The organism is Rhizobium sp. M10, from assembly GCF_002531955.1.
GTDB lineage: Bacteria > Pseudomonadota > Alphaproteobacteria > Rhizobiales > Rhizobiaceae > Rhizobium > Rhizobium etli_C.
The window spans coordinates 1-173,191 of record NZ_NWTA01000019.1 but is presented as its reverse complement, the minus strand read 5'-3'; the positions used below and the strand labels follow the sequence as shown (position 1 = coordinate 173,191).

General features: G+C 62.3%; 161 protein-coding genes, 2 tRNA genes, 1 other RNA gene and 1 pseudogene. 88 read left to right on the top strand and 77 right to left on the bottom strand.

Going from position 1 to position 173,191, the window contains the following annotated elements:
• The 8 genes and pseudogenes from purU to CO671_RS25060 form a co-directional block, all read left to right on the top strand.
• Positions 1-97, top strand: a pseudogene (purU, locus tag CO671_RS25095) (formyltetrahydrofolate deformylase); the annotation flags it as partial.
• Between the two features lie 120 nt (positions 98-217).
• Entirely contained in the window at positions 218-3,157 is a 2,940-nt protein-coding gene (locus CO671_RS25090) for an aminotransferase (protein WP_097608151.1), read from the top strand.
• 522 nt (positions 3,158-3,679) lie between these two features.
• Positions 3,680-3,874, top strand: a complete 195-nt coding sequence (locus CO671_RS25085; protein WP_010033580.1) for a hypothetical protein — start codon at positions 3,680-3,682, stop codon at positions 3,872-3,874.
• A 122-nt stretch (positions 3,875-3,996) separates the two neighbouring features.
• Positions 3,997-4,992 carry a P1 family peptidase gene (locus CO671_RS25080; protein ID WP_097608160.1) on the top strand — a complete coding sequence of 332 codons (996 nt, stop codon included), beginning with the start codon at positions 3,997-3,999 and terminating at the stop codon, positions 4,990-4,992.
• 132 nt (positions 4,993-5,124) lie between these two features.
• The gene (locus tag CO671_RS25075) at positions 5,125-6,654 is read left to right on the top strand and encodes an ABC transporter substrate-binding protein (RefSeq protein ID WP_170965048.1); all 1,530 of its coding nucleotides are present in this window, start codon (positions 5,125-5,127) and stop codon (positions 6,652-6,654) included.
• A gap of 332 nt (positions 6,655-6,986) precedes the next feature.
• On the top strand, positions 6,987-7,934 hold the full coding sequence (locus CO671_RS25070) for an ABC transporter permease (RefSeq protein ID WP_097608150.1): 948 nt from the start codon (positions 6,987-6,989) through the stop codon (positions 7,932-7,934).
• A gap of 3 nt (positions 7,935-7,937) precedes the next feature.
• Positions 7,938-8,801 (top strand): ABC transporter permease, encoded by an 864-nt coding sequence (locus CO671_RS25065; RefSeq protein WP_097608149.1) that lies wholly within the window; start codon positions 7,938-7,940, stop codon positions 8,799-8,801.
• 35 nt (positions 8,802-8,836) lie between these two features.
• A complete protein-coding gene (locus tag CO671_RS25060) occupies positions 8,837-10,228 on the top strand; it encodes an amidase (protein ID WP_097608158.1) in 1,392 nt (463 codons plus the stop codon).
• Here the strand turns inward: CO671_RS25060 and CO671_RS25055 are convergent.
• From CO671_RS25055 to CO671_RS25045, 3 genes are all read right to left on the bottom strand, one after another.
• The gene (locus CO671_RS25055) at positions 10,221-11,078 is read right to left on the bottom strand and encodes an NlpC/P60 family protein (RefSeq protein ID WP_097608148.1); all 858 of its coding nucleotides are present in this window, start codon (positions 11,076-11,078) and stop codon (positions 10,221-10,223) included. The two genes, CO671_RS25060 and CO671_RS25055, sit on opposite strands and share 8 nt — an antisense overlap.
• Positions 11,079-11,102: 24 nt before the next feature.
• Entirely contained in the window at positions 11,103-11,453 is a 351-nt protein-coding gene (locus tag CO671_RS25050; RefSeq protein ID WP_010032039.1) for a MarR family winged helix-turn-helix transcriptional regulator, read from the bottom strand.
• A 263-nt stretch (positions 11,454-11,716) separates the two neighbouring features.
• Positions 11,717-13,108 (bottom strand): M17 family metallopeptidase, encoded by a 1,392-nt coding sequence (locus CO671_RS25045; protein WP_097608147.1) that lies wholly within the window; start codon positions 13,106-13,108, stop codon positions 11,717-11,719.
• A 142-nt stretch (positions 13,109-13,250) separates the two neighbouring features.
• Here CO671_RS25045 and CO671_RS25040 point away from each other — a divergent pair, with 142 nt between their 5' ends.
• A complete protein-coding gene (locus tag CO671_RS25040) occupies positions 13,251-14,090 on the top strand; it encodes a tetratricopeptide repeat protein (RefSeq protein ID WP_097608146.1) in 840 nt (279 codons plus the stop codon).
• Positions 14,091-14,097: 7 nt separating this feature from the next.
• Here CO671_RS25040 and CO671_RS25035 read toward each other — a convergent pair whose 3' ends face one another.
• From CO671_RS25035 to CO671_RS24990, 10 genes are all read right to left on the bottom strand, one after another.
• Positions 14,098-14,730, bottom strand: a complete 633-nt coding sequence (locus tag CO671_RS25035) for a LysE family translocator (RefSeq protein WP_097608145.1) — start codon at positions 14,728-14,730, stop codon at positions 14,098-14,100.
• A gap of 130 nt (positions 14,731-14,860) precedes the next feature.
• Positions 14,861-15,844 (bottom strand): type II secretion system F family protein, encoded by a 984-nt coding sequence (locus tag CO671_RS25030; RefSeq protein ID WP_097608144.1) that lies wholly within the window; start codon positions 15,842-15,844, stop codon positions 14,861-14,863.
• A gap of 14 nt (positions 15,845-15,858) precedes the next feature.
• Positions 15,859-16,866 carry a type II secretion system F family protein gene (locus CO671_RS25025; protein ID WP_097608143.1) on the bottom strand — a complete coding sequence of 336 codons (1,008 nt, stop codon included), beginning with the start codon at positions 16,864-16,866 and terminating at the stop codon, positions 15,859-15,861.
• A 4-nt stretch (positions 16,867-16,870) separates the two neighbouring features.
• Positions 16,871-18,355: a CpaF family protein gene (locus tag CO671_RS25020; RefSeq protein WP_097608142.1), complete on the bottom strand. Its 1,485-nt coding sequence runs from the start codon at positions 18,353-18,355 to the stop codon at positions 16,871-16,873.
• 30 nt (positions 18,356-18,385) lie between these two features.
• On the bottom strand, positions 18,386-19,663 hold the full coding sequence (locus tag CO671_RS25015) for a CpaE family protein (RefSeq protein ID WP_097608141.1): 1,278 nt from the start codon (positions 19,661-19,663) through the stop codon (positions 18,386-18,388).
• 14 nt (positions 19,664-19,677) lie between these two features.
• Entirely contained in the window at positions 19,678-20,436 is a 759-nt protein-coding gene (locus tag CO671_RS25010) for a CpaD family pilus assembly protein (RefSeq protein WP_097608140.1), read from the bottom strand.
• Positions 20,433-21,932, bottom strand: coding sequence for a type II and III secretion system protein family protein (locus tag CO671_RS25005; protein ID WP_097608139.1), 1,500 nt, complete (start codon positions 21,930-21,932; stop codon positions 20,433-20,435). Before CO671_RS25005 ends, CO671_RS25010 begins: the two co-directional genes overlap by 4 nt.
• A gap of 12 nt (positions 21,933-21,944) precedes the next feature.
• Positions 21,945-22,760 carry a Flp pilus assembly protein CpaB gene (cpaB, locus tag CO671_RS25000; protein WP_097608138.1) on the bottom strand — a complete coding sequence of 272 codons (816 nt, stop codon included), beginning with the start codon at positions 22,758-22,760 and terminating at the stop codon, positions 21,945-21,947.
• Positions 22,761-22,870: 110 nt separating this feature from the next.
• The gene (locus tag CO671_RS24995; RefSeq protein ID WP_097608137.1) at positions 22,871-23,383 is read right to left on the bottom strand and encodes a prepilin peptidase; all 513 of its coding nucleotides are present in this window, start codon (positions 23,381-23,383) and stop codon (positions 22,871-22,873) included.
• Positions 23,384-23,505: 122 nt separating this feature from the next.
• Positions 23,506-23,691 carry a Flp family type IVb pilin gene (locus tag CO671_RS24990; RefSeq protein WP_064681527.1) on the bottom strand — a complete coding sequence of 62 codons (186 nt, stop codon included), beginning with the start codon at positions 23,689-23,691 and terminating at the stop codon, positions 23,506-23,508.
• Positions 23,692-24,069: 378 nt separating this feature from the next.
• On the opposite strand from CO671_RS24990, the gene CO671_RS24985 reads away from it, so the two are divergent.
• The 7 genes from CO671_RS24985 (at position 24,070) to CO671_RS24955 (ending at position 29,552) form a co-directional block, all read left to right on the top strand.
• Positions 24,070-24,477: a pilus assembly protein N-terminal domain-containing protein gene (locus CO671_RS24985; RefSeq protein ID WP_010028435.1), complete on the top strand. Its 408-nt coding sequence runs from the start codon at positions 24,070-24,072 to the stop codon at positions 24,475-24,477.
• A 110-nt stretch (positions 24,478-24,587) separates the two neighbouring features.
• Positions 24,588-25,223: a TadE/TadG family type IV pilus assembly protein gene (locus CO671_RS24980; RefSeq protein ID WP_097608157.1), complete on the top strand. Its 636-nt coding sequence runs from the start codon at positions 24,588-24,590 to the stop codon at positions 25,221-25,223.
• Complete coding sequence (locus CO671_RS24975; protein WP_097608136.1) at positions 25,223-25,804, top strand: TadE/TadG family type IV pilus assembly protein; 582 nt, start codon at positions 25,223-25,225, stop codon at positions 25,802-25,804. The genes CO671_RS24980 and CO671_RS24975 overlap by 1 nt, the downstream gene beginning before the upstream one ends.
• Before the next feature lie 104 nt (positions 25,805-25,908).
• On the top strand, positions 25,909-27,129 hold the full coding sequence (locus CO671_RS24970) for a phosphopentomutase (protein WP_097608135.1): 1,221 nt from the start codon (positions 25,909-25,911) through the stop codon (positions 27,127-27,129).
• Positions 27,126-28,094: an adenosine deaminase gene (locus CO671_RS24965; RefSeq protein WP_097608134.1), complete on the top strand. Its 969-nt coding sequence runs from the start codon at positions 27,126-27,128 to the stop codon at positions 28,092-28,094. Before CO671_RS24970 ends, CO671_RS24965 begins: the two co-directional genes overlap by 4 nt.
• Positions 28,095-28,225: 131 nt before the next feature.
• On the top strand, positions 28,226-28,855 hold the full coding sequence (gene upp / locus CO671_RS24960) for a uracil phosphoribosyltransferase (protein WP_097608133.1): 630 nt from the start codon (positions 28,226-28,228) through the stop codon (positions 28,853-28,855).
• A gap of 127 nt (positions 28,856-28,982) precedes the next feature.
• Positions 28,983-29,552, top strand: coding sequence for a TIGR02281 family clan AA aspartic protease (locus CO671_RS24955; RefSeq protein ID WP_097608132.1), 570 nt, complete (start codon positions 28,983-28,985; stop codon positions 29,550-29,552).
• A 6-nt stretch (positions 29,553-29,558) separates the two neighbouring features.
• Here CO671_RS24955 and deoA read toward each other — a convergent pair whose 3' ends face one another.
• The 8 genes from deoA to CO671_RS24915 form a co-directional block, all read right to left on the bottom strand.
• Positions 29,559-30,866 (bottom strand): thymidine phosphorylase, encoded by a 1,308-nt coding sequence (gene deoA / locus CO671_RS24950; protein ID WP_097608131.1) that lies wholly within the window; start codon positions 30,864-30,866, stop codon positions 29,559-29,561.
• A gap of 1 nt (position 30,867) precedes the next feature.
• Positions 30,868-31,644 carry a deoxyribose-phosphate aldolase gene (gene deoC / locus CO671_RS24945; RefSeq protein WP_097581330.1) on the bottom strand — a complete coding sequence of 259 codons (777 nt, stop codon included), beginning with the start codon at positions 31,642-31,644 and terminating at the stop codon, positions 30,868-30,870.
• A gap of 113 nt (positions 31,645-31,757) precedes the next feature.
• Positions 31,758-32,558 carry a purine-nucleoside phosphorylase gene (locus CO671_RS24940; protein WP_097608130.1) on the bottom strand — a complete coding sequence of 267 codons (801 nt, stop codon included), beginning with the start codon at positions 32,556-32,558 and terminating at the stop codon, positions 31,758-31,760.
• Positions 32,555-32,944, bottom strand: a complete 390-nt coding sequence (locus tag CO671_RS24935) for a cytidine deaminase (RefSeq protein WP_004673557.1) — start codon at positions 32,942-32,944, stop codon at positions 32,555-32,557. The genes CO671_RS24940 and CO671_RS24935 overlap by 4 nt, the downstream gene beginning before the upstream one ends.
• A 2-nt stretch (positions 32,945-32,946) precedes the next feature.
• Entirely contained in the window at positions 32,947-33,918 is a 972-nt protein-coding gene (locus CO671_RS24930; RefSeq protein WP_097608129.1) for an ABC transporter permease, read from the bottom strand.
• A gap of 10 nt (positions 33,919-33,928) precedes the next feature.
• A complete protein-coding gene (locus CO671_RS24925) occupies positions 33,929-35,032 on the bottom strand; it encodes an ABC transporter permease (protein ID WP_097608128.1) in 1,104 nt (367 codons plus the stop codon).
• Positions 35,033-35,039: 7 nt separating this feature from the next.
• A complete protein-coding gene (locus tag CO671_RS24920) occupies positions 35,040-36,551 on the bottom strand; it encodes an ABC transporter ATP-binding protein (RefSeq protein WP_097608127.1) in 1,512 nt (503 codons plus the stop codon).
• Positions 36,552-36,639: 88 nt separating this feature from the next.
• Complete coding sequence (locus CO671_RS24915) at positions 36,640-37,632, bottom strand: BMP family ABC transporter substrate-binding protein (protein WP_064693372.1); 993 nt, start codon at positions 37,630-37,632, stop codon at positions 36,640-36,642.
• A gap of 158 nt (positions 37,633-37,790) precedes the next feature.
• On the opposite strand from CO671_RS24915, the gene CO671_RS33850 reads away from it, so the two are divergent.
• Complete coding sequence (locus CO671_RS33850) at positions 37,791-37,955, top strand: hypothetical protein (RefSeq protein WP_170965047.1); 165 nt, start codon at positions 37,791-37,793, stop codon at positions 37,953-37,955.
• Here CO671_RS33850 and CO671_RS24910 read toward each other — a convergent pair.
• A complete protein-coding gene (locus CO671_RS24910) occupies positions 37,945-38,262 on the bottom strand; it encodes a hypothetical protein (RefSeq protein ID WP_038686170.1) in 318 nt (105 codons plus the stop codon). The two genes, CO671_RS33850 and CO671_RS24910, sit on opposite strands and share 11 nt — an antisense overlap.
• 226 nt (positions 38,263-38,488) lie before the next feature.
• On the opposite strand from CO671_RS24910, the gene CO671_RS24905 reads away from it, so the two are divergent.
• Positions 38,489-38,578: transfer RNA gene (locus CO671_RS24905), tRNA-Ser, on the top strand.
• 31 nt (positions 38,579-38,609) lie between these two features.
• On the opposite strand, the gene CO671_RS24900 is transcribed toward CO671_RS24905, so the two are convergent.
• Positions 38,610-38,900 (bottom strand): type II toxin-antitoxin system RelE/ParE family toxin, encoded by a 291-nt coding sequence (locus CO671_RS24900; protein ID WP_097608126.1) that lies wholly within the window; start codon positions 38,898-38,900, stop codon positions 38,610-38,612.
• A 2-nt stretch (positions 38,901-38,902) separates the two neighbouring features.
• Positions 38,903-39,154, bottom strand: a complete 252-nt coding sequence (locus CO671_RS24895; RefSeq protein WP_010026828.1) for a type II toxin-antitoxin system ParD family antitoxin — start codon at positions 39,152-39,154, stop codon at positions 38,903-38,905.
• A gap of 212 nt (positions 39,155-39,366) precedes the next feature.
• On the opposite strand from CO671_RS24895, the gene CO671_RS24890 reads away from it, so the two are divergent.
• On the top strand, positions 39,367-39,576 hold the full coding sequence (locus CO671_RS24890; RefSeq protein ID WP_009994618.1) for a KTSC domain-containing protein: 210 nt from the start codon (positions 39,367-39,369) through the stop codon (positions 39,574-39,576).
• A gap of 325 nt (positions 39,577-39,901) precedes the next feature.
• Positions 39,902-40,168 (top strand): CrpP-related protein, encoded by a 267-nt coding sequence (locus tag CO671_RS24885; RefSeq protein ID WP_097608125.1) that lies wholly within the window; start codon positions 39,902-39,904, stop codon positions 40,166-40,168.
• On the opposite strand, the gene pncB is transcribed toward CO671_RS24885, so the two are convergent.
• The 8 genes from pncB to CO671_RS33440 form a co-directional block, all read right to left on the bottom strand.
• Positions 40,165-41,469: a nicotinate phosphoribosyltransferase gene (gene pncB, locus CO671_RS24880; protein WP_004673542.1), complete on the bottom strand. Its 1,305-nt coding sequence runs from the start codon at positions 41,467-41,469 to the stop codon at positions 40,165-40,167. The two genes, CO671_RS24885 and pncB, sit on opposite strands and share 4 nt — an antisense overlap.
• 168 nt (positions 41,470-41,637) lie before the next feature.
• The gene (locus CO671_RS24875) at positions 41,638-42,000 is read right to left on the bottom strand and encodes a hypothetical protein (RefSeq protein WP_097608124.1); all 363 of its coding nucleotides are present in this window, start codon (positions 41,998-42,000) and stop codon (positions 41,638-41,640) included.
• A gap of 87 nt (positions 42,001-42,087) precedes the next feature.
• Complete coding sequence (locus tag CO671_RS24870) at positions 42,088-43,047, bottom strand: glyoxylate/hydroxypyruvate reductase A (protein ID WP_097608123.1); 960 nt, start codon at positions 43,045-43,047, stop codon at positions 42,088-42,090.
• Between the two features lie 8 nt (positions 43,048-43,055).
• On the bottom strand, positions 43,056-44,693 hold the full coding sequence (locus CO671_RS24865; protein ID WP_097608122.1) for an ABC transporter ATP-binding protein: 1,638 nt from the start codon (positions 44,691-44,693) through the stop codon (positions 43,056-43,058).
• A complete protein-coding gene (locus CO671_RS24860) occupies positions 44,690-45,838 on the bottom strand; it encodes an ABC transporter permease (protein ID WP_097608121.1) in 1,149 nt (382 codons plus the stop codon). Before CO671_RS24860 ends, CO671_RS24865 begins: the two co-directional genes overlap by 4 nt.
• Positions 45,838-46,926: a microcin C ABC transporter permease YejB gene (locus CO671_RS24855; RefSeq protein ID WP_097608120.1), complete on the bottom strand. Its 1,089-nt coding sequence runs from the start codon at positions 46,924-46,926 to the stop codon at positions 45,838-45,840. The genes CO671_RS24860 and CO671_RS24855 overlap by 1 nt, the downstream gene beginning before the upstream one ends.
• Before the next feature lie 150 nt (positions 46,927-47,076).
• Complete coding sequence (locus tag CO671_RS24850; RefSeq protein WP_097608119.1) at positions 47,077-48,906, bottom strand: extracellular solute-binding protein; 1,830 nt, start codon at positions 48,904-48,906, stop codon at positions 47,077-47,079.
• Entirely contained in the window at positions 48,907-49,113 is a 207-nt protein-coding gene (locus CO671_RS33440) for a hypothetical protein (protein WP_141514488.1), read from the bottom strand.
• A gap of 47 nt (positions 49,114-49,160) precedes the next feature.
• On the opposite strand from CO671_RS33440, the gene mepA reads away from it, so the two are divergent.
• The 6 genes from mepA to CO671_RS24820 all read left to right on the top strand — a co-directional run bounded on the left by mepA (position 49,161) and on the right by CO671_RS24820 (position 55,173).
• On the top strand, positions 49,161-50,258 hold the full coding sequence (mepA, locus tag CO671_RS24845) for a penicillin-insensitive murein endopeptidase (protein ID WP_097608118.1): 1,098 nt from the start codon (positions 49,161-49,163) through the stop codon (positions 50,256-50,258).
• A gap of 84 nt (positions 50,259-50,342) precedes the next feature.
• Complete coding sequence (locus tag CO671_RS24840; protein ID WP_097581316.1) at positions 50,343-50,723, top strand: methylglyoxal synthase; 381 nt, start codon at positions 50,343-50,345, stop codon at positions 50,721-50,723.
• 17 nt (positions 50,724-50,740) lie between these two features.
• Positions 50,741-51,766 carry a glucokinase gene (locus CO671_RS24835; protein WP_097608117.1) on the top strand — a complete coding sequence of 342 codons (1,026 nt, stop codon included), beginning with the start codon at positions 50,741-50,743 and terminating at the stop codon, positions 51,764-51,766.
• A gap of 122 nt (positions 51,767-51,888) precedes the next feature.
• Positions 51,889-53,676, top strand: a complete 1,788-nt coding sequence (locus CO671_RS24830; protein ID WP_097608116.1) for an ABC transporter ATP-binding protein — start codon at positions 51,889-51,891, stop codon at positions 53,674-53,676.
• 15 nt (positions 53,677-53,691) lie between these two features.
• Entirely contained in the window at positions 53,692-54,516 is an 825-nt protein-coding gene (gene dapB / locus CO671_RS24825; protein ID WP_097608115.1) for a 4-hydroxy-tetrahydrodipicolinate reductase, read from the top strand.
• 21 nt (positions 54,517-54,537) lie between these two features.
• A complete protein-coding gene (locus tag CO671_RS24820) occupies positions 54,538-55,173 on the top strand; it encodes a 2,3-bisphosphoglycerate-dependent phosphoglycerate mutase (RefSeq protein ID WP_097608114.1) in 636 nt (211 codons plus the stop codon).
• Between the two features lie 39 nt (positions 55,174-55,212).
• Here the strand turns inward: CO671_RS24820 and phnF are convergent, their stop codons facing one another.
• Complete coding sequence (phnF, locus tag CO671_RS24815; protein WP_097608113.1) at positions 55,213-55,950, bottom strand: phosphonate metabolism transcriptional regulator PhnF; 738 nt, start codon at positions 55,948-55,950, stop codon at positions 55,213-55,215.
• Between the two features lie 163 nt (positions 55,951-56,113).
• Between phnF and phnG the strand changes: the two genes are divergently transcribed.
• From phnG to CO671_RS24740, 15 genes are all read left to right on the top strand, one after another.
• On the top strand, positions 56,114-56,590 hold the full coding sequence (phnG, locus tag CO671_RS24810) for a phosphonate C-P lyase system protein PhnG (RefSeq protein WP_097608112.1): 477 nt from the start codon (positions 56,114-56,116) through the stop codon (positions 56,588-56,590).
• Positions 56,590-57,198 (top strand): phosphonate C-P lyase system protein PhnH, encoded by a 609-nt coding sequence (gene phnH / locus CO671_RS24805; protein WP_097608111.1) that lies wholly within the window; start codon positions 56,590-56,592, stop codon positions 57,196-57,198. The genes phnG and phnH overlap by 1 nt, the downstream gene beginning before the upstream one ends.
• 4 nt (positions 57,199-57,202) lie before the next feature.
• Positions 57,203-58,309: a carbon-phosphorus lyase complex subunit PhnI gene (locus CO671_RS24800; RefSeq protein WP_097608110.1), complete on the top strand. Its 1,107-nt coding sequence runs from the start codon at positions 57,203-57,205 to the stop codon at positions 58,307-58,309.
• Entirely contained in the window at positions 58,306-59,181 is an 876-nt protein-coding gene (locus CO671_RS24795) for an alpha-D-ribose 1-methylphosphonate 5-phosphate C-P-lyase PhnJ (protein ID WP_097608109.1), read from the top strand. Before CO671_RS24800 ends, CO671_RS24795 begins: the two co-directional genes overlap by 4 nt.
• Complete coding sequence (gene phnK / locus CO671_RS24790) at positions 59,178-59,954, top strand: phosphonate C-P lyase system protein PhnK (RefSeq protein WP_097608108.1); 777 nt, start codon at positions 59,178-59,180, stop codon at positions 59,952-59,954. The genes CO671_RS24795 and phnK overlap by 4 nt, the downstream gene beginning before the upstream one ends.
• Positions 59,955-59,991: 37 nt before the next feature.
• A complete protein-coding gene (gene phnL / locus CO671_RS24785) occupies positions 59,992-60,699 on the top strand; it encodes a phosphonate C-P lyase system protein PhnL (RefSeq protein ID WP_097608107.1) in 708 nt (235 codons plus the stop codon).
• Positions 60,696-61,313: a DapH/DapD/GlmU-related protein gene (locus CO671_RS24780; RefSeq protein ID WP_097608106.1), complete on the top strand. Its 618-nt coding sequence runs from the start codon at positions 60,696-60,698 to the stop codon at positions 61,311-61,313. The genes phnL and CO671_RS24780 overlap by 4 nt, the downstream gene beginning before the upstream one ends.
• 119 nt (positions 61,314-61,432) lie before the next feature.
• The gene (phnC, locus tag CO671_RS24775; RefSeq protein WP_097608156.1) at positions 61,433-62,275 is read left to right on the top strand and encodes a phosphonate ABC transporter ATP-binding protein; all 843 of its coding nucleotides are present in this window, start codon (positions 61,433-61,435) and stop codon (positions 62,273-62,275) included.
• 69 nt (positions 62,276-62,344) lie between these two features.
• The gene (gene phnD / locus CO671_RS24770) at positions 62,345-63,256 is read left to right on the top strand and encodes a phosphonate ABC transporter substrate-binding protein (RefSeq protein WP_097581302.1); all 912 of its coding nucleotides are present in this window, start codon (positions 62,345-62,347) and stop codon (positions 63,254-63,256) included.
• 69 nt (positions 63,257-63,325) lie between these two features.
• The gene (phnE, locus tag CO671_RS24765; RefSeq protein ID WP_097608105.1) at positions 63,326-64,306 is read left to right on the top strand and encodes a phosphonate ABC transporter, permease protein PhnE; all 981 of its coding nucleotides are present in this window, start codon (positions 63,326-63,328) and stop codon (positions 64,304-64,306) included.
• Positions 64,306-65,658, top strand: coding sequence for a phosphonate ABC transporter, permease protein PhnE (phnE, locus tag CO671_RS24760; RefSeq protein WP_097608104.1), 1,353 nt, complete (start codon positions 64,306-64,308; stop codon positions 65,656-65,658). Before phnE (CO671_RS24765) ends, phnE (CO671_RS24760) begins: the two co-directional genes overlap by 1 nt.
• Before the next feature lie 120 nt (positions 65,659-65,778).
• Positions 65,779-66,474 (top strand): DUF1045 domain-containing protein, encoded by a 696-nt coding sequence (locus CO671_RS24755; RefSeq protein WP_097608103.1) that lies wholly within the window; start codon positions 65,779-65,781, stop codon positions 66,472-66,474.
• Positions 66,475-66,488: 14 nt separating this feature from the next.
• Complete coding sequence (locus CO671_RS24750; protein ID WP_097608102.1) at positions 66,489-67,628, top strand: alpha-D-ribose 1-methylphosphonate 5-triphosphate diphosphatase; 1,140 nt, start codon at positions 66,489-66,491, stop codon at positions 67,626-67,628.
• Positions 67,625-68,221 carry a phosphonate metabolism protein/1,5-bisphosphokinase (PRPP-forming) PhnN gene (gene phnN, locus CO671_RS24745; RefSeq protein ID WP_097608101.1) on the top strand — a complete coding sequence of 199 codons (597 nt, stop codon included), beginning with the start codon at positions 67,625-67,627 and terminating at the stop codon, positions 68,219-68,221. Before CO671_RS24750 ends, phnN begins: the two co-directional genes overlap by 4 nt.
• An 18-nt stretch (positions 68,222-68,239) precedes the next feature.
• Entirely contained in the window at positions 68,240-68,743 is a 504-nt protein-coding gene (locus CO671_RS24740; protein WP_097608100.1) for a GrpB family protein, read from the top strand.
• A 35-nt stretch (positions 68,744-68,778) separates the two neighbouring features.
• On the opposite strand, the gene CO671_RS24735 is transcribed toward CO671_RS24740, so the two are convergent.
• Together CO671_RS24735 and polA are read right to left on the bottom strand one after the other, a co-directional pair.
• On the bottom strand, positions 68,779-71,121 hold the full coding sequence (locus tag CO671_RS24735; protein WP_097608099.1) for a DNA translocase FtsK: 2,343 nt from the start codon (positions 71,119-71,121) through the stop codon (positions 68,779-68,781).
• Between the two features lie 170 nt (positions 71,122-71,291).
• Positions 71,292-74,285 (bottom strand): DNA polymerase I, encoded by a 2,994-nt coding sequence (gene polA / locus CO671_RS24730; RefSeq protein ID WP_097608098.1) that lies wholly within the window; start codon positions 74,283-74,285, stop codon positions 71,292-71,294.
• A gap of 438 nt (positions 74,286-74,723) precedes the next feature.
• Here polA and CO671_RS24725 point away from each other — a divergent pair, with 438 nt between their 5' ends.
• Positions 74,724-75,140: a MarR family transcriptional regulator gene (locus CO671_RS24725; protein ID WP_010029071.1), complete on the top strand. Its 417-nt coding sequence runs from the start codon at positions 74,724-74,726 to the stop codon at positions 75,138-75,140.
• 6 nt (positions 75,141-75,146) lie between these two features.
• Here the strand turns inward: CO671_RS24725 and CO671_RS24720 are convergent, their stop codons facing one another.
• Complete coding sequence (locus CO671_RS24720; protein ID WP_097608097.1) at positions 75,147-77,528, bottom strand: EAL domain-containing protein; 2,382 nt, start codon at positions 77,526-77,528, stop codon at positions 75,147-75,149.
• 213 nt (positions 77,529-77,741) lie between these two features.
• Between CO671_RS24720 and CO671_RS24715 the strand changes: the two genes are divergently transcribed.
• From CO671_RS24715 to CO671_RS24685, 7 genes are all read left to right on the top strand, one after another.
• Positions 77,742-79,130, top strand: a complete 1,389-nt coding sequence (locus CO671_RS24715; protein ID WP_097608096.1) for a dipeptidase — start codon at positions 77,742-77,744, stop codon at positions 79,128-79,130.
• A 389-nt stretch (positions 79,131-79,519) separates the two neighbouring features.
• Positions 79,520-80,209, top strand: a complete 690-nt coding sequence (locus tag CO671_RS24710; protein ID WP_097608095.1) for an SH3 domain-containing protein — start codon at positions 79,520-79,522, stop codon at positions 80,207-80,209.
• Positions 80,210-80,684: 475 nt separating this feature from the next.
• Positions 80,685-80,906: a hypothetical protein gene (locus CO671_RS24705; RefSeq protein ID WP_097608155.1), complete on the top strand. Its 222-nt coding sequence runs from the start codon at positions 80,685-80,687 to the stop codon at positions 80,904-80,906.
• Between the two features lie 263 nt (positions 80,907-81,169).
• Entirely contained in the window at positions 81,170-83,494 is a 2,325-nt protein-coding gene (locus CO671_RS24700) for a transglycosylase domain-containing protein (protein WP_097608094.1), read from the top strand.
• A 382-nt stretch (positions 83,495-83,876) separates the two neighbouring features.
• Positions 83,877-85,793, top strand: a complete 1,917-nt coding sequence (gene dnaK, locus CO671_RS24695; protein ID WP_097581291.1) for a molecular chaperone DnaK — start codon at positions 83,877-83,879, stop codon at positions 85,791-85,793.
• Positions 85,794-85,878: 85 nt separating this feature from the next.
• The gene (gene dnaJ / locus CO671_RS24690; protein WP_097608093.1) at positions 85,879-87,006 is read left to right on the top strand and encodes a molecular chaperone DnaJ; all 1,128 of its coding nucleotides are present in this window, start codon (positions 85,879-85,881) and stop codon (positions 87,004-87,006) included.
• A 335-nt stretch (positions 87,007-87,341) separates the two neighbouring features.
• Entirely contained in the window at positions 87,342-87,542 is a 201-nt protein-coding gene (locus tag CO671_RS24685; protein WP_004672628.1) for a hypothetical protein, read from the top strand.
• Positions 87,543-87,659: 117 nt separating this feature from the next.
• On the opposite strand, the gene CO671_RS24680 is transcribed toward CO671_RS24685, so the two are convergent.
• Entirely contained in the window at positions 87,660-88,028 is a 369-nt protein-coding gene (locus tag CO671_RS24680; protein ID WP_097608092.1) for a helix-turn-helix transcriptional regulator, read from the bottom strand.
• Between the two features lie 401 nt (positions 88,029-88,429).
• On the opposite strand from CO671_RS24680, the gene recF reads away from it, so the two are divergent.
• From recF to CO671_RS24665, 3 genes are read left to right on the top strand one after another with little or no spacing between them, the layout of a single operon-like run.
• Positions 88,430-89,554 (top strand): DNA replication/repair protein RecF, encoded by a 1,125-nt coding sequence (gene recF, locus CO671_RS24675; protein WP_097608091.1) that lies wholly within the window; start codon positions 88,430-88,432, stop codon positions 89,552-89,554.
• Positions 89,551-90,375 (top strand): molybdopterin-synthase adenylyltransferase MoeB, encoded by an 825-nt coding sequence (locus CO671_RS24670; protein ID WP_097608090.1) that lies wholly within the window; start codon positions 89,551-89,553, stop codon positions 90,373-90,375. Before recF ends, CO671_RS24670 begins: the two co-directional genes overlap by 4 nt.
• A complete protein-coding gene (locus CO671_RS24665; RefSeq protein ID WP_097608089.1) occupies positions 90,372-90,860 on the top strand; it encodes a GNAT family N-acetyltransferase in 489 nt (162 codons plus the stop codon). The genes CO671_RS24670 and CO671_RS24665 overlap by 4 nt, the downstream gene beginning before the upstream one ends.
• Positions 90,861-90,866: 6 nt before the next feature.
• On the opposite strand, the gene CO671_RS24660 is transcribed toward CO671_RS24665, so the two are convergent.
• Entirely contained in the window at positions 90,867-91,868 is a 1,002-nt protein-coding gene (locus CO671_RS24660; RefSeq protein WP_010033669.1) for a D-glycerate dehydrogenase, read from the bottom strand.
• A gap of 184 nt (positions 91,869-92,052) precedes the next feature.
• Between CO671_RS24660 and CO671_RS24655 the strand changes: the two genes are divergently transcribed.
• Positions 92,053-92,592, top strand: a complete 540-nt coding sequence (locus tag CO671_RS24655) for an SH3 domain-containing protein (protein ID WP_097608154.1) — start codon at positions 92,053-92,055, stop codon at positions 92,590-92,592.
• Here CO671_RS24655 and CO671_RS24650 read toward each other — a convergent pair.
• Entirely contained in the window at positions 92,585-93,577 is a 993-nt protein-coding gene (locus CO671_RS24650) for an adenosine kinase (RefSeq protein WP_064681582.1), read from the bottom strand. The genes CO671_RS24655 and CO671_RS24650 overlap by 8 nt on opposite strands.
• Before the next feature lie 419 nt (positions 93,578-93,996).
• On the opposite strand from CO671_RS24650, the gene CO671_RS24645 reads away from it, so the two are divergent.
• Entirely contained in the window at positions 93,997-94,944 is a 948-nt protein-coding gene (locus tag CO671_RS24645; protein ID WP_010034523.1) for an AEC family transporter, read from the top strand.
• Between the two features lie 69 nt (positions 94,945-95,013).
• Here CO671_RS24645 and CO671_RS24640 read toward each other — a convergent pair whose 3' ends face one another.
• Entirely contained in the window at positions 95,014-95,577 is a 564-nt protein-coding gene (locus tag CO671_RS24640) for a cytochrome c family protein (protein ID WP_010034507.1), read from the bottom strand.
• Between the two features lie 153 nt (positions 95,578-95,730).
• Here CO671_RS24640 and CO671_RS24635 point away from each other — a divergent pair, with 153 nt between their 5' ends.
• A complete protein-coding gene (locus CO671_RS24635; protein WP_010034506.1) occupies positions 95,731-96,486 on the top strand; it encodes a 3-deoxy-manno-octulosonate cytidylyltransferase in 756 nt (251 codons plus the stop codon).
• A gap of 123 nt (positions 96,487-96,609) precedes the next feature.
• A complete protein-coding gene (locus CO671_RS24630) occupies positions 96,610-97,464 on the top strand; it encodes a prephenate dehydratase (RefSeq protein WP_004672645.1) in 855 nt (284 codons plus the stop codon).
• 23 nt (positions 97,465-97,487) lie between these two features.
• Here the strand turns inward: CO671_RS24630 and CO671_RS24625 are convergent, their stop codons facing one another.
• From CO671_RS24625 to CO671_RS24605, 5 genes are all read right to left on the bottom strand, one after another.
• Positions 97,488-97,856 carry a VOC family protein gene (locus tag CO671_RS24625; protein WP_039617221.1) on the bottom strand — a complete coding sequence of 123 codons (369 nt, stop codon included), beginning with the start codon at positions 97,854-97,856 and terminating at the stop codon, positions 97,488-97,490.
• A gap of 125 nt (positions 97,857-97,981) precedes the next feature.
• Entirely contained in the window at positions 97,982-98,242 is a 261-nt protein-coding gene (locus CO671_RS24620) for a hypothetical protein (RefSeq protein WP_010034501.1), read from the bottom strand.
• A gap of 72 nt (positions 98,243-98,314) precedes the next feature.
• On the bottom strand, positions 98,315-99,010 hold the full coding sequence (locus CO671_RS24615) for a YafY family protein (protein ID WP_097608088.1): 696 nt from the start codon (positions 99,008-99,010) through the stop codon (positions 98,315-98,317).
• A 4-nt stretch (positions 99,011-99,014) separates the two neighbouring features.
• Positions 99,015-99,974 (bottom strand): NAD(+) diphosphatase, encoded by a 960-nt coding sequence (gene nudC / locus CO671_RS24610; RefSeq protein WP_097608087.1) that lies wholly within the window; start codon positions 99,972-99,974, stop codon positions 99,015-99,017.
• Entirely contained in the window at positions 99,971-100,381 is a 411-nt protein-coding gene (locus CO671_RS24605) for an HIT family protein (RefSeq protein ID WP_097608153.1), read from the bottom strand. Before CO671_RS24605 ends, nudC begins: the two co-directional genes overlap by 4 nt.
• An 88-nt stretch (positions 100,382-100,469) precedes the next feature.
• Here CO671_RS24605 and ffs point away from each other — a divergent pair.
• The 3 genes from ffs (at position 100,470) to CO671_RS24590 (ending at position 102,828) form a co-directional block, all read left to right on the top strand.
• An RNA gene (gene ffs / locus CO671_RS24600) (signal recognition particle sRNA small type) lies at positions 100,470-100,566 on the top strand.
• A gap of 44 nt (positions 100,567-100,610) precedes the next feature.
• Complete coding sequence (locus CO671_RS24595) at positions 100,611-102,482, top strand: DNA polymerase III subunit gamma/tau (RefSeq protein WP_097608086.1); 1,872 nt, start codon at positions 100,611-100,613, stop codon at positions 102,480-102,482.
• A 22-nt stretch (positions 102,483-102,504) separates the two neighbouring features.
• Positions 102,505-102,828: a YbaB/EbfC family nucleoid-associated protein gene (locus tag CO671_RS24590; RefSeq protein ID WP_064681590.1), complete on the top strand. Its 324-nt coding sequence runs from the start codon at positions 102,505-102,507 to the stop codon at positions 102,826-102,828.
• Positions 102,829-102,913: 85 nt separating this feature from the next.
• On the opposite strand, the gene CO671_RS24585 is transcribed toward CO671_RS24590, so the two are convergent.
• The gene (locus CO671_RS24585) at positions 102,914-103,531 is read right to left on the bottom strand and encodes an MOSC domain-containing protein (RefSeq protein WP_170965046.1); all 618 of its coding nucleotides are present in this window, start codon (positions 103,529-103,531) and stop codon (positions 102,914-102,916) included.
• 57 nt (positions 103,532-103,588) lie between these two features.
• On the opposite strand from CO671_RS24585, the gene recR reads away from it, so the two are divergent.
• Both recR and CO671_RS24575 read left to right on the top strand, forming a co-directional pair.
• On the top strand, positions 103,589-104,194 hold the full coding sequence (gene recR / locus CO671_RS24580; protein ID WP_004676724.1) for a recombination mediator RecR: 606 nt from the start codon (positions 103,589-103,591) through the stop codon (positions 104,192-104,194).
• On the top strand, positions 104,191-105,456 hold the full coding sequence (locus CO671_RS24575; protein WP_097608084.1) for a lytic murein transglycosylase: 1,266 nt from the start codon (positions 104,191-104,193) through the stop codon (positions 105,454-105,456). The genes recR and CO671_RS24575 overlap by 4 nt, the downstream gene beginning before the upstream one ends.
• 5 nt (positions 105,457-105,461) lie before the next feature.
• Here the strand turns inward: CO671_RS24575 and CO671_RS24570 are convergent, their stop codons facing one another.
• The gene (locus CO671_RS24570) at positions 105,462-105,917 is read right to left on the bottom strand and encodes a GNAT family N-acetyltransferase (protein ID WP_097608083.1); all 456 of its coding nucleotides are present in this window, start codon (positions 105,915-105,917) and stop codon (positions 105,462-105,464) included.
• Positions 105,918-105,925: 8 nt separating this feature from the next.
• Positions 105,926-107,557 carry an MFS transporter gene (locus CO671_RS24565; protein ID WP_097608152.1) on the bottom strand — a complete coding sequence of 544 codons (1,632 nt, stop codon included), beginning with the start codon at positions 107,555-107,557 and terminating at the stop codon, positions 105,926-105,928.
• A gap of 244 nt (positions 107,558-107,801) precedes the next feature.
• Here CO671_RS24565 and rimP point away from each other — a divergent pair, with 244 nt between their 5' ends.
• From rimP to CO671_RS24515, 10 genes are all read left to right on the top strand, one after another.
• Positions 107,802-108,407, top strand: coding sequence for a ribosome maturation factor RimP (rimP, locus tag CO671_RS24560; RefSeq protein WP_097608082.1), 606 nt, complete (start codon positions 107,802-107,804; stop codon positions 108,405-108,407).
• A gap of 60 nt (positions 108,408-108,467) precedes the next feature.
• Entirely contained in the window at positions 108,468-110,069 is a 1,602-nt protein-coding gene (nusA, locus tag CO671_RS24555) for a transcription termination factor NusA (protein WP_097608081.1), read from the top strand.
• Complete coding sequence (locus tag CO671_RS24550) at positions 110,066-110,758, top strand: RNA-binding protein (RefSeq protein ID WP_010027166.1); 693 nt, start codon at positions 110,066-110,068, stop codon at positions 110,756-110,758. Before nusA ends, CO671_RS24550 begins: the two co-directional genes overlap by 4 nt.
• A 102-nt stretch (positions 110,759-110,860) precedes the next feature.
• Positions 110,861-113,602: a translation initiation factor IF-2 gene (infB, locus tag CO671_RS24545; protein WP_097608080.1), complete on the top strand. Its 2,742-nt coding sequence runs from the start codon at positions 110,861-110,863 to the stop codon at positions 113,600-113,602.
• A gap of 160 nt (positions 113,603-113,762) precedes the next feature.
• Positions 113,763-114,167 carry a 30S ribosome-binding factor RbfA gene (rbfA, locus tag CO671_RS24540; RefSeq protein ID WP_010030783.1) on the top strand — a complete coding sequence of 135 codons (405 nt, stop codon included), beginning with the start codon at positions 113,763-113,765 and terminating at the stop codon, positions 114,165-114,167.
• A 12-nt stretch (positions 114,168-114,179) separates the two neighbouring features.
• Positions 114,180-115,112 (top strand): tRNA pseudouridine(55) synthase TruB, encoded by a 933-nt coding sequence (gene truB, locus CO671_RS24535; protein ID WP_010030782.1) that lies wholly within the window; start codon positions 114,180-114,182, stop codon positions 115,110-115,112.
• Positions 115,113-115,244: 132 nt separating this feature from the next.
• A complete protein-coding gene (locus CO671_RS24530) occupies positions 115,245-116,096 on the top strand; it encodes an alpha/beta hydrolase (protein WP_097608079.1) in 852 nt (283 codons plus the stop codon).
• Positions 116,097-116,246: 150 nt separating this feature from the next.
• Positions 116,247-116,516: a 30S ribosomal protein S15 gene (gene rpsO, locus CO671_RS24525; RefSeq protein ID WP_064693303.1), complete on the top strand. Its 270-nt coding sequence runs from the start codon at positions 116,247-116,249 to the stop codon at positions 116,514-116,516.
• 348 nt (positions 116,517-116,864) lie between these two features.
• Positions 116,865-119,003, top strand: a complete 2,139-nt coding sequence (pnp, locus tag CO671_RS24520) for a polyribonucleotide nucleotidyltransferase (RefSeq protein ID WP_097608078.1) — start codon at positions 116,865-116,867, stop codon at positions 119,001-119,003.
• A 130-nt stretch (positions 119,004-119,133) separates the two neighbouring features.
• Positions 119,134-120,150: a class I SAM-dependent methyltransferase gene (locus CO671_RS24515; RefSeq protein ID WP_097608077.1), complete on the top strand. Its 1,017-nt coding sequence runs from the start codon at positions 119,134-119,136 to the stop codon at positions 120,148-120,150.
• A 94-nt stretch (positions 120,151-120,244) separates the two neighbouring features.
• Here CO671_RS24515 and fabI read toward each other — a convergent pair whose 3' ends face one another.
• The 3 genes from fabI to fabA are packed head-to-tail and all read right to left on the bottom strand — an operon-like array spanning position 120,245 to position 122,849.
• Positions 120,245-121,051, bottom strand: coding sequence for an enoyl-ACP reductase FabI (gene fabI, locus CO671_RS24510; RefSeq protein WP_064821104.1), 807 nt, complete (start codon positions 121,049-121,051; stop codon positions 120,245-120,247).
• Positions 121,052-121,055: 4 nt separating this feature from the next.
• Positions 121,056-122,288, bottom strand: coding sequence for a beta-ketoacyl-ACP synthase I (fabB, locus tag CO671_RS24505; protein WP_097608076.1), 1,233 nt, complete (start codon positions 122,286-122,288; stop codon positions 121,056-121,058).
• 45 nt (positions 122,289-122,333) lie between these two features.
• On the bottom strand, positions 122,334-122,849 hold the full coding sequence (fabA, locus tag CO671_RS24500) for a 3-hydroxyacyl-[acyl-carrier-protein] dehydratase FabA (RefSeq protein WP_097608075.1): 516 nt from the start codon (positions 122,847-122,849) through the stop codon (positions 122,334-122,336).
• Positions 122,850-123,150: 301 nt separating this feature from the next.
• Between fabA and irrA the strand changes: the two genes are divergently transcribed.
• Entirely contained in the window at positions 123,151-123,570 is a 420-nt protein-coding gene (gene irrA, locus CO671_RS24495) for an iron response transcriptional regulator IrrA (protein WP_038692124.1), read from the top strand.
• Between the two features lie 81 nt (positions 123,571-123,651).
• Here irrA and CO671_RS24490 read toward each other — a convergent pair whose 3' ends face one another.
• Complete coding sequence (locus tag CO671_RS24490; protein WP_064681607.1) at positions 123,652-124,287, bottom strand: trimeric intracellular cation channel family protein; 636 nt, start codon at positions 124,285-124,287, stop codon at positions 123,652-123,654.
• Between the two features lie 113 nt (positions 124,288-124,400).
• On the opposite strand from CO671_RS24490, the gene CO671_RS24485 reads away from it, so the two are divergent.
• Positions 124,401-124,874 carry a hypothetical protein gene (locus CO671_RS24485; RefSeq protein WP_097608074.1) on the top strand — a complete coding sequence of 158 codons (474 nt, stop codon included), beginning with the start codon at positions 124,401-124,403 and terminating at the stop codon, positions 124,872-124,874.
• A gap of 1 nt (position 124,875) precedes the next feature.
• Here CO671_RS24485 and CO671_RS24480 read toward each other — a convergent pair whose 3' ends face one another.
• The 5 genes from CO671_RS24480 to CO671_RS24460 form a co-directional block, all read right to left on the bottom strand.
• A complete protein-coding gene (locus CO671_RS24480) occupies positions 124,876-125,664 on the bottom strand; it encodes a YdcF family protein (RefSeq protein ID WP_097608073.1) in 789 nt (262 codons plus the stop codon).
• Positions 125,665-125,730: 66 nt separating this feature from the next.
• Complete coding sequence (locus CO671_RS24475) at positions 125,731-126,453, bottom strand: YoaK family protein (RefSeq protein WP_097608072.1); 723 nt, start codon at positions 126,451-126,453, stop codon at positions 125,731-125,733.
• 195 nt (positions 126,454-126,648) lie between these two features.
• On the bottom strand, positions 126,649-126,942 hold the full coding sequence (locus tag CO671_RS24470) for a GIY-YIG nuclease family protein (protein WP_097608071.1): 294 nt from the start codon (positions 126,940-126,942) through the stop codon (positions 126,649-126,651).
• Between the two features lie 101 nt (positions 126,943-127,043).
• Positions 127,044-127,119 (bottom strand) — tRNA-Ala (locus CO671_RS24465).
• Positions 127,120-127,267: 148 nt separating this feature from the next.
• Positions 127,268-127,651 (bottom strand): TIGR02300 family protein, encoded by a 384-nt coding sequence (locus tag CO671_RS24460; protein WP_038686030.1) that lies wholly within the window; start codon positions 127,649-127,651, stop codon positions 127,268-127,270.
• Between the two features lie 329 nt (positions 127,652-127,980).
• On the opposite strand from CO671_RS24460, the gene cmk reads away from it, so the two are divergent.
• Both cmk and rpsA read left to right on the top strand, forming a co-directional pair.
• Complete coding sequence (gene cmk / locus CO671_RS24455; RefSeq protein WP_097608070.1) at positions 127,981-128,628, top strand: (d)CMP kinase; 648 nt, start codon at positions 127,981-127,983, stop codon at positions 128,626-128,628.
• A gap of 173 nt (positions 128,629-128,801) precedes the next feature.
• Positions 128,802-130,505, top strand: a complete 1,704-nt coding sequence (gene rpsA / locus CO671_RS24450; protein WP_097608069.1) for a 30S ribosomal protein S1 — start codon at positions 128,802-128,804, stop codon at positions 130,503-130,505.
• Between the two features lie 79 nt (positions 130,506-130,584).
• On the opposite strand, the gene CO671_RS24445 is transcribed toward rpsA, so the two are convergent.
• The 3 genes from CO671_RS24445 to CO671_RS24435 all read right to left on the bottom strand — a co-directional run bounded on the left by CO671_RS24445 (position 130,585) and on the right by CO671_RS24435 (position 134,075).
• Complete coding sequence (locus CO671_RS24445; protein ID WP_097608068.1) at positions 130,585-132,132, bottom strand: hypothetical protein; 1,548 nt, start codon at positions 132,130-132,132, stop codon at positions 130,585-130,587.
• Positions 132,133-132,473: 341 nt separating this feature from the next.
• Complete coding sequence (locus CO671_RS24440; protein ID WP_010027227.1) at positions 132,474-133,100, bottom strand: ribonuclease D; 627 nt, start codon at positions 133,098-133,100, stop codon at positions 132,474-132,476.
• Between the two features lie 168 nt (positions 133,101-133,268).
• Complete coding sequence (locus CO671_RS24435) at positions 133,269-134,075, bottom strand: MerR family transcriptional regulator (RefSeq protein ID WP_097608067.1); 807 nt, start codon at positions 134,073-134,075, stop codon at positions 133,269-133,271.
• Positions 134,076-134,241: 166 nt separating this feature from the next.
• On the opposite strand from CO671_RS24435, the gene CO671_RS24430 reads away from it, so the two are divergent.
• The 3 genes from CO671_RS24430 to CO671_RS24415 all read left to right on the top strand — a co-directional run bounded on the left by CO671_RS24430 (position 134,242) and on the right by CO671_RS24415 (position 138,197).
• A complete protein-coding gene (locus CO671_RS24430; RefSeq protein WP_097608066.1) occupies positions 134,242-135,522 on the top strand; it encodes a 4-aminobutyrate--2-oxoglutarate transaminase in 1,281 nt (426 codons plus the stop codon).
• A 58-nt stretch (positions 135,523-135,580) separates the two neighbouring features.
• Positions 135,581-137,062, top strand: coding sequence for an NAD-dependent succinate-semialdehyde dehydrogenase (locus tag CO671_RS24425; protein WP_097608065.1), 1,482 nt, complete (start codon positions 135,581-135,583; stop codon positions 137,060-137,062).
• A gap of 373 nt (positions 137,063-137,435) precedes the next feature.
• On the top strand, positions 137,436-138,197 hold the full coding sequence (locus CO671_RS24415) for a hypothetical protein (protein WP_097608063.1): 762 nt from the start codon (positions 137,436-137,438) through the stop codon (positions 138,195-138,197).
• Positions 138,198-138,369: 172 nt separating this feature from the next.
• On the opposite strand, the gene CO671_RS24410 is transcribed toward CO671_RS24415, so the two are convergent.
• Complete coding sequence (locus tag CO671_RS24410) at positions 138,370-138,579, bottom strand: SlyX family protein (protein WP_039617164.1); 210 nt, start codon at positions 138,577-138,579, stop codon at positions 138,370-138,372.
• 451 nt (positions 138,580-139,030) lie between these two features.
• Here CO671_RS24410 and uxaC point away from each other — a divergent pair, with 451 nt between their 5' ends.
• Together uxaC and CO671_RS24390 are read left to right on the top strand one after the other, a co-directional pair.
• A complete protein-coding gene (gene uxaC / locus CO671_RS24395) occupies positions 139,031-140,446 on the top strand; it encodes a glucuronate isomerase (protein ID WP_097608062.1) in 1,416 nt (471 codons plus the stop codon).
• Positions 140,443-141,900 (top strand): mannitol dehydrogenase family protein, encoded by a 1,458-nt coding sequence (locus CO671_RS24390; protein ID WP_097608061.1) that lies wholly within the window; start codon positions 140,443-140,445, stop codon positions 141,898-141,900. The genes uxaC and CO671_RS24390 overlap by 4 nt, the downstream gene beginning before the upstream one ends.
• A gap of 321 nt (positions 141,901-142,221) precedes the next feature.
• Here the strand turns inward: CO671_RS24390 and CO671_RS24385 are convergent, their stop codons facing one another.
• The 7 genes from CO671_RS24385 to CO671_RS24355 all read right to left on the bottom strand — a co-directional run bounded on the left by CO671_RS24385 (position 142,222) and on the right by CO671_RS24355 (position 150,985).
• Positions 142,222-144,672 carry an FAD-dependent oxidoreductase gene (locus tag CO671_RS24385; RefSeq protein ID WP_097608060.1) on the bottom strand — a complete coding sequence of 817 codons (2,451 nt, stop codon included), beginning with the start codon at positions 144,670-144,672 and terminating at the stop codon, positions 142,222-142,224.
• The gene (locus CO671_RS24380; protein ID WP_097608059.1) at positions 144,673-145,548 is read right to left on the bottom strand and encodes a choline/ethanolamine kinase family protein; all 876 of its coding nucleotides are present in this window, start codon (positions 145,546-145,548) and stop codon (positions 144,673-144,675) included.
• A 100-nt stretch (positions 145,549-145,648) separates the two neighbouring features.
• The gene (gene ugpC / locus CO671_RS24375) at positions 145,649-146,725 is read right to left on the bottom strand and encodes a sn-glycerol-3-phosphate ABC transporter ATP-binding protein UgpC (RefSeq protein ID WP_097608058.1); all 1,077 of its coding nucleotides are present in this window, start codon (positions 146,723-146,725) and stop codon (positions 145,649-145,651) included.
• Between the two features lie 30 nt (positions 146,726-146,755).
• Positions 146,756-147,853 (bottom strand): Gfo/Idh/MocA family oxidoreductase, encoded by a 1,098-nt coding sequence (locus tag CO671_RS24370; RefSeq protein ID WP_170965045.1) that lies wholly within the window; start codon positions 147,851-147,853, stop codon positions 146,756-146,758.
• Positions 147,853-148,731 carry a carbohydrate ABC transporter permease gene (locus CO671_RS24365; RefSeq protein WP_009989873.1) on the bottom strand — a complete coding sequence of 293 codons (879 nt, stop codon included), beginning with the start codon at positions 148,729-148,731 and terminating at the stop codon, positions 147,853-147,855. Before CO671_RS24365 ends, CO671_RS24370 begins: the two co-directional genes overlap by 1 nt.
• Before the next feature lies 1 nt (position 148,732).
• The gene (locus CO671_RS24360) at positions 148,733-149,692 is read right to left on the bottom strand and encodes a sugar ABC transporter permease (RefSeq protein ID WP_038685985.1); all 960 of its coding nucleotides are present in this window, start codon (positions 149,690-149,692) and stop codon (positions 148,733-148,735) included.
• Between the two features lie 6 nt (positions 149,693-149,698).
• A complete protein-coding gene (locus CO671_RS24355) occupies positions 149,699-150,985 on the bottom strand; it encodes an ABC transporter substrate-binding protein (RefSeq protein ID WP_097608056.1) in 1,287 nt (428 codons plus the stop codon).
• Between the two features lie 264 nt (positions 150,986-151,249).
• Here CO671_RS24355 and CO671_RS24350 point away from each other — a divergent pair, with 264 nt between their 5' ends.
• The 5 genes from CO671_RS24350 (at position 151,250) to CO671_RS24330 (ending at position 156,553) form a co-directional block, all read left to right on the top strand.
• Positions 151,250-151,927, top strand: coding sequence for a TetR/AcrR family transcriptional regulator (locus CO671_RS24350; protein WP_097608055.1), 678 nt, complete (start codon positions 151,250-151,252; stop codon positions 151,925-151,927).
• A gap of 132 nt (positions 151,928-152,059) precedes the next feature.
• Positions 152,060-153,208, top strand: coding sequence for a Gfo/Idh/MocA family oxidoreductase (locus CO671_RS24345; RefSeq protein ID WP_097608054.1), 1,149 nt, complete (start codon positions 152,060-152,062; stop codon positions 153,206-153,208).
• Positions 153,209-153,211: 3 nt separating this feature from the next.
• Entirely contained in the window at positions 153,212-154,375 is a 1,164-nt protein-coding gene (locus CO671_RS24340) for a dihydrodipicolinate synthase family protein (RefSeq protein ID WP_097608053.1), read from the top strand.
• Between the two features lie 27 nt (positions 154,376-154,402).
• The gene (locus CO671_RS24335) at positions 154,403-155,233 is read left to right on the top strand and encodes a sugar phosphate isomerase/epimerase family protein (protein ID WP_097608052.1); all 831 of its coding nucleotides are present in this window, start codon (positions 154,403-154,405) and stop codon (positions 155,231-155,233) included.
• A gap of 42 nt (positions 155,234-155,275) precedes the next feature.
• A complete protein-coding gene (locus tag CO671_RS24330) occupies positions 155,276-156,553 on the top strand; it encodes a Gfo/Idh/MocA family oxidoreductase (protein WP_097608051.1) in 1,278 nt (425 codons plus the stop codon).
• Between the two features lie 18 nt (positions 156,554-156,571).
• Here CO671_RS24330 and CO671_RS24325 read toward each other — a convergent pair whose 3' ends face one another.
• The 3 genes from CO671_RS24325 to CO671_RS24315 are packed head-to-tail and all read right to left on the bottom strand — an operon-like array spanning position 156,572 to position 160,471.
• Entirely contained in the window at positions 156,572-157,582 is a 1,011-nt protein-coding gene (locus CO671_RS24325) for a hydroxyacid dehydrogenase (RefSeq protein WP_097608050.1), read from the bottom strand.
• Positions 157,579-159,435 (bottom strand): DUF2264 domain-containing protein, encoded by a 1,857-nt coding sequence (locus CO671_RS24320; RefSeq protein ID WP_097608049.1) that lies wholly within the window; start codon positions 159,433-159,435, stop codon positions 157,579-157,581. The genes CO671_RS24325 and CO671_RS24320 overlap by 4 nt, the downstream gene beginning before the upstream one ends.
• Positions 159,436-159,439: 4 nt before the next feature.
• Positions 159,440-160,471: a LacI family DNA-binding transcriptional regulator gene (locus CO671_RS24315; protein ID WP_097608048.1), complete on the bottom strand. Its 1,032-nt coding sequence runs from the start codon at positions 160,469-160,471 to the stop codon at positions 159,440-159,442.
• A 144-nt stretch (positions 160,472-160,615) separates the two neighbouring features.
• Between CO671_RS24315 and CO671_RS24310 the strand changes: the two genes are divergently transcribed.
• Entirely contained in the window at positions 160,616-161,899 is a 1,284-nt protein-coding gene (locus tag CO671_RS24310; RefSeq protein WP_097608047.1) for an ABC transporter substrate-binding protein, read from the top strand.
• A 103-nt stretch (positions 161,900-162,002) separates the two neighbouring features.
• On the opposite strand, the gene CO671_RS24305 is transcribed toward CO671_RS24310, so the two are convergent.
• The 5 genes from CO671_RS24305 to CO671_RS24285 are packed head-to-tail and all read right to left on the bottom strand — an operon-like array spanning position 162,003 to position 167,409.
• Positions 162,003-162,974 carry a glycosyl hydrolase gene (locus CO671_RS24305; RefSeq protein WP_097608046.1) on the bottom strand — a complete coding sequence of 324 codons (972 nt, stop codon included), beginning with the start codon at positions 162,972-162,974 and terminating at the stop codon, positions 162,003-162,005.
• Positions 162,975-162,977: 3 nt separating this feature from the next.
• A complete protein-coding gene (locus CO671_RS24300) occupies positions 162,978-163,499 on the bottom strand; it encodes a DUF995 domain-containing protein (protein WP_097581236.1) in 522 nt (173 codons plus the stop codon).
• A gap of 37 nt (positions 163,500-163,536) precedes the next feature.
• On the bottom strand, positions 163,537-165,405 hold the full coding sequence (locus tag CO671_RS24295) for a glycosyltransferase family 2 protein (RefSeq protein ID WP_097608045.1): 1,869 nt from the start codon (positions 165,403-165,405) through the stop codon (positions 163,537-163,539).
• Positions 165,402-166,385, bottom strand: coding sequence for a UDP-glucose 4-epimerase GalE (galE, locus tag CO671_RS24290; protein WP_097608044.1), 984 nt, complete (start codon positions 166,383-166,385; stop codon positions 165,402-165,404). The genes CO671_RS24295 and galE overlap by 4 nt, the downstream gene beginning before the upstream one ends.
• A gap of 1 nt (position 166,386) precedes the next feature.
• Positions 166,387-167,409: a UDP-glucuronic acid decarboxylase family protein gene (locus tag CO671_RS24285; RefSeq protein WP_097608043.1), complete on the bottom strand. Its 1,023-nt coding sequence runs from the start codon at positions 167,407-167,409 to the stop codon at positions 166,387-166,389.
• A 387-nt stretch (positions 167,410-167,796) separates the two neighbouring features.
• Here CO671_RS24285 and CO671_RS24280 point away from each other — a divergent pair, with 387 nt between their 5' ends.
• A complete protein-coding gene (locus CO671_RS24280) occupies positions 167,797-168,120 on the top strand; it encodes a hypothetical protein (RefSeq protein WP_097608042.1) in 324 nt (107 codons plus the stop codon).
• Positions 168,121-168,222: 102 nt separating this feature from the next.
• On the opposite strand, the gene CO671_RS24275 is transcribed toward CO671_RS24280, so the two are convergent.
• Positions 168,223-169,005 carry a response regulator transcription factor gene (locus CO671_RS24275; protein WP_097608041.1) on the bottom strand — a complete coding sequence of 261 codons (783 nt, stop codon included), beginning with the start codon at positions 169,003-169,005 and terminating at the stop codon, positions 168,223-168,225.
• A gap of 521 nt (positions 169,006-169,526) precedes the next feature.
• Here CO671_RS24275 and CO671_RS24270 point away from each other — a divergent pair.
• On the top strand, positions 169,527-172,937 hold the full coding sequence (locus CO671_RS24270) for a DEAD/DEAH box helicase (protein ID WP_097608040.1): 3,411 nt from the start codon (positions 169,527-169,529) through the stop codon (positions 172,935-172,937).
• Positions 172,938-173,191: the final 254 nt, after the last annotated feature.

Genomic DNA, 173,191 nt, shown 5'->3' with positions numbered 1-173,191 from the left:
CCACGCCCATATCCACCACCGCACCTTCATCAACGGCAACCGCACCGTCGTCTTCCCGGCAAGCCCCGGGAGCTACGCCTCCGAACGCATGGGCTGAGGCTGGTCAAGACCCGCATCTCTTTTGCTGGCAAACGACAATCAGCCGTTGCCTGCCGGCAGCAAGTATTTGATTATCTCGTTCAACGGGTAATCGAATCATGCTGCGGGAGGGGGTGTCATGACCGACGAGGCGCTTGTTGATCGCATGGCGCTGCCGCGTCCCGACGTCACCGTCGCGGACGCGGAAGAGATCCTGCTTGATCATTACGGCCTGTCCGGCACGCTTGCCGAACTCGGCAGCCAGCAGGATCGAAACTACCGCGTCGACAGCGATCGCGGCCGTTATGTGCTGAAGATTTGCCATGCCGCCTACGAGACCCGCGAACTCGAAGCGCAGAACGCGGCGATCCATCACCTGAAAGGCAAGGCAGACGCGCCGCGTGTTCCGAACGTCGTCGCCACGAATGACGGGCGAGAAATCCTTGTCCTCACCGTGCGTGGGCAGGGCTACCAGGTCCGGCTGCTGGAATATCTCGAAGGCCAGGGACTGACGGAGATCAGGTATCTGGCGCCCGCTTCCGTTGCGGCGCTTGGCGCTCTCTGCGCGAGGCTGGCGCAGGCGCTTGCCGATTTCGACCATCCGGGCCTCGACCGCAGCCTGCAATGGGATCTGCGGCGCGCCGGGCCGGTCGCCGTGCAGCTGCTTTCCGCCATCACCGACAGCGCTGCCCGCGACCGGATCGCCAAGACCATGGTGCTGGCCGTTCGCCGCATCCAGCCCCTGGCGCCGTCGCTCCGGCTGCAGGCTGTCCATCACGATGTCACCGGCGACAATGTCGTCGGCCACCGCGACGCACGCGGCCATACGATCCCCGACGGGGTGATCGATTTCGGCGACATCATCCGCGGCTGGCTGGTCGGCGATCTCGCCGTCACCTGCGCCTCGTTGCTGCATCAGGCAAATGGCGATCCCTTTCATATCCTGCCTGCCGTCACCGCCTATCAGGCGATCTACCCGCTGAGCGACGACGAACTGAAGGCGCTGTGGCCACTGATCGTCGCCCGCGCGGTCATCCTCGTCGCCAGCAGCGAGCAGCAGATTTCAATCGATCCCGACAATGATTACGTCCGCGGCAATCTCGAGCGCGAGCGGGCGATCTTCGATACGGCAATGTCGGTTCCGTTCGAGCTCATGGAAGCCGCCATCCTCAAGGCAGCAGGCGCGGACGTCGCCGCTGCGCAAACATCGGAATGGCTGCCGCTGCTGCCTGACATCGATCCCGCCGCGATCGCCTATATCGACCTTGGCGTGCGAAGCCCGCATTTTTCCGCCGGCAACTGGCTGAATGCCGATATGGATTGGCGGCTGCTGGCCCGGGCTGCAGCCGAAAACGGTACGGCGGCAACGCGCTACGGCGAATATCGGCTCTCCCGCGCCGCCCTCGGAAACACCAAGGGACAGGCGACCTATGCCCTGCATGTCGACATATGCCTTGCTGCGGGAAGCACGATCACAGCACCCTTTGCCGGCCGCATCGGCTGGAAGGACCAGCATCTGACCCTGACCTCCGAGACGATGACCCTGCACCTCGACGGGCTTACCCCTTCAATCGAGGGTGGGGTCGAGGATGGCGCCGTGCTTGCCGCCGGCGATCCGCTGGGTTCGGTTTCCGGAGAGGCGTCATCGCTCGGCGGGCTGCGCCTCCAGCTCTGCACCGTCGCCGGCCTCGAACCGCCGCTCTTTGCCACACCGCGGGAGGCGGCCGCCTGGTCGGTGCTCTGCCCTTCGCCATCGCCCCTTCTCGACCGGCAAGCGGATGCGCCGCAACCAAAAACCGCCGGCCTGCTCGTCAGGCGGCAGGCGCATCTCGCAGACCCGCAGAAGCACTATTATGCCGCGCCGCCGCAGATCGAGCGCGGCTGGAGAGAGCATCTGTTCGATGTCGAGGGCCGCGCCTATCTCGACATGGTCAACAATGTCACGATTCTTGGCCACGGCCATCCCAAGCTGGCGGCGGCGATCAGCGCCCAATGGCTGCTGCTCAATACAAATTCGCGCTTCCATTATGCCGCGATCGCGGAATTTTCCGAACGGCTCGCCGCCCTTTCGCCGGAGGGGCTCGATACGGTCTTTCTGGTCAACAGCGGCTCGGAGGCGAACGATCTGGCGATCCGGCTGGCGCAAGCCCATAGCGGCGCGCGCAATATGCTTTGCCTGCTCGAAGCCTATCACGGCTGGTCGGCGGCGAGTGACGCCGTCTCCACCTCGATCGCCGACAATCCGCAGGCGCTGACCACCCGGCCGGACTGGGTGCATGCGGTCGTTTCGCCGAATACCTATCGCGGCGCGTTTCGCGGGCCCGACACGGCAGCGAGCTATCTCAGCGCCGTCATGCCGATGCTGGAGACGATCGACGCCGGCGGCCAAGGCCTGGCCGGCTTCATCTGCGAATCAGTCTACGGCAATGCCGGCGGCATTCCGTTGCCGGATGGTTATCTCCGGGAGATCTACGGGCAGGTGCGGGCCCGCGGCGGCCTCTGCATCGCCGACGAGGTGCAGGTCGGTTACTCCAGACTCGGTCATTATTTCTGGGGTTTCGAACAACAAGGGGTCGTGCCCGATATCATCACCACCGCCAAGGGCATGGGCAACGGCCATCCGCTCGGCGCCGTCATCACCACACGCGAGATCGCGCAGTCACTGGAGACGGAAGGGCCCTTCTTTTCCTCCACCGGCGGCAGCCCGGTCAGCTGCGTCGCCGGCCTGGCGGTGCTCGACATCATGGCCGAGGAAAAGCTGCAGGAAAATGCCCGCACGGTCGGCGAACACCTGAAGGGGCGGCTTGCGGCGCTGATCGACCGCCACCCGATCGCCGGCGCCGTGCATGGCATGGGCCTCTATCTCGGCCTGGAATTCGTCCGCGACAGAACGACGCTGGAGCCGGCAAAAGAAGAGACGGCGGCGATCTGCGACCGGCTTCTCGATCTCGGCGTCATCATGCAGCCGACCGGCGATCACCAAAATGTGCTGAAGATCAAACCGCCGCTCTGCCTCAGCATCGAAAGCGCCGATTTCTTCGCCGACATGCTGGAAAAGGTGCTCGACGAAGGCTGGTGAACGTAGCTCTTGCCGCCTTAACCAAAGCGGTCATTTCGAGGCATTTCGATTTTTGCCGACGTGGCCCATTGCCGGAATCAGCAAGGCTTCCTATCTCTGCTGCGGCGGTCGAAAGAGTTTCGATTCTGTCATCCGAATTTTACGAAAAGCTGATATGTTTCTTTCCGTAAGTTTGGGCAAGGCGGAATGATTTTTTTCGGATCGTCGATTTTTTGACACGTTTCGGAATATGTTTCTGACAGGCTCTCGGGTAATCTCTACCAAGTTAGTAGATTATAGCAGATAGCCATCACCGGCCCCGGGCTCTTCCGGGACCACTCAAGCGCAACGCCAACGCAAGGAACGAGACATGACAGATATCGATATTCTCGCCGATCTCCTTGGGCGATCTGTGCTTGGCAATGACCGTCCGGGCGCCCTCTCCCGCCCGAACTGTCGAATGTGACGTTCGTCCTCCTTTCAACGGTACCAGACAAGTCAATTCGCCATGGCTGCGCATGTCGCGCGGCAGGAGTTCTATCCATGAAGAAGCAAGTTATCGAATATGCCGGCGTTCCCGTCGGAATCGTCATTCCCGACGAAGACCGGCTGAAGTTCATCGCCGTGAAATATCATGTCCACGACCTCGACGAGCAGCGGTTCGGCTCGCCCGACGAGGTGCGGCTGGCCATCCATGACCTGATGACCCGCCGTCATCCGAAGCCGGTTCATGCCTGAGGGCATGCGGCCGCTGCCGAGTTTGGCAGCCTTCCTGTTGTGACCGGTCCTTAGGGGCCGGTCTTGTTTTTTGAGGACAATTGCAGTCCTATCGGCGGCCTTTCGTGCACAAGGATCCGCCCTTGCCTGACCTTCTCAACCTGATCACCGATATTGACGGCGTCGCCGTCGGCCATGCGACCGATCTCGCCCTCGGTTCCGGCGTCACGGCCATCGTCTTCGACGAGCCGGCCATCGCATCCGGCACGGTGCTCGGCGGCGCGCCGGGCGGTCGCGACACCGGCCTGCTCGACCCGTCGATGACCGTCAGCGCCGTGGACGCCTTCGTGCTTTCCGGCGGCTCGGCGTTCGGGCTTGATGCCGCCGGTGGCGTGCAGGCGGGATTGCGCGAGATCGGCCGCGGTTTTGCGGTTGGTTCGGTGCGCATCCCGATCGTGCCACAGGCGATCCTGATGGACCTGTTGAACGGCGGCGATAAGGATTGGGGGCTGCATTCACCCTATCGCGACATGGGTTATGCGGCGTTGAAGGCGGCCGCCAAGGGCGTATTCGCGCTCGGCACCGCCGGCGCCGGGACGGGGGCGACGACGGCCACCGTCAAGGGCGGGCTCGGCTCGGCCAGCGCCGTCAGCAGTGCCGGGCACCGCATCGCAGCGATCGTCGCCGTCAACGCGCTCGGCTCGGCAACGATCGGCGACGGGCCGCATTTCTGGGCAGCACCCTTCGAGAAGGACGGCGAATTCGGCGGGCTCGGCATGCCTGTCGTGACCGACCACCGGATGCGGCTCAAGGGGATGAACACCCCGGCAACGACGATCGGAGCGGTGGTGACCGACGCGCAGCTGACGAAGGCGGAGGCGCATCGGCTTTCGCTTGCCGGCCATGACGGCTTCGCCCGGGCGCTTTTGCCGGCGCATCTGCCGCTCGACGGCGACACCGTCTTTGCCGCTTCGACCGGCAGGCATCGACGAGACGACATGGCAAGCCTGATGGAGCTTTGCCACCTCGCCACCATCGTGATGGCGCGGGCGATCGCCCGCGGCGTCTACGAGGCGAGCGCCCTTCCGGCCGAAGGCGCGCAGAAGGCGTGGCGCGACCGCTATCCTGACGGTCATTGATTGCATAAACATGTCTCGCAAAACTGTGCAGTGTTTGCGTCAAAGACATGCGGACAACAAAGACCGGAAGCGGCAGGCAGATCTGAAAGATCGCGGCACGCCTTATGGTCGCAACCTGGTGGAATGGGCATGATGAATAAGGTTTCGTTTGCGCCTTCGGGACGTTTCGTCCGGCGGCTTTCCCTTGGCGCTGCGCTTTCGGCCGGTCTGATGATGACGGCGATGACGCCGGCGGAAGCGGCGAAAACCACCCTCAACCTTGGCATGAGCGTCGAGCCGACCGGGCTCGACCCGACGATCGCAGCCCCCGTCGCAATCGGCCAGGTCACCTGGCAGAACGTGTTCGAGGGGCTGGTGAGGATCGACCAGGCCGGCAAGGTCCAGCCGCAGCTGGCCAAAAGCTGGGAAGTCTCGCCCGATGGCCTGACCTATACGTTCAAGCTGCAGACCGGCGTCAAATTCCACGACGGCGAGGCCTTCGATGCCGCCAGCGCCAAGTTTTCGCTCGACCGCGCCCGCGGCGCGGATTCGGTCAATCCGCAGAAGCGTTTCTTCGCCTCGATCGCCTCGATCGAAACGCCCGATGCCGAAACGCTGGTGCTGCATCTCTCAGCGCCGACCGGCAGCCTGATCTATTGGCTCGGCTGGCCGGCCTCTGTCATGGTCGCGCCGAAGACGGCGGCCGACGACAAGACGACACCGATCGGCACCGGTCCCTTCAAATTCGACGGTTGGGCGAAGGGCGACAAGGTCGAACTCGCCAGAAATGCCGACTACTGGAACAAGGATGCCGCCGCCAAGCTCGACAAGGTGACCTTCCGCTTCATCGCCGATCCACAGGCGCAGGCGGCCGCGCTGAAATCGGGCGATCTCGATGCCTTTCCGGAATTTGCCGCACCCGAGCTGATGAGCTCGTTCGACGGCGATGCGAGGCTCGTCACCAGGATCGGCAATACCGAGCTCAAGGTCGTCGCCGGCATGAACAATGCCAGGAAGCCGTTCGACGACAAGCGCGTGCGCCAGGCGCTGATGATGGCGATCGACCGCAAGACGGTGATCGACGGCGCGTGGTCGGGCCTCGGCACGCCGATCGGCAGCCATTACACGCCGAACGATCCGGGCTATCAGGACATGACCGGCGTGCTGCCCTATGACGTCGAGAAGGCCAAGGCGCTGCTGGCCGAAGCCGGCTATCCCAACGGCTTCACCTTCACGATCAAATCGCCGCAGATGGCTTATGCGCCGCGCAGCGCTCAGGTGATGCAGGCGATGTTTGCCGAGATCGGCGTGACGATGAATATCGAGCCCACCGAGTTTCCGGCGAAATGGGTCCAGGACATCATGAAGGACCGCAACTTCGACATGACGATCGTTGCCCATGCCGAACCGCTCGACATCGACATCTATGCCCGCGATCCCTATTATTTCAACTACAAGAACCCTGATTTCAACGCGCTGATGAAGAAGGTCCAGGAGACGGCCGATCCCACCGCGCAGAACGCGATCTATGCGCAAGCACAGAAGATCCTCGCCGAGGACGTGCCGGCGCTCTACCTCTTCGTCATGCCGAAACTCGGCGTCTGGGACAGGAAGCTGAAAGGACTGTGGGAGAACGAGCCGATCCCTTCCAACGTGCTGTCCGGGGTTTCCTGGGAGGAGTGAGGCGGCGGGCCGGGTGGTGACGCAATAAAGGGGATGGCCTTGGACAGATCCGACATGTATTTGGCCGATACAGCGTGCAGCCCTTCCCCTGGCTCGCCAACTCCATTCAGATGGGGCCGACATGGTTTGATTTCGCTGGAGGGCTCCTTCCACCCGCCCCGCCCTCCGTCATGCTCGGCCTTGAGCCGAGCATCCACACGGCACCCACCAACAGCCGCGACATGGATCCTCGGCTCAAGGCCGAGGATGACAGAGAGTGGGGTTGAACTTCTCGCCAAATCCAACGCCAGCCCATGGGAGAGCCGCCGTGCCATCTCGGCAGCGTGGCCCACATGATCGCCCTCCTTGCCCGCCGCTTCGCCGGCCTTGTCATCACGCTTCTCATCGTCTCACTGCTGATCTTCACCGTCATGGATCTCCTGCCCGGCGATCCCGCTTCGATCATGCTCGGCACCTCGGCAAGCCCGGAGACCTTAGCGGCGCTGCGCCATGATCTCGGACTCGACCAGCCGCTCATCCTGCGTTACGGGCAATGGTTGGCGGGCGTATTGTCAGGCGATCTCGGCCAATCCTACACCTATGGTGTTCCGGTCGCGGGATTGATCGTCGAGCGGCTGGCGGTGACGCTGCCGCTGGCGTTGATGGCGATCGCACTTTCGGTGGCGATCGCCCTGCCGCTCGGCGTGCTGGCCGCCTCGCGCCGCGGTCGTGTCTTCGATATCGCCGCAGCGCTGTTTTCACAGATCAGCATCGCCATGCCGGCTTTCTGGGTGGCCCTGCTGCTGATCATTCTGTTTTCGACGATGCTCAGACTGATGCCGGCCGGCGGTTTCCCGGGCTGGGGCGCCGGTCTTCTGCCGGCATTGCAGGCGCTTGTTCTACCGGCGGTCGCACTGGCAATGCCGCAGGCGGGCGTGTTGACGCGGGTGGCGCGTTCGGCCGTGCTCGAGACGATGCATGAGGATTTTGCCCGCACCGCGGTGGCCAAAGGGCTTTCGCGCAGCGCCGTGTTATGGCGGCACGTCGTGCCGAACGCACTGATCCCGATCCTCACCATGATCGGGCTGCAGTTCACCTTTCTCGTCGCCGGCGCGGTGCTGGTGGAAAACGTCTTCAACCTGCCCGGCCTCGGGCGCCTTGCGCTGCAGGCGCTTTCCCAGCGCGACATCATCGTCATGCAGGATGTCGTGCTGTTCTTCGCCGCCCTTGTCGTCGTGGTGAATTTCATCGTCGATCTCTCCTATCTAGCGATCGATCCCAGGATGAGAAAGGCGGCCTGACAGATGGCACGGATCACATTCACGGCCATCGCCCGCCGTCGTCCGGCACCTAGACTTAGCCGGCGAAAGAACCTGATCTCGGGTGCTGTCATCGTCGGCCTGCTGATCGCCGTTGCGCTGCTGTCGCTCGTCTGGACGCCGCTGCCGCCGGCAAAGATGCAGATCGTCCACAAACTGCAGCCGCCGCTCGCCTTCGGCCTGCTCGGCACCGACCAGTTCGGCCGCGACGTGCTGTCGATGCTGATGGCGGGATGCTGGAATTCGCTGTCGATCGCCATCAGCGCGGTTGCGATCGGCGGGACGCTCGGTTCGATCGCCGGCGTTTCGGCGGCGGCGATCCGCGGCCCGTTCGAAGCGCTGCTGATGCGCATCTGCGACGTCATTTTTGCCTTGCCGCCAATCCTGTCGGCGATGGTGCTCGGCGCCTTTCTCGGGCCGGGCCGGTTCACCGCGATCGCCGCGATCGCCGTCTTCATGATCCCGGTCTTTGCCAGGGTGACGCTTGCGACCTCGCTGCAGGCCTGGAGCCGGGATTATGTGACGGCGGCGCGCGCGATCGGCAATACGCGCCTGACCATTTCGCTGCGCCATGTGCTGCCGAATATCATCAGCCAGATCATCGTGCATGGGGCGATCCAGCTCGGGCTGGCGATCCTGACCGAAGCCGGTCTCAGCTTTCTCGGACTCGGCATGGCACCGCCGGCGCCGACATGGGGCCGGATGCTCGCCGATGCGCAAACCTATCTGGCGCTGGCCCCCTGGCTGGCGATCCTGCCGGGCCTTGCCATCGCGCTTGCTGTCCTCGGCTTCAACGTGCTCGGCGACGGCTTGCGCGACCTTCTCGATCCACGCGAGGCAAGCCGCTGATGTCCTCCCGAGACAAAAAGCCCAGGACCGAGGCCATGAGCGACACCCATCTGACCATCCGCGAGCTCAGACGGCGCTTCGCCGATAAAAGCCTTTCGCCGCTGGAATACTGGCTCGCGCTCGAAGACCATATCGCCGCCTGGGAGCCGTCGATTTCAGCGCTCTACCTCTACGATCCGGAAGCGGCGCGTGCGCAGGCGAAAGCATCGACGGCGCGGTGGGCGAAGGGACGGCCGCTCGGCGCGCTCGACGGCATTCCGGTGACGCTGAAGGAATTGATCGCCACGAAGGGCCAGCCGGTGCCGTTCGGCACCAAGGCGGTGGAGTTGAAACCGGCGGAAGCCGATGCGCCGGCCGCCGCCCGGCTGCGCGAGGATGGCGCAGTGATCTTCGCCAAGACCACCTGCCCCGATTACGGCATGCTTTCCTCCGGCCTTTCGAGCTTCCATGCCCTCAGCCGTAATCCCTGGAACATCACACAGAATCCCGGCGGATCGAGCGCCGGCGCTGCCGGCGCGGCGGCGGCCGGCTACGGGCCGCTGCATATCGGCACGGATATCGGCGGCTCGGTGCGCCTGCCTGCCGGCTGGACCGGCATCTTCGGCTACAAGCCGAGCCATGGGCGCATCCCGGCCGATCCCTATTATGTCGGGCGCTGCCTCGGCCCGATGACGCGCAGGGTCGAGGATGCGGCCTTTTCCATGGCGACGCTGTCACGGCCGGACTGGCGCGACGGCACCAGCCTGCCGCCGAACGATTTCAACTGGATGGATCTCGAGATCGACATGTCAGGCATGAAGATCGGCCTGATGCTCGATGCCGGCTGCGGGCTTGCGGTGGATGACGAAATCACGGGCGCGGTCGAAGCGGCGGCAAAAGGTTTCGAGAAGGCCGGCGCCACCATCATATCCGTCCAACCGGTGCTGACGCGCGCCATGCTTGACGGGCTCGACAGCTTCTGGCGCGCCCGCCTCTGGAGCGATATCGCAGGCCTGGACGAAGAGCGGCGCGACAGTATCCTGCCCTATATAGGCGATTGGGCGAAGGCCGGCGCCGATGTCAGCGGCGTCGATGCGGTCAGAGGCTTCAACCAGACGATCGAAATGCGCAGGAGCTGCGGACAGCTGTTCACCACGATCGACGCGCTGCTCTCGCCGACCAACCCGATCATTTCCTATCCGGCCGAATGGGCATCGCCGACCAACGATCCGGCAAGGCCGTTCGAACATATCGCCTTCACCGTGCCATGGAACATGTCGGAACAGCCGGCCGCCTCGATCAATTGCGGCTTCTCCCGGTCGGGCATGCCGATCGGGCTGCAGATCGTCGGGCCACGCTTCGACGACATGCGGGTCCTCAGGCTGTCGAAAGCCTTCGAAGACTGGACGGGCGGCGTAAGCGCCTGGCCGCGGCCACCAGTCACTTGAACGGGCGGCGATAGCCGGTCGGCTGTTGGTAGAGCGAGCCTATGCGCTCGACGGCGGCCTCGAAATTCTCGCGCGCCACCGTCATGCTGTGACCATTGGCATGAAGGATGGTCTGCGGATCCTCGAAAATCGCCACATGGCCCTTCCAGAACACCAGGTCACCACGACGGATTTCGGAGCGGTCGATCGCTTCGCCGAGGCCGGCTGCCTGCATGTCGGTATCGCGCGGCGCCTGTCGGCCGGTCATCAGCATCGCAAGCTGGACGAGGCCGGAGCAATCGATGCCGAGACCGGAGCGCCCGCCCCAGAGATAGGGCGTCTCCAGGAATCGGGCGGCGATCTCGACATAATCGGCACCGTCGAGAGCGCCGATCGGCTGGACGTGCCTGGCGAAGATCGCGGTTCCATCCTCAAGCACGACATAATGATTGCCCCGCGCTTCCGCCTCGCCGGCGACGTGAACGCGGCTTCCCATCGAAAGCGTCGTCAGGTGCGGCTTGCGCAGTTCGGGCTCCGGGTAGAGGAAGGTGCGCGCGGCGGTGACGATATGGGTCGGTGCCGGGTCAATTTGCGAGAGCGCGTCTGCGGGGAGATAACCGACATAACCGTCCGAAGCGGCTTTCACCCAGCACCAGCCGTCGGCGCGATCGAAAACCGTCACCTGCTCGCCAAGGAGCAGCTCCGTATCAATGCCGCGCGCAAGCGCCGGCTCGGGGCGCAAGGCAATGACGGGAACGGCGACGCGCGCGGGGGCGCCTTCCACGAAGCGCGACGCCTCCACCTTGCCTTCGAGTTCTGCTTCCGCGAGATCGGGCCTATAGGCATGCAGGCGGCGGTCGAACATCGTCATTCCCATTCCTTTCAGATCGCCCGTTCAGATCGGCAGACGGCGGCCCTGCTCCCGGACGAGATCGCCGAGCTTTTCCAGGTAAAGCGCGCCGCCGACGGTGCGCTTGATGATGACGTTGCGCCGGTCGGCATCGTCGCGCACGCGATCGACCAGGCCCATCTCGCCCATCGTGTCCAGCGCGCGGGTGATGACCGGCTTGGTGACACCGAGCGTGGCGGCAAGCCCGCGCACGGTGTGGGGCGGCGGCACCAGATAAATATGCAGCAGGATCGCCATCTGGCGCAACGTCAAATCGCGATCGTCAAGGCGCACCTGATCGAGCGCCACGCCATGCCAGAGCCCCAGCGCCTGCGAGGCGGTCAGTTCGATCGGCACGGCCCCTCCGGAAAATCGTTACGCTAGCGTTTCATTTTCCGGCAGTTGCCATGGACATGCAAGGGCGGCCGGCAATTGCCGTCCGGCAGGGTGAATAAAATTTTAACGATCGCCCTCTGTCCAACGCCAGCGCGGTTTCGGCCGACGTGCCTTAGAACAGGATGATTTTAGGCCCATTGGCCTAAAATCTGAATCCTGTTCTAAATTAAAGAGTTAGAGCATGATGTCATCCGAAAACCGCTTACACTTTTCGGCATCATGCTCTAGCGCAGGCCGGTGCGGATATGATGAAAGAGCGCGCGGATCGCCTGGGCTTCGCCGCCGCCCGGCGAATGCGGCCGTTCAGACTGGGCCCATCCGTAAATATCGAAATGCGCCCAGCTCTTCGTCTTGCTGACGAAACGCTTGAGGAAGAGCGCAGCGGTGATCGATCCCGCCATGCCGCCGGCCGGCGCGTTGGTGAGATCGGCGAATTTGGCGCGGATATCCTTTTCGTAGCCGGGATAGAGCGGCAGGCGCCAGATCGGATCGTCCGTTTCCAGGCTCGCTTCGGTCAGGTCATGCGCCAGATTGGTGTCGTCGGTGAAGAAGGGCGGAAGATCCGGACCCAGCGCAACGCGAGCGGCACCGGTCAGCGTCGCCATGTCGATCAAGAGCTCGGGTCCCTCCTCGTCGGCATAGGCGAGCGCATCGGCCAGGATCAGGCGGCCTTCGGCGTCGGTATTGTCGATCTGGACGGTGAGGCCCTTGCGGCTGCGATAAATGTCGCCTGGGCGGAAGGCGTTGGAGGAGATCGCGTTTTCGACGACCGGGACGATGACACGCAGATCGACCTTCAGCTTGGCGTCCATGATCATCAGGGCGAGCCCCATGACGTTGGCGGCGCCGCCCATGTCCTTCTTCATCAGCAGCATCGAGGCAGCAGGCTTGATGTCGAGACCGCCAGTATCGAAGCAGACGCCCTTGCCGACGAGCGTCACCTTGCGATGGCCCTTCTTGCCCCAGCGCAGTTCGAGAAGGCGCGGCGCATCGGCGCTGGCGCGGCCGACGGTATGGACGAGCGGGAAGTTTTGCTCAAGCAGTGCCTCACCTGTTATCACCGATACTTCCGCCTTGTAATGCTGAGCCAGGCCGCGGAAGGCCGCCTCGAGCTGGTCCGGCCCCATGTCGTTTGTCGGCGTATTGATGAGATCGCGGGCGAGAAAGACGCCGGCGAGCTGGCGCTTGATGTCGGCGCCGTCGGCATCGCTCGGAATGAGCATTGTCGCAGCTGGAGATTTTTCCGATTTATAGCGGTCGAAACGGTAGCTGCCGAGCCCGAAGCCGAGGGCTAGGCGATTTGCCGTCAGCGGCGCGGTCTCGATGTGCCAGTCGCCGGCCGGCAGCGCACGCGCGAGTCTGCCGGCGATATAGGGCTGTTCGGACGGATTGGTGCCGAGGCCGAAAAGCGCGCCGCCGAGATGGCCTTCGGCGGTCGGGATCAGCAGCAGCGATCCGCTCTCTGCCTTGAACCCTGCCTTTTTCGCCCAGTCGAGGGCGATCGGATCGATTGTGCCGGTCTCGATATGGGCGGGTGTGACGGCAAAGATCGGCAGCGTCGAACCGCCCTTCGTGTTGAAGGGGGTCGGTCTTTCGATGAACTGATAGGGGGCCATGATTGTCCTTCGGCGGTCGTCAGGAATCACTCCTTAACGGTCTGTTAGGGTTAACAGACTATTGCTGGAGCGAAGATTGCGTCAAACCTTTCCCTGTTCCGCGTTCGAGGTCAGGCGCCGATTTCGGAATCAGGAACGCGTCATGCCTGCCTCGCTCACCACCATATCCACCAATCGCTTCCTGCAGGGCGTCGCGGCGTCGCTGATCGTCCTTGCGCTGGCGGGCTGCTCGACGACGACGAAGGACCGGATGACGACAGGCTCGGTGCCGAAACTCACCAAGCCGGTCGAAGAGATGGACGCGACCGAGCTGCGCTCGGCAACGGATCGGCTCGGCCAGGCCTATGACAAGAACCCGCGCGATCCCGTCACCGGCGTCAACTATGCCAATCTGCTGCGCATGAACGGCCGTGACGCGCAGGCACTCGCCGTCATGCAGCAGGTGGCGATCGCCAATCCCGGCGACCGCACCGTGCTGGCCGCCTATGGCAAGGCGCAAGCGGCAGCCGGACAGTTCCAGCAGGCGCTCGACACGATCGGCCGGGCCCAGACACCGGATCGTCCGGACTGGAGGCTGATCTCGGCCCAAGGCGCGATCCTCGATCAGATGGGCCGGGCAAGCGAGGCCAGGCAGCGCTACCGCGACGCGCTCGACATTCAGCCGAACGAACCGTCCATCCTCTCCAATCTCGGAATGTCCTACGTGCTGACCGGCGACCTGCGCACGGCCGAAACCTATCTGCGCTCGGCCGCCGGCCAACCAAACGCCGACAGCCGCGTCAGGCAGAACCTTGCCCTCGTCGTCGGCCTGCAGGGACGTTTCCCGGAAGCCGAGCAGATCGCGCGGCGCGAACTTTCGCCGCAGCAGGCCGATGCCAATGTCGCCTATCTCAGGGGCATGCTCTCGCAGCAGAACTCCTGGCAGAAGCTCGCCGCCAAGGACAAGACGCCGGGCGCGGCGGACGACAGCAATACCAACTAAACCGTGTTCAGCGGACGCTGATGCCCGAAAGGATGAGACGGAGACCGAGGCCGCCCATGACGGCGCCGGCGGCCCGGTCGATCCAGCCCTTGGCATGGAGATAGAGCCGCCGCGGATGGCGGGCCGAAAAAGCGAGCGCCACGATCGAATACCAGCCCGCCTCCACCGCAAAGACACCGAGCGGCAGCGCGAAGATGAGATCGAGCGGCACCGTCCTCGGCAAAAACGCGGCAAACAGGCTGGCATAGACGATGATGGTCTTCGGGTTGCTGAGCTGGGTCAGCAGCGCGGTCGCGAAACTGCGCATCGGCGCGCGGTGGCCATGGACGGCGTCGGAAACCTCGAGCGGCCGACCGGCGCCTTTCCAGATATTGACGGCGATATAGACGAGATAGGCGCCGCCTGCGACCTTCAGCAGGATATAGAGCCATCCGAATTGAGATAGCAGCGCCGTCAGCCCGGCGAGCGCCAGCACGGCAAACACCACACCACCGGCGCCCATGCCCAGCGCGGCCGCAAGTCCGTCCAGCCGCGACCGTGAAATGGCGATCCTGGAGACGACGACGAAGCTCGGGCCGGGGCTCATGGCGCCGACCACCAGGGCTGCCATGATGCTGATGAAAATGCCCTGAGAAGACATGTGAACCTCTCTTTCGGTATGGAAGGCGTCAGAGACGCACGGCCTCCGTGCAGCCGATCATCGTCCATCCCGTTTAGCAGCTATGCCGGCGCCCGTCACGGGCACGGACGACATATCGTCCGCGCACCCGTCAGAACTTGTCCGCCACCTGGATGCCGGCCGGGCCGAGAATGACGGCGATCAGCACCGGCAGGAAGAACAGAATCATCGGCACCGTCAGTTTCGGCGGCAGGGCGGCCGCCTTCTTTTCCGCCTCGTTCATGCGCTCGTCGCGCCCTTCCTGAGCGAGAACGCGCAGCGCTTGGGCGACCGGCGTGCCGTAGCGATCGGCCTGGATCAGCGCCTGGGTCACCGACCGCACCAGTTCGATCTGGGTGCGCGTGGCAAGGTTTTCCAGCGCCACCCGGCGATCCGGCAGGAAGGAAAGCTCTGCCGTCGTCAGGACCATCTCTTCGGCGAGCGGCGGCGACTGCTCGCCAAGTTCCTCCGACACGCGACGCATCGCCGCCTCGATCGAGATACCGGATTCGACGCAGATCAGCATCAGGTCCAACGCATCCGGCCAGGCGCGCTTGATCGAATGCTGACGCTTGCCCATGCGGTTGGAGATATAGATGTTGGGCGCGTAGAAACCGATATAGCCGATGCCGATGACGGCAAAGAGGCGGATAGGCATGCCCCTTTCGGCGAGGTTGCCGAGGCCGAAGACCCAGAAGGCGGCAAGCGCCAGGAAGAGGAAGGGCAGCAGGAAGCGCGCGACAAGGAAGGTATTCAGCGCATTCTCCGAGCGGAAACCGGCGGCACGCAGCTTGTTGACCGTATTTTCGTCGACCAGCGCCTGGCGCAGGTTGAACCGCTCGACGATCTGGCGGACCGAGCGATTGTTCTGGCTGCGGAGCGACGCCTTGCCGGCCGGATCGGTATTCATGCGGGCGCGTTCGCGGGCGCGGATCTGCTCGCGCTCGGTCGAAACAGCCTTCATGCGCTTGCTGAGATCGCCGCGCTCGAAAAAGGGGATGGCGATCGTGTAGAAAGTGGCGAAGACGGCGATCGCGACAAAGATGGCGATCAGCATGCCCGGATTGGTCAGCGTTGCGGCGAGGTCCTGCGACATGGTGCTTCCTTCCGCTAGATGTCAAAATTGACCATGTTGCGCATGACGAAGATGCCGATCGACATCCAGATCGCCGAGACACCCATGATGAAATGACCGCGCGGATCGGTAAAAAGGATCATCATGTAGTTCGGCGAGGTGAGGTAGACGAGGGTCGCGACGATGAAGGGCAGCGCGCCGATGATGACGGCCGACGCCTTGGCTTCCATCGACAGCGCCGACACCTTGGCCTTCATCTTCCGGCGCTCGCGTAGCACCTTGGAGAGGTTGCCGATCGCTTCCGACAGATTGCCGCCCGCCTGCGACTGGATGGCGATGACGATCGCGAAGAAGTTGACTTCCTGGAGCGGCATGTGGAGCGTCATGCGGGCGCAGGCGTCGGGAATGCTGAGGCCCACCTGCTGCGCCTCGATTACTCGCCGGAACTCGCTCTTGACCGGCTCGGTGCCTTCGGTTCCGATCAGCCGGATCGCATCGTTGAGCGGCAGACCTGACTTGATCGAGCGGGTGATGACGTCGAGTGCATTCGGGAGCTCGTTGAGGAATTTGTTCTGGCGGCGCTTGATCAGGAAGCCGAGAACCCAGCGCGGCAGGCCGAGACCGGCAACGACGGCAATGCCGATCATGACCATCCAAGATGCGCCGACGACGAAGGCCCCGAACAGCAGCACCGAGGCGAAGATGGCACTGATGAGATAGAATTTCCCCACGCTGATCGGCAGGCCGGCCTGCAACAGGCGGGATTTCATCGACAGGGTCTTACGGGTTTTTTCGTGCTGGCGTTTTTCCAGATCCTTCAGATTGTCCTGCACCGACTTGCGCCGCTTCGACAGTTCCTGCACGCGGTCGCGAGCAGCCTTGACCTTGACCCGGTCGACCTCTGCCGATTTCACACGATTGATGCGGCTTGCCGATTTCTTGTCGGCCTCGATCCGGGAAAACATCAGGGCATAGGCGACCGCCGCCGCGGAAACTGCAGCGAGGACGACGATTGCCAGGACTACCGGATCGAACCCGAACATCAGCCTAATCCTTGGTTTTCGCTTCCATCGCGTCGAGGGCGGCGGCCAGGCGCTTTTCCTCGTTGAAGTAACGAGCCCGATCCCAGAAATGCGGCTTGCCGACGCCGGTCGACATGTGCCGGCCGATCAATCGGCCGCCCGCGTCTTCGCCTTCGATCTCGTAGCGCATCAGATCCTGGGTGATGATGACGTCGCCTTCCATGCCGATCACCTCGGTGATCTGAGTGATGCGGCGCGAACCGTCGCGCAGGCGCGCCGCCTGGATGATGACGTCGACCGAGGTGGAGATGATCTCGCGCACCGTCTTTGCCGGTAGCGTGAAGCCGCCCATGGCGATCATCGATTCGATACGGCTCAGGCATTCACGCGGGGTGTTGGCGTGGATCGTGCCCATCGAGCCGTCGTGACCGGTGTTCATCGCCTGCAGCAGGTCAAATACCTCGGGTCCGCGCACTTCGCCGACGATGATGCGCTCGGGGCGCATACGCAGGCAGTTCTTGACGAGATCGCGCATAGTGATCTCGCCCTCGCCTTCGATATTCGGCGGGCGCGTTTCCAGACGCACGACATGCGGCTGCTGCAGCTGCAGTTCGGCCGTATCCTCGCAGGTGATGACGCGCTCGTCGCGGTCGATATAATTGGTCAGGCAGTTCAGGAGGGTCGTTTTGCCCGAACCCGTGCCGCCTGAAATGATGACGTTGCAGCGCACTCGCCCGATGATCTGCAGCACGGTCGCGCCTTCCGGCGTGATTGCACCGAAACGGACGAGCTGATCGAGCGTCAGCTTGTCTTTCTTGAACTTGCGGATGGTGAGCGCCGGCCCGTCGATCGACAGCGGCGGCGCGATGACGTTGACGCGCGAGCCATCGGGCAGGCGCGCGTCGCAGATCGGGCTCGATTCATCGACGCGCCGGCCGACCTGGCTAACAATCCGCTGACAGATGGAAAGAAGCTGCGCGTTGTCGCGAAAACGGATTTCCGATTCGATCGTCTTGCCGCCGACTTCGATGAAGGTCTGGCCAGCGCCGTTGACCATGATGTCGGCGATGTCGTCGCGCGCCAGCAGCGGCTCCAGCGGACCGTAGCCGAGGACGTCGTTGCAGATATCTTCGAGCAGCTCTTCCTGCTCGGAGATCGACATCGCGAAATTCTTGATGGTGATGATGTCGTTGACGATGTCGCGGATTTCCTCGCGCGCGCTTTCGCCGTCGAGCTTGGAAAGCTGCGAGAGATCGATCGTGTCGATCAGTGCAGAAAAGACCTGCTGTTTGGTGTCGTAATATTCGTCGGTGCGAACGGGGCGCTTACGTTGCGGCGCCTGCATCGGCGGCGGCGTCATCTGCTGGCGCTGGTTCTCGCGCGAGGGTTCGACCAGAATGGAGGGAGAGGATGCCACGGGTGCGGATGCGGGCGCGGCCGGAGCCGGCGGCGGAGAAGCGATCGCACCCCCAGCCTTTCCGAAACCTTCGTTTCCGCGTTTTCCAAACATGCCCTCGATCCAATCTGCTCGTTCTTGTCGTTACTTGCGCTTCAGGAGGCCCAGCAGGCCGCCCTTCTTCGCCTTCCTGATCGCCGCTCGGCCGGTGACGATGTGCGATATCTGCGAAAAGGTTTCCGCCGTCGGCGACCTGGGATCGACTTCCGAGATCATCCGGCCGCTGTTGGCGGCGTTGCCGAAGAGGTTGATATCGAAGGGGATGATCGCGATCGGATCGATCTCCAAAGGCTCGCAGAAATCCGACGGCGAGATCTCGGGACGTTTCGGCATGCCGACCTGATTGAGAATGAGATGCGGCGGCTTATCATTCGGCCGCATCTTGCGCAGCGCATCCAGCATGTTTTTGGTGTTGCGCAGGTTGGCAAGATCGGGAACGGCCGCGATGACCACCTCGTCGACGCTCGCCAGCACCGAGCGGGTCCATTCCGACCATGCATGCGGAACGTCGAGCACGGTGACGGGGGCGCTGCGCTGCAGGACGTCGAGCACCGGCTGGAAGGCCTGGCCGTCGAAATCATAGGCGCGGTCGAGCAGCGAGGGTGCGGCGAGCAGCGACAGATGCTCGGAACATTTCGTCAGCAGGCGGTCGAGGAAGACCTCGTCGAGACGGTCGGGCGCGAAGACCGCCTCGGCGATGCCCTGGGCCGGATCCTGGTCGAAGTCGATATTCGCCGTGCCATAGGGAAGGTCGAGGTCGGCGAGGATCGTCTCGGTGGAGAAGAGATTGGAAATGCCGAAAGCGCAATTATGGGCGATGGTGGAAGCGCCGGTGCCGCCCTTCGAGCCGATGAAGGCGATACTGCGGCCGAGCGGCTCGGCTTCCGGATCGACGAAGATCGAGGCCATCGCCGCAAGGATATCGGGCATGGCGACGGGCTGGACCATGTATTCGGAAATGCCGTTGCGGATCAGCTCGCGATACAGTCCGATATCGTTATAGTAGCCGACGATGACGACCTTGGTGGTCGGATCGCAGACCGCGGCGAGCGGGGCGAGCTCGGCAAGGAGGCTTCCGACATTCGCCTTGGTCTCGAGGATGATGAGGTTCGGCGTCGGCGCACCGGAAAACATATTGGCGGCAGCGGCGATGCCGCCGCTGGTGATGCGCAGGCTCACCTTCGCCATGCGCCGGTCATTGGCACAGCGTTCCATGACATGCTGCAGGGTCTCGCTCTCGCAGAAGGCGTGAACGGAAATGCGCGGCAGCGGCCGCATGGCTTCCAGATCCGCCATGCGCACCGCCTCTTCGGCGTGACGAAGCTCGCTGGGATTCTTGATCTCGTATTCGATGGCGCTCATCGTCCCGTCTCGCCTCAGAAGCTGCTGTCGCTGCCGGCGACATCCTCGATCGTCGATGTCGTCGTTCGGTATTCCTGGATCGCATTGTTGCGCCGCTGCGCGTCGATCGGCGTCATGCCGCGAGGCGCCACCAGGTCCTCCGGATTGGCGACCTGGGCGGCGAGGTTGTTCTGCGTGGCGCAGCCGAAATTATAGTAATTCTGATTGGCGAAATCGTTCGAAATGTCCTTCGGCCACTGACCGCACTGCGTGGTGACCGCGGTCGTGCCGGTGAAGCTCAGGCGGATCGGCGCCGCATCGCCGGCACCGGCGGCGGCATAGGAGGTATTGATGATTTTCGAGCTCGCGATCCCTCTCGACGCCAACTCGGCGCGGACCTGATTGCGCAGCTGATGGGCGGCTGCCGAATTCGGCGAGCCTTCCGGCGACAATACATACACCGGACCCGAGGCGCGGGAGATATAGTTTGCGGCAAAGCCGCGGATGAGATCGCGCTGAGCGATGGTCAGGCGCCGATCGGTGGAAGCAACCGGAATATCCACCGTCTGCTCGGCCTCTGTGACGATGATCGGGTGACGGGCACGGTAATCATCCGGAATGCCGCCGGTTGTCAGCTGGTCGTGCGGGCCGGCGCATCCGGAAAGGATCGCCACCGAAACGGCGGCCGTGACGAAAAGCGCCTTGGAGATTGCAAGCCGGGGTGTCGTCGAAGTCATGAAGGCCATCGCCTGATCTCTGTTCTGTGCCATTGCTGCCGATGCGCCTCCACTCATTTGTAGATAAACCCGATCGAGCCGTGGAATTGTGCATCCGCGACGGGTGCCTCGCGGCGGCCATAGACCTTGTTGACACGGTTGAGGAAGAAGGTCGCACCGTCGTTCTCGGGGCTGAAATTGTCGTCCGGCCGGTTCAGCTGATTGCGCGCCACCGGACGCACCAGATAGGGCGTTGCGATGATGACGAGCTCGGTTTCCTGACGTTCGAAGCCCTTCTGGCGGAACAGCGTTCCGAGCAGCGGAATCTTCGAAACGCCGGGCGTGCCGCCCATCGTCTGGGAGACGTTGTCGCGGATGAGGCCGGCGAGCGCGATCGAGCCGCCCGAGGGCAGCTCCACCGAGGTCTCTGCCGAACGGCGCTGATAGGTGGCGTTGCCGCTGCCGGCCACCGGTTCGGAGACGTTGGTCTTGATCTCCAAGCTGATGCGGCCCGACGACAGGACAACCGGCTTGAAGGCCAGGTTGATACCATAATTGAAGGGCACGACGGTGACATTGCCGTCGCTGTCGGTCGTCGAGTAAAGCTGCTGGCCGCCGGAATTGAAGGTCGCGGCCTGGCCGGAGATAGCCGTCAGCGTCGGCTCGGCAAGCGTCCTGACGACCTTGGCCTGCTCCAGCGCATTGAGATAGGTGGAGATATCGTATTTGCCGATCGAGCTCTTGAAGAGTGCCGCCAGGCCGCCGCCAACCGTCGCCGTCGCGCTGTCGGCGCTGGGAGTGCCGAGCTGGGCGACCGTCATGCCGGAGGAATTGGAAACCAGGTTGTCGAAGCCGAGCTGCTTCAGCACCTCACGACGGACCTCGGCGATCGTGACCTTGAGGGTGACCTGGTCCTCACCCTCGATCTTCAGCAGGTTAACGACCTGGGAAGTCTGCCGGCCTTCGGCAAAGAGCGCCACCGCGCTGTCGCCGCCAGTGCCGGACGCCGTCTCCGTTCTCGTCGTCGCCTCGCCGCCCTTCAGGAAAACCTGGGCGAGATCGGCGGCCTGCGTGGCGTCCTGCGGGGTGCGCACGGTGCCGGTCAGGACGATGTTGTCGGAGACGATTTCGACGTTGATGGCGGAATCGGGAATGAAGCGGCGGAGATTGGCTTCGAGACCGGAGACGTCGCGTTCGATCTCGATATCGAGATTGATGATCTCCTGCCCGCCGGCGCCGAAGACAAAAATATTCGTCTGACCGACCTTCTTGCCGAACAGATAGATGCGCCGTGAGGTACGGGTGACGGCATCGGCCATGCTCGGATCGGATACGAGAATATCGTGCGCATCCTCCGGCAGATCAACGACGACGGCCTTGTTCAACCCGAGCTTCAGCCGACGATGCGCGTCGGGGCCGGTCTGCGCGATGCGGATAAGGTTTCCAGAATCGGCACGCGCCTGATCGAGGGCGAGCAGCGGCCCGAAAGGGGCTGGCGCCAGGCCGGTGACGCAAACCGCAAACGAAAGGCTGCCTGTCAGAAGAAGCTTGGCGCGCCGCGTTGAATTGCCCATTTCCACGTCCCTTTACTCCGGCTTCGGCGCTTCGCCGGCGTCCGTTACGATGGAGCCCGACTTGATGACCTGAATGATCGCACTGCCGTTGTCACCGCTGAGCAGGTAGTCGGCGGCACTGGTATCCTGCTCCTGCGCATCGGCGACCGAGCGCAGCGCGAGCGACAGCCGGTCGGCCATCTGCTGGGCGACGGCGAGAACCTTGGTCTGATCGGGCGTAAGCTCGAGCGTCGCAGTGGTGCCGACCACGGCCTTCGAGCCGTCGTCCTGTTCCTGGATCTGCTGGTCGATGGCGAGAACGCGGACATTGCTGAGCACTGTTTCGGTGATGAGCTTGTTGGCCTCGGTGCCCTTGCGGACCATGATGACGTCGACGCGGTCGTTCGGCAGGATGAAGCCGCCGGCGCCCGTTGCCACGGATATCTCGGTCGCAACGGCGCGTTTGCCGGCCGGCAACAGCGAGGACAGGATACGGCTGCTGGAATCGGCGACCTTTTCAGGCCGGATCGGCTCGCCTTCGAAGATCGGCAGACGCACGACGGCGCCCTGCAGATCCTTGATCGCATCCGGCTTGTCGGCTTCGGTGATGAATCCCTGGACGACCCCGTCCTTCGGCCAGGCCATCCAATGCACCGTGTCGTCGCCCAGCCTTGCGCCGACCGGCAGATTGGCGCTCGAGACGAGGATGTTGACGGTGGGTTCTTTCTCGATGACCGACTGGACCTGGGTGACGACACTGCCACTTCCGGCCATTTGCATCGCCAGGAAGCCGGCGAGGCCGGCTGCCACCAGGGCGACAGCTAGGATTATCAGGCGGGCCGGTTTCATCGATCATTCCTCAAGGCACGATATGTTCGCCCTGCAGAATGCTCAGCAATTGGTATAATTATGGTTAATGGAACGCTTACATTTTAAGTTAACGAGCATTTAAAATGCCGTTATTTCAGGCTTTCCAGCGCGGCGATGAAGATCGGTGAGGACGGAAAGGCCATGAAGCCGCCGATCGCGATGGCGATGCCGTAAGGGATCTTCTTGGCGAGCAGCACCGAGTTCGGCACCGGCAGGCCGATGGCGAGAATGGTGTTCGACTGCGTTCTCACCAGCAGGATGAGCAGGGTGATGAGACCGCCGATCATGGCGACGTCGGCCATCAGCAGGGCAAGGGATTGGTTCAGGCCGAACCAGAGCGCGGTGGCGGTCAGAAGCTTGGCGTCCCCACCGCCCATCACATTGAAGGCAAAAAGCGCAAAACAGGCGGCAAGCACGATAGCGGCAGCGGCAAGATGTATGCCGATTGCCGCTAGGCCCAGGCCGGAAAGCGGCGCGAGCACGAGGAACGAGACGATAAGGATCAGGGAAACGCGGTTCGGGATCGTCATGGTGAACAGATCCGAGAAGGCCGCCATGGCGAGGCAGAGTGGCAGAATTAGAAAGACTGCAGCTGCGATCATGCGTATACCCGATCATCGTAAGATGCGAAAAGGCTCACGGCCGTACGGCGCGTGAGCCCGCTCGATAGACCAGCCAGAGCAGTTCCGGCCAGAATGGGAGATGCCGCTTCGCGGCAGCTCGCTTAGTTGGCCGCCGAAGTGGCGCCGTCCATCTTGGTGCTCAGGCCGTTGAACGTGTTGCCGATCTTGCCGCCGAGGCTCGTTGCGCCGGTGATGAGCGCGACGGAAATGAGGGCGGCGATCAGGCCGTATTCAATTGCGGTCGCGCCGGATTCGTCCTTCAGAAAACGGCTAAAAAGCTTGGTCATGGTTACTCCTAACTCCAGTTGATGTTCAGCACGTCCGCCAACTGTTGCCGTTGATCGGATGACCGCAATCTAGTGAATGGGCGTTTCTATCGGCTTAAGAAAAAGAGTTAACGAGATGTGAAGGCAGTAAGAGGCCGCTGTATGGTAAGTATTATCTTATTCATTTCTCTCAATATTTAACGATATTCCTGGGTTAACGACGGGTTTCACCTGGAAATAGCGCTGGGGCCGCCGCCAACTGGGACGTGTGCTGCCCGGAGCGCGTGCCAAATCGGATCATCCTGCCTCACCTCGAAACAACTGGGTGAGTTTAAAGCTTCATTCACCATTTTTTTCCATTCTATGCGCTATTGCGCTGTGATCGTGAAAGAGGACCAAATGTCATCGAGCGGCAAAACCATTTTCTTTGCCGGCATGATCGCCGTTTTCGGTGTTTCGGGAGTTTCCGCGGCCGCAGACGATGACATGCTGCGCGTCTATATGGATCACGCGCGCGTGTTGAAGCTCGACCGCCCCGTCAGCAAGGTGATCGTCGGCAATGCCAAGGTCGCCGACGCGACCGTCGCCGATGCCAAGACGATCGTCCTGACAGGACGCAGCTTCGGCACAACCAATCTCGTTCTGCTGGACGCCGACGGCAACGCCATCCTCGACGAGCGCATCCTGGTGTCGATCGACGAGGGCAACACGGTGCGCGTCTACCGGCAGACGGAGCGCTCCGTGCTGTCCTGCACGCCGAACTGCGAGCAGCATGCGCAGCAAGCGGCCGGCGGCACGTCACCCTGATCGGCTCGGCTCGGATCTTCGCCATTCGTTAAAATCGTCGTATCGGACTGAAACGGAAAATCAACGAACGGACCCTAGTGTGGCAGGTAGATGTCGCTCGGGTCCAGGCAATGACGGTAGTTGATCAGAAGACGGATGAGGAGCGCGCCTTTGCGCCGTTCCGTTTTTCCCAGTTTCGCGCTGCCGCCCGCTCGCGCGACGGCGCGGCGGCGATCGAATTCGCCCTGCTTGCCATCCCTTATTTCGTCGTAATCTTCGCGATCCTCGAAACCTTCATCGCTTTCGCCGCCGAAGAACTCGTCTCCAATGCCGTCGATACGATGAGCCGCCGGATGCGGACCGGGCAGATCACCTACAATCTCGGCCGTACGACCGATATGACTCAAACGCAATTCCGTCAGGCCTTCTGCGGCGAGATCGCGATCCTGATCAGCTGCTCGGCGACCGAGGCCGCCACGCCGAGCAAGCTTTACCTGGATGTGCAGACCTTCACCGCCTTCTCGGCCATTCCGACGACAATCCCCAAGCTCTCCACCGACAGATATTCCGACATCAATACGGCCGCTATCAAATATACGCCCGGCGGCGCCGGCACGATCAACATGGTGCGCGCTTACTATCGCTGGGAAATCATCACGGATCTGGTCCGGCCTTACATCACGACGATCCGTCCCTCCGACGGTTCGATGCCGACGCAATATCTGATTATCGCGACCGCGGCCTTCCAGAACGAGCAGTATCCATAATGGCATTGCGCAACCCGTTCACCAGACTGGCACTGACGGCGCGGCGGCTGATCCGAGAGCGCAAGGGCGCCGGCGCGATCGAATTTGCGATCCTCTTTCCCGTGCTCGTGATGCTCTATATCGGCGCTTTCGAGATCACGATCGGCCTCAGCGTCTCCAAGCGTGCGACCCGCGCCGCCGGTTCGATCGCCGATCTTGTCACCCAGCAGCAATCGGTCACGAAGAGCACGCTCGCAGAGATGCGGTCGGTCGCAACCGCGATCTTCGTGCCCTACAACTCGACCTCGCTGACGCTGAAGATCACCGGGATTACCGTCGACGCCAGCGCCAATGCGAAGGTACTCTGGTCCTGGGCGCAGGACGGGAGCGTGCCCTATGCCAAGAACACCGCCGTCAGCGACGTGCCCTCGGACATGAAGACGGCCAACAGCTTCCTCGTCCGCACCGAACTCAGCATTCCCTATACAATGTTCCTGTTCGCGCCGAACTTCATGCCGGATGGGATGCGCACGATCACCATCAGCCGCAGCTATTTCTACCGCCAGCGGCAAGGCGATTCGATCCCCTGCGGCGACTGCTGACGGCCTTCACGATCTCGAATTTGCCAAGCCGGCCGCGGCATTATATGCCTGGGCCTTAGCCGCTTCCGACATACCGGAGGGGTGATCGGTCTCTCGGGTGTAACATGGCGCGTGCCTTTCTTTTCGTTCTGGATTCCTTCGGCGTCGGCGGCGCGCCGGATGCGGCGGCCTATGGCGACGAGGGTGCCGATACGCTCGGTCACATCGCCGAATTCTGTGCAGCCGGAGCCGGCGATCGCGACGGATTGCGTGGCGGGCCGCTTTCCCTGCCCAACATGTCGGAACTGGGATTGATGCACATCGCACGGTCCGCCTCCGGCCGTTTCCCCGCCGGCATGCCCGTCCCGGACAAGGTTTACGGCGTTTATGGCGCCGCCAGCGAAATCTCGCGCGGCAAGGATACGCCGTCCGGCCATTGGGAGATCGCCGGCACGCCGGTCAGCTTCGACTGGGGGTATTTCCCGACCGAGGGCGACGCCTTCCCTCAGCAATTGATCGAGGCGCTGTGCCGGCAGGCTGAAGTGCCGGGCATTCTTGGCAATTGTCATGCCTCGGGAACCGATATCATCGCCCGGCTCGGCGAGGACCATATCCGCACCGGCAAGCCGATCTGCTACACCTCTTCGGATTCGGTCTTCCAGGTCGCGGCGCATGAGGTGCATTTCGGCCTCGATCGGCTGCTCGCCTTCTGCCGTATCGCCCGGGGACTGCTTGATCCCTACAATATTGGCCGCGTCATCGCCCGGCCCTTCGTCGGCCATTCGGCCTCCACCTTCCAGCGCACCGGAAACCGGCGCGACTTCTCCGTGCTGCCACCGGAGCCGACCCTGCTCGACCGGCTGCTCGAGCACGGCCGGCATGTGCATGCTGTGGGAAAGATCGGCGACATCTTCGCCCATCAGGGCATTTCCAGGCTGATCAAGGCAAACGGCAACGAGGCGCTGATGGATGCGACGCTGTCGGCGATCGACGAGGCGGAGGACGGCGATCTCGTCTTCACCAATTTCGTCGATTTCGACATGAATTACGGCCATCGCCGTGACGTGCCGGGATATGCAGCAGCCCTCGAAGCTTTCGATGCGCGCCTGCCCGAAGTCCACAAGAAGCTGAAGCTGGGCGACCTCGTCGTGCTTACCGCCGATCATGGCTGCGATCCGACCTGGCGCGGCACCGACCATACGCGCGAACGCGTGCCTGTTATCGCCTATGGCCCCGGCATAAGGTCGCGTTCGATCGGCGTACGCCGCACCTATGCCGATATCGGCGAAAGCATTGCGCGCCATCTCGGCATTCCGGCCGGACCGCACGGAAGGAGTTTTCTGTGACATCGCATTTGAAGAAGGTCGAGCTGCACTGCCATCTGGAGGGTGCGGCACCGCCTGCCCTGACCGAGGCGCAGGCGCGGAAATACGGCATCGACATCAGCGGGCAGCTTCGCGACGGCGCCTATGTCTGGCATGATTTCGCAAGCTTCCTCGAATGCTACGACAAGGTTTCGGAGGTCTACAAGACCGAGGAGGACTATGCGCTTCTGACCGAAACCTATCTCGATGAACTGGCCGCCATCAACACGATCTACAGCGAACTCATCGTCTCACCCGATCATGGCAAACGCATCGGGCTCGGCGCCGATGCCTATATAGCGGGTGTCTGCGAAGGCATCCGGCGCGCTCGGGAAAAGGGCGGCATCGAGGCCCGGCTGATCGTCACCGGCGAGCGGCATTTCGGCCCGGAGAGCGTGATCGGTGCGGCCGAATATGCCGCCAAGGCAGGCAATCCGTTGATCACCGGTTTCAATCTTGCCGGCGAAGAGCGCATGGGCCGCGTGGCCGATTATGCCCGCGCCTTCGATATCGCCCGCGATGCCGGCCTGGGACTCACCATCCATGCCGGCGAGGTTTGCGGCGCCTTCAGCGTCGCCGATGCACTTGATGCCGTGCGCCCCGCGCGCATCGGCCATGGCGTGCGCGCCGTCGAAGATCTCGATCTGGTGAAGCGGCTTGCCGATCTCGGCACCGTGCTCGAGGTCTGCCCCGGCTCCAATATCGCCCTGCGGGTCTTTCCCGATTTCGCTTCGCACCCGCTGCGCCGGCTGAAGGAAGCGGGCGTGCCGGTGACGATCAGCTCGGATGATCCGCCCTTCTTCCATACGTCGCTCGAGCGGGAATATGCGCTTGCCGCTGAAGCTTTCGGCTTCGGCGATGCGGAGATCGACGCCATGACGCGCACCGCAATCGAAGCGGCCTTCGTCGACGAGGAGACGCGGAGGGCTCTGCTCGCCCGCCTTTGAGAGTGCGCGCCTTTCCTGACGGGGAAAGGCTCCGGAGGTTGGGGAAGATCGGCGCAAATTCGGCTGCACTCTTGCGGTCGGGCCGATTTCCGTGAAAGAAACATTCGATAGAAAGAATGAAAGGCTTCCCCATGGACGGCGTCACAGTCATCGATCACCCCCTTGTGCAGCACAAGCTCACCATCATGCGGCGCAAGGAGACATCGACGGGAAGTTTCCGGCGGCTGCTGCGCGAAATCTCCACGCTGCTCTGTTACGAGGTCACCCGCGATCTCGAATTGACGATGGCAACGATCGAGACGCCGCTGCAGACGATGGAATCGCCGATCCTGGAAGGCAAGAAGCTGGTCTTCGCCTCGATCCTGCGCGCCGGCAACGGGCTGCTTGAAGGCATGCTCGATCTGGTGCCTTCCGCCCGCGTCTCTCATATCGGCGTCTACCGCGATCACGAAACGCTGCAGCCGGTCGAATATTATTTCAAAGCGCCGGAAGATGTGGCCGAGCGCCTGATCATCGTTGTCGACCCGATGCTGGCGACCGGCAACTCCTCGATCGCGGCGATCGACAAGCTGAAGGAACGCGGCGCCCACAATATCCGCTTCCTCTGCCTGCTTGCCGCTCCGGAAGGCATCCGCAATTTCCGCGCCGCGCATCCCGACGTTCCCGTCTTCACCGCGGCGATCGACAGCCACCTCAACGAGAAGGGCTATATCGTGCCCGGCCTCGGCGATGCCGGCGACCGCATGTACGGCACCAAGTAATTTCAGCCTTCCTTTACCAAATGGAAAGACTTTTAAGGCCCGGCGGTTCGCCCCGGGCCTTTTCGCTGTCGATATTAGCAACTTATCAGCACTTCAGGCTTAGCAGTCTGGAAGCATGAGGCCCCGCATGAAGCGGGGTTTATACAGGAAGGATTTCTGTTTCATGCTTGTGCGTACGATCATATTCGCCAGCATCGCCGCGGTGCTCGCCACACAGGTGCCGTCCTTCTTCACAGGCACCGGCCAACAGCCCGCCGACACTCTTTCCGCCAATTACATCTCGACCGAAAGCGGTAAGCCCGCAGCCCCCGCACCCGTCTCCGGCAGCAATGTGATCCGCATGCGGGCGGATGCGCAGGGTCACTATACCGGCAGTTTCAAGATCAACGGCAAGCCGGTTCAAGGCCTGATCGATACGGGCGCTACCTATGTCGCGCTCAACGAGACGCTCGCACGCCGGCTGGGCTTCACAGCCAACCAGCTCGATTTCCGCTATGGCGTCAACACCGCCAACGGCCAGACCAAGGCCGCGCATGTGACGCTCGACCGGATCGAAATCGGCGGCATCCGCGTCCGCGATGTCGAAGCCTTCGTCCTTAGGGATGACGCGCTGACGACGACGCTGGTCGGCATGAGCTTCCTGCAGAAGCTCGCCTCCTATTCCGTCGCTGACGGCTCGCTCAGCCTCAAGCAATAGACTGCGTCAGATAAGACCCGCAATGACGGGGTTCAGCGCCGGCTCGTCCTCGGTGATGCGGTAGTGCGCGGCCAGTGCTGCGGCTGCCCTCTCCGCCGCAGCTTCGTCGGCGGCGTGAACGAGGGCGATCGGCTCGCCGGCATTCACGCGGGTGCCGAGCGGCAGGAGTTCGGAGAAGCCGACGCGATGATCGATCCGATCCGCGGGATGGCGTCTTCCGCCACCGAGATCGATGACGCTGACACCGATGCCGCGGGCGTCGCAGGCGGCAAGCCAGCCGGACCGGGAAGCCGGGACAGGCTTTTCAACCGGGGCTCGAGCCAGGTATCTGTCCGGGTTTTCGATGAGATCGGCCGGGCCGCCGAGCATGGAAACCATCCGCGCAAAAACCTCGGCTGCCTTGCCCGACGACAGGGCCCGGCGCGCCATTGCCTCGCCTTCCTCAGGCGAAGCGGCAATGCCCGATTTCTCCAGCATCTCGGCGGCGAAGGCAAGAACGACAGTATCGAGCCGCGTATTTCCTTTCCTGCCGGCCAGGAAATCCAGGCAGTTGCGCATCTCGACGGCGTTGCCGGCGCTATCGGCGAGCGGCTCGTTCATGTCGGTGATCAGTGCCGACGTCTTCACGCCCGCGCCATTCGCCACCTCGACCAGCGACCGTGCCAGAATTTCCGCCTGCTCGCGCTCAGCCATGAAGGCGCCGTTGCCGAGCTTGACATCGAGCACCAGCGTCTGAAGACCGGCGGCAAGTTTTTTGGAGAGGATGGAGGCGGTGATCAAGGGAATGGAATCGACGGTGGCGGTCACATCGCGCACGGCATAGAGCCTGCCGTCGGCAGGCGCCAAGGCGCCGGTCTGGCCGATGATGGCACATCCTGCCTGTTTGACCACCTGGTGAAACAGATCCGCATCCGGGGTGATCATATAGCCGGGAATGGATTCGAGCTTATCGAGCGTGCCGCCGGTATGGCCGAGGCCGCGGCCCGATATCATCGGAACGGCGAGGCCGCAGGCGGCGGCGATCGGCGCCAGCATCAGCGACACGTTGTCGCCGACGCCTCCGGTCGAATGTTTGTCGGCAATCGGACGGTCGATATCGGCCCATTGCAGCCGATCGCCGGAATCGGCCATCGCCAGCGTCAAGGCCACGATTTCCTGGCGCGACATGCCCTTGAACCAGACGGCCATGGCAAAGGCGCCGATCTGGCCTTCGGACAATCGACCGGCGGCAAGCGCATCGATGAACGATCGGATATCGGCAGCGTCGAGTTCGCCGCCGTCGCGCTTACGCCGGATGATCTCCTGCGGGATCATCTCAATAGCCCGACGCCGCCGCCGATGCCGGCTGCGCTCCGCTTAGAACCGCCAGTATATCGTCGAGCAGGCCGGAAGCGCCGAAGCGGAAGGTCGAGGGCATCGCCCAATCCGGCGCCATGATGGTTTCGGCGAGGCTGAGATAGAGCGCGGCATCGGCCACCGAGCCGATGCCGCCGGCCGGTTTGAAGCCGACCTTGCGTCCGCTTTCGCGAATGGCCCGGATCATGATGTCGGCGGCTTCGAGCGTCGCGTTGACGGCGACCTTGCCGGTGGAGGTCTTGATGAAATCCGCGCCGGCTTCGATGGCAAGTTCGGAGGCGCGGCGGATCAATGCCGCCTCCTTCAATTCGCCGGTCTCGATAATGACCTTCAGCAGAACGGGGCCGACGCATTCGGCGCGCACCGCCTTGACCATGTCGGTCACCGCCTTCTCGTTGCCTGATATGAACTTGCGGTAGGGGATGACCAGATCGATCTCGTCGGCGCCGTCGGCAATCGCCTCGCGGGTTTCGGCGGCGACATCGGCCACTTCCATCTCGCCCGCCGGGAAATTGACGACGGTCGCGATCCGCACGGCATGGCCGGTGCCGAGGATATTGCGGGCCTGGGCGACGAAGCGCGGCCAGATGCAGATCGCAGCGCTGTTGCCATAGGGCGTCTGCGCGCGGGCGCAGAGCGCTTCGATCTGCGCCTCGGTGCAATCGTCCTTCAGATTGGTGAGATCGAGAAGGGAAAGGGCGACCGCCGCCGTTTCGCGGATGGAATGGCTATTCATCTTCACTTCCTCTAGAGCATGATGCCGAAAAGTGTGAGCGGTTTTCGGACGACATCATGCTCTCACTATTTAATGTAGAACAGGATTCAGATTTTAGGCCGACCGGCCTAAAATCATCCTGTTCTGGCCGCAATCATGTCTTTCAATATGGCGGCGAGACGGGCGCCACCGACAGGCGCCATGTCCTTGGTTTCTTCATGGCTGAGCTCATTGCCGGTCATGCCTGCCCCATAGTTGGTGATGACGGAGGCGGCGGCAACCCTCAGGCCCAGCATTCTTGCGATGATGACCTCGGGCACCGTCGACATGCCGACGGCATCGGCGCCAAGGATGCGCGCCATGCGGATTTCGGCCGGCGTTTCGAAGCTCGGGCCGGAGAACCACATATAGACACCCTGCGCCAGCTCGATCTTGAGCTTTGCCGCAGCCTTCCGCATCGCGCTAGTAAGAGCGGCATCATAGGCATTGGTCATGCCGACGAAGCGATGATCGCTTTCCTCGCCGATCAGCGGGTTCATGCCGGAATAGTTGATATGATCGGTGATCTGCATCACCGAACCGGGCGGCATGTCGTCACGCAGCGATCCTGCTGAATTGGTCAGGATCAGCGCCTCGACGCCGAGCGCCTTCAAGACCTCGATCGGCAGGCGCATGGCGTTGGGATCGCCCTTCTCATAATAATGGACGCGGCCCGAAAGCATGACGACGGGCACGCCGCCGAGCCGGCCGGCAACGACCTCGCCGGCATGGCCGGAGACGGCGCTGACGGGAAAGCCCGGCAGGTCGCGATAGGGAATACGTACGGCGCCGTCCAGCTGACCGACGAGGGAGCCGAGGCCGGAGCCGAGCACGATGCCATGGCGTGGCTTGATGGCGCCGAGCAATGCGGCGAGCAGGTCGACTGTCGCCTTCATCCGAGTTCCGTCTCGAAGCTGAAGGGAAGAAGCTCTTCCATGGTCATGGTCTTCTGCACGCCGGCCTCGTCGCAGAGATAGATCTTCGTGTCCTTGGAAGCGAATTCGGAGATCTTCTGGCGGCAGCCGCCGCAGGGCGGGCAGAGCGGCAGCTTCTCGGCGATAACAGCCATTTCGACGATCTTCCTGGCCCCGCCCATGATCATGGCGCTGATTGCCGTCGGCTCGGCGCACCAGCCTTGCGGAAAGGAGAGGTTTTCGATGTTGGCGCCGGTATAGACCTTGCCGTCCTCGGCGCGGATTGCCGCGCCGACGGGAAATTTCGAATAGGGCGCATGGGCAAAGGCCATGGCGCCGCGCGCGGCTTCGAACAGGTCGTGGGACATGATCAACGTTCCTTCGTATAGGGCACGCCGCCGGCCTTTGGCGGGATCGCGACACCGATGAAGCCGGCAAGCAGGATGCAGGTGAGGACATAGGGCAGCGCCTGGAAGACCTGGACCGGCACTTCGCCGAGCACCGGCACCTGCTTGCCCTGCATGAAATTCGCCAACGCATCGAGGAAGCCGAAGAGCAGGCAGGCAAACATGACGGGCACCGGTTTCCACTTGGCGAAGACCAGAGCGGCGAGCGCGATATAGCCCTTGCCGGCCGACATGTCCTTGATGAAGGCGGCGGACTGGGCGATCGCCAGATAGGTGCCGGCAAAGCCGCAGAGGATGCCGGCGCACATGACGGCGCGGTAGCGCAGCCAGGCGACCGAGATGCCGGCGGTATCGACTGCACCCGGGTTTTCGCCGACGGCGCGCATCCGCAAGCCGAAGCGGGTGCGGTAAAGCACCCACCAGGAGAAGGGCACGGCGAGAAAGGCGAGATAGGTGAGGATATTGTTGCCCGATATGACGTTGGCATAGAGCGGGCCGAGGATCGGCACGTCACGGAGGGCATCGGCGCCCGGCAGGATGATCGGCGCGAAGCGCGCATCCGGCGGCAGCTGTGGCGTGCGCCCGCCCTGGCCGAACCAGGCCTGGCCGAGCACGATGGTGATGCCGGCGATGAAGAAATTGATCGCCACACCGGAGACGATCTGATTGCCGCGATTGGTGATCGAGGCGAAGCCATGCACCAGGCTGAGCGCCACCGAGCAGACGATGCCGGCACCGAGTCCGAGCCAGGCAGAACCGGTGAGATAGGCCACACAGGCCGCGGCGAAGGCCGAGCCCAGCATCTTGCCTTCAAGACCGATATCGAAAACGCCCGCGCGCTCGGAAAACAATCCCGCCAGCGCCGTAAAGATCAGCGGGATGGAAAGCCGGACCGTCGAGCTTAGGACGTTGATGAAGATGTCATAATAATCCATCGTCCGCTCCTCAAGCTCGCTGGAATTGCTGATAGACGCGCACCATCGCCGGCCGGAACATATATTCCAGCGCACCGGCGAACAGAATGACCAGACCCTGGATGACGAGGATCATTTCACGGGTGATGTTCGGCATTTCGAAGGAGATCCAGTCACCACCCTGATAGAGTGTGCCGAAAAGAATTGCAGCGAAGATGATCCCGAGCGGATGGTTGCGGCCCATCAACGACACGGCGATGCCGACGAAGCCGGCGCCGCCGACAAACTCCACCTGCAAACGAGCGGAAGAGCCCATGACCGGATTGAGCGCCATCATTCCGGCGAGCGCACCGGACAGCAGCATGGCGATGATGACGATGCGGGCATAAGGAATGCCGGCATAGTCCGCCGCCGTCGAGCTCACGCCCAGCGTGCGCATCTCAAAGCCGAGCTTGGTGCGCCAGATGAGGATCCAGACAAACCAGGCGGCAAGAAGTGCGATGATGAAGGAGACGTTGAAGGGTGCGGCACCCAACTTGGCGCCGAAGATGTTCATGACCCAGCCGAGCTTCGGAAGCTGCCCACCTTCGAGGAAAGTCCGAGTTTCCGGCGCCATCTTGCCCGGCACGATCAGCACGTGCACCAGCAGATAGACCATGAGGGCGGCTGCTATGTAATTGAACATGATCGTCGTGATGACGATATGGCTGCCGCGCTTGGCCTGCAGGAAGGCGGGAATGAAGGCCCAGGCCGCACCGAAGATACCGGCGCCGACGATGGCGATCGGCATCGTCACATACCAGGGCACATAATTGTCGAGCGCCAGCGCTACCAGTGCGCAGCCGAGACCGCCGATATAGGCCTGGCCTTCGGAGCCGATGTTGAAGAGGCCGGCATGAATGGCAACTGCCACGGAAAGGCCGGTGAAGATGAAGCTCGTCGCATAATACAGCGTGAAACCGACGCCTTCGCCGCTGCCGAAGGCGCCTTCGATCAGCAGGGAGAGTGCGGCAAGCGGGCTTTCGCCGATCAGCCAGACGACGAAGCCGGAGATCAGGAAGGCGACGATGAGGTTCAAAAGCGGGATCAGGCCGTAGTTGATCCAGTTTGGTAGCGGAACGGAAGCAGTGCTCATAAAGGCCTCACGCGGCAATGCCGGCCATCATCAGGCCGAGGGTCTGTTCACCGGCATCGGGCGTCTTCTCGCCGACCACATGGCCGGCAAACATGACAAGGATACGGTCTGAAAGGGCGCGGATCTCATCGAGTTCGACGGAGACGAGCAGGATCGCCTTGCCCGCATCGCGCATTTCGATGATGCGGCGGTGAATGAATTCGATGGCGCCGATATCGACGCCGCGCGTCGGCTGGCCGATGATCAGCATCTTCGGATCGCGTTCGATCTCGCGGGCGACGACGATCTTCTGCTGATTGCCGCCGGAAAAGTTTGCCGTCTTCAGCCGCGGGTTCGGCGGGCGGATGTCGTATTTTTCGATCTTCTCCATCGCATCCCTGCGGATCGCTTCGAGATCGAGCAGCGGACCTTTGCTGTAGCCCGGACGGCGGTGATAGCCGAGCACGGAATTTTCATATTCCTCGAATTTCAGAACCAGGCCCATGTGGTGGCGGTCCTCGGGAATATGGGCGAGGCCGAGGTCGCGCAGACGGGCGGGATCGGCCTTGTCGATCGTCTGGCCGTCGAGAAGGATTTCGCCGGAGGTGGGTTTGCGGATGCCGGCTATCGCTTCGAGCAATTCGGACTGGCCGTTGCCGGCAACCCCGGCAATGCCGACGATCTCGCCGGCGCGCACGTCGAAGGAGACATTGTCGACCATGGTGACGCCGCGATTGTCCTTGACCGTGAGGTTGCGGACGGAGAGCACGGCAGCGCCTGGATTGGCCTCGCCCTTCTGCACCCGCAGCAGCACACGGCGGCCGACCATCAGCTCGGCGAGTTCTTCCACCGTCGTTTCCGCCGTCTTGCGGGTGGCGACCATCTCGCCGCGGCGCATGACGGAGACCGTATCGGTGATCGCCATGATCTCGCGCAGCTTGTGGGTGATGAGGATGATCGTCTTGCCCTGGTCGCGCAGCACCTTGAGGATGCGGAAGAGGTGATCGGCCTCCGCCGGCGTCAGCACGCCCGTGGGCTCGTCGAGGATCAGGATTTCGGCGCCGCGATACATCGCTTTGAGAATTTCGACGCGCTGCTGCAGCCCGACCGGCAGCTCTTCGATCAACGCGTCCGGATCGACCTCGAGGCCGTATTCCGTTTCCAGCCGCTTGAGCTCGGTGCGGGCCGAGGCGACGCCTCTCGCCAGCAGCGAGCCGCCTTCGGCGCCGAGCATGACATTTTCGAGCACCGTGAAATTGTCGACCAGCATGAAATGCTGGTGCACCATGCCGATGCCGGCGGCGATCGCCGCCTGACTGTCGCGAATGGTGATCGGATTGCCGTTCACGCGGATCTCACCGCTGTCGGCGTGGTAAAAACCGTAAATGATCGACATCAGCGTCGATTTGCCGGCGCCGTTCTCGCCGATGATGCCGTGGATCGTCCCCTTGGCAACGGTGAGGTTGATGTCCTTGTTGGCGTGGACGGCACCGAACTTCTTATCGATGCCGACAAGCTCGATAGCGGGCTTATCTGTCACAGCAGGCTCCAAATAAGAAAAGGGCGTATGGCGAAAATCCCCTCCGCCATACGCCCGATCTCAATCGTCGATTACATCAGGGCGCGGATCACTTCGGGCAAGAATTGTCCGAGGTGTAATCGTGAACCTTGACGGTTCCGGCAATGATATCGGCCTTGGCCTTGTCGACGGCGGCCTGCATTTCCGGCGTGATCAGCGACTTGTTGTTGTCGTCGATCGCGGCGCCAACGCCATCTTCCTTGACGCCGAGCGCCTGAACGCCGCCGGTGAACTTGTCGTTCTTGGTGTCGGTATAGGCGTTGTAAACGGCGAGGTCGACGCGCTTGACCATCGAGGTCAGCACCGAGCCCGGATGCAGATGGTTCTGGTTGGAGTCGACGCCGATCGACAGCTTCTTGTTGTCGGCGGCGGTCTGCAGAACGCCGAGGCCGGTGGCGCCGGCTGCCGCGTAAATGACGTCGGCGCCCTGGTCGATCTGGTTCTTGGTGAGCTCGCCGCCGCGAACCGGGTCATTCCAGGCCGCACCGGTGGTGCCGGTCATGTTCTGGAAAACCTGGATGTCGGCCTTGGCGGCGCGAGCGCCCTGCTCATAGCCGCATTCGAACTTGCGGATCAGCGGAATGTCCATGCCGCCGACGAAGCCGACCTTGCCGGTCTTGGAGGCCATGCCGGCGAGAATACCGACGAGATAGGAGCCTTCTTCTTCCTTGTAGACGACCGAGCGGACGTTCGGCTTGTCGACGACGGAGTCGACGATGATGAACTTGGTGTCGGGGAATTCGGCTGCGACCTTCTCAATGGCCGAAGTCCAGGCGAAGGACACGGCGACCACGGGGTTGAAGCCGCGGCTTGCGAAGTTGCGGATGGCCTGTTCGCCCTGGGTGTCGCCGGTCGGCTCGAAGTCGCGATAGGCAATGCCGGTCTCGGCCTTGAACTTCTCGGCGCCGTTATAGGCCGCTTCGTTGAAAGACTTATCGAACTTCCCGCCAGTGCCGTAAACCAGCGCCGGCTTGACATCGGCGGCAAGCGCCGTCGTCGACATGGCAGCCACGGCAAGAAGAGTGAGAAGGGATTTTTTCATGAGTTGCAGCCCTGTTGTTGCTATTTGTTTGGGGTCCTCCCGCAAGCCCTTTGCGGACATGTCTGCGGAACCACCGACCTCCCCCCGGAGGCCTGGCTGCGCGCATCCTTGCATGGCTCACGGAAAAATTCACCAGAAATTTTTCAGGCGGTAAAGATTTGCAGCAATTGCTGAAAATCAGTTCTGCCGGGCGGATTTTTGGACATCTCGCCGACCGGGATGCGGATTTTTTAGCCGATCCGCTGGCCGTTGCTGAAACCGGGGAAGGGCAAATGCACCCGGTCTTTTGCCGGATCGCACCGGCTCAAACAGCTATGCGGTGAAGCGACCGGCGATCGGCGGCTTCTTGTAGCCGATCATCCAGAGAAGCAGCGCGATCACCAGAAAGACGGCAAAGGCCGGCTGGAGCATCAGCCACTGGAAGATGAAGGCATAGAAGCGGGGATGGATATAGTAGGAAAGCGCAGATTGCAGCGACGTCAGCGTGTCCGGGCTCACATCCTGCCAGGCCTCCGACATCGGCGTCATGACAACGGCGGATGCCGCAACCGACTGGATCGAATCGATGGTCCCGGCAATAACGGCCGCCGCAAGCGCGACAAGACTGGCCAGACGCAACAGGAAACGCATCAACTCCTCCGACGCTTCGATATGCCGGACAATTCCGGCGGACCCGCGCCATTCTCCACCTTGAGAATTACATAGTCATCGATGGGGTGAAGCACAATGGACGGGCGCAAGCGAGTTTTATCGGAAGAAGTCAAAAAACTGTTAGATTTGGGTTGATCGACAAAAATTCATCGGTATATATCGCGCCGTTCCGACGATTTGCTCCTCTCCTGGTGCGAACGCCAAAGGACAGGTGGCCGAGTGGTTTAAGGCGCACGCCTGGAACGCGTGTGTACGTGAAAGCGTACCGAGGGTTCGAATCCCTCCCTGTCCGCCATTTTTCGCATTTTCATCCAACAGATTGAATTTTAAACCTGACTGGACCAATCTTCGTGTCCGTGGCGAATACGGACAATGAGAACATTATCGCCCTCCGCAATTGTATAAACGACGAGATGGGCCTTGAACGGATGAATGCGCATCGGAGGAGAAATTTCATGCCGTTCGCGCGCCATACGGGGATTGGCAGCAATCAGATCAAAAATGGCGTAGAGTTCATCATGGTAGCGCCGAGCGTGCGCTGAGCCAAACAGGCGAATGCCCGTTTCGGCTATGCCGACAATGTCCTCTTCCGCTTCTTCCGTAAGGCGAAAGCCCATCATCAATTGCCGCGAGAGCTTTCCACTCGCGCCCGCGCCGCCTCAAACAGCTCGTCCTTCGACCGCGACCCGACGCCGCCCTTCAAGCCTTCATCGACAAAGCGCTGCATAGCTGCGATCTTGTCGTTTCGCTCCTGATCTTTCCTGATGAGGTCGCGGACATAATCGCTCGCATTGGCATAACGGCCTGTTTTGGTTTGCGCTTCCACCCAATCTTTCATGGGATCGGGCAGCGATACGTTCATGGTCGCCATCGAAGCTCTCCGTTTCATCAAAATTGAGTTGTTTGGCAAAGTTTGTCAACATCGCCTGATCTCCCATAACCTGCGGAAACGAAGGCCCGATCCCCATCGAAGTAAACGCCAGGGTTGATCAGAAAGATTCCTGAATTTTTACCACGCTGCTTCACCGCGTCTTTGCACGTTTGGGTTTACCGTCTGCAAAACTAAAAACAGAGGTAAAACAGGTGGAAGAACTTTCGGTGAAGTCGAAGATCATCAAATCCGTCTATTTCAGCCAGGAAGACGGGCGGCTCAGGATTTGCTTTAGGAATGGCGAGGAGCGGCTGTTCGAGGGCGTTCCCTCTTCGGAAGCCCATGCGATGACGGCGGCGCCGTCTCCCGGCCATTATTACCTCGACCGGATCAGAACCCGGTTTCGCAGGCTGGCGGCCTGAACCGTCGAGGCATGCCGCAGCCGACCTGACCGGTCGTATGGAATCGGCACAGATCCGGTGGATATTAGCCGACCGTTCACCATTGATCTCATCTTGGTTGGATCGCCCCGGCCGGAAGGCGACAAGTTGTCGGCGCTGCCGACTTGAAGATCGGCCAGCCGGGAGGCTCGGCGGCGGACCCCAGCCAGGAAGCCGGGCCTCCCCGTCAATCAGCGTCGAGATAGCAAATTAGGGCTAATCCTGTGAAAAACCGGAATCGTCGCATCCGGACTCGACAAGGCTTCATTAGCATGATTGCATAAACCCATCTAAAGAGGGGGTGACGATGTTCGAGGATCTGCTTGAGATGCAGGAACGCGGCGCACGCGACCGTTCGCTCGGCCGCAGTCTGGCCGACAATCCGATGTCGAAACCGGATGTGCTGCCGATCACCGACCTTCAGGAATGGTTTTCAATGTTCGACGCCTGGCGCTTCGGCTGGTCAATCGAGGACGCGATGGCCGGGCACATCGATATGCCCCGGGACGGCCACGCCGTGCCCCGGAACGGCCGCGCCGTATCCGGGGATGGCCGTGCGGCGTGGCAAGCCTAAACCAGGACGGTCTGATCGACCCTGTCCTCGGTGCCGAAGAATTTCAGGTAACGTTCGACCTCTGCCGGTTCGCCGGTCGCCTTCTGCGGATTGTCTGAGAGCTTCACCGCCGGACGGCCATTGGCATCGCTGACTTTGCAGACGACCGAGATCGGGTTGAGGCCCGAGATTTCGGTCGGGGCGCAGCCGGCAAAATCATTGGTCAGGTTCGTGCCCCAGCCGAAGCTCATCCGCACCCGACCTTCGAAATGCCGGTAGGTATCGATGATGGCGTCGACATCGAGGCCGTCGGAGAAGATCAGCAGCTTCTGGCGCGGATCGCGGCCCATCTTCTTCCACCAGTCGATGATCTTCTCACCGCCTTCGATCGGCGGCGCGCTGTCCGGGCGGAAGCCGGTCCAGTCGGCCACCCATTCCGGCGCGTCGCGCAGGAAGGCCGCAGTGCCAAAGGCATCCGGCAGGACGATCAGAAGGTTGCCGCCATAGAGCTTGTTCCAGTCGCGCAGGATCTTGTAGGGCGCGTTGCGCAGCTGCTCGTCGGTCTGCGCCAGGGCAGCCGCCACCATCGGCAGCTCATGGGCATTGGTGCCCACCGCTTCGAGATCGGAATCCATAGCCAGCAATACATTGCTGGTGCCGGTAAAGGCCGGGCCGATGCCTTCCTTCAGCGCCTCGACGCACCAGCGCTGCCAGAGAAAACTGTGGCGGCGGCGGGTACCGAAATCGGAGATGCGCAAGCCCGGCAGTTCCCTCAGCCGCTCGACCTTCGACCACATCTTCGCCTTGGCGCGGGCATAGAGCACGTCAAGGGTGAAAGGGCCGAGAGCCTTCATCGCCGAGCGCGACCGCAGCTCGTTGACGATCGCGAGCGCCGGGATCTCCCACATCGTGGTTTCCTTCCAGGCCCCATGAAAATCGAGCACATATTGACCGTCCTTCTTCGACAGCTCGTATTCGGGAAGCTGGAAGTTGGAAAGCCAGGCGAGGAACTCCGGCTCGAAAATCTGCGCGCGGCCGTAGAAGCTGTTACCCGCAAGCCAGATCATCTCCTTCTTGGAGAGCCTCAGCGTACGGGCGTGATCCAGCTGTTCACGCAGTTCACCTTCGTCGATCTCCTCGGCGAGGTGGACGCGTTTGGTCCGGTTGATCAGCGTGAAGGAGGCATTGACGTCTGGATAGAGCTTCCAGATCATCTGCAGCATCAGCAGTTTGTAGAAGTCGGTATCGATCAGGCTGCGGATGATCGGGTCGAGCTTCCAAGCGTGATTGTAGACGCGTCTTGCAATATCGGTCTTGGCCATGAATTCCTGCCCCTGTCCAATCCGGTCAGGTGCTGCCAAGTTTGCGGGCCGGCGCACGAAACCGGCTCGTGCGTCTTCTTATCGAAAAATCGGCAGGAAAAGTCCAGACAAAACATAAACATCCCGCCTCGGCATGGCGGCGGGATGGGGAGATCATCTGGAATTGCTCTATTGGGCCGGCGCCGCTGGCTGGGCCGGTGCCGCAGGTGCAGCATTCGGGGCCGGCGCTGTTGCCGGGGTCTCCGTCGGCACGGCATTGCCGTTCTGCGGCGTCGGGGCAGGTGCTGCGTCCGATTGCTGTTGCTGGAGCTGCTGACCGGGCTGCTGCGGCGCCACCTCGTTCGCCTCGCGATTGCCCCAGATCTCGACCGGGATCCAAACGACGAAAGCGAGGATCAGCGCGACGAGCAGCACCGTCAGGATTCGGTATCCCATGCGCCCCTGCTTTGCCTTGACCGGCGGGATCAGCTCTTCCTTGTGAAGCTTGCCGTCGGATTTTTCCCAGCGTGTTTCCGTCTGATGCGCCATCATCGTCTCCTTCCGCTGTCTTAGCGGCCGATCCGGCCGCAAGAAACTGTCGCAGAGAAAACGGTCAGTCGTCTCGAAGGTTCCGGACGCTCAATAGCCGGCGGCGCGGTCGACCACGAATTGCAGCGGCTCACCGCGCTCGAAACGGGCGATCTGCGTCTCGACATGGCGGAACAGCGCGTTCTCTTCGGAGACCGCCGCGTCATGCGGGGTGATGAAGACGTTCTCCAAATCCCATAGCGGGTTGTCTGACGCTAAGGGCTCCACCTCGAAAACATCAAGCGAAGCGCCGCCGAGGATGCCGTCCCGGATGGCCGAGACGATGTCGGCCTCGACCTGGCTGCGGCCGCGGCCGGCATTGATGAACACCGGCCGCCCAAGCGCGCCGTCGCGGCGGAGCTTTTTAAATAGCCCGCTATCATAGAAGCCCGTGGTATCAGGTGTCAGTGGCAAGAGGCCGACGAGAATGTCGGTCTTGGCCAGGAACCCATCCAATTCGCGCGCGTCGAAGGTTTCGACGCCGTCGATCTCTTTGCGGGTACGCGACCAACCGATGACGTTGAAACCCATCACTTTCAGCTTGGCGACCGCGTCCTGCCCAAGCACGCCGAGGCCCATGACGCCGACCGTCACCTCCGCTGCTTCGGGCGCGATCAACTTGGCCCATTCGCCCCGCCGCTGGCTGATATCATGGGCGTATTGCCCGCGCAGATGCATCAGGCATTGCATCACCACCCATTCGCTCATGCGGGTGGTCAGGCTGCGATCGACGAAACGAACGATTGGTATCTCAGGCAGGCCGTCCATGCCGATGATATGGTCGACGCCGGCGCCGCCCGAGAAGATGACCTTGAGGTTCGGCGCCCGGTTGAAAAGATCGGCATCCGGCTTCCAGACAAGCGCGTATTCGGCCGCGCGGAGATCCCGCGTCCGATCGGCCGGATCGGCGAGATTGATGCTGCCGCGGTCGGCAAAAGCCGTTTTCAGCACACGGGCGACGCCTTCGGGATTGAACTTGATGTCGACGAGAACAGGAGAAGGTGCGGACATGATGTTCTTTACTGCTGCACGGCGGGCGTCGGCACCGCCTCGATGTTGAAGGCGGCGGCCATCAGCGCCTTCGTGTAATCGTCCTTCGGAGCAAGGAAGATTTCCGAGGAGGGCCCCTGCTCCACCACCTTGCCGAAACGCATGACGATGACGTCGTTGGCAAGCGCCTTCACCACCTTCAGATCATGGCTGATGAAGAGATAGGCGAGGTCGTGCTTTTTCTGCAGGTCGCGCAGGAGATCGACCACTTGGGCCTGGACGCTCATATCGAGGGCCGAGGTCGGCTCGTCGAGCATGACGAAGCGCGGTTTGAGCACCATGGCGCGGGCAATGGCGATGCGCTGGCGCTGGCCTCCGGAAAATTCATGCGGGTAACGCCACCGGGTCAGAGGGTCGAGACCGACCTCCTCCAGCGCCCAGCAGACGCGCTGGTCGCGCTCTTCGGCGCTCAATGATTGTTCATGCACCTTCAGCCCTTCGGCAATGATATCGCCGACCGACATGCGCGGGCTCAGCGAGCCATAAGGATCCTGGAAGACGATCTGCAGCTGGTTGCGCAGCGGCCGCATCTCGCTGAACGAATAGCCGGCTATATCCTTGCCGACGAATGCGATCCGTCCTTGCGAGGAGATCAGCCGCGTCAGCGCCAGGCCGAGTGTCGTCTTGCCGGAACCGGACTCGCCGACGACGCCGAGCGTCTGCCCGGCGCGCAGCGAAAGATCGATGCCGTCGACTGCCTTGACGTGGTCGACGACACGGCGCATCAGCCCCGCCTTGATCGGGAACCAGACGCGAATGTCGGAACCTTCCATCACCACCGGCTTCGACGGATCGGCAAGGGGCGGTTCGCCGCGCGGCTCGGAGGCAAGGAGGTGCCGGGTATAATCGTGCTTCGGATTGGCGAAGACCTCCTCCACGGTTCCGGTTTCGACGATCCTCCCCTTGGTCATCACGCAGACGCGATCGGCGAATTTGCGCACGATGCCGAGATCATGGGTGATGAACAGCAGCGACATGCCGTGCGCCGCCTTCAATTGCCGCAGCAGTTCGAGGATCTGCGCCTGCACGGTGACGTCGAGCGCCGTGGTCGGCTCGTCGGCGATCAGCAATTCCGGCCGGTTGGCGAGCGCCATGGCGATCATGACGCGCTGGCGCTGGCCGCCGGATAGTTCGTGCGGATAGGCCTTCAACCGCTTCTCCGGCTCGCGGATGCCGACCTGGTTCAACAGTTCCAGCACGCGCTGGCGCGCCGGCTGGCCGGTGATGCCCTGGTGCAGGGCGAGGATTTCGGCGATCTGCTTCTCGATCGTATGAAGCGGATTGAGCGAGGTCATCGGCTCCTGGAAGATCATGGTGATGTCGTTGCCGCGCACCTCCCGCAACGCCCGCTCCGACGCCTTCAAGAGGTCCTTGCCCTTGAACAGGATTTCGCCGGAGGGATGGCTCGCGGAGGGATAGGGCAAAAGCTTCAGGATCGAATTGGCCGAGACCGACTTGCCGGAACCGGATTCGCCGACCAGTGCCACGACCTCGCCCTTGGCGATATCGAAGGAGATGCGATCGACGGCAAGCGAGGTTTCGCCGCCCTGATGAAAGGCAACCGAGAGATCGCGGACGGAAAGGAGCGGTTCTGTCATGTCATTCATTGAAACGTCTTCCTCGGGTCGAAGGCGTCGCGCACGGCTTCGCCGATGAAGATCAGCAGGGACAGCATGATCGACATGGCGAAGAAGGCCGTCAGCCCGAGCCATGGCGCCTGCAGGTTGGTCTTGCCCTGGGCGATCATCTCGCCGAGCGAGGGGGAGCCCGGCGGCATGCCGAAGCCCAGGAAATCGAGCGAGGTCAGCGTCGTGATCGAGCCGGAGAGGATGAAGGGCAGGAAGGTCAGCGTCGCGACCATGGCGTTCGGCAGCAGATGGCGCCACATGATGGTGCGGTTGTTGACGCCAAGGGCGCGGGCGGCGCGCACATATTCGAAATTGCGGGCGCGCAGGAATTCGGCGCGCACGACGCCGACGAAGCCGACCCAGGAAAAGAGCAGCATGATGCCGAGCAGCACGAAGAAGCCGGGCGGCAGGATGGCGGCGATGATCAGCAGGATGTAAAGCACCGGCATTGACGACCAGATCTCGATCAAGCGCTGCAGCAAAAGATCGGTCCAGCCGCCGAAATAACCCTGAACCGCGCCGGCCGTCACGCCGATGATTGCCGAGCAGATGGTCAGCGCCAGGCCGAAGAGCACCGATATGCGGAAGCCGTAGATGACGCGGGCGAGCACGTCTCGGGCCTGATCGTCGGTGCCGAGCCAGTTGAGATTGCCGAGCGTGCAGGCGGGATCGTTCACCCCTTCAGGATAGCCGGAGCAGCGCTCCTCCTTGGTCATCAGCCAGAAAGGAGCGGTCGGCGCCGAATGCGGGATGTTGGAGTTGACCGAGCGGTAGGAATAACGCACCGGCGGCCAGATCATCCAGCCATTGGCGTTGATCTCGTCTGCGATCACCGAGGAACGGTAATCAGTTTCGGCAAGGAAGCCGCCGAACTTCTCCTCGGGATAGTCGATCAGCACCGGAAACAGGATCTCACCCTTGTAGGAGGCGACGATCGGCCGGTCGTTGGCGAGGAACTCGGCGAAGAGACTGAGCACGAAGAGCAGCAGGAACAGCCACAGCGACCAGTAACCGCGGCCGTTCGCCCGGAAATTCTTCCAGCGGCGGATATTGGTCGGCGACAGCAGGCCCTTGCGCGGCGGCTTGACCGGGGTTGCAGTGACGGGATTTGCGGCAGCGTCCATCAGACATCCCTCCGCTCGAAATCGATGCGCGGATCGATCCAGGTGTAGATCAGGTCGGAGATCAGGCTGACGAAAAGGCCGAGCAGCGAGAAGATGTAGAGTGTCGCGAAGACGATCGGATAATCCCGGTTGACCACCGAGAGATAGCCGAGGCGGCCGAGACCATCGAGCGAGAAGATATTCTCGATCAGCAGCGAGCCGGTGAAGAAGGCGGAGATGAAGGCGCCTGGAAAACCGGCGATGATGATCAGCATGGCATTGCGGAACACATGGCCGTAAAGCACCTGCCGCTCGTTCAGGCCCTTGGCACGGGCGGTGACGACATATTGCTTCTTGATCTCCTCGATGAAGGAATTTTTGGTGAGCAGCGTCGTTGTGGCGAAAGCGGCAAGCGAAAGCGAGATCAGCGGCAAAGTGAGGTGCCAGAAATAATCGAGCGGCTTCTGCCACCAGGCGAGCTGGTCGAAATTGTCGGAGACGAGTCCCCGCAGCGGGAACCAGTCGTAAAACGAGCCGCCGGCGAAAAGCACGATCAGCAGGATGCCGAAGAGAAAGCTCGGCACGGCGTAACCGACGACGATGACGCCCGACGTCCAGACATCGAAGGTCGACCCGTCCTTGACCGCCTTGCGAATGCCGAGCGGGATGGAGATGGCGTAGGAGAAGATCAGGATCCAGATGCCGAGCGAGATCGACACTGGCAGCTTCTCCTTGATGAGGTCGAGCACTGAGGTGTTGCGGAAGAAGCTCTCGCCGAAATCGAAGCGGATGTAATTCCACATCATTTCGCCAAAGCGCATCAGCGGCGGCTTGTCGAAACCGAACTGTTTTTCGAGCTTGGCGATCAGTTCCGGATCGAGCCCCTGGGCGCCGCGATATCTGGAGCCTTCGTCCCCTCCTCCATCGCCCATCAGGTCGCTGCCTCCCGACAGGCGCTGGTCGGCGCCATCGGCCTGGCCGGTCAATTGCGCGATCACCTGCTCGACCGGACCGCCGGGGGCGAATTGCACGACGATGAAAGAGATCGCCATGATGCCGATAATGGTCGGAATCATCAAAAGCAGGCGGCGAATGACATAGGCGCCCATCAGCCTTCAGCCTCCGGAAATCTTCTTCTTGTCTGCCTGCCGTCCAGTCTAATGCCGCTCAATCCGCCAGCCTTCCCTTGCCGGCCCTGCCGGCTTTCCGTGATTCGCTCGTGCCATTTGGAGCCCAGAGCCCCAGCATTGCAAGCCCGCTCATTTTGCCGAGGCTGACCACCAGACATCGGGGAAGCCAAGGCTGTAAGCCGGGAATTCGGCCGGATGGGTAATCGTGTTCCAATAGACGATGTTCTGGGTACCGCGATAGAACAGCGGAATGACGTAGTGGTTTGCAAGCAGGACCCTGTCCATCGCCTTGATTGCCGCGAGCTGTTCATCGCGGTTCGGCGCGAAGATGATCATGCGGATGAGTTCGTCGACCGCCGGATTGGCGATGCCGGCATAATTTTGGGAGCCTTGCTGGTTCACCGAGCCGGATCCCCAATAGTCGGCCTGCTCGTTGCCGGGGTTCATCGACTGCGCCCAGACATTCCAGATCATATCGTAGTCGAAGCTGCGTTCGCGGTTGACAGCTTGCGACGCATCGACTGTCCGCACGCGCGCATCTATACCGATTTTCTTGAGATTGTTGGCATAAGGGACCGCCCAGCGCTCCAACATGGGGCTCGACAACAGTATCTCAAAGCTCATCGGCTGGCCGGTCTTGGTATTGACCATGCGATTGCTCTTGATCTCCCAGCCAGCGTCTTTCAGCAGTGCAATCGCCTTTCGAAGGTTGTCGCGGCTTTTCTGCGGGTCACCGCCGACGGGATTGGTGTAAGGCGTCGTGAAGACCTCGGGCGGAACCTTGTCCTTCATGCCCTGCAATATTTCCAGTTCACGTCCCTGCGGCAGGCCGGTGGAGGCGAGTTCGGTGTTCCAGAAGTAGCTGTCGATGCGCTTGTAGCTGTTGAAGGCAACCGTGCGGTTCAGCTCCTCAAAATCGAAACCGTAATTCAGCGCCTGGCGGACCCTGATGTCCTTGAACAGGTCGCGCCGCATGTTGGGCACGAGCGCCTGCAGGATGCCGGTGGAGCGCAGCGGATTTTTGACTTCCTCCTTCTTGACGCGTCCTTCCTTCACTGCAGGGAAATCATATCCCGTCGCCCAGCGGGCAGCTGTGGTTTCCTGCCAATAGTCGCTGTTGCCGGCGCGAAAGGCCTCGAATTCGACGTCCCGATCACCGAAATAGGTGTAGATGACGTTGCGGAAATTGTTCTGGCCGACATTCACATTGAGATCCTTGCCCCAATAGTCGTCGCGCAGTTCATAACGGATCGTCGCTCCGGGCGAGAAGGATGCAATCTTATAAGGTCCAGACCCCATTACGGGCTCGAGCGTCGTCTTTGAAATATCGCGGGGCTTGCCGTCCGATCCCTGCCCCTCCCACCAATGTTTCGGCACGACAACCAACTGGCCGAGAATATTCGGAAGCTCGCGGTTGTTCTTCTCGTCGAAAGTGAAGGTGACGTCGCGATCGCCGGTTTTTTCGGCCTTTACCACGTGCCGATAGTAGTTCGCGGTGACGGGATTGAGCTCCTTGGTCTTATCCAGGCTGAAGATGACATCCTCGGGCGTGACCGGCTGCCCGTCCGCCCATTTTGCCTCCCTGCGCAGGCGAAAGGTCGCACTCGAAACATCGGCGGGGAAGGACAGCCCTTCGGCAAGCAGGCCATAGGACACAAGCAGCTCGTCATCAGCGGGCTTCATCAAGGTGTCGTATACGAGCGACAGGCCTACCGCCGTCTGGCCTTTGGCCAGCAGCGGGTTGAAGGTGTCGAAGGCGCCGCTTGCGGAAAGGCGCAGGTCGCCGCCTTTCGGAGCATTGGGGTTGACGTAATCGAAATGGGCGAAGCCCGGCTTGTATTTCATCTCGCTGATGACCGAGCTTCCTATCTGGAACGGCTGCTCCTCAGCCGCTGCCGTCAACGGCACCAGGGGCCCCGCAAGCGATAGAAACAATCCGATCTTCGACCACAGAGCCATTCACACTTTCCCCTGAATATTGATGGATTCGACAATACGAGAAATAGGGGCGAAAAACAGGAAAGAGTTTGGTTTTTGCCGGGCTAGCGAAATTTTGAGACCGCCAGCTCCTGTCCAAGGGCGGCTTCGGCGGCGCTGCGGCGATCCGTCACCGGTTCCTCCTGCGCCTGTCCGCCAAATCATCGATTCACCAAAATCGCTTTTCACGATAGATTCCAGCGCAAATCACTTCGGCATCGACTCAAGGGAACAGCATGGCATTCGGCTTCGCTCAGACTTTCAGGACATTCGGCAGACTGGCGCTCGCCGGCGCAATCGGCGCAGGCCTTGCCGCCGGCGACGTCGGCGCCGAGCAGAAGACGCCAAGCCCGGGCAGCGCCAAGGCGCTATTCGCAGGCGCCAGCCTGCCGACGCAGGGGCCGGCGCAGCCGATCGGCTTTTATGCCAAGGGCTGCATGACCGGCGCTGTGGCGCTGCCGACCGACGGGCCGACCTGGCAGGCGATGCGGCTTTCGCGCAACCGCCGCTGGGGCAATCCCGCGATGATCGCGCTCTTGGAACGGTTTTCGCAGGATGCGGTCAACTATGCCGGCTGGCCGGGCATTCTCGTCGGCGACATCGCCCAGCCGCGCGGCGGGCCGATGCTCAACGGCCATTCCTCGCACCAGATCGGCCTCGATGCCGATATATGGTTCACGCCGATGCCGGCGCGCCGCCTGACGGCCGAGGAGCGCGAGAACCTGCCTTTCACCACCATGCTGCAAAAGAACAAGTTCCTGACCGTCAATCCCAAAGTATGGACGGAATCGCGGGCGCGGCTCTTGATGCTGGCGGCAAGCTATCCCCAGGTGGAGCGCATTTTCGTCAATCCCGCCATCAAGAAAAAGATGTGCGACACCTGGACGGGCGATCGCACCAACCTCGGCAAGCTCCGGCCGATATACGGCCATGACTCGCATTTTCACATCCGTATGAAGTGCCCGCCCGGTGCAGCCGGATGCACCCCGCAAGCAGCCGTCGCCGCGGGAGACGGCTGCGACAAGTCGCTCGCTTATTGGTTCACGCCGGCGCCTTGGGCGCCGCCGAAACCGCCAAAACCCGACGCCAAGCCGCCGAAGCCGCCGCGCGAGATGATGGTCTCCGACATGCCGAAGGCCTGCGCCGCCGTGCTCGACGCCGCTTCCGTCACCTCGATGCAGGCCGCCACCTACGGCGGACCTTCCGCCGCGGGCGGACCTTCTGCCGCGAGCGCGCTTGCCGCCGCGCCGGCGGCGGCGCCGGCCGCCGACGATGACGACGGAGAACTGCCCGATGTCGGCCCGGTTCCGAACGACAAGCCGGTGGTCCAATGAGGAGCGCCCGGCGCTGTCTTTCAAATCGCAAATTCTTGGTATAGAAGCGGTCAAATCGATTGAATTATTGGGTCGGAGGGATTGATGGCCGGCGGCAAATGCCTCGCATTGATTGCGCATGATCAGAAGAAGGACGACATGGCCGCGTTCGCCCGCGCCAATAAGGACCTTCTCTCGCGCTGGAAGATCGTCGCCACCGGCACGACCGGCGGGCGGGTGCTCGATGCCGTGCCCGACCTCGACGTCGTCAGGCTGAAAAGCGGGCCGCTTGGGGGCGACCAGCAGATCGGCGCGCTGATTTCGACCGGTGAGGTGGATGCCTTGATCTTCTTCGTCGACCCGCTGACGCCGATGCCGCATGATGTCGACGTGAAGGCGCTGATGCGGCTGGCGATCGTCTACGACATTCCGATGGCTCTCAACCATGCGACCGCTATAAAGCTCCTTCCCACCCTCGAAGCCTGATCAGCACGGAACCGGCCATGCCAAAACCGAACCACAGCACCGCTCCGCTGCCCTTCCCGATCCTGATCGGCGATATCGGCGGCACCAATGCCCGCTTCTCCATCCTGTCCGATGCCTATGCCGAGCCGAAACAGTTTCCGAACGTGCGCACGGCGGATTTCGCGACGATCGACGAAGCGATCCAAAAGGGCGTGCTCGACAAGACCGCGGTGCAGCCGCGCTCGGCGATCCTCGCCGTCGCCGGCCCGATCAACGACGACGAGATCCCGCTGACCAATTGCGACTGGGTGGTGCGGCCGAGAACGATGATAGAGGGCCTCGGCATCGAGGACGTGCTCGTCGTCAATGATTTCGAGGCACAGGCACTGGCGATCGCCGCCCTGTCGGATGAAAACCGCGAGCGTATCGGCAATGCCACCGGCGACATGATCGCGTCGCGCGTCGTGCTCGGACCCGGCACCGGCCTCGGCGTCGGCGGGCTCGTGCATGCCCAACACAGCTGGATCCCGGTCCCCGGCGAAGGCGGCCATATCGATCTCGGGCCGCGCAGCAAGCGCGACTATGAGATCTTTCCGCATATCGAGACGATCGAAGGCCGCGTCTCGGCCGAGCAGATCCTCTGCGGGCGCGGCCTCGTCAATCTCTATAACGCCATCTGCATCGTCGACGGCATCCAGCCGACGATGAAGGATCCGGCCGACATCACCTCGCACGCGCTTGCCGGCAGCGACAAGGCCGCCGTCGAGACCGTCTCGCTATTCGCCACCTATCTCGGCCGCGTGGCCGGCGACATGGCGATGGTGTTCATGGCACGCGGCGGCGTCTACCTCTCCGGCGGCATCTCGCAGAAGATTCTCCCGGCCCTGAAGAAGCCGGAATTCCGCGCGGCCTTCGAGGACAAGGCGCCGCACACCGCCCTGCTTCGCACCATCCCGACCTATGTCGTGACGCATCCGCTGGCAGCCCTTGCCGGGCTTTCCTCCTATGCGCGCATGCCGGCCAATTTCGGCGTCTCGACGGAAGGCCGCCGCTGGCGGCGCTGATCCAGTGCGCGTCCCACCCGGACGCGCCGCACTCTAGCCAAACCGATCCCAACTCTTTATAGAGCCGCCAAAAGCACGCGTCGCCCCTGCGCCGCGTTGGGTCGAGACAGGAAAGCTCATTATTGGAAGCGGCGGAAAGCAGAAAGCAGAGCGTCAGCAGCGATACCGTCACCGGCATCCTGAAGCGCATCATCGCTGAAAACGGCCGCGACCATCTCTGGGGTTATGTCTTCGCGATCGCCTGCCTCATCATCGTGGCGCTTTCGACGGCGTTCACTGCCTGGATCATGCGGGCGATCATCGATGAGGCCTTCGCCAATCGCCGCGCCGACGTCGTCTGGATCATCTGTCTTTCGATTTTCGTCGCCTTCGTGCTGCGCGGTTTTGCGAGTTACGGTCAGGCGGTGGCGCTCTCCAAGGTCGGCAACGATATCGTCGCCCGATATCAGCGCCGCCTTTATGCGCATCTGATGACGCTTTCCGTCGGCTTCTTCAGCGAGGCGCGCTCGGCCCATATCGCCGCGCAGGTGAGTCAGAACGTCAGCGGCATCCGCGACGTGCTCAACCTGACGATCACCTCGACGGTTCGCGACCTCCTGACCTTCGTTTCGCTGATCGGCGTGATGGTCCTCCAGGACCCGCTGCTCAGCCTTGCCGTGTTCATCATGGCGCCGCCGCTGCTCTATGCGTTGCGTTATGTTTCCAAACGGTTGCGCTCGGCAACCCGCGAGGCCGTGCATCTGAACAGCCACGTGCTGGGCGCCATGCAGGAGACGATCCAGGGCATTGCCATCGTGAAAGCCTTCACGATGGAAGAGGAGCTGGAACGCAAGGTCAATAAACTGATCAAAGGCGCCGAAAACCGAGCAAACCGGATTGCCCGGCTTTCAGAACGCACTTCGCCGCTGACCGAGAGCTTCGCGGGCTTTGCCGTCGCCAGCGTGCTGGCCTATGCCGCCTACCGCTCGATCTATTACAACGTGCCGCCGGGCGCCTTCTTCTCTTTCGTCACCGCCTTGCTGCTGGCCTATGACCCGGCCCGTCGGCTTGCGCGCCTGCAGGTGCAGATGGAGCGCGCCGTCGTCAATGCGCGGATGATCTACGAACTGCTCGACATGGAGCCGCGCCAGCGCGACCTGCCGGATGCTCAGCCGCTGACGGTGACGCAAGCCAAGATCGAATTCCGCAACGTTTCCTTCGGCTACGGCAATGAGAGCGTGTTGAGCGGCGTCAGCTTCATCGCCGAGGGCGGCGCGACGACGGCCCTGGTCGGACCCTCGGGGGCCGGCAAATCAACGGTCATCAACCTCATTCCGCGCTTTTACGACCCGCGCGAGGGCGAGATCCTGATCGACGGGCAGGACATCGCCCACATCACCAAGAAGTCGCTGCGCCAGCAGCTCGCCTATGTCTCGCAGCAGCCTTACCTGTTCGAGGGCACGATCCGCGACAATATCCGCTACGGCCGGCCGGAAGCGACCGATGCCGAGGTAGAGGAGGCAGCCCGGCTTGCCTATGCGCATGATTTCATCTGCGCCCAGCCGCAGGGTTACGATACGCCGGTCGGCGAAAACGGCGTGACGCTGTCGGGCGGCCAGCGCCAGCGGCTGTCGATTGCGCGGGCCCTGGTGCGCAATGCGCCGATCCTGCTTCTCGACGAAGCGACGTCGGCGCTGGACACCGAATCCGAAGCCGCTGTGCAGAAGGCGCTCGACGAGGCGATGACCGGACGCACCGTCGTCGTCATCGCCCACCGGCTTTCAACCGTGGTGCGCGCCGACAAGATCGTCGTCATGCAGCAGGGCCGGGTCGTGGAAGAAGGCAATCACGAGACGCTTGCGAAGGTCAGCGACGGTCTTTACGCTCGCCTCAACAATTTGCAGAGGCCTTCGGCCTCCGATCTAAACTGACCTGGTGAGACTGAAATGAGCAATGCTGCGATGAAACTGGTGGTGGTCGGCGCGGCAGGGCGCATGGGACAGACGCTGATCCGGCTCATCCATTCCATCGAGGGCGTGACTTTGCATGCCGCCGTCGAGCGCCCCGGTTCGCCGTTCGTCGGCAAGGATGCCGGCGAGATTGCCGGGCTCGGCCCGACCGGCGTCATCATCGGCGACGATCCGCTCAATGCCTTCCTGCATGCCGAGGGCGTGCTCGACTTCACCTCGCCGGCGGCGACGGTGGAGTTTTCGGGCCTCGCTGCCCAGGCCCGCATCGTCCATGTCGTCGGCACCACCGGCTGCTCGGAAGACGACAATGCCAGGATCGCCGCGGCCGCCCGCCATGCCCGCGTCGTCAAGTCGGGCAATATGAGCCTCGGGGTCAATCTGCTCAGCGTGCTCGCCGAGCAGGCCGCCCGGGCGCTCGATCCTGATGACTGGGATATCGAAATCCTGGAAATGCATCACAAGCACAAGGTCGATGCGCCTTCCGGCACCGCGCTTCTTCTCGGCGAGGCAGCGGCCAAGGGGCGCGGCATCGATCTGGCCGCGAAATCGGTCCGGGTGCGCGACGGCCATACCGGCGCTCGGCAAGCCGGCACGATCGGCTTTGCGACGCTGCGCGGCGGCTCCGTCATCGGCGAGCATTCCGTGCTTTTCGCCGGAGAAGGCGAAATCGTCACCCTGTCGCACAGTGCGGCCGACCGCTCGATCTTCGCGCGCGGCGCCATCAAGGCGGCTCTCTGGGCGCGCGACAAGAAGCCGGGTCTCTATTCCATGCTCGACGTGCTCGGGCTTTCTTCCCAATAACGACATTTCGGAGACATATTCATGAGTGGAACCCTCGTCCTCGTTCGCCACGGCCAGAGCGACTGGAACCTGAAGAATCTCTTCACCGGTTGGAAGGATCCCGATCTGACTGAACTCGGCGTCCAGGAAGCCAATGCCGGCGGCGCAGCACTTGCCGAATACGGGATCAAATTCGACGTCGCCTATACCTCGGCGCTGGTGCGCGCCCAACACACGCTGAAGCTCATCCTCGACAAGGTCGGCCAGCCCGATCTGCAGACGATCCGCGATCAGGCGCTGAACGAGCGCGACTACGGCGACCTCTCCGGGCTCAACAAGGACGATGCCCGCGCCAAATGGGGCGAGGAACAGGTCCATGTCTGGCGCCGCTCCTACGACGTGCCGCCTCCTGGCGGCGAAAGCCTGCGCGACACCGGCGCCCGCGTCTGGCCTTATTATCTCACGGAGATCCTGCCGCGCGTGCTCAGGGGCGAGAAGGTGCTGGTTGCCGCACACGGCAATTCGCTGCGCTCGCTCGTCATGGTGCTCGACAAGCTGAGCAAGGAAGGCGTACTTGCCCTCAACCTCGCGACCGGCGTTCCCATGGTCTACAAGCTGAACGCCGATTCCACCGTCGCTTCCAAGGAAGTGCTCGGCGACATGTCCGGCGCACATTGAAGCCAACGGCCTTCCCTGCACCGACAGGGAAGGCCGTCCTCAGTTCTCGATGGTGAACTGCACCCGGTCGGCCGCGAACCGGCTGATCGAATATTGCACCGGCACGCCGTCGAGATCGGTATTCATCGCCTTGGCGATCAGAAGGATCGCACCGGGCGTGAGTTCGAGATCGGCCAGATCGGCCGTATCGGCATGGGCCGCCGTCACCTCGGTCGTCGCCCGGACATAATCCGCCAACCCAAGTTCGGCGAAAGCCTTGGTGATCGATTGATGTTTGCGGTAGGCCTCGCCGATCCCGGCGAAACGCTCGGCGGGAAACCAGCTCGTCGCTTTTGACACCGGCCGCTTGTCGGCCTCGCGCAGCGTTTCCAGCCGGATCACCGTTGCTCCCGGCTTCAGCCCCAGCCAGCGGGCGATCTCGGGGCTCGCCTCCTCCTTCACCTCATCGAGCAACAGGCCGCGCATCTCGCGCGCCTGATCGCCGATGCCGGCGGTAAAACGGGTGCGCCTGGTGATCGGGAAATTCAGCCGCTCCTTGCGTTCGATCAGCGTGCCGCGACCTTGCACCGCCCGGACGATGCCCTCCTGTGCCAAGGCTGCCAAGGCGCTGCGCACCGTATGCCGGTTGACGCCGAATTGCAGCGCCAGAACGGTTTCTGGCGGCACCATTCCGGTTTCATCATAGGCTCCATTGCCGATCGCCTCGCGAATCCGGTCGGCGATCTGGCGCCAGAGCGCCACGCCGGTCTGCCTTTGCACCTGCTTCAGTCCCGCCATTCCATCCCCTGCCCTGCCATTTCGCGCCTTTTTAACACTCTACACGCGCCTGAAAAGACGTGGCCGCGCTGCAGGATGTCACACGCTTGTCACGGCATCGATTTAGGACTAGATATAGCTTGTATGATTGTCTATATCAATAGACATTTTAGAGGAAGCGGCGATGATATCAGCGGACAGCAACAACGCTGCGTCACAGACGGCATCGGAGCGCAAACGCGTCGCCGATCTGCTGGCGCGCGCAGAGCGCAGCGAACTCTCGGCGGCCTGGGATGCGTTGCCGCAAAAGCCTGCGGCGCATCCGGTGCGTGGACCGGAGACCGGGCTGGTGATGGTGCGCGGACGCATCGGCGGCGGCGGCGCTCCCTTCAATCTTGGCGAAGTGACGGTGACGCGCGCGACGGTCCGGCTCGACTCCGGCTCGGTCGGCCATGCGCAGGCGCTCGGCACCGACCGTGAGAAGGCGCGGCTTGCGGCGATCTTCGATGCGCTCTGGCAGGAGGAGGCGACGAAGGATTTCGTCGAACGGGCGCTGCTTTTACCGATCACTGAGCGGATCGCCGATGCCGAACGCCGCAAGGCCGACGAGACGGCGGCGACCCGCGTCGATTTCTTCACCATGGTGCGGGGAGACAACTGATGGGTTTCAAGACGGAAGCCTTGACCGGCGGCTTTGCCGAGCCGGTCTTCCATGCCCAGAGCGTCTTCAAGATGCTGATGGACGGCATGGCCCGTCCCGGGACGATCCAGACCGTTCAGCCCGATGTCGCGCCGCCTGCGCCGCTCGGCATCGCCGCCGGCGCGATCGCGCTGACGCTTTGCGACCACGACACGCCGGTCTGGCTTTCGCAGGGGCTGACAAAATCCACCGTGCCGGAATGGCTCGGCTTCCACGCCGGCGCGCCGCTGACCAAGGAGAAGGCCGAGGCACGCTTCGCCTTCACGGAAGCCGGAACTGCGCTTTGCCCCTTCGGCCTCTTCGCCTCTGGCACGCAGGAATATCCCGACCGCTCGACGACGCTCATCATCGAACTTTCCAACCTCGAGGGTGGGCGCAGGCTGGCGCTGATCGGCCCCGGCATCCAGAGTGTCGCGGACATTGCGCCGGTTGGCCTGCCGGAGACCTTCCTGCGGCTCTGGACCGAGAACCGCGCGCTCTTTCCGCGCGGCATCGACATCGTGCTGACCTCGGGCAAGCGCTTCCTCTGCCTGCCGCGCACCACCAAGATCACAGCAACGGAGATCTGAGCTCATGTATGTTGCCGTCAAGGGTGGCGAGGCCGCCATCGCCAATGCCCACCGCCTGCTTGCCGACCGCCGGCGCGGCGACCGGTCGCTGCCGGCGATCGGCATCGACCAGATCGTCGCGCAGCTGGCGCTCGCCGTCGACCGGGTCATGGCCGAGGCCTCGCTTTTCGACCGTACGCTCGCCGCACTCGCCATCCGCCAGTCGCGCGGCGACATGATCGAGGCGATCTTCCTGCTGCGCGCCTATCGCACGACGCTGCCGCGCTTCGGTTATTCCAAGCCGCTCGACACGGCTGATATGACGATCGAACGGCGCATCTCGGCGACCTACAAGGATCTGCCGGGCGGCCAGCTTCTCGGGCCGACCTTCGACTATACGCACCGGCTGCTCGACCCGTCGCTGCTTGCCGACGAGGCAGTCGAAACGCCGGCACAGCGCACCGCCGAGACCGGCCGCGTCATGCGCGTCTCCGAAATCCTCGGCGAGGAAGGCCTGATCGAGGCCGATGGCGACATGCCGGAGGATCACGAGGTCGGCGACCTGACGCGCGAGCCGATGGAATTCCCGATGAGCCGCGACCTGCGCCTGCAGGCGCTCGCCCGCGGCGACGAAGGCTTTCTGCTGGCGCTCGGTTATTCCACCCAGCGCGGCTACGGCCGCAACCATCCCTTCACCGGTGAGATCCGCATCGGCGAGGTCGAAGTCGAATTCGACGTGCCGGAACTCGGTTTCGCCGTCTCGCTCGGTACGATCCAGATCACCGAATGCCAGATGGTCAACCAGTTCAAGGGCTCTGCCAAGGCGCCGCCGCAATTCACCCGCGGCTACGGTCTCGTCTTCGGCCAGAGCGAGCGCAAGGCGATGGCGATGTCGCTGGTGGATCGTGCATTGCGCGCCGAAGAGCTCGGCGAGGATATCACCGCGCCGGCCCAGGACGAGGAATTCGTCATCTCGCATTCCGACAACGTCCAGGCAACCGGCTTCGTCGAGCATCTGAAGCTTCCGCATTATGTGGACTTCCAGGCCGAACTCGATCTCGTCCGCCGCATGCGCCGCGAATTCGAAGCCGCCCGCAACAGCGACGAAGACATGAAGGAGGCCGCCGAATGAGCGATCTGGCCAGCTACAACTTCGCCTATCTCGACGAACAGACCAAGCGGATGATCCGCCGCGCCATCCTGAAGGCGATCGCCATTCCCGGCTACCAGGTGCCCTTCGCCTCGCGCGAAATGCCGATGCCCTACGGCTGGGGCACCGGCGGCGTGCAGGTGACGGCCTCGATCATCGGACCCGACGACGTGCTGAAGGTCATTGACCAGGGCGCCGACGACACGACCAACGCCGTTTCCATCCGTGCCTTCTTCCAGAAGGTCGCCAATGTCGCGGTGACGACGCATACAGGCGAGGCGACGATCATCCAGACGCGCCACCGCATCCCTGAGGAAAAGCTCAAGGCCGGCCAGGTGCTCGTCTACCAGGTGCCGATCCCCGAACCGCTGCGCTTCCTCGAACCGCGTGAGACGGAGACGCGCAAAATGCATGCGCTGGAAGAATACGGTCTCATGCACGTGAAGCTCTACGAGGATATCGCCCGCAACGGCCGCATCGCCACGACCTATGCCTATCCGGTCAAGGTTCATGGCCGCTACGTCATGGATCCCTCGCCGACGCCGAAATTCGATAATCCCAAGATGCACAAGTCGGAAGCGCTGCAGCTTTTCGGCGCCGGCCGCGAAAAGCGCATCTATGCCGTGCCGCCCTATACCGACGTCGTCAGCCTGGATTTCGAAGACCATCCCTTCGAAATCCAGCGCTTCTGCAAGCCCTGCGCTCTCTGTGGCGCCGAGGACGTCTATCTGGACGAGGTGATCCTCGACGACAAAGGCGGGCGCATGTTCGTCTGCTCCGATACCGACCATTGCGAAGATCGCCGGGCACACGGACATGCCGGCGAAATGCTGGCCCGGGAGGCTGCAGAATGACCGATACGCCGCTCCTCAAAGTCAACGACCTCTCGAAGTTCTATGGCAACCGCATCGGCTGCCGCAATGTGTCCTTCGAGCTCTGGCCCGGCGAAGTGCTCGCCATTGTCGGCGAATCCGGCTCGGGCAAGACGACGCTGCTGAACTGCATCTCCACCCGGCTGATGCCGACCACCGGCAGTGTCGAATACAACATGCGCGACGGCAGCTACCGCGACCTCTACCATATGAACGAGGCCGAGCGCCGCTTCCTGATGCGCACCGACTGGGGCTTCGTGCACCAGAACCCGGCCGACGGGCTGCGCATGACGGTTTCGGCCGGCGCCAATGTCGGCGAACGCCTCATGGCGATCGGCGACCGGCATTACGGCAAGATCCGCTCCACCGCCATCGACTGGCTGGAACGCGTCGAGATCGACGCCGACCGCATCGACGACCAGCCGCGCGCCTTTTCCGGCGGTATGCGCCAGCGATTGCAGATCGCCCGCAACCTCGTCACCGGCCCGCGCCTCGTCTTCATGGACGAGCCGACCGGCGGCCTCGACGTCTCGGTACAGGCGCGCCTGCTCGATCTCGTGCGCGGCCTCGTCAACGATCTCGGCCTCTCGGCCATCATCGTCACCCACGATCTCGCCGTCGCCCGGCTTCTGTCGCACCGCATGATGGTGATGAAGGACGGCTGCGTCATCGAACACGGGCTCACCGACCGGGTGCTCGATGATCCGCGCGAACCCTACACGCAACTGCTCGTTTCCTCGATCCTGCAGGTCTGAGCGCCGCTGCAGGTCCAAAACCAGGGAAGAAGACATCATGCCAACGCCCCTCGTCGTTTCCGAAGTCTCGAAGAGCTTCACCATGCACCTGCGCGACGGCATCCGGCTACCCGTCGTCTACGATGTCGCCTTCTCGGTCGCATCAGGCGAATGCGTCGTGCTCGGCGGCCCGTCGGGCATCGGCAAAAGCTCGCTGCTGAAGATGATCTACGGCAATTACGCCGTCGACACCGGCCAGATCCTCATCCGCCACGACGGGCGCGTCGTCGATCTCGCCGCCGCCGATCCGCGCACCGTGCTCGACGTGCGGCGCAATACGCTCGGCTATGTCAGCCAGTTCCTGCGCACCGTGCCGCGCGTCGCGGCGATCGACGTGGTGGCCGAACCGCTGGTGGCGCGTGGCGAGGAAGCCGGCGCCGCGCGGGAAAAGGCGGGCGCCCTGCTTGCCCGGCTCAATCTGCCGGAGGCGCTGTGGCAGCTTCCGCCCGCCACCTTCTCCGGCGGCGAGCAGCAGCGCGTCAATATCGCCCGCGGCTTCATCACCGAGCATACGATCCTGCTTCTCGATGAACCCACAGCCTCGCTCGATGCCCGCAACCGCGCCGTCGTCGTCAGCATGATCTCGGAAAAGAAGCAGGCGGGCGTCGCCCTTCTCGGCATCTTCCACGACGAGGAAGTGCGCGAAGCGGTCGCCGACCGCATTCTCGACGTCCAGCAGTTCTCGCCGCGAAAGATCGCCGCATGAGCCGCAAACTTGATATCGAACCCTCTATCCACGAGACGGCCTCCGTCAGCGATTCCACCTTCGGGCGCTATACGGAAGTGTCGGAGCGCTGCCGCATCAGCGAGGCGACCTTCGGCGACTATTCCTACATCATGCAGGACGGCTCCGTCTGGTGCGCGACGATCGGCAAGTTCGTCAATATCGCCGCCGCCGTGCGCATCAACGCCACCAACCATCCGACCTGGCGGGCGACGCTGCATCATTTCACCTATCGCGCCGCCGACTACTGGCCGGACGCCGACACGGAGGAGGATTTCTTCGCCTGGCGGCGCGCAAGCCGCGTGACGATCGGCAACGACGTCTGGATCGGCCACGGGGCGACGATCCTGCCGGGCGTCAGCGTCGGCAACGGCGCGGTGATCGGCGCCGGCGCCGTCGTGTCCAAGGACGTCGCGGCTTACTCGATCGTCGGCGGCGTGCCGGCCAAACTCATCCGCGAGCGGTTTTCGAAAGCGGTCGGCGAACGTATGGACCGGCTCGCCTGGTGGGACTGGGAGCACGACCGGCTGCGCCTGGCGCTGCAAGATTTTCGCAACCTGAGCGCGGAAGATTTCCTGGCCCGCTACGACGGTTAAACCTCCGATATAGGCGCGGCGATTTGTGACACGAACTACACAAATATGACATTTGAGGTTCATCAAGCGGGACTAAGGCGATGCTGACCAAGGCCTGGAGTGCAAGGGGAAAGAGCATGATGTTCGAGCTGAAGGATGTCACCCGCCGTTTCGGAAACAAGCTCGCCGTCGATACCGTCACCCTCGCCATTCCCCAGGGCCAGATGGTCGGCGTCATCGGCCGTTCCGGCGCCGGCAAGTCGACGCTCCTGCGCATGATCAACCGGCTTCAGGAGCCGAGCTCCGGTTCCATCCAATTCGCCGGTGTCGAGGTCTCCGGGCTTCGCGGCCGGGCGCTGCGCAACTGGCAGCGCGACTGCGCGATGATCTTCCAGCAGTTCAACCTGGTGCCGCGCCTCGATGTTCTCACCAATGTCATGCTCGGCCGCCTCAATCACCGCTCGACGTTCCTGAGCCTGCTCAACATCTTCACCCGCGAGGAACGCGTGCACGCGATCGCGGCCCTCGAACGCCTCGGCATCGAGCAGACGGCACTGCAGGCGGCCGGCACGCTTTCCGGCGGCCAGCAGCAACGCGTGGCGATCGCCCGCGCGCTGATGCAGAACCCGAAGATGGTTCTTGCCGACGAGCCGATCGCCTCGCTCGATCCGCTGAACGCCAAGATCGTCATGGATGCGCTACGCGACATCAACGAGCGCGAGGGCATCACCGTCATCACCAACCTGCACACGCTCGATACCGCCCGCAACTATTGTGAGCGCATCGTCGGCATGGCCGGCGGCCGCGTGGTCTTCGACGGCAAGCCGTCCGAGCTGACCGCCGAAGCGGTGAAGGCGATCTACGGGACGGACAAGGATGGCGCCGGCATCGACGAAACCATGACGTCGACCAGCCTCGAATCCACGCGCCGCGCCGGGGCCCCATCATCCGGCATGATGGCCAAAACAGCCGCCATGCATTGACCCGTGTCCGGCCGACGGGACAACGGCCGGAGAACCAACTGACAAGCCACGTCACAACAGGAGACTTCCATGTCTGCATTCCGCAAGATTTTGATGGCAACCATCGCCGTCGCCGCCCTCGCCGGCAATGCCGCCGCTCAGGACGTCAAAGTCCTCCGCATCGGTCTCGATGGCGGTGAAAACGAAGCCGACCAGGTGCGCCGTACCGAGTGCGTCAAGCCGGGCCTGATCGCCGCCACCGGCGTTTCCGAAGTGCAGCTCTTCCCGTCGCCGAACTATAACGGCGTCATACAGGGCCTTCTCGGCGGCACGATCGATCTCGCCGTCATGGGTGCCTCCTCGTACGCGGCTATCTACCTCAAGGATCCGAACGCCGTTACCCCGGTTCTCACGACCAAGCAGGCCGACGGTTCGACCGGCTACTACTCGATCATGGTGGCCCGCAAAGATTCAGGCATCAAGACGCTCGCCGACGCCAAGGGCAAGAAGCTCGGCTTTGCCGATCCGGACTCCACCTCGGGCTACCTTGTCCCGAACGTTGCCCTGCCGAAGGACATCGGCGTTCCCGTCAAGCAGTATTTCTCTGAAACCGGCTTTGGCGGCGGCCACGAAAACCTCGTCCTCGGTGTTCTCGACAAGAAGTTCGATGTCGGCACCACCTTCGGTTCCGCTCAGGGCGATTGGGCACAGGGCTACACCTCAGGCAACCTGCACCAGATGGTCGCGAAGGGTCTGCTCGACATGGACGATATCGTCCAGGTCTGGAAGTCGCCGCTCATCCCGAATGGCCCGCTGATGGTGTCCCAGAAGCTGCCGGCCGATCTCCAGAAGAAAGTTACCGCTTACTTCGCAGAGCTGCCGAAGAAGGACATGAGCTGCTTCGAATCGTTCACCGGCGGCGGCTACGTTGACTGGTCGCCGGTCGACCAGAGCTTCTACCAGACGATCATCGATGCTCGCAAAGCCGTCATCGGCGGCTGATCCTCGGTCTGTGCAATCTTCCGGCGGCATCGTCATGATGCCGCCGCGTTCCAATTAAGGGAGCCACATATGGCGCACTCGGCCGGAGCGGATCATCTGAACGGACTGCAGGAAAGCTCCCGTACGATCCTCGACAATTACCAGAGCCAAGTCCGAACCCGCCGGATTTATACGGCCGTCTCCATCGTGATCTTCCTGATTATCCTCGGCACTTCGCTCGATTTCGCCAACAGCGCCAACTCGGGCAAGTTCTTTGAGCGCCTGCCCTATTTCTTCGATTTCATGAAGAGCTTCGTGCCGGACAGCCCGCTGGAGATCTTCCGCGCCATGTTCGACCTGCCGTCGCCCTACTCCGACGGTTCGATAAAATACGACTATACAAGCGACCGCGTCTGGATCACCGACAGTTTCTACATACCGAATCTCTTCTACGAGCTCGCGATTACGCTCAACATCGCCATCGTCTCCACCATATTGGGTGCGAGCGGCGCGTTCCTGCTCTGCTTTTTCGCGTCCACCAATCTCGTCGGTGCAGGTGTCACGCGCTGGATCGTGCGGCGCATCATGGAGATCATGCGCGCCTTTCCAGAGATCGTCACCGCCGGTCTTCTCGCGGCGATCCTGTCGATCGGCCCTATCTCGGCGATCATCGCAGTGTGGTTCCACACCGTCGGCGCGCTTGGAAAGCTGTTCTTTGAAGTTGTCGAGAATGCCGACATGAAGCCGGATGAAGGCCTGCGCGCCGTCGGCGCCGGCTGGCTGGAGCGTGTACGTTTTGCCATCCTGCCGCAGGTGCTCCCGAACTTCGTCTCCTACACCCTGCTGCGCACCGAAATAAATGTGCGTGCCTCGACCATTATCGGCGCCGTCGGCGGCGGCGGCATCGGCGAAGTATTCAGCCTTTCGATTGGCCGCGACCATGCCGCCAAGACTTACGCAATCATCATCCTGCTGCTGATCACGGTCATTTGCGTCGATCAATTTTCCGCCTGGCTGCGTCAACGGCTGATCGGCCGGCAGTCTTTCGAATTTGGCCGGGGAGCGGCGTGATGTCCTCTGCTCTGACCATGAACGCTGTCGAACGTAACCGCCTGCTGGCCGCCTATCCGGACGTCTTCCATCGCAGCTTCATGCAGCGATGGGGCCTTCTCCTCATCTCTGCGGCAGTCCTCGTCTACCTTGCCTTCTGCTTCGCCTTCTTCAACGTCATTCCGACTTTCGTAAACGGCAACTGGGATCGCGCAGCGATCTATGTTCAGGACTGGTATTCCTGGCGTGCCCAGCCGCGCCTGCGTTTCCAGAACGATCAGGTCGTCCCACAATGGACAAGCCGTCGCCAGTATCCCGAAGGCGCTGAGATCGACTGGCTGAAGCCCAGTGCCGATGGGCACAGATACACTGTCACCTTCGGTAGCGACGGTGACCGCCTGGAAGTGAGCCCAAGCCGCGTGGACGTCTATATCGACGGCAAGCTCTATCCCGTCACCATCACCCGCGACCGTGCCTCTTTGCCTGCCGATGCGCCGGTCCAGATGCAGCAGGACGACAACAAGGTGAATGTCTATTACGGTTTTTCCGGACAGGCAGAAATCCGCACCAGCCAGGTCTACGTACAGCGCCGCTTTCTCGGCTGGGCGAACTTCTTCTTCGATACGCAATCGCCCTTCTGGGGCCGCAGCCTGCCCGAGGTCGTCGACCTGATGTTCTCCGGCGCACGGCTCGATGCAAATCAATCCAACGTGTCGCTGGCGTTAGACAACTTCCTCAACAATGCGAGCTGGCAACACGGCGACATCCTGTCGAAACTGATGCAGACACTCGTCATGGCCTTCGTCGGCACATTATTCGGCACCCTGGTTGCTTTTCCGCTCGCCTTCATCGCCGCACGCAACATCATGCGCAACCGCGCCGTGAACTGGGCCACGAAGCGGCTCTTCGATTTCCTGCGGTCGATCGATATGCTGATCTGGGCGTTGTTCTTCACCCGTGCCTTCGGCCCGGGGCCGCTTCCCGGGATCGCGGCGATTTTCTTCACCGATACGGGCGCGCTCGGAAAAGTCTACGCCGAAGCCCTCGAGAACATCGACGACAAGCAGCGTGAGGGCGTCAAGTCGGTGGGTGCAGCGCCAGTTGCCGTTCAACGTTTCGGCGTCGTTCCACAAGTCCTGCCGGTCTTCATCTCGCAGTCACTTTATTTCTGGGAGTCGAATACCCGTTCGGCAACCGTCATCGGCGCCGTCGGTGCGGGCGGCATTGGCCTGAAATTGCTGGAATCCATGAAGACCAACTCGGACTGGGACAAAGTCGCCTACATGGTGCTTCTGATACTCCTGGTCGTCTTCGCCTTCGACAACCTCTCGAATGCGCTGCGCTCGCGCGTGATGGGGAAAAAGAACCACTGACAAGCTGCCGCCATCATCATTCTGTCACCGAAATCTTTTAGCCGGGAGCCTGCTTGCGGTTGGCCGCCAAATCACTGCACATTGCGCTCCCCCGTCTCGACGATCCCCAGGATAAATGCCTTGCGCTACGCTCTCTATTTCTCGCCGCCGAAGGATGATCCCCTGACCGGCGCCGCCTCGCGCTGGCTCGGCCGCGATGCATTCACCGGCGAGGCCTATCCTGCGCCGGAGCATGAGACGCTCAGTGCGGCAGAGCAGTTCGAGCTGACCGCCGACCCGCGACGCTACGGTTTTCACGCCACGATCAAGGCGCCGTTTTCACTTGCCGCCTCCGTCACCGAGAAGGATCTCATGGCAGTTGTGGAGGAATTTGCCGCCAGTACGCCGGCCTTCGAGATTCCCGAGCTTGTGCTTGGCCAACTCGGCCGTTTTTTTGCCCTTGTTCCCGGTTCTCTTCATCAACCGCTTCAGGATTTCGCCGCGAAGGTGGTAAAATCCTTCGAGCCGTTTCGCGCCGCACTCTCCGAGGCCGACACCAACAGACGCAATCCGGAGAAGCTCAGCGACAGCCAGCGCGCCAATCTGCATCGCTGGGGTTATCCTTACGTCATGGAGGATTTCGGCTTTCACATGACGCTGAGCGGCCAGGTACCGGAGACGCGCGCCGCAGTGATGAAAGCGATCCTGGCCGAGCGTTTTGCCGGTTTCACCGGCCGGCCGCTCTCGATTTCCGGCCTTGCCGTCTTCACCGAGGAGACGCGCGGCGCCCCGTTCAAAGTTCATTCCTGGCTGCCGCTTTCCGGCGCCAAACGCTGAAAGATCAAAGGCTTATGAGCAAAGAGACCGTGTTTTCCAACGCCCGCATCGTTCTCGAGGACGATATCCTCCTCGGCTCGATGCTCATTCGTGATGGCAAGATCGCCGACATCTCCGAAGGCAATTCGGTAGCCGGCGAAGATTTCGAAGGCGACTTCATCATTCCCGGCCTCGTCGAGCTGCACACCGACCATCTCGAAGGCCATTATCAGCCGCGTCCCGGCATCCGCTGGAACAAGACGGCGGCGGTCCAGGCGCATGACGCCCAGATCGTCACATCGGGTATCACCACGGTCTTCGACTGCCTGCGCATGGGCGCGGATGAGGACGGCGGTTTCGAACATGGCGAGATGCGCGAGATGGCCGATGCCATCCAGTCGGCGGAGAAGGAAGGGCGGCTGCGCGCCGAACACTTGCTCCATCTGCGCTGCGAGGTTTCGGCCGACAATGTGCTCGAACATTTCGCCGATTTCGAAAACGATCCGCATGTGCGGCTCGTCTCGCTGATGGATCATGCGCCCGGCCAGCGGCAGTTCCAGACGATGGATCAGTACATTTTCTACTACCAGAAGAAGCGGGGCTTGAGCGACGAGGTCTTCGCCCGTTTCGTCGCCAAGCGCCAGGCGGAATCGGCGCGCAATTCGACGCCGCACCGCAACGCCATCGCCAAGGTCTGCGCCGAGCGTGGCATCACGGTCGCAAGCCATGACGACGCCACACTCGCCCATGTCGACGAGGCGATCGACAACGGCGTGCGGCTTGCCGAATTCCCGACCAGCTTCGATGCGGCCCGAGCCTCGCATGAGCACGGCATGAGCGTGCTGATGGGGGCGCCGAACATCGTGCGCGGCAAATCCCATTCCGGCAATATCGCCGCCCGCGACCTCGCCGAGATGGGCGTGCTCGACGTGCTGTCCTCCGATTACGTGCCGCTCAGCCTGCTGCATGCGCCCTTCATCCTCGCCGACGAGGTCGAGAGCATCACGCTGCCGAAGGCGATCGCGATGGTGACGTCGACGCCCGCCCGCACCGTCAGCCTCGACGATCGCGGCCGGATCGCAACCGGGCTGCGTGCCGATCTCGTCCGCGTCCACCGCTCGCATGGCGTGCCGGTGACACGCTCCGTCTGGCGCCAGGGACGCCGTGTCGCATGACGCCGCACGAACCCCATCCCGGAGCCGGAGCCGAGCGCGGCATCATGGTCGTCGTCGTTGGGCCGAGCGGCGCCGGCAAGGACACGCTGATGAACCTTGCCGCCCGACATTTCGCCGGCCGCGCCGACATTCACTTCACCCGCCGCGTCATCACCCGCCACCGCGACGCCGGCGGCGAAGACCATCTTTCCGTCTCCCTCCAAGGCTTTACGGCGATGGAACAGTCGGGCTCCTTCGCCGTCTGGTGGGAGGCGCACGGCCTGAAATACGGTATTCCGGCCGAGGTCTCGGTGGCACTGTCCCGCGGCCATGTCGTCGTCGCCAATGGTTCGCGTTCGGCGCTTCACCGTTTCCACGCCGCTTTTCCGCGGCTCAAGGTGATCAACGTCACCGCCCGCCCCGAAGTGCTTGCCAGCCGGCTGGAGGCGCGCGGGCGCGAGACGCATGAGGATATCATGGCGAGACTCGCCCGCGGGCCGCTGACGGTGCGCGGCGACTACGACGTGACGGAGCTCGACAATAGCGGCTCGCTCGAAGAGGCCAAGCAGAAGATGGTCGCGATCCTCGACGGGCTGCTCACCGAGGTGCATTGACCGCAACAGAGAGGCAGGATGCGCGCCATCAAAGTCGTCGATTACGACCCATCCTGGCCGCAGCGCTTTGCCGAAATCAGCGCCGAGATCTCCGTCCTGCTCGGCGATGTCGTGCTGTCCATCGACCATATCGGTAGCACGTCGGTGCCTGGCCTGGCGGCCAAGCCGAAGATCGACCTCGATGTCGTCACCATCTCAGACGACGTTCTGCCGGCGGCTATCGACATCCTGCGCGCTGCCGATTTTGTCTTCCACGGCGACTTGGGAGAGAAACGCTGGGCCTTCACTCGAGATCACCAAGCCTATGGCTTCAAGCTCTATCTTTGCGACCCCGCCAACCTCGCGCATCGGCAGCGCATCCTGTTTCGCGACTATCTCAGGGATCATACCGACAGGGCCGAAGCTTATGCCGATCTCAAACGCCGGCTGGCCGCGGAGGCGGACGGCGACTGGGATTTTTATACCGGCGGGAAATCGGCCTTTGTCAACGAGACGATACGATTGGCCACGTTGAGAACGTGAGACCGAAGCGGCTGCGGCGCTCCGGCCGTCCCCGATCAGTCGCTGTCGCCTCGTCCCGATACGATCTCGCGCTTGCCGACGTGATTGGCCGGGCCGACGAGGCCTTCCTTTTCCATGCGTTCGACCAATGAGGCGGCGCGGTTATAGCCGATGCCGAGGCGGCGCTGGATGTAGGAGGTCGAGCACTTCTTGTCGCGCATGACGACCTTGACTGCCTGCTCGTAGAGCTCGTTGCCATCCTCGGAGGCCATGGCGCTCTTGTCGAACACGGCGCTGGCCTCTTCCTCTTCCGGCTCTTCCTCTTCGTCGGCGGTAACGGTGTCGAGATATTCGGGGCGCCCCTGGGTCTTCAGATGAGCAACGACCTTTTCGACCTCGGCATCCGAAACGAAGGGACCGTGCACGCGGGCAATCCTGCCGCCGCCCTGCATGTGCAGCATGTCGCCCTGGCCGAGCAGCTGCTCGGCGCCCTGTTCGCCGAGAATGGTGCGGCTGTCGATCTTCGAGGTGACCTGGAAGGAGATGCGGGTCGGGAAGTTCGCCTTGATCGTGCCGGTGATGACATCGACCGACGGGCGCTGCGTCGCCATGATCAGATGAATGCCGGCCGCACGCGCCATCTGCGCCAGACGCTGGATCGCGCCTTCGATCTCCTTGCCGGCGACCATCATCAGGTCGGCCATTTCGTCGACAATGACGACGATATAGGGCATCGGCGCGAGATCCAGCTCCTGCTGCTCCTCGACCGGCGCACCGGTTCCCCTGTCGAAGCCGGTCTGGACCATGATATGGATGGTCTCGCCCTTTTCGCGCGCCTGGGAGACGCGGCCATTATAACCGTCGATGTTGCGCACGCCGAGGCGCGACATCTTGCGATAACGCTCCTCCATCTCGCGCACCGCCCATTTCAGCGCCATGACCGCCTTCTTCGGGTCGGTGACGACGGGCGTCAGCAGATGCGGGATGCCGTCATAGACCGAGAGTTCGAGCATCTTCGGGTCGACCATGATCAGCCGGCACTGTTCCGGCGTCATGCGGTAGAGCAGCGACAGGATCATCGTGTTGATGGCGACCGACTTGCCCGAGCCGGTGGTGCCGGCGACGAGCAGATGCGGCATCTTCGCAAGCTCGGCGATGACAGGCTCGCCGCCAATGGTCTTGCCGAGGCCGAGCGCCAGCTTATAGCCGCTCTTGTCGAAATCCTGGCTCTCGATCATCTCGCGAAAATAGACGGTTTCACGGGTGACATTCGGCAGTTCGATGCCGATGACGTTGCGGCCGGGAACGACGGCGACGCGGGCCGAAAGCGCCGACATCGAGCGGGCGATATCGTCGGCAAGGCCGATGACGCGCGATGACTTCACGCCGGGCGCCGGCTCGAATTCATAGAGGGTGACGACGGGGCCGGGGCGGACATGAATGATCTCGCCCTTGACGCCGAAATCCTCGAGCACGCTTTCCAGAAGACCGGCATTCTGCTCCAGCGTCTCCTGTGACATGATCTCGCCAAGCCGTTCCGGCGGCTCCTGCAACAGGGCGCGCGGCGGGAACTCATAGCCTGACGCATCGACCTTTTCCGGTCTTGCCATCAGGCGCGGCGACGGCAGGACGGCGGCGACTGGAGGCGTCGACCGAGGCGCCGGCGCTGCCTGGGGCAACGGTGTTGCCTGGGGCATTGGCGCGGTCTGGGATGCCTGGGGCACGCTTCTCGGCGCCAGCACAATCGGCTCCGCAGCACGCACCGGCTTTTCCAGGGAGATCGCGGCCGGCGGCCGCGGAGCTCGCGATGCGGGGGTTGCGGCCGCCGGCTGGATCGGGCGCGATGCGGCGGAAGCCGGTTTCGGCGCGCCCGGACGCCATTCCATGACACGGAACAGGGCCGTGATTGATTCGGGCGTGGTCTCGATCTTCGGGACAACGATCGAGGGTGTGCGGACCGGCTCGCCCTCTTCGAAGGCCATGACTTCCCAGAAGGCGAAATCGGAAATCGAAGACAGTTCGGAAGCAGCGCGCAAGGCAGGCGCCTCCGCCCGGCCGGCGGCCGGCGGCTGCGGCATCTCGACCATCGCAGCCGGCGCTGCGGCAAGCTCGCTCGGCTCCGGCAGATAGATGTCGAACGGCACATCGACGGCGACCGGTTCGATCCGGATCGCCTGCTGTTCGAGCTGCGGTTCGTCGCGAACGGGCTCGTTCGGCGGACGGCGCCGGCTGATCAGCGTTTCCGGGGTGCGCGTGAAGCGAACATTCGGCGCGAGCGAAAAGTTGCTCTGCCAGATCGGCGCCGCCGGCTTTTCACCGGGATTTTCCTCCGCAAGCTCCGTTTCAAGCCCGCTGGAAAAATCTGCGGCATCCGTCAAATTGGTTCTGGGAAAACGCATGCGTCCGCTACTCACTCATGCCTAACAAATTACGACCCTACCGGGATAGAAAAGGAAGGTTAATAAGTTCCTTCCAGCCGGATCGTTCCGATACAGCTCCCAGAGGCAAACCGTCGCTATTTCAACGAGTTGCGGGAAACGGAAAAATCTTTTCCGTTTTGGGGAGGCGCTTAATGCGCCTCATCCCAATTGGTGGCGGCGCGGGCATCGACGCGCAGCGGCACGCGCATTTCGAGCGCCGGCATGGTGGCGTTTTCCATGACCGAGACGATGATCGGCATCGCCTTTTCGACATCCTCATCCTCGACTTCGAAGATGAGTTCGTCGTGCACCTGCAAGAGCATGCGGACACGCTCGGCAAGACCGGCTTCAACAAGCGCCGGCTCCATCTTGATCATCGCCCGGCGGATGACGTCGGCGGCCGAGCCCTGGATCGGCGCGTTGATCGCGGCCCGCTCGTTGAAGGCGCGCACCGACGGATTGGACGAGCGGATTTCGGGATAGTTGATTCGCCGGCCGAAGATCGTCTCGACATAACCCTTGTCGCGCGCCATGGCCTTGCGGCTTTCCATATAGTCGCGGATGCCGGGGAAACGCTCGAAATATTTCTTGATATAGTCGCCGGCTTCCGACCGCTCGATCGAAAGCTGATTGGCGAGCCCGAAGGCCGAGATGCCGTAGATGATGCCGAAATTGATCGCCTTGGCGCGGCGGCGCACCTCGCCCGGCATGCCTTCGACCGGCACGCCGAACATTTCCGACGCCGTCATCGCGTGAATATCGACGCCATCCTCGAAGGCCTTGGTCAGCTGCGGGATCTCGGCCACGTGGGCAAGCACGCGCAGTTCGATCTGGCTGTAATCGGCGGAAATCAGCTTGTGGCCCGGTGTCGAGATGAAGGCGGTGCGGATCTTGCGGCCTTCGGCGGTGCGCACCGGAATGTTCTGCAGGTTCGGCTCGGAGGAAGACAGCCGACCGGTCGTCGTCGAGGCCAGCGAGTAGGAGGTGTGGACCCGCTTTGTCTCCGGATGCACATAGCCGGGAAGCGCATCGGTGTAGGTCGATTTCAGCTTGGTGAGCTGGCGCCAGTCGACGATCTTGCGCGGCAGCTCGAAACCGGCGGCGGCGAGATCCTCGAGCACCGAGGCGGAGGTCGACCATTGCCCGGTCTTCGTCTTGCTGCCGCCGGCAAGACCCATCTTGCCGAACAGGATATCGCCGAGCTGCTTCGGCGAGCCGATATTGAAACGCTCGCCGGCCAGCGTGTAGATCTCGTCCTCCAGCCGCGCCGCACCCTGGGCCAGTTCACCGGACAGGCGCGACAGGATCTGCCGGTCGACGGTGATGCCGCGCGCCTCCATGCGCGCCAGCACCGGCAATAGCGGCCGCTCCAACCGTTCATAAACGCTAGTCAGTCCGGCTGCCGCCAGCCGCGGCTTCAGCACCAGCCAGAGGCGCAGCGTCACGTCGGCGTCTTCGGCGGCATAATGGGTGGCGCGGTCGATATCGACCAGATCGAAGGTCACGTTCGCCCTGCCGCTGCCGGCCACGTCCTTGTAGGGGATCGGCGTATGGCCGAGGAATTTTTCCGAGAGCGGGTCCATGCCATGGGCGCCGGTGCCGGCGTCGAGCACGTAGGAGATCAGCATCGTGTCGTCGAAACTCTTCGTCTCGATGCCATAACGCTTCATCAGCAGATAGTCGTATTTCAGGTTCTGGGCGACCTTGAGAACCGCAGCGTCCTCCAGCAGCGCCTTCAGCCGCGGCAGGGCATCGCGCATCGGGACCTGATTTTCGGCAAGGCCGCCGCCGAGCAGATCGCCGACGCCGTTCTTGTGGGCAAGCGGCACATAGGCGGCGCGGATCTTCGTGCCGGTGGGGTCGGCGACATTGTCGGCGATCGCCATCGAGAAGCCGACAAGCTCGGCCTGCATGGCATCGAGCGACGTCGTCTCGGTATCGAAGGCCACGAGGCCGGTGTCGCGCGCATCGGCGATCCATCGGTCGAGCGTCGCCAGATCGCGGATCGTCACATAGGTGGAATGATCGAAGGGCAGCGTTGCGAAGGCCTCGGCCCGCGCCTTGGCAAGATCGGCGGGTGAAAAGGCGCCTTCGACGCCAGCCTTCGCACGCGGCGGCACGGGCACGGATGGCCCCGAGACGTCAGGGACGCCGCCGGCGACCGGTGCCGGCTCGGCCGCATCGAGATCGGGACCATGGGCGGCATCACCCCATTCGATGCGGACGGCCGCCGGTTCGATGGCGCTTGCATCACAATCGCAGACTTCGGCGACCCGTCGCGTCAGCGTCGTGAATTCCATCGTCTTGAGAAAGCCGATCAGCTTCGGACCGTTCTGCGGCTCCAGCACCAGCGCGTCGAGATCGAGATCGAGCGGCACGTCGGTGCGCAGCCGCACGAGTTCGCGCGAGAGCTTGGCCATCTCGATATTGGCAAGGATCGTCTCGCGGCGCTTGACCTGCTTGATCTCGGTGGCGCGTTCGAGCAGCGTGTCGAGATCGCCGTATTCCTCAAGCAGCTGGGCGGCGGTTTTCGGGCCGATGCCGGGAATGCCGGGCACATTGTCGACGGAATCGCCGGTCATCGCCTGCAGGTCGATCATCTTTTCCGGCGGCACGCCCCATTTCTCGACGACATCGGGAATGCCGATCTGCTTGTCCTTCATGCTGTCATACATGTGGACATTTGCTGTGACGAGCTGCATCAGATCCTTGTCGGAGGAGACGATGGTGACATCGGCCCCCGTCGCTTCGGCCTGACGGGCATAGGTGGCGATGATGTCGTCGGCTTCGAAGCCTTCGGTTTCGATGCAGGGCAGGTTGAAGGCGCGGGTTGCCTCGCGGATGAGCCCGAATTGCGGGATGAGCTCTTCGGGCGGTGCCGAACGGTTCGCCTTGTAGGCGTCGTAGAGATCCTTGCGGAACGTCTTGGCGGAATAATCGAAGATGACGGCAAGATGCGTCGGCGTCACCCCGACATCGGTATTGCGCGCATCCCTCAAAAGTTTCCACAGCATGTTGCAGAAACCGGAAACGGCGCCGACCGGCAGGCCGTCCGTTTTGCGCGTCAGCGGCGGCAATGCATGAAACGCCCGGAAGATGAAACCGGAACCGTCGACTAGGAAGAGGTGATCGCCTTTTTTCATGCGTGCATGGATAGCGCGGGCACGGAACGAGGTCCATATAAAGTTCGGCGCGCCAAGCGATTATGGGTCGGGTTCAAGGAAATATGCAGAAGGGATTCCTGCTCACCAAACTGTTACCGATTTGTAACGTGGCGTGACCCTTGAAAAACCACATTCGCAGTTCCAAATCCATGTCACCGGCGCTTGATCGCGCCGCGGGTCTGATTACCGGCTTGTCCCCCGCCGCATCAGGCTTGGACAAAGGCCTTATCCCCCTCTCCGGGCCTTTGTCCCCATTTTAAGGTCGCCATGGCCAACCTCCAGGTCATGGCGACTTTTGTTTTTCCGCCCCTCGAAACGATGGGCGGAGCTTGCGTTTTTTTGGAGCGTCCTATGCGATTTGCTGCATTGTCTCCGGCATGGTTTTGAGCCTAACTTGCAATCATGGGATTTAACCGCATGGATTCGGGAGCTTACCTTGCCAGCCAGCTGGCGAAGGGTTTTGCCCGCTCGCTGCACCGGCGCGCGGTCGGGCTCGGTTTTTCCCCCGGTCAGTTTCCCATTCTGCTGGAACTCTGGGGCGAAGACGGCCTGACCCAGAAACAGCTGCTGGAGCGGGTCGATATCGAGCAGGCGACCATGGCCAATACGCTGTCGCGCATGGTCCGCGACGGGCTGATCGAACGCCGGCCGCATCCATCCGACAAGCGGGCGCAGCTGATCTTCCTGACGCCGAAGGCGCGTGCCATGGAAGACGAGGCGATCGAAAGCGCGCGCGAGGCCGACCTCGCGCTGTTCAAGGGCTTTCGGACTTTCGAGCGCGAGCTGACGCTCGAATATATCCGCCGGCTGCTGGAAAACGCCAAGGCGCTCTGACCGGCATTACTCGCCGGCAAGACGGATGGGTCGCCGCCCCGCTATCGACAGATCGTCCGTTCGGGCTGTCGAGGACAGGAGGCTTTCGCGGGCAGCGAGCTTCATGCTCGGCTCGACATCCGGTCTGCCGAGCAAAAACCCCTGTACCTGCGCACAGCCTTCTTCGACGACGATCTGGCGCTGCGTCTCGGTTTCGACGCCCTCCGTCACGACAGGCATGCCGAGACTGTGACCGAGGCCGATGATTGCGCGCACGATCGAACGCGCCGCCGCGTCATGGTCCAGCATTCCGGTGAAGCTGCGGTCGACCTTGATCTTGTCGAAAGGAAAGGTTCGCAGGTTGGAGAGCGAGGAAAAACCGGTGCCGAAGTCGTCCATGACGATGTGAACACCCAGACTGCGCAGACGCTGCAGCGTGGCCATCACCCGGTCGCGATCACGGATGAGAGCGGCCTCGGTGATCTCGATTTCCAGCCGGCCGGGCGCAAGTCCCGTTTCCTTGAGGATCGCCTCGATCCGCTCGCAGAGGTTTGGCAGCATGAACTGCACCGGCGAAACGTTGACGGCGATCCTCAGCGGATGCGGCCAGCGCGCGGCCTCCTTGCAGGCCTGCTGCAGCACCCACTCACCGAGCTGGACGATCGACCCGCTTTCCTCGGCGATCGGAATGAAGATATCCGGCTCGCTCAGGCCGTGGCCCGGCCGGTTCCAGCGCATCAAGGCCTCGTAACCGCTGATCTCGCCGCTCTGTGCATCGAGAACCGGCTGATAGCTGACATGGATCTGATTGCGGGTGATAGCGTGGCGCAGTTCGCTTTCGATCTGGCGGCGGGCTCGCGTGGCCTCGTCCATTTCCGCATTGAAGAAACAGGCCTTGCCGCGGCCGCCGTGCTTGACCCGATAGAGGGCGATATCGGCGTTGTTGCAGATCTCGTCTGCATCGCTTCCGTCGGTCGGATAAAGAGCGATGCCGAGGCTGACGCCGACGGCGGTCGGGTCGCGCGCCATATCCATCTCGGCGGCGAATTCGTCGAGGATCGCGGCTGCGAGCTTCTGCGCGGCCGCCGGTTGCTGTCCGGCGGACTGAATGATGGCAAATTCATCGCCGCCGAGACGGGCGATGGTATCGCGTTCATCGGCCACGCGACGCAGGATCGAGGCGACTTTGCAAAGAATGCGGTCGCCCTCGGCGTGGCCGAAAATATCGTTGACGGTCTTGAAGCGATCGAGATCGATATAGAAGAGGGCGACCTCGCTGTTCTTTCCCTTGGCCATCTGCAGCGCCTGGCGGATGCGCTTGTCGAACAACGACCGATTTGGAAGGTCGGTGAGAACATCGTGGTGGGCGAGGTGCTCGATCATCTCCTCGGCCTGCCTGCGCTCGGTGAGATCGCGCACCGCCAGCACGTCGCAGTTGTGCCCGCGATAGACGATCCTGCTGGTGTTCACTTCGACGGCGATCTCCCTGCCGTTCCTGGTGTTGAGCAGCGTGTCGCCCGGCCTGTTCTGTCCCTGGGTTAAGACAATGGAGGGCGCCTTGCCCAGGAGATCGGCAAGCTTCCAGCCGGAAAGCCCCTGAAAGCGTTCGTTGGCATCGATAATCCTGCCTTCCCGCAGGATCAGCAATCCTTCCTGCGACGCATTTGCGAGTCCCCTCAGATCCGTCAGGTGGCTTTCGATGAAGACCACGGCAATTGCGATCAGAATGAGAGCCGTGGCCGCCACCACGACGATCGCGGCCAGCAGGCTGGTATCCAGCACCGTTGCCGGAACCTCTTTGCCGGGATCCGGCACGAGTGTGATGCTGGCCATCGAAATGAAGTGGAGTGCGCAGATTGCAAGGACGAAGGTGACCGACGAGGCGAGGAGCCGTCTCAGTCCCTTCAAGTGGAAGAAGGCGTGGAAGGCGATGCTCGACAACAGCACCCCCGCGAGTACCGCACTCAACGTCATGTACGGATCGTAGAGGATAACCGCCTGCGTCTCGATCGCCTGCATGCCGGTCAGGTGCATCGTGGCGATGCCGAGCGCCATCAGAACGCCGCCTTGGATGCACGAAAACCTGCCCCGGCCCTGCGAAGCGACGAGGATTGCCGCCCACGAGCCGACCACCGACAAGAGGAAGGAAAGCGCCGTCAGGCCCAGCTGGTAGGTGATCGGCATGCCGCCGTCATAGGCCAGCATCGCGATGAAATGGGTTGCCCATACGCCGGTGCCGAAGGCGAAAGCCGACGCGCCGATCCAAAGCTTGCGGCGTCCGGCATCGCATTCCTGCGCGCGCGAAAGCGGCAGCATCGCTGCCATTGCGCCGATCAGGCAGACCACGGCCGCCGCGAGCACCAGCCGCCAATCGTGATTGTCGCGAATACAAGTAATGACCGAAAACATCTCGCCCCTCGTACAGCTGAATTCGGTCAAGCTAATTTGGTTGTACTAAATAACTGTAAATTGAATTAGGATGTTCTTCTATACTATCTCACAAATCTTCCCGACGCGGGGCCAGATCTGGTCACTTTCGCCACCCCCAGTTTTGCTTTTTCCGCCTCGCCTGCCCTGCTGGTTTGGTCTATCGTCCGGCCGAATTTCAAAAGGGAGTCGAAAATGACGGATGTACAACAGGTGCTTGCACGCGCGGATCAGAACCTTTCCTCGAGTCTCGAAAAGCTGTTCGAGCTTCTGCGCATCCAGTCGATTTCCACCGATCCCGCCTTCAAGGCGGAATGCCGGAAGGCCGCCGAATGGCTGGTCGCCTATCTCCAGGGAATCGGCTTTTCCGCTTCGGTGCGTGACACGCCCGGCCATCCGATGGTGGTCGCCCACCATGCCGGGGCCTCCGCCGATGCGCCGCATGTTCTGTTCTACGGCCATTACGACGTGCAGCCGGTCGATCCGATCGAGCTCTGGGAAAACGATCCGTTCGAGCCGTCGATCAAGGATATCGGCGAGGGCCGCAAGATCCTGACCGGCCGCGGCACATCGGACGACAAGGGCCAGCTGATGACCTTCGTCGAAGCCTGCCGCGCCTATAAGGAAATCAACGGCGCGCTTCCCTGCCGCATCACCATTCTGTTCGAGGGCGAGGAAGAATCGGGCTCGCCGTCGCTGAAACCTTTCCTCGAAGCCAATGCCGCCGAGCTGAAGGCCGATTATGCGCTTGTCTGCGATACCGGCATGTGGGACCGCGACACGCCGGCCATCGCCGCGGCGCTGCGCGGCCTCGTCGGCGAGGAGGTGGTCGTCACCGCCGCCGACCGCGATCTGCATTCCGGTCTGTTCGGCGGCGCGGCGGCAAATCCGATCCATATTCTCGTCGAGACGCTTGCCGGCCTGCACGACGAGACCGGCCGCATCACGCTCGATGGTTTCTATGACGGCGTCGAGGAGACGCCCGACAACATCAAGGCGTCATGGGAAACGCTCGGCAAGAGCGCGGAAAAATTCCTCGGCGAAGTCGGCCTGTCCATTCCCTCCGGCGAGAAGGGCCGCTCGGTGCTGGAACTGACCTGGGCGCGGCCGACCGCCGAAGTCAACGGCATCTGGGGCGGATATACCGGCGAAGGCTTCAAGACGGTGATCGCCGCCAAGGCCTCGGCGAAGGTTTCGTTCCGGCTCGTCGGCACCCAGGATCCGACCGCCATCCGCGAGGCTTTCCGCAGCTATGTCAGGTCGAAAATTCCGGCCGACTGCTCGGTCGAATTCCATCCGCATGGCGGCTCGCCGGCGATTCATCTCTCCTATGACTCGCCTCTGCTGACCAAGGCAAAGACGGCGCTTTCCGACGAATGGCCGAAACCCGCCATCGTCATCGGCATGGGCGGCTCGATCCCGATCGTCGGCGACTTCCAGAAGATGCTCGGCATGGAATCGCTGCTCGTCGGCTTCGGCCTCAGCGACGACCGCATCCATTCGCCGAACGAAAAATACGAGCTTGTCTCCTATCACAAGGGCATCCGCTCCTGGGTGCGGATTCTTCAGGCCCTTGCCGCCTGAGAGAGGCTGGCGCGTCCCACGCTGCACGAAAAATCGCGACAACAAAAAGGCCGGTTCAAACCGGCCTTTCGTCATCCGCACGTCTCAGTGCCAGTTCATCCGTGGTCAAGGAGAAGGCGGTATTGCAAGGAGACTGCCTTCGAAAGGTTAACGAGCGGTTAACGACACTTGCACAAGCGTCTGCGGCATCGAGAACGCCACATCGCATCACAAAATCCCCCTCGTTCAAGCTGCGTTCATCGCGACCTCGGTATAAACCTTTGAAAGACAAGGAAAATGGCGACGCCCTAACAAATGCCGGCGATCGCTCTATCTTTGCGCATATGGCATATGCCTCAAGGAAACGCAGCCAAGCGCTGCTGAAAACACGCCAACCAGGAGTGAGAAGCGTGAAAAACCTCATCGTCAAGATCGCCGCGGCCGCGCTGTTTGTGCTGGCTCCGGCAATAGCACAGGCCGCCGAGGGTTACTCGACGGCGAATGTCAACATGCGTGCGGGACCAAGCACGCGCTATCCCGCCGTCGCAGTCATCCCCGCTGGCTCTTCCGTCGAAATCCGCGGATGTCTTTCCAACGTCAACTGGTGCGACGTCGAATTCTACGGCGGCCGCGGCTGGGTTTCCGGCCAGTATGTGCAGGCCGTCTACCAGCAACGCCGTGTCTATGTCGGTCCGCAATATTACCGTCCGCTGGGCATTCCGATGGTTACCTTCAGCGTCGGCAATTATTGGGACCGCTACTACCGCGGCCGCGATTTCTATCGCGAGCGTGACCGCTGGAGCCGCGGCCCGGACTACTATTACCGCGACCGCGACTACCGGGATCGGGATTACCGGCCGCGCGAATATCGGGATCGGGATTACCAGGTCCGCGAATACCGGGATCGTGACCGGGACCGGCGCGACGACGTCCGCAGGGAGGAACGCCGCAGAGAGGTCCGCAGGGATGACGACAACAGGAGTTCGAATTTCCGTGATCTGCCGCAGTTCAGGGGCGGGAAGGCCGATACCTACAACCGCCCGGATCCCAGGGCTTCGCCCTTTGTCTGCCGCCCGGGCGATCCGTCCTGCGACAACTGAAATATCGAGGGCGGCAGCAATGCCGCCCTTTCTGCATGGACGGGTTCAATGCGACAGCAGTGCCAGAAAAAGCCCGGCGCTCCTTGGGGGGATGCACCGGGCCTGATGTCGATCGGCGCGCGTTGAGGGGAGACGGCCGATCATAGGGCGGGACGTGAGGGGGTGTCCCGCTTCTCAATAAACAATCGTCGAGCCTATTGGTTCCGCCCCGCGCATAATTCCTTAAATCAGAAATCGCATTTGATCGATGCAACGTGTCTCTGCTCCCGCAGGTGGCCGCGAAGGGCGATCCGCAACGGGCCCGATCTCCCGGCCTCAGCGGGCGTAACGAAGGGCAGCGGCGGGAAGCCTTGGTCCGCGCGAGGTCACCGACAATTTGCTGTGAGTGCAGCGTGTCGCTCTTGTTTTGCCGGGTTGCTTATAGCAATTTGCGGTATTGCGGATCGATCTTGATCCGTTCGAGGCTGGAACCCTGATGACGCAAGACCACCTGGCTTTCTTCGGGCTGTTCGGACCTCGGGCGACCGCCACGGACGTTACCCTCTGGCATAAATACAACCCCATCCTTCCTGTCCGCCTGACTGATGGGGCAAGCCTCAACCCTTCAGGCCAGATCTGGCGCCGCTTTCATCTGGGCGAGTGGGAATATAAGCAGGATCCGGAAACGCCCGACGATTACGAAGCCCGCCAATATTGAAGAGACGATTTAACGCGAGGCAGCGCGGCGCCGTCGTTTGCCGCCCTTTAACATCCCGTTAAATCGCCGCAATTACAGTTCAACCGGATGATCGCGTCGCCCGCTGCGTCGTTGCTTGAACCGGAATCGGTTGAAGGCAAAATCACGCAGCCCTTCAAAGTGCTACAGCGTTCTTTGCGCGTCCGGAAGGACACGCGGCGCTGCAGGGGCGCCGTTATGCGAAGCGGGCTTCGCGATCGAACAGGGGATGCGACCGGTCGACGATGGCAGGCAGAGGCAGATCAAGCGACAGAATAGAACCGTCCTTCAGCGGCCGTCCGGCCCGCGACGACGACGAATTTTCGCTCGATGCCGATGACCGCGTCGTCGGCAGCAGATCGGCGCGGCGCGGCGGTTCCAGGCCCCCAGCGCAGCGGGCCGCCCGCCAGCGGCGGCGCGAGCCGCGAGAGCGTGAAGGCGGCGGCTTTTTCGGCTTTATGCGCCGTGTGGTCTATTGGTGCGTCGTGCTTTTCATCTGGGCCGGCATCGGCGTTGCCGGGCTTGTGGTCTATTATGGTTCGCGCATGCCGAGCGCCAGCACATGGGCGATTCCCGAGCGGCCGCCGAACGTCAAGATCACCGCCGTCGACGGCAGCGTCATCGCCAATCGCGGCGCCACCGGCGGTGAGGCGCTATCGCTCGAAAACATGTCGCCCTATATTCCCGAGGCCGTCATCGCCATCGAAGACCGGCGTTTTTATTCGCATTTCGGCGTCGATCCGCTCGGCCTCGGCCGGGCGATCGTCACCAATTTGACGGCCGGCCACATGGTCCAGGGCGGCTCGACGCTGACGCAGCAGCTTGCCAAGAACCTCTTCCTCTCTCCCGAGAGAACGCTGGAGCGCAAGGTGCAGGAGGTACTGCTCGCCCTCTGGCTGGAGCAGAAATACACCAAGGACCAGATCCTTGCGATGTATCTCAACCGGGTGTTCTTCGGATCGAACGCCTATGGCGTCGAGGCGGCGTCGCGCCGCTACTTCAGCAAGTCGGCGCGCGACGTGAACCTCGGCGAGGCCGCCGTGCTGGCCGGCCTGCTCAAGGCGCCGTCGCGGCTTTCGCCGGCCCGCGACGCGGACGCTGCGAATGCGCGCGCCCAGCTCGTGCTCGCGGCGATGCGCGAACAGGGTTTCATCACCGATTCCGAGGTCAAGACCGCGATGTCGCAGACCCCGGCTTCGGCCAAGAGTTACTGGTCGGGTGCCGGCCATTATGTCGCCGACATGGTGATGGATGAACTGCCGGGCCTGATCGGCGACGTCAAGGAAGACGTCATCGTCGATACGACCATCGACAAGTCACTGGAAAAAAAGGCCGAGCAATCACTGGTCGATGTGCTCGACAAGGAAGGCGACAAGCTCGACGCCTCGCAGGCAGCCCTCGTTTCGATCGACGGCACCGGCGCAATCCGGGCACTGGTCGGCGGCAGGGACTATGCAACGAGCCAGTTCAACCGCGCCGTCAAGGCCAAACGCCAGCCGGGCTCCTCGTTCAAGCCTTTCGTCTATGCCGCAGCGCTGGAAAAGGGGCTGACGCCCTTTTCGGTGTTCAATGACGCGCCGATCCGCATCGGTGACTGGACGCCGGAGAATTACGAGAAGAAATACAATGGCGAAGTGACGCTTGCCACCGCGCTTTCCAAGTCGCTGAACACGGTTGCCGCGCAGCTGGTGATGTATGACGGGCCCGACCAGGTGATCAAGCTTGCCCACCGGCTCGGCATCGAAAGCGAGCTGCAGCCGAACGCCTCGATTGCGCTCGGCACGTCGGAAGTGTCGCTGATGGAACTCACCGCCTCCTATGCCGCCTTCATGAACGGCGGCTACAAGGCGACGCCGCACGTCATCCGCCGGGTGACGACCGCAGACGGCAAGGTTCTCTACGAAAATACCTATGACAGCCCGCCGCGCGTGCTCTCCGAGCAGATCGCCGCCGAAATGGATACGATGATGATGGGCGTCATCGAAAACGGCACCGGCAAGAGCGCCAAGATCCCCGGCTGGCAGGCGGCGGGAAAGACCGGCACGACGCAGAATTCACGCGACGCGCTATTCGTCGGCTTTACCAGCAACCTCACGACAGGCGTCTGGTTCGGCAATGACGACGGCAAGCCGATGAAGAAGGTGACCGGCGGCGGCCTGCCGGCCAAGGCCTGGAAGGAATTCATGATCGCCGCCCACAAGGGTCTTTCGCCGGCGCCGCTCTTCGGCAACGGCCAGCTGACCGGCGATCAAAACAGCGGCCAGCCGATGGCGCAGGCAGCACCGGACGGCGGGCAGCCGGTCACGGCCGAAGCGCCGCCATCGACGACGATCGGCGGCATCATTTCCGGTGTCTTCGGTGGTGACGAAAATGCCAACCGCTATCCGCAGGCGCCCGTCCGGCAGCAAACCGCGCCGTCAGGAAACGGTCCGGTTCCACCTGCAGCCATTGCCGAAGGCGGGTCCGACTATGGAAACGTCGTGCCGCCCGGCGATGTCGGGACGCCGCAGACGACCTCTTCGGTGCAGCCGCGGCGCACGACGCTGCTCGATCTGATCATGGGCCAGTGAGATTTTTGCAGCGCGCCCGGCACAGGCCCGATCCGCAAAACGCATCGCGACCTTTCCGATTCGCCTGCGATGTTCAGCGTCTTTGCCTGTTGCATGTCTCTGCCGTAAAACCGCCGCCCGCCATTGCAGAACATGCGCGGAAATCAGCCGCCCTCCTGCTATGGGCAGAGCTCTTTCCCGGCTACCGTCAAAATTGGAGGCAACACATTCGTTTTGCTGGATTCCGGGCGATTTCCCGCCTTGCAGTCCAGAAAACCGCTCCTTATATACGCCGCATCACCGCAATCACGATTGCGTAATCTTAAGTAGACCCATCCCGTAAGGGGCTGTCAGGGAAATGCCTTCTGGGGGTTCCGACAGCTTGCTTCAAGGAGAGAATGACATGGCAAAAGTAATTGGTATCGACCTTGGAACGACGAATTCCTGCGTCGCAGTCATGGACGGCAAGGACGCGAAGGTCATCGAGAATGCGGAAGGTGCGCGCACGACCCCTTCCATGGTGGCTTTTTCCGATGACGGCGAGCGCCTCGTCGGCCAGCCGGCCAAGCGCCAGGCGGTCACCAACCCGACGAACACGCTCTTTGCTGTCAAGCGCCTGATCGGCCGCCGCTACGAAGATCCGACCGTCGAGAAGGACAAGCATCTCGTTCCCTTCAGCATCGTCAAGGGCGACAATGGCGACGCCTGGGTCGAAGCCAATGGCAAGGGCTACTCGCCCGCACAGATTTCCGCGATGATCCTTCAGAAGATGAAGGAAACCGCCGAATCCTATCTCGGCGAAAAGGTCGAGAAGGCGGTCATCACCGTTCCGGCCTATTTCAACGACGCGCAGCGCCAGGCAACCAAGGATGCCGGCAAGATCGCCGGCCTTGAAGTGTTGCGCATCATCAACGAGCCGACCGCTGCCGCTCTCGCCTACGGCCTCGACAAAAAAGAAGGCAAGACGATCGCCGTCTACGACCTTGGCGGCGGCACCTTCGATATTTCGATCCTCGAGATCGGCGACGGCGTCTTCGAAGTGAAGTCCACCAACGGCGATACCTTCCTCGGCGGTGAAGACTTCGACATGCGCCTCGTCGAATATCTCGTTGCCGAATTCAAGAAGGACAACGGCATCGATCTGAAGAACGACAAGCTTGCCCTGCAGCGCCTCAAGGAAGCCGCCGAAAAGGCAAAGATCGAGCTGTCCTCCTCGCAGCAGACCGAAATCAACCTGCCGTTCATCACCGCTGACGCCTCCGGCCCGAAGCACCTGACGCTGAAGCTGACCCGCGCCAAGCTCGAAAGCCTGGTCGATGATCTCGTCCAGCGCACGATCGCGCCCTGCAAGGCAGCTCTCAAGGATGCCGGCGTCACCGCTGCCGAAATCGACGAAGTCGTTCTCGTCGGCGGCATGAGCCGCATGCCGAAGGTGCAGGAAGTCGTCAAGCAGCTGTTCGGCAAGGAGCCGCACAAGGGCGTCAACCCGGATGAAGTCGTCGCTCTCGGCGCCGCCATCCAGGCCGGCGTTCTCCAGGGCGACGTCAAGGACGTCCTGCTCCTCGACGTCACGCCGCTGTCGCTCGGCATCGAAACGCTCGGTGGCGTCTTCACCCGCCTGATCGAGCGCAACACGACGATCCCGACGAAGAAGAGCCAGACCTTCTCGACCGCCGAAGACAACCAGCAGGCCGTCACCATCCGCGTTTCGCAGGGCGAGCGCGAAATGGCTGCCGACAACAAGCTGCTCGGCCAGTTCGACCTCGTCGGCCTGCCGCCGTCGCCGCGCGGCGTACCGCAGATCGAAGTGACCTTCGACATCGACGCCAACGGCATCGTCCAGGTTTCGGCCAAGGACAAGGGCACCGGCAAGGAACAGCAGATCCGCATCCAGGCCTCCGGCGGCCTCTCCGACGCCGACATCGAAAAGATGGTCAAGGATGCCGAGTCGCATGCGGCCGAAGACAAGAAGCGCCGCGAGGCCGTGGAAGCCAAGAACCAGGCCGAAAGCCTGATCCACTCGACGGAAAAGTCGCTGAAGGATTACGGCGACAAGGTCTCCGAAACCGACCGCACCGCGATTTCGGATGCGATCGCCGCGCTGAAGACGGCATCGGAAGCCTCCGAACCGGATGCTGACGACATCAAGGCCAAGACCCAGACGCTGATGGAAGTTTCCATGAAGCTCGGCCAGGCGATTTATGAAGCACAGCAGGCCGAAGGCGGCGCTGCTGCCGATGCCTCCGCGGAAGGCGGCGACAATGTCGTCGACGCCGACTACGAGGAAATCAAGGACGACGACCGCAAGAAGTCCGCGTAATCCGCGGCGGCGTGGTAATGCTTCAACACCTGATCCGGCTGCTCACCATGGCAGCCGGAAATCCATTTCCGGGGTTTAATCCTTAATGGCAAAAGCGGACTTTTACGAAACTCTGGGTGTAGCCAAGTCGGCGGACGAGAAAGAGCTGAAGAGCGCCTTCCGAAAGCTGGCGATGAAATACCATCCGGACAAGAATCCGGATGACAAGGACGCCGAACGGAAGTTCAAGGAAATCAACGAAGCCTACGAGATGCTCAAGGACCCGCAGAAGCGGGCGGCCTATGACCGTTATGGCCATGCGGCCTTCGAACATGGCGGCATGGGCGGCGGTGGCGGCGGCTTTGCCGGCGGTGGCTTCTCCGACATTTTCGAGGATATTTTCGGCGAGATGATGGGTGGCGGACGGGCGCGCCAGCGTTCGTCGGGTGGGCGCGAACGCGGCGCCGATCTTCGCTACAATATGGAAATCACGCTGGAAGAGGCCTTTTCCGGCAAGACGGCGCAGATCCGCGTGCCGACGTCGATCACCTGCGACGTCTGTTCGGGGTCGGGCGCCAAGCCCGGCACGCAGCCGAAGAACTGCGGCACCTGCCAGGGAACGGGGCGCGTGCGCGCCGCCCAGGGCTTCTTCTCGATCGAGCGGACCTGCCCGACCTGCCACGGCCGCGGCCAGATCATTCCCGATCCCTGCCAGAAGTGCCACGGCCAGGGCCGGGTAACCGAAGAACGTTCGCTCTCGGTCAATATCCCTGCCGGCATCGAGGACGGCACGCGCATCCGCCTGCAGGGCGAGGGCGAAGCCGGGGCCCGCGGCGGACCGGCGGGCGACCTCTATATTTTCCTGTCGGTGAAGCCGCATGAATTCTACCAGCGCGACGGAGCCGATCTCTATTGCGCCGTCCCGATCTCGATGACGACGGCGGCGCTCGGCGGAACCTTCGACGTGGCAACGCTCGACGGCACCAAATCGCGGGTGACCGTGCCGGAGGGCACGCAGGCCGGCAAACAGTTCCGCCTGAAGAGCAAGGGCATGCCGGTGCTGCGGTCGGCGCAGACGGGCGACCTCTACATCCAGATCCAGATCGAGACGCCGCAGAAGCTGACCAAGCGCCAGCGCGAGCTGCTGCAGGAATTCGAGCAGATTTCCTCCAAGGAGAACAATCCGGAATCGACGGGCTTCTTTGCTAGGATGAAGGAATTCTTCGAAAGCTGAGCCGCAACCGGAATTGCCGTATCGAAAGCCGGGGCACGGAAACGTCCCCGGCTTTTTCGTCATGACGACCCGTTTTGGCACATTCGCATGGTGCGCCGGGCAATTTGTACCGCATTGAGACGGCAGCGGGATGAAAGTCGAGTTGCGTTAACGCAGCCGGATAATGGCGCTTGCAAGTTTTCCAAATGAATTCAGTCTCTGTCGTCAGCGCATAACCCGGAGATCGGAGCAGGTTTTCGAAGGATCAGGCGCAGATTGGAATGATGGAGCGACCTTGGCCGTCCTTTCGGGCGCGGCGCTCTGTTCGGGGAATAACCAAAGCAAGAGTAACTGCCATGGCGCCAGCCTTCTCCTCTCAGCACGACGACGTCGACGTTCTCGCCGGCGCCATTTACACATGGTGCGCCGAGCGCAACATCAAGCTTCGCAGCCAACAGGGCCTTTCGATCGCCAGTATCGCGATCGACCTCTATCATGCCGGCCACCAGACGCAGGACGACCTGCTGACGGCGTTGCACGAGCGCGAATTTCACTGACGCTTTTTATCGAACGCGACGCGGCGCGTTTCGGCTCTCGCTGTTCTTGGGCTTGCCCGAAACGCGGAGCTTAAACAGATTGCAATGTCTGCGAGGAAGCCGATTTCCCGGCTCGACTCACGCGGCGGTTTCGGCAGCCTGCCCACTGCTTATGAGCGTGAGAATGGTTTTGACCGCTTCCTTGCCTGCCGGTGAATTCAGCTTGTCGTAACTCAGGGCAAGCGCATAGGCGTCAGGGCTGAGCTCGATGCGGCTGCCGAATTGCGGCATGTCGGCACCCTCGAAAAGAACCGAGATCTCGACATCGAGAAAAACCGCGATCTGGTGCAGTTTGCTGGCGGAAACGCGATTCGTCCCCTTTTCGTATTTCTGAATCTGCTGGAAGGTCAGTCCAAGGGCTTCACCAAGCTCGAGCTGGGAAACCCGGCGAAGGGCGCGAAGCTGTCTTATGTTGCGACCAACGATAATATCAACCGGATCTGGCACTTCGTCATTCTTTCATACGCAAACGGTTCGTTTACCATAGCGTTTCCGCCGCATAACTCAACCCGTTAGTTGCAAAATTCAACCGACTTTTTCTGGGCATTACGTTACGTCAGCGGCCCCGGAAGAATGGGCGGAGCCCCTAGTATCCAGGCGGTTTGAAATCCATGACGAGGGCTGTCGGCGGCCGAGGACGCGACGCCGGATCGCTTCGATGCGGTTGTATTTTTTTGGGACATGCCGGATAAAACGTACCGTACAGTTCCTGAATCGGGGCTCATTTACGCGAGCATGCGGAAATACCGCCGGGGTATTTTACGCGTGACCCGTGGCGGCCGAGCCGCGAGCCTTGCTATCGACGCCGCTTCGGCATAGCTGTCAGGCTTCACAAACCCGGACACGCGATGCCGCACAAGGTTTCTCTTTCCCGTCTGAAGCTGACAGACTTCCGTAACTATGCGGCGGTGAGCCTCACCCTCGATGGCCGGCATGCCGTGCTGACGGGAAACAACGGCGCGGGCAAGACCAATCTCATGGAGGCGGTCTCGCTGCTTTCGCCGGGCCGGGGGCTTCGCCGCGCCGCCTATGGCGATATTACCCGCGTCGGCGCGACCGGCGGCTTTTCGATCTTTGCCGCGCTTGACGGCATGGAGGGCGAGGTCGAGATCGGCACCGGCATTGAAGCGGGGGAGGAGACCACCACCCGCAGGCTGCGGATCAACGGTACCGCGGCAAAAACCGCCGACGAACTGACAGACCATCTGCGTCTTCTCTGGCTGACACCGGCGATGGACGGGCTCTTTACCGGCGCCTCCTCCGACCGCCGACGCTTTCTCGACCGGCTGGTGCTGTCGCTCGATCCCGCCCATGGCCGCCGCGCCAACGATTTCGAGCGCGCCATGCGCAGCCGCAACAAATTGCTGGACGAAGGCCGCTTCGACCCTTCCTGGCTTGCCGGCATCGAGGAGCAGATGGCAAGCCTCGGCATCGCCATGGCGCTCGCCCGACAGGAAATGCTCGGCCTGCTCACCCGGCTGATCGAGGAAAGGCCGGAGAACTCGCCCTTCCCTTCGGCATCGCTGCAGCTTTCGGGCTTCATGGACGGCCAGTTCTCTCGCCCCTCGGTCGATCTCGAGGACGAATATGCGGCGATGCTGGCGGAGAGCCGGTATCGGGACGCCGGCGCGGGGCGCACGCTGGAGGGGCCGCACCGAGCCGACCTCATCGTCCACCACCGCGAAAAGGCGATGGAGGCGGAGCGTTGCTCGACCGGCGAGCAGAAAGCGCTGCTCGTCGGCCTGGTGCTTGCGCATGCGCGGCTCGTTGGCAATCTCACCGGCCATGCGCCGATCCTGCTGCTCGACGAGATCGCCGCGCATCTCGACGAGGGCCGCCGTGCCGCACTGTTCGATCTTATCGACGGGCTCGGCGGCCAGGCTTTCATGACGGGCACGGATCGGACAATGTTTTCAGCGCTCGCAGACCGGGCGCAGTTCTTCACCGTTGCCGACGGAAAGGTGTTCGGATGAGGGAGGCGGCTTTTCCCGGCGTCGGGCGTCATGATAGCATCGCCGCCATGGAACCGCTCAGCCCCGATGAAATCGCCCGATATCACCGACACATCCTGCTCCCCGAGATCGGCGGCGCCGGCCAGCAGCGGCTGAAGGCCGCCCGCGTGCTGGTGATCGGCGCCGGCGGCCTTGGAGCGCCGATCCTGCAATATCTGGCCGCCGCCGGTATCGGCACGCTCGGCATCGTCGATGACGACCGGGTGTCGCTCTCCAACCTGCAGCGGCAGGTGATCCATGATTCCGGCACGATCGGCGAATTGAAAACCGAAAGTGCTGCGCTCGCCATTGCCCGGCTCAATCCGCATGTGCGGCTGATCCGCTTCGAGGAACGTTTTGGCGCGGAGACCGCCCAGCGGCAGCTCGCCGGCTTCGACCTGCTGATCGACGGTTCCGACAATTTCGACACGCGTTATGCCGCCGCCGACGCCGCCGAGGCGGCGCAGATAGCGCTTGTCACCGGCGCGGTCGGGCGTTTCGACGGTTCGCTGACGGTGCTCAAGCCCTATGAGACCGGCGACGACGGAACACCCAATCCCAGATATCGCGACTTGTTTCCGGAAGCGCCGCCGGCGGGCTTGATCCCCTCCTGCGCCGAAGCCGGAATCATCGGCGCGCTCACCGGCGTCATCGGCACGATGATGGCGATGGAGGCGATCAAGCTGATCACCGGCGCCGGCGAACCGCTGATCGGACGGCTGCTGCTCTACGACGCGCTCTCGGCCCGGTTCGACACGATACGCTATAAACGCCGCCGGGAAAGGCAAGGACAGACCCTATGACAATCATCCGCCTGGATCAGAACTTCACGCGCTGGGACGAACTGCTGGCGCTCATCCTCGCTGCCTTCGCCTCGATGAACGGCAGGATCGACCCGCCCTCTTCGGCGCTCAAGCTGACGACGGAGTCGCTGGCCGAAAAAGCCGGAACCGAGATCGGTCATGTCGCCATCGAAAACGAAAAGCTGATCGGCTGCCTGTTCCTGCGGCCGGAGGCCGACTGTCTCTATGTCGGCAAGCTCGCCGTTCTCCCGGAGGCGCAAGGCAAGGGGCTCGGCAAGCGGCTGCTGGCAACCGCCGAGGCGACGGCGGCAGCGCTTGGCCTTGCCGCTTTGCGGCTGGAGACGCGCATCGAGCTCACCGAAAATCATGCCGTCTTTGGCGCCTGGGGTTTTTCGAGAACCGCCGAGAAGGCACATCCGGGCTTTGCCAGAACGACCTTCGTCGAGATGCGGAAGATGCTTGCGGCTCAGGCCCGCATCGTCTGAACCGGATCAACGCCCGGGCAGCACCCGGTTCGGCGGCCTGTGGCCGTCGATGAAGGTGCGGATATTGATGATCACCTTGTCGCCCATATCGATGCGGCCTTCGATCGTCGCCGAGCTCATATGCGGCAGCAGCACGACCTTGCCCTCGTTGGCGAGCTTGACGAGCTTCGGGTTGACGGCCGGTTCGTTCTCGAAGACGTCGAGGCCGGCGCCGGCGATCTTGCCCTCCCTCAGGCTTTTGATCAGCGCGCTTTCGTCGACCACGTCACCGCGGGCGGTGTTGACGAGATAGGCGGTCGGCTGCAGCAGCGCCAGGCGACGGGCTGAAATCAGATGGAAGGTTGCCGGCGTCGACGGGCAATTGACCGAGACGATGTCGACGCGGGCGAGCATCTGGTCGAGGCTTTCCCAATAGGTCGCCTCCAACTCGTCCTCGACGGCCGGATTGACGCGCTTGCGGTTGTGGTAGTGGATCGAAAGGCCGAAAGCCTTGGCGCGGCGCGCGACCGCCGTGCCGATGCGCCCCATGCCGACGATGCCGATGCGCTTGCCGTGAATGCGCCGGCCGAGCATCCAGGTAGGAGACCAGCCGGCCCACTCGCCCGGCTTGTCGGTCAGCACCCGCGCCCCTTCCCCGAGCCGTCTCGGCACCGCGAGAATGAGCGCCATCGTCATGTCGGCGGTGTCCTCGGTCAGGACGTTCGGCGTGTTGGTGACGGTGATGCCCTTGCGCGCCGCCGCCTCGACGTCGATATGGTCGGTGCCGTTGGAGAAGCTTGCAATCAGCTTCATCTGCGGGCCGGCCGCCTCGATCAGCGCCGCGTCGATGCGATCGGTGACGGTCGGCACCAGCACGTCGGCGGTCCGGACAGCGGCCATGAGCTCGGGCACGGAGCGCGGCGCGTCGTCGATGTTCAGCTCGGCATCGAAGAGTTCCCGCATTCGGGTTTCGACGGCATCCGGCAGCTTGCGGGTGATGTAGACCTTCGGTTTTTTCTTCGCTGTCATGGCTGCCTGCGGTGCCTTGTTCAGAGGTCTTTAACCAAGAGGGGTGATAATTTTCCCGTTCCGGGCAATTTCTACCAGACCCGCACGCGAAGACAAACAAAACTCGTGGTGCAGCCGGGGAATGTCACAGCCCGGACCGCGTGCAGGCGGGCCTGCCCGTGAATTCGAGCAAACGGATGCCTCCATGCGCAGCAAAGTCCTGAAGTCCTGCCTCGCCCTCGCGATCGCTCTGGCGGCATCGCTCGGCCCCGTCGAATTTGCCCATGCGCAGGCGGCCAAGGGACCGAGCGGCCTGCCATTGCCGCGTTTTGTCACGCTGAAATCCAAGCGTGTCAACCTGCGCATCGGCCCGGGAACCGATTACGCGGTTTCGTGGATGTATCTGAAATCCGGCCTGCCGGTGGAGATCATCCAGGAATACGACAACTGGCGCCGCATCCGTGATGCCGACGGCACCGAAGGCTGGGTCAATCAGTCGCTGCTCTCCGGCCAGCGTGCGGCGATCGCCGCACCCTGGATGAAGACGAAGGGCAAGGGCATCTTCGTCAATCTGCGCCGCGAGGCGCAGCCCTCCGCCTCGATCATCGCCAAGCTGGAACCCGGCGTGATGCTGGCGATCGGCGAATGCAACGGCGACTGGTGCCGCGCCGAAACCGACGGCGCCACCGGCTGGGTGGCGCAGTCGGAAATCTGGGGCGCCTATCCCGGCGAAGCCTTCAAATAAGCCCTGCCTGCTTGGCGGCCTCGTTGAGCGAGGTCATCGGGCGCGGGCCGATCTGCTGGATGACGATGCCGGCAGCGAGGCAGCCGAGCTTGCCGCAATCTTCCAGGGACCGTCCCTGCGTATAGCCGTAGAGGAAGCCGGAGGCAAAAAGGTCGCCGGCGCCCGTCGTGTCCACAACTTCCCTGATCCGGATCGCATCGACGTAATAACGCTCGCGGCCCTTCAGGATGACGGCGCCATTCTCACTCATCGTCACGGCGGCGATCTTGCAGTCCGCGGCAATCCTGTTCAGCGCCTCTTCGAAGTCTTCGGTCTGGTAAAGCGACAGCGCTTCCTGGCGATTGGCGAAGACGATATCGACCGTGCCGGAGCGCATCAGATCGAGGAATTCGCCGCGATAACGGTCGACGCAGAAACTGTCGGACAGCGTCATCGACATTTCGCGGCCGTTTTCATGGGCGATGCGGGCGCAGTCGCGAATAGCCTCCTTGGCGCGCGGCGGATCCCAGAGATAACCTTCGAAATAGGTGACCTTGGCGTCGGCAACGACATCGGCCTCGACGTCTTCAGGGCCAAGTTCGACGCAGGCGCCGAGATAGGTATTCATCGAACGTTCGCCGTCTTCGGTGACGAAGATCATCGACCGCGCCGTCGGCGGGAAGGTGCCCTTGGGACGGGTCTGATAGTGGACGCCCTGGGCGCGAATGTCATGGGTGAAAATGTCGCCGAGCTGATCTGCGGCGACATTGCCGAAATAGGCAGCCTTGCCGCCGAGATTGGCAACGCCGGCCGCCGTATTGCCGGCGCTGCCGCCGGAGGCTTCGAGTGCCGGCCCCATGCGCGAATACAGAAGTTCGGCGCGCTCGGCATCGATGAGGTTCATCGCCGCCTTGGTGATCTTGTTATCAATGAGGAACTGGTCGTCGCAGCGGGCAATGATATCCACGATCGCGTTGCCGACTGTCAGAACATCGAATCTTGTCATGAAATGGGGAGTCCCGGATTTGTGATAGCCGGGGTTCGGTCTTAGCGAAATTTCCGCGGTTTGGAAGGATAAATGGTGAATGGCGTCTCTATTCTTCGCAAAAGTGCCGCTTATTCGTCATGTCCCTGTCATTTTCGAGACCTACAAATGCTTGCAAGAAGACCGGCATGAGCAGCTTTCAGTTGCAGCCGGACGACGAGGGATGATCCCTTCGATCTTACCGGCGCGGTGCTGACCACGGATGAACTGGCAGCCTCGCGATCCGGATATCCGGCAAGGCCGGAGCGGAAAAGCGGGCCATGCCCGCTTTTTTTGCGTTCGGATGCAGCCCCTCCGCGGCCGGGCGCCGATTGCGTTTTCAACGCAAGCCTTTTGCTGCTAGACCTCGGATACTCCCTCCCCGCAGAGCATCCTTCCTTATGTCAGCCATCATTCTCGACGTCCTTCCCATCTTCATCCTGATCCTCATCGGCTGGGTAATCGTTCGCAGCGGCTTGATGGCATCGAATGTCGGCGACGCGCTCAGTGAGTTCGTCTTCAAGATCGCCGTGCCGCTATTGCTCTTCCGCACCATCGCCGAGGCGGATTTCCATGGCGCCTCGCCCTTCCGGCTCTGGATCGTCTATTTCTCCGGCGTCGCCATCACCTGGACGGCCGGCCATATCGCCGCCACGCGCCTCTTTAATCGCGACGAACGGATCGGCGTGCTGGCCGGCGTTTCCTCGGCCTTCGCCAACAACGTCTTCATCGGACTGCCGCTCGTCCAGCGGACCGTCGGCGACGAAGGGCTGGTGGCGTTGTCGATCCTGCTTGCCGTGCATTTGCCTGTCATGATGGTCGCCGGCACGGTGTTGATGGAGCACGCTGAACGAAAGATCGCCGGCAAAAGCGACCGCAGCATGGTCTTTGTGCTTCGCCAGATCGCCATCAATCTCATCCGCAATCCGCTGGTGATCGGCCTTGCGGCCGGCATGGCCGTGCATCTTTCCGGCCTCACCATGCCGACTGCGGTGGCATCGGTCGTCGGCCAGATCGCCGGCATAGCCGGCCCGGCGGCGCTGATCTCGCTCGGCATGGCGCTGGAGAGATACGGCGTCTCCGGCAATCTCGGCATCGCCAGCGTTACCTCGAGCCTCAAGCTGCTGCTGCTGCCCGGCTGCGTCTGGACAGCGAGCCGTCTCCTCGGTCTCAGCCCGGAATGGACGGCGGCGATCGTGCTGACCTCCTCCGTGCCGACAGGCATCAATGCCTGGCTGATCGCCAATCGTTTCGGCGTCGGCCACAGCCTCGCCGCCTCGACGATCTCGGTGACAACAGCGCTCGGCGCCATCACCGTTTCGCTCTGGGCTTATTTCCTCGGCGCCTGAACCTGCGCCATCAACAACAAAAGCCCGGCTTGCGGCCGGGCTTCGATTGTCATGCGATGGCGCTTCGCCTTACTGCGTCGCGGTTTTCGGATCCGGCAGCGGCACCGGCGAATCGGCGAGCGTGTGCAGGTAGAGGATGACGTTGGCGCGCTCCTGATCCTTCGCCAGGCCCGCGAATCCCATCGCGGTGCCGGGGACGTCCTTCTTCGGCGCCAGCAGGAACTTGTTGAGGTTCTCGAAGGTCCACTTCTCGCTGCTGCCCTTGGAAAAATCCTTCATGGGGGCGGAATAGGCGAAGCCTTCATGCGAGGCGATCGGGCGATCTACGACACCAAAGAGGTTAGGACCGACCTTGTTCGGCCCCCCTTTGGTGGCGTCATGACAGGCCTGACACTTCTTGAAGGCCGTTTCACCGGCCTTGGCATCTGCAGAAGCGAGCAATTGCGCGATCGGAACGGCAGCGGCGGGCGCGGCTTCACCGCCGGCGGCGGGCGCCTCTTCGGCAACGATCGCGAAACCTTCCTTTTCCGGCGCTTCGGAATGGAAGATCCCCTCGGACGCGATGGAGACCGACATCAGAACGAAAATCGTTCCGAGCAGCGCCCCCACGGCCGTATTGACGTATGAATTCATCTGCAATGCTCCCCTTGCAGCCGGCAGACCAGAACCGGACCATCTTGAAATCGCGCGGAACCTATGTCTTTTGACTGATCGTTGCAACTGTCTAAATGGTCTTATGCGTGAGACTTTTTGACACTTTTCAGCCCGGAATAGAAGGCCCGAACCATGAGTGATTCAAATTTAGACGAGGTGCTGGTATTGATCCCGGCACGCATGGCCTCCACCCGGCTTCCGGGCAAGCCGCTCGCCGATATTTGCGGACTGCCGATGATCGTGCAGGTGGCGATGCGCGCCAAAGAGGCAGCCATCGGCCGCGTGGTCGTCGCGGTCGACGACCAACAGGTGTTCGATGCCGTTTCTGCCGCCGGCTTCGACGTCGTCATGACCAGCAGTGACCATCAATCGGGTTCCGACCGGATCTTCGAAGCGCTGACCAAGGTCGATCCGGACGGGAAAGCGAAAATCATCGTCAACGTCCAGGGCGACCTGCCGACGATCGATGCGGAAACCGTGCGCGCGGCTCTGCGCCCGCTCGAGAACGAGGTGGTCGATATCGGCACGCTGACGACCGAAATCGACGATGAGGACGACAAGACAGCGGCGCATATCGTCAAGATCGTCGGTTCGCCCGTCTCCGACACCCGTCTGCACGCCCTCTACTTTACGCGCGCGACAGCACCTTACGGCAAGGGGCCGCTTTATCACCATATCGGCCTTTATGCCTATCGGCGTGCGGCGCTGGAGCGATTTGTCTCGCTCGGCCCGTCGACGCTCGAAAAGCGCGAATCGCTGGAGCAGCTGCGGGCGCTGGAGGCCGGCATGCGCATCGACGTGGAGATCGTTGACACGGTTCCGCTCGGTGTCGATACTCCCGCCGACCTTGAAAAAGCGCGGCGCATCCTCTCCGCCAGAACAGGATGATTTTAGGCTCGGTTGGCCTAAAAACTGAATCCTGTTCTCAATTAAAGAGTTAGAGCATGATGTCGTCCGAAAACCGCTCACACTTTTCGGCATCATGCTCTAAGTCGAACTGACGGAACCATCATGAACATCAAGACCAACAGGATCGCCTTCCAGGGCGAGTTCGGCGCCAATTCCGACATGGCCAGCCGCGACATGTTTCCGACCATGGAACCGCTGCCGTGCCAGACGTTCGAGGATGCGTTCACCGCGGTCGACAACGGCGACGCCGATATCGCCATGATCCCGATCGAAAACACCATTGCCGGCCGCGTTGCCGATATCCATCACCTGCTGCCGGAATCGCGGCTGCACATCATCGGCGAATATTTCATGCCGATCCGCTTCCAGCTGATGGTGCTGCCCGGAGTGACCAAGGACGAGATCCGCACGGTGCACAGCCATATCCATGCGCTCGGCCAGTGCCGCAAGATCGTGCGCGCCCATGGCTGGAAGCCTGTCATCGCCGGCGATACGGCAGGGGCGGCAAAGCTCGTCAAGGAAACCGGCGACCGCTCGATGGCCGCGCTGGCGCCGCGCCTTGCCGCCGATCTCTACGGGCTCGAGATCGTCGCCGAAAATGTCGAGGATACGGAAAACAACGTCACCCGCTTCGTCGTGCTCTCGCGTGACGAGGAATGGGCGCAGCGCAATTCGGCGGAAGAAAAGGTCGTCACCACCTTCGTCTTCAATGTCCGCAACATTCCGGCCGCGCTCTACAAGGCGCTCGGCGGCTTTGCCACCAACAACATCAACATGACGAAACTGGAAAGCTACCAGCTCGGCGGAAAATTCGTGGCGACGCAGTTCTACGCCGATATCGAAGGCCATCCGAACGATCCGAACGTTCGCCGGGCCTTGGAGGAACTGCGGTTCTTCTCCGAGAAGGTGCGCATCCTCGGCGTCTACAAGGGGCATGCGATGCGAGGCCTGCTCTAAGCAGGCCCCGTCCATTCAGGCTATTACTTATCCGGCTCACAGACGCGCAGCCGATGCCCGTCCGGATCGAGGACGACGAAGGTCGGGCCAAAATCCAGCTCCGTCAGTTCCTGGGCGATCGGCAGGCCGCGCTGGCGCCAGTCCTCATACTGCCTGGCGACGGCATTTTCCCCCGCCACCATGAAGGCCACTTCGCCCCGGTTGCCGATGGCGGAGGGCTGCGGCTCGACCTTGCTGCGCCGCCAGAGGCCGAGCGTGAAACCGCCGTCGAGCGGAAAGGCGACGAAATTCGGCGCTTCCACGGCCGGTTCGCGGTTCAGGAGGTTGCGGTAGAAGCTGGCGCTTTCGCCGGGGTCCTTGACGTAGAGGATAATCAGATTGGGGCTGGTCATTTCGGTTCTCCCTTGGTGTGACATGCTGGATGAGCGCCTGCTGCCAATCTATGTCAGCAGGATGCAGCGGGCGTTGCCGAAGCAACGCCCGGTTTCGTCGGGCGGAATGTCGATGATGAAGCGGATTAGAGCGGGAAGCGGTCTTCGTGGCGTGGGTTGCGCCCGTCCATGAAGCCGAGGTCGCGCTTCATGTAATCAGGTGTCGCCTCAACGTCGAGTTTGGGGCGGCTTCCCCCGGGGATCCGGAAAAGGCCGATGGCGAATTGCAGCAGGCCGAAGCGGGTCGACTGCCGGGCATCGGCGAAGGTTTCGGCCGAAATAATATCGGCAAAGCTATTGGTGGCGAAGCGGTCGCCGGCCTGCTGAATGATTGGAGGCGTTACCATGATCAGTACTCCTTCCCTAGTGGATTGAGACTGATCATAACGCCAACTGCTGACAGTTTATGGCAGCAGCGATCACCTCTCGATCGGCACGTCCTGCGTCTCGCGCCACTCCTTGAGAAGCACGGTGCGGCGGCGCGGATAACGCACCTCATGCAGTGCCATGTCGATGATGCGATCGGTGCGGAAATGGCGAAAATCCTGGCGCAGCTCGCACCAGGCCATGAGGACGCGCACGTGCTCGAAATAGCCGAGCGCGAAAGGCCAGACGCGGCGGCGCGAGATCCGGCCCTGTTCGTCGCCGTAATGCAGCTCGAGAATACGCTCCAGGCGGATCGCCCTGCGGATGGCCGAGACATCCGCGCTATCCTCATCGCGGCGTTTGGGGCCGACGAAGAGAGCGGCCGAATCGATCATTTCACGCAAATCGGCCGGCAGTACGGCGGCGATCTTGGCCAGCGCATCGGCGCCGGCGCCGGCAAGGCGCGGCTCGGCGGCGCGGGCCACCCAACGCGAGCCGAGCACCAGTGCCTCCAGCTCTTCCTCGGAAAACATCATCGGCGGCAGCATGAAACCCGGCTTCAGCACATAACCGATGCCGGCTTCGCCTTCGATCATCGCGCCCTGGGCCTGCAGGCTGGCGATATCGCGATAGAGTGTGCGCAGGCTGACGCCGGTCTCCTGAGCGAGCACGGTGCCGGTCACCGGCCTGCGATAACGCCGAAGCGTCTGGAGCAGCGTCAGGAGCCGTTCCGAACGGGCGACCGGCATGGCACTAGCGCTTCCACTCCACCCAGTCGCGCATCAGGCGGTGGGCGATCGCCCCTTTCGGCGGCGAGGCTTTGCCGTTGGCGCCTGGGCGCTCCAGCATCTCGAGCGTTTCCTCGCGGGTGAACCAGCGGCAATCCTCGAGCTCCGTCTCATCGCGCTTGATCTCGGTGGATTTCGCCTCCGCGTAACAGCCGATCATCAGCGAATGCGGCATCGGCCAGGGCTGCGAGGCGTGATAGCGGATACGGCCGGTGCGGATGCCTGACTCTTCCAGCGTTTCGCGGCGCACGGCGTTCTCGATGGTCTCGCCCGGCTCGACGAAGCCGGCAAGACAGGAATACATGCCGGGCGCAAAATGCGGGCTGCGGCCGAGCAGGCAGAGGTCGCGGCTCTCGTCGATCGTCAGCATGATGACGACGGGGTCGGTGCGGGGAAAGATCATGTGCTCGCAGACGGCGCAGACACGCTTGTAACCGCCGATATGGATCTCCATCGCCGAGCCGCAGCGGCCGCAGAAGCGGTTGTCGCCGTTCCAGCGGATGAGGCTGGCGGCCTGGGCGAATTCGCCGAGCAGCACCTCATCGATCAGCATTTCGCGAAACAGCGTGCGGCCGTCGGCAGGCTTGTACTGGCTGGCAAGGTCGTCGACATCGACGCCGACGGGCACGGCAAGGCGCGGTTCGCCTGATTTGCGGTAGCCGAGAAGCACCGTCTCGTCCCAATTCGGCCGAAGCTCCTGCAGTTCGTAGCGGGCAAAAAGCGGATCGAGCACCTGGCCGTCATGCTTCAGCACCAGCTTGTCGTTGGCGAAGGCGAAGATATGCGTGCCTTCCCTCGCCAACGCCTTTTCGACGGAGTGTTCGTCGCGATGTTCGGAATCGCGATTGAGGTCGTTGCCGGCAAAGGCCGTGAGATTGCTGGGTTCCGGATGCGGCACATCTGAATCAAAAAGCGAATGGCTCATGATGAAAGGGCTTCCCGCAGCTTCGCTGTCAATTCGTCTCTCTTTCCGTCCTCGTAGGGCTCTGCCCGCCCGAAGCCCCAGACGGGGCCTGGCCAGTTGGCATCGCCTTCGAAGCGGGCAATGACATGAACATGAAGCTGGCGGACGATGTTGCCAAGAGCCCCGACATTGATTTTTGTCGCGCCGGTGATCTCTTTGAGCGCCTTGGCGGTGAGCTCCGTCTCGAAGGCGAGCAGCACCTGGTCGAGCGGCGTCAGCTCAAAGATTTCGGTGATATCGGCCCGGCGCGGCACGAGAATGAGCCACGGCCAGCGGGCATCCCTCGACAATCTCAGATCACAGAGGCCGGTGACCATGACGCTGGTGCTGTCGTTTTCCAGCCGGGGGTCGAGTCTAAAGCCGTTCAAGGGCATTCCTCCTGTCTTTTCCAACGACTAGCAGTTTTTTATCATGTTGGCTTGCTTTTGATGACGATATTGCCGATATGTGCATCCGGGAGGTTGGTGGTGGACGAGCCACTCGCCAACCGGGTCAGGTCCGGAAGGAAGCAGCCCTAACGAGCCCGGCACGGGTCATCGTGCCAGCCTCCCACCTTCTCTTTACGAAGTGCCCGGCATCCGGGCGACAAGCAGGGCGATGAGCGACACCGAGCGACAATCAAAAGATGCCGCCTCGACGGGCACCGGATACCGGGTGCTGGCTCGCAAATACCGCCCCAAGGATTTCACGGACCTGATGGTCGGCCAGGAGCCGATGGTCCGCACGCTCACCAACGCCTTCGAGACCGGCCGCATCGCGCAGGCCTATATGCTGACCGGCGTGCGCGGCGTCGGCAAGACGACGACGGCGCGCATCCTGGCGCGGGCGCTGAACTACAAGACGGCAGAGATCGACAAGCCGACGATCGACCTCCGCACGCCCGGCGAACATTGCCAGGCGATCATGGAAGGCCGGCATGTCGACGTGATCGAAATGGATGCCGCCTCCCATACCGGTATCGACGATATAAGAGAGATCATCGAACAGGTGCGCTACCGGCCGGTTTCGGCGCGCTATAAAGTCTACATCATCGACGAAGTGCACATGCTGTCGACACAGGCCTTCAACGGTCTGCTCAAGACGCTGGAAGAGCCGCCGGAACATGTGAAATTCATCTTCGCCACCACCGAGATCCGCAAGGTGCCGATCACCGTGCTGTCGCGCTGCCAGCGTTTCGACCTGCGCCGCATCAGCGCCTCGGACCTCGTCGGGCTGTTTACGACGATTGCTGCCAAGGAAGGTATCGAGGCGGAAGCGGACGCGCTGGCGATGATCGCGCGCGCTGCCGAAGGCTCGGCGCGCGACGGCCTGTCGCTGCTCGATCAGGCGATCGCCCATGGCGCCGGCGCCGTGCAGGCCGAAGCGGTGCGTGGGATGCTCGGCCTTGCCGACCGCGCCCGGATCGTCGATCTCTTCCAGCATATCGTCAAAGGCGATGTCGCCGGCGCCCTCGGCGAATTCCAGAGCCAGTACGAGGCCGGCGCCAATCCTGTCGTGGTGCTGACCGATCTTGCCGATTTCACCCATCTGGTGACGCGGCTGAAATATGTGCCGGATGCGGCAAACGATCCTTCGCTCAGCGAAATCGAGCGTACCAAGGCGGCGGAACTGGCCAAGGGTGTGGCGGTGACGACGCTGTCGCGCATCTGGCAGATGCTGCTGAAGGGTATTCCCGAAACCGAAGGCTCGTCGCGCACGGCAGGGGCGGCCGAAATGGTGCTGATCCGGCTGGCGCATGCCGCACATCTGCCGGCGCCCGAGGATGCGGCGCGGCGGCTTGCCGAATTTTCCGGCGACGGTGCCGGCTCGCGCCCCTCCTCCCCGCCTTCAGGCGGTGGCGGCGGCAACGGAACACGGGTTCCCTATCAGAGCAGCGTTGCGGCGCGGGCGCCGGAGCCGACACCGCGGCCTCAGCCCTCAGGGCCGACCGCGATGCTGCGCGCCGTGCCCAATCCGGAACCGCAGACAATCGGCCGCGTCGAGACGAAGCCGGCTGAAGCGCCGAAGCCGCTGGTATCGGTCAATACGATCGGCGATATCGTCGACCTCGCGGCCGAAAAGCGGGACGTCAAGCTGAAGGCGCTGGTGCGCAACTTCGTGCGGCCTGTGCGCATCGAGCCCGGCCGGCTGGACGTGAACCTCACCGAGGGCGCGCCGGGCACGCTGCTGAACGAGCTCGCCGTCAAACTCAAGGAATGGACCGGCATCCACTGGATCGTCAGCACCAGCCGCGAAGAGGGCGGGCCGACGATGGTGGAGGCGGAAGCCAAGGCGCAGCAACAGCGCGTCAGCGACGCCCGCCAGGACCCCGATGTCGCCGCCATTCTTGCGCAGTTTCCGGGCGCCAAGATCATCGACGTGCGCGTCAGGGCGCCGACGCCGGAGGAGGAAGCGGAAGAGGCGACACCGCCTGCCGCCGCCGAATCCGAAGACGGTGACATCCTGCCCGGCGACGACATAGAATTCTAAGGTTTCAAGAAGGAGCGAGACGATGCGCGACATCATGGGCATGATGGGCAAAGTCAAGGAAATGCAGGCCAAGATGGAGCAGATGCAGGCGGAGATCGCCGAGCTCTCGGCCGAAGGCAAGGCGGGCGGCGGCCTCGTCACCGTCGTCATGTCAGGCAAGGGTGAGCTGAAGAGCCTGAAGATCGACCCGTCTTTGTTCAAGGAGGACGATGTCGAGATCCTCGAGGACCTGATCGTCGCCGCCCACAAGGACGCCAAGGACAAGGCCGAAGCGCTCGCCGCCGAAAAGACCAAGGCGCTCACCGCCGGCCTGCCGATCCCGCCCGGCTTCAAGCTGCCGTTCTGATAGCCGGCGATTCGATCTCCATTTCACCGCTGTGGCGATGGGCGATGTGACAATCGCGTTCGCGATGCACAGGTGAAATTGGCGCCTAACGCTGTGTTTCCAACATCGCTCGCAGCCTGTAGTGAATAGGGGCAGCGAGATATCGCGCCCGGTCCGCCTCGGAAAGCCGTCGGCCGAAAGTTTCCATCAACTCCGGCATTGTGACTTTGTCGCCGGCAAATGACTGATGCTCGACCGGCAATCCGGCTTCGGCGATGCCGCCGCGGATGACGCGGCAATAGATGCCGGGGCGGGCGGCATCGGTATAGCGCTTGACGAATTTCGGATCGGCCATCCTGGCGGCGAAGGTGGCGCAGGGGATGCGGCATGCTGTGACTTCGAGGACGAGATCGCCTGATATGAAGCGATCGCCGACGGAAACGTCGCGATTGTCGAGGCCCGACATCACCATGTTTTCGCCGAAGGTGCCGGGGGCATAGGGCCTGCCAAGTTGCTGCGCCCACCAGTCGAGCGTCAGCGATCCTTCGATATAGACCGCCTGATCGACGCCGCCATGGTGTTTGCGGTTGCAGATGGCGTCGCCGACCAGCCCTTCGACATCGATCATCACGGCGCCGTTGACGACGTGTTTGAAAATGCCGGTCTTGTAGCTCTTGCCGGGCAGCCTTTCTGCATTGCCTCTACACAGCGCCAGGATTTTCATGAGACGGCCGATCCTTCCGCGATTCCGTTTTCGTTGCATATCAGCTAAGAACGGCGCATGGCAAAACGAGTCACCGGCCCCGAAATCGAAAAACTCATCCAGCTTCTGGCGAAGGTGCCGGGCCTCGGGCCGCGCTCGGCGCGCCGGGCGGCACTGCATCTGATCAAGAAGAAGGACCAGTTGCTCGGACCGCTGTCGAATGCGATGGGCGAGGCCTATGACAAGGTGAAGATCTGCTCGCGCTGCGGCAACGTCGATACCGTCGATCCCTGCACGGTCTGCACCGATGCGCAGCGCGACCAATCCGTCATCATCGTCGTCGAGGACGTCTCCGACCTCTGGGCGCTGGAGCGGGCCGGCGCGATGAACGCCGCCTATCACGTGCTCGGCGGCACGCTGTCGCCGCTCGACGGGATCGGGCCCGACGATCTCAATATTCGCGGGCTGATCGACCGGATCGGCGAAGGCGGCATCCGCGAGCTGATCATCGCCGTCAACGCCACCGTCGAAGGGCAGACGACGGCACATTACATCACCGACCAGCTGCAGGGGCTCGACGTGAAGATCACGCGGCTGGCGCATGGCGTGCCTGTCGGCGGCGAGCTCGACTATCTCGACGAGGGCACGCTGGCGGCGGCGCTGCGGGCAAGGACGGTGATATGAGGGGTTTGTATATGGCGCACCGCACCCTGCGGATACTCGCATTGGCGATAATGACCGCCCTACTTCCGCTCCCCTCCTTCGCAGCCCCATCGAAAGCCGATGTCGAGACCCAGTTCAAAAGCTGGGTGCAGAAGGACCTCTGGCCGCAGGCCAAGGCGGGCGGCATTTCCGAGAAGACCTTCAAGGCCGCGTTCTCGGGCGTCGCGCTGAACTGGAACCTGCCGGATCTCGCGCCGCCCGGTTTCCCGCCACCTAAGGAGCAGAAGCAGACGCAGGCGGAATTTTCCTCGCCTAGCCCCTATTTCAACGAGGATCATCTGAAGAGGCTCGCCGCAACCGGGCGCGGCTTTGCCGCACAATATGGCTCGACGCTGAAACGGATCGAGAAGACCTATGGCGTGCCGGGCTCGATCGTGCTCGCCATCTGGGGCCGGGAGACGGGCTTCGGCGCGGCGAAGATCCCGAATTCGGCGGTCGAGGTGCTGGCGACCAAGGCCTTCATGTCGACCCGCAAGGACATGTTCCGCACCGAGCTGATGGCGGCGCTGCATATTCTCGACGGCGGCGACGTGACGCCCGCCGATTTCAAGAGCTCGTGGGCCGGCGCGCTCGGCCAGCCGCAATTCATGCCGACGAGCTATCTGAAATATGCGGTGGATTTCGACGGCGACGGTCACCGCAATATCTGGACCTCCGTGCCGGATACGCTTGCCTCGATTGCCAATTACCTGGTCAAAAAAGGCTGGCAGCGTGATCGTGACTGGGGCTTCGAGGTCTCGATACCGGAGGCGGTTTCCTGCGCGCAGGAGGGTCCAGACCTCGCGAAGCCGCTTTCGCATTGGGCCTCGCTCGGCATCGACCGCATCTCCGGCAGGAACTTCCCCGCAAGCGAGATGAAGGCGGAGGGCATGATGCTCGTGCCGGCCGGCCGCGACGGGCCTGAATTCATCGTCACCCCGAATTTCTACATCATCAAGGAATACAACAACTCCGATCTCTACGCGCTCTATATCGGCAATCTCGCCGACCGGATCGGGTCCAACGGCGGCGCCTTTGAGGGCCGGTGGGGCGATGTCGGCAAGATGCTGCGCTCGGATGTCGCCGCCATGCAGAAGGCGCTGGAGCGGCAGGGCTATGACGTCGGCGGTTCCGACGGGCTGCCGGGCTACAAGACACGGCGGTCGATCGGCCAATGGCAGGCGAAGAACGGCATGAAGCCGACCTGCTTTCCCGAGGCCACGATGAAAGGCAAGCTGAAGTAGCCGTTTCAGAGGTTGCGCTTCAGCCCTTCATGGCTCGCGACGAAGCCGAGCTTCTCGTAGAAGCGGATCGAATCCGCCCGCGTCTTGTCCGATGTCAGCTGCACGAGACCGCAGCCGCGCTCGGCGCATTGGGCGATCGCCCATTCGATGAACTCGGAGCCGAGGCCGGAACCGCGCAAGTCCCGGGCGATCCGCACGCTTTCGATCTGTCCGCGCCACATGCCCGCTCTCGACAGGCCGGGAATGAAGCTCAGCTGCAGACAGCCGACAAGCTGATCGTCCGCATCGCTGGCGACGGCGAGCATCTGATTGGCATCCGCCTCGATCGCGGCGAAGGCCGAGAGATAGCGCGCGTCGATGGGGTCCGAGACGACCTCCCTGGCGCTGCCGAGATCGTCATCGGCGAGGAGCCCGATGATCGCGGCAAGATCGGATTGGCGGGCGAGCCTGAAATCATACATGGTTGTTCTCAATGGTGCAGATCGATCGGCGCCTTGTGGAAGACATCGTCGCCGGGCGGGATGGCCTGGCGTTCGATCATCCGGTGAACATGCGGCGGGCCTTCGCCGCGGTGAAGGGCGCGCAGCCTGTCGATGTTTTCGGCATCGGCCTGCGTGCGCCGCTGGTTGTGCCTGATGTATTCGACCCAGGTCGGCGTATGGTAGGTTTCGGTCCAGAGCCCGGGATTTTCGAGATCGCGCATCAGCGCCCAGTGCCGCGCGCCATCGCGGATGCGGATACGCCGCCGCTCGCCCATCAACGTCATGAATTCCGCAAGATCGTCGTCGGCGATCTCGTAGTCGACCTGGATGACGATCGGGCCGCTGCGCGGCGTGATGTCGAGGCTGAGCGCCGGCGCGGTGAAGCGGTTCAGCGGATCGAGATTGAGCGAGGCGAAGGCCGGCATCGAAAAACGCAGGCCGATCGCAATGCCGAGCAGCATGACGACGGATGACGTCAGCAGCGCATTGGCGACGCCGTAGCGATCGGCAGCAACGCCCCACAGCCAGCTGCCGCCGGCAATGCCGCCGAAGGTGACGGTCTGGTAGAGCGACAGCGCGCGGCCCACCACCCAGCGCGGAGTCGAGAGCTGGACGATGGTATTGAAGAGCGACAGCGCCGAGACCCAGCAGGCGCCGGCGACGAGCAGTCCGGCTGAGGTGAGGACGGCGCTCGGGCTGACGGCCGCAATGACGGCGCTGAGCGCAAAGCCGGCAAAGGCCAGGCGGATGATCTTCTCGCCGGAAAACGCCTGGCGAATTCTCGCACTCAGCACGGCGCCGCCGATCGCGCCAATGCCGAAAGCGCCGAGCATGAAGCCATAGGTCAGCGGTCCGCCGGCCACCAGATCAAGCGCGACCACCGGCAGCAGCGCCAGGATCGAGCTGGCGCCGATGCCGAAGATGAGCCCCCTGACGAGAACCTTTTCGAGATTGGGCGACATCGAGACATATCGCAGGCCGGCGAAGATGGCGCTGGCGAGCGCCTCGCGCGGCAGGGTCGAAACCGGCGCGCTCGGCCGCCAACGCGACAAAGCGTAGATCAATGGCAGATAACTCAGCGTATTCACCGCAAAGGCCGCGGCGGCGCCGGCGGCTGCCACGATGGCGCCGCCGATCGCCGGTCCGACGCTGCGGGTGATGTTGAAGCCCATGCTGTTCAGGGTGACGGCACCCGGCAGATCGGCGCGCGGCACCATGTCGCCGACCGAGGCCTGCCAGGAGGGATTGTTGAGCGCCGTGCCGCAGCCGATCAGGAAGGTGAAGAGGAGCAGCAGCCAGGGCGTGATCCAGCCGAGAAGCGCTGCGGCCGTCAGCAGGCCGGAGACCGTCAGCATCAGGCACTGCGCCGTCAGCATCACCCGGCGGCGGTCGTAATTGTCGGCGAGCGCGCCCGAGATCAGGGAAAACAGCATGATCGGCAGCGCTGTCGAGGTCTGCACCAGCGCGACCATATCTTCCGAAGCGGTGATCGTCGTCATCATCCAGGCAGCACCCACCGCCTGGATCAGACCGCCGAAATTCGAGGAAAGGCTCGCAAACCATATGGCGCGATAGGTATCATGCCGCAAAGGCGCCAATGTCGACGAAGTGTACGCCACAATTTCTCCCGCTTTTGTCATTGCCCCGCCGGGCAATATATGCGCATGACCGGCGCTGGCCATAGGCGCGTTCGCCTTGTCGGAGGCGAATTGGCGGAATCGGCCGCAGACCTTGCAATTTCGTAAAAACCCGACTATATGGCTCTCAAATTCTTGATCGCTTGATGAAGAGTGGGCCGCAAGGACCCGCTCTTTTTTATTAGCTCGATCGCCTGAACAGCAGAAATTGCGAGGAGCGCACCGCTTGTCGGACATGACGAACGCAGACAACGAACTTGAGCCGCGGCTGATTACCGAAACCGGGCTTGACCAGCGTCTTGCCGATATCATCGAACCCGTTCTCATCGGGATGGGCTTCCGGCTCATCCGTGTGCGCATGCTGAACCAGAACGGCATGACGATGCAGGTGATGGCCGAGCGCAACGACGGCACGATGACCGTCCAGGACTGCGAAGAAGTCTCGATGGCGATTTCTCCCGTCCTCGATGTGGAAGATCCGGTCGATAAAGAGTATCATCTCGAAGTGTCTTCGCCCGGCATCGACCGTCCGATGGTGCGGAAATCCGATTTCGTTCGCTGGCAAGGTCACCTGGTGAAATGCGAGACGTCGATCATGATCGGCAACCGCAAGCGCTTCCGCGGCAAGATCGTCGAAGCGGACGCAGATGGTTTCACGCTCGAGCGTGACCAGGTTGCCTACGGAGAAGAGCTGAACGTCACCATTCCTTTCACGGCGCTCAGCGATGCGAAACTTATCCTGACCGACGACCTGATCCGCGATGCATTGCGCGCCGACAAGCTGGCGAAAGCGCAGGCCGCCAATCAGAACGAAGCGGACGAGCAGGAATAACCGATTAACAGACCGCTCCCAGGGACGGGAACCCCGGAGTAAAGACGGAGAAACAAGACAATGGCAGTCAGTGCGAACCGGCTCGAACTTCTGCAGATCGCAGATGCAGTGGCGCGCGAAAAGGTCATCGACCGCGAGATCGTGCTTGCCGCAATGGCCGATGCCATTCAGAAGGCGGCACGCTCGCGTTACGGCACCGAATCCAACATCCGCGCCGACATCAATCCGAAGACCGGCGAAATCCGGCTGCAGCGCCTGCTCGAAGTCGTCGACAAGGCCGAGGATTATTCGACGCAGATCCCGCTGGAACTTGCCCGCGACCGCAACCCGGACGCCGCGCTCGGCGATTTCATTGCCGATCCGCTGCCGCCGATGGATTTCGGCCGCATCGCCGCACAGTCGGCCAAGCAGGTGATCGTGCAGAAGGTGCGTGAAGCCGAGCGCGACCGCCAGTTCGACGAATTCAAGGATCGCGTCGGCGAAATCGTCAACGGCACCGTCAAGCGCGTCGAATATGGCAATGTCATCGTCGATCTCGGCCGTGGCGAAGGCATCATCCGCCGCGACGAAATGATCCCGCGCGAGAACGTGCGCTATGGCGATCGCGTCCGCGCCTATGTCTATGACGTCCGCCGCGAACAGCGTGGCCCGCAGATCTTCCTGTCGCGCACGCATCCGCAGTTCATGGTGAAGCTCTTCACCATGGAAGTACCTGAAATCTACGACGGCATCATCCAGGTGAAGTCGGTCGCCCGCGATCCGGGCTCGCGCGCCAAGATCGCCGTCATCTCGAACGACAGTTCGATCGATCCGGTCGGCGCCTGCGTCGGTATGCGCGGCTCGCGCGTCCAGGCCGTCGTCGGCGAGCTTCAGGGTGAGAAGATCGACATCATTCCGTGGTCGCAGGATCCGGCGACCTTCGTCGTCAACGCCCTGCAGCCGGCCGAAGTCGCCAAGGTCGTTCTCGACGAGGATGCCGAACGCATCGAAGTGGTGGTTCCCGATGAGCAGCTGTCGCTTGCGATCGGCCGCCGCGGTCAGAACGTCCGCCTGGCGTCGCAGCTGACCGGCTGGGATATCGACATCATGACGGAGGCCGAGGAATCGGAGCGCCGCCAGAAGGAATTCAACGAGCGCACCAACCTGTTCATGGATTCGCTCGACGTCGACGAAATGGTCGGCCAGGTTCTGGCCTCGGAAGGTTTTGCCGCCGTCGAGGAACTGGCCTATGTCGATCTCGACGAAATCGCCTCGATCGACGGTTTCGACGAAGAGACGGCGCAGGAAATCCAGCAGCGCGCCCGCGAATTCCTCGAGCGTCTCGAAGCCGAGATGGACGAGAAGCGCAAGGCGCTCGGCGTTGAGGACGAGCTGCGCGGGATCGACGGCATGACTGCCCAGATGATGGTGGCGCTCGGCGAAGACGGCATCAAGACGATCGAGGACTTTGCCGGCTGCGCCGCCGATGATCTCGTCGGCTGGACGGAGCGCAAGAACGGCGAAACGAAGAAGTTCGAGGGCCTGTTCTCGAAGTTCGACGTCTCGCGCGTCGAAGCCGAACAGATGATCGTCCAGGCTCGGCTTGCGGCCGGCTGGATCACCGAAGAGGACCTGGCGAAGGGGACCGAAGAAGAGGTCACCGAAGCCGAACAGGAAGCATGATGACCGCGCATGAGCCGGACGCTCTCCCTCAGGACGACGATCTTGCAGGTTATGACGTGAACGGACGCATGTGCATCGTGACGCGCGAAAGCGGATCGCCGGATGAGCTGATCCGCTTCGTCGCGGCTCCCGACGGAACCGTCGTCGCCGACCTGAAGCGCGAGCTTCCGGGACGCGGTTGCTGGGTGAAAGCCGACCGATCGCTGGTCGACAGAGCAGTGGCGAAGAAGCTCTTCGCCCGTGCGCTGAAAAGCGACGTGAAGGCCGCGGACGATCTCGGCGCGAATGTCGACCGGCTGCTGGCGGCGCAATTGATGCAGATGATGAACATGGCGCGCAAAGCCGGCCAGTTCATCAGCGGCTCCTCGAAAGTGGACGCCGCGGTCAGAAGCGGAGCAGCCATTGCGGTGTTCCACGCAACTGACGCGGCGGACGACGGTGTGAGGAAAATCGACCAGGCCCGCAAGGCCTGGCACCTCGGAATGGAGACCGAGGAGGAGATACCTTCCTACCGCTTCTTCTCGGAGAGCGAAATGGAAGGCCTGATGGGCCAGAATGCTTTTATCCATGCCGCAGTGCTTGCAGGGCAGGCGGGTGAGGGTGTAGTGAAGCGCGCAAAGATGCTCGAACAGTACCGTATTGGCGGTCAGTCCCGGGCAGCGGGCGGCGCTGGCCGGCAAAAACAATGAGACGGTCACCGGCATCGGCCGGTCTCATTCTCATTGATCGACAGTATTTGAACGACAGGGTCTGATCTAGTCATCGCTCCCTGTCCGAAGGAACGGGAACGAATGACCGATAGTAACGACGACAAGACAATCAGCGTGACGGGCAAAAAGACGCTTACCCTGAAACCATCGGGGATGAGCCAGGGCACCGTTCGCCAGGATATGGGTCGGGGTCGCACCAAGGCGGTCGTGGTCGAGACCCGCAAGCGGCGCCCGATGCGCCCGGAAGACGAAAAGCCGATCACGCCCGCTGCCCCGGCAGCCCCGGTCCGCGCAGCCGAACCGGCGCCGGCGCCCGTTCAGGCGCGTCCGCCGCAGCCGACACCGGCGCCGCGGGTTCACCAGCCGGGCAACAGCCAGACCAACCAGCGTCCGCAGCAGTCCTATCAGCCGCAGCGCTCGAACGACCGTCCGCGCCCTGTCGTGCTGAACCATCTGTCGCCTGAGGAGATGGACGCCCGCCGCCGCGCGCTGGCAGAATCCCAGGCGCGTGACGCCCAGGACGCGATCCGCCGCGCCGAGGAAGACAAGCGCCGTGCCGCCGAGGAGATTGTCCGCAAGGCAGCCGAAGCAGAAGAAGCCGCCCGCAAGGCAGCCGAAGAGGCTGCCCGGCAGGCCGAGGCACCCGCTGTCGTCGAACCGGCAGCCGCTGAGGCAGCACCGGCTCCCGTCGCCGCCGAAGCTCGTTCGGAGGCTCCGCGGCCTGCGGCTGCACGCCGGCCCGATGCCGCAGCCCCCGCTGCCGCCCGTCCGGCGCCAGGCGCCGCCGCGCCGGCCGGTGCCCGTGGCCGTCGCCCTGAAACGGAAGACGAAGATCGTGGCGCAGCCCGCGGCGGTCCCGCCCGTGGCCGCGTCGTTCGCCCCGAACCCGCAAAACCGGTGACGACGCGTCCGAAGACGGATGAAGAGCGCCGCCGCGGCAAGCTGACCATTACCACCGCCGACGCGGACGGCGACGACAACGCCCGCGGCCGTTCGCTTTCGGCAATGCGCCGCCGGCAGGAGAAATTCCGCCGCAGCCAGATGCAGGAAACGCGCGAGAAGATCTCCCGCGAAGTCATCCTGCCCGAAACCATCACCATTCAGGAACTGTCGCAGCGCATGTCCGAACGCGCCGTCGACGTCATCAAGTACCTGATGAAGGAAGGCCAGATGATGAAGCCGGGCGACGTCATCGACGCCGACCTTGCCGAACTCATCGCCGGCGAATTCGGCCATACTGTCCGGCGCGTATCGGAGTCCGATGTCGAACTCGGCATCTTCAACGTCTCCGACGAGGCCGGCGAACTGGTTTCGCGCCCGCCCGTCGTCACCATCATGGGCCATGTCGACCACGGCAAGACCTCGCTGCTCGACGCCATCCGACATGCCAACGTGGTTTCCGGCGAAGCCGGTGGCATCACCCAGCATATCGGCGCCTATCAGGTGGAGCAGAACGGCCAGAAGATCACCTTCATCGACACTCCCGGCCACGCCGCCTTCACGGCGATGCGTGCCCGCGGCGCGCAGGCGACCGATATTGCGATCCTGGTGGTCGCGGCCGATGACAGCGTCATGCCGCAGACGATCGAATCGATCAACCACGCCAAGGCGGCTGGCGTTCCGATCATCGTTGCGATCAACAAGATCGACAAGCACGAGGCCGATCCGCAGAAGGTCCGCAACCAGCTGCTGCAGCACGAAGTCTTCGTGGAAACCATGGGCGGTGAAGTGCTCGACGTCGAGGTTTCGGCCAAAACAGGCAAGAACCTCGACAAGCTGCTCGAGGCGATCCTGCTGCAGGCCGAAATTCTCGACCTCAAGGCCAATCCCGACCGGACGGCGGAAGGCACCGTTATCGAAGCCCAGCTCGACCGCGGCCGTGGTTCGGTCGCGACCGTGCTCGTCCAGAAGGGCACGCTGCGTCCGGGTCAGATCATCGTCGCCGGCGATGTCTGGGGCCGTGTGCGTGCGCTGGTGACCGACAAGGGCGACCATGTGAAGGAAGCCGGTCCCGCGACTCCGGTCGAGGTCCTCGGTCTTTCCGGCACGCCGCAGGCAGGCGACAAGTTCGCTGTCGTCGAAAGCGAGAGCCGCGCCCGCGAAATCTCGGAATACCGTCAGCGTCTTGCCCGCGACAAGGCGGCTGCCCGCCAGTCTAGCCAGCGCGGCTCGCTGGAACAGATGATGATCCAGCGCCAGAGCGCCGGTATCAAGGAGTTCCCGCTTGTCATAAAGGGCGACGTGCAGGGCTCGATCGAAGCGATTGCCGGCGCGCTGGAAAAGCTCGGCACCGATGAAGTCCGCGCCCGCATCGTCCATTCAGGCGCAGGCGGCATCACCGAATCGGATATTTCGCTCGCCGAAGCTTCGAACGCCGCCATCATCGGCTTCAACGTTCGTGCCAATGCGCAGGCACGCCAGTTCGCCGAGCGCCAGGGCCTCGAAATCCGCTACTACAACATCATCTACGATCTCGTGGATGACGTGAAGGCGGCGATGTCGGGCCTGCTGTCGCCGGAACGGCGCGAGACCTTCATCGGCAATGCCGAGATCCTCGAGGTGTTCAACATCACCAAGGTCGGCAAGGTCGCAGGCTGCCGTGTCGTCGAAGGCAAGGTCGAGCGTGGAGCGGGCGTCCGCCTCATCCGCAACGACGTCGTCGTCCACGAAGGCAAGCTCAAGACCCTCAAGCGCTTCAAGGACGAAGTCTCCGAAGTGCCGATGGGCCAGGAATGCGGCATGGCCTTCGAAAACTACGAGGACATGCGCGTCGGCGACGTCATCGAGTGCTTCCGCGTCGAACACATCACGCGCACGCTCTAACCGTCGGGCGCCTCGCGCAACAACAGCTTTCCAGAAGCCATCCGCCAGCCGGCGGATGGCTTCTGGTATCTGGCGGCCTTGACCTTTGCAGCCAAAAGAGTCATGGACGCTCTCCTTTGACGGGTTCGATTCCCAGCCGCATCGGCAAACAGAGATAACAATGACCAGACCAACATCCTCCGCGCCTTCGCAGCGCATGCTGCGCGTTGGCGAACAGGTCCGCGCCGCGATCACCCAGGTGCTGCAGCGCGGCGAAGTGCGCGACGACGTCATCGAGGCGACCGTGATTTCGATTTCGGAAGTGCGCATGTCGCCGGACCTCAAGATCGCCACGGCTTACGTGACGCCGCTCGGCGTTTCCGACCACAGCATCGTCATCGAGGCGTTGAACCGCCATGCGAAGTTCATCCGCGGCCGGCTCGGGCCGCAGCTCCGGCAGATGAAATACATGCCGGAGGTGCGTTTCCGCGACGATACCAGCTTCGACAATTACAAGAAGATCGACGAGCTCTTGCGTTCGCCCGAGGTGAGCCGCGATCTCGACGGCGACAACGACGAACAATAACAGAAGAGACGCATGTCCAAACCACGCAAACCCAAGGGCCGGCCGATTTCCGGCTGGCTGATCCTCGACAAGCCGGTGGATTTCGGCTCGACGGAAGCCGTTTCCAAGCTCAAATGGCTCTACAAGGCGCAGAAGGCCGGCCATGCCGGCACCCTCGACCCGCTTGCCTCCGGCATGCTGCCGATCGCGCTCGGCGATGCGACCAAGACCGTTCCCTATGTGATGGATGGCCGGAAAATCTATGAATTCACCGTCAGCTGGGGCGAGGAGCGGGCCACCGACGATCTCGAAGGCGATGTGACCCAGAGCTCGGAAAGCCGCCCCACCGAGCAGCAGATCCGCGATATCCTGCCCCGCTATATCGGCACCATCAGCCAGGTGCCGCCGCAGTTTTCCGCCATCAAGATCGCAGGCGAACGCGCCTATGATCTGGCGCGCGACGGAGAAGCCGTCGAGATTCCCTCACGCGAAGTCGAGATCTTCCGGCTGACCCTGCTTGCCTGCCCGGATGCGAATACCGCGCATTTCGAAGTGGAATGCGGCAAGGGCACTTATGTCCGGGCGCTTGCCCGCGATTTCGGCCGCGAGCTCGGCTGCTACGGCCATATATCAGGGCTGCGGCGCACCTTCGTCGCGCCTTTCGCGGAAGAAGCCATGGTGCCGCTTGCCAATCTCGTGGCGCTCGAAGCGATCGAAGACATGGATGAGCGGCTCGCCGCCCTCGATGCATTGCTGATCGACACGTGCGAAGCGCTTTCCGCCCTGCCCCACCTCGTCATCAACGACGACCAGGCGCACCGGCTGAAGATGGGCAATCCGATCCTGGTGCGCGGCCGCGATGCGCCGATCGCCGAAAGCGAAGCCTATGCGACGGCCCGCGGCCGGCTGATCGCGATCGGCGAGATCGGCCAGGGCGAGTTTCGCCCAAAGCGGGTTTTCGCCTGAGTCTGTACAGCTGACGGTTGCCAGACGATCGCGATGCGATATCTTCCTTTCGGGCCGTGGCGGCCCGAGGGGCCGTGGCGGCCCGAGGGGCCGTGGCGGCCCGAGGGGCCATGGTGGCCCGAGGGGAAAATTATGCGCGCAATCGCAATTGGAATACTGACGTTCTTTTCGATGTTCCTGACCGTCGCCGGCGCGCAATCCGGCGAGCGCTGGGCCGGGCTCCCGGCCTTTCCCGCCATGCCCGCGCCGAAGGTGAGCGGCATGGCTGATGTGAACGACATCAGGATGTATTATGCCGAATATGGCGAAGGCGATCCGATCCTCTTCATCCATGGCGGCCTTGGCAATACCGGCGTCTGGGGTCGCCAGATCGCCGAATTCGCCAGGGATCATCTGGTCATCGTTGCCGACAGCCGCGGTCACGGCCGCTCGACGCGCAGCCAGCAGCCCTTCGGCTACGATCTGATGACATCGGACTATGTCGCCCTGCTCGATTATCTGAAGATCGACAAGGTGACGCTCGTCGGGTGGTCGGACGGCGGCATCATCGGCATCGACATGGCGATGAGATATCCGGAAAAGCTGACGCGGGTCATTGCCCAGGCTGCCAATGTCACCACGGACGGCGTCAAGCCCGACGTCTTGAGCAACAAGACCTTCAACGAATACATCAGCGTCGCCGGCGAACAATACCGGAAGCTGTCGCCGACACCGAACGAATACGACGCCTTCGTTACGCAGATTTCGCAGATGTGGGCGACGCAGCCGAACTGGACGGCGACGGAGCTTGGCAAGATCACGCTGCCGGTCACACTTGCCATCGGTGATCATGATGAGGCCGTAAAGCTCGATCATACCGAGATGATGGCCAAAGAAATTCCGGGCGCAAAGCTCGTCATCCTGAAAGACGCCAGCCATTTCGCCATGCTGCAGGATCCTGCAGGCTATAATGCGATGATTCGGGACGCCATGACGGGCCGCTGAAAGCTGCTGCGGCGCTCCCTCTTTCCATCGCTGCTTATTTGGTTTATAGGCAGCGCCAGCATCGGGTACGCTCGATTGCATTCGCGGCCAAAGCTGGACGGCATCCCGGCTTTTGGCGACTTCTTCTCCTCTCATAGAAAGGACCATCCGATGTCGATCACTGCTGAGCGCAAGGCTGCGCTGATCAAGGAATACGCAACCGCTGAAGGCGATACCGGTTCGCCGGAAGTCCAGGTCGCGATCCTGACCGAGCGCATCAACAACCTGACCGAACACTTCAAGGACCACAAGAAGGATAACCATTCCCGCCGTGGCCTGCTGACGATGGTTTCGAGCCGCCGCTCGCTTCTTGATTATCTCAAGAAGAAGGATGAAGGCCGCTACTCCAAGCTGATCACCAGCCTGGGTATCCGCCGCTAAGATTGTCCGGCGGGCGCTTTCGAGCGTCCGCCGGATCTGTTTCGGGACGATGTTCCGATGAAATGTTCCGGCCGCGCCCTATCTCAAGCGGAGGAACGACCGGCGGACCCGGATGGGCCGGTTCTGCCAAACCAACCGCTGACCTGTCATGGGGCAGGATTGCCGGATGCTTTCGGCCAGAGCTTCTCGAAGCTTTGGCCCGATTTCCCGGGGACAAGGGTTCCTGAGGAAGCTGAGACGAAAAGCCTCCCGTTGTCTTGCCCGTGATACGTCGCATTGATTGCGGTCGACTGTGCGCTGCGCCCTGATATCGGCGATGGCGCGTGCTCCCGCATTGAAGGACAAGATATGTTTGATACACACACCGTGGAAATCGAGTGGGCCGGCCGCCCGCTGAAGCTTGAAACCGGCAAGATCGCCCGTCAGGCCGACGGCGCCGTTCTCGCCACCTACGGCGAAACCGTCGTTCTCGCCACCGTCGTTTCGGCCAAGGCGCCGAAGCCCGGCCAGGACTTCTTTCCGCTGACCGTCAACTACCAGGAGAAGACCTATGCAGCCGGCAAGATCCCCGGCGGCTATTTCAAGCGCGAAGGACGCCCGAGCGAAAACGAGACCCTCGTTTCCCGCCTGATCGACCGTCCGGTCCGCCCGCTCTTCCCGGAAGGCTACAAGAACGACACGCAGGTCGTCGTTACCGTCATCCAGCACGACCTTGAAAACAACCCCGACATCCTGTCGATGGTCGCGACCTCGGCAGCGCTGACGCTCTCCGGCGTTCCGTTCATGGGCCCGGTCGGCGGTGCGCGCGTCGGCTACATCAACGGCGAATATGTTCTCAACCCGCATCTCGACGAGATGGACGAGTCGAGCCTCGACCTCGTCGTCGCCGGCACCTACGACGCCGTGCTGATGGTCGAATCCGAAGCCAAGGAACTGCCCGAGGACGTCATGCTCGGCGCCGTCATGTTCGGTCACAGGGGCTTCCAACCGGTTCTCGACGCCATCATCAAGCTCGCCGAAGTTGCCGCCAAGGAGCCGCGCGACTTCCAGCCGGAAGACTATTCCGCGCTCGAAAGCGAAATGCTCGGTCTTGCCGAAGCCGAACTGCGTGAAGCCTACAAGATCACCCAGAAGGCCGACCGCTACGCCGCCGTCGACGCCGTCAAGGCGAAGGTGAAGGCCCACTTCCTCCCCGAGGAAGGCGAAGCCCGCTACACGGCCGAGGAAGTCGGCGCGATCTTCAAGCACCTGCAGGCCAAGATCGTCCGCTGGAACATTCTCGACACCAAGAGCCGCATCGACGGCCGCGACCTCGAAACCGTTCGTCCGATCGTTTCGGAAGTCGGGCTTCTGCCGCGCACCCATGGTTCGGCGCTGTTCACCCGCGGCGAAACCCAGGCAATCGTCGTTGCCACGCTCGGCACCGGCGAAGACGAACAATATGTCGACAGCCTGACGGGCATGTACAAGGAACGCTTCCTGCTCCATTACAACTTCCCGCCCTACTCCGTCGGCGAGACCGGCCGCATGGGCTCCCCGGGCCGCCGCGAAATCGGCCACGGCAAGCTCGCATGGCGCGCGATCCGTCCGATGCTGCCGTCCGCCGAGCAGTTCCCCTACACGTTGCGCGTCGTCTCCGAGATCACCGAGTCGAACGGCTCGTCCTCGATGGCGACCGTCTGCGGCACCTCGCTCGCTCTGATGGACGCCGGCGTTCCGCTTGCCAAGCCGGTTGCCGGTATCGCCATGGGCCTGATCCTGGAAGGCGACCGCTTCGCTGTTCTCTCCGATATCCTCGGTGACGAAGACCACCTCGGCGACATGGACTTCAAGGTTGCAGGTACGGCCGACGGCATCACCTCGCTGCAGATGGACATCAAGATCGCCGGCATCACCGAAGAGATCATGAAGGTCGCGCTCAGCCAGGCCCAGGGCGGCCGCACCCACATCCTCGGTGAAATGTCCAAGGCGATCACCGAAAGCCGCGGCCAGCTCGGCGAATTCGCTCCGCGCATCGAAGTCATGAACATTCCGGTCGACAAGATCCGCGAAGTCATCGGCTCCGGCGGCAAGGTCATCCGCGAAATCGTCGAAAAGACCGGTGCGAAGATCAACATCGAGGACGACGGCACCGTCAAGATCGCTTCCTCTTCCGGCAAGGAAATCGAAGCGGCCCGCAAGTGGATCCACTCGATCGTTGCCGAGCCTGAAATCGGCCAGATCTATGAAGGCACCGTCGTCAAGACCGCCGACTTCGGCGCTTTCGTCAACTTCTTCGGCGCCCGCGACGGCCTCGTCCATATCTCGCAGCTCGCTTCCGAGCGTGTTGCCAAGACGCAGGACGTCGTCAAGGAAGGCGACAAGGTCTGGGTCAAGCTGCTCGGCTTCGACGAACGCGGCAAGGTTCGCCTGTCGATGAAGGTCGTCGACCAGGCCACCGGCCAGGAGATCGCGAACGAGAAGAAGAAGGAAGAAGCGGCCGAATAAGCCGCGTCTCCCAGATTGAATTCCGGGCGCGGGAATCTTCCGCGCCCTTTTTGTATCCTGGTTTTGCGCATGTCGTGGTCGCAAAACCGCTGCACACTTTTGCCCGACATGCTTTAACGAGACGAGACCCATGAGCCGCGAGACGCTGAAGACCCTGTTCCATCCCTTTGCCAGCGGCACAGTCGAGGCGCCCGGCGAGGGCGAGCGTGTGCTGTTTCTCGGCGCCGAGGCGGGCTTTCAGCTGCCCGAAGGCTTTGCCGCCTCGCTCAGCGCCGTCCAGGGCTTCCGGCCGCTCTACCGCCAGCTTCTGGCGCAGCGGATCGACGCCAAGCCGGAGATCGACGGCGAGGATTATGACGCCGCACTCGTGCTCTGCACCAAGCACAAGGGCGAGAACGAGGCGAATCTGGCCGCCGCCATCGCCCGCACGCGGGCAGGCGGGCTGATCGTCGTTGCCGGGGCCAAGGAAGACGGCATCCAGCCGCTGCGCAAGCGCCTGGAAGGGTTCGGCCTCGCCATCGACCATATGCCGAAATATCACGGCGTCGCCTTCTGGTTCGGCCGGCCGGCCGATGCCGGCGACATCGTTTCCAAGCTGGCAAAAGCGCCGGTGCGCGTCGACGACCGCTTCCATGCGACAGCCGGCATGTTCTCGCATGACCGCGTCGATGCCGGATCGGAGCTGCTCGCCTCGCGCCTGCCGCAGGATTTTACCGGCGACGTCGCCGATTTCGGCGCGGGATGGGGTTATCTCTCCGTCGAGATGGCGCAGAGATCGCGCGGACTGGGGCGCCTTGACCTCTACGAGGCCAATCACGCGGCCCTGGAGGCTGCGCGGGACAATATGGCGGAGAACTGCCCGAACGCGCCTGCGCGCTTCTTCTGGCACGATCTGGCGGGCGAGCCGGTCAAGGACAAATACGACCTCGTCATCATGAACCCGCCCTTCCATGAGGGCCATGCCGCCGAGCCGTCGCTCGGCCAGGCGATGATCAAGACCGCCGCATCCGCGCTTCGCGGCGGCGGCCGCCTGCTGCTCGTCGCCAATCGCGGCCTGCCCTACGAGCCGGTTCTGGCGGCGGAATTCAGGGAAAGCGGCGAAACCTGCCGCAATGCGCGCTTCAAGGTGCTGTGGGCGAAGAAATAAGGCTCAGGCGGGTTCGAAGCGATCTCCCCATCACGAAAACAAAAAGGCCGTGCGCAGGCTCTGCGCACGGCCTTTGAATTTCGATGAGCGGCGTCTACTCGACGTCAGCCCTGCGCAGCGTATCCAGGGTCGGCATGGAGGTGACGTTAAAACCGGCGTCGACGAAGTGGATTTCGCCGGTGACGCCGGCGGAAAGGTCCGAAAGCAGGTAGAGCGCCGAGTTGCCGACCTGATCGATGGTCACGGTCTTGCGCAGCGGCGCATTGCGCTGGTTCCAGGAGAGGATCGCGCGCGCATCGGAGATGCCGGCGCCGGCGAGCGTGCGGATCGGCCCGGCGGATATGGCGTTGACGCGGATGCCGCGCGGGCCGTAATCGGCGGCGAGATAGCGCACCGAAGCCTCGAGCGCTGCCTTGGCGACGCCCATGACGTTGTAGTTCGGGATGACGCGCGTCGAGCCATTGTAGGTCAAGGTCAGCATCGCGCCGCCGTCTTCCATCAACGGCGCGCAGCGCTTGGCGATCTCGGTGAAGGAGAAGCAGGAAATGACCATGGTGCGGCTGAAATTCTCGCGCGTCGTATCGGCGTAGAGACCCTTCAGCTCGTTCTTGTCGGAAAAGCCGATGGCATGAACGATGAAATCGAGCTTGCCCCAGCGCTGTTCGATCGCATCGACCAGGCTATCGACCGAGGCGATGTCCTCGACGTCGCAGGGGAGCACGAAATCCGAGCCGACTTCGGCGGCAAGCGGCTTGACGCGCTTGCCGAGCGCCTCGCCCTGATAAGTGAAGGCGAGGTCCGCACCCTGTGCGGCGAGGGCCTTCGAAATTCCCCAGGCGATCGAGTGGTTGTTGGCGACGCCCATGATGAGGCCGCGCTTACCCTGCATGATTCCAGTCATATTATTATCCGTTATGGCGCTGGAAGACGAGCGTGGCGTTCGTCCCGCCGAAGCCGAAGGAGTTGGAGAGGGCGATATCGATCTTCGCATTGTCGATACGCTCGCGCACGATCGGCACGCCTTCGAATTCGGGATCGAGCTCGCTGATATGGGCGCTCTCGCCGATGAAGCCTTGCTGCATCATCAGCAGGGAATAGATCGATTCCTGCACGCCGGCCGCGCCCAGTGAATGGCCCGTCAGCGACTTGGTCGACTGGATATGCGGGATCCTGGCGCCGAACACCTCGCGGATAGCGCCGATTTCCTTGCTGTCGCCGACCGGCGTCGACGTGCCGTGGGTGTTGATATAGTCGACGTCGCCTTTGACGGTCGAAAGCGCCTGGCGCATGCAGCGGATGGCGCCCTCGCCCGAAGGAGCGACCATGTCGTAACCATCAGAGGTGGCGCCGTAGCCGACGATTTCGGCGTAGATCTTGGCGCCGCGGGCCTTGGCGCGCTCCAGCTCCTCGAGCACCAGCACGCCGGCGCCGCCGGCGATGACGAAGCCGTCGCGGTTGACGTCATAGGCGCGCGAGGCGCTGTCGGGCGTGTCGTTGTACTTGGAGGACATGGCGCCCATGGCGTCGAAGAGATTGGACATCGTCCAGTCGAGATCCTCGTGGCCGCCGGCAAACATCACGTCCTGCTTGCCCCACTGGATCATCTCGGCGGCATTGCCGATGCAGTGCGCCGAGGTCGAGCAGGCCGATGAGATCGAATAATTGACGCCGTGAATCTTGAACCAGGTGGCGAGCGTGGCGGAGGCGGTCGAAGACATCGCCTTCGGCACGGCGAAGGGGCCGATGCGCTTCGGGCTGTTGTTCTTGACGGTGATGTCGGCCGCTTCGATCAGCGTGCGGGTGGACGGACCGCCGGATCCCATGATGATGCCGGCGCGTTCGTTCTGCGCGTAGTCCGTCTCTTCCAGACCGGAATCGGCGATCGCCTGCTTCATGGCGACATGGTTCCAGGCGCCGCCCTGCGACAGGAAGCGCATGGCGCGGCGATCGACCAGTTCGGCCAGTTCCGCCGGGCCGAGCTTTGGGCTGCCCCAGACCTGGCACTTGAAGCCGTGTTCGGCGAAATCGTTGGAAAAGGAAATACCCGACTTTGCCTGGCGCAAGGATTCGGTGACTTCGGCCGCGTCGCTTCCGATCGAGGAAACGATACCCAGACCCGTGACAACTACCCGTCTCATCTGATCAAACCTTTGTTGTTTTCGTCAGCCGCTCGAAATGCGGTTTCAGGCGGTCTTGTCTTTCGATAGACCGACACGAAGATCGGCCGCCTGGTATATGGTCTCGCCGTCTGCCTTCAGCCAGCCGTCGGCCGTGCCGAGCACGAGGCGGCCGCGCATGACGCGCTTGAAGTCGATGCCGTATTCGATGAGTTTCGTATGCGGCCGCACCATGCCCTTGAATTTCACTTCGCCTGTCGAAAGCGCCATGCCGCGGCCTTCCTCGCCGAGCCAGCCGAGGAAGAAGCCGGTCAGCTGCCACATGCCGTCGAGGCCGAGGCAGCCCGGCATGATCGGATTGCCTTCGAAATGGCAGGGAAAATACCAGTCGTCGGGGCGTACGTCGTATTCGGCCCTGAGATAGCCCTTGTCGAAGGCACCGCCGGTTTCGGAAATTTCCGTGATGCGGTGAACCATCAGCATGGGCGGCAGCGGCAGCTGCGCGTTGCCGGGGCCGAACAGCTTGCCATGAGCACAAGCGATGATTTCTTCATACGAGAAGCTGGACTGTCTGGTTGTCATAAAATTTATTTTTCCCCCCGCGTGAAGCCGATGGATGTGAACGTGTAGTCCAAGTTCTTCAGAAAATGAAGCACAAGCAAGGCAGCTTCCTTCATCGCCCCGGACCAGGCCTACGCCATTATTTGGTGGTCGCATACAGGAAGGCCAGGGCCGCGACCAGACCTATTTGCGTCAAAAGCCCGTTTTTGCCGCGTTTATCAGGCTCTTGTCCCCATTGAACTATTGAAAGGCTCCAATGCAAAAGTTATACCGCTTTAAGAAACATGATTGCTTTATGCAGGAATAACCGGAGTTGGTTTTGATGACGGGTGCACTCCCGATCGCAATAGAGGTAAGGCTGCGTGGCGCAGGCTTGCGTCCCACCCGTCAGCGCGTCGCGCTCGGCGACCTCCTGTTTGCCAAGGGCGACCGGCATCTGACCGTCGAGGAACTGCATGAGGAGGCGGTTGCCGCCGGCGTGCCGGTTTCGCTGGCGACCGTCTACAACACGCTGCACCAGTTCACCGAAGCCGGTCTGATCCGCGTTCTCGCCGTCGAGAGCGCCAAGACCTATTTCGACACCAATGTGTCCGACCACCATCATTTCTTCGTCGAAGGCGAAAACGAGGTGCTCGACATTCCCGTCAGCAACCTGACGATCGCCAATCTGCCGGAGCCGCCCGAGGGCATGGAGATCGCCCATGTCGACGTGGTGATCCGCCTGCGGGCCAAGCGGGGCTGACGGCATCCAGTTCTAGTTTAAATAGCTAGAGCATGATGTCGTCCGAAAACCGCTTACACTTTTCGGCATCATGCTGGGTCTCTACATGACATCGTCGGGATGCCGGCCGGGCTTGTGCTTGTAAATCGGGAAGGTCCAACCGAACCACAGCGCTCCGCCGCGAACGGCAAAGGCGGCTGCGACGCCACAGCCTGAGGCGAGATAAAGCGGCATCCCCAGCCCATTGGCAAGCGTGAACACGCCGGCGCCGACAAGGGCTGCCGTCACATAGATTTCCGGCCTGAGCAGCACCGAAGGCTCGTTTGCCATCAGATCGCGCAGGATGCCGCCGAAGGTCGCCGTCAACGTGCCGGTGACGATGGCGATGGTCGGCGATCCGGTGGCGGCAAGTCCCTTGGCGGCGCCGAGCACGCAATAGGCGGCCAGTCCGATCGCATCCAGCCAGATCAGCAGGCGATAGCGCGATTCCAGCAGGTGAGCGGTGAAGAAAACGATGACGCCCATGATACAGCAGACGAGAATATAGCCGGGGTTCAGCACCCAGAAGACCGGCACGCGGCCGAGCACGATATCGCGCACGGTGCCGCCGCCGGTTCCCGTCACCATGGCGAAAAACAGAAAGCCGATCAGATCCAGCTGCTTGCGCGAGGCTGCGAGCGCGCCTGTCGCGGCAAACAGCGCAATGCCGGCATAATCGAGATAGACGAGCAAGGACATGCGGACCCCGGAGCCGGCGAACAGTTTCCGGAAAGAACCACGGCGGCAAGGGCGGCGCAAGGCGGAGCGGCCATAAAGCGAGCTGAAGAGCTTTATCCAAAAGAGGAAAGCCCGTGAAAACGCTGGTGCTCGCCGTTCTGAATATCGTCCTGCTGCTCATCATGCCGGCTGCGGCCTTCGGCCAGCAGTCGCTGATCTCCGACCCGGAGATCTACGAGAAGAAGCATTTCCAGGAGCAGTGCAAGGCGGCCGAATTCGCCGACGGCTTCATCACCCGGCAGGACATCAACAATGACGGGCTGATCGACGCGGTGGTCAACGAAGGCCTGCTCAGCTGCGACGGGCAGAAGGGGCCGCAATGCAATGAGGACGGCTGCACCTATAATTTCTACCTGCAGGTCGCCGAAGGCGGTTATTTCATGATCGCGACGGCGCAGATCTACGGCTACGACTTCGTCCAGCGCTTCGGCAACATGGTGCTGGCGATGAAGATGCATCCGCGGTTCTGCGACCGCACCGAAGGTGACCCCTGCATCGTGACGGCGCGCGTGCGCGGCACGAAATTCGTCACCATCTCGAAGAAGTGACTCAGCGGGGATAGAGCTCCGACGTCCGGCCGGCGAGGTAATAGCCGACCAGGCCGTACCACTCGCGGATCGCCGTCGCCATGTTCTGGGCATTGAGGTTCGGCTGGGTGAAATCCAGGCCCGGCCTCACCTGCCCGTCGGTGCGATAATCGGTCGGCCAGGGCACGATATCGATGCCGAGCTTGCGGAAGATGCCGACGGAACGCGGCATATGAAAACCCGAGGTGATCAGCAGGCAATGGGAAAGCCCCTGGCCTGCCAGGAATTCCTTGGTGTTGACGGCGTTTTCGAAGGTGGTGCGCGACTGCCGCTCCTCGATCAGCCGCTCCCTGCCGATGCCGAACAGCGGGAAGAACCGCTCGGATGCCGCCGCGTCGCCTTCGTAGATGCCGGAGATGGAGCCATCGCCGCCAGATACGAGAATGCGCGAGTCGGGAAATTTCTGCGCCAGCCGCAGGGCTTCGACGAAGCGGTCGGCGCCGCCGTTGAATTCGATACCGTGGCGCGCCGTGTTCACCTCATTTTCGAAGGCGCCGCCAAGCACGATCATGCATTGCAGGTTCTCCGGATCGGCGGCGGGCTTGGCGAAGCGCTGCTCGAGGCCCTGCATCATGAGGTTGCCGGCCGTGGTGTAGAGCGTGACGAAGAGGATGAGGGCGCTCGCGCCTGCGCCAAGGATACTCAAGGCACGCCAGCGCAGAAGGCTGGCGATGAGGGCGAAGAAGACGAAAAGGAACGCCAGCGACAGCGGCTGGCCAAAAATCCAGACGAGCTTCGAAATCAGGAACAAGATCTACTCCTTGGGGATGACCGCGACCCTTCTATCCGATTCGACGGTAACAGGAACGCGACGCTTCTATTCGCCGCGGACAGCGGCCGAGCGGTGCGGCGCGAGCTTCTGGTTGAAGCGCCGCTGAAGCGGCCGGGGAATGAACATGGCGGCAAGCGCCAGCGCCATGGCAAAGATCGAGACCAGCCACAAGGCATGCGCGCCGGTCAGCCGCGTCAGGACGGCACCGGCGATCGCACCGAGCACCATGCCGCCCCAGGGCACGATCTGGATCGTCCATTCGATCCGACGATCGCCGATTATCCAGCGGCCGATGCCGCGGCCGAAACGCGACAGCGCACCTGTGACATAGGTCAGCCCGATCGGCAGGCCTTCGATATGTTCGACGGCGGCATTCACCATGCCCATGGAAAAGACGATCATGGAAAAGCGCGCCAGCATCAAACTCTGCCCTGTCGTCATCGAGGCGAGCGCCAGAACGAGGCCGACGCAGCCGAGCACGACGAAAATCCGGCGCTGCGAGACATGGGCGATGACGATGCCGGCCGCGTTGCCGAGCACGAAAACGAGAATGGCCGAGATCAGCACCGCCGCGTGAAAAAGATTGCCGTCGCTCAAGGCGAGGGCCGCCCGCGTCGTGTTGCCGGTCATGAAGGAAACGAAATCGCCGGTCAGCAGCAGGCCGGTCGCATCGGTCATGCCGGCCAGAAACGAAATCGCGCCGACGAGGGCGAGTCCGGTCAGGGTGCGTCGGGTGCGGATGATACGGCGGCGTCTTGCTCTGGTCATTGCTCAAGGTCCTGAAGTGGAATCACTGAGTTCCGGCAGCAGGATAAATCCTCTTCATTGAGGAATTGGCAAAGAGGATTGGCAAGGAATGGGGCGGAGCCAAGCTTCGCCGACGCTATCACTATAGATCAAAGGGATCGTCAGACGTTGGAGGGTGCGCCGGTCTCCACAGACGCCGCTGGAGGCCTTTTCTGGCTATTCGGAATCGGTCTGCTGTTTCATGAGATGATCCGGAGTCTGATTCGGCTGGACCAATCTCTTGCTGGCAAAAGCTCTACCGGAATGCGATTTCAGGTAGGTTTCGAATTCAAGCGCTTTGTACTTGTCGGGAAAGGCGCAATACCAGAGCAAATTCCAAGGCGCGAATTTGGCGGTGTGGGTGGATTTGCCGGCATTGTGCGCCGCAAGGCGCTGCTGCAGATCTGCGGTAGAGCCGGTATATTCCTGATCGGGAAAATCGACGCTGCGGAGAATATAGACGTACCACATCAGCGTTTCAGCCCGTCGTCGCCCTTCGGGCTATGCCGGGCACTGCTTCGGCCTAACGGTTTCTCGCGGCTGTGCCACGCGAAGCCCGTAAGGGCAAAGCGTGGTGGAGCTAAGCGGGATCGAACCGCTGACCTCTTGCATGCCATGCAAGCGCTCTCCCAGCTGAGCTATAGCCCCATCAAAGGTGGTCCGGCGTGGCCGGTCCTGGGATACTCCGGAGGGCGTTGCCTCTGGGGTGGCGGCTTATTACTTCCGGTTTTCGGAGATAGCAAGCCTAAAAAACCGGCCCGGAGAATTTTTTCCTCACCGGGCCGGAATGCAGCCGTCAGACTTCGTCTTCGTCGCCGGTCACGCCGATGATGTCGCTCATGTCGTCATCGTCATCGTCTTCGTCGGGCGTCAGGAAGGTATCGTCGTCGTCATCGCCTTCGATTTCGACATCGTCGTCGCCCATATCGGGGATGTCGTCGCCGCCGGCGGCGTCATCGGCATCTTCCAGCGAGACCAGTTCGACTTCGGTGTTTTCGGTATCGACTTCCGCAACCTCGTCTTCTTCGGCGACGTCGGCGATTGCCGAGGTTTCCTCGAAGAAGGACAGGGGGTAGGACTTGCCGGTATAAGGAGAAACGATCGGATCCCGGTTCAGATCGTAGAACTTCTTGCCGGTTTCCGGATCGGTGCGCTTGGTTCCAAGTTCCGCTTTCGCCACTATAAGCCTCGTGAGAATGGCCGAATCCGCGATTCGGCAAAATGCCGTTCAAGCCGGCGTTCCATCGGAATTTATAAGCCGGTCCCCTTAATCGCTGCGGCTTCGCATGTCAAAGCCAAACTTTATCATCGCCGTGCCGGGTATTTCCGGCACCGGCGGCTGCCCGGCCGGCGTCCCTCTCGCAACGGGGCGCGGCGGCTGCGGAAGCGGACGGAGACGGTCGCCGGAAAGGGCGGGCTTGCGAAGGAAATGCTGCGCCTTTACAAAGCATTATGCCACGTGTGGCGCCGCGTCGAGGCCCGTAAGCGCCCTGCTCCAGGATTGATCCCATGACGACCAAGACTTTCACCATCGCCATCGACGGCCCGGCGGCGGCCGGCAAGGGCACGCTTTCGCGCCGCATCGCCGAGCAATATGGCTTCCATCATCTCGACACCGGCCTGACCTACCGCGCCACCGCCAAGGCGCTGCTCGACGCCGGCCTGCCGCTTGACGATGAGGCGGTGGCGGAAAAGATGGCGCGGGAGGTTGAACTTGGCGGGCTCGATCGCGATATACTTTCGCAACACGAGATCGGCGAAGCCGCCTCGAAGATCGCCGTCATGCCGGCGGTGCGCCGGGCGCTGGTCGAGGCGCAGCGGCGGTTCTCGGAAAAAGCGCCGGGCACGGTGCTCGACGGGCGCGATATCGGCACGGTCGTCTGCCCGGATGCGCCGGTCAAGCTCTATGTGACGGCAACCCCGCAGGTGCGCGCGAGACGCCGTTACGACGAGATTGTCGGCAAGGGTGCGACGGCGGATTTCGATGCGATTTTCGAGGACGTCAAGCGACGCGACGAACGCGACATGGGACGGGCCGACAGCCCTTTGAAACCAGCGGTCGATGCGCACTTGCTTGATACGTCGGAAATGAGTATAGAGGCCGCGTTTCAAGCTGCGCAATCGATCATCGATGCAGTCTTGAGCCGAAATGCCTAAATTCAAGCGATTTCGCGTGCTCAGAAGCACGCTATCGCTTTTATGCAGCCTGAAATTCCGTCCAAGCGCCGGATTGCCTTCGTGAGAGAGGGCGGACTGGGTTCAGGCCCGTTCAACGCAAACCAACCGGCGCGCACGTGTCCGATTCCATTTCGGGACACGCAGGAGATTTTATGTCAGTAGCTACCCCCTCCCGCGAGGATTTCGCGGCTCTTCTCGAAGAGTCCTTTGCCAAGAACGACCTGGCCGAAGGCTATGTCACCAAGGGCATCGTCACGGGCATCGAAAAGGACGTCGCCGTTGTCGACGTCGGCCTCAAGGTTGAAGGCCGCATTGCGCTCAAGGAATTCGGCGCACGCGCCAAGGACGGTTCGCTGAAGGTCGGCGACGAAGTCGAAGTCTATGTCGAGCGCATCGAAAACGCGCTTGGCGAAGCCGTTCTGTCGCGCGAGAAGGCTCGCCGCGAAGAAAGCTGGATCAAGCTCGAAGCCAAGTTCGAAGCCGGCGAGCGCGTCGAAGGCGTGATCTTCAACCAGGTCAAGGGCGGCTTCACGGTTGACCTCGACGGCGCGATCGCCTTCCTGCCGCGTTCGCAGGTCGATATCCGTCCGATCCGCGACGTCACGCCGCTGATGCACAACCCGCAGCCCTTCGAAATCCTCAAGATGGACAAGCGCCGCGGCAACATCGTCGTATCGCGCCGTACGGTTCTGGAAGAATCCCGTGCCGAGCAGCGTTCTGAAATCGTTCAGAACCTCGAAGAAGGTCAGGTTGTCGACGGCGTCGTCAAGAACATCACCGATTACGGTGCGTTCGTCGACCTCGGCGGCATTGACGGCCTGCTGCACGTCACCGACATGGCATGGCGCCGTGTGAACCATCCGTCGGAAATCCTGAACATCGGCCAGCAGGTCAAGGTTCAGATCATCCGCATCAACCAGGAAACCCACCGCATCTCGCTCGGCATGAAGCAGCTCGAGTCCGATCCGTGGGATGGCATCCAGGCCAAGTATCCGGAAGGCAAGAAGATCTCCGGTACCGTTACGAACATCACCGACTACGGTGCGTTCGTCGAGCTGGAGCCGGGCATCGAAGGCCTGATCCACATCTCGGAAATGTCCTGGACCAAGAAGAACGTTCACCCCGGCAAGATCCTGTCGACCAGCCAGGAAGTCGAAGTCGTCGTTCTCGAAGTCGATCCGTCCAAGCGCCGTATCTCGCTCGGCCTCAAGCAGACGCTGGAAAACCCGTGGGCAGCATTCGCCCGCAGCCATCCGGCCGGCACTGAAGTCGAAGGCGAAGTCAAGAACAAGACCGAATTCGGCCTGTTCATCGGCCTCGACGGCGATGTCGACGGCATGGTGCACCTCTCCGACCTCGACTGGAACCGTCCGGGCGAACAGGTCATCGAGGAGTTCAACAAGGGTGACGTCGTCAAGGCCGTCGTTCTCGACGTCGATGTCGAGAAGGAACGCATCTCGCTCGGCATCAAGCAGCTCGGCAAGGATGCAGTCGGCGACGCCGCTGCATCGGGCGATCTGCGCAAGAACGCCGTCGTTTCCTGCGAAGTCATCGCGATCAACGATGGCGGCGTCGAAGTGAAGCTCGTCAACCACGAAGACATCACGTCCTTCATCCGTCGCGCCGATCTCGCCCGCGACCGCGACGAGCAGCGTCCTGAGCGCTTCTCGGTCGGCCAGGTCGTCGACGCCCGCGTCACCAACTTCTCCAAGAAGGACCGCAAGATCATGCTGTCCATCAAGGCTCTGGAGATTGCGGAAGAGAAGGAAGCCGTCGCTCAGTTCGGTTCGTCCGACTCCGGCGCTTCGCTCGGCGACATCCTGGGCGCAGCCCTGAAGAACCGCGGCGGCGAATAAGCCCCCCATCCTTCGCTAAAATTGAAGAACCCGCCGGAGCGATCCGGCGGGTTCTGCATTTTCAGGCGATGAAACCGTATCATTCCCAGCCGACCATGCGCTGGTAGAGCGCATAAACAGGGTCGGCGACCGCGCCGGCCGGCTGCGGCGCCGGATCGGCGTCGATCATTCGCGGCGTCCTTCGCGCAGGTGCGGCGTCGGCCGCTGCGGGGTCGGGCTCGGCCTCTTCGCCGGACTGCGCCTGCTGTTCTTCCTGCTGCTGATCCTCGGAAGCGTCGTCGCGCTGGTGCTGATGCTGGTGATGCGTCTCCCCCGCCGTTTCGTTCAGCGGCATATCCTTGGCGAACTGATAAGGCAGCTGGGCATAGGCAAAACCATCCGGCATTCTTGCCGCAAGCGGCACATAGGAGGGTTCAACGGCTTCTGGGGCCGGCACTATTTGCGGCTGCGCGGCAATCTCCTTCGGCTGACGGTCAGCCGCCGCGGCAACCTTGCTCTCCGTTGGCGCGGGATGGAGTGCCGTGGCCTGGCGCAGGTCGGATGCCGGAATTTCCGCAGGCTGCCTCGCCAAAGTCTCGGCCGCATCGCTGATGACGGCGTCATCGAGAATGACATCGATCTCTACTGCCGCCTCGACTGGACCATCCTCCAGTCCGGTGTCGACGTCCTGCTCGCGGATGATGGTGGCGATCATCTCGGAGGCCTCTTCGGTCATCGAGGCGACAATGCCCGTCCAGTTTCTCGGAATGACGGGATCGGCCTTTTCCGAATTTGCGCGCGGCTGGATGGCAGGCGGCTCCGCCGTCTCCCTGCTATCGCCGGCCGCGGCTGTCTCCATGGATTGCCGGGCTTCGGTCTCGGGGGCGACCGGATTTTCCGGCGCGAGGTCTTCTGACGTCGCCGGAGCGGAGCGGGCGTTGTCTTCAAGCTGCGGCGTTTTCGGCTCGGCTGTTTCGACAGTCTCCGCGGCGATCGTCTTCTCGTCCGTCATAAGCGCTTCGGCCCCGACATGGGCATCGGCCGGCGCAGGCGCCTCTTCTGCCGGCTGGCGCATGGCGGCAGGCAGGCTGCCCTCATGCAGCTGGATTTCAGGGCGGGCATCGGCGCGCATCGGCGAAGCGTCGTTCTGGCCATAGGAACGCACCACGGCGCGGGCGGCGAGATCACGGTCCTTGTAGCGGACGATTTCGAGATAAGCGACGATCCGGGCGGCTTCCGGACCTGTCGGATTCTTCAAGGCTTCGGCGACCATCCTGAGCGGCAGGCTATGGCCCTGTCCGGCAAGCTGGCGCTCGACCTCGTCGATCCGGGCGGCCGGCAGGCGCCGGATGGCATCGGCGAGCCGGGAGGCGAAGGCAAGATTGGTTTCGTCCTCGCCGCGATCCAGCGAGATGGCGCGGCCGGCCGCATCGAGGACATCGAAAAGGGCGTCGACCATGCGCTCGCGCGCGGCCAGGAGCAGGATATTCAGCTTGCCGGCAATGGCGGAATTCAGGTCGGCGGCTTCGACGGCATTGACGGGCGCCGGAGCAATGACAGATCGGCCGAGGCCGCCGGCGACGATCGCCGCAGTCTGGCCTTGAGACGAAAAGCTTGCATTGGACGCCGCACGAACGGGAGTCAACATGGCATGCTCCTTTCGCAAAGTGACGATGAAAGCAGGCTCTATAAAAGGACCGTGCTCATCCGATCCCTCTGCATCCCAGCAGATCCTCCTGTCCGCATGACGCAATTCCGGCGTCATCGAATGCATAAAAATTAACGAGAATTTTAGTAAAGAGATCTTAACGAAATGCTAATGCATGTCGCCCGGAAGTGTGCAGCGGTTCCGGGACAACGACATGCATAAAAACAAAGGGCTAAAGCGCGTCGCGATCTCTTGGATTCGCTTCGCGCCCTTCAGGTATTCGCTATTACGGCCGCGGAAGCCACGCAGGGGCTGGTGCCAGTGTTCACCGGGCGGTTCGCTCAGCTATGGGCGAAGATATCGGCCTCTTCCCAGCCGAGCAGGTCGAGCTTGGCGCGGGTCGGCAGGAATTCGAAGCAGGCGGTGGCATGATCGAAGCGGCCGTCGCGGATCAGGCGGGCGGTCAGCTTGTCGCGCAAAGCATGCAGGTAAAGCACGTCGGAAGCGGCATATTCGAGCTGGGCCGGAGACAGCGTTTCGGCCGCCCAGTCGGACGATTGCTGCGTCTTGGAGATGTCGATGTCGAGCATCTCCTTGAGATTATCCTTCAAGCCATGGCGATCGGTGTAGGTTCGGATCAGGCGCGAGGCGATCTTGGTGCAGAAGACCGGGGTCGTCGTGACGCCGAAGGTGTGGAAGAGCACGGCAATATCGAAGCGGCCATAATGAAAGATCTTCTGATGGGTCGGATCTTCGAGCAGGGCGACCAGGTTGGGCGCCTCTTTCTGGCCGGCGGCGATACGGATGACGTCGGCGGTGCCGTCACCCGGCGAAAGCTGGACGACGCAGAGCCGATCGCGGCGCGGCACCAGGCCGAGCGTTTCGGTGTCGATCGCTACCGCGCCGGTGTAGCGGGCCGCATCGGCCGTGGAAATATCGCCTTCGTGATAACGTATGGTGGCGGCCATGAGACTATCTTTCGTTCGAAACAGCCGCGCCTCTTTTCAGACGCGCAAAGGACGCTGTAGCGCTTTGAATTGCTGCATGATTTTATCCTTATATCGATTTTCGACCTAAGGAATTGCGTAGGTAGCGCTATAGCGCAAAGGCGCAAAGTGCGAAACCGCTTCTTCGCATCAGAATGTCGGCGGCGTGTTGATCCAGAGAAGCACGGTTTCGCCGTCGTGGCGGTTGCGCCAGGAATGGTAGCGGCGGCTTTCGAAATACAGCGAATCGCCCGGACCGAGTTCGAAGAACTGATCACCGTCGAGCACCAGTTCCAGCCGGCCGGACAGGACATGCATGAATTCCTCGCCCTCGTGGCGATAGGCGCCCTCGCTGGCCGCACCCGGCGCCAGCACGAAACGATGGCAATCCATCATCCTGCGGCCTTCGGCCAGCAGCTGCACGGTGACCCCGGGCGTCGTTTCCGGCCAGCTGCGCCATTCGCCGGCGCGCACCAGGACCGGCACCTCGCCGCTTTCCTCGCCGGAGAGGCGGGAGACGGTGGTGCCGTAATAATCGGCGAGATCGTGCAGCGTCTTGAAGCCGACGCCCTGCGAGGTGCGCTCCAGCGTCGAGAGGGTCGAAGCGGTGATGCCGTTGTCGCCGGCCACCTGTTCCAGCGTCTTGCCGGCGGCGTGGCGCAGGCTGCGCAGCCTGCGGCCGAGGCCGGAATCCTGGCTTGCCTCCCCCTCGGCAGAGGGGTCTTCACCTTCCAGCGCCTCGCGGATGGCCGCGGGATTGAGGCCGCGCTCGACCCGATACCAGGAGATGCGCTTCAGGCGCGCCACGTCGTCGGCGCTATATTGCCGATGACCGGTTTCTGAGCGGCCGGGAACCACCAGGCCCTGGCTTTCCCAAAGACGCAGCGTCGAGGCGGAAACGCCCGCCAGCCGCGCGGCCTCCGCCACCTTGTAGCGCACAGGCCCGTTATCGTTCATCCGCCACTATCCCCGATTCTCGTCGCGCGAGCATTTATCAAAACGCGTGATGTTTGAAGCAAAAAATGCCGCTTGTTTTCTTGCAGAAAAAATGTAGGAATTTCGTGACGCCTTGCAGAACTTATGCAAGATAATTTTCCCGCCCTTTCGCTACAGGAGCAGATCGATGACCGCGACAAGCCTTACGGACCGGAAGAACGCCGCAATTTCGCGCGGCGTCGGCATGACCACCCAGATCTATGCGGACCGCGCCGAGAATGCCGAGATCTGGGACAAGGAAGGCCGCCGCTATATCGATTTCGCTGCCGGCATCGCCGTTCTCAACACCGGCCACCGCCATCCCAAAGTCATCGCGGCGGTCAAAGACCAGCTCGACCATTTCACCCATACCTGCCACCAGGTGGTGCCCTACGAGAGCTACGTCAGCCTTGCCGAGCGGCTGAACGCGCTGCTGCCGGGCGATTTCGAAAAGAAGACGATCTTCGTCACGACCGGCGCCGAGGCGGTGGAAAATGCCGTCAAAATCGCCCGTGCGGCAACCGGCCGCTCGGCCGTCATCGCCTTTGGCGGCGGCTTTCACGGCCGCACCTTCATGGGCATGGCGCTGACCGGCAAGGTCGTGCCCTACAAGGTCGGCTTCGGCGCCATGCCGGGCGACGTCTTCCACGTCCCCTTCCCGGTCGAACTGCATGGTGTTACCACCGATCAGTCGCTTGCCGCGCTCAAGAAGCTCTTTGCCGCCGATGTCGATCCGCAGCGCGTCGCCGCCATCATCATCGAGCCGGTGCAGGGCGAAGGCGGCTTCTATTCCGCACCCGCCGCCTTCATGAAGGCGCTGCGCGAGCTCTGCGACCAGCATGGCATCCTGCTGATCGCCGACGAGGTGCAGACCGGTTTTGCCCGCACCGGCCGGATGTTCGCGATGGATCATCACGAGGTGGCGGCCGACCTGACGACGATGGCAAAGAGCCTTGCCGGCGGCTTTCCGCTCGCCGCAGTCACCGGCCGCGCCGAGATCATGGACGCGCCCGGACCGGGCGGGCTCGGCGGCACATATGGCGGCAACCCGCTCGGCATCGCCGCTGCGCATGCCGTCCTCGACGTCATCGCCGACGAGGATCTCTGCGATCGTGCCAACCTGCTCGGCGGCCGGCTGAAGCAGCGGCTGGAATCCTTGCGCGACAGCGTGCCGGAGATCGCCGATATCCGCGGGCCGGGCTTCATGAATGCGGTCGAATTCAACGACCGGACGACCGGCTTGCCGAGTGCCGATTTCGCCAACCGGGTGCGGCTGATCGCACTCGACAAGGGCCTGATCCTGCTCACCTGCGGCGTCCACGGCAATGTCATCCGCTTCCTCGCGCCGATCACCATCCAGGACGACGTGTTCGGCGAGGCACTCGACATTCTCGAGGCCTCGATGCTGGAAGCGAGCGCGGCCAAGTAACCGAACCGGATTTCAATGGCTGCCGGCGACCGGCAGCCTCTCCCAAAGGAGATATGCCATGGCTTTCACCACCGCCCTGACGAAGCACGTTCCCTTCTCTTCGCCGTTCCTGCGCGCCGCCGGCTATATCAACGGCGTCTGGACATCGGGCGATGCCGCCAAGACCTTCGACGTGCTCAATCCGGCAACCGGCGAGCTGCTTGCCTCGCTGCCCGACATGGGAGCCAGCGAGACGCGGGCGGCGATCGATGCGGCCTATGCCGCCCAGCCGGCCTGGGCTGCCCGCCCGGCCAAGGAGCGCAGCGCTTTCCTGCGCAAATGGTTCGACCTGATGGTCGCCAATGCCGACGCACTCGCCGCGATCCTGACCGCCGAAATGGGCAAGCCGTTCGCGGAAGCGCGTGGCGAGATCCTGTATGCCGCGTCCTATGTCGAATGGTACGCCGAAGAGGCCAAGCGGATCTATGGCGAGACGATCCCGGCGCCGTCCCAGGACAAGCGCATGATCGTCATCAAGCAGCCGGTCGGCGTCGTCGGCACGATCACGCCGTGGAATTTCCCGGCGGCGATGATCGCCCGCAAGATCGCGCCGGCGCTGGCCGTCGGCTGCACGGTCGTCTCGAAGCCCGCCGAACAGACGCCGCTGACGGCGATCGCCCTTGCCGTGCTCGCCGAACAGGCCGGCATCCCCGCCGGCGTCTTCAATCTCATCGTCGGCGTCGACGGCCCGGCAATCGGCCGCGAGCTTTGCGGCAATGACAAGGTGCGCAAGATCAGCTTCACCGGCTCGACCGAAGTCGGCCGCATCCTGATGCGGCAGTGCGCCGACCAGATCAAGAAGGTCAGCCTGGAACTCGGCGGCAATGCACCCTTCATCGTCTTCGACGATGCCGATCTCGACGCCGCCGTCGAAGGCGCGATCGCCTCCAAATACCGCAATGCCGGCCAGACCTGCGTTTGCGCCAACCGCCTCTACATCCAGTCGGGCGTCTATGACGCCTTTGCGGCCAAGCTTGCCGCCAGGGTCGCCGAGATGTCGGTCGGCGACGGCTTCACCGCGGGTGTCGAGATCGGGCCGCTGATCGACGAGCAGGGCCTTGCCAAGGTGGAAGATCATGTCAGCGACGCGCTTGCCAAGGGCGCCAAGGTGCTGACCGGCGGCAAGCGTATCGACGGCGCCGGCACCTTCTTCGCCCCGACGGTGCTGACCGGCGTGGCGCGCGGCATGAAGGTGGCGCGCGAGGAAACCTTCGGACCGGTGGCGCCGCTCTTCCGTTTCGAGACGGCCGAGGATGTCATCGCTCAAGCCAATGATACCGAATTCGGCCTTGCCGCCTACTTCTATGCCGGCGACCTGAAGAAGGTCTGGCGGGTGGCGGAAGCGCTGGAATACGGCATGATCGGCATCAATACCGGCATCATGTCGTCCGAGACCGCGCCCTTCGGCGGCATCAAGCAATCCGGCCTCGGCCGCGAGGGCTCACGCCACGGCGCCGACGATTATCTGGAAATGAAATATCTCTGCATCGGCGGCGTCTGATCAGCCAGCCTCGATGCTTGACCAGGGTAGGTGCCGGCAGCGAGGAACACGGCCGGCATGCTGGCTTTCCTGTGGAAGCCGGTCGCGATTCGGCCGGCTATCCCGGACCGCGTACTTGAGCCTCTCTGTGTCGAAGAGGCTCTGTTGCTGGCGCGTCTCTATAAGCAGACCCGGATTGACTTGGCCGACGGTGCGTATCCGGCAGTGTTTCAGGTTCCCAAAGTGCCGGCCTGCGGCTGCCACGGGCTGACGACAGTTGCTCCAAGAGATCTCCCTTCTCAGTTTTTGATGGGAATACAGGTAGCCAACATGGACATTTGTTCGCGCGTAATCCAAGGCTATCGGAAGTAGTTGCTCTACCCGTGGATGCGCCATGACGATTTTAAAGCGTTTACTCAAGCGTCCGCTCACATCGGCGGACCTTCACCGGCTGACCAGGCAAAACCTGATGAAGCCGCCTTTACCAAAGGAAATGTATGAAGCCGCTGAGGGCCTTATAGGAAAATCAGGCCTCTCACTGTTGGATTACTGGCGCAAAGCTTTTTCGATGCAATTAGACGAAATCGCTGCCCAGAAGACGTGGCAAGGCCAACGGGCAAGGCTCTTAGAGTTGTTCTTAGCTGAACAAGGATGGTGCGATATTTGCGCGTCCGCCAAAGACATTGAAGCGCCGGTATGGGGACACTTAGTTTCCGAGGTGGAACCTTTCGCCGCCATTCCAAAAGAACATTGGAAAGGGCTTTTGTTCCAAAAGTACATAATCGCGTTGCTTAGCGTAGCGTGTTTGGAAGAGCTAGCAGCGAAAATCCACGCTTTCAACAGTGCCAAAAAACTAGAGCTACGACTTCACAGTGAATATTACAGGGAAATTCTGGAACTCGATCTACAAACAAATACGATGGTCCATCAAATGGTCGGTCATGATGACGAGGGGGCGTTTGAGTTGGGGGGTCTGAAGGATGACGTCATTAACCCGCTCATTGCCGACCAGTATAAGTTACTGGATCTAATGGCGGAGCAGATTGCGAATTCGCAAATTGATATCGTTTCGGTCAAAGAGAAAATTGACGCTTTTGACGTGCGGAAACGCGAGCTCGTCGGTGTTTTTCTCGCCAATGCGCCCAAGAGCCCGTAACGTGATTTTCCTAGAGTAGGCTTCAAGCGTAGCTGCAACCCTGCCACTAATAGGTTCGGCGCAGCGCTTTCGTGACTGCTCTACGTGTCCGGGATTATGGCTTCGGAATACCTTGGAAGGCTCTGAGCTTCTTGATGAACGTAGCAGGCAAGCGGTCTTCCTCCACGCCCCGTTAATAATGCGGCGGACGGGTGACGGCAGGCGCTTCCAGCGACTGCTCCTCCAGCGACAGGAAACGTTCGGTCAGACGGTCGAGCTTGGTGCGCATCTGCTCGACGATCTTCCATTGTTCGGCAAGCTGATCAGAAAGCTCCTCGATCGTCTTTGCCTGATAGGCCAGCATTTCCTCCAGCCGGGTGATGCGGTTCGTCTCGTCGGACATTAGAGTCTTTCCGGGTTAGATTGCAGCATTCTGCCGGAGCAGGTTTTCGTCAGGGCAAAGGCGATTGGCGACGGGCATACCCCTTGGTACGCCCGAGCCGATCGCCTTTGTCCTGGCGGAAAGATGCTCGGCCCTTCGGGTTGGCTGAAACGGGCCGCCTGCTCGACCGGCCGGCTTGGCCGTAGAACCGGGCTACGACACGCGCCGGCCGGTCGACCATCCGACTCCGTTTGAGCCAACAGAATCCTACAATCTAACCCGGAAAGGCTCTAGATCCTCCTTTGCCGACACCGGCAGAATAGATGGTTCTCCCAAAGCGGAAATAGGCCATCTCGTCAATGTTTTCGATGGCCGGCGCAGCCGCGCGCAAAACTGAACCGTTTGGTTACTAAAAGACCTTGCCGCGCCTGATGTTGTGGGGTAGGCCCATATCCATCAGGGAGGAATACTGATGGATGCAGGAAACGGCTTTCTTCATCCGGACCGGCTCTTTCCGGCCGACCCGGCAACACGGACCATTGCGCGAGACCTCTATGAGACGGTGCGCAATCTTCCGATCGTCAGCCCGCACGGGCATACCGAACCGTCCTGGTTCGCCGACGACAAGCCCTTCGAAGACGCGGCCTCGCTGCTCGTCATTCCCGATCATTATCTCTTCCGCATGCTGCACAGCGTCGGCGTTCCATTGGACGAACTCGGCGTGCCGCGGCTCGATGGCAAACCGGTGGCTGCAGGACGCGCGATCTGGCGGAGCTTTGCCAAGCATTACCATCTCTTCCGCGGAACGCCATCGAGCCTCTGGGTCGACCACGCCATGTCGGCCGTACTCGGCTGCACCGAGCCGCTGACATCAGACAATGCCGATGCGCTCTACGATCACATCAATGCCCAGCTCGCCCTTCCCGAATTCCGGCCGCGGGCGCTGCATCAGCGCTTCGGCATCGAAACGATCGCGACCACAGAAGGTGCGCTCGACCCGCTGGCCCATCACCAGAAGATGGCCGCGGACGGCTGGATCGGCAGAGTGCGCACCACCTACCGGCCGGACAGCGTCACCGATCCCGACGCCGTCGGCTTCCGCAACAATCTCGTCAAGTTCGGGGAGATCACCGGCGCTGACGTGACGCGCTGGGACGGCCTGATCGAGGCGCATCGGCGCCGCCGCGCCTATTTCCGCCAGTTCGGCGCCACCGCGACCGATCACGGCGTACCCACAGCCTTCACCGCCGACCTGCCACTTGCCGAAAAGCAGGCGCTGCTCGACAAGGCGCTGAAGGGTCCGCTTTCGCCTCAGGATGCCGAGCTCTTCCGCGGCCAGATGATGACCGAGATGGCCGGACTTTCGGCCGAGGACGGCATGGTCATGCAGATCCATGCGGGTTCGCGGCGCAACACCGACAGCGGGCTTTTTGCGACGCGCGGGCCCAATATGGGCGCCGATATCCCGACGCGAACCGACTGGGTCGGCGGCCTGAATGCGCTGCTTTCCAGATACGGCCATGCGCCGGGGCTGCGCGTGCTGCTCTTCACCCTTGATGAGACGACCTATGCGCGCGAGCTGGCGCCGATGGCCGGCCATTGGCCCTGCCTGATGATCGGCCCGCCGTGGTGGTTCCACGACAGCCCGCTCGGCATCCGGCGCTATCTCGACCAGGTCGTGGAAACGGCCGGTTTTGCCAATATGGCCGGCTTCAACGACGATACGCGCGCGCTGCTTTCGATCCCGGCGCGGCACGATGTCTGGCGCCGCGAAGTCTGCCGCTTCCTCGCTGGGCTTGTCGCCGAGCACCGGATTTCCAAGAGCGATGCCGAGATCGTGGCGAGCGAACTCTCCTATGGTAATGCGAAGAAGGCCTATAAGCTGTGAGCGAACGACTGCAGACCCTTTCCGGCCTCGCCCCGACGGCGAAGCTTCCCGCCTATGATCGCAGCCGGCTGAAAAGCGGCATCCTGCATCTGGGACCCGGCGCCTTCTTCCGCGCGCATTTCGCGCCGTTTACCGATGGCGCGCTCGCCGCTGCAGGCGGCGACTGGGGCATTGAGGTGGCAAGCCTGCGCACGCCCGATGTCGCCGACAATCTGACTGCCCAGAACGGGCTCTATACGACGCTGATCCGCGATACCTCGGGCACGACGGCTGAGGTGATCGGCTCGATCCTGAAGGCGCATGTGGCGCCGCGCGATCCGGCCGGCCTGCTGGCGCGGCTCGAAGATCCTGATATCCGTATCGTCAGCATGACGGTGACGGAAAAGGCCTATGGCTTCGATCCGGCAACCGGCGGCCTCGACCTCAAACATCCCGATATCGTCGCCGACCTCGCCAACCGGCATGCGCCGCGCGGCGTCATCGGCTATCTCGTCGAAGGCCTTGCGCGCCGCCGGCAGAAGGGCATTGCCCCGTTTACGCCGCTCAGCTGCGACAACCTGCCGAGCAACGGCGCCGTGCTGAAACGCCTGGTGCTCGAATTCACCTCCCGCATCGATGCCGATCTGCATCGCTGGATCGAAGCCAACGTGCCCTTCCCGTCGACGATGGTCGACCGCATCACGCCGGCCAGCACCGAGGCGACCTATGCCGATGCCGAGCGGCTGACCGGCCGCACGGATATGGCGGCGATCGAGACGGAACCCTTTACCCAATGGGTGATCGAGGACCATTTCGCCAATGGCCGGCCGGATTGGGAAAAGGTGCGCGGCGCGCTGATGGTCGAAGACGTCTCGGCCTATGAGAAGATGAAGCTCCGGATGTTGAACGGCGCCCATTCGCTGCTCGCCTATCTCGGTTATATCGGCGGCTATGAATTCATCCGCGACGTGATGGACGATGACGCGCTGGCCGCACTTGCCTATCGCCACATGCACGCGGCGGCGAGAACGCTCGATCCGGTCCCCGGCATCGATCTCGACGACTATGCCAAGGAATTGATAGCGCGCTTTGCAAACAAGGCGATCGCCCACCGCACCTATCAGATCGCCATGGACGGCACCCAGAAACTGCCGCAGCGGCTGCTGGAACCGGCATGCGAGGCGCTGGCGCACGGCGACAGGGCGGAGACCTATGCGATCGCCGTTGCGGCATGGATGCGCTATGCGATCGGCGAACGCGGCAATGGCGAGCGCTACGAATTGCGCGATCCCCGTGCAGCCGAAATCGCCGCGTTGATCGCCGATGTCCCGCGCACCGGTCCGGCGATTTCGGCGGCGCTGTTCACCTTGCCCGGACTTTTCCCGAAGGCTTTGACGGAACATCGGGCGTGGGCGCAGGATGTCTCGGACAAGCTGGAGATCCTGATCCAGGACGATCGGTTGCCGCTGTTTTGAGGTTTTCTCTCTTCCTCCGACACGCCTTGCTCTTACTTGGGGAGAGATAGCAAGGCGCGTGCTACAGGTCCCTTCTCCCCGGCGGGGAGAAGATGCCGGTAGGCAGATGAGGGGGTGAGCGGCGAAAGCCGCGAATGCGCTGAGCGCAAGCGAAGAGCAATGAATGGTGTGCCGTGCGGCCCCCCATCCGACCCTTCGGGCCACCTTTACCTGGGTTGAGCCGCGGGTCTCAACCCGTCCTTCGGACCCCCGCTGGGGAGAAGAGGGTGCCAAGCCGCGACGGTCCGCTTTGACGCGGAGGCGTAAACCCACGCCACATGGTCACGCCTTCACCCGCGCCATATCAGGATCGTAGAGCGGGGCCAGCGACACCTTACAGGGAATGCGTTCCCTGGCGACATCGAGCTCATAGCTGCCGGACAAGACGAAATCCTCCGTGACCCCCTCGGCGTTGCGGACATAGCCGTAACCGATCGCCTTGCCCACCGTATAACCGAAGCCGCCGCTCGAGAGCCAGCCGACACGTTTGCCGTCGCGATAGATGGTTTCGCGGCCGAGCAGCACGGTATCGGGATCGTCGGGAACGAAGCAGGCAAGGCGCTTCTTCACACCCTCCTTAAGCTGCCGCTCGATCGCCTGGCGGCCACGGAAGGGAATGTTCTTTCTGATCTTCACCGCCCAGCCGAGGCCGGCCTCAACAGGCGTGTGGTCGGGGCCGATATCGGAACCCCAGGCGCGATAGCCCTTTTCCAGGCGGCAGCTCTCGATGGCGCGGTAGCCGGCATTGACCAGGCCAAGCTCGCCGCCAGCAGCCATTAATACGTCATAGACCGTGGTCGCATATTCAATGGGAATATGCAGCTCGTAGCCGAGCTCGCCGACATAGGTGATGCGCAAGGCCCGCACCGGGCAGCCCGATATGCCGATGGTTCTGACCTGGCCGAAGGGGAAAGCGGCATTCGAGACATCGCTGCCGGTCACCTTTTCCAGCACCGCGCGTGCATTCGGTCCCATCAGCGACAGAACGGAATAGGCCGAGGTGACGTCGACCAGTTCGGCATGCAGCTCCGCCGGAATATTGCGGGCGATCCAGTTGAAGTCGTGGGTGGCAAAACCGGTGCCGGTGACGATGTAATATTCGTCCTCGGCGATGCGGGCGACGGTCAGGTCGCATTCGATGCCGCCCTTGTCGTTCAGCATCTGCGTGTAGATGAGCGATCCCTCGGGCCTTGCGACATCGTTGGCAGCGATCCAGGAGAGCGCCGCCTCGGCATCCCTGCCCTTCAGCACGAATTTGGCGAAGGAGGTCTGGTCGAAGATGACGGCCGCCTCGCGCACCGCCTTATGCTCGCGGCCGACGGCATCGAACCAGTTCTGCCTGCCGTAGCTGTAGATATCCCGCGGCTCCTCATTGGCGAAGAGATCGGCAAACCAGTTCGGCCGCTCCCAGCCGAGCTTTTCGCCGAAGCAGGCACCCTGCGCCTTCAGCCGGTCATAGAGCGGCGATTTGCGGCAGGGGCGGCCACTCGAATGCTCCTCGAACGGCCAGGCCATGGTGTAGTGCTTGCCATAGGCTTCGAGCGTGCGGGTGCGCACCCAGTCGGTATCGAAATGCGGGCGGCCGAAACGGCGGATATCGACCGGCCAGAGATCGTAGGGCGGCTCGCCCTTGGTCACCCATTCGGCAAGCGCCATGCCGGCGCCGCCGGCTGAGGCGATGCCGAAGGCGTTGAAACCGGCGCCGACGAAGAAGTTCTTCAGCTCCGGCGCCTCGCCGAGAATGAAGTTACCATCCGGCGTAAAACTTTCCGGGCCGTTCAGCAGCTGCTTGACGCCGACATTCTCCAGCGCCGGAACGCGGCCGAGCGCCTGTTCCATGATCTGCTCGAAATGGTCGAAGTTGCTGTCGAGCAGCGTGTAGTGAAAACCTTCAGGGATACCTTGCTTTGCCCAGGCAATGGGATTTGGCTCGTAGCCGCCCATGACGATGCCGCCGACCTCCTCCTTGTAATAGGTCAGGCGATCGGGATCACGCAGCGTCGGCAGGTTGGAGGGCACGCCGAAGGATTCGGTGATGATATATTGATGCTCGACCGAGACCAGCGGCACGTTGACGCCGAAGCGGGCAGCGAAGGCGCGCGTCCATTGGCCGGCGCAGACGACGACGCGCTCGCATTCGATGCGGCCTTCAGCGGTGACGACGGCGCGGATCCTCCCCTTGTCGATGTCGAAGTCGAGAACCTCGGTATCCTCGAAGATCGAAACGCCCGCCATGCGGGCACCTTTTGCCAGGGCCTGGGTGATGTCGGAGGGATTGGCCTGGCCGTCGGTCGGCAGGAAGGCGGCGCCGACCAGATCGTCTGTTGTCATCAGCGGCCAGAGATCGAAGGCCTCCTGCGGCGTCAGCAACTGCATTTCGAGGCCGAAGGATTGGGCCGTGGTCGCCTGGCGCTTGACCTCCGTCCAGCGCTCCTCGTTGCAGGCAAGCCGCAGGCCGCCATTCATCTTCCAGCCGGTGCCGAGCCCGGTTTCCTCTTCCAGGCGCTTGTAGAGATCGACGGAATAACCGAGCAGCTGGGTGATGTTGGCGCTCGTGCGCAGCTGGCCGACAAGGCCGGCGGCATGAAAGGTCGTGCCCGACGTCAGCTTCTTGCGTTCCAGGAGAACAGTATCGGTCCAGCCGAGCTTGCCGAGATGATAGGCTGTCGAGCAGCCGATGATGCCGCCGCCGATGACCACGGCCTTGGCCGTCTTCGGTAATTGTCTCGTCATTTATCGATCCTGTTCAAAAGCTTGATAGGTGCGCTCGAAGCGCGCGAGATTTTCGGCTGTATAGGCGGCATAGTCGAAATCGATGGTGGAGTGGATTTCCGAAATCATGCTCCAGAGCGTCTCGCGCAGCAGCGAGGCGCATTTCATCGCGCCGTAGCGGCGGCGGAGATCATCGGTCGGCGGCCGATCGAAATAGATCTCCAGCATCATTTGCTCGGCGGCCTGCGAGAACTCGTTGTTGGAGGCCAACCCGCCGAGATCGAACAGCGGCGTGTTGAAGCCGGCATAGTCCCAATCGATCAGCCAGAGCCGCTTGCCGTCATCGAGAAAATTGGCGGCCAGCAGGTCGTTATGGCCGAAGGCGATCTCGAACGGCGCTGCCGCCTCTTCCAGCGTCTCGGCCTTGGCGATCAACGCCGGCAGCAGTGGGAGGTGGAGGCTGCCCGACTCCTTCAGGCTGGCGGCGTAGTCGCGGATGACATGGAAGACCCAGAAGATCATCGCCGGGCCGCGGAAATGCCGTGCGATATCATGGTGGCAGGCGCGCACCAGCGGCACGATCCGGGCCAGCATTTCCGGCGTCCTGATATCCTCGGGCGACAGCGCCCGCGCCTCGATATAGTCGAGCACCAGCACGCCGGGCGAATGGTGGATGACGGCGGGCGACAGGCCGGCTGCGTGCGCCGCGCGGCTTGCGGCAAGCTCGTTCTGCCTGATGATGTGGTGGATCGGAATATCGGTGCCGAGTCTCACCACGCAGCGCGCGACGGCATCGCTGACCAGATAGTTCCTGTTGGTGATGCCGCCAGATATCGGCGAAATTTCAATCGGACCCTGCCAGATGCCAAGCGCATGAATCCTATCCTCAGGCGTCATGCTATCCCCCTTGCGGCGCTGGCAAAATGATGGGGCAGAGCAGGATAGGCTGTCAAGCAGCCGCGCGCGTCCTTCCGGACGCGCAAAGGGCGCTTTAGGGTCAGATCGTCTTGCCGGCGGCGTCGAAGACGTGGCAGCGGGCCGGATCGAAGAGAGCCTTCACATTGGCGCCGGGCTCGACCTTCTGCTGACCGTCGAGCGCGACCGTCAGCAACTGGCCATCCGGCGTTGTGGTGTAGAGCATGGTGGCGCCGCCGAGATTTTCGACGAGATCGACATTAACGGTCGAGAGCGTGATGGCGCCCTGCGTGAGGGAAAGATGCTCGGGGCGGATGCCGAAGGTGACGGTCTCACCGGCCTCGCCTTGCAGCCGGCGCGGCAGGCGGACGGAATTGCCGCAAACATGAATGCTGGTTTCGGCTTCACCGACCTCTTCGATGCGCGCCTGCAGAAAGTTCATCTTCGGGCTGCCGATAAAGCCGGCGACAAAGCGGTTGGCCGGGTTGTTGTAGAGATCGAGCGGCGCGCCGACCTGCTCGATGCGGCCGGAATTCAAGACGACGATCTTGTCGGCCATCGTCATCGCTTCGACCTGATCATGGGTGACGTAGATCATGGTGTTACCGAGCTGCCGGTGCAGGCGGGAGATCTCGACCCGCATCTGCACGCGCAGTTCGGCATCGAGATTCGACAGCGGCTCGTCGAACAGGAAGATACGCGGCTCGCGCACGATGGCCCGGCCGATGGCGACACGCTGGCGCTGGCCACCGGAGAGCGCCTTCGGCTTACGCTCCAGGAGCTTTTCGATCTGCAGGATCTCGGCGGCACGTTTGACCTTCGGCTGGATATCGGCCTTCTTGTAACCCGCCGTCTCCAGGCCGAAGGCGAGGTTCTTGTAGACCGACATGTGCGGATAGAGCGCATAGGACTGGAAAACCATGGCGATGCCGCGCTTGGCCGGCGCCACCTCGTTCATGCGCTCGCTGTCGAGCAGCAGCGCGCCGCCCGATATCTCTTCGAGGCCGGCGATCATGAGCAGAAGGGTCGATTTTCCGCAGCCGGAGGGCCCGACAAAAACGACGAATTCGCCGGGATCGATCGTGAGGTCGATGCCATGGATCACATCCATCGCGCCGTAGCGCTTCTCGACCTTCTGAAGAACGACACTGGTTGCCATCTTCTCAAAACCCTCTCGTTTATTTATCGGTTACTTCGTTCTTGCGCGCCAATCGGCGTATTTCGGACTGTCGGGACCGACCGGCAGCGGCACTTCAGCGCCGCTGTCGGAAGATTGGTAGATGGCGGTGACAAGTTCGAGGGCACGGCGCGCATCCTGAGTTGTCACCGGCAGCGGCCCCTGGCCGCTGAGGAAGGCATGGAACTGGCCCATCTGGGTGGTGAACCGCGGCGCGACCGGCTGCCAGTCGCCGACCACGCGGTCGATCTTTGCCCTGACGTCATCATTGGCGGCGATGATCTTCCAGGGGTCCTTGCCCGGCGTGTAGGGTTCGTGCGTGCTTTCGAAGGTGACGTTCTCGAAGTGCAGCCTCAGCCGGCTGATCTGCTCCTGCGAGCCGAGCGTGCAGGACAGCGAGACGAAGGCGCCGTTTTCCATCAGCAGGCTGGCGGAGGCGCAATCTTCGACCTCGATATCGTTGACGCGGGTGGCGACACGGCCGAAAACCCTTGCCGCCGGCCCCATCAGATGCATCATCATGTCGTGCAGATGCAGCGCATGGGTGACGAGCACGCCGCCGAGTTCCGTCGCCCATTTGCCGCGCCAGGGCACGGCGTAATATTCCGGTTTGCGCAACCAGAAGGTTTCGACCGAAGCCGTATAGGCTTTGCCGGCAATGCCGGCATCGATGATCCGTTTGGCCTTCTGGATACCGTCGCCGTAACGATACTGGAAGATCGGCATCAGCACGCCTTTGGCACTCTTTTCCGCTTCCATGATCGTATCGACGGCGGCAAGCGAGCCGGTCAGCGGCTTTTCGCATACGACATGCTTACCGGCGGCGAGTGCTGCCACCACCTGTTCCAGATGGATGCCAGGCGGGGTGCAGATATCGATGATGTCGATCGTGTCATCGGTAAGCAGCTCCGCAAAGGAAGTGGTGCGGCGCTCGATGCCGAACTCGTCTCCGACCGCAGCCAACCGCTCACCGTTCAGGTCGCAGATCGCCACGACCTTGAACTTGTCGGAATGCGGCAGATAGCCCTCGACGATGTGGGAGCGGCCGATGCCGCAGCCGACGATCGCGACCGTCTTGATGCTCATGTCACTCTTTCCCATTGCCGCCATCAGCGTTTCATGCCCGTCGTGGCGATGCCTTCGATCAGCAGGCGCTGGAAGAACAGGAAGAAGAAGAAGACCGGCACGAGCGTCAAAGTCGACATGGCGAAGAGACCGCCCCAATCCGAGGCGCTGGTGGAATCGACGAAGGTGCGCAGGCCGAGCTGGATCGTATAGGTGTTCATATCGTTCAGGTAGATCAGCGGGCCGAAGAAATCGTCCCAGGTCCAGATGAAGGAGAAGATGGCGGCGGTTGCCAGCACCGGCAGCGACAGCGGCAGCATGATCTTCCAATAGATGCGCCAGGCGCTGCAGCCGTCCATCATCGCCGCCTCGTCGAGTTCGCGCGGGATGCCGCGGAAGAACTGCACCATCAGGAAGATGAAGAAGGCATCGCTTGCCAGGAACTTCGGCACGACGAGCGGCAGGATGGTGTTCACCCAGCCAAGGTCGAGGAACAGCACATATTGCGGGATCAGCGTCACATGATAGGGGATCATCAGCGTGCCGAGCATGATCGAAAACCAGAAATTCCGGCCGGCAAAACGCAGCCGCGCAAAGGCGTAGGCCGTCAGCGAACAGGCGATGACATTGCCGGTCACGACCAGCAGCGAGATGACGAGCGAATTCCAGAAGAATCGGCCGAAGCTGACATCGAGCCCGGTCCAGCCGCGGACATAAGAGGCGAAATCGATCGACGACGGGATGAGCGAGGTCGACGAGAAGATCTCGTTTTCGGGCCTGACCGATGCCGAGACCATCCACAACAGCGGATAGAGCATCAGAAGCGAAGCGGCGATCAGCAGGGCGTGGATGACGAGCGACGCCGGCAGGCTGCGTTTGGTGATGTCCGATGGCGGCCTGGCCGCAGTGACGGAAGCGGTCATCTCAGTCATCGTAGTGCACCCAGTAACGCGAGGTCAGGAAGGAGAAGGCGGTGAAGATCGCGATGATCACCACCAGGATCCAGGCGAGCGCCGAGGCATAGCCCATGCGGAAATTGCCGAAGGCTTCCTGATAGAGGTAGAGCGTGTAGAACAGCGTCGAATTGATCGGCCCGCCGGTGCCGCCCGATATAATGAAGGCCGGCGTGAAGGCCTTGAAAGCTTCGATCGTCTGGACGACGGCGTTGAAGAAGATCACCGGCGTCAGAAGCGGCAGGGTGATCTTGTGGAATTGCCGGAATTTCGAGGCGCCGTCGAGGCTGGCCGCCTCATACATGTCCTGCGGGATCTGGCGCAGGCCGGCGAGGAAAATAATCATCGGCGAGCCGAACTGCCAGACCGACAGCGCCACCAGCGTATAGATCGAATAGTTCGGATGCGAGATCCAGCTCGGACCTTCGATGCCGAACTGCGAGAGCGCGGCATTGACGAGACCATCGCTGGCGAAAAGCTGGCGCCAGAGAACGGCGATCGCCACGCTGCCGCCCAGCAATGAGGGCAGGTAAAAGATGGCGCGATAGAAGGTCAGCCCGCGCAGGCCGCGGTTCAGCGCCATAGCGACCAGCAAAGCAAAGGTCAGTTTGAACGGCACCGAGAAGACGACATAGGTCAGGGTGACATTCATGGCGGCCGAGAATTTCGGATCCGCCGTGGCGATGCGCACGTAATTCGCCGTTCCCACCCAACTCGGCGACCGTAGCATGTCGTAGTCGGTGAAGGAGAGATAGAGCGAAATCAGGGCCGGCCCGAGCGTCAGCCCGAAAAAGCCGATGAGCCATGGCAGGAGGAAGAGGTAGCCGGGAGCATTGGCATTCCAGAGACGCCGGAAGCGTCCTTCGGCCACGGCCCCCTGATATCTTTCCACCGGTATGGCCCCTGCGGGCGTGCGCATCGCATTGCTCATACGGGATCAGCCTCGTGCGAGAATCTGCGTAATTTCGGTGACAAGCTGCTTACCGCCATCCGAGGGAGAAAGCTGTCCGAAGGCTACCTGTTCGGCGATGTTGCGCAGAATAAGTTGGCCTTCGCCTGCGCCGGTTGGCGGCGGCGGCGGCAGTGGGCCGGCAAGATCACCGAGGCCGGCGACATAGTCGAGCGGAACCTTGCCGGTTTCGTCGAGCTTGGCAGCGACGACATCGCGCATTGCCTTCGATTCCGGAATGCCGCGCTCAACGTCGAGGATCACTGCGGCATCCGGATTCTTGACGAAGAAGTTGACGTAGTCGACCGCCTGATCCATCACCTTCGACTGAGCCGATACGGAGAAGAACATCGATGGCTTGCGGTAATGGCCACCCTTTGAGTCCGGCGTGATGCGCATGTAGTTGGTCAGGGCCAACTTGTCCTTGACCATGGCCTGATAGCCGACGAACTGGTTGCTGTGTGCGTAGTCACAAGCAGCCTTGCCGACGGTGAGCGGGCTGGTATCGATCGTATCCTTGTATAGGGCCTGGATATCAGGGGTGACGCAAGCTCCGGCTTCGCGGAACTTAGCCCACATATCGAACCATTCAGACGCTTCCTCAGGACCGAAAGCAATCTTCGAGTCCGCCGTGTAGAGCGCCTTGCCGCGTTGGCGGAGGTAGTTTTCGAGCGCCGGTTCAACACCGCTGCCGTCGGCAAAACCGAAGTAACCCTTGCGCTTACCGGCCTTGGTCATCTCGGCACCGATCTTGCCGAATTCTTCCCAAGTCGTCTTCTGCGTCGGCATATCGATGCCGGCTTCCTTGAAGGCCGCGGCGTTCACCACGGTTGCGGCCGAGTTGGCGCCGAGACTGACACCATAGAAATGGCCATCGACCTTGCCGCCTTCGATCTGCGCAGGATCGAAATCCTCGAGCTGCAGCTTCGACGGCATGTAGGATTCCAAAGGAGCAAGGGCACCGCGCCGGGCATATTCGACAATATAGCGGTAGTCCATCTGGATGATGTCGGGCGCGTTGCGACCGGCGACCTGGGTTGCAAGTCGTGGCCAATAATCGGCCCATCCGAGAAACTCACCGTTGATGGTAATGCCGGCATTTTTCGCCTTGTAAAGTTCCGACACCTTGTTGGTTCGGTCGGCACGTGGCTGCGAGCCCCACCACAGGAGACGCAGGCGCGTTTCCTGCGCCAGGGCGCTGGTGCCGAGCGCCGAGAGCGACAGAAGTGCTGCGCCGCCGGCCACGAAATTACGTCTGTTTACACGCAGGGTCATTTTTTCCTCCTCCAAAGGGAAGCGCCTCCACACGCTTCCAAACCAGTTTTGCTTGCGCAAATAACTAATTGGTTACAAGCTACGAGCAAAGCGGCAAGCCTGTCAAGCGGTGTCGGTTAGAGCATGATGGCGAAAAGCCTCGACGGTTTCAGGCGACGTCATGCTCCGACCCTTCTGTTCCGGTGGGCCGCCCTTCCAAATTCGGTTTTTACAATTTCGCACCGAAGGCTTATGAGCGCAACACGTGAAGACAGGGGTGGAGCGATGAACGACAGCGGGGGAAACAGGGAAAAGAAGCAGGCCCGGCGACCGTCGACAGAACGGACGGCCCAACGCGATCCGGAGCGGACGCGCGCCGCGATCCTCGAAGCGGCAACCCGGGAATTTGCCGAAAACGGCATGGGCGGCGCCCGCGTCGACGCCATCGCCGAACGGGCCGGCACCAACAAGCGCATGCTTTATCATTATTTCGGCGACAAGGAGCAGCTCTACCTCAAAGTGCTCGAGGAAGCCTATGTCGGCATCCGCACCGCCGAGCGCGCGCTGCATATCGGCGACCGCAGCCCGGAGGAAGGCATCGGCGAATTGGCGCTCTTCACCTGGCGCTATTTCCTCCAGCACCCGGAATTCCTGAGCCTGCTCGGCACGGAAAACCTGCATCGCGCCCGGTGGCTGCGCCAATCCGTCCGGCTCAAGGAACTCCATTCGCACCTGATCGGCGAGCTATCCCAAGTGCTCGAACAGGGCAAGAAACAGGGCGTCTTCGTCGAGACGGCCGATCCGCTGCATGTTTACCTGACGATCGCCTCGCTCGGCTATTTCTATCTCTCCAACCAGTACACGCTTTCGACGATCTTCGGCCGCGACCTGATCGAGCCGGCCAATCTCAACGCCTGGGAAAGCCATATCGTCCACGTCACGCTCGCCTCGATCAAGCGCTGAGTCTCGAAAGTCGGATTCGACTCTTGACAGGCTCGCCGCTCTTCTGTCATCAAGTAACTGTTTAGTTACTGGCTTGGGAGGGCCGGGCTGACATGCCCGCTCCCGCCGAAAAAGATTGCAGGGAGGAAAAAAATGGCACGCTTGGGGATCATCTTGCACGGCGTCACCGGCCGCATGGGTTACAACCAGCACCTGGTGCGCTCGATTCTGGCCTTCCGCGACCAAGGCGGCATCACGCTGAATTCGGGCGAGAAACTTGAGATCGACCCGATCATCGTCGGCCGCAACGGCGCCAAGATGGAAGAGCTGGCGAAGAAGCATAACATCAAGCGCTGGTCGACCGATCTCGATGCCGCGCTCGCCAATCCCGACGACACGATCTTCTTCGACGCCGGCACGACGCTGATGCGCGCCGAGCTTCTGTCCAGGGCGCTCGACGCCGGCAAGCACGTCTACTGCGAAAAGCCGATTTCCGACGATCTGCAGGTGGCGATCGATCTCGCCCGCAAGGCGCGGCGCTCCGGGCTCAAGCATGGCGTCGTGCAGGACAAGCTCTTCCTGCCCGGCCTGCGCAAACTGGCGCTGCTCAGGGATTCCGGCTTTTTCGGCAAGATCCTCTCGGTGCGCGGCGAATTCGGCTATTGGGTCTTCGAGGGCGATTGGGGCGTGCCGGCGCAGCGCCCCTCCTGGAACTATCGCAAGGGCGATGGCGGCGGCATCATCCTCGACATGCTCTGCCACTGGCGCTACGTGCTCGACAATCTGTTCGGCGAAGTCAAGGCTGTCTCCTGCCTCGGCGCCACGCATATTCCGCGCCGCATCGACGAGCAGGGCAAGCCCTATGATTGCGACACCGACGATGCGGCCTACGCGACCTTCGAACTTGAGGGCGGCGTGATCGCGCAGGTCAATTCCTCCTGGGCGGTGCGCGTGCGCCGCGACGATCTCGTCACCTTCCAGGTCGACGGCACGCATGGTTCGGCCGTCGCCGGGCTGACGAAATGCTGGAGCCAGCACCGCGTCAACACGCCGAAGCCGGTCTGGAACCCCGACCAGCCGCAGACGATCGACTTCTACGGGACCTGGGACGAGGTTCCGGATACCCAGGCCTTCGACAACGGCTTCAAGGCGCAGTGGGAAATGTTCATCCGCCATGTCGTCGAAGACGCGCCGTGGCCCTACGGCCTGGAGGCCGGCGCCAAGGGTGTGCAACTGGCCGAACTCGGGCTGAAATCCTGGGCCGAACGCCGTTGGCTCGACGTTCCCGCACTGGAGTTCTGAGCCGTGACGACGATCAATCTCCCTCTCGACGGCAAGATCGTCCCCTATACGCTGACCGGCACGCCGATCGAACTGAAGAAGCGCGACGCCACGAGCTTCCCGCGCATCGCCTTTGCGGCGGCGCACGTCGTTGCCGATCCGCTTGCCGACAACGACCCCTGGCTGACGCCGGCGATCGACTGGGAACGGACGCTGGCCTTCCGCCATCGGCTCTGGGATCTCGGCCTCGGTGTCGCCGAAGCCATGGATACGGCGCAGCGCGGCATGGGGCTCGGCTGGCCGGAAGCGCGTGACCTCATCCGCCGGGCGCTTGGCGAAGCCGCCGGCCGCAAGGATGCATTGATTGCCTGCGGCGCCGGCACCGACCACCTGATACCCGGCCCCGAGGTGACGATCGACACGATCCTCAAGGCCTATGAGGAGCAGATCGAAACGGTCGAGGCGGCCGGCGGCCGCATCATCCTGATGGCAAGCCGGGCGCTTGCCGTCGTCGCAAGGAGCCCGGACGATTATGTCAGGGTCTATGACCGCATCCTTCGCCAGGTCAAGGAGCCGGTCATCATCCACTGGCTCGGCGAAATGTTCGATCCGGCGCTTCAGGGTTACTGGGGCAATGACGACCATCTGAAAGCGATGGAAACCTGCCTCGAGGTGATCGAGGCCAATGCTCAGAAAGTCGACGGCATCAAGATCTCTCTTCTGTCGAAGGAGAAGGAAGTGGCGATGCGCCGCCGGCTGCCGAAAGGTGTCCGCATGTATACCGGCGACGATTTCAACTATGCCGAACTGATCGCCGGCGACGAAGAGGGCCATTCCGACGCACTGCTCGGCATTTTCGATGCGATCGCGCCGGCAGCCTCGGCCGCGCTCGACGCGCTCGGCCGCAAGAGCAATCACGAATTCTTCGATCTGCTCGAGCCGACGGTGCCGTTGTCGCGCCACATCTTCAAGGCACCGACCCGCTTCTACAAGACCGGCGTCGTCTTCCTCGCCTACCTCAACGGCCTGCAGGACCATTTTACCATGGTTGGTGGCCAGCAGAGCACGCGTTCGCTCACGCATCTGGCCGAACTCTTCCGCCTGGCCGACAAGGCGCGGGTGCTGGCCGATCCGGAACTCGCAGCGGCGCGGATGCGCCAAGTGCTGGCCGTTCACGGCGTTCACTGAACTCAGGCACGGCAAGGGAGGAATGAGATGCAGGTCGAAGGACTTTCGATCAACCTGGCGACGATCCGCGAGCAATGCGGCTTTGCCGAAGCCGTCGATATCTGCCTGAAGCATGGCATCACCTCGATTGCGCCCTGGCGCGACCAGATCGCCAAGGCCGGCCTCGATGAGGCGGTGCGCATCGTCAAGTCGAACGGCATCAAGCTCACCGGTCTTTGCCGCGGCGGCTTTTTTCCGGCGGCGAACGAGGCCGACTGGCAGAAGAACCTCGACGACAACAGGCGGGCGATCGACGAGGCGGCGGCATTCTCAGCCGATTGCCTGGTGCTCGTCGTCGGCGGATTGCCGGGCGCTTCCAGGGATATCGTCGCGGCCCGACAGATGGTGTTCGACGGCATCGCCGCGGTGCTGCCGCATGCACAGGCATCAGGCGTGAAACTCGCCATCGAGCCGCTGCATCCGATGTATGCCGCCGACCGCTCCTGCGTGAACACGCTCGGCCAGGCGCTCGACATGTGCGAAGCCCTCTGCGAGGATGTCGGTGTCGCGATCGACGTCTACCACGTCTGGTGGGACCCCGATCTTGCCAACCAGATCGCCCGCGCCGGACGGATGAAACGGATCTTTGCCCACCACATCTGTGACTGGCTGGTGCCGACCAAGGACATGCTGCTCGACCGCGGCATGATGGGCGACGGCGTCATCGACCTCAAGGGCATAAGGCGGATGATCGAGGCGGCGGGCTTCTTCGGGGCGCAGGAAGTGGAGATCTTTTCGGCGGAGACCTGGTGGAAGCGTCCGGCCGACGAAGTGATCGCCACCTGCGTCGAGCGCTTCCGCAGCTGCTGCCAGATCTGATTTTCAAAATTCGTTTCATCAGCATGCAGGAGGATTCATTCGATGGAGAAACGCCGTTTTGCCCTGATCGGCACCGGAAACCGCGGCACCACCATGTGGGGCAAGGACCTGCTGGCCGGCTGGCGCGAACATGTCGACCTGACCGCCATCGTCGAGAAGAACTCGCTGCGCGGCGAGCGCGCCCGCAACATGATCGGCAGCAATGCGCCGCTTTATGAAAACATCGATTCCATGCTCGCCGAGCAGAGGCCGGATCTGGCCATCGTCTGCACGCCCGACCAGACGCATGACGATATTATCGTGCGGGCGCTGGAATCCGGCATCGACGTCATCACCGAAAAGCCGATGACCACCTCGATCGAGAAAATTCGCCGGATTCTCGACGCCGAGAAGCGCACCGGCCGCCGGGTCGACGTCTCCTTCAACTATCGCTATGCGCCGACGGCGGCCCGCATCAAGGAACTGCTCAATGCCGGCGAGATCGGCCGGGTAACCTCCGTCGACTTCCATTGGTATTTGAACACCAAACACGGCGCCGACTACTTCCGCCGCTGGCACGCCTATACGGAAAATTCCGGCAGTCTGTTCGTTCACAAGGCGACTCACCATTTCGATCTTCTGAACTGGTATCTCGACAGTGATCCAGAAGCCGTCACGTCCTTCGCCGATCTGCAGAACTACGGCCGCAAGGGGCCGTTCCGCGGACCGCGCTGCAAGCTCTGTCCGCACGCGCATGAATGCGACTACTATCTCGATCTCGAGGCCGATCCTTTCCTGGATCAGCTTTACGAGGATCCTTCGAAGATCGACGGTTATTTCCGCGACGGCTGCGTCTTCCGCGAGGATATCGACATTCCCGATACGATGGTGGTCAGCCTGCGCTACCGCAACAACGTTCATGTCTCCTATTCGCTCAACACCTTCCAGCCGATCGAAGGCCATCACCTCGCCTTCAACGGCACCAAGGGGCGCATCGAAATTCGCCAATATGAGGCCCAGCCCTGGGAACAGCCGAAGGAGGATACGATCCTCCTCATCCGCAATTTCCCGAATGACAGGCAAGCCGTCGAACGCATCGTCGTCCCGCATTTCACCGGCGGCCATTACGGCGGCGACGACCGCATGCGCAACATGATCTTCAAGCCCGGCATGGAAGACAGGCTCGGCCAGCGCGCCGGCACGCGGGCAGGCGCCATGTCCGTGCTCTGCGGCATTGCCGCGCTGACGAGTTCGCGCACCGGCAAGGTGGTCGATATCGCCGAGCTGATGCCCGAGCTTGCCAATGACGGCTCGCCCAATTCGTTGAGGACACCGCGTTGACACGCGCCCCTGGTTGCGTCAGGCAATGTTTTCGAGATCCTGCCGGCGGATCTGGTAGAGCAGCGGCCGGCCGGCCGTAAAACGCCCGACCTCATCCGCTGCCATCTCTCCGAGACGCGCCCGTTCCAGGCCGATGGCGCCGGCAATGTGCGGGGTCAGGAAAACGTTCGGCAGATCGTAGAAAACCGAACCCGCCTCCGGAATTTCCGGATCGGTCACATCGATGACCGCGTCGATGCGGCCGGTCTTCAGCTCCGAAAGCAGAGCGGCCTCATCGATGAGAATGCCGCGCGCGGTGTTGATGAGCGTTGCCCCGTCCTTCATCAGCGACAGTCTTCGCGCATCGATCATATGCTGCGTCGACGGCAGTGATGGCGCGTGCAGGGAAACGATATCCGCGCGGCGCATCAAATCGTCGAGCGCGACCTTTTCGGCTCCGAGGCCTGCCGCCTCGGCGGCATCGACCATCGGATCGAACAGCAGCAGACTGTAGTCGAACGGCTTCAACAGCTCGATCACCCGCCGGCCGATGCGCGAGGCGCCGACAATACCGAGAGTGCGGCCATAATTTCCGATCGCTTCGCGCTGCAATGGATAGGTGCGATCGCGGTGGCGGTCGGCGACGTAAAGATCGCGGAACCGGAAGGCGCGCTTGCCGGCAAAGAGGATCGCGGCAAGCGTGAATTCGGCAACCGGCACGGCATTGGCCTCGGCCGCGTGGCTGACCGCGATGCCCGCTTCGAAGATGGCCTCGTCGATGATGCCCTTCACCGTGCCCGCCGCATGGACGATGAGGCGAAGCCGCGGCGCGGCAGCGGGAATCTCAGGCCCGACATAGGGCGCGCCCCAGCCGGTCACCAGGATTTCGGCTTCGGCCAGCAGGCGGCTGGCGCGTTCGCCCTCGAAATGCTGCAACGGCACGGAATTCAGCAGGCGGCCGATGGTATCGAGCCGGCGCAGGATCTCGTCGGGCAGGACATGCTCCGTGCGCGACGGCTCCATGGCAAGGACGATGGCCGGGCGGCTCATGGCATCTGACCCGGCGCTTCGATGGCGCTGACGGTCACACCCTTTTCCCGCACCAGCGCCTCCAGCGCCGCAAGATCAGGCGCCTTCGGCGGCCGCGTCCAGGCGGACGCGACGGCGGCGGGATCGCCGAGCGCCAGCACCGCCGTTACCAGGATGGTCTCACCGGCCGGAATCTGGCCGCGCAGCTGCGGTACGATGGTCTTTGCGACGATCACATTGGTGTTCGGCTGGGCCTTCTGCACGAGCCCGGCGCGATCGACCGACGATCCCACGTCGAGAATACCGCTGAAATCGGCTTCGCCGATCGCATAGGCAGCGCCATCCGACGCCGACAGCGTGTCCAGCTCGAAATCCCGACGGGCGATGGCGAAGCCACCTTCGGCGACTCTCAGCGGCCGGGCCGCCCTGATCCGGTGGAGGCGGATATGCCAGGGGGCTGCGGGCGCCAGCCAGCTTTCGACGCTGACATCGGGGAAAGGTGACCATTTCGCATAAAGCACATCGCCCGCGAGCCTGGCTTCCTCATTGGTTTCGCGCACGCGGTAATGCAGGCCGTCATCGCTGAAGGCCAGCATCGAATCGAAAGCGGCGAGCGCAAAGCCGCGCTCATCGGATTCGACGCTGAAGCCGTAACGGGTGGAATAGGCGAATTTCGCGTATTTTTCCGTGCCGAAGCGCATCTGCAGGTTTTCCTGGCCTGATGACAGCGCCACGACGTCGCCGCCCGTGCGCATCATCACCATGCCGGGATGGCGCTGGGGAACGACCTCGGGCGCCGGCTCCCGCGCCGTTTCCTCGGACGTCCAGAACGGATGATCCTCCGGGATCGCCAGCGGCAGAAAGGCCTTCAATGCCCAATAGGGCGAGCCGGCGGAATTGTAGCTCTCCGACATCAAGAGGTTCGGATAGCCGAAACCGATCGACAGCACGCCGTCGCGGTCGGCGATCGGCTTGTCCCTCCACCAGCGCAGATGCTGCAGGCAAAGGTGCTTGACCTCGCCCCAGGGCAGCGCCTCGACATCGGCGAAGGCAAGCGCCGACCAGAAGCCGGCACAGGCAAAGCGATAGGTCAGGCTGCGGCCGAAGGGAATCGTCGCCCCATCGGCGGCAAACCAGTGGCGGAAATCGCGGGCGAAGAGGATGGCGCGTTCGCGATAGCGTTTCGCATAATCGTCATCGACGAGCTTCGAATAGATCAGCCCGTAAAAATGCATGGCGAAGGGAATGTAGTGGTCGATGCGGCGCACGTTTCCGTCGCGATACCAGCCGTCGCCGATATAGAAGCCTTCGAGTTCCTCCAGATATTGCCGCGTCAGGCTGCGATCGAAATCGGCGCCGAGGCGATCGAGGGCGATGTCGACGAAAATCCGGAAGAATTTCCAGTTGTTGTCGGCATAGTCGAACTGCCGGGCGTGCTTGAGATAGGCGATGACATTGCTGCGGGCGCGCGCATCGAGCGGCTCCCAGATTTTTTCCGGCACCAGCGCCAGGGCAAAACCGAGGGCGGCAAGCTCGACCATGCGCTGATCGCGGCCATTGACGGTTCCCCAATATTCGGGATGAGCGGGATCGGTGCCGTTTGCGAGGCCTTCGGCAAAACGATGCCAGTGGGCGAAGTCTCCATTGCCGGCGCCAAGCGGCGCCAAACCCCAGAGCGGGCGGGCGAAACCTTCAAGATCGGCCGCCGCCCGGTCGAAATGGGCGGCGGCACCGCTCAGCCTGACGCGGGCATTGCCTTTCGAAAAACAGGCAAGCAGCGGATCGAAGAGATCAAGCAGGGCTCGGCTCATATCGGCGCGGGTTTCGAGCGGATTGCCGGCAAGCGGATTGGCGCTGGCGGGATCATAGGTCATCGGATCACTCACGGGTCTCGACGTTCACAACGGTCCCTCCCGCAACGGGAACGACAGCCTGGCAGATGTGGCGCGCCGGCGCCGTCCTGTTGCGGAAACGGGACAGCATCAGCGAAACGGCTTCGCGCCCGAGGGCGGCGCGGTCGACGCGCATGGTGGAAAGCTGCGGATTGGTCATCAGCGCACAAGGCAGATCATCGAAACCGACGATCGCGAAATCCTCCGGCACACGCAGGCCCGCTTCGATGACAGCCTCGAGCACGCCGACGGCGATGAAATCATTCATGCAGAAGGCGGCGGTAAAACCGGCATTCTCGGCGAGGATCGCCGCCGTGCGCTCATGGGCCTCGCGGCTGGCGCTGCCCTGCAGCGTCATGGCTACGAAACGACCTTCGGCGCCAGGGACAGCGGCAATCGCCGCCTCGAAACCGCGGATACGCTCACGAATCGTCTGGCGATGAGAGCCGCTCAGATGCAGGATGCGGCGATGGCCGGCCTTCGTCAGCCGGCCAGTCGCCTGATAGGCGCCGAAGAAATTAGCCGGCGAAACCCCATCGAAACGCATTCCGGGGTCGGTGCCATTGACGAGAACGGTCGGCACCATGGCGTCCTGCAGCCAGTCGCGCAGCATGTCGTTCGGATCGATGCCGACAAGAAAGAGACCTTCGGCCGCTGCGGCCTGCATATAATCGCGCGCGGCGTCCGGTGTGATGCGCTCCTCCCGAACCATCCGGACTTCGAACGGCATGCCCGCTTCGGCCGCTCCGGCGCGCAGGCCCTCGACGATCGCCTCGTAGAAGACGCTGAGACCGCCCGTGACGCCGTCGCTGGCGATCAGCGCCAGCCCGCCGGCAACGGCTTCAACAGCCGGCTTGACCGGATAACCGTGTTCGGCGGCCACCTTCAATATCTGACGACGGACGGTTTCGCTGATCCCCGGTTCGTTCGCCAGCACGCGAGACACCGTCGAGACCGAGACACCCGCCAATGTGGCTATATCGGCCTGACGCGGCCGTCTGATTTTTTCATCGCTCATGGGCAAACATTATGCAAACTACGCAAATTTGCAACATGAACGTTATTTCTTGCAATAAATATTTTTTTGCGTACTCTGCTTGCCGAATGCCCGACGACGCTCTGGAGGATTGGCCGCGGGCATATAGGGACAAGGGAGGATAGTATGCAGGTCAACCGCCGTTCATTCCTGATGGGCTCCGCCGGCGCAGCTGCCGGCCTGGCATTCGCGGGACGCGCCATTCCGGCTTTTGCAGAAGACACGTCGCTGCGCGCCATGTGGTGGGGGTCCAACGACCGTGCCAAACGCACGCTCGATGTCGCCAAGCTCTACCAGTCGAAAACACCCGGCGTCACGATCGTCGGTGAATCGCTTTCCGGCGACGGCTACTGGACGAAGCTCGCCACCCAGATGGCGGGGCGCTCGATTGCCGACATCTTCCAGCTCGAACCGGGGACGATCTCCGACTATTCCAAGCGCGGAGCCTGCATGCCGCTTGACGAGTTCGTCCCATCGGCATTGAAGGTTCAGTCCTTCGGCCCCGACATGCTGAAATTGACCACCATCGACGGCAAACTCTATGGCGTCGGCCTCGGCCTCAACTCCTTCTCGATGTTCTTCGACACGGTCGAATTCGAAAAGGCCGGCGTTCCGCTGCCGACACCCGATCTCACCTGGGATGAATATGCCAAGCTCGCCGTCGAACTCGCCAAGTCGTCCGGCAAGAGCGGAGGCCCCTATGCGGCCCGCTACGCCTATGTGTTCGACGCCTGGCTGCGCCAACGCGGCAAGAGCCTCTTTGCGAGGGAAAGCGTTGGGCTCGGTTTCACGGCCGACGATGCGACGGAATGGTTCGACTACTGGGAGAAGCTGCGTAAAGCAGGGGGCACGGTGGCTGCCGACGTCCAGACGCTGGACCAGAACACCATCGACACCAATAGCCTCGGTCTCGGCAAATCGGTGATCGGCATGGCCTATTCCAACCAAATGATCGGCTATCAGCTGATCATCAAGAACAAGCTCGGCATCACCATGCTGCCGCGGGAAAAGAAAGGCGGGCCGTCGGGCCACTACTACCGCCCTGCGCTGATCTGGAGTGTCGGCGCCACGACGAAGAACGGCGAAGCGGCCGCAAAATTCATCGACTTCTTCGTCAACGACATCGAGGCCGGCAAGATTCTCGGCGTCGAGCGCGGCGTGCCGATGTCGCCGACCGTGCGTGAGGCCATCCTGCCGCAGCTGAACCCGACGGAACAGGAAACGGTCAAATACGTCAACATGCTCAAGGATCAGGTCGGCGAATATCCGCCGCCGGTGCCGATGGGTGCAACCCAATTCGACCAGCGCGTGCTGCGGCCGATCTGCGACGAACTCGCCTTCGAACGGACCTCGCCTGCCGATGCGGCGACCCGACTCGTCGAAGAGGGTAAGGCAACGCTCAAGGGATGATCGGCTGCCGGTGAGAGGAGAGGCCCGCAAAACCCCGGCGGGCCTCTCTGTTTTCCTGATTGAAGCGCGTTGCGACCTTATGGATTTGCGCTTCAGATGCCTTTCAGTTGGCTGCCAGGCTTTCGACCACCCGCCAGTCCGGCCGGCCGAGATTGAAGGGCCAGGCGTGCACGTCGCGGTCATTGAAATAGACCACTTCCTGAAGGTTCGGGAAGGCGCTCTGCTTCAGCGTCGCGGTTTCGATCCAGGGTCTCATATAGGCGTCACCGCCTTCGTAGCCGAGCTCTGCGACCCAGACGGGCTTTCCATAGCCGGCGACGAGATCATAGCCCTGCTTCAACGCTTCCGAAAAGGTCCGATGCTTGTTGTAGGCAAGCTCGTCATAGCGCTGGAGCCCGAAAACCGAGAGGCCGACAAGATCGACGTAGTCGTCGCCGGGATAATAGGCGTCAAGGCCGGGTTCTCCCTTCGGCGACCACATGAGCTCGGTGCCGGGCGCCTCGTCGCGGACGATATCCATCATCCGTTTGTAGGCGGTGATATAGTCCTGCGGGTTCCAGCCGGACCACGAAAACCGTCCTGACTTGTCCTCCATCTCCTGGCCCCAACGGACGATCACCGGGCTCTTCAGCTGCGAGATCATCTGCGCGATTGCCCGCATGTTGACGTCGTAATCGCCCCGCAGCACCTTGCGGCGAAGCTCGTCGGAAGTCAGCCGCCAGTCGACGTCCCAGGACCACGGCTCTACCGTGATCAGCAGGTTGCGGCCTCTGGCCTGTGCATAGGCATCAGCGATACGCAGCGTCTCCAGGTCAACGTCTTCCCATGGCAGGAACAGGGCCTCGGTCGAGACATTGGTCTGAGCGCCGAAATCCCCATGCGGGTCATAGGCGCCGAACTTGATGCCGTCGGCATGAACCACCGGGCGTTTATCGATGATCGTTCGTATGCTGGATGTCTGGTTCGGGGCGACTCCCGCATATTGCATTTCGCTTCGGCCGGGCAAATCCGTGGCGCACAATAGCAGCAGCGCGATCGCGGCGGTCGAGAGGTGGTTATTCATTAGCGTCTTCATGGCTCACCCTCCTTTTCGGGCAAGTTCCTGGTCCGACAGGAGCTGCTTCAGATCGCGTGCCTTGGCGCTGACGGTGTCCGCGGCAACAAGCTTGCGGAATTCGTCGTCCTGGTGCACCGATGCATGCCGAAAGACGTACCAGTTGCCGTTCGGCTGGCGGCGCTGATAGATCGTGTTGCCGATCTTGCGGTGACCGAAACAGGTGCTGGCGCGCGCTGCACCCTCGGCATTCGTCCAGGTGGCACGCATGCAGAGCTGGCCGAGGTCGTCGACAACCCATTTTCCTTCGGCGAAGGACTGCTTGCCCTTGTCGTTTACCCAGGCGACAAACCGCCGGCCATCCTCGATGAAGCGGCCGCCACCGGTATCCCAGGTCCAGGTCCTATCGCCGTAGATCCGGTAGAGCTCATAGGCGGTGAGCGGCGTCGGCTCATTCTTCTTTGCGGTCTCGGCGCCCTGCGCCGCCAATGGCAGGCACAGGCTGAGAGCAAGGGCCGCCCCATATAGTCTCGATCCGATACGCATTACATTCTCCTCCTCGACGCCGGCCGGTTTCCCCGGCTCAAACACCTTGTTCGTCGCGTCCCGTGCGTCCGAACCCATTCCATCTGATGCGGAACTTCACGGTCCGGGTTTTGCCGCCGCCCAGACCGGCTCCGGCCACGGCAAATTGCGATTGGCTGAAACTGATGACAGTCTGACCGTGCGAAAGGGCTTCGAGACTGCGCAGCCCATGGCCGCCGGCCTGCATGCCGCCGGTGACGCAAATCGCAAGCCCCGTCGCCGTCGCCAGCCACAGGCCGCGTGACTGCGGCAGCAGCGGCAGCCCGTTCTCGATTGCGTGGCGAAGGACGATCAGCACCGTCAGCAGCAGATAGATCATGAGATTTATCGCGGCGAAGATATAAAAGCCCTGGGCGGCGGCCGCGTCGTTGGCGAAGACCATAGCGACGGCGCAAAGGCCGGCGAGGCCGATATAGGGCGCAACGATGCGCAGCGGCAAAGACTGCTGCTCCTGCCGGCCTTTCGGCGTGATGCGAAAGTCGACGAAAGAGCCGCAGAGATGGTCGCGAACAGCTGCGAGGCTGCCGGCGAGCGACCACGGCCAACGCAGGAAGATGAAGGCAAGCCCTTCCCAGCCGAACAGTTTCGCATCGTGCGGCCTGAAGGTTCCCGTTGCTCGCCAGAAGAAGGCAAACAGCGTCAGCACGATCGATATCGGCGCGAAATGCAGCAGGAAATCCGGATAGGTTACGTTGACGAAGACATCGCCCGTCAGCAAAGCGGCAACCGGCAGCAGGAACATCACGGCCATGATGGCGGAGAAAAGCGGGTACCACAGCTGCGAAAACACGAACTGGAATTTCAGATGCCAGGGCAGATGGGTGACGTAGCGGTGGGAATATTGCAGCAGGATGGTGACGAGGCTGCGCGACCATTGAAATTCCTGGACGGCGAGATCGACGAAGTTCGCCGGACCATCGCCGTGAGCGATCGCATCGACGGCATGGACACCGCGCCAGCCGCCGGCATTCATCATCAGCGTCGTCGAATGATCTTCGGCAAGTTCGGGGCCGAGGCCGCCGATCTCACGGAGGGCTGACGTGCGAACCGCATAGTGGGAGCCGATGCAAAGCGGCGCCCAGCCATTGTTGTAACCGGTCTGCAGCGAACCGTGCAGACTTGCCTCCGCGTAAAGCCTTCCGCGCGCCGCCCAGCTTGCCGCCGCATTTGCATCGCAGATGCTGGGCGCGGAGACGTAGCCGATGCCGGGATCGGCAAAGGGGCGCAGGACTTCCCTGAGATAAGTCGGCGTCGGTACATGATCGGCGTCGAACTGGGCGACGAAATCGTAACGCGCATAGCCGAAATGGTCGTAGAAATAGGCAAGATTGCCTTCCTTGCACCGGGTTCGGCGCGGCCAGGTCGTGCGGTGATATTCCGCCACGCCCTTTCGGGTGGAGATCAGCACGCCGTGCTCGGCGCACCAGCGTCTGGTTTCCTCGGAAGGATCCTCGTCGGCCAGCCAGACGTCGAACTCGACGCCGATCTGATCGAGCATCGCCTGCAGCGTGGTGCGGACGACGGCAAAGGGCTCGGACGGCGCCTTGGTGACGACCATCGCCACGCGCCCTTCCGGCAGCCGCGCACGCGAACTGATCGTCCTGGCATCGAGGAAGATCAGGATGAAATAGGCCGGGACGAGCGTGATCCAGGCCAGCACGGCGGTGATGAGCACGAACGCAGTCCAGGAAATGATATGGGCGGACTGGCACCACCAAATCCAGAAAAACCCAAGTGCGGCCAGCCAGCAGAGGATGCCGAAGCCATAGGCGACGCGTCTGCGGCCGGTGAAAACAGGATCGAATGTTTCGGCGGTGGCGGTTTTCGCAGGCGCAAGACCATAGCCGGTGTGCGAAGCGTCGCTCATGCCGTCACTTCCAGTCCGAAGGTGGGGCCGGCGGTGCGGATGATCGTATCGATATCCGAGAGTGCCGGCGCGAAGCCGAGTTCCGCTTTCGCCCTTGCCGTATTGGCAAAAAGGATCGGCGGATCGCCGGCGCGGCGCGAGCGGTACCGGACCGGCACTTCACGGCCGGTGGTGCGATGGATGGCTGCAAGGATCTCGCGCACCGAGGTGCCCCGGCCGGAACCGAGATTGACGCTGAGCGAGCCGCCGCCCGCCATCAGGTGATTGACGGCGGCCAGATGCGCCTGCGCGAGGTCGCTGACATGGATATAGTCGCGAACGCAGGTTCCGTCCGCGGTCGAATAGTCGGTGCCGAAGATATCGAGCCGCTCCAGCCTGCCGGCGGCAGCAAGAAGGGCGCGGGGAATGAGATGGGTTTCGGGCTCGTGACGCTCGGCAAGTTCGCCATCCGGATCGGCGCCGGCGGCGTTGAAATAACGCAAGGCGGCGAAGCGGATGCCATAGGCGGCGGCAAAATCCTCGAGCGCCATCTCAAAGATCAGTTTGGTGCGGCCATAGGGATTGACCGGCTGCTGCGGGGTTTCCTCCCGTATCGGCAAGGAGGCGGGAACGCCATAGGTGGCGCAGCTGCTCGAAAAGACGATCCGGTCGATATCCTGATCGAGGCAGGCTTCGAGCAGCGTGAGGCTGCCGACGACGTTGTTGCGGTAGTATTTTCTCGGCATCTCGACGGATTCGCCGACATAGGCGTTGGCGCCGCAATGGATAACGCAATCGGGCGAAAATTCGGCCATCGTCCGGCGCAGCGCCACCGCATCGCCGAGTTCACCCCGGATGAGCGGGCCCCAGCGGACGCTGTCGGCATGTCCGGTCGACAGGTTGTCGTAGGCAACCGGGATCATGCCGGCGCGCGACAGCGCTTTGCAGATATGACTGCCTATGAAACCGGCACCGCCGGTGACGAGAATGTAGCGGGGCATCTCATACGGCCTCCGCCTTCTCTGTCCGGGCAAGCAGGCCGTCGAAATATTCGACGGTGCGCGCCAGGCCGGCTTCGAGCTCGATGTGGGGTTGCCATCCCAGCTCGGTCATCGCCCGGGAAATATCCGGCCGCCGCTGGCGCGGATCGTCGACGACAGCAGGCAGGTGAACGATGCGGGAACGCGAATTCGTCAGGTCGCGGATGATTTCCGCCAGGCGTCGGACGGTGAACTCGCCGGGGTTGCCGAGATTGATCGGGCCGTGGCAGGCGCTGCCGGCTGCCGAGAAACGCAGGAAACCTTCAACGAGATCGTCGACATAGCAGAAAGAGCGGGTCTGCTGGCCGTCGCCGTAGATCGTCAGGTCGGCGTTGCGCAAAGCCTGCACGATGAAATTGGAGACCACCCGGCCGTCATCCAGGCGCATACGCGGCCCGTAGGTGTTGAAGATGCGGCCGACCTTGATGTCGACGCCATAGGTCCTGTGGTAGTCGAAGAACAGGGTTTCGGCGCTGCGCTTGCCTTCGTCGTAACAGGCGCGCGGCCCGATCGGGTTGACGTTGCCGCAATAGGTTTCGCGCTGCGGGCTCTGGTTCGGATCGCCATAAACCTCCGAGGTCGACGATTGAACGACGGTCGCGCCGGTCTTTCGCGCACAGTCCAGGGTGTTGACGGCGCCGAGCACATTGGTGAGCAATGTGCCGACCGGATCCCGCTGATAATCGGGCGGAGAGGCGGGCGAGGCAAAATTGAAGATGAGCGACGCTTCGATATCGAAGGGCTGCCGGACATCGTGCTCGATGATGCGAAAACGGGGGTTCGACAGGAGATGATCGACATTCACACGGCGGCCGGTCGAAAAATTATCGAGGCATATGACGCTGTGGCCGCGTAACAGAAGCCTTTCGCAGAGATGCGAGCCAAGAAAACCGGCCCCGCCATTGACAAGAGCAGTGCCCAGATTCTTGAGCACCGGAACGCCTTCTACTTCAGAATAACCTTCGCCGGGAACGAAACTACGCATTACAAACTCCTTCCCATGTTTTAGTCTTTTGATTTATTCAGGCGCTGCGTGCCTTCATTATCCGGTGGGATATTCATCTCCTTGAGTATCTCAACTTGAATAACTTTATAGTTATTCTTCGGATATCTGGCTTACTATTCGAATGATAAGACGATTGTTAGCGAGGTCAACTTTAAAAACGTTTTCAATCCAAAATAACTACGCAATTGTTCTTTTAAGTAACAAATAATTAATCATTTTCTGTCTTTTTTTCACGCAGAACGAGTATCCCGACACCGCTCAAGCTTCGGTCAATCAAGAACGAGTACAAAAGAATTGAAGGGCTGGCCGCGCGTAACTGCACGACCGGTCTTGCATCCGGGAGCGCCATATGCGAGGGGATTGGCCATGTCGAAAAAACACGCTGCAGCGCAGCCGAAAGGCTGGCGTCTATTTCATTTTGCGATGTTTGCCTGGGGAACGACGCTTCTTGCGGTCGGGCCGACGGCCTGTTCGGTCGTTAACGACGACATAGCCGCCGTCGCGAAAAAGAATGTCGTCGTCGTCGAGACGCCACGTGTCTCGAAGGCATACGCCTACCCGGAAAACCGGGCCGTGCGGCCGGCCGCGGCACCTGCCCGCGTCGTCGCCTATCACGGGTCCGCCCCGTACATCTGCTCTCCGAGCGGCTTCGGACAGAAGTCGCGCTGCTTTGCGCGTCCGTCGATCTGAAACAAATCCTTCGAATCGACATCGATGCAAGGATAAATTACCCGGCAGTTCAACCTGCTGCGGCGTCCCTTGCGCGCCTGAACAGACGCGGCGCGCTGCAGATCAGTTGCGCCAGCGGCTCGACATCTCGTCATCGCCGACCGGATGGTCGTTGAAGAAGCGGGACGCTGCCTCGGTGCGGTTTCGGACGTTCATCTTCTTGTAGATGTTGCGGACGTGAACCTTCACCGTGTTTTCGGAAAGATGCAGCTTGTCGGCGATGATCTTGTTCTGCGTCCCCTTGCAGATGAGATCCAGGATCTGAACCTCGCGGGTCGTCAAAGCGGAGATGCTGTCGCGTCTCAGCTTGAGCGCATTGCTGCGCGCGGCATCGACCGATTTCGTCTGATAGAGTGAAGGCTCCAGCTGGGGGCTCTTGTTGGCGAGACGGTTAAGAAGTGCCGAGGGAAAATGCTCCCCGCCCTTCATCAGCAGATCCACCGCGGCCATGAAGACATCAAGCCGAAGATTGAGCGGCAGGACGCCGTCGATGATCCTTGCCTCCACCAAACGGCTGACATAGGGTTCCAGCATATCGATGGCCTCGACAACGAGTCCGATCGAGGTTTCCGGGTGATTTTCCCGTACCGCCTTCAACGCGTCCTGAAGCTCAGGCTGAGGTATATGGTAGAATAAAACGAGCTTTAGATCGCTCGTATCCTTTTCCAGCATCGGCTTCGTATTTGCTAAGCTTGGCACATCGCAGTTCGGGAATTTCTTTGCCAGCGCCTCTACCATGCATTCTGAAAACAGATCCGCCTTGGCAACTACAAGGATAGTATCTCCGGAAGGGCTAGACTTTCTTGCCTGGTCGGTATTCTCCATTCCTGAGCCTGTCATGAACATATACGCCTCCCCTAGCGTTACACTTTACTCAAACGTGAAGCGATGGCGGGTAGAAGATAGTATGAAATGCCGCCCCCTTGATGTCACCGCCCTCTTCTTTAGACATTTCTTAATTATGTTAATACGGATTGAGAAGGAAGGAAATGGCCCAAAGTGATTAGTTTTCGGGAGCGAAAAACGATACGTTACTACGCTTCGGTTGTATTTTTACTAGACCTGGTACTGTAAGGTTATATTTGCTTTCACTATAGATAATCGGACGAATGTAATATTCCAGTACAAATTGTCATATTTATATGATCTTTGCCAGCGGGGGCGGCGCTCGAACGATCCGACCGCCCTCGATTATGCCGCCAAGGCCAGCGCTGCCCTTCAACGCCTCCGGGCCGCGTCTGCATGGACGCGCCTTGCGCGCGCTCAACGCGTTCGGCCGGGCGCCCAATCACCATGCTCTTTGATTTCGAGCTGCAATCGTTGCTAAAAGAGGCGAGAGCCACTTAGCAACTCCTCAGTGAGAAGTCATGCAGACCGATGCAGACAGGGCGGAACGGGAACGGCTTCTGGCCATTCTCGATTTCTGGCACAAAATCGAGTTTTTCATACCTTACGATCTCTCCAGTCGGCTCGTCTCAGCGGAAGGACGGACCGTTTTCTGGCTGCATGCAAAAACGCTGTTGCAGGATGGCGCGGCACTCAGCCGTCCTGTTATACCCGAGGAGAAGCAGATTACCGGCTTTACCTTGTTCCTCGGCGTTTTCAGCAAATCCGAAATTGCCGATATCCGCCGGCGCTTCGACCGCGTTGCGGCCGATATTGCCGAGTACGAGGATGCCGAACGCAGCGATCTCGATGGCGATACCTGCTTTGCCAGCCTGCAGCTCACGCCGCTGGGGCAGCCGATGTTCGAAACCTTTGCGGTTTCCACGCTTCCATGGGCTCTCGGCCGCGTGCAGAAATCCGGGCTCGCCTCACTCAGCCATGAGGCGTTTGCCGACAGCAAACGGCAGCTGTCGGAATTGCTTCAAAACTTTCGGGCGCAGCGACAGCTGACATCTTCAGCCTTCGAGGCCGGCTCCGATCAGCCGATCGATGCCGCCGAAATCCTGGCGCTGCATGAATTGCTCTGCGATTGGGCGAGCTTTGTCTCGCGCCGGGACAGGCCCATCGCCGCCGTCGAAATACGCTACCGTGACAGGGCGGAGAGACCCGATCTCATCTCCCTGCAGCCCCAACAGGAGGACCATGCCCCCAATGCCGACGACGAGGAAGACGAGAGTGCAGATGGTGAAGAAGACATTGGCATCCTGAACAGCTTCTTCATCGAGGACATCGAACGGGCGATGATCTGCGTCAAGCAGGGCAATGTCCCAGAACCGCTCAGGCGATATCTCACCCCGCTGGCCGATGAAAAGCGGGTCGACCTCTATTCGCAAGGTGGGCGCGGCGCCATCGTTCGGGCCCTGCATCCCGCCAATCTCAACCGCGGACGCTGGCTGAGCGAACCTCACCTCGCCATGAGCCTCATGCAGCAGTTCGCGATCAATTCGGCGATCGGCGGCCGCTCGGAAACCGGACTGTTCTCGGTCAACGGTCCGCCCGGCACCGGAAAGACGACCCTGCTGCGCGACATGTTCGCGGATAATATCGTTCGGCGGGCCCGGATCCTGGGCGGCCTCGAGACGGCACGCGATGCCTTTGACGGCGCGCCGCGCCGCGTCACTTTTGCCGACCGCAGCACGGCCTCGATATCGGCGCTGATCCCGGCGCTCGCCGGATTCGAAATGATCGTCGCGTCCTCCAACAATGCCGCCGTCGAGAATATCTCGCGCGACCTTCCCAAGCAGAGCTCGATTTCGAAGACATCTTCCTTCCGCTATCTGCAGACGGTCGCTCATAAAATCGCCTGCCAGAAGGACAATGGGGGCGTGATCAAACTCGCCGACGGCGATCGCCCGTGGGGATTGATCGCCTGTGTGCTCGGCAATTCCAGGAATCGCCGAGCGTTCAAGGAACGTTTCGCCTTCATGGAAATCACCGACCGGCCGAAGCCCGGCTGGTCGGGCGCCCAGAAGCCGCAGACCATCTGGGAATGGCTGAAGAGCTATGAGGGACCGACCTTCGCCGAAGCGTCGGCCGCCTTTCATGCCGCCGACGACGTGGTTCGCGACAAGATCGGCCAATATGCGCGCTATGCCGATCTCTGTCATGAAATCGCGCATGTTACGCGGGATGCATTCTGCCGCGAAACGCTTGAAAAGCTGGCCGCCGCCGCTGACGGCCTTCGCCATGCGCAGAACCGGTGCGACGAGATCGCGGCCGAAATGGGCCGTATCAAGGACGACTTGTCTTCTTTGAAGGAAGAGGAACAGCTGCTCGACCGCAGCGCTCCGGCGCGATGGAAGAGAGTGCTCGCGACCAACCCTGCCCGGCAGCATCGGCAAGACGTCGTCGCCAATGCGCGCAAGCAATTGGAGCTGCGCAAGGCGCTGGCAGAATGCGAGGATCAGCTTGCGAAGACGGATAAACCCGCGCTGGAACGCGCTTTACGGGCGCATGACCACGCCGAACGGGCACTGCGGTCACGCCGGAAAATCTGGTTTGCGAAGACAGAAGAACTCGAGCGGCTGGGAGAAATTCTCGATCATCCCGCCGCACCGGAGCGCCTTACCGACCTGGACAGCGATCAGGTGCAGATTGACGGCCTCTGGCATCAGGACGAACTGGCGGCTCTGCGTTCGGCATTGTTCGAAGCAGCGTTGACGCTGCATGAAGCGTGGCTCGCTGAAGTCGGCCGGAAGGGCGGCGGTTTCGGCGGAAATATCGTTGCCGTCAGCAAGCTGCTGTCCAACAACAATCCCGTCGATGACAAGCATATTGCATCGATCTGGCAAAGCCTCTTCATGGTCGTTCCCATCGTCTCGACGACATTCGCCTCCTTCGCCCGGCAGTTCCGCGGTCTCGAAGCCGGCTCGATCGGCTGGGTCTTCATCGATGAAGCCGGCCAGGCCGTGCCGCAGGCCGCCGTCGGGGCTTTGTTGCGGGCGCGCCGCGTCATGGTGATCGGCGATCCCCAGCAGATCGAACCGGTCTTTACTCTTCCGAGCGCGCTGATCGGCGCCGCTTCGGCTCTCTCACCGCACACGGCGCAAGGCCAGTATTCGCCGAACAGGGTGTCGGTGCAGATGCTGGCCGATGCCGCCAATCGCTACGGAACAACGCTTCAAGACGAGGAAGCAGACGGGCTCTGGATCGGCAGCCCTCTCAGAGTGCATCGACGCTGCATCGATCCGATGTTCAGCCTCGCCAACCGGATCGCTTACCAGAACAAGATGATCTTCGGGCTGGCACAGCGCCGGCCGGCCGGCGACGCGTCGCCCTTCTATGGCGACAGCGCCTGGATCGACGTCAAGGGCAAGGTTTCGGGCAAACAGGCCGTTGCGGAGCAGACGGACTTCATCGTCGATCTCCTCGGCGCGACCTACCGCCGGTCCGGTGCATTGCCTGATCTCTACATCATCTCACCGTTCAAGGAAGTGAAGAACAGTCTGAGACGGGCTTTGACCCATGCGCGATGGACCGACCAGGACGGATATACGGGCGCATCTCCACCGAAACTGCAGAAGTGGCTTCAGGAACGGATAGGCACTGTGCATACGTTCCAGGGCAAGGAAGAGGATATCGTTTTCATGGTGCTCGGCGCCGACGCCGATCATCGCGGAGCGGCCGGCTGGGCCGCCTCCAAGCCAAACCTCTTGAACGTCGCGCTGACGCGCGCCAAGCGCCGCTTCTACATTGTCGGCGATCGCACGCTCTGGCAAACGCTGCCATATTTCAGGGAGGCGGCGAATGCTCTGGAGACGGTCCAGGCCGCGGAATTCCTGGCACGGAATGCGCTGGAGGTGAGGGATCGGAACCCGGTCCTTTGGGACTGAGTGCTCGCTCAGATGTGTTCTGGAATCAAAAAAGCCGCTTGAGGCGGGCTTTTTGAGTATTGTGTGTTGAAGAGTTTGGTTTCGGGGGCAGGATTTGAACCGTTCGGATCTTAAAACAGTCCACTGGACTGTTTTATCGGGCTTTGCCCGAGCGCCCGCTCACCCTTCAGGTTATGGTCCGCAGGACGACGAGCTACCATCGCCAGCGAAGATGAAGTCTTCGCGCCAGCGATAACTGGTCTCGGTGTTCCTGG

Coding starts and splice junctions, on each gene's coding strand:
- CO671_RS25090 (WP_097608151.1), top strand. CDS start 218: ATGACCGACGAGGCGCTTGTTGATCGCATGGCGCTGCCGCGTCCCGAC.
- CO671_RS25085 (WP_010033580.1), top strand. CDS start 3,680: ATGAAGAAGCAAGTTATCGAATATGCCGGCGTTCCCGTCGGAATCGTC.
- CO671_RS25075 (WP_170965048.1), top strand. CDS start 5,125: ATGAATAAGGTTTCGTTTGCGCCTTCGGGACGTTTCGTCCGGCGGCTT.
- CO671_RS25070 (WP_097608150.1), top strand. CDS start 6,987: ATGATCGCCCTCCTTGCCCGCCGCTTCGCCGGCCTTGTCATCACGCTT.
- CO671_RS25065 (WP_097608149.1), top strand. CDS start 7,938: ATGGCACGGATCACATTCACGGCCATCGCCCGCCGTCGTCCGGCACCT.
- CO671_RS25060 (WP_097608158.1), top strand. CDS start 8,837: ATGAGCGACACCCATCTGACCATCCGCGAGCTCAGACGGCGCTTCGCC.
- CO671_RS25055 (WP_097608148.1), bottom strand. CDS start 11,078: ATGACGATGTTCGACCGCCGCCTGCATGCCTATAGGCCCGATCTCGCG.
- CO671_RS25045 (WP_097608147.1), bottom strand. CDS start 13,108: ATGGCCCCCTATCAGTTCATCGAAAGACCGACCCCCTTCAACACGAAG.
- CO671_RS25040 (WP_097608146.1), top strand. CDS start 13,251: ATGCCTGCCTCGCTCACCACCATATCCACCAATCGCTTCCTGCAGGGC.
- CO671_RS25035 (WP_097608145.1), bottom strand. CDS start 14,730: ATGTCTTCTCAGGGCATTTTCATCAGCATCATGGCAGCCCTGGTGGTC.
- CO671_RS25030 (WP_097608144.1), bottom strand. CDS start 15,844: ATGTCGCAGGACCTCGCCGCAACGCTGACCAATCCGGGCATGCTGATC.
- CO671_RS25025 (WP_097608143.1), bottom strand. CDS start 16,866: ATGTTCGGGTTCGATCCGGTAGTCCTGGCAATCGTCGTCCTCGCTGCA.
- CO671_RS25020 (WP_097608142.1), bottom strand. CDS start 18,355: ATGTTTGGAAAACGCGGAAACGAAGGTTTCGGAAAGGCTGGGGGTGCG.
- CO671_RS25015 (WP_097608141.1), bottom strand. CDS start 19,663: ATGAGCGCCATCGAATACGAGATCAAGAATCCCAGCGAGCTTCGTCAC.
- CO671_RS25010 (WP_097608140.1), bottom strand. CDS start 20,436: ATGAGTGGAGGCGCATCGGCAGCAATGGCACAGAACAGAGATCAGGCG.
- CO671_RS25005 (WP_097608139.1), bottom strand. CDS start 21,932: ATGGGCAATTCAACGCGGCGCGCCAAGCTTCTTCTGACAGGCAGCCTT.
- cpaB (WP_097608138.1), bottom strand. CDS start 22,760: ATGAAACCGGCCCGCCTGATAATCCTAGCTGTCGCCCTGGTGGCAGCC.
- CO671_RS24995 (WP_097608137.1), bottom strand. CDS start 23,383: ATGATCGCAGCTGCAGTCTTTCTAATTCTGCCACTCTGCCTCGCCATG.
- CO671_RS24990 (WP_064681527.1), bottom strand. CDS start 23,691: ATGACCAAGCTTTTTAGCCGTTTTCTGAAGGACGAATCCGGCGCGACC.
- CO671_RS24985 (WP_010028435.1), top strand. CDS start 24,070: ATGTCATCGAGCGGCAAAACCATTTTCTTTGCCGGCATGATCGCCGTT.
- CO671_RS24980 (WP_097608157.1), top strand. CDS start 24,588: ATGACGGTAGTTGATCAGAAGACGGATGAGGAGCGCGCCTTTGCGCCG.
- CO671_RS24975 (WP_097608136.1), top strand. CDS start 25,223: ATGGCATTGCGCAACCCGTTCACCAGACTGGCACTGACGGCGCGGCGG.
- CO671_RS24970 (WP_097608135.1), top strand. CDS start 25,909: ATGGCGCGTGCCTTTCTTTTCGTTCTGGATTCCTTCGGCGTCGGCGGC.
- upp (WP_097608133.1), top strand. CDS start 28,226: ATGGACGGCGTCACAGTCATCGATCACCCCCTTGTGCAGCACAAGCTC.
- CO671_RS24955 (WP_097608132.1), top strand. CDS start 28,983: ATGAAGCGGGGTTTATACAGGAAGGATTTCTGTTTCATGCTTGTGCGT.
- deoA (WP_097608131.1), bottom strand. CDS start 30,866: ATGATCCCGCAGGAGATCATCCGGCGTAAGCGCGACGGCGGCGAACTC.
- deoC (WP_097581330.1), bottom strand. CDS start 31,644: ATGAATAGCCATTCCATCCGCGAAACGGCGGCGGTCGCCCTTTCCCTT.
- CO671_RS24940 (WP_097608130.1), bottom strand. CDS start 32,558: ATGAAGGCGACAGTCGACCTGCTCGCCGCATTGCTCGGCGCCATCAAG.
- CO671_RS24935 (WP_004673557.1), bottom strand. CDS start 32,944: ATGTCCCACGACCTGTTCGAAGCCGCGCGCGGCGCCATGGCCTTTGCC.
- CO671_RS24930 (WP_097608129.1), bottom strand. CDS start 33,918: ATGGATTATTATGACATCTTCATCAACGTCCTAAGCTCGACGGTCCGG.
- CO671_RS24925 (WP_097608128.1), bottom strand. CDS start 35,032: ATGAGCACTGCTTCCGTTCCGCTACCAAACTGGATCAACTACGGCCTG.
- CO671_RS24915 (WP_064693372.1), bottom strand. CDS start 37,632: ATGAAAAAATCCCTTCTCACTCTTCTTGCCGTGGCTGCCATGTCGACG.
- CO671_RS24910 (WP_038686170.1), bottom strand. CDS start 38,262: ATGCGTTTCCTGTTGCGTCTGGCCAGTCTTGTCGCGCTTGCGGCGGCC.
- CO671_RS24900 (WP_097608126.1), bottom strand. CDS start 38,900: ATGGGCTTTCGCCTTACGGAAGAAGCGGAAGAGGACATTGTCGGCATA.
- CO671_RS24895 (WP_010026828.1), bottom strand. CDS start 39,154: ATGGCGACCATGAACGTATCGCTGCCCGATCCCATGAAAGATTGGGTG.
- CO671_RS24885 (WP_097608125.1), top strand. CDS start 39,902: ATGTTCGAGGATCTGCTTGAGATGCAGGAACGCGGCGCACGCGACCGT.
- pncB (WP_004673542.1), bottom strand. CDS start 41,469: ATGGCCAAGACCGATATTGCAAGACGCGTCTACAATCACGCTTGGAAG.
- CO671_RS24875 (WP_097608124.1), bottom strand. CDS start 42,000: ATGATGGCGCATCAGACGGAAACACGCTGGGAAAAATCCGACGGCAAG.
- CO671_RS24870 (WP_097608123.1), bottom strand. CDS start 43,047: ATGTCCGCACCTTCTCCTGTTCTCGTCGACATCAAGTTCAATCCCGAA.
- CO671_RS24865 (WP_097608122.1), bottom strand. CDS start 44,693: ATGAATGACATGACAGAACCGCTCCTTTCCGTCCGCGATCTCTCGGTT.
- CO671_RS24860 (WP_097608121.1), bottom strand. CDS start 45,838: ATGGACGCTGCCGCAAATCCCGTCACTGCAACCCCGGTCAAGCCGCCG.
- CO671_RS24855 (WP_097608120.1), bottom strand. CDS start 46,926: ATGGGCGCCTATGTCATTCGCCGCCTGCTTTTGATGATTCCGACCATT.
- CO671_RS24850 (WP_097608119.1), bottom strand. CDS start 48,906: ATGGCTCTGTGGTCGAAGATCGGATTGTTTCTATCGCTTGCGGGGCCC.
- mepA (WP_097608118.1), top strand. CDS start 49,161: ATGGCATTCGGCTTCGCTCAGACTTTCAGGACATTCGGCAGACTGGCG.
- CO671_RS24840 (WP_097581316.1), top strand. CDS start 50,343: ATGGCCGGCGGCAAATGCCTCGCATTGATTGCGCATGATCAGAAGAAG.
- CO671_RS24835 (WP_097608117.1), top strand. CDS start 50,741: ATGCCAAAACCGAACCACAGCACCGCTCCGCTGCCCTTCCCGATCCTG.
- dapB (WP_097608115.1), top strand. CDS start 53,692: ATGAGCAATGCTGCGATGAAACTGGTGGTGGTCGGCGCGGCAGGGCGC.
- CO671_RS24820 (WP_097608114.1), top strand. CDS start 54,538: ATGAGTGGAACCCTCGTCCTCGTTCGCCACGGCCAGAGCGACTGGAAC.
- phnF (WP_097608113.1), bottom strand. CDS start 55,950: ATGGCGGGACTGAAGCAGGTGCAAAGGCAGACCGGCGTGGCGCTCTGG.
- phnG (WP_097608112.1), top strand. CDS start 56,114: ATGATATCAGCGGACAGCAACAACGCTGCGTCACAGACGGCATCGGAG.
- phnH (WP_097608111.1), top strand. CDS start 56,590: ATGGGTTTCAAGACGGAAGCCTTGACCGGCGGCTTTGCCGAGCCGGTC.
- CO671_RS24800 (WP_097608110.1), top strand. CDS start 57,203: ATGTATGTTGCCGTCAAGGGTGGCGAGGCCGCCATCGCCAATGCCCAC.
- CO671_RS24795 (WP_097608109.1), top strand. CDS start 58,306: ATGAGCGATCTGGCCAGCTACAACTTCGCCTATCTCGACGAACAGACC.
- phnK (WP_097608108.1), top strand. CDS start 59,178: ATGACCGATACGCCGCTCCTCAAAGTCAACGACCTCTCGAAGTTCTAT.
- phnL (WP_097608107.1), top strand. CDS start 59,992: ATGCCAACGCCCCTCGTCGTTTCCGAAGTCTCGAAGAGCTTCACCATG.
- CO671_RS24780 (WP_097608106.1), top strand. CDS start 60,696: ATGAGCCGCAAACTTGATATCGAACCCTCTATCCACGAGACGGCCTCC.
- phnC (WP_097608156.1), top strand. CDS start 61,433: ATGTTCGAGCTGAAGGATGTCACCCGCCGTTTCGGAAACAAGCTCGCC.
- phnD (WP_097581302.1), top strand. CDS start 62,345: ATGTCTGCATTCCGCAAGATTTTGATGGCAACCATCGCCGTCGCCGCC.
- phnE (WP_097608105.1), top strand. CDS start 63,326: ATGGCGCACTCGGCCGGAGCGGATCATCTGAACGGACTGCAGGAAAGC.
- phnE (WP_097608104.1), top strand. CDS start 64,306: ATGTCCTCTGCTCTGACCATGAACGCTGTCGAACGTAACCGCCTGCTG.
- CO671_RS24750 (WP_097608102.1), top strand. CDS start 66,489: ATGAGCAAAGAGACCGTGTTTTCCAACGCCCGCATCGTTCTCGAGGAC.
- phnN (WP_097608101.1), top strand. CDS start 67,625: ATGACGCCGCACGAACCCCATCCCGGAGCCGGAGCCGAGCGCGGCATC.
- CO671_RS24740 (WP_097608100.1), top strand. CDS start 68,240: ATGCGCGCCATCAAAGTCGTCGATTACGACCCATCCTGGCCGCAGCGC.
- CO671_RS24735 (WP_097608099.1), bottom strand. CDS start 71,121: ATGCGTTTTCCCAGAACCAATTTGACGGATGCCGCAGATTTTTCCAGC.
- polA (WP_097608098.1), bottom strand. CDS start 74,285: ATGAAAAAAGGCGATCACCTCTTCCTAGTCGACGGTTCCGGTTTCATC.
- CO671_RS24725 (WP_010029071.1), top strand. CDS start 74,724: ATGGATTCGGGAGCTTACCTTGCCAGCCAGCTGGCGAAGGGTTTTGCC.
- CO671_RS24720 (WP_097608097.1), bottom strand. CDS start 77,528: ATGTTTTCGGTCATTACTTGTATTCGCGACAATCACGATTGGCGGCTG.
- CO671_RS24715 (WP_097608096.1), top strand. CDS start 77,742: ATGACGGATGTACAACAGGTGCTTGCACGCGCGGATCAGAACCTTTCC.
- CO671_RS24705 (WP_097608155.1), top strand. CDS start 80,685: ATGACGCAAGACCACCTGGCTTTCTTCGGGCTGTTCGGACCTCGGGCG.
- CO671_RS24700 (WP_097608094.1), top strand. CDS start 81,170: ATGGCAGGCAGAGGCAGATCAAGCGACAGAATAGAACCGTCCTTCAGC.
- dnaK (WP_097581291.1), top strand. CDS start 83,877: ATGGCAAAAGTAATTGGTATCGACCTTGGAACGACGAATTCCTGCGTC.
- dnaJ (WP_097608093.1), top strand. CDS start 85,879: ATGGCAAAAGCGGACTTTTACGAAACTCTGGGTGTAGCCAAGTCGGCG.
- CO671_RS24685 (WP_004672628.1), top strand. CDS start 87,342: ATGGCGCCAGCCTTCTCCTCTCAGCACGACGACGTCGACGTTCTCGCC.
- recF (WP_097608091.1), top strand. CDS start 88,430: ATGCCGCACAAGGTTTCTCTTTCCCGTCTGAAGCTGACAGACTTCCGT.
- CO671_RS24670 (WP_097608090.1), top strand. CDS start 89,551: ATGAGGGAGGCGGCTTTTCCCGGCGTCGGGCGTCATGATAGCATCGCC.
- CO671_RS24665 (WP_097608089.1), top strand. CDS start 90,372: ATGACAATCATCCGCCTGGATCAGAACTTCACGCGCTGGGACGAACTG.
- CO671_RS24660 (WP_010033669.1), bottom strand. CDS start 91,868: ATGACAGCGAAGAAAAAACCGAAGGTCTACATCACCCGCAAGCTGCCG.
- CO671_RS24655 (WP_097608154.1), top strand. CDS start 92,053: ATGCGCAGCAAAGTCCTGAAGTCCTGCCTCGCCCTCGCGATCGCTCTG.
- CO671_RS24650 (WP_064681582.1), bottom strand. CDS start 93,577: ATGACAAGATTCGATGTTCTGACAGTCGGCAACGCGATCGTGGATATC.
- CO671_RS24645 (WP_010034523.1), top strand. CDS start 93,997: ATGTCAGCCATCATTCTCGACGTCCTTCCCATCTTCATCCTGATCCTC.
- CO671_RS24640 (WP_010034507.1), bottom strand. CDS start 95,577: ATGAATTCATACGTCAATACGGCCGTGGGGGCGCTGCTCGGAACGATT.
- CO671_RS24635 (WP_010034506.1), top strand. CDS start 95,731: ATGAGTGATTCAAATTTAGACGAGGTGCTGGTATTGATCCCGGCACGC.
- CO671_RS24630 (WP_004672645.1), top strand. CDS start 96,610: ATGAACATCAAGACCAACAGGATCGCCTTCCAGGGCGAGTTCGGCGCC.
- CO671_RS24625 (WP_039617221.1), bottom strand. CDS start 97,856: ATGACCAGCCCCAATCTGATTATCCTCTACGTCAAGGACCCCGGCGAA.
- CO671_RS24620 (WP_010034501.1), bottom strand. CDS start 98,242: ATGGTAACGCCTCCAATCATTCAGCAGGCCGGCGACCGCTTCGCCACC.
- CO671_RS24615 (WP_097608088.1), bottom strand. CDS start 99,010: ATGCCGGTCGCCCGTTCGGAACGGCTCCTGACGCTGCTCCAGACGCTT.
- nudC (WP_097608087.1), bottom strand. CDS start 99,974: ATGAGCCATTCGCTTTTTGATTCAGATGTGCCGCATCCGGAACCCAGC.
- CO671_RS24595 (WP_097608086.1), top strand. CDS start 100,611: ATGAGCGACACCGAGCGACAATCAAAAGATGCCGCCTCGACGGGCACC.
- CO671_RS24590 (WP_064681590.1), top strand. CDS start 102,505: ATGCGCGACATCATGGGCATGATGGGCAAAGTCAAGGAAATGCAGGCC.
- CO671_RS24585 (WP_170965046.1), bottom strand. CDS start 103,531: ATGAAAATCCTGGCGCTGTGTAGAGGCAATGCAGAAAGGCTGCCCGGC.
- recR (WP_004676724.1), top strand. CDS start 103,589: ATGGCAAAACGAGTCACCGGCCCCGAAATCGAAAAACTCATCCAGCTT.
- CO671_RS24575 (WP_097608084.1), top strand. CDS start 104,191: ATGAGGGGTTTGTATATGGCGCACCGCACCCTGCGGATACTCGCATTG.
- CO671_RS24570 (WP_097608083.1), bottom strand. CDS start 105,917: ATGTATGATTTCAGGCTCGCCCGCCAATCCGATCTTGCCGCGATCATC.
- nusA (WP_097608081.1), top strand. CDS start 108,468: ATGGCAGTCAGTGCGAACCGGCTCGAACTTCTGCAGATCGCAGATGCA.
- CO671_RS24550 (WP_010027166.1), top strand. CDS start 110,066: ATGATGACCGCGCATGAGCCGGACGCTCTCCCTCAGGACGACGATCTT.
- infB (WP_097608080.1), top strand. CDS start 110,861: ATGACCGATAGTAACGACGACAAGACAATCAGCGTGACGGGCAAAAAG.
- rbfA (WP_010030783.1), top strand. CDS start 113,763: ATGACCAGACCAACATCCTCCGCGCCTTCGCAGCGCATGCTGCGCGTT.
- truB (WP_010030782.1), top strand. CDS start 114,180: ATGTCCAAACCACGCAAACCCAAGGGCCGGCCGATTTCCGGCTGGCTG.
- CO671_RS24530 (WP_097608079.1), top strand. CDS start 115,245: ATGCGCGCAATCGCAATTGGAATACTGACGTTCTTTTCGATGTTCCTG.
- rpsO (WP_064693303.1), top strand. CDS start 116,247: ATGTCGATCACTGCTGAGCGCAAGGCTGCGCTGATCAAGGAATACGCA.
- pnp (WP_097608078.1), top strand. CDS start 116,865: ATGTTTGATACACACACCGTGGAAATCGAGTGGGCCGGCCGCCCGCTG.
- CO671_RS24515 (WP_097608077.1), top strand. CDS start 119,134: ATGAGCCGCGAGACGCTGAAGACCCTGTTCCATCCCTTTGCCAGCGGC.
- fabI (WP_064821104.1), bottom strand. CDS start 121,051: ATGACTGGAATCATGCAGGGTAAGCGCGGCCTCATCATGGGCGTCGCC.
- fabB (WP_097608076.1), bottom strand. CDS start 122,288: ATGAGACGGGTAGTTGTCACGGGTCTGGGTATCGTTTCCTCGATCGGA.
- fabA (WP_097608075.1), bottom strand. CDS start 122,849: ATGACAACCAGACAGTCCAGCTTCTCGTATGAAGAAATCATCGCTTGT.
- irrA (WP_038692124.1), top strand. CDS start 123,151: ATGACGGGTGCACTCCCGATCGCAATAGAGGTAAGGCTGCGTGGCGCA.
- CO671_RS24490 (WP_064681607.1), bottom strand. CDS start 124,287: ATGTCCTTGCTCGTCTATCTCGATTATGCCGGCATTGCGCTGTTTGCC.
- CO671_RS24475 (WP_097608072.1), bottom strand. CDS start 126,453: ATGACCAGAGCAAGACGCCGCCGTATCATCCGCACCCGACGCACCCTG.
- CO671_RS24470 (WP_097608071.1), bottom strand. CDS start 126,942: ATGTGGTACGTCTATATTCTCCGCAGCGTCGATTTTCCCGATCAGGAA.
- cmk (WP_097608070.1), top strand. CDS start 127,981: ATGACGACCAAGACTTTCACCATCGCCATCGACGGCCCGGCGGCGGCC.
- rpsA (WP_097608069.1), top strand. CDS start 128,802: ATGTCAGTAGCTACCCCCTCCCGCGAGGATTTCGCGGCTCTTCTCGAA.
- CO671_RS24445 (WP_097608068.1), bottom strand. CDS start 132,132: ATGTTGACTCCCGTTCGTGCGGCGTCCAATGCAAGCTTTTCGTCTCAA.
- CO671_RS24440 (WP_010027227.1), bottom strand. CDS start 133,100: ATGGCCGCCACCATACGTTATCACGAAGGCGATATTTCCACGGCCGAT.
- CO671_RS24435 (WP_097608067.1), bottom strand. CDS start 134,075: ATGAACGATAACGGGCCTGTGCGCTACAAGGTGGCGGAGGCCGCGCGG.
- CO671_RS24430 (WP_097608066.1), top strand. CDS start 134,242: ATGACCGCGACAAGCCTTACGGACCGGAAGAACGCCGCAATTTCGCGC.
- CO671_RS24425 (WP_097608065.1), top strand. CDS start 135,581: ATGGCTTTCACCACCGCCCTGACGAAGCACGTTCCCTTCTCTTCGCCG.
- CO671_RS24415 (WP_097608063.1), top strand. CDS start 137,436: ATGACGATTTTAAAGCGTTTACTCAAGCGTCCGCTCACATCGGCGGAC.
- CO671_RS24410 (WP_039617164.1), bottom strand. CDS start 138,579: ATGTCCGACGAGACGAACCGCATCACCCGGCTGGAGGAAATGCTGGCC.
- uxaC (WP_097608062.1), top strand. CDS start 139,031: ATGGATGCAGGAAACGGCTTTCTTCATCCGGACCGGCTCTTTCCGGCC.
- CO671_RS24385 (WP_097608060.1), bottom strand. CDS start 144,672: ATGACGAGACAATTACCGAAGACGGCCAAGGCCGTGGTCATCGGCGGC.
- CO671_RS24380 (WP_097608059.1), bottom strand. CDS start 145,548: ATGACGCCTGAGGATAGGATTCATGCGCTTGGCATCTGGCAGGGTCCG.
- ugpC (WP_097608058.1), bottom strand. CDS start 146,725: ATGGCAACCAGTGTCGTTCTTCAGAAGGTCGAGAAGCGCTACGGCGCG.
- CO671_RS24370 (WP_170965045.1), bottom strand. CDS start 147,853: ATGGCGGCAATGGGAAAGAGTGACATGAGCATCAAGACGGTCGCGATC.
- CO671_RS24365 (WP_009989873.1), bottom strand. CDS start 148,731: ATGACCGCTTCCGTCACTGCGGCCAGGCCGCCATCGGACATCACCAAA.
- CO671_RS24360 (WP_038685985.1), bottom strand. CDS start 149,692: ATGAGCAATGCGATGCGCACGCCCGCAGGGGCCATACCGGTGGAAAGA.
- CO671_RS24355 (WP_097608056.1), bottom strand. CDS start 150,985: ATGACCCTGCGTGTAAACAGACGTAATTTCGTGGCCGGCGGCGCAGCA.
- CO671_RS24350 (WP_097608055.1), top strand. CDS start 151,250: ATGAACGACAGCGGGGGAAACAGGGAAAAGAAGCAGGCCCGGCGACCG.
- CO671_RS24345 (WP_097608054.1), top strand. CDS start 152,060: ATGGCACGCTTGGGGATCATCTTGCACGGCGTCACCGGCCGCATGGGT.
- CO671_RS24335 (WP_097608052.1), top strand. CDS start 154,403: ATGCAGGTCGAAGGACTTTCGATCAACCTGGCGACGATCCGCGAGCAA.
- CO671_RS24330 (WP_097608051.1), top strand. CDS start 155,276: ATGGAGAAACGCCGTTTTGCCCTGATCGGCACCGGAAACCGCGGCACC.
- CO671_RS24325 (WP_097608050.1), bottom strand. CDS start 157,582: ATGAGCCGCCCGGCCATCGTCCTTGCCATGGAGCCGTCGCGCACGGAG.
- CO671_RS24320 (WP_097608049.1), bottom strand. CDS start 159,435: ATGACCTATGATCCCGCCAGCGCCAATCCGCTTGCCGGCAATCCGCTC.
- CO671_RS24315 (WP_097608048.1), bottom strand. CDS start 160,471: ATGAGCGATGAAAAAATCAGACGGCCGCGTCAGGCCGATATAGCCACA.
- CO671_RS24310 (WP_097608047.1), top strand. CDS start 160,616: ATGCAGGTCAACCGCCGTTCATTCCTGATGGGCTCCGCCGGCGCAGCT.
- CO671_RS24305 (WP_097608046.1), bottom strand. CDS start 162,974: ATGAAGACGCTAATGAATAACCACCTCTCGACCGCCGCGATCGCGCTG.
- CO671_RS24300 (WP_097581236.1), bottom strand. CDS start 163,499: ATGCGTATCGGATCGAGACTATATGGGGCGGCCCTTGCTCTCAGCCTG.
- CO671_RS24295 (WP_097608045.1), bottom strand. CDS start 165,405: ATGAGCGACGCTTCGCACACCGGCTATGGTCTTGCGCCTGCGAAAACC.
- galE (WP_097608044.1), bottom strand. CDS start 166,385: ATGCCCCGCTACATTCTCGTCACCGGCGGTGCCGGTTTCATAGGCAGT.
- CO671_RS24285 (WP_097608043.1), bottom strand. CDS start 167,409: ATGCGTAGTTTCGTTCCCGGCGAAGGTTATTCTGAAGTAGAAGGCGTT.
- CO671_RS24280 (WP_097608042.1), top strand. CDS start 167,797: ATGTCGAAAAAACACGCTGCAGCGCAGCCGAAAGGCTGGCGTCTATTT.
- CO671_RS24275 (WP_097608041.1), bottom strand. CDS start 169,005: ATGTTCATGACAGGCTCAGGAATGGAGAATACCGACCAGGCAAGAAAG.
- CO671_RS24270 (WP_097608040.1), top strand. CDS start 169,527: ATGCAGACCGATGCAGACAGGGCGGAACGGGAACGGCTTCTGGCCATT.